186 protein-coding genes, 9 tRNA genes, 6 pseudogenes and 1 riboswitch (2 of these 202 cut by a window edge) are annotated in these 230,686 nt (G+C 59.0%); of the genes and pseudogenes, 142 read left to right on the top strand and 59 right to left on the bottom strand.

The genetic code is table 11. From position 1 onward, the window contains the following. The 3 genes from BINDI_RS04050 to ychF form a co-directional block, all read left to right on the top strand. Positions 1-129, top strand: partial view of an alpha/beta fold hydrolase gene (locus BINDI_RS04050; RefSeq protein WP_033490904.1) — the end only. It extends 1,227 nt beyond the left edge of the window; the window shows 129 of its 1,356 coding nt (coding positions 1,228-1,356); its start codon lies off the left edge, out of view; its stop codon occupies positions 127-129. 28 nt (positions 130-157) lie between these two features. Further along, positions 158-958 carry a pyrroline-5-carboxylate reductase gene (gene proC / locus BINDI_RS04045; RefSeq protein WP_033490247.1) on the top strand — a complete coding sequence of 267 codons (801 nt, stop codon included), beginning with the start codon at positions 158-160 and terminating at the stop codon, positions 956-958. A 184-nt stretch (positions 959-1,142) separates the two neighbouring features. Continuing rightward, positions 1,143-2,249 (top strand): redox-regulated ATPase YchF, encoded by a 1,107-nt coding sequence (gene ychF / locus BINDI_RS04040; protein ID WP_033490245.1) that lies wholly within the window; start codon positions 1,143-1,145, stop codon positions 2,247-2,249. 213 nt (positions 2,250-2,462) lie between these two features. Here ychF and BINDI_RS04035 read toward each other — a convergent pair whose 3' ends face one another. The 4 genes from BINDI_RS04035 to BINDI_RS04020 are packed head-to-tail and all read right to left on the bottom strand — an operon-like array spanning position 2,463 to position 6,531. Next, positions 2,463-2,831, bottom strand: coding sequence for a fluoride efflux transporter FluC (locus tag BINDI_RS04035; protein ID WP_033490243.1), 369 nt, complete (start codon positions 2,829-2,831; stop codon positions 2,463-2,465). After that, positions 2,828-3,331: a FluC/FEX family fluoride channel gene (locus BINDI_RS07145; RefSeq protein ID WP_052357152.1), complete on the bottom strand. Its 504-nt coding sequence runs from the start codon at positions 3,329-3,331 to the stop codon at positions 2,828-2,830. Before BINDI_RS07145 ends, BINDI_RS04035 begins: the two co-directional genes overlap by 4 nt. Before the next feature lie 4 nt (positions 3,332-3,335). After that, positions 3,336-4,730, bottom strand: a complete 1,395-nt coding sequence (locus BINDI_RS04025) for an ABC transporter ATP-binding protein (protein WP_033490242.1) — start codon at positions 4,728-4,730, stop codon at positions 3,336-3,338. Between the two features lie 37 nt (positions 4,731-4,767). Beyond that, positions 4,768-6,531 carry an ABC transporter permease gene (locus BINDI_RS04020; protein ID WP_033490240.1) on the bottom strand — a complete coding sequence of 588 codons (1,764 nt, stop codon included), beginning with the start codon at positions 6,529-6,531 and terminating at the stop codon, positions 4,768-4,770. A 76-nt stretch (positions 6,532-6,607) separates the two neighbouring features. After that, positions 6,608-6,767, bottom strand: a riboswitch (M-box (ykoK) riboswitch). 181 nt (positions 6,768-6,948) lie between these two features. Here BINDI_RS04020 and BINDI_RS04015 point away from each other — a divergent pair. The 13 genes from BINDI_RS04015 to BINDI_RS03955 all read left to right on the top strand — a co-directional run bounded on the left by BINDI_RS04015 (position 6,949) and on the right by BINDI_RS03955 (position 22,090). After that, entirely contained in the window at positions 6,949-7,593 is a 645-nt protein-coding gene (locus tag BINDI_RS04015) for an NAD(P)H-dependent oxidoreductase (RefSeq protein WP_033490238.1), read from the top strand. Between the two features lie 96 nt (positions 7,594-7,689). Then, complete coding sequence (locus BINDI_RS04010) at positions 7,690-8,832, top strand: glycosyltransferase family 4 protein (RefSeq protein ID WP_237742925.1); 1,143 nt, start codon at positions 7,690-7,692, stop codon at positions 8,830-8,832. A gap of 9 nt (positions 8,833-8,841) precedes the next feature. Further along, a complete protein-coding gene (locus BINDI_RS04005) occupies positions 8,842-12,072 on the top strand; it encodes a UPF0182 family membrane protein (protein ID WP_033490235.1) in 3,231 nt (1,076 codons plus the stop codon). Next, positions 12,069-12,596: a GNAT family N-acetyltransferase gene (locus BINDI_RS04000; protein WP_052108760.1), complete on the top strand. Its 528-nt coding sequence runs from the start codon at positions 12,069-12,071 to the stop codon at positions 12,594-12,596. The genes BINDI_RS04005 and BINDI_RS04000 overlap by 4 nt, the downstream gene beginning before the upstream one ends. Before the next feature lie 87 nt (positions 12,597-12,683). Continuing rightward, positions 12,684-13,283: an aminoacyl-tRNA hydrolase gene (gene pth, locus BINDI_RS03995; RefSeq protein ID WP_033490233.1), complete on the top strand. Its 600-nt coding sequence runs from the start codon at positions 12,684-12,686 to the stop codon at positions 13,281-13,283. After that, positions 13,273-16,857: a transcription-repair coupling factor gene (mfd, locus tag BINDI_RS03990; protein ID WP_081830785.1), complete on the top strand. Its 3,585-nt coding sequence runs from the start codon at positions 13,273-13,275 to the stop codon at positions 16,855-16,857. Before pth ends, mfd begins: the two co-directional genes overlap by 11 nt. Before the next feature lie 91 nt (positions 16,858-16,948). Next, positions 16,949-18,244 (top strand): phosphopyruvate hydratase, encoded by a 1,296-nt coding sequence (gene eno / locus BINDI_RS03985; RefSeq protein WP_033490232.1) that lies wholly within the window; start codon positions 16,949-16,951, stop codon positions 18,242-18,244. Between the two features lie 96 nt (positions 18,245-18,340). Next, entirely contained in the window at positions 18,341-18,946 is a 606-nt protein-coding gene (locus BINDI_RS03980; protein WP_033490230.1) for an FtsB family cell division protein, read from the top strand. A gap of 215 nt (positions 18,947-19,161) precedes the next feature. Beyond that, on the top strand, positions 19,162-19,773 hold the full coding sequence (locus BINDI_RS03975) for a DUF501 domain-containing protein (protein WP_237742924.1): 612 nt from the start codon (positions 19,162-19,164) through the stop codon (positions 19,771-19,773). 70 nt (positions 19,774-19,843) lie between these two features. Beyond that, a complete protein-coding gene (locus BINDI_RS03970; protein WP_033490228.1) occupies positions 19,844-20,851 on the top strand; it encodes a Ppx/GppA phosphatase family protein in 1,008 nt (335 codons plus the stop codon). 62 nt (positions 20,852-20,913) lie between these two features. Then, positions 20,914-20,996: transfer RNA gene (locus tag BINDI_RS03965), tRNA-Leu, on the top strand. A gap of 101 nt (positions 20,997-21,097) precedes the next feature. Next, positions 21,098-21,505, top strand: a complete 408-nt coding sequence (locus BINDI_RS03960; protein WP_033490226.1) for an FKBP-type peptidyl-prolyl cis-trans isomerase — start codon at positions 21,098-21,100, stop codon at positions 21,503-21,505. Positions 21,506-21,610: 105 nt separating this feature from the next. After that, entirely contained in the window at positions 21,611-22,090 is a 480-nt protein-coding gene (locus BINDI_RS03955) for a GreA/GreB family elongation factor (protein WP_033490225.1), read from the top strand. A gap of 112 nt (positions 22,091-22,202) precedes the next feature. Here BINDI_RS03955 and trhA read toward each other — a convergent pair whose 3' ends face one another. Continuing rightward, the gene (gene trhA, locus BINDI_RS03950; RefSeq protein ID WP_052357151.1) at positions 22,203-23,012 is read right to left on the bottom strand and encodes a PAQR family membrane homeostasis protein TrhA; all 810 of its coding nucleotides are present in this window, start codon (positions 23,010-23,012) and stop codon (positions 22,203-22,205) included. Positions 23,013-23,324: 312 nt separating this feature from the next. On the opposite strand from trhA, the gene BINDI_RS03945 reads away from it, so the two are divergent. Next, the gene (locus BINDI_RS03945; protein WP_033490898.1) at positions 23,325-24,812 is read left to right on the top strand and encodes a sensor histidine kinase; all 1,488 of its coding nucleotides are present in this window, start codon (positions 23,325-23,327) and stop codon (positions 24,810-24,812) included. Positions 24,813-24,908: 96 nt separating this feature from the next. On the opposite strand, the gene BINDI_RS03940 is transcribed toward BINDI_RS03945, so the two are convergent. The 3 genes from BINDI_RS03940 to BINDI_RS03930 form a co-directional block, all read right to left on the bottom strand. Then, positions 24,909-25,187, bottom strand: coding sequence for a WhiB family transcriptional regulator (locus tag BINDI_RS03940; protein WP_033490224.1), 279 nt, complete (start codon positions 25,185-25,187; stop codon positions 24,909-24,911). Between the two features lie 77 nt (positions 25,188-25,264). After that, entirely contained in the window at positions 25,265-27,319 is a 2,055-nt protein-coding gene (locus BINDI_RS03935; protein WP_052108758.1) for an FtsK/SpoIIIE domain-containing protein, read from the bottom strand. 104 nt (positions 27,320-27,423) lie between these two features. Further along, positions 27,424-28,377, bottom strand: a complete 954-nt coding sequence (locus tag BINDI_RS03930; protein WP_237742923.1) for an LCP family protein — start codon at positions 28,375-28,377, stop codon at positions 27,424-27,426. 64 nt (positions 28,378-28,441) lie between these two features. On the opposite strand from BINDI_RS03930, the gene BINDI_RS07670 reads away from it, so the two are divergent. Beyond that, positions 28,442-28,651, top strand: coding sequence for a hypothetical protein (locus BINDI_RS07670; RefSeq protein ID WP_041031342.1), 210 nt, complete (start codon positions 28,442-28,444; stop codon positions 28,649-28,651). A 141-nt stretch (positions 28,652-28,792) separates the two neighbouring features. Here the strand turns inward: BINDI_RS07670 and BINDI_RS03920 are convergent, their stop codons facing one another. Next, a complete protein-coding gene (locus tag BINDI_RS03920) occupies positions 28,793-30,202 on the bottom strand; it encodes an LCP family protein (RefSeq protein WP_033490220.1) in 1,410 nt (469 codons plus the stop codon). A gap of 523 nt (positions 30,203-30,725) precedes the next feature. Between BINDI_RS03920 and BINDI_RS03915 the strand changes: the two genes are divergently transcribed. The 3 genes from BINDI_RS03915 (at position 30,726) to BINDI_RS03905 (ending at position 35,735) form a co-directional block, all read left to right on the top strand. Further along, positions 30,726-30,947 carry a WhiB family transcriptional regulator gene (locus tag BINDI_RS03915; protein WP_081830873.1) on the top strand — a complete coding sequence of 74 codons (222 nt, stop codon included), beginning with the start codon at positions 30,726-30,728 and terminating at the stop codon, positions 30,945-30,947. 67 nt (positions 30,948-31,014) lie between these two features. Next, on the top strand, positions 31,015-34,209 hold the full coding sequence (locus BINDI_RS03910; protein ID WP_033490217.1) for a glycosyltransferase family 2 protein: 3,195 nt from the start codon (positions 31,015-31,017) through the stop codon (positions 34,207-34,209). Next, positions 34,209-35,735 (top strand): DUF5719 family protein, encoded by a 1,527-nt coding sequence (locus BINDI_RS03905; protein ID WP_033490216.1) that lies wholly within the window; start codon positions 34,209-34,211, stop codon positions 35,733-35,735. The genes BINDI_RS03910 and BINDI_RS03905 overlap by 1 nt, the downstream gene beginning before the upstream one ends. Before the next feature lie 2 nt (positions 35,736-35,737). On the opposite strand, the gene BINDI_RS03900 is transcribed toward BINDI_RS03905, so the two are convergent. After that, the gene (locus BINDI_RS03900) at positions 35,738-36,172 is read right to left on the bottom strand and encodes a metallopeptidase family protein (protein ID WP_237742922.1); all 435 of its coding nucleotides are present in this window, start codon (positions 36,170-36,172) and stop codon (positions 35,738-35,740) included. Between the two features lie 91 nt (positions 36,173-36,263). Between BINDI_RS03900 and BINDI_RS03895 the strand changes: the two genes are divergently transcribed. After that, positions 36,264-37,082: an HAD-IIB family hydrolase gene (locus tag BINDI_RS03895; protein WP_033490213.1), complete on the top strand. Its 819-nt coding sequence runs from the start codon at positions 36,264-36,266 to the stop codon at positions 37,080-37,082. Between the two features lie 55 nt (positions 37,083-37,137). After that, entirely contained in the window at positions 37,138-37,896 is a 759-nt protein-coding gene (locus BINDI_RS03890; protein WP_081830783.1) for a ComF family protein, read from the top strand. Here the strand turns inward: BINDI_RS03890 and BINDI_RS03885 are convergent. The 4 genes from BINDI_RS03885 to BINDI_RS03870 form a co-directional block, all read right to left on the bottom strand. Further along, positions 37,884-39,248, bottom strand: coding sequence for a Y-family DNA polymerase (locus BINDI_RS03885; RefSeq protein WP_081830782.1), 1,365 nt, complete (start codon positions 39,246-39,248; stop codon positions 37,884-37,886). The genes BINDI_RS03890 and BINDI_RS03885 overlap by 13 nt on opposite strands. Next, the gene (locus BINDI_RS03880) at positions 39,241-39,897 is read right to left on the bottom strand and encodes a LexA family protein (protein WP_148301977.1); all 657 of its coding nucleotides are present in this window, start codon (positions 39,895-39,897) and stop codon (positions 39,241-39,243) included. The genes BINDI_RS03885 and BINDI_RS03880 overlap by 8 nt, the downstream gene beginning before the upstream one ends. A gap of 142 nt (positions 39,898-40,039) precedes the next feature. Next, a complete protein-coding gene (locus BINDI_RS03875) occupies positions 40,040-41,119 on the bottom strand; it encodes a sensor histidine kinase (RefSeq protein WP_045921332.1) in 1,080 nt (359 codons plus the stop codon). Between the two features lie 91 nt (positions 41,120-41,210). After that, positions 41,211-41,942: a response regulator transcription factor gene (locus BINDI_RS03870; RefSeq protein ID WP_033490211.1), complete on the bottom strand. Its 732-nt coding sequence runs from the start codon at positions 41,940-41,942 to the stop codon at positions 41,211-41,213. A 265-nt stretch (positions 41,943-42,207) separates the two neighbouring features. Between BINDI_RS03870 and BINDI_RS03865 the strand changes: the two genes are divergently transcribed. Further along, positions 42,208-42,822: a CarD family transcriptional regulator gene (locus BINDI_RS03865; RefSeq protein ID WP_033490210.1), complete on the top strand. Its 615-nt coding sequence runs from the start codon at positions 42,208-42,210 to the stop codon at positions 42,820-42,822. Positions 42,823-42,857: 35 nt separating this feature from the next. Continuing rightward, complete coding sequence (gene ispF, locus BINDI_RS03860; protein ID WP_033490208.1) at positions 42,858-43,358, top strand: 2-C-methyl-D-erythritol 2,4-cyclodiphosphate synthase; 501 nt, start codon at positions 42,858-42,860, stop codon at positions 43,356-43,358. A 65-nt stretch (positions 43,359-43,423) separates the two neighbouring features. Here ispF and BINDI_RS03855 read toward each other — a convergent pair whose 3' ends face one another. Then, the gene (locus BINDI_RS03855) at positions 43,424-44,251 is read right to left on the bottom strand and encodes a metal ABC transporter permease (RefSeq protein WP_148301976.1); all 828 of its coding nucleotides are present in this window, start codon (positions 44,249-44,251) and stop codon (positions 43,424-43,426) included. Between the two features lie 16 nt (positions 44,252-44,267). Next, on the bottom strand, positions 44,268-45,167 hold the full coding sequence (locus BINDI_RS03850; protein ID WP_052108925.1) for a metal ABC transporter ATP-binding protein: 900 nt from the start codon (positions 45,165-45,167) through the stop codon (positions 44,268-44,270). A gap of 357 nt (positions 45,168-45,524) precedes the next feature. Between BINDI_RS03850 and BINDI_RS03845 the strand changes: the two genes are divergently transcribed. The 6 genes from BINDI_RS03845 to pyk all read left to right on the top strand — a co-directional run bounded on the left by BINDI_RS03845 (position 45,525) and on the right by pyk (position 53,715). After that, positions 45,525-46,454: a bifunctional methylenetetrahydrofolate dehydrogenase/methenyltetrahydrofolate cyclohydrolase gene (locus BINDI_RS03845; RefSeq protein ID WP_033490206.1), complete on the top strand. Its 930-nt coding sequence runs from the start codon at positions 45,525-45,527 to the stop codon at positions 46,452-46,454. A gap of 106 nt (positions 46,455-46,560) precedes the next feature. Beyond that, positions 46,561-48,072 (top strand): 30S ribosomal protein S1, encoded by a 1,512-nt coding sequence (gene rpsA / locus BINDI_RS03840; RefSeq protein WP_033490204.1) that lies wholly within the window; start codon positions 46,561-46,563, stop codon positions 48,070-48,072. Between the two features lie 176 nt (positions 48,073-48,248). After that, a complete protein-coding gene (gene coaE / locus BINDI_RS03835; RefSeq protein WP_033490202.1) occupies positions 48,249-48,872 on the top strand; it encodes a dephospho-CoA kinase in 624 nt (207 codons plus the stop codon). Between the two features lie 42 nt (positions 48,873-48,914). Continuing rightward, positions 48,915-51,026 (top strand): excinuclease ABC subunit UvrB, encoded by a 2,112-nt coding sequence (uvrB, locus tag BINDI_RS03830; protein ID WP_033490201.1) that lies wholly within the window; start codon positions 48,915-48,917, stop codon positions 51,024-51,026. Between the two features lie 99 nt (positions 51,027-51,125). Continuing rightward, a complete protein-coding gene (locus BINDI_RS03825; RefSeq protein WP_033490200.1) occupies positions 51,126-52,139 on the top strand; it encodes a TerC family protein in 1,014 nt (337 codons plus the stop codon). Positions 52,140-52,272: 133 nt separating this feature from the next. Beyond that, on the top strand, positions 52,273-53,715 hold the full coding sequence (pyk, locus tag BINDI_RS03820) for a pyruvate kinase (protein WP_033490199.1): 1,443 nt from the start codon (positions 52,273-52,275) through the stop codon (positions 53,713-53,715). On the opposite strand, the gene BINDI_RS03815 is transcribed toward pyk, so the two are convergent. Further along, positions 53,685-54,401, bottom strand: a complete 717-nt coding sequence (locus tag BINDI_RS03815; RefSeq protein ID WP_081830871.1) for an NUDIX domain-containing protein — start codon at positions 54,399-54,401, stop codon at positions 53,685-53,687. The genes pyk and BINDI_RS03815 overlap by 31 nt on opposite strands. A gap of 119 nt (positions 54,402-54,520) precedes the next feature. Here BINDI_RS03815 and BINDI_RS03810 point away from each other — a divergent pair. The 5 genes from BINDI_RS03810 to BINDI_RS07295 all read left to right on the top strand — a co-directional run bounded on the left by BINDI_RS03810 (position 54,521) and on the right by BINDI_RS07295 (position 60,004). Then, positions 54,521-54,594 (top strand) — tRNA-Leu (locus tag BINDI_RS03810). A 68-nt stretch (positions 54,595-54,662) separates the two neighbouring features. Then, complete coding sequence (locus BINDI_RS03805; protein ID WP_033490198.1) at positions 54,663-55,286, top strand: ANTAR domain-containing response regulator; 624 nt, start codon at positions 54,663-54,665, stop codon at positions 55,284-55,286. 10 nt (positions 55,287-55,296) lie between these two features. Continuing rightward, positions 55,297-58,185: a DNA polymerase I gene (polA, locus tag BINDI_RS03800; RefSeq protein ID WP_033490197.1), complete on the top strand. Its 2,889-nt coding sequence runs from the start codon at positions 55,297-55,299 to the stop codon at positions 58,183-58,185. Positions 58,186-58,207: 22 nt separating this feature from the next. After that, the gene (locus tag BINDI_RS03795; protein ID WP_052108754.1) at positions 58,208-59,146 is read left to right on the top strand and encodes a Nif3-like dinuclear metal center hexameric protein; all 939 of its coding nucleotides are present in this window, start codon (positions 58,208-58,210) and stop codon (positions 59,144-59,146) included. Between the two features lie 114 nt (positions 59,147-59,260). Beyond that, entirely contained in the window at positions 59,261-60,004 is a 744-nt protein-coding gene (locus BINDI_RS07295; RefSeq protein ID WP_158332592.1) for an NUDIX hydrolase, read from the top strand. Here BINDI_RS07295 and BINDI_RS03785 read toward each other — a convergent pair. After that, a tRNA-Pro gene (locus BINDI_RS03785) sits at positions 59,986-60,059 on the bottom strand. The genes BINDI_RS07295 and BINDI_RS03785 overlap by 19 nt on opposite strands. Before the next feature lie 93 nt (positions 60,060-60,152). On the opposite strand from BINDI_RS03785, the gene aroA reads away from it, so the two are divergent. Together aroA and hisN are read left to right on the top strand one after the other, a co-directional pair. Beyond that, positions 60,153-61,511, top strand: a complete 1,359-nt coding sequence (gene aroA / locus BINDI_RS03780) for a 3-phosphoshikimate 1-carboxyvinyltransferase (RefSeq protein WP_148301975.1) — start codon at positions 60,153-60,155, stop codon at positions 61,509-61,511. 34 nt (positions 61,512-61,545) lie between these two features. Continuing rightward, a complete protein-coding gene (gene hisN / locus BINDI_RS03775) occupies positions 61,546-62,346 on the top strand; it encodes a histidinol-phosphatase (RefSeq protein WP_033490194.1) in 801 nt (266 codons plus the stop codon). A 123-nt stretch (positions 62,347-62,469) separates the two neighbouring features. Here hisN and BINDI_RS03770 read toward each other — a convergent pair whose 3' ends face one another. The 3 genes from BINDI_RS03770 to BINDI_RS03760 form a co-directional block, all read right to left on the bottom strand. After that, the gene (locus BINDI_RS03770) at positions 62,470-63,696 is read right to left on the bottom strand and encodes an acetate/propionate family kinase (protein ID WP_033490193.1); all 1,227 of its coding nucleotides are present in this window, start codon (positions 63,694-63,696) and stop codon (positions 62,470-62,472) included. Between the two features lie 212 nt (positions 63,697-63,908). Beyond that, positions 63,909-65,600 carry a phosphate acetyltransferase gene (gene pta, locus BINDI_RS03765; RefSeq protein ID WP_193345713.1) on the bottom strand — a complete coding sequence of 564 codons (1,692 nt, stop codon included), beginning with the start codon at positions 65,598-65,600 and terminating at the stop codon, positions 63,909-63,911. A gap of 265 nt (positions 65,601-65,865) precedes the next feature. Beyond that, entirely contained in the window at positions 65,866-68,340 is a 2,475-nt protein-coding gene (locus BINDI_RS03760) for a phosphoketolase (protein WP_033490190.1), read from the bottom strand. Between the two features lie 418 nt (positions 68,341-68,758). Here BINDI_RS03760 and guaA point away from each other — a divergent pair, with 418 nt between their 5' ends. Beyond that, positions 68,759-70,321 (top strand): glutamine-hydrolyzing GMP synthase, encoded by a 1,563-nt coding sequence (gene guaA / locus BINDI_RS03755; protein WP_033490188.1) that lies wholly within the window; start codon positions 68,759-68,761, stop codon positions 70,319-70,321. A gap of 181 nt (positions 70,322-70,502) precedes the next feature. Here guaA and BINDI_RS03750 read toward each other — a convergent pair. Further along, positions 70,503-71,095, bottom strand: a pseudogene (locus BINDI_RS03750) (xanthine phosphoribosyltransferase). A gap of 243 nt (positions 71,096-71,338) precedes the next feature. Between BINDI_RS03750 and BINDI_RS03745 the strand changes: the two are divergent. After that, positions 71,339-71,632 (top strand): hypothetical protein, encoded by a 294-nt coding sequence (locus BINDI_RS03745; RefSeq protein WP_033490184.1) that lies wholly within the window; start codon positions 71,339-71,341, stop codon positions 71,630-71,632. 233 nt (positions 71,633-71,865) lie between these two features. Then, on the top strand, positions 71,866-74,517 hold the full coding sequence (locus BINDI_RS03740) for a UvrD-helicase domain-containing protein (protein ID WP_033490182.1): 2,652 nt from the start codon (positions 71,866-71,868) through the stop codon (positions 74,515-74,517). An 84-nt stretch (positions 74,518-74,601) separates the two neighbouring features. On the opposite strand, the gene BINDI_RS03735 is transcribed toward BINDI_RS03740, so the two are convergent. After that, a complete protein-coding gene (locus BINDI_RS03735; RefSeq protein ID WP_081830780.1) occupies positions 74,602-76,446 on the bottom strand; it encodes a CAP domain-containing protein in 1,845 nt (614 codons plus the stop codon). Between the two features lie 145 nt (positions 76,447-76,591). Further along, positions 76,592-77,881, bottom strand: a complete 1,290-nt coding sequence (locus tag BINDI_RS03730) for a nucleobase:cation symporter-2 family protein (protein ID WP_237742987.1) — start codon at positions 77,879-77,881, stop codon at positions 76,592-76,594. Positions 77,882-78,394: 513 nt separating this feature from the next. On the opposite strand from BINDI_RS03730, the gene rpsD reads away from it, so the two are divergent. The 7 genes from rpsD (at position 78,395) to BINDI_RS03695 (ending at position 85,159) form a co-directional block, all read left to right on the top strand. Beyond that, a complete protein-coding gene (gene rpsD / locus BINDI_RS03725; protein WP_033490178.1) occupies positions 78,395-79,021 on the top strand; it encodes a 30S ribosomal protein S4 in 627 nt (208 codons plus the stop codon). A gap of 120 nt (positions 79,022-79,141) precedes the next feature. Further along, positions 79,142-79,810: a histidine phosphatase family protein gene (locus BINDI_RS03720; RefSeq protein WP_033490176.1), complete on the top strand. Its 669-nt coding sequence runs from the start codon at positions 79,142-79,144 to the stop codon at positions 79,808-79,810. Between the two features lie 88 nt (positions 79,811-79,898). After that, positions 79,899-80,369, top strand: a complete 471-nt coding sequence (locus BINDI_RS03715) for a DUF948 domain-containing protein (RefSeq protein ID WP_051875656.1) — start codon at positions 79,899-79,901, stop codon at positions 80,367-80,369. Further along, entirely contained in the window at positions 80,369-80,608 is a 240-nt protein-coding gene (locus tag BINDI_RS03710; protein WP_033490174.1) for a hypothetical protein, read from the top strand. Before BINDI_RS03715 ends, BINDI_RS03710 begins: the two co-directional genes overlap by 1 nt. A 201-nt stretch (positions 80,609-80,809) precedes the next feature. Then, entirely contained in the window at positions 80,810-83,488 is a 2,679-nt protein-coding gene (gene alaS, locus BINDI_RS03705) for an alanine--tRNA ligase (RefSeq protein WP_033490172.1), read from the top strand. A 9-nt stretch (positions 83,489-83,497) separates the two neighbouring features. Then, entirely contained in the window at positions 83,498-83,971 is a 474-nt protein-coding gene (ruvX, locus tag BINDI_RS03700; RefSeq protein ID WP_033490170.1) for a Holliday junction resolvase RuvX, read from the top strand. After that, positions 83,972-85,159: an endolytic transglycosylase MltG gene (locus tag BINDI_RS03695; protein ID WP_033490168.1), complete on the top strand. Its 1,188-nt coding sequence runs from the start codon at positions 83,972-83,974 to the stop codon at positions 85,157-85,159. It begins immediately after the preceding gene. Positions 85,160-85,175: 16 nt separating this feature from the next. On the opposite strand, the gene BINDI_RS03690 is transcribed toward BINDI_RS03695, so the two are convergent. Beyond that, positions 85,176-85,646 carry a prepilin peptidase gene (locus BINDI_RS03690; protein ID WP_033490166.1) on the bottom strand — a complete coding sequence of 157 codons (471 nt, stop codon included), beginning with the start codon at positions 85,644-85,646 and terminating at the stop codon, positions 85,176-85,178. 47 nt (positions 85,647-85,693) lie between these two features. Between BINDI_RS03690 and aroC the strand changes: the two genes are divergently transcribed. The 12 genes from aroC (at position 85,694) to BINDI_RS03630 (ending at position 101,180) form a co-directional block, all read left to right on the top strand. Continuing rightward, entirely contained in the window at positions 85,694-86,887 is a 1,194-nt protein-coding gene (gene aroC, locus BINDI_RS03685; RefSeq protein WP_033490164.1) for a chorismate synthase, read from the top strand. Between the two features lie 12 nt (positions 86,888-86,899). Continuing rightward, positions 86,900-88,555 (top strand): bifunctional shikimate kinase/3-dehydroquinate synthase, encoded by a 1,656-nt coding sequence (locus tag BINDI_RS03680; protein WP_052108753.1) that lies wholly within the window; start codon positions 86,900-86,902, stop codon positions 88,553-88,555. 45 nt (positions 88,556-88,600) lie between these two features. Next, positions 88,601-89,053 carry a type II 3-dehydroquinate dehydratase gene (gene aroQ / locus BINDI_RS03675; RefSeq protein ID WP_033490884.1) on the top strand — a complete coding sequence of 151 codons (453 nt, stop codon included), beginning with the start codon at positions 88,601-88,603 and terminating at the stop codon, positions 89,051-89,053. A gap of 90 nt (positions 89,054-89,143) precedes the next feature. Continuing rightward, entirely contained in the window at positions 89,144-91,756 is a 2,613-nt protein-coding gene (locus BINDI_RS03670; protein ID WP_033490162.1) for an excinuclease ABC subunit UvrA, read from the top strand. A 58-nt stretch (positions 91,757-91,814) separates the two neighbouring features. Continuing rightward, positions 91,815-93,476 carry a CTP synthase gene (gene pyrG, locus BINDI_RS03665; protein ID WP_033490160.1) on the top strand — a complete coding sequence of 554 codons (1,662 nt, stop codon included), beginning with the start codon at positions 91,815-91,817 and terminating at the stop codon, positions 93,474-93,476. Between the two features lie 266 nt (positions 93,477-93,742). Next, complete coding sequence (sufB, locus tag BINDI_RS03660; protein ID WP_052108919.1) at positions 93,743-95,197, top strand: Fe-S cluster assembly protein SufB; 1,455 nt, start codon at positions 93,743-93,745, stop codon at positions 95,195-95,197. Beyond that, the gene (sufD, locus tag BINDI_RS03655; protein ID WP_033490156.1) at positions 95,197-96,423 is read left to right on the top strand and encodes a Fe-S cluster assembly protein SufD; all 1,227 of its coding nucleotides are present in this window, start codon (positions 95,197-95,199) and stop codon (positions 96,421-96,423) included. The genes sufB and sufD overlap by 1 nt, the downstream gene beginning before the upstream one ends. Position 96,424: 1 nt before the next feature. Next, the gene (gene sufC, locus BINDI_RS03650; RefSeq protein ID WP_033490154.1) at positions 96,425-97,204 is read left to right on the top strand and encodes a Fe-S cluster assembly ATPase SufC; all 780 of its coding nucleotides are present in this window, start codon (positions 96,425-96,427) and stop codon (positions 97,202-97,204) included. Positions 97,205-97,237: 33 nt separating this feature from the next. After that, entirely contained in the window at positions 97,238-98,512 is a 1,275-nt protein-coding gene (locus BINDI_RS03645) for a SufS family cysteine desulfurase (protein ID WP_033490152.1), read from the top strand. 58 nt (positions 98,513-98,570) lie between these two features. Further along, a complete protein-coding gene (gene sufU / locus BINDI_RS03640; RefSeq protein ID WP_033490150.1) occupies positions 98,571-99,125 on the top strand; it encodes a Fe-S cluster assembly sulfur transfer protein SufU in 555 nt (184 codons plus the stop codon). A 14-nt stretch (positions 99,126-99,139) separates the two neighbouring features. Beyond that, positions 99,140-99,787 carry a metal-sulfur cluster assembly factor gene (locus BINDI_RS03635; protein ID WP_033490148.1) on the top strand — a complete coding sequence of 216 codons (648 nt, stop codon included), beginning with the start codon at positions 99,140-99,142 and terminating at the stop codon, positions 99,785-99,787. A 79-nt stretch (positions 99,788-99,866) separates the two neighbouring features. Beyond that, positions 99,867-101,180: a uracil-xanthine permease family protein gene (locus BINDI_RS03630; RefSeq protein WP_033490146.1), complete on the top strand. Its 1,314-nt coding sequence runs from the start codon at positions 99,867-99,869 to the stop codon at positions 101,178-101,180. Positions 101,181-101,312: 132 nt separating this feature from the next. Here BINDI_RS03630 and BINDI_RS03625 read toward each other — a convergent pair whose 3' ends face one another. Beyond that, a complete protein-coding gene (locus BINDI_RS03625) occupies positions 101,313-102,182 on the bottom strand; it encodes a TrmH family RNA methyltransferase (protein WP_033490144.1) in 870 nt (289 codons plus the stop codon). Positions 102,183-102,309: 127 nt separating this feature from the next. After that, positions 102,310-102,396: transfer RNA gene (locus BINDI_RS03620), tRNA-Leu, on the bottom strand. A gap of 149 nt (positions 102,397-102,545) precedes the next feature. Between BINDI_RS03620 and BINDI_RS03615 the strand changes: the two genes are divergently transcribed. From BINDI_RS03615 to era, 6 genes are all read left to right on the top strand, one after another. After that, on the top strand, positions 102,546-103,325 hold the full coding sequence (locus BINDI_RS03615; RefSeq protein ID WP_033490142.1) for a 16S rRNA (uracil(1498)-N(3))-methyltransferase: 780 nt from the start codon (positions 102,546-102,548) through the stop codon (positions 103,323-103,325). Between the two features lie 100 nt (positions 103,326-103,425). Then, complete coding sequence (locus BINDI_RS03610; RefSeq protein WP_033490140.1) at positions 103,426-103,773, top strand: histidine triad nucleotide-binding protein; 348 nt, start codon at positions 103,426-103,428, stop codon at positions 103,771-103,773. A 106-nt stretch (positions 103,774-103,879) separates the two neighbouring features. Beyond that, a complete protein-coding gene (locus BINDI_RS07665; protein ID WP_237742920.1) occupies positions 103,880-105,178 on the top strand; it encodes a PhoH family protein in 1,299 nt (432 codons plus the stop codon). Then, positions 105,175-105,747, top strand: coding sequence for an rRNA maturation RNase YbeY (gene ybeY, locus BINDI_RS03600; protein WP_051875652.1), 573 nt, complete (start codon positions 105,175-105,177; stop codon positions 105,745-105,747). The genes BINDI_RS07665 and ybeY overlap by 4 nt, the downstream gene beginning before the upstream one ends. A 19-nt stretch (positions 105,748-105,766) precedes the next feature. Next, positions 105,767-107,158 carry a hemolysin family protein gene (locus BINDI_RS03595; protein ID WP_033490138.1) on the top strand — a complete coding sequence of 464 codons (1,392 nt, stop codon included), beginning with the start codon at positions 105,767-105,769 and terminating at the stop codon, positions 107,156-107,158. Further along, the gene (gene era / locus BINDI_RS03590) at positions 107,145-108,185 is read left to right on the top strand and encodes a GTPase Era (RefSeq protein ID WP_193345712.1); all 1,041 of its coding nucleotides are present in this window, start codon (positions 107,145-107,147) and stop codon (positions 108,183-108,185) included. The genes BINDI_RS03595 and era overlap by 14 nt, the downstream gene beginning before the upstream one ends. A 136-nt stretch (positions 108,186-108,321) precedes the next feature. Here era and BINDI_RS03585 read toward each other — a convergent pair whose 3' ends face one another. After that, on the bottom strand, positions 108,322-110,340 hold the full coding sequence (locus BINDI_RS03585) for an AMP-dependent synthetase/ligase (RefSeq protein WP_033490137.1): 2,019 nt from the start codon (positions 110,338-110,340) through the stop codon (positions 108,322-108,324). Between the two features lie 254 nt (positions 110,341-110,594). Here BINDI_RS03585 and BINDI_RS03580 point away from each other — a divergent pair, with 254 nt between their 5' ends. The 3 genes from BINDI_RS03580 to BINDI_RS03570 all read left to right on the top strand — a co-directional run bounded on the left by BINDI_RS03580 (position 110,595) and on the right by BINDI_RS03570 (position 113,528). After that, positions 110,595-111,221: a 50S ribosomal protein L25/general stress protein Ctc gene (locus BINDI_RS03580; RefSeq protein ID WP_033490135.1), complete on the top strand. Its 627-nt coding sequence runs from the start codon at positions 110,595-110,597 to the stop codon at positions 111,219-111,221. Between the two features lie 207 nt (positions 111,222-111,428). Beyond that, positions 111,429-112,556, top strand: a complete 1,128-nt coding sequence (locus tag BINDI_RS03575) for a branched-chain amino acid aminotransferase (RefSeq protein ID WP_033490134.1) — start codon at positions 111,429-111,431, stop codon at positions 112,554-112,556. Positions 112,557-112,799: 243 nt separating this feature from the next. Next, the gene (locus BINDI_RS03570; RefSeq protein ID WP_237742986.1) at positions 112,800-113,528 is read left to right on the top strand and encodes a trimeric intracellular cation channel family protein; all 729 of its coding nucleotides are present in this window, start codon (positions 112,800-112,802) and stop codon (positions 113,526-113,528) included. Positions 113,529-113,563: 35 nt separating this feature from the next. Here BINDI_RS03570 and rpsT read toward each other — a convergent pair whose 3' ends face one another. Continuing rightward, positions 113,564-113,824, bottom strand: coding sequence for a 30S ribosomal protein S20 (gene rpsT, locus BINDI_RS03565; RefSeq protein ID WP_033490132.1), 261 nt, complete (start codon positions 113,822-113,824; stop codon positions 113,564-113,566). A 143-nt stretch (positions 113,825-113,967) separates the two neighbouring features. Between rpsT and lepA the strand changes: the two genes are divergently transcribed. From lepA to metF, 13 genes and pseudogenes are all read left to right on the top strand, one after another. Next, a complete protein-coding gene (lepA, locus tag BINDI_RS03560) occupies positions 113,968-115,845 on the top strand; it encodes a translation elongation factor 4 (RefSeq protein WP_033490130.1) in 1,878 nt (625 codons plus the stop codon). Position 115,846: 1 nt separating this feature from the next. Further along, a complete protein-coding gene (hemW, locus tag BINDI_RS03555) occupies positions 115,847-117,262 on the top strand; it encodes a radical SAM family heme chaperone HemW (RefSeq protein WP_033490129.1) in 1,416 nt (471 codons plus the stop codon). Positions 117,263-117,496: 234 nt separating this feature from the next. Beyond that, positions 117,497-122,071: a glutamate synthase large subunit gene (gltB, locus tag BINDI_RS03550; protein ID WP_033490879.1), complete on the top strand. Its 4,575-nt coding sequence runs from the start codon at positions 117,497-117,499 to the stop codon at positions 122,069-122,071. Position 122,072: 1 nt separating this feature from the next. Next, a pseudogene (locus BINDI_RS03545) lies at positions 122,073-123,143 on the top strand (glutamate synthase subunit beta); the annotation flags it as partial. Between the two features lie 84 nt (positions 123,144-123,227). Next, positions 123,228-123,638, top strand: a pseudogene (locus BINDI_RS07770) (FAD-dependent oxidoreductase); the annotation flags it as partial. 87 nt (positions 123,639-123,725) lie between these two features. Next, entirely contained in the window at positions 123,726-124,181 is a 456-nt protein-coding gene (locus BINDI_RS03540; protein ID WP_033490127.1) for a hypothetical protein, read from the top strand. A 48-nt stretch (positions 124,182-124,229) separates the two neighbouring features. Continuing rightward, positions 124,230-125,123, top strand: coding sequence for an ABC transporter ATP-binding protein (locus BINDI_RS03535; protein ID WP_033490125.1), 894 nt, complete (start codon positions 124,230-124,232; stop codon positions 125,121-125,123). Positions 125,124-125,277: 154 nt separating this feature from the next. Continuing rightward, entirely contained in the window at positions 125,278-127,041 is a 1,764-nt protein-coding gene (locus tag BINDI_RS03530) for an ABC transporter ATP-binding protein (RefSeq protein WP_033490124.1), read from the top strand. After that, complete coding sequence (locus BINDI_RS03525) at positions 127,041-128,993, top strand: ABC transporter ATP-binding protein (protein WP_237742919.1); 1,953 nt, start codon at positions 127,041-127,043, stop codon at positions 128,991-128,993. Before BINDI_RS03530 ends, BINDI_RS03525 begins: the two co-directional genes overlap by 1 nt. Continuing rightward, complete coding sequence (locus tag BINDI_RS03520) at positions 128,993-130,117, top strand: tRNA (adenine-N1)-methyltransferase (protein WP_033490123.1); 1,125 nt, start codon at positions 128,993-128,995, stop codon at positions 130,115-130,117. Before BINDI_RS03525 ends, BINDI_RS03520 begins: the two co-directional genes overlap by 1 nt. 72 nt (positions 130,118-130,189) lie before the next feature. After that, positions 130,190-130,750, top strand: a complete 561-nt coding sequence (locus BINDI_RS03515) for a SixA phosphatase family protein (RefSeq protein ID WP_033490121.1) — start codon at positions 130,190-130,192, stop codon at positions 130,748-130,750. A gap of 148 nt (positions 130,751-130,898) precedes the next feature. Next, positions 130,899-133,223: a 5-methyltetrahydropteroyltriglutamate--homocysteine S-methyltransferase gene (metE, locus tag BINDI_RS03510; protein WP_033490120.1), complete on the top strand. Its 2,325-nt coding sequence runs from the start codon at positions 130,899-130,901 to the stop codon at positions 133,221-133,223. 49 nt (positions 133,224-133,272) lie between these two features. Then, a complete protein-coding gene (gene metF, locus BINDI_RS03505; RefSeq protein ID WP_033490119.1) occupies positions 133,273-134,148 on the top strand; it encodes a methylenetetrahydrofolate reductase [NAD(P)H] in 876 nt (291 codons plus the stop codon). Between the two features lie 61 nt (positions 134,149-134,209). Here the strand turns inward: metF and BINDI_RS03500 are convergent, their stop codons facing one another. The 3 genes from BINDI_RS03500 to BINDI_RS03490 are packed head-to-tail and all read right to left on the bottom strand — an operon-like array spanning position 134,210 to position 136,659. Continuing rightward, complete coding sequence (locus tag BINDI_RS03500; RefSeq protein WP_033490118.1) at positions 134,210-134,599, bottom strand: hypothetical protein; 390 nt, start codon at positions 134,597-134,599, stop codon at positions 134,210-134,212. A gap of 12 nt (positions 134,600-134,611) precedes the next feature. Then, positions 134,612-135,430 (bottom strand): ATP-binding cassette domain-containing protein, encoded by an 819-nt coding sequence (locus tag BINDI_RS03495; RefSeq protein WP_033490117.1) that lies wholly within the window; start codon positions 135,428-135,430, stop codon positions 134,612-134,614. A gap of 35 nt (positions 135,431-135,465) precedes the next feature. After that, positions 135,466-136,659: an ROK family transcriptional regulator gene (locus tag BINDI_RS03490; RefSeq protein WP_052108751.1), complete on the bottom strand. Its 1,194-nt coding sequence runs from the start codon at positions 136,657-136,659 to the stop codon at positions 135,466-135,468. Between the two features lie 258 nt (positions 136,660-136,917). On the opposite strand from BINDI_RS03490, the gene BINDI_RS03485 reads away from it, so the two are divergent. The 13 genes from BINDI_RS03485 (at position 136,918) to BINDI_RS03425 (ending at position 152,134) form a co-directional block, all read left to right on the top strand. Then, complete coding sequence (locus tag BINDI_RS03485; protein WP_033490116.1) at positions 136,918-138,072, top strand: substrate-binding domain-containing protein; 1,155 nt, start codon at positions 136,918-136,920, stop codon at positions 138,070-138,072. Positions 138,073-138,146: 74 nt separating this feature from the next. Next, positions 138,147-139,703 carry an ATP-binding cassette domain-containing protein gene (locus tag BINDI_RS03480; protein WP_033490115.1) on the top strand — a complete coding sequence of 519 codons (1,557 nt, stop codon included), beginning with the start codon at positions 138,147-138,149 and terminating at the stop codon, positions 139,701-139,703. A gap of 62 nt (positions 139,704-139,765) precedes the next feature. After that, positions 139,766-140,935, top strand: a complete 1,170-nt coding sequence (mmsB, locus tag BINDI_RS03475) for a multiple monosaccharide ABC transporter permease (protein ID WP_231570946.1) — start codon at positions 139,766-139,768, stop codon at positions 140,933-140,935. A gap of 106 nt (positions 140,936-141,041) precedes the next feature. After that, complete coding sequence (locus BINDI_RS03470; protein WP_052108750.1) at positions 141,042-141,293, top strand: hypothetical protein; 252 nt, start codon at positions 141,042-141,044, stop codon at positions 141,291-141,293. 66 nt (positions 141,294-141,359) lie between these two features. Further along, a complete protein-coding gene (locus BINDI_RS03465) occupies positions 141,360-144,470 on the top strand; it encodes a bifunctional [glutamine synthetase] adenylyltransferase/[glutamine synthetase]-adenylyl-L-tyrosine phosphorylase (RefSeq protein ID WP_237742918.1) in 3,111 nt (1,036 codons plus the stop codon). 154 nt (positions 144,471-144,624) lie between these two features. Continuing rightward, the gene (pyrB, locus tag BINDI_RS03460; RefSeq protein ID WP_033490874.1) at positions 144,625-145,581 is read left to right on the top strand and encodes an aspartate carbamoyltransferase; all 957 of its coding nucleotides are present in this window, start codon (positions 144,625-144,627) and stop codon (positions 145,579-145,581) included. Next, positions 145,578-145,991 carry an aspartate carbamoyltransferase regulatory subunit gene (locus BINDI_RS03455; RefSeq protein ID WP_033490111.1) on the top strand — a complete coding sequence of 138 codons (414 nt, stop codon included), beginning with the start codon at positions 145,578-145,580 and terminating at the stop codon, positions 145,989-145,991. The genes pyrB and BINDI_RS03455 overlap by 4 nt, the downstream gene beginning before the upstream one ends. A gap of 19 nt (positions 145,992-146,010) precedes the next feature. After that, positions 146,011-147,447: a dihydroorotase gene (locus tag BINDI_RS03450; protein WP_052108749.1), complete on the top strand. Its 1,437-nt coding sequence runs from the start codon at positions 146,011-146,013 to the stop codon at positions 147,445-147,447. Further along, entirely contained in the window at positions 147,435-148,511 is a 1,077-nt protein-coding gene (pyrF, locus tag BINDI_RS03445) for an orotidine-5'-phosphate decarboxylase (protein WP_033490109.1), read from the top strand. Before BINDI_RS03450 ends, pyrF begins: the two co-directional genes overlap by 13 nt. Continuing rightward, on the top strand, positions 148,508-149,338 hold the full coding sequence (locus tag BINDI_RS03440) for a dihydroorotate dehydrogenase electron transfer subunit (protein WP_033490108.1): 831 nt from the start codon (positions 148,508-148,510) through the stop codon (positions 149,336-149,338). Before pyrF ends, BINDI_RS03440 begins: the two co-directional genes overlap by 4 nt. Before the next feature lie 50 nt (positions 149,339-149,388). Next, positions 149,389-150,348, top strand: coding sequence for a dihydroorotate dehydrogenase (locus BINDI_RS03435; RefSeq protein WP_045921793.1), 960 nt, complete (start codon positions 149,389-149,391; stop codon positions 150,346-150,348). Next, positions 150,345-151,076 (top strand): orotate phosphoribosyltransferase, encoded by a 732-nt coding sequence (gene pyrE / locus BINDI_RS03430; protein ID WP_052108917.1) that lies wholly within the window; start codon positions 150,345-150,347, stop codon positions 151,074-151,076. Before BINDI_RS03435 ends, pyrE begins: the two co-directional genes overlap by 4 nt. Before the next feature lie 104 nt (positions 151,077-151,180). After that, positions 151,181-152,134, top strand: coding sequence for a DsbA family protein (locus BINDI_RS03425; RefSeq protein ID WP_158332591.1), 954 nt, complete (start codon positions 151,181-151,183; stop codon positions 152,132-152,134). A 125-nt stretch (positions 152,135-152,259) separates the two neighbouring features. Here BINDI_RS03425 and BINDI_RS03420 read toward each other — a convergent pair whose 3' ends face one another. The 3 genes from BINDI_RS03420 to BINDI_RS03410 all read right to left on the bottom strand — a co-directional run bounded on the left by BINDI_RS03420 (position 152,260) and on the right by BINDI_RS03410 (position 156,113). Next, positions 152,260-153,183 carry a LysR family transcriptional regulator gene (locus BINDI_RS03420; RefSeq protein ID WP_033490106.1) on the bottom strand — a complete coding sequence of 308 codons (924 nt, stop codon included), beginning with the start codon at positions 153,181-153,183 and terminating at the stop codon, positions 152,260-152,262. Positions 153,184-153,347: 164 nt separating this feature from the next. Beyond that, on the bottom strand, positions 153,348-154,136 hold the full coding sequence (locus tag BINDI_RS03415) for a 2,3-bisphosphoglycerate-dependent phosphoglycerate mutase (RefSeq protein WP_033490105.1): 789 nt from the start codon (positions 154,134-154,136) through the stop codon (positions 153,348-153,350). A 60-nt stretch (positions 154,137-154,196) separates the two neighbouring features. Beyond that, on the bottom strand, positions 154,197-156,113 hold the full coding sequence (locus tag BINDI_RS03410) for a bifunctional ADP-dependent NAD(P)H-hydrate dehydratase/NAD(P)H-hydrate epimerase (protein ID WP_033490104.1): 1,917 nt from the start codon (positions 156,111-156,113) through the stop codon (positions 154,197-154,199). A gap of 201 nt (positions 156,114-156,314) precedes the next feature. Between BINDI_RS03410 and BINDI_RS03405 the strand changes: the two genes are divergently transcribed. Further along, entirely contained in the window at positions 156,315-157,004 is a 690-nt protein-coding gene (locus BINDI_RS03405) for an MgtC/SapB family protein (protein WP_033490103.1), read from the top strand. 65 nt (positions 157,005-157,069) lie between these two features. On the opposite strand, the gene BINDI_RS03400 is transcribed toward BINDI_RS03405, so the two are convergent. Together BINDI_RS03400 and BINDI_RS03395 are read right to left on the bottom strand one after the other, a co-directional pair. After that, the gene (locus BINDI_RS03400) at positions 157,070-158,671 is read right to left on the bottom strand and encodes an ABC-F family ATP-binding cassette domain-containing protein (protein WP_033490870.1); all 1,602 of its coding nucleotides are present in this window, start codon (positions 158,669-158,671) and stop codon (positions 157,070-157,072) included. A 121-nt stretch (positions 158,672-158,792) separates the two neighbouring features. Next, positions 158,793-159,932 (bottom strand): TspO/MBR family protein, encoded by a 1,140-nt coding sequence (locus BINDI_RS03395; RefSeq protein ID WP_033490102.1) that lies wholly within the window; start codon positions 159,930-159,932, stop codon positions 158,793-158,795. Positions 159,933-160,091: 159 nt separating this feature from the next. On the opposite strand from BINDI_RS03395, the gene BINDI_RS03390 reads away from it, so the two are divergent. The 9 genes from BINDI_RS03390 to secG all read left to right on the top strand — a co-directional run bounded on the left by BINDI_RS03390 (position 160,092) and on the right by secG (position 171,876). Continuing rightward, complete coding sequence (locus BINDI_RS03390; protein WP_052108748.1) at positions 160,092-160,694, top strand: DNA-3-methyladenine glycosylase I; 603 nt, start codon at positions 160,092-160,094, stop codon at positions 160,692-160,694. Positions 160,695-160,895: 201 nt separating this feature from the next. Next, positions 160,896-163,856, top strand: coding sequence for an excinuclease ABC subunit UvrA (gene uvrA / locus BINDI_RS03385; RefSeq protein ID WP_081830868.1), 2,961 nt, complete (start codon positions 160,896-160,898; stop codon positions 163,854-163,856). A 30-nt stretch (positions 163,857-163,886) separates the two neighbouring features. Then, complete coding sequence (uvrC, locus tag BINDI_RS03380; protein ID WP_033490101.1) at positions 163,887-166,298, top strand: excinuclease ABC subunit UvrC; 2,412 nt, start codon at positions 163,887-163,889, stop codon at positions 166,296-166,298. A gap of 56 nt (positions 166,299-166,354) precedes the next feature. After that, on the top strand, positions 166,355-167,341 hold the full coding sequence (locus tag BINDI_RS03375) for a shikimate dehydrogenase family protein (RefSeq protein WP_033490100.1): 987 nt from the start codon (positions 166,355-166,357) through the stop codon (positions 167,339-167,341). Further along, entirely contained in the window at positions 167,338-168,258 is a 921-nt protein-coding gene (gene rapZ, locus BINDI_RS03370) for an RNase adapter RapZ (RefSeq protein WP_033490098.1), read from the top strand. Before BINDI_RS03375 ends, rapZ begins: the two co-directional genes overlap by 4 nt. A 137-nt stretch (positions 168,259-168,395) precedes the next feature. Next, a complete protein-coding gene (gene whiA, locus BINDI_RS03365; protein ID WP_033490096.1) occupies positions 168,396-169,367 on the top strand; it encodes a DNA-binding protein WhiA in 972 nt (323 codons plus the stop codon). 114 nt (positions 169,368-169,481) lie between these two features. Then, the gene (locus BINDI_RS03360; RefSeq protein WP_033490094.1) at positions 169,482-170,678 is read left to right on the top strand and encodes a phosphoglycerate kinase; all 1,197 of its coding nucleotides are present in this window, start codon (positions 169,482-169,484) and stop codon (positions 170,676-170,678) included. A 106-nt stretch (positions 170,679-170,784) separates the two neighbouring features. Next, positions 170,785-171,567 (top strand): triose-phosphate isomerase, encoded by a 783-nt coding sequence (gene tpiA / locus BINDI_RS03355; protein ID WP_033490092.1) that lies wholly within the window; start codon positions 170,785-170,787, stop codon positions 171,565-171,567. Positions 171,568-171,627: 60 nt separating this feature from the next. Then, the gene (gene secG, locus BINDI_RS03350) at positions 171,628-171,876 is read left to right on the top strand and encodes a preprotein translocase subunit SecG (protein ID WP_033490867.1); all 249 of its coding nucleotides are present in this window, start codon (positions 171,628-171,630) and stop codon (positions 171,874-171,876) included. 310 nt (positions 171,877-172,186) lie between these two features. On the opposite strand, the gene tal is transcribed toward secG, so the two are convergent. Further along, positions 172,187-173,296: a transaldolase gene (gene tal, locus BINDI_RS03345; protein WP_033490090.1), complete on the bottom strand. Its 1,110-nt coding sequence runs from the start codon at positions 173,294-173,296 to the stop codon at positions 172,187-172,189. Between the two features lie 152 nt (positions 173,297-173,448). Beyond that, the gene (tkt, locus tag BINDI_RS03340) at positions 173,449-175,551 is read right to left on the bottom strand and encodes a transketolase (protein WP_033490088.1); all 2,103 of its coding nucleotides are present in this window, start codon (positions 175,549-175,551) and stop codon (positions 173,449-173,451) included. Between the two features lie 186 nt (positions 175,552-175,737). On the opposite strand from tkt, the gene hrcA reads away from it, so the two are divergent. Together hrcA and dnaJ are read left to right on the top strand one after the other, a co-directional pair. Beyond that, complete coding sequence (gene hrcA, locus BINDI_RS03335; protein ID WP_148301972.1) at positions 175,738-176,820, top strand: heat-inducible transcriptional repressor HrcA; 1,083 nt, start codon at positions 175,738-175,740, stop codon at positions 176,818-176,820. An 84-nt stretch (positions 176,821-176,904) separates the two neighbouring features. After that, on the top strand, positions 176,905-178,038 hold the full coding sequence (gene dnaJ, locus BINDI_RS03330; protein WP_033490084.1) for a molecular chaperone DnaJ: 1,134 nt from the start codon (positions 176,905-176,907) through the stop codon (positions 178,036-178,038). Positions 178,039-178,121: 83 nt separating this feature from the next. Here the strand turns inward: dnaJ and BINDI_RS03325 are convergent, their stop codons facing one another. After that, entirely contained in the window at positions 178,122-178,916 is a 795-nt protein-coding gene (locus BINDI_RS03325) for a fructosamine kinase family protein (protein ID WP_033490866.1), read from the bottom strand. 109 nt (positions 178,917-179,025) lie between these two features. Here BINDI_RS03325 and BINDI_RS03320 point away from each other — a divergent pair, with 109 nt between their 5' ends. Further along, complete coding sequence (locus BINDI_RS03320) at positions 179,026-179,901, top strand: undecaprenyl-diphosphate phosphatase (RefSeq protein WP_033490082.1); 876 nt, start codon at positions 179,026-179,028, stop codon at positions 179,899-179,901. Positions 179,902-180,402: 501 nt separating this feature from the next. On the opposite strand, the gene BINDI_RS03315 is transcribed toward BINDI_RS03320, so the two are convergent. Next, entirely contained in the window at positions 180,403-181,905 is a 1,503-nt protein-coding gene (locus tag BINDI_RS03315) for an MDR family MFS transporter (protein ID WP_033490080.1), read from the bottom strand. Positions 181,906-182,213: 308 nt separating this feature from the next. Between BINDI_RS03315 and BINDI_RS07140 the strand changes: the two genes are divergently transcribed. Then, entirely contained in the window at positions 182,214-182,867 is a 654-nt protein-coding gene (locus tag BINDI_RS07140; protein ID WP_052108746.1) for a helix-turn-helix transcriptional regulator, read from the top strand. A 632-nt stretch (positions 182,868-183,499) separates the two neighbouring features. Here the strand turns inward: BINDI_RS07140 and BINDI_RS03305 are convergent. From BINDI_RS03305 to BINDI_RS03290, 4 genes are all read right to left on the bottom strand, one after another. Then, positions 183,500-183,572: transfer RNA gene (locus BINDI_RS03305), tRNA-Val, on the bottom strand. A 34-nt stretch (positions 183,573-183,606) separates the two neighbouring features. Beyond that, a tRNA-Val gene (locus tag BINDI_RS03300) sits at positions 183,607-183,678 on the bottom strand. A gap of 20 nt (positions 183,679-183,698) precedes the next feature. Continuing rightward, positions 183,699-183,769: transfer RNA gene (locus BINDI_RS03295), tRNA-Cys, on the bottom strand. Between the two features lie 28 nt (positions 183,770-183,797). Next, positions 183,798-183,870: transfer RNA gene (locus tag BINDI_RS03290), tRNA-Gly, on the bottom strand. Between the two features lie 147 nt (positions 183,871-184,017). Here BINDI_RS03290 and BINDI_RS03285 point away from each other — a divergent pair. From BINDI_RS03285 to BINDI_RS07660, 17 genes and pseudogenes are all read left to right on the top strand, one after another. Further along, entirely contained in the window at positions 184,018-184,875 is an 858-nt protein-coding gene (locus BINDI_RS03285; protein ID WP_033490864.1) for a PAC2 family protein, read from the top strand. A 112-nt stretch (positions 184,876-184,987) separates the two neighbouring features. After that, a complete protein-coding gene (gene thrS, locus BINDI_RS03280; RefSeq protein WP_033490078.1) occupies positions 184,988-187,042 on the top strand; it encodes a threonine--tRNA ligase in 2,055 nt (684 codons plus the stop codon). Between the two features lie 14 nt (positions 187,043-187,056). Then, a complete protein-coding gene (gene pgsA, locus BINDI_RS03275; RefSeq protein WP_033490076.1) occupies positions 187,057-187,731 on the top strand; it encodes a phosphatidylinositol phosphate synthase in 675 nt (224 codons plus the stop codon). Positions 187,732-187,737: 6 nt separating this feature from the next. Beyond that, complete coding sequence (locus BINDI_RS03270) at positions 187,738-188,736, top strand: phosphatidylinositol mannoside acyltransferase (protein ID WP_033490074.1); 999 nt, start codon at positions 187,738-187,740, stop codon at positions 188,734-188,736. Positions 188,737-188,774: 38 nt separating this feature from the next. Further along, positions 188,775-189,980 (top strand): glycosyltransferase family 4 protein, encoded by a 1,206-nt coding sequence (locus BINDI_RS03265; RefSeq protein WP_052108745.1) that lies wholly within the window; start codon positions 188,775-188,777, stop codon positions 189,978-189,980. Positions 189,981-190,110: 130 nt separating this feature from the next. Continuing rightward, positions 190,111-190,866 carry a YebC/PmpR family DNA-binding transcriptional regulator gene (locus BINDI_RS03260; protein WP_033490072.1) on the top strand — a complete coding sequence of 252 codons (756 nt, stop codon included), beginning with the start codon at positions 190,111-190,113 and terminating at the stop codon, positions 190,864-190,866. A 4-nt stretch (positions 190,867-190,870) separates the two neighbouring features. Next, positions 190,871-191,453 (top strand): annotated as a pseudogene (ruvC, locus tag BINDI_RS03255) (crossover junction endodeoxyribonuclease RuvC). 54 nt (positions 191,454-191,507) lie between these two features. Continuing rightward, the gene (ruvA, locus tag BINDI_RS03250) at positions 191,508-192,119 is read left to right on the top strand and encodes a Holliday junction branch migration protein RuvA (RefSeq protein WP_033490068.1); all 612 of its coding nucleotides are present in this window, start codon (positions 191,508-191,510) and stop codon (positions 192,117-192,119) included. Between the two features lie 58 nt (positions 192,120-192,177). Next, positions 192,178-193,182 carry a Holliday junction branch migration DNA helicase RuvB gene (gene ruvB, locus BINDI_RS03245; RefSeq protein WP_148301971.1) on the top strand — a complete coding sequence of 335 codons (1,005 nt, stop codon included), beginning with the start codon at positions 192,178-192,180 and terminating at the stop codon, positions 193,180-193,182. A gap of 71 nt (positions 193,183-193,253) precedes the next feature. Continuing rightward, positions 193,254-193,703, top strand: a complete 450-nt coding sequence (locus BINDI_RS03240; RefSeq protein ID WP_052357150.1) for a preprotein translocase subunit YajC — start codon at positions 193,254-193,256, stop codon at positions 193,701-193,703. 123 nt (positions 193,704-193,826) lie between these two features. Next, on the top strand, positions 193,827-194,411 hold the full coding sequence (locus tag BINDI_RS03235) for an adenine phosphoribosyltransferase (protein WP_033490067.1): 585 nt from the start codon (positions 193,827-193,829) through the stop codon (positions 194,409-194,411). Positions 194,412-194,432: 21 nt separating this feature from the next. Then, positions 194,433-195,641, top strand: a complete 1,209-nt coding sequence (sucC, locus tag BINDI_RS03230; protein WP_033490064.1) for an ADP-forming succinate--CoA ligase subunit beta — start codon at positions 194,433-194,435, stop codon at positions 195,639-195,641. Beyond that, positions 195,641-196,567 (top strand): succinate--CoA ligase subunit alpha, encoded by a 927-nt coding sequence (gene sucD, locus BINDI_RS03225; protein ID WP_033490062.1) that lies wholly within the window; start codon positions 195,641-195,643, stop codon positions 196,565-196,567. The genes sucC and sucD overlap by 1 nt, the downstream gene beginning before the upstream one ends. After that, positions 196,564-198,069, top strand: coding sequence for a cell division protein PerM (locus tag BINDI_RS03220; RefSeq protein ID WP_033490060.1), 1,506 nt, complete (start codon positions 196,564-196,566; stop codon positions 198,067-198,069). Before sucD ends, BINDI_RS03220 begins: the two co-directional genes overlap by 4 nt. 21 nt (positions 198,070-198,090) lie before the next feature. Further along, entirely contained in the window at positions 198,091-199,692 is a 1,602-nt protein-coding gene (gene purH / locus BINDI_RS03215) for a bifunctional phosphoribosylaminoimidazolecarboxamide formyltransferase/IMP cyclohydrolase (RefSeq protein ID WP_033490058.1), read from the top strand. A gap of 146 nt (positions 199,693-199,838) precedes the next feature. Further along, positions 199,839-201,212, top strand: a complete 1,374-nt coding sequence (locus BINDI_RS03210) for an NAD-dependent succinate-semialdehyde dehydrogenase (protein ID WP_033490056.1) — start codon at positions 199,839-199,841, stop codon at positions 201,210-201,212. A 272-nt stretch (positions 201,213-201,484) separates the two neighbouring features. Continuing rightward, a complete protein-coding gene (locus tag BINDI_RS07660) occupies positions 201,485-201,871 on the top strand; it encodes a DUF3017 domain-containing protein (protein ID WP_237742974.1) in 387 nt (128 codons plus the stop codon). On the opposite strand, the gene BINDI_RS03200 is transcribed toward BINDI_RS07660, so the two are convergent. Continuing rightward, on the bottom strand, positions 201,868-203,001 hold the full coding sequence (locus BINDI_RS03200; RefSeq protein WP_052108743.1) for an MIP/aquaporin family protein: 1,134 nt from the start codon (positions 202,999-203,001) through the stop codon (positions 201,868-201,870). The genes BINDI_RS07660 and BINDI_RS03200 overlap by 4 nt on opposite strands. A gap of 185 nt (positions 203,002-203,186) precedes the next feature. Between BINDI_RS03200 and BINDI_RS03195 the strand changes: the two genes are divergently transcribed. From BINDI_RS03195 to BINDI_RS03175, 5 genes are all read left to right on the top strand, one after another. Then, positions 203,187-203,960: a pseudouridine synthase gene (locus tag BINDI_RS03195; protein ID WP_033490054.1), complete on the top strand. Its 774-nt coding sequence runs from the start codon at positions 203,187-203,189 to the stop codon at positions 203,958-203,960. Further along, positions 203,957-206,074 (top strand): bifunctional cytidylate kinase/GTPase Der, encoded by a 2,118-nt coding sequence (der, locus tag BINDI_RS03190; RefSeq protein WP_033490052.1) that lies wholly within the window; start codon positions 203,957-203,959, stop codon positions 206,072-206,074. Before BINDI_RS03195 ends, der begins: the two co-directional genes overlap by 4 nt. Positions 206,075-206,302: 228 nt before the next feature. After that, a complete protein-coding gene (locus BINDI_RS03185; RefSeq protein ID WP_081830775.1) occupies positions 206,303-206,812 on the top strand; it encodes a helix-turn-helix domain-containing protein in 510 nt (169 codons plus the stop codon). A 57-nt stretch (positions 206,813-206,869) separates the two neighbouring features. Further along, positions 206,870-207,403 carry a ClbS/DfsB family four-helix bundle protein gene (locus BINDI_RS03180; protein WP_033490050.1) on the top strand — a complete coding sequence of 178 codons (534 nt, stop codon included), beginning with the start codon at positions 206,870-206,872 and terminating at the stop codon, positions 207,401-207,403. A 368-nt stretch (positions 207,404-207,771) separates the two neighbouring features. Beyond that, positions 207,772-207,993 (top strand): hypothetical protein, encoded by a 222-nt coding sequence (locus tag BINDI_RS03175; RefSeq protein WP_052108740.1) that lies wholly within the window; start codon positions 207,772-207,774, stop codon positions 207,991-207,993. A gap of 262 nt (positions 207,994-208,255) precedes the next feature. Here the strand turns inward: BINDI_RS03175 and BINDI_RS03170 are convergent, their stop codons facing one another. After that, positions 208,256-209,092: an SPL family radical SAM protein gene (locus tag BINDI_RS03170; protein WP_148301970.1), complete on the bottom strand. Its 837-nt coding sequence runs from the start codon at positions 209,090-209,092 to the stop codon at positions 208,256-208,258. A gap of 769 nt (positions 209,093-209,861) precedes the next feature. On the opposite strand from BINDI_RS03170, the gene BINDI_RS07435 reads away from it, so the two are divergent. From BINDI_RS07435 to BINDI_RS03145, 6 genes are all read left to right on the top strand, one after another. Then, entirely contained in the window at positions 209,862-211,187 is a 1,326-nt protein-coding gene (locus BINDI_RS07435; protein WP_148301969.1) for an ApeA N-terminal domain 1-containing protein, read from the top strand. A gap of 822 nt (positions 211,188-212,009) precedes the next feature. Beyond that, a complete protein-coding gene (locus tag BINDI_RS03165) occupies positions 212,010-212,981 on the top strand; it encodes an ABC transporter ATP-binding protein (RefSeq protein WP_052108915.1) in 972 nt (323 codons plus the stop codon). Then, positions 212,978-213,826, top strand: coding sequence for an ABC transporter permease (locus tag BINDI_RS03160; RefSeq protein WP_033490044.1), 849 nt, complete (start codon positions 212,978-212,980; stop codon positions 213,824-213,826). The genes BINDI_RS03165 and BINDI_RS03160 overlap by 4 nt, the downstream gene beginning before the upstream one ends. Next, positions 213,823-214,626 carry an ABC-2 transporter permease family protein gene (locus BINDI_RS03155; RefSeq protein WP_052108738.1) on the top strand — a complete coding sequence of 268 codons (804 nt, stop codon included), beginning with the start codon at positions 213,823-213,825 and terminating at the stop codon, positions 214,624-214,626. The genes BINDI_RS03160 and BINDI_RS03155 overlap by 4 nt, the downstream gene beginning before the upstream one ends. 478 nt (positions 214,627-215,104) lie before the next feature. Continuing rightward, a complete protein-coding gene (locus BINDI_RS07135; protein WP_052108735.1) occupies positions 215,105-216,361 on the top strand; it encodes a sensor histidine kinase in 1,257 nt (418 codons plus the stop codon). Between the two features lie 2 nt (positions 216,362-216,363). Continuing rightward, complete coding sequence (locus BINDI_RS03145; RefSeq protein WP_033490042.1) at positions 216,364-217,065, top strand: response regulator transcription factor; 702 nt, start codon at positions 216,364-216,366, stop codon at positions 217,063-217,065. Between the two features lie 50 nt (positions 217,066-217,115). On the opposite strand, the gene BINDI_RS03140 is transcribed toward BINDI_RS03145, so the two are convergent. The 12 genes from BINDI_RS03140 to BINDI_RS03085 all read right to left on the bottom strand — a co-directional run bounded on the left by BINDI_RS03140 (position 217,116) and on the right by BINDI_RS03085 (position 226,397). Then, a complete protein-coding gene (locus BINDI_RS03140; protein ID WP_158332590.1) occupies positions 217,116-217,937 on the bottom strand; it encodes a DUF1648 domain-containing protein in 822 nt (273 codons plus the stop codon). 514 nt (positions 217,938-218,451) lie between these two features. Continuing rightward, positions 218,452-218,649, bottom strand: a complete 198-nt coding sequence (locus tag BINDI_RS07495) for a hypothetical protein (protein ID WP_033490038.1) — start codon at positions 218,647-218,649, stop codon at positions 218,452-218,454. 113 nt (positions 218,650-218,762) lie between these two features. Then, positions 218,763-219,272 carry a GrpB family protein gene (locus BINDI_RS03130; protein ID WP_269147300.1) on the bottom strand — a complete coding sequence of 170 codons (510 nt, stop codon included), beginning with the start codon at positions 219,270-219,272 and terminating at the stop codon, positions 218,763-218,765. A gap of 224 nt (positions 219,273-219,496) precedes the next feature. Then, complete coding sequence (locus tag BINDI_RS03125) at positions 219,497-219,922, bottom strand: YebY family protein (RefSeq protein ID WP_237742972.1); 426 nt, start codon at positions 219,920-219,922, stop codon at positions 219,497-219,499. A 35-nt stretch (positions 219,923-219,957) separates the two neighbouring features. Then, the gene (locus BINDI_RS03120) at positions 219,958-220,818 is read right to left on the bottom strand and encodes an ATP-binding cassette domain-containing protein (RefSeq protein ID WP_033490033.1); all 861 of its coding nucleotides are present in this window, start codon (positions 220,816-220,818) and stop codon (positions 219,958-219,960) included. A 31-nt stretch (positions 220,819-220,849) separates the two neighbouring features. After that, positions 220,850-221,608 (bottom strand): hypothetical protein, encoded by a 759-nt coding sequence (locus tag BINDI_RS03115; RefSeq protein WP_033490031.1) that lies wholly within the window; start codon positions 221,606-221,608, stop codon positions 220,850-220,852. Next, positions 221,605-222,255, bottom strand: a complete 651-nt coding sequence (locus BINDI_RS03110) for a hypothetical protein (RefSeq protein ID WP_148301968.1) — start codon at positions 222,253-222,255, stop codon at positions 221,605-221,607. Before BINDI_RS03110 ends, BINDI_RS03115 begins: the two co-directional genes overlap by 4 nt. A 70-nt stretch (positions 222,256-222,325) precedes the next feature. Continuing rightward, complete coding sequence (locus BINDI_RS03105) at positions 222,326-223,159, bottom strand: hypothetical protein (RefSeq protein WP_033490029.1); 834 nt, start codon at positions 223,157-223,159, stop codon at positions 222,326-222,328. Positions 223,160-223,173: 14 nt separating this feature from the next. Further along, complete coding sequence (locus tag BINDI_RS03100) at positions 223,174-223,734, bottom strand: RNA polymerase sigma factor (RefSeq protein WP_052108714.1); 561 nt, start codon at positions 223,732-223,734, stop codon at positions 223,174-223,176. 1,024 nt (positions 223,735-224,758) lie between these two features. Further along, complete coding sequence (locus BINDI_RS03095; RefSeq protein ID WP_033490027.1) at positions 224,759-225,181, bottom strand: tyrosine-type recombinase/integrase; 423 nt, start codon at positions 225,179-225,181, stop codon at positions 224,759-224,761. Positions 225,182-225,213: 32 nt separating this feature from the next. Continuing rightward, entirely contained in the window at positions 225,214-225,765 is a 552-nt protein-coding gene (locus BINDI_RS03090) for a hypothetical protein (RefSeq protein WP_148301967.1), read from the bottom strand. Between the two features lie 558 nt (positions 225,766-226,323). After that, a tRNA-Pro gene (locus BINDI_RS03085) sits at positions 226,324-226,397 on the bottom strand. 186 nt (positions 226,398-226,583) lie between these two features. Between BINDI_RS03085 and BINDI_RS03080 the strand changes: the two genes are divergently transcribed. The 5 genes and pseudogenes from BINDI_RS03080 to BINDI_RS03065 form a co-directional block, all read left to right on the top strand. Next, positions 226,584-228,014, top strand: coding sequence for a UTP--glucose-1-phosphate uridylyltransferase (locus BINDI_RS03080; protein ID WP_033490025.1), 1,431 nt, complete (start codon positions 226,584-226,586; stop codon positions 228,012-228,014). A 149-nt stretch (positions 228,015-228,163) separates the two neighbouring features. Then, positions 228,164-228,947: pseudogene (locus BINDI_RS07765) on the top strand (helix-turn-helix transcriptional regulator); the annotation flags it as partial. Positions 228,948-229,024: 77 nt separating this feature from the next. Next, positions 229,025-230,140 (top strand): annotated as a pseudogene (locus tag BINDI_RS07760) (helix-turn-helix transcriptional regulator); the annotation flags it as partial. Between the two features lie 35 nt (positions 230,141-230,175). Beyond that, a complete protein-coding gene (locus BINDI_RS03070; RefSeq protein WP_033490022.1) occupies positions 230,176-230,493 on the top strand; it encodes a hypothetical protein in 318 nt (105 codons plus the stop codon). Positions 230,494-230,557: 64 nt separating this feature from the next. Then, positions 230,558-230,686, top strand: the 5' end (the start) of a protein-coding gene (locus BINDI_RS03065; protein ID WP_033490021.1) for a DEAD/DEAH box helicase. The gene runs 2,442 nt beyond the window's last position; only the first 129 of its 2,571 coding nucleotides appear in the window; the start codon lies at positions 230,558-230,560; its stop codon lies beyond the right edge, outside the window.

Here is a 230,686-nt window from a genome sequence, read left to right as displayed (position 1 = left end):
TCGCGCGTGGGGAACTCCCATGCCTGGGTGACCAACCAGTTCGAGCATGACGGGCTTCACGGGAATCAGGTCTTCGCGCACCTTTACGGGGAGGCTTTGAATCGCGGAGACCTGGAGCGACTGTTCTGAGCCTCCCCGTTGTAGGTAGACTGGAACCATGACTGCAGAGACACTCACCATCGGATTCATCGGATACGGGAATATGGCTCAGGCCATGGCCCAGGGTCTGGTAAGAGCCGGGGTTCTTCCGGGTGAGCGAATTGTGGCCTGTGCCAACCACTATGAGAAGCTGGCCGAGAATGCCGGGAAGCTCGGCGTGCGCCCCCTTCACTCAGCTCAGGAAGTGGCATCGGTTGCCGATATGGTCGTCATCGCCGTCAAACCCGGTCAGGTGGCCAGCGTCTGCGAGCCCATCCGCGATGAGTTGGGCGATGGGGGGCGAATGGTCGTTTCCATCGTTGGAGGGTTCCGGATGGAAGACTACGACGGTCTGCTCAATCCGGGCACCCATCTGATCTGTTCCATTCCCAACACCCCCATAGCGGTCGGGAAGGGAATCATGGTCACCCAGGGTGAGGACACCCTGACCAGTGACCAGCGTCAACTTTTCGATCAGACCTTCGAACCGGTGGCTCTGATTGAGCGACTCGGATCCGATCTGACCTCCGTGGCTACGACCATCGCGGGTTGTGCCCCGGCTTACACGGCAATGTACATGGAGGCCCTGGCCGATGCCGGTGTCAAGCATGGTCTGCCGCGTCAGACGGCCTACAGGCTTGCTGCCCGCATGACCGAGGGGACCGGAGCGCTCTACACGGATACGGGAACGATTCCGGCCGCTATGAAAGATGCTGTATGCTCGCCCGGAGGAAGCACCATCCGTGGTGTTGCCGCCCTGGAGAAGAGCGGGTTCAGGGGGAGCATCATCGACGCCATCGATACGGTCGAAGGGGTCTGACGGGATTCGGTTCCGCTTCTTTCCCGTTTCCGGTCTCGTAGGGCCTGTGTGGTGAATTCAAACCGCGTACCTGCCTGGAAAATACGTAGATTTCAAGTTCCACATGCCGGTCAGTGGGCACTGCCTACCTTGTCGGGATACTCCGCCGCCACGCCAGGGCAGTGCGGGCAATAGACTGGTGGTTATGTCGCTTACCATCGGAATCGTCGGACTGCCCAATGTGGGTAAGTCAACACTGTTCAATGCACTGACCCGGAACAACGTGCTGGCGGAGAACTACCCTTTCGCCACCATCGAGCCCAATACGGGCATCGTCCCCCTGCCTGATGACCGGCTGCCGGTCCTGGCCGATCTGGTTCACACCGACAAGATTGTCCCGGCCACCGTCACCTTCGTTGACATCGCTGGCATCGTCAAGGGCGCTTCGGAGGGGGAGGGCCTGGGCAACCAGTTCCTGGCCAACATCAGAGAGGCCGATGCCATCTGCGAGGTAGTACGTGCCTTTGAGGATGACGACATTGTTCATGTCAACGGCAGGGTGGACCCGGGCGATGACATCGAGACCATCAACACCGAACTGATCCTGGCGGACATGCAGACCATCGACAAGGCGCTCCCCAAGCTGGAGAAGGACCTCAGGGGCGGCAAGATCAAGCCGGCCTACCTCGATGCCGTGAAGAAGGCCAGGGAGATTCTGGGGCAGGGTCAGACCATAGACCAGGCGGCGCAGGCCGGCACCATCGACAAGGAGGACCTCTATGACCTCCATCTGATGACGGCCAAGCCCTTCATCTATGTCTTCAACCTGGATGACGACGAGCTTCAGAAGGATGACCTGAAGCAGCGGCTGTCGGAGTCCGTGGCCCCCGCCAAGGCCATCTTCCTCAACGCCCAGTTCGAAGCCGAGCTGACCGAGTTGGACCCGGCTGATGCCCGAGAGATGCTGGCTGATGCCGGTCTGGAGGAGTCCGGTCTCGACCAGCTGGCCCGAGTGGGCTTCGACATACTCGGACTTCAGACCTTCCTGACGGCAGGCGTCAAGGAGGTGCGGGCCTGGCAGATTCACAAGGGTTGGACCGCCCCCCAGGCGGCAGGTGCCATCCATACGGACTTCGAAAAGGGGTTCGTCAAGGCCGAGGTGGTCTCCTACGAGGATTTTGTCGCCGCAGATGGGTCCTACACCAAGGTCCGCGAAGAGGGCAAGATGCGTCTGGAAGGCAAGGACTACATCATGCAGGACGGGGACATTGTGGAGTTCAAGACCGGCATACCCTCAGGGGGCAAGAAATAGCGATACGACTCACTGGGGTAGGGGATTTCTTCCTTGCCCCAGTCGCTGTGCGACAGCAAACGTCGCATCGTATTGCTCCGCCGGGTTACGGTGCCGCTTCCCACAGTACCCAGAGAGACACTCGTCCCAGGCGCGGTTGCGGATGTCATGAGAGATAGCAGGCCCTAGCGCTGAGTATGGTTTCAAGCACTGAAACCGAAATGTAAAGTGTCTCTACAAAAGGCCGCCCAGGAGGTATCCCAGAACGCCGGTCGCAATGGGGAGAATCAGGCAGGCCAGGAAGTAGCAGATTGCCATTGGTCGGGCCTGTACCCGAAGCATGACCACCACCTCGTTGATGGCTGTCGAGAAGGTTGAAAAGCCTCCCAAGAGTCCTGTTGCCAGAAGTAGATGGATTTGAGGACCCATAAGGGATTGAGAAAAGAGATCGGCAACCAGGCCTGCGAAGAATCCCGCGGATAGGTTGATGACCAGGGTGGAGAGGGGGAAAGGGCCTCCCCAACGGGCTTTGATGGCGGTGTCAATCAGATACCGCAGGCTGGCACCGAGACCTCCGCACACGCAAATCAGCAGGGTGGTCATCGGCTCTCACCTGCTGATGTTCCGTGCGGACGACGCCCCGCCGCCGTCTGGCCGAGTTCAGCCATGACGGCGGCAAGAGCGAGTGCCAGTATGAAACTGCTCAGAAGATAGACGAACGAGCCCAGGATATGACCTTCCATCACATCCTGGATAACCTCGACCACCATCGTCGATATGGTGGAAAGCCCCCCGCACAGGCCCATGCCCAGGGCCCGACCGGTGTAGTCCCTCCGTTGCCTGGCGATATCGGTCCGTGCGGCCAGGTAAGAGGTCAGGAAGGCGTAGCCGGTGCAGGCCAGCATGTTTGCCAGGAAGGTGCCTGGGTGGAAGCCGCCAATAGGGGCGGCAATACCACCCAGAACCCAGCGCAGCCAGGTCCCCAGTGCTCCTCCGATGAAGACCACCAGGCCCATGCCCAACCGGGGCCCCTCGGGCGAGGACCCACCGGTCGTTCCGACGGCTTCGCCCGTGTTCCTATCCCTGCTTTGCCCGTGAGCCATGGGCTTATTCGGCCCCCTGGGTATCCTCGGCCGTCAGGGTCAGCCGGTCGTCGTCGGCATCGTAGTCGAAGAGCTCACCGTATCGGCCCCAGGTTATGGCCGTCTCGAACTGCTGGATGGCCTCCTTGTCGGAGTGGTGCGAACGGAGCAGGTCCAGGATAAGGCTGCCGTGCAGATTGCCGTGCTCGCTGTTTCTCAGAGCCCGGTCAATCACCCGGATCAGGGGCACCCTGTCCAGGAGCATCTGCGAGAACATCTCCTTGCTTTCCAGAATGTCGGCATCGTGCCAGGTCTGCCCGAGGCTGGTCAGAGAGATGTGACCGTTATCGGCCTGGAAGATTCCCAACATCAGCCCGGCGTCTATCAGGGGGAAGAGGTCATCCACCTCGAAGGAGAGCTGGGCGGCGAGATCGGCCAGATCGATCCCCTTGGGATGGTCCACCAGTACGTCGGCAAGTCCGGCCAACCCACCCGGAGTGGCATCGGGCAGGTTCTTCTCGGTCATGTTCTCGTCGCGCAGGGAGTTCTGCACGGCCTCCTTGTTGCGGACCTTGGTCTGTAGCTGCTTGCGGATGTCCTCGGTGTTGTTCTGCCCGGTAAGGATCGAGTAGAGGTAGTCCACACTGGACTGGAAGATGTCGGACTGCTTGTCGCGCGGCCGCTCCATCTTGATCGGCACATCGGCGATGACCCTGCCGGGGTGGGATCCCAGGACGACGACCCGGTCGGCCATCTCGACGGCCTCCTCGATGTTGTGGGTCACCAGAAGCACGGACCGGATGCTCCCGGCCTCCTCGGACCAGACCTTGAGCACCTCCTGGCGGAGATTCTCGGCGGTCAGTACGTCCAGGGCGGAGAAAGGTTCATCCATGAAGAGTGCATCGGGCTTGAGCACCAGGGCACGGGCGATGCCCACACGCTGGCGCATGCCTCCGGAGAGTTCCTTGGGGTAGGCGGATTCGAACCCGTCCAATCCGATGGCGTCGATGGCGGCCAGGGCCAGGCGTTCCCGTTCGGCCCTGGGCACCCCGCGGGCCTGGAGTCCAAGCTCCACGTTGTCCTTGACGGTCAGCCAGGGCATCAGGGCGAAGCTCTGGAAGACCAGGGCGACACCTGGATTGGGACCGGCCAGTTCCTTGCCTCGGTAGGATACCTTGCCCGAGCTTGCGGGAACCAAACCGGCCAGAATCCTCAGCAGGGTGGACTTGCCGGCGCCGGACCTGCCGAGGATGGCCACCACTTCTCCCTCGTGCAGGGTGAAATCGATGGAGTCGAGCACGTTCAGGTCACTGCCGGCGTCGGACTTGTAGGTCTTGTTCACCTGTTCGGCCTGGATGATGGGGGCGCGGTCCGTGCCTGCGGTCATGGTTGCGGTGTTCTTGACTTCGATCTTGGTCATGTTCTTGTCCTTTTGCTTTCAATATGTCTGTTCTGTTTCAGTTCAGGGCGTAGCGCCGGCGGGCCAGGCTCTGCATGGGCGTCCAGAAGAGGCGGTCCACCGCCACAACGAAAACGCTCATCACGACCACGCCCACCATCACCCGGGTCATGTCGCCGGTGGCGGTGAACTGTGCGATGTAGGCACCCAGTCCCTTGGCGGTCAGTTCGGTCTTTCCGTAGGTGACCACCTCGGAGACGATGGACGCGTTCCAGGCACCACCGGCTGCCGTAATGCCACCTGTGCACCAAGAGCTGAAGACGGCGGGGAGGATAAGGGTCTTCCATCGCTGCCAGGTGGTTTGCTTGAGGCTGCGCGACATCTCCAGGAGGTCATCGGGAATGGCCGAAGCCCCTGCAATGACATTGAAGAGGATGTACCACTGGGTACCCAGGGCCATGAGGAAGATGCTTCCCCAGTTGATGTCGATTTTCCAGGCCACGAAGATGAGGGTGATGAAGGGGAAGATGAAGTTGGCCGGGAAGCTGGCCAGGATCTGCACCACAGGCTGGAGGATCCGCGATATCTTCGGATTCATACCGATGATGGCACCGATCGGAACCCAGATAAGGGAGCAGATCACCATCAGGACAACCACCCTGATGAAGGTCAGGCAACCCAGGAGGAGGGCATGACCGACCTCTCCGTATCCCACAGTCGTTTTGATCAGGTCGAAGAGCTCCCAGATGCCCCAGAGGCAGGCCAGACCGACAAGGATATACCAAATCAGGTCGCCGGCACGGCTCTTCCTGCTCTGGACCTTCCACCGGGCTCCGGTCCTGCCCAAGGGTCGGGTGATCCTGTCAAGAGCGTACGAAATCGGCCGCCCCAGGCGGGCCAGCTGATCGTTGATTCCCGAGAGCCGAAGGACCGTCAGCACCAGGCTCCTGCGTGGTTCCGAAGACTGGTTCTGGGTCAACCGGAACTTCTCGGCCCAGGCGGTCAGTGGCTTCCAGAGTACGAAATCAATCAGGACCACCACGATGATCATGGTCAGGATGGCCAGGCCCACCCGGCCCAGGTTCTGCTCACCGGCAGCCTCTTCCACATACGAACCTATGCCGGGAAGGGTCAGGGTCCGGTTGTTCACCGAAATCATCTCCGAGGCCGTCAGGAAGAACCAGCCCCCACCCACGCTCATCATGCAGTTCCAGAGGAGGGGGATCATGGAGTTGGGAACATCCAGCTTCCAGAAGCGCTGCCACCGGGTCAGTCGCAGAATTCTGACCGCCTCATCCAGGTCAGACGGCTCCGTGGTCAGGGAGTTGTAGAAGGAGAAGGCCATGTTCCATGCCTGGCTGGTGAAGATGGCAAAGATGGATGCCGCCTCAACACCCAGGATCGACCCGGGGAAGATGACCAGCCAGATGGAGATGGTCGCCGAGAGGAAACCCAGAATCGGCACCGATTGGAGGATATCCAGCAGGGGGATCAGAACGGTTCCCAGGCGCTTGGACCTGGCCGCCGCCAACCCATAGACGAAGGCGAAGATCAGGGAGAACACCAGTGCGATGAACATCCTGAACACCGAGCGGAGGGCGTAATAGGGCAGGTTGGAGGGATCCGTCGATACGTGCGAGGGTATGCCTGACGGACCGATCGGGGCCGAGAAACCCGGAAGGATGTAGGCGATGGCTCCGAAGAGGGCCATGGCTCCCAATGCAACCGCGAAACTGGTCAGGATCCTGGTGCCAGGGGAGGCCTGTTTTCGGTCATCGTTCAGGGTGATGGTGTGTCGAATGATTGGTGCCTGTAGACGCATTATGGCCTCCCTTCAAGGTGCGGATGTCTTTGTCGGCAACCTTGAGGATGGCATGCAGAAGTCGGCGCAAGGCCGACTGGGTCGTCATCGTTCAAGCTTCGGCTTCGCATGGCATTTGGCTCTGCATTAGTCCCAGCCTTGATCCGACGGGGACTGTTGACCTGCGCAGGGTGTCTCCACCATTTTGCGGCAGCAGGCCGTGTCCATGCGGTAGCTTCACCTACCGACTGACCATAAGGATAGGTAGAGGCCGGAGAGATGTCAAGCACCTCGACATGCCGGGGTTTTTCCACGTTTTGGTCTTTGCCTGGCCGCAGAATAGAAGAAAGCTTCGCGCTCGCGGACACCAGTCTCATGGATGTTGGCTGGATGGAATGGCCCGCGAACGCATGCATCACGTACAAGGAGATGGGCTACATGAAAATCGTCGCTGTCACTGCAAATCCCGATCCCCTGAGCATGACCAATGCGGCCGGCAATGCCCTGTTGGACGGTGCGGCCGAAGGAGGAGCGCAAACAGAGCTGATTGACCTCTGTGCAGAAGGTTTCAATCCGGTTTACGGCATGGGGGATCGCGAGCACTATCTCGGACGTGGGCCCATGCCTGATGATGTGCTGTCCATGCAGTCGCGGATTCGCGATGCTGACGCGCTGGCCTTGGTCTTCCCCATTTACTGGTACACGATGCCCGCCATCATGAAGGGCTTTTTTGACAGAGTGCTCTGCCGCGGGTTCTCCTATGACGCCGATGGAACACCGGGCGCCTTGGCCAGCAAGACCATCAGGATTGTCATGCTCAGCGGGGGCGGAGAGGACTGGTACCGCTCCAGTGGCATTGGTCAGGCCCTGGACAATCAGATACGCCAGCAGACCTTTATCAAGTACTGCCAGGCGGGCGATGTCTCCTTCACCTACATCGACAACCTCAGATCGGGCGATGACGAACCTGAGGCAAGACAGGCGGCGGACAGGCACCTGGTTTCTCTGGCCCTGATGGGGCGCGAACTGGCCTTGGGCGACAAGACTTCGGCGGAATCTGGTGATGCTGGGGCCCGGTCCTGATCGGAGCGGTTACGGCAAGTCGGGTCCGGTAGTTCGGTGAAGGGGCGATGAGCGCCCGGATATGGATGATGGGGCAGTCTAGTGAGAATAGGGTTCGTGTTCGATGACACCCTGGACGTCTTCGATGGTGTCCAGCAACATATCCTCACCCTGGGCAAGGCACTCAGGGAACGGGGTCATCACGTGGAGTACCTGGTCGGACAGACCGCCCATCCTCCGGTGAGTGGTGTCCATTCCATGTCGCGCAACATGATGGTCTCCTTCAACGGGAACAGGATGCGCATCCCCCTACTGGCCCCGGTCCGCGGTATCAGAAAGGTACTGGATGAAGGGCGCTTTGATGTTCTTCACGTCCAGGCGCCGTACAGCCCGCTGATGGCCGGGCGGGTCATCAAACGAGCCGACCCTGGTACGGGCCTGGTTGCCACCTACCACATCGCACCCACCGGGACCATGCAACTTAAGGGAGGCCAGGTTCTGGGGAGGATCAATGCAGGCAGTCACCGTCGCATCGATCAGGTGATTTCAGTCTCCAAGGTGGCTGCGGATTATGCCAGAACCACGGCTGGGGTGGAAAGCCGAATCATCCCCAATCCCATTGATGTCGCGGCTATCAGGGCCAACAGGGACCGAGCCGGGACCGAATCCATCGATCGGCTGCATGGTCAGGGTCCGCACCTGGTCTTCCTGGGCAGGTTCGTTGCGCGTAAGGGAGCCGACCTGCTCATTGAGGCCATCGCTCAGGGTGAACGCCGGGGGATACTGCCGGAGGGCCTTCACCTGACCATGGCCGGAAAAGGGCCCCTTCTGGAACGCTGCCGACAGCGTGCCCAAGACCTCGCCACTCCGATTGACTTTCCCGGCTTCGTCACCGAGTCGGACAAACCGGCTCTGTTGGCCAGTGCGGACCTGGCCGTCTTCCCATCCACCGGTGGGGAGTCCTTCGGTATCGTCCTCCTGGAGGCCATGGCATCCGGGGCCGGGGTGATTCTGGCAGGTGACAATCCGGGGTACCGTTCCACCCTCCAGGATGATGAAGAGGCCCTGGTCAGGGTCAACGACCCACAGACCCCGATCATCCTGGCCGAGCGAATCGCCCGTGTATTCGGGAATCCGGACTGGGCCAGGGGTATCCATAGGCGACAGACGGCGCTTTTGAGTCGCTATGACGTGCATTCGGTGGCGGACCAGGTTGAGGAGGTATACGAACAGGCCATACAGGACCGCTTCATCAGGTAGGGTTGGTTTATGTCTTTCTATGATTTGTTCGGAGCCATGTTCGATCCCGACCAGGATCCCCATAAGCGGGGTCGTCGCCGGGATGAGGATGATCCGGTCATCCTCGATGTGCAGACCGATGGTGACCAGGAGGGTTCCACCTCTCGTGGCCCCGACAGGGGGTTCCGGTTCTCAGGGCCCTCAGCTCCTCGGATTACCAGGTCAGGCAGGCCTGAAGGTGGTCCCTCCAAGGGGACCAGAGTTCTGGCTGTGGTTGTTGCCATCGCTCTCGTGGTGTTTGCCCTCCTCTTCGGCTTGAGCAGGTTTATCACGGATGTCATGTGGTACTCCCAACTGGGTGCCGGACGGGTTATCTGGACCCAATTCGGCGTCAAGGTGGGACTGTGGGTCGCCTATGCCCTTGTACTGGCGGCCGTCACCCTCTTCTCGTCCATCCTGGCCATTCGAGCCCGTCCGGACTCTCCTGACGGATCCACGATCCGCGTCAAGGGTGACCTGATAGAGGTCGGCAAGGGCATATCTTCGAAGAGCGCCTTGAAGGTTGCCGTGGTGGTCTCCCTGGTGGTCGGCATCTTCTTCGGTTCGCAGTTCAATGTGGACTGGAAACAGGTTCTTCTCCTCTTCAATTCCCAGTCCTTCGGGGTCAAGGATCCCCAATTCGGTCTTGATACGGGCTTCTACGTTTTCGTTCTGCCGGGTCTGGAACTGGTCGCCTCCTCTGTCATGATGATTCTTCTCGCCGCCCTGGTCTTCAGCCTGGTTACCAACTTCCTCATGGGGGGCATCAGGCTCACCATGCCGGTCGATGGGAAGGGCATCCTGTCGATGACGGGTCGTGCGCGTAGGCAGGTTGCCATCTGGTTCATGCTGTTCATGCTGGTCTGGGGTGGAAGGACGGCCCTGGGCGTTTTCAATAGGCTCACCGAGGAAGGCGACAGGATTACCGGTGCCTCCTACACCGCGGTCAAGGCCAATATCCCCGTCACCCTGGTCATGGCGGTGCTGATTGCCGCACTGGGGATCATTCTCGGGGTCTGGATACTCCGGTCAAAGACCCTGGCGGAGGTCAGACCTGCTGCGGATTCGGTGGCGATGGCGGTGAAGCAGTGGCGTCTGCCCGTCATTTCCATTGCGGCCACCATTGTCGTTGCCATTCTTCTGACCGGTGTCTGGCCGGCAGTGGTCCAGCGATTCCGTGTCAGCCCGAATGCCCAGGAGATGGAGTCGGAGTACATACAGCGCAATATTGCGGCCACCACTCAGGCCTATGGTCTTACCAATCTGAAAAACGAGTCCTACGACGCAACCACTGAGGTTCAGTCCGGAGCCCTGTCGCAGGATGCAGAGACCACGGCGCAGATCAGACTTCTCGACCCCCAGGTGGTTTCCCCGACCTTCCGCCAGTTGCAGCAGTCCAAGCAGTACTACACCTTCGAAGACACCCTTGCTGTTGACAAGTATGAGATCGACGGGGTCAGCCAGGATACGGTCATCGGTGCCAGGGAGTTGGATCTGGAGGGCAACGACAATCGCAACTGGGTCAACGACCATACGGTCTTCACCCACGGTTATGGCATTGTGGCGGCCTACGGAAACAAGGTGACCCCTGATGGGCAGCCCGAGTTCTTCGAGCAGGACATTCCCACCAAGGGCAAGCTGACCGAGTCCCAGCACTATGAACCCAGGATTTACTTCTCTCCCAATGCCCCCGAGTATTCAATCGTGGGTGCGCCGGAGGGGGCGAGTGGTTGGGAGTTCGATTACCCGACCGGTTCGAAGGGGGCCACCAATACCTTCAAGGGTGATGGCGGACCCTCGGTCGGCAACTTCATGTCCAGGGTGCTGTATGCCATCCGATTCGGCTCCGACCAGATACTCTTCTCGGACCGTGTGACCCCCGACTCCCAGATTCTCTACAATCGCTCACCCAAGGAGAGGGTGGCCAAGGTCGCCCCCTATCTGACCCTGGATGGCAGGGTGTACCCTGCAGTGGTCGACGGCCGTGTCAAGTGGATTGTGGACGGATACACCACATCCGATGCCTATCCGTACTCGCAGAAGGTCGATTTGGGGCCGATCACCCAGGACACCACCACCCTGAGTTCCGAGGCAGTCAAAGGATTGGGATCACAGGATGCCAACTACATCAGGAACTCGGTCAAGGCAACTGTCGACGCCTATGACGGTTCCGTCGACCTCTACGCCTGGGACCAGGACGACCCGGTGCTCAAGGCCTGGCAGCAGGTGTTCCCCGGTCAATACAAGCCGCTCTCGGAAATCTCGGGTGACCTGATGAGTCACATGCGTTATCCGGAGAGTCTCTTCAAGGTTCAACGACAGCTTCTCTCGCGGTATCACGTCAACTCGGCCAGCCAGTTCTTCTCAGGGGAGGATTTCTGGCAGACCCCCGTCGATCCCACGGGAAGCAGCAGGGAGCAGAACGATGGGGTCAAGCAGCCGCCCTACTACCTGACCCTGCAGACCCCGGGAACCGATAAGCCGGCCTTCTCCCTGACCTCGACCTTCATTCCCGCAGGCACCTCCACCCGTGAGATATTGACGGGATTCCTCTCCGTCGATTCGGACGCGGGCTCCAGGAAAGGCGTGATAGGGCCGGATTACGGGACAATCAGGCTGATGGAACTCCCCAAGAACTCCAATGTTCCTGGGCCGGGACAGGCGCAGAACAACTTCAACTCCGATGCGGCCGTCTCCACCGAGCTGAACCTGCTCCAGTCGGGATCGACCAAGGTCAAACGCGGCAACCTCCTGACCCTGCCGATAGGAGGGGGCCTCATCTACATCCAACCGGTTTATGTCCAGTCCAGTGGGTCCACCAGCTTCCCTCTCCTGAAGCGGGTCCTTGTGGCCTTCGGCGACAAGGTCAGCTCGGCCCCCACCCTTGATGATGCACTGAACAAGACCTTCAAGGGGAACTCGGGCGCAGCTGCTGGGGATGCGGAGAACGCCACCGCACAGACATCGGTTGCTGCACAGTCGGTTGCGGGACAAGGCCAGGATAACGGAGACGGGGAGGGGCATAACGCCTCCCAGCCTGCCTCAGCCGGGACTTCAGGAAACACCGAGGCCCTGCGCCAGGCCCTGAATCAGGCCAATCAAGCCATGTCCGATTCTGATGCGGCTTTGAAGAAGGGAGATTTCAGCGCCTATGGGGAGGCGCAGGACCGTCTGAAGGAGGCCCTGAAGCAGGCCACCGAACAGGAGGGCGGGAGGCAGTGACTGCCGCCGGGTCCGATTCGCGGGTCCAGGACCCGATGATCCGGCTCTGCCGTGAGCAGGACCTGGGGCGTCTTACCGAGATATACAACCAGGCGGTACTCGACGGAGGTTCCACCGCCGACCTGGAGCCGGTCAGTCGGGAGGCCCGGCGTGACTGGCTCCGCGTTCACCGGCCTGACCAAGGGCATCCCGTCATGGTGGTCGAGGTCGAAGGTGAGGTGCAGGCTTTTGGTTCCCTGTCTTCGTATTATGACCGGCCGGGCTATGCGAATACCTGCGAACTGGGGTATTACGTTGACCGGTCCGCCCGGGGGAGGGGCCTGGCCACTGTTCTGGTAAGGGCCCTTATCGATGCGGCGAAGAAGTCGGGTATGCGAATGGTCGTCGCAGTCATCTTTGATGACAACCCCGGCACCAAGGGTGTTCTTGGGCATTTTGGGTTCCGGAGGTTCGGCCTTCTGCCGAAGGGGGCATCGGACCGATATGAAGTCCACGATGTCTCCTACTGGGTCCTCACCCTCTGAGTGAACAAGGCTGCCGGGCAAGGAAACCGGTCGCGAATCCTGTGTAGAATCTCAACGATCCGACGAGAGCAGGAGGCAGGTACAGGCATGGCATCAGATTTCTGGCTTATAGCCGGACTGGGCAATCCCGGGAGCAGGTACGAAGGAACGCGCCACAACATGGGATTCATGTGCGCCGATGTCCTGGCCGAACGGTGGTCCGTCTCCTTCGCCGATCATAAGGGTCTGGCCATGCTGGGACGGGGGGTCATGAACCTGGATTCCCGTCAGGTCAAGTTCTTTCTTGCCAAGCCGCTGACTTTCATGAACGATTCCGGTAATGCCCTGGCTTCCATCAGTGCGTATTACCATATCGACACCAACCATATCGTGGTCATTCACGACGACATGGACCTGGAATTCGGCAGAATCAAGGTCAAGGCCGGTGGATCTGCCGGCGGACACAACGGCATCCGTTCCATAGACCGGTCCCTGGGCAGTAACGCGTACTCCCGTGTGCGGCTGGGGGTGGGCCATGCCCAGCGCGGGCAGGATGCCCACCGCAAGACGGTCGACTGGGTCCTGGGAGGGTTCTCCGGTGCCCAGCGCAGTGAATTGCCGGACTTCCTGGCTGACGGAGCCGATGCGGCAGAGACCATCGTCTTCAAGGGGGTTCCCCAGGCCCAGGAGCAGTTCAATGGCCGTTGATCACACCACGGATTCAGAGGATTCCCGGCAGGGGGAGACTGAGCACCCCGTTGCCATGGACGGTGCCCTGCATGACCTCCTTGAGCCTCTTTTTGATGACGAGACCTTCGCCCGACTTGCCGACGGGAAGATCGAGCCTCCCGCTTCGGACATAGATCCCTCCCTTCTGGTCCAGGCCCCATTGGGTGCCCGCCCTGCCCTGGCCGTGGCAGCCGCGGGGCAGGGGCCGGTCGTCATGGTGGTGCCCTCCGAGCATGATGCCCAGGAGATGGGCCGATCCATCAGGTCCTGGTACGGGGGCGATCCCCACGATGTGGCCACGCTGGAAGCCTGGGAGACCCTACCCCACGAGCGCCTGTCGCCCAGGGCTGACACGGTGGCCTCGCGAATGGCGGTTTTCCGCCGCCTGGCGCATCCCATAGAGGGTGATCCGATCTTCGGACCGATCAGGATTCTGGTCATGCCCATCCGCTCCCTTCTCCAACCCGTGGTGAAGGGGCTTCAGGACGTGGAGCCCCTGGTATTCACGGTCGGTGCCGAGATGGATATGGGCCGTGCCGCCGAAGCCTTGGTCCGTAACGCTTACACCCGGGTCGACCTGGTGATGGAGAGGGGCCAGTTCGCCGTCAGGGGAGGCATCCTGGATGTCTTCGTGCCCACCATGCCCCACCCCGTTCGCATTGAGTTCTTCGGTGATGAGGTTGACACCATCCGTTCATTCCATGCCTCGGATCAACGCACCTTCGGCGATGGGCTGGATCGGATCTGGGCTCCCCCCTGTCGTGAACTACAGCTGACCGACCAGGTGCGGCAGCGGGCCAAGGCCCTGATTGGGAGCATCCCCAACGCTGACGACATGTTGGAGTCCATCGCCCAGGCCATACCGGTCGAAGGCATGGAGTCCCTCCTGCCGGCCCTGGTGCCCGACCTTGTGCCGGTGCAGAGTATGCTTCCCGACAGTGCCCTGGTTCTCCTCTCCGAACCCGAACTCCTGCGCCGGTCGGCCCAGGACCTGACCAAGACCGCGAACGAGTTTCTTGCGGCCAGCTGGCATGTGGCGGCCTCGGGACATGGAGCCGGTGCCCCCATCAGCTTCGACCAGGCCAGTTTCCTGGAGTACGACCAGATCATTTCCGCGCTGGAATTCAGCAAGCACCAGGTCTGGAAACTGACGGAGCTGTCTGTAGACACAGACCGCGAGGGGGCGGAACGCCTCGACGCTCAGACGCCTGACGAATACCGCGGCGACGAGGATAAGGCCCGCTCTGGCCTGATGGGTCTGACCAAGGCGGGCGACCGGGTTGTGGTCACAGCAGCCGCCCAAGGGACCCTGAGTCGACTACGCCGGGCTCTGGAATCCGCTGGTATTACCGGGGTGGAGTATCTGCGCTCCATGGCCGTTGACGGATTCGTCGATTCGTCTGCTCGCCTGGCTCTCCTGACCGAGCGGGACCTGACTGGTCGGACCAGTGTGGCCGCAGGTCAGAAGACCTCGGGCAGGCGACGCAAGGCCATCGACCTGACCGAACTCAAACCAGGCGATTTCGTGGTGCATGATCAGCATGGCATCGGAAAGTACCTGGGCATGAGGCAAAGGACCATCGGCAATGGCCCCACGAAGGGCAGTCGAGAGTATCTGGTCCTGGAATACGCTCCGAGCAAGCGCAATGCTCCACCCGACAAGCTCTTCGTTCCGGCCGACCAGCTGGATCAGGTCAGCAAGTACATCGGTGCAGAGATACCGAAGCTCAACAAGCTCGGCGGTTCGGACTGGTCGGCCACCAAGGCCAAGGCGCGGAAGCACGTCCACCAGATAGCCCAGGGCCTGGTCAAGCTCTATTCCGCGCGCCAGCGAACCAAGGGATTTGCCTTCAGCCCGGATACACCCTGGCAGAAGGAACTTGAGGATGCCTTCCCCTTCCAGGAGACCCCCGATCAGCTGACCACCATCGATGAAGTCAAGGCCGACATGGAACGCCCGGTGCCGATGGACCGCTTGATCTGTGGTGACGTGGGCTTCGGGAAGACCGAGATTGCCATCAGGGCTGCCTTCAAGGCGGTCCAGGACTCCAAACAGGTCGTGGTTCTTGTGCCGACCACTCTTCTGGTTCAGCAGCACCATCAGACCTTCGTCGACCGCTTCGAGGGATTCCCGGTCAATGTAGCAGCCATGAGCCGCTTCCAGACCGCCAAGGAGAACCAGGCCACCATGGCGGGACTGGCCGACGGGAGTGTCGACGTGGTTATCGGCACCCACAAGCTCCTCAACCCCAAGATCCGGTTCAAGGACCTTGGGCTGATGATCATCGACGAGGAGCAACGCTTCGGGGTTGAAGACAAGGAGACCCTGAAGGCCATCAGGACCAACGTCGATGTCCTCTCCCTCTCCGCCACCCCCATACCCCGTACCTTGGAGATGGCAGTGACCGGAATCAGGGAGATGTCCACCCTCGCCACGCCTCCTGAGGACCGGCTGCCGGTCCTGACCTACGTCGGGGCCTATGAGGATGCCCAGGTCACGGCTGCCGTCCGTCGTGAGCTCCTGCGCGGTGGGCAGGTCTTCTACATCCACAACCGGGTTGAAGATATCGGCAAGGTGTCGGCCAAGGTCCAGGAACTGGTCCCTGAAGCCAGGGTCGGTGTGGCCCACGGCAAGATGGGGGAGAAGCAGTTGGATGGAATCATCCAGGACTTCTGGCGCCGCGACATCGATGTCCTGGTCTGCACCACCATCGTTGAGACCGGTCTGGATATACCCAACGCCAACACCCTGATTGTAGACAGGGCCGATAGGTTCGGTCTCTCTCAGCTGCACCAGCTGCGTGGCAGGGTGGGCCGGGGCCGTGAGCGCGCCTACGCCTACTTCCTCTATGATCCCAGCAAGCCCATGACCCAGACAGCTCATGACCGTCTGGCCACCATCGCCCAGAGCACGGCCCTGGGTTCCGGATACGATGTGGCCATGAAGGACCTGGAGTTGCGCGGAACGGGTAACCTCCTGGGTGATGAGCAGTCGGGGCACATCGAAGGGGTCGGGTTCGACCTATACGTCCGGATGGTCTCCCAGGCCGTTGAGGAGTATAAGGAACCACAGGCTGCCCCATCGGTCAACGTCAGCATCGACCTGCCCATCGAGGCCTCGGTTCCGGTGGACTACATAGACTCCGATAAGCTCCGTCTTGAGGCTTATAGGAAGTTGGCGTCGGCCCGTAACGACCAGGACCTTCAGGATCTCCATGAGGAACTGACCGACCGATACGGTCAACCGCCCGCTGAGTTCGACACCCTCTTCGCCATTGCCCGGCTTCGGGCCAAGGCCCGGAAGTTGGGCATCGCGGAGATTGCCACCCAGGGTGGGCGTGTCCGGGTCAGACCCCTGAATCTGCCTGAGTCGTTGCAGTCGAGGATGGAGCGCATCTACAAGGGATGCCAATACCGACCTGTCACCAGCACGCTGCTGGTTCCCGCCCCGTTCGCAGGGTCCCTGGGATCGGGTCCGATGGATTCCGGCCAAATGGTGGAATGGGTTGACCAGCTTCTGGATGACCTGGCATGGCACCACGAAGAGTTGTGAGCGTGAGCGCTAACGGGTTGGTATTGTATCTGGTCCAACAAAACTAGTATTCTGTAGGAGACATCACAACAACAGTCTTAAAGGAGCAGTTGTGGCAGCAATTGAAAGCGTATATGCGCGCGAAATACTTGATTCCCGTGGAAACCCGACCGTAGAGGTCATCCTGCAGACCGAAGACGGTGCAGAAGGCCGCGGCCTGGTGCCCTCGGGTGCTTCGACCGGTGAGGCCGAGGCCTGGGAGCGTCGCGACGGCGACAAGAAGCGTTACATGGGCAAGGGTGTACTGGACGCCGTCAAGGCGGTCAACGAGACCATCGCCCCCAACGTCATCGGCATGGATGCCAGCGACCAGCGTGCCCTGGACGAGACCATGATCGACCTCGATGGAACCCCCAACAAGGGCAAGCTGGGCGCCAACGCCATCCTGGGCGTCTCCCTCGCTGCTCTCTATGCTGCGGCCGAGTCCGCCGAGCTGCCCCTCTACCGTTACCTGGGCGGCACCAACGGACACATCCTGCCCGTTCCCAACATGAACATCATGAACGGTGGCGCTCACGCCGACTTCGCCACCGACATCCAGGAGTACATGATCTCCCCCTACGGTTTCGATTCCTACAGTGAAGCCCTGCGCGCCGGTGTCGAGGTCTACCACACCCTCAAGGGCATCCTGAAGAAGGACGGACACGATACCGGTCTGGGTGACGAGGGTGGCTTCGCCCCCAAGATGAAGTCCAACGAGGACTCCCTGAAGTACATCGTCGACGCCATTCAGGCCGCCGGCTATGAGCCCGGCAAGCAGATTGGCCTCTGCCTTGATGTGGCCTCCTCGGAGTTCTACAACAAGGACACCGACAAGTATCACTTCGATGGTGCCGATCGTGATGCCGATTACATGCTGGACTACTACCAGGGCCTGGTCGAGCGTTACCCGCTGGTCTCCATTGAGGATCCCTTCGCCGAGGAGGATTGGAACGCCTGGCAGAAGATCACCGCCGCCATGGGCGACCGTCTGCAGTTCGTCGGCGATGACCTCCTGGTCACCAACCCCAAGAGGCTCCAGAGGGGTATCGACCTGAAGGCCGCCAACTCCCTCCTGGTCAAGCTGAACCAGATCGGCACCGTCACCGAGACGCTGGACGCCATCGAGCTGGCCACCGCAAACGGCTTCACCTCCATGGTCTCCCACCGTTCCGGTGAGACTCCTGATACCACCATCTCCGACCTGGCTGTTGCCAAGAACACCCGCCAGATCAAGACCGGTGCTCCGGCCCGTGGTGAGCGTATCGCCAAGTACAACCGCCTGCTGGAGATCGAGGAGGAGCTGGGCTCCACCGCCGAGTATGCAGGTTACAGCGCCTTCAAGGCCTGCAAGCAGTACACCAAGTAGTAGAGCAAGGTCCCAGGTTTCGGCTGTTCTGGCCGGAACGTGACACCTTGAAACCCGTGGCGGCCCGAGTCGGCTGTCACGGGTATTTTTATAGGTATGGCCAAGAACTCAACCAAGTCCTCCCGAAAAGGCGCAGGCACTCAGAATGACAGGAAGCGGACCAGTCGCAGCTCGGCCGGTCCCATATCCTTCTTTCTGGCTCTCATCATCATGGCCCTGGGGCTGATTCATCTTGCCGCCACATTCCACTCCTATGCCATCAACCTGTCCGAACTGAACGGTCTGAAAAACCAGGAAGCTCAGTTGGTGGCCAGGAAACAGAACCTGGAGAACCAGATTCAGCGATGGAATGACCAGGCCTACGTCACAGCCCAGGCCAGGGAGCGCCTCGGATTCATCTTTCCAGGAGAACAGGCCATCAGGGTTCTTCATCCCGAAGCCGTGACCGGCCAGGATGACCAGAGCGCCAAGACCAACAAGGGTATTCAGGCCCCACGCAAGAACACCCTGCCCTGGTATCAGGAAATGGCATACTCGTTCAAGAAGGCCGACCAGAGACCTGATGCTCTTGCGTCTGCCCAGGGGGTGACCGCTCCGGGGCAGTCCATGTCCCAGGGCCAGGCCGGGCAGAATTCCAATCAGGACGGGCAGGATTCATCCATTCCTCCGAACAGCGAAGAGTGGGATGAGGACAGTGAATAGGCAGCGGTAGGCGTACCGTCGGCCAGCGGTCCGGAATTCCTGCTGATAGAAGGAACTTGAAGAGCGGTGGCGATAAACGGCCCGCAACCAGGTTCCTATGCTCAGGAGTCTGGCCTGATTGCATAACGGTCCCATGCTGGACCCTACAGAACAGGGTGAGGTCTCGGCCTTCCCGACTTTACGGATATTCGGACATATAAGGAGCATGAGTACTGATGCAGGATGAGAGAGTGGGAGCAGTCCAGGCCGGATCGAACGAGGCCATGGAGATCCTGGTGGACAGCATCCTGGCACAACCTGCAACCGAAGAGGAGATTGCCGGGGTTCAAAGCCAGTTGGGTCGCTACCCTCGTGGAATGGTGGCCGTTGGCGCGCGGTGTGTCTGTGGCAACCCCCTGGCCGTCGTGACCAGGCCACTTCTGCCAGACGGGACCCCCTTCCCCACAACGGCGTATCTGACCTCTCCAGAGGCCGTCAAAGAGGTCTCCCACTTGGAGGCCAACGGTATCATGAACGATTTCAACCAGGACCTGGCCGATGATGAGGACCTGGCACGGCTATACCGCCAAGCGCATCAGACCTATCTGGACTTCCGCCATGCCCTGGCGCTCAGGCTTGGCGACAGCGAGGAGCATATCCGCAAAATCTCGGCCGGCGGGATGCCGACCAGGGTAAAGTGCCTTCATGCACTGACCGGGCAGTCGCTCGTCATGGGGGCCGGTGTCAATCCTCTGGGTGATCGGGTCCTGTCCATGATCAGGCCGGCCTTCGACCCCATGGTCTGCAGGTGCGCCCGACCCTGGGGAACGGACTTGGAGCAGGAATGAGCAGGAGAGCGTCCATCGGAGCGGTCAGGATGCTGTGTGCAGGGCGGCATACGGAAACAGGGGAGGACAAATGACGGATCAGGTGACTGTCGCCGGTGTCGATTGTGGTACCAATTCCATCCGGCTGCTGATTGCGCGGGTGGATGAACAGGGTTTGCATCCCCTGGCACCCAGGAGCATGGAGGTCATACGGCTGGGGGAGGGCGTTGACAGGAACCACCGCTTCGCGGACCAGGCACTTGAGCGGGCCTACCGGGCCTGTCGGCTCTTCGCGGACCAGCTAGATTCGTACAAGGTGGACGGTATCCGTTTCGTGGCCACGTCGGCCACCAGAGACGCGGCCAACCGCAACGATTTCGAAGAGGGAGTACAGTCCATACTCGGTGTCAGACCCGAGGTGATTTCCGGCACCGAAGAGGCCGAACTGAGTTTCCTGGGGGCTATCAGTGTGCTGGAGTCGGCCCCTCGCGCCACAACTACCCCCAAAGCCCCCTATATGGTGGTCGATTTGGGTGGAGGATCCACAGAACTGGTCGTCGGAGGCGATGGGAATCAATCACCGGTGGACAGGGCCGGATCCTCATACTCCATGAACATCGGTTCGGTCCGGATCACCGAGCGCCATCTTCTCGCTGATCCGCCCACCCAGGATCAGATTGACCAGGCGGTCGAGGACGTGGACCGCCACATCGATCGGGCATTCGAAACTGTGCCCGTTGCAGAGGTAGGCACGCTTGTGGGGGTCTCCGGAACGGTCACCACCATGAGTGCCCTTGCTCTGGGTTGCACCGAGTACGATTCCCGACGCGTTGATGGGGTGGCCGTACCGGTAAGCCAAGCCAGGCAAACCAACCAGGAAGTGCTCCATATGAGCCGACGGGAACGTCGTGGTCTCAGTCCCATACACCCTGGCCGCATCGATGTGATTGGTGGCGGGGCACTGATCTGGGACCGTCTTCTTGAGAGGATATCCCAGGCCTGCCCCGCGGTCCAGGCAGGTGGTGCCTACATTGCCAGCGAACACGGCCTCCTGGACGGGCTGGTTCTGGATTACGGGCGTAGTCTCCTGCATTCTTGACCGGTCTGGTTGCGCGGAGGCTGTTCCGCCTGTGCGCTATGATATGACGGTACGGGTCCTTGGCCCCGGTGGCGAAATGGTAGACGCATCGGACTTAAAATCCGCCGCCTGTACTGGCATGTGGGTTCGATTCCCACCCGGGGCACAAGCGGATAGGTCTCGTTGACCAGGTGGACGAACGTATCGACTTGTGACCAGGCCAGTGAACCGATACTCTGGAACGCGACGAAAACCAAAGGAGTTGTCATGAGTGACCAGTCCATGCCCAAGGTGAATGCCGTCTTTGGTGCCACACCCGAGGTTGAGTTTCAGGGGGCGGCCCCCCAAGGTCTGCGAACCGTGGAATTGGTTGAGGGTGACGGCCCCGTTGTGAGGAAGGGCGACACGGTTACCGTCAACTACCACGGGCTTATCTGGGGAACCGACAAGGTTTTCGATTCCAGCTTTGAGCGTCACCAGCCTGCAAGCTTCGGCATCGGTGTCGGTCAGGTTATTCGCGGTTGGGACCAGAGTGTCCCCGGCCACAACGTGGGTTCCAGACTGGTGGTTTCCATACCGCCCGAATACGGTTACGGCAGCAGGGGTGTTCCCCAGGCCGGTATCGGGGGCGATGACACCCTGGTCTTCGTGATCGACATCATATCGACTCGATGACCATCAATCTGTAAGGTGCCGGTGAGGGCCGGCGCCTTTTCCATATCCCGGTCGTATAGGTGAACGAGTTGGACCGGAAGAGCGAATCGACACAAGGAGGAGACCATGGCTGAGGAAAAAACGATTCTGCTGACACAAGCCGCCTATGACAAGCTGAAGGAGGAGCTGGACCGCCGCCAGGGTGAATACCGAGATGAGATCACCGAGCGAATCGCCGCAGCCCGTGCCGAAGGTGATTTGAGCGAAAATGGCGGCTATCAGGCCGCCCGTGAGGAGCAGGGGAAAAACGAGGGCAGAATCAACGAGCTGATCGTCAAGCTCCGTAACTCACAGATTCTCAAGGCTCCCAAGTCCGGCAAGGTGGGCAACGGCTCCCTGGTGACCCTGACCATAGCCGGAAACGACATGGTCTACGTTCTGGGATCCCGTGACCTGGCCGTGGCCACGGAGTATGACGTAATCAGCCCCGAGTCTCCGATTGGAGCAGCCATTCTTGGTGCCAAGGAGGGCGATACGGTCAGCTACAAGGCTCCCAACGGCAAGGACATTTCGGTTACCGTCAAGGAGGCCAAGCCTCTCAAGTAGTGAGGAATCCGGGAGGAGCGCTCCTGTAAGGAAAAATCCAGGCGCCTCGGCCGATTAAGCCGGGCGCCTTTCTTATGACTCGGACCATCCTATACCGGACTGGTCATACGGCTTAGCGCAGGTTACAGACCACCAGGAAGATGGCTACGGTGTGGCAGACGTACCCGATGACGGTTCCGCAGTGGAATATCTCATGGAACCCGAAAACGCGGGGCCAGGGGTCAGGTCGACGCAGACCGTAGGCAATGGCTCCCAGGATGTAGGCCGCGCCTCCAGCTACAATTAACCAGACTACGGGAGGTCCGGCGACAGGGGACTGCCAGAAGAGTCCCAGGAAGAAGACCCCCGAAACTCCGAAAACCACGTAGACAAGGGTGTACAGCCAGCGAGGGGCATTGATCCAGAAAACGTGGACCACCATGGCGACCAGGGTTGCCGACCACATGCCAATGATGATGGTCCGCCTCCAGAAGGTGTCCAAGGCAAAGGCGACGGGAGTATAGGTGCCTGCAATCAGGAGGAAGATATTGACGTGGTCGAACCGTCGCAGGACATCGGTGACTGCTGGTGACCAATCGCCCAGATGGTAGAGGGCGGAATTGCCGAAAAGGGCCAGTGAAGAGGCCATGAAGACGGTGCAGGCCAGTTTCATGGACAGACCCCGGCCCAGGCAGATCAGGACGATGCCGGCCGCCAGCGCCAGGGGGGCGGCAACGGCATGGATCCAGCCTCGCAGGAGGGGCTTGGGGCGGCCGTGAACGTCCAGCCTGACCTTCCGCTCAATCTCCTCGCTTGGGAATCCCTCGATTTTGGCAGCCTTGGCTTCGGCCTTGGCCATGATTCTGGCCGCCTTTTCCCTGCCTTTTGCTCGTATGGCATCCGCCTTGGCCTGCATTGTGTGCCTCGTGGGCCAGATCAGCATCCTTGCGCAGGTATATCAGCTCCTGGCGGCGTTTGCTTCTTCTGAGGTCCAGATCGGGGTTCTGTTCGGGGTTCGAGGATTCGGAGACCGGAGTGAACCCGCATTGCTGGTCCCTTGTTGCCTTGCCTGCCATGGGTCTCCTTCAAGAGTATTGCGAGCCCGGGTCGCCTGGCTGGTCCAGGTTCGTCTCCGGCTGTGACGGCTGCAATCCAGCCTACCCCCATACCTGCTTTCCAGGGTGTCATAAGCTGGGCCTTCCTGCTTGGAGAAGACCTGCGTGGGCCGCTGAGGTCAGAGGCTATGATGTTGGATATGGCTGATTTTTCGGAGATTCTGGCTTCATGTGATGATTGCGACGAGGAGGATCGGGAGTGGCTCCACCATCTGGTGGCGGACTGGCAGGTCATTGCCGATTTGAGCTTTGCCGACCTCCTGCTTGTACTGCGGACCAAGGGCGGTACATTCAAGGTGGCCGAACAGTGCAGACCGTCCACGGTCATGTCCTTGCGAACAGAGGACGTTGTCGGCACTGTGCCTCCTGAGGATCGACAGGAGGAGCTGGAGCAGGCCATGAAATCCAAGGGGGTGCTGCGTTCAAATAAACTGAGCACTTTCGGCAAGGCCACGGTCTGCGATGTCTATGCCCCCATCCGTCACAAGGGGAAAACCCTGGGACTGGTGGTCCGGGAGACCAACATGGCCACCAGGGAGTCCAACGGGCGGTACGAGAGTGAGAGCATCAACGCCGGCAAGGAACTCTTCGAGATGATAACCCGGGGGGAGTTCCCCTATTCGGACTCGGTCCTCAACCAACGCCATAACGCCAGGGTTGCGGACGGGTTCTTTGTGCTGACGGCCGGGGGTATAGTCCGATACGCCTCACCGAATGCCATCAGCTGTTTCCGTAGGCTTGGATCCGTCGACACCATGACAGGGCAGTATCTGAGTGAAATCGGTACCTCCCTCCTGCATAAGAACGATCCCGTCCCCGATTCGCTGCCCCTGGTGCTGAGCGGTAAGGCCGCAGTGGACTCGGAGCTGGACGCCAACGGTTCGGCTGTTTCCATGCGTTCCCTCCCTCTTTACGGGCGGCACGGCAGGATCGGGTCCATCGTCCTGTGCAGGGATGTGACCGAGTTGCGCAGGCGTGAGAAGGAACTTCAGACCAAGGACGCGACCATCTCGGAAATCCACCACAGGGTCAAGAACAACCTACAGGCTGTTTCGGCCTTGTTGAGGCTTCAGGCCCGGCGAACCAAGTCCGATGAGGTCCGAAAGGAGCTGGAGGAGGCCCAGCGCCGTGTGCAGACCATCGCCGTGGTTCATGAGGGGCTCAGCCAGACCGCTGATGAGATTGTGGACTTCGACAAGGTCATATCCAACCTCCTCAAGATGAGTGTCGATCTGGCCACTACGAGCGACCAGCACATCTCCATCTCATACGTAGGCAAGTTCGGCATGATGCCTGCCCAGGATGCCACTCCGCTCTCCCTGGTCCTGACCGAGCTGGTCAACAATGCCGTCGAGCATGGGTTCGAGGGGCGCACGGAAGGCCATATCACGATTTCCGTGGGAAGGGGCGGCAACAACCTGAATGTGGTTGTCGAGGACGATGGCAACGGTTACAGCACCGAGTCCGACGAGGGCAGGGCCAAGTCCAGCGGGTCCGGTCTGGGCACGCAGATCATCAACACCTTCGTTACCAACGACTTTGGAGGTACGGTCCGTTGGGAGCCCCGACGCGATGGGGGAACCCGGGCCGTCATCAACATCAAGCTCCGCGTGGCGCAGGATGTCTGACAGGTCGTAGGGAAGCGAAGAGGCCACGGGGTTCAACCCGTGGCCTCTTCTTATTGATAAGATCCGCCCGCCTATGGGGCAGGCACAGAGCCTGAATCAGGACTGCATCTGCATGGCCTGAGAACGCCGTGCCCGCATGGCCCTGCGCTTCAATGCCCTGCGCTCGTCCTCACTCAGGCCTCCCCAGACACCATAATCCTGGTTGGTATCCAGTGCACACTTGAGGCAGGCATCAATCACCTTGCAGGAGCGGCAAACGGCCTTCGCCTCTTCAATCTGCTGATAGGCGGCACCGGTATTACCAACCGGGAAAAAGAGCTCCGGATCCTTATCTCGGCAAGCGGCTTTTGCACGCCAATCAAACGCATTACTCATTTACCTGTTCCTCCAAGTCGTTCCACTGGACTCACTTGTTTTTCTGTATGCAAGATAAGCACGAAACGGGATATTTTTCAAGGGTTATTTCCCAAGGAATCACTGGGAAAACACTGAATGGGAAGAGCCTGGCCGGGTGACATGAAGAGCCCCCGACCCGGAATGGTGCAGACTGGGCGGCCCGGGCCGTCGAGGGAGGCGGAAGGTATGCCGCAGGCCATATCCACGCTTCGTTCGCCAAAGGGGAACACCAGGCGTTGCCTGAAACGCTCCGGTCGTCGTATGGCTGCAGCGGAATCCACGGCCAGGATCACCGCCACCCCGTCCATGGACAGGGCCTTGTTCACCTGTCCTGCCAGGGGTTGTCTGCTCATAGGATCGAGAAGGTCCTGGGCATCGTCAATCAGCCATATCAGACCCTCATAAGGTTCCTTGCTTTTCTCGGGGGACGAAGATGCTCCGGCGGATGAAGTCGCTTGACCGGATAAGACATTTCTGAGGGACGGCTCCGCCCCAGAGGGTGGTGGCAATTGGGATGGGTCGGGAGATGAAGCAGATTGCCTGCGCCTGGTGTACAGGTCGAAGCTGGAATATGCATCGCCTTTCCAGAAGGACAGTCGCAAATCAAAGGGACCTGGAATACCGGCGGTCTTCGCCAGGTCTCCCGGTTTTGATTCAATCTCTTTCAGCAGGCGAAGAAGGCGCTGGGTCAGTGCTCCTATGAGGGTTGTCTTTCCTCGCCCCAGTGGGCCGATTAGTGCTGTGTTGCCGATAATCGGCATCCTGCAGGTATGAAGTAGAACCCCGTCATCCAGCCACCCGATGGGAACCAGTGGGTGTCCGTTCTGAAATGTTGCGCGGGTTTCGTATCTGGCGCTCCGCACTCCATTCCGTTCGGTGTCAGGCAGGGGAGCGGAGAAGAGAGGAGGTGCGGGTCTGAATCCACAGAATGTGGCTGCTTTGGCTATTTGCGTCACCAATCCACCTGGATTGTCCGCCTGACTGGTCCGGAAGGCCCTGACGCCATCTCCACTTTCGAAAAAACCCTGTCCAGGGTTGGTGGGGTTGATATGTGCCGCACAAGGGGAGCCTAGAAGTTCCTTGGATTGCATCGGATCGCGGACTCGCAGACAGATGCCGAGATTCATATTGGCCCTCATCTGCGCACTGACCTGGCCCATTGTCTGCTGGGTGCATGCAATCAGGTTCATACCGAGGGACCGTCCCTGGGAAGCCAACCTGACCAGGTCTTCCTGGTAGTCGGGCAATTGCTGACGGAGGGCCTGGAACTCGTCGACCACAACCAGAAGTCGGGGAGGAGGTGAGACCAGCTCCATAACATCCGCAACGCCCTCCCGGGCCACCAGGGTCTCCCTGCGTTTCAGCTCTTTCCGGATTCCAGCCAGGGATCGGACGGCCTGTTCAAGGTCAAGGTCGTTGACACAGCCAACCGTGTGTGGGAGTCCTGCAAGGAGGTTGAAACCAGAGCCGCCCTTGAAATCCAGCAGCACCATGTTCAGTCTGCTGGGTGGAATGCTGCATGCCAGGGACAGGCACCAGGTCTGGAGAAAGACGGACTTTCCGGAGCCGGTGGTTCCGGCCACCAGGGCATGGGGGCCATCCGCCGCCAGGTCAATCAGAAAGTCCTCGCGCATCCCGCACCCGATCATGGCCCGGTAGGAAGCCGTTCCCTCCAAGGAGGACAGCCAAGTGTGGACGATGGACTGCCAATACAGCCCCTTGTCGGGTGGGCGGCGATTGTTGTCGAAGAGCTTGGACTCAAGGCTCGGCAGATCCAGAGACGCCAGAAGAGTCATATCCGCACGGGTCGATTCAAGCTCAAAGGCATCATGAGCCCGTGATCCAGGAGAGTTTCTCTGACCTTGCCTGCGCTTGGCAGTCGATTGTGATCTCAGCAGGGTAAGGATGCACAGGGCAAGATTGCCTGCCAAACCCGGTAAGAGGAGGGCAAGGAACATCCATCGCCCTTGAGCAGTCATGTACCAGAGCAGGGCTGTCTGGGCCAGAAGAGGGGCGCATTGGGCCAGCACAGTCAGGAAGGTGTCAGCGGATGGACGGAGCTTCCCCGGCCTTTCCGACTGTTCCCCATTTGAATCCTCGAGGTTCTTCATACTGTGAAGAATGACTGACCGCCTGATGGATGTCAGTCAGGGGCGCTTCATGTGGTCGAGTGTGTCCCCATGCCCTGGATAAAGAGGGGAGGCAGGGCGGGGATTTACATCCCTCCGACCTGGCCAGGGGCGTGTGACCCTTGCTCCAGCTCCTGGAAGAGGCTGGTATTGCGTGCGTCGTCCAGGAGGACCGTGGAGCCGATTCCACCGGGGTAATAATCAGGATCGGTCCAGTAGAGGCTGCCGCTGATACCGCCTTCGCCTGTAGCGTCGCGGAAGGCCATGACCATTCTGAAGAGGGTCCAGGCATTGGACTTTTCGTCCACGACAATGGCATCGAGGCCGGCATCAATGACCTTGTTGGCTGAGGATGGGTTGAGTGCAACAGAAGGTTTCATTACCTTTTTGGATATGGCTCCTATCACCTGCCGCTGGCGTTCGGCCCTGCCGAAGTCGCCTTTGGGGTCCGAGTACCGCATTCTGGAAAAAGCCAGGGCGGCGCCCCCATCAGCGAGATGGCAACCGGGAGTCCACACCATTCCTGAGTTCGGGTCGTCGACGTTGTCGTCGTAGCAGAGCTCAACTCCGCCCATGGCATCGACGAGTCCCCGAAGGCCGCCGAACTTGATGATGGCCACATGGTCGATTTTGTTCCCGGTGATCTCTTCGATGTGAGCCGTCAGTGACTTGTATCCGGATGTATAGGCGAGCGCATTGATTTTCATCGCCTCTCCGTCCTGTTTGACCAGAGAATCTCTGGGGACTGAGATGAGGGAGGCTGCTCCGTGCCTGGGCTTGGTCAGAATCAGGATGGTGTCCGTCCTGAACCCGGTGATTTCCCCGTCTTCTCCTGCCCCAGGTGTTCCATCTCGCTGGTCGGACCCTAGGATAAGCCAGGTGGAGGCTTGCGAACCTGGCATATTGGTCAGCATTTCGCTATGGTTCAGCTTGCCGTTGATCCAGAACCAGCAACTGCCTGCCAGTGCCATGAGCAGCAGCATGAGGATGACCAGAGTGGCCGCTGTGATACGCAGGCCTCGATGACGCTTCCTGGCCACGGTTGCGGATGATATCGGTGCCTGCTTATGCAGAGAGACGGCGGGAGATGCTTGTCGGGCGGGTTTGGGTGTGGAAGTGGGCCTGGCAGGTGTTTTCCGAGAGGAGCCCGCTGTTCTGCGTGCCGGGGATGCAGACCCACCTGTCTGGGTGGCCCTTGTTCCGATAGTGGAAGTCGACTTGGGCGAGGAGGTCCGTGAAGAAGGTGAGAAGCTGGGGGGCATCTGGGATTCCGCCGCCGATGGGGCTGCCTGCCTGCGGTGCGACCGACCATGACCGTACGGCATGAAACTCGGTGGCTCCTGCGGGTGTCGGCTTTCATCTGGTCCTGGTTGCATACCTTAATCCCTTGTCCTACTCATCTATCCCAACTAGGTCATGAATACCACTGACTGATATGAGCGTCGGTCACGGACACTATTTCTGCGCGGGAACGGCACAGACCGTTGCGAAGAGGTAACGGTCTGCCATGCCGATGTACTGCCCGGTCACCTTGTCCTTGATGGTTCCGTCCTTTGGATTGACGATGCCTCCGGTGTCGGGATCGATCAGAGTCTTATCGGGCATGGTAATCAGACCTGTAAGGGGATCGGGGGCCGGGGTTGTCGGGGCGTCCTGAGAAGCGTCCGCTGCAGTGTCGGGGGTGGCGGACTGGGTTGACTGAGTCTGCTGGTCCTGGCTTGCTGTCTGCTGGCTCTGCTGGTCGCTGTCGGTGCTGCCGTTGAGTGGCTTGCCCTCCCTGAGGGTTTTCCATACGGTGTCGGCCTCATCCGTCCAGACGACCCGGTTAATATCCTGGGACCAGGGTTCCACTGGCAGGGTACGGGCGTAGATGTTTGAGGGCTGCAGGTCCTTCAAAGAGTCACCCAGTCCAAGAAGGGTCTGGAAGTCGCCCAGGCCACTGCTGATCTGCAGGGCGGAAAGAGAGGTGGTGACCAACCGGTAGGCCTTGGGCAGGTCGGAGAATATATCGACCTTGCGTGCCTCGTTTGCGAGGGTCTTGATCAGGTACTGCTGGCGGGTGGTCCTCATGATGTCCGAGCCGTCGCTGCTGGTATCGTGGCGCATCCTGGCATACTCTGTGGCCTGGGTGCCATCCAAATGGTGCAGTCCCCGTTGCAGGTCGATACCGGTGGTCTCGTCGTAGGTCCTGACTGGAATGCAGACATCAACTCCTCCCAAGGCATCGATAATGGACTTGAACCCATTGAAATCAGCGACGACGAACTGGTCGATGTCCAGTCCGGTCAGGGACCGGACCGCCGTCAGTGTGCAGTTGGCTGCCGATTCCACATCGCCGCCTTGGGAGTACCCGTCGGCGAAGATGGAGTTGAACATGACCTTGTAACGAGCTGGTATGGTCTCGCCCTTGCTGGTGGTGCAGCTGGGTGCGTTCACGATGGAGTCCCTGGGGATGGAGACCACATTGGCATAGGTCCTATCCGCGGAAATCTGCACGACCAGGGCGGTATCCGACTGGTGGTTGCCCTCCAGGTCATCTGTGGCTCCACCTATTGCCGCATTGCCTTCACCATCTCGGCTATCCTGCCCCAGGAGCAGGATGTTCAGGGTTTTGCCCTTGTAGATGTCTTCGGGCGCCTTGTGCTGGTTCTTCGATGCAACCTGGGGAACAACGGTGAGCCTGCCGTTGAGGTCGATCCAGAAGGAGGCAACGGTCGAAGCCATGAAGCAGAGAATGAAGGCCAGCACCATGCAGACGGCCGAACGCACTCGGTGATTGGTGCGGTACCCAAGGCTGTGCCGGGGCTTGTTGCCTTTGCCTGCCTTGATGTTGGGCGATTGCGCCTGATTGCTTTTGGTCGTCAATGATGTGCCTTCCTCATTGGCCGCTATTCAGCAAGCCCGCAGGGGAGTCCCGCCTGCTTGGTCATGCCTATCCGAACTGTTCAAATTGTAGACCTTGGCATGGCGAGAATGGATGTCTTCCTCGCATACCCCCGAATCCCTCACCTATACCGGGACGTATGGGAATCCAAGACGTTTTCCTCTGCCCAGAGCGAACCTTCCCGAAACCATAAGAGAATTTTGATTCTCCTAAAAAGCTGGAATCCCGGAACCATTTGAGATAAAACGATTGACAAAAACAATACATATGCTTGCATTAGCCTCTGCGTGGAGGGTTGTTGCCGATAAACGGTTATCAGTTCCACAAAGTCCGAAAAGCCTTGTGGCGCTTGACAAAGGTCCACCCAAAGTTTCTAATTAAGGTGTGCAATGACACATTAGGGACTGGGGGGTCGCTATGAGTGGTTTTATAGACACTCGATATAACGGAGTAGTTGGGCAGCGTTTGCAGCCGTTGATTGAGTGGTTGGAGTCCAGTAACTCCATGTCCTGGCGCAGTGATGCACTCTGTGCCCAGACGGATCCTGAAGCCTTCTTCCCCGGCAAGGGGGGATCCACCCAGGAGGCGAAAAAGGTGTGTGCAGATTGCACCGTCCGCAAACAGTGCCTTGAGTGGGCTATAGACCACGATGAACGTTTCGGCATCTGGGGAGGTATGAGCAAGCGCGAGCGCCGTCGCTACAAGAAGCGGACGCGTAATCAGTGAGCTGGCAAAATCGCCGGTTCCATGCGGCTGAGTCGGTGTGTGCCGGGGCTTGCGTACACTGGAGCCTATGAGTTCTGTCGCGCCCCAGGCATTGGATATCAAGCAGGTCCTCGCTTCTGTCATAGATGGCCGACCGGCCGACACCACCCAGGAGGTGGATTCCTCGGTTGCGGCCCTGGTGACGGTTGAGCAGGACCTCACCTACCTTTCCGATACGCTTGCCGCACTGGTTGCACAGACCGTGCTGCCAGGGGTCATCATTATCGCCGATTGCTCCGGTTCCATCGCTGAGCCCCTGTATTCCGAGTTCCAGGTCCTCAGACCGCGGCTGACCGATCGCCAGATTGTCGGATCCCGCGATCCCTGCACCGTTGAGGTCCAGGTGGTCAGGGCAAAGGGAGCCTCGTCTTTCGGTGATGCCATTGGCAAGGCCCTCGGATATGCCCGTCTTCCGCAGATGACGCGTGGACTTTGGCTTCTGCATGACGATTCCAGGCCTATGGACCCCAACTGTCTGGAGACCCTGATTGAGTCCTGGCACAGGTCTCCCACGGTTTCGATTCTCGGAGCCAAGCAGTTCAACTGGGAGGGCGAAGGCCTCCAGGATGTCGGTCGATATGCTTACGGGCACTCGACTGTCGGGCTGGTCGTCGATCAGGAGCCCGACCAGGAGCAGTACGATTCCCGGCAGGATGTCTTCTCGGTGAGTCTGGCCGGTTCCCTGGTGCCCCTGGAGACCCTGAAGAATCTGAGGGGGTTGGAACGTTGGTCGGGCACCTTCGGACAGTCCGACGACCTATGCCGGAGAATCTGCCTGTCCGGGGGGAGGGTCGTGGTGGTCCCGGAGGCCAGGGTCGCCCATGCGCAGGCTCGGTACCGTGGTCTGCGAGATAGGGCAGGACGACCGATTGATCCGGAGAACCCAGCAGATGCCTCCATGGCTACGATTGATGCCAGCGAGCGCTATCTCCTTACGGACTTCCCCTCGATCTGGTGGCTTCCTGTCTGGATATGGAGACTGCTTGCGGCTGTCTGGTTCGCGATTGCAAGCCTTATCGACAAGCGCCCGTACATGGCTCTCTGCCATCTGTGCGCCCCCTGGAGACTTCTGGGGCATCTGCGCTCCAGCGTCATGATGCGCCGTAGACTCAGCTCGGTCAGTGTCACGGGTCTGAATCACCTTGATGTCCTCCAGGCCAATCGCCAGCAGGTGCGGCAGTGGCATCAGCGGCAGCAGGCTTTCCGCGACCAACTGGATCACCCCCTGATCGGACACCTGGCCCTGGCTCACCTGAAGAAGCAACGGGCCAGACGAACGGTATGGGCCCTGGGCATGACGGTTCTGGTCCTGCTCGTCCTCCTGGCCACCAACTGGTCCACCTGCCAGGCCGTGTTTTCCGGTGGGTCCATATATTCGAAGACCATGCTCTCCTCCGGAGCCGATTGGAATCAGCTGGTCTCGTCTGCCACCACCTCATGGACATGGGGTGGTGGAACCGGTATGCCTGCGGCTCCCACTCCGTTCCTGCTTGTGCTGATGGCCTTCACCGCCCTGACCGGCGGCCATGTCGCCTGGGCCATGGGGCTGATGCTCTTGGTGGAGGTGCCCCTATCGGCCCTGTCGTTCTGGGCCCTTGCGGGTATATTCACCAGGTCCAATCCAGTGCGTGTGGCCGTTGGCCTGCTCTGGTCCTGCCTGTCGCTAGCCCTGGGGGTTGTGGAGTCGGTCAACCTTCCCATATTGACGGTTCTGGCCTTTATGCCTGTCGCTTTCGCCTTCGTTTTCAAGGCCGTGGGCCTCTATAGAACGGAATCACCCTCCACACCTCACGCCTCCATACAGGATGCGGCCCTGGCTGCTATCTGCTTCGTGCCGGTCATCCTTGCTGAGCCCCAGCTCCTCCTGGCTCTGATTCCGATTTTCATCATCGTGTTTTGCGTGGTTCCCCGGCACAAGGCCATGCTGATGCTCATTCCGATTCCTTCGGCCCTGGCCCTGGCCCCGACCCTGGTCAACCTGGTCCGTCACTTCCACGATGGACTCTGGCGTCAGCTCTTCGGTGACGTGACCGTCCCCTCCTCGCTGACCCAAGGCCAGCCCCGATCCGACAACCTGGGTGATATGGTGGCCAGAATTCTGGACCTGGACGTATCGCAGGGATGGTTGGGTTGGCTCCACAGCGGAGACTGGCAGGGGTTGATTCTTATGGGAGCCTTGCTGGTGCTGGTCCTCCTGGCCTTTATCTCCCTTTTCCTGCCTGCGGTCGTTCGCGCGTCCAGGATGATGTGGGCCATGGCTCTGATCGGGGTGGTGTTGGCCATGGTGTCTTCGTCCATCACTGTCGGTCTGGATCAGACTGGTCCTGTAGCGGGGTCCCCCCTGCCAGGTCTCCTTCTCGTTCTTCTGTCCTTGATGGCTTGTATCTGCCTGGTTGCGGGCGGGGCTGTCAAACCCTTCCACTCCCTGGCCACCCGCGGGGACAAACATCCCGTGGTTTCCACCTGGCGCACAGGTGAATCAGGCGTCAGGGCCATTGAGGATGGCTCCGTTGTGAATCCCGGATCCGCCGTGACCCTTGTCCTTGTTCGGATGGGTCGTGGACTGCTCACCCTTGCCCTGGTGGCTGTTATGGCTGCCTTGGCACTGGGAAGTCGCGCGGAAGGATATGAGCCCGCTATTCGCGCGGACAGTGACGGTCTGCCCATGGTGGCCGTGGACTATCTCTCCAAGGCGGACAACCACCGCGTTCTGGTTCTTTCCGCCCCTGCACAAAACCAGGTCATGTATGGGTCCATGAGGACATTCCGGGGCGACCTGATTGACGTGTCTCCGGCGGCCAGGGCCCAGGCGGTCGCCGGCAATCTGGACCCAGCGACAGAGGGGCTGTCCTCAGCCAGCGCTTCCCTGATTGTCAGTGCCGACTCGTCGGCCATTGAGACCATCGACGGACTGGGCTACGGGGGCATATACGTACCCAGCGATTCCGGTGGATCAACAGGCGGGGCCACCACCCCCAACGAGAACCTGGTCTCCAATATCACGGCCAGTGATGGGACCCAGCAGGTGGTGAGTAATGCCCAGGGAACCTACTTCAGGTTGACCCTCAATACCTCGAGCAAGCATGGTGTCGACATGTCGGCATACCAAGCTGTGGCGGATTCGCCCTGGCGAACGGCATGGCTTTGGACGCTGGGGCTGGCCCTGGTCGCATACTGCCTGGTGGCCCTGCCGCATCGTCGTAGTTCAGGACAGGAGCAGTGATGAGCAAGGAAACCAAGAAGCCAGCTGGTCGAGGAAGTCTCTGGAGACTGTCTCTGGGCGGGTTTTCCATCCTGATTGTTGTGGCCCTGGTGGCCTGCCTCGTCTTCTTCCGTCTGCCCTCCTTCATGGTGGACAAGACCGATGCCACGTCCACCAAGACCCACGAGGTGAGTCAAAGGACCATTACCTCCTACTGTCCGGCCAGGATGAGTCTGGATGACGCCGAAAAGGTCGGTGATGAACAGTTCCGCGCATCCGAAGGAGACTTGGCCGCTTCTGCCATGATGGGCTCCTTCGGTTCTGTGCTGACCTCAAGAATTTCACCCATGGGCGAAGGGCAGTCCAAGACCCTGTCCGATCCCGACCCTCTGGACGGGGAGAAGGCCATGGTGGGCTCCCACGATGTGGGGTCGGAAGCCCTGACTTTCACATCCAACCTGTACAAGGTGGAGTCGGGTGCGGGGAGTACGGCTTCCATGGTCTCCTGGGCGACCGAGGGTGACTTCAAGGGGGTGCAGGGACTGCGCTGCCCGGATGCCGCCATGGAGTCATCCTTCCTGCTGCCCACTACCAGGCAGGGGTGGACCCAGCATCTGGTGGCATACAACCCCTCCTCCAAGGCAACCAAGGTCACCATCTCCATCCACGGCTCAGCTTCGGGGTCCAGGATGAATCTGGCGAACGGCAGCATGATGACGGTGGCTCCTGGTGGTCACGCCTCCTTCAACCTGTCCGCGGCGGCACCTGACCAGGATGGAATCTATGTCACCGCCACCAGCTCCCAGGCTCCGGTGGCGCTGATGGTTACCATCAGCGCCATGAGTGGTCTTGAATCGCGTGGCTCCGATTATGCGACCGCCTTGGAGGCAGCCAGCAGGGACTTGATTATTCCCGGGGTCCGTGGAGCCGACAAGGTTCTTCTCCTGGCCCGGTCCGAGAAGAACGCGTCGCTGAAGTTGACCTGGCTGGATGGCCAGGGAGGTCAGGGATCCGATGATCGGAAACTTGAGGCGGGACGGACCGCGGCCATCGACCTGGGCGAGGTGCCCGAAGGCAAGACGGCCCTGCGTATCACCGCGGATGAACCGATCAATGCCGTGGTAAAGATCCAAGGCGACTCGGAGAAGGATCAATCGGACTTCGCCATCCTCAATCCGGGTGAAGCGGCCGTATCAGGTGCCGTGACTGTACCCGAAAACACCAAGGGACGGCTTACCCTGGTCAACGGTTCGCAGAAGCAGACCTCTGTTTCCCTTACGGGATTCGACAAGACAGGCAAAAAGACGGGTCATAGGGAGGTCGTTCTGGACCCATCCAAGGCCGAGGAATTCGCCCCTGAAGACCTGGGTGCCGACACCACGGCCGTTCGAATGGATGAGGCCGAGCAGGTTATATGGAATGCCCGTATCGAGGTGGACAAGGTCAGGGAAGCGGGGCTGGTCGGTTTGGCATCCGTGATGCCGACAGCCCTTCTGCCGCGAACAGCCGTCATCCATGCCGGTCCCGATTCGGCAATCCTTCCCTGAGCTCACTTACCCCACATGGGGTCGATTTGCTCGGGTGAACGGCCATAGAGCTCGGCAAGTTGCTGAACCAGCTCGTCCCTGATAACGAGCTCCAGCTCCATACGATTTTTGGTCTGATGCTGGATGGGCATCCGGTAGAGGATGATCCTAGGTGGCACGCCCCTGCCTGCAGGGAAGGACCGGGAATATACCCCGGAGGTCCCATCCCACGGTGTCGGGTCGGAAGGCGGCACATCCTCGACGCCGAACTGGACGGATCTGACCAGTTCGGGCCAGCCTGCGCTGAGTCTGCGGATTTGCGCGGCTACCAAATCGTCGAATACCCCGCACCTGGTGCGATATCTGGGCAATCGGGTGCCAAAGGTCGGCCTGCGGACACCTCGTCCGTGGGTGTTGCGGTAGACGGCTCGATGCCAGGGCGGCAGCTCATGGGTCATGATTCCTACCATAGCTGTCGGTGGGTCGGGAGGCATGGTCTCAGGGTGTTCTGTACCATTGGCTGAATCGAATGCGACGCAAGGAGGATCCATGGCAGCAGGCGACGGTGATATCAAGGTGCCGGGGTGGCGCGATATGGACCTGGATGTGGTTTCCGGCAAGGCCGACGTACTGGCCTTCGATCTGGACAACACCCTGGCCCTGTCGAAGACCAGGATGGATGAGGTCATGGCTCGCCACTTTGCCGCTCTGACTCATCTGCGCCCCGTGGCCATCATCTCCGGCGGGCGTTTCCTCCAGTTCAGGAACCAAGTCCTGGCCGCTCTGCCCGAGGACACCGACAAGACACAGCTTCACCTGATGCCGACCAGCGGTACCAGATACTACCGGTGGAAAGGCGACGACTGGGGCCAGGTGTATGCCCATGACCTGAGTGATGAGGACCGTAAGGCCGCCGCCATGTCCCTGGAGAAGCATGCCCGGGAGTTGGGCGATTGGGAAGAGGAGACCTGGGGTCCACGGATCGAGGACCGGGGGAGTCAGATTACCTTTTCTGCCCTGGGCCAGGAGGCTCCGGTCGGAGCCAAGGAGGCCTGGGACCCGGACAACAAACGTAAGGACCGCCTGGCAGCGGCTGTTGCGGCGGACCTGCCCCATCTGCAGGTTCGCTCGGGTGGGTCCACCAGTGTCGATATCTCGGCCAAGGGGATCGACAAGGCCTACGCGGTTTCGACCCTGGCCGAGATTCTGGGGGTCCAGGTCGACCGGATTCTTTTTGTGGGTGATCGCATGGATCCTGATGGGAACGACTACCCGGCGGCGCTTGCGGGCACCCAGGCTGTGAAAGTGGACAATCCTGCCGACACCTTGGAACTGATACGGACCCTGGAGCCTCGTCTGGCACGCTGACGCACATCTTCTCCTTATGGCCTCCATCCTGGACGGGTGATGCTTGCCTGAGTGCATGCGTTTATCTCGTGCTGCAACAAGGGGTTCTTCCCTGACCAAGAGGGTCATCGGGGAATTGACAGGGCTTCTTCTGCCCAGGGGCTGTGCCGGTTGCGATCGGCCCGATGCCCTGCTCTGTCCCGATTGTGCCCGACTGTTGACCAGGCCGGTCTTTTCCGAGGTCCCCTCCTATGCCCTGGGGCGAGCCCTTGCGTGCGGTGCCTATAGGGGGCCGGTGAGGCGAGCCATCCTGGCTTGGAAGGACCATGATGACCGGGCCTTGGACCGCCCGCTGGGTCATGCCATTTCCCTGTTGACGGGGCGACTGCTGGCAGGTGGACGTTTTCGTGCCGCTCTGCCGTCCGGTGCGAGCGGTACCCCGATTCTGGTCATCCCTGCCCCCTCGACCCCACGGTCATTGAGAAGGCGTGGGCGAGCACATCTGAATCCTGTGGCTGCGGCAGTTGCCAGGACTCTGATGGATGCAGGTTTCCCGTCGGTATCGACACCGGTCCTGACCATGCATGACATCCGTGGGAAGTCCGTAGGGGCAGGAGGTCGTTCGGAGCGTGCCAGTAGGGTTTCGGGGCGTATCGTGGTCAGAGACGCCTCATCAGTGGTGGGACATCCGATCCTGGTCATTGATGACATCGTTACGACGGGTTCGACAATCCGGCAGTGCGCCCGCGCCTTGACCCTGGCTGGTGGCATCCCTCTTACGTGTCTGACCCTTGCCGCCGCGACCGGGGTTGATCCGGGGATTCAGCGGGCGTAGGCCACGGCCATTTCATCCCACCTGGTGGTGGATCTGGGGGAGAGGATGCGACGGTTCATGGACCAGGTGGCTCCGGCATCATCATCGTGGCGGCCACGACCCCGGATGCCTCCGTAGCCGACCCCTACCCGGAAGGGTCCGAAGCGCTGCGAGGCTGCTTCCAGGATATCTCCCAATTCATGGGTGTCACGGGCTGCGTCCAACCCTTCCAGTGTTTGGAAACTTCTGGCATCACTCAGCTCCAGAAGAACCACGCCGGCCCTGATGTAATGGGCATGGGGGTCCACGTGCCCCTTGATGGCCTGGCTGGCGGCCCTGGAGATGACCAGGGGGTCGTCACTGGGATCCTCCAGGTCGACGGTCCTGCTGATTGCTGAGAACTGCTGGGGGGCGTAGGGGCTGGTCGAGCAGAACACCTTCACCTTGGAGCAGAGGCTGTGTTGCCGGTGCAGCCTGTGGCAGGCTTTCTGGGCGTATATGCTCAGGGCCTGGGCCAGCGACGTGTATCCCTCCACCGGGTGCGAGAACATCCGCGAGCACAGGATCTGATCGGTCCGTATACCCTTGTTGGCATCAGCACCGTCCTCGATGCAGGCCGTCCCGCGCAGTTCCAGTGCCGTGCGCTGGACCATGACGGAGAATCGTCGTCTGATCAAGACCGGGTCGGCATCGCGCAGATCCAAGGCGGTGACGATTCCCATGCTCATCAGCTTCCTGGTCAGTTTGTGCCCCACTCCCCAGACCTGATCGATGGGGACGGAGGCCAGGGCACGGTCCCCATACTCGGCCTCGATCTGGTCCCAGAGGGTCACACCATCAATGCTGGGATGGGTCTTGGCCCAGTGGTTGGCAACCTTGGCCAGGGTCTTGGTGGGAGCCACCCCCACGCTGACGGGTATGCCGGTCGACCGCAGGACCGCGTCATGCAGGTCCCGGCAGATTTGACCGGTCCGCTGATCGTTCCAGATGCTGGTCATGAAGCACTCGTCGATGGAGTATATCTCCTGGTTGGGCAGAAACCGGGCCATGACCCCCATCATGCGCTGGGAGAGGCTGGCGTAGAGCTCATAGTTGGAACTCCGCGCGACCACTCCGTCGTGTGTGGCCTGGTCGCGGATTTTGAACCAGGGGGTCCCGTTGGCGATGCCCAGCTGCTTGGCCTCCCGGTTCCGGGCCACCACGCAACCGTCATTATTGGAAAGCACCACCACAGGCCGGCCCTCCAGGGAGGGGTCGAAGACCTTCTCGCAGGAGGCATAGAAGGAATTGGCGTCCGCCAGAACCACTCGTGGTGTCAGGGCGGCCTCTTCTCCCTGGATTGCCGAGGGGCGGTCGTTCTGTTGCTCAGGCATGGTGCCCCCACTCGGCGGTGGGATAGGCGGGCTGGAAGTGGCTGGTCTTCCTCTTGGTCGTGCCCTGCTGTTCGGAGGTGGTCCGGCCCTCCTGCCCCATAGGCGATTCCTGCCTGCCTGGATAGGTGACCTGGGGGAGGGGATGGGTATCGAACCCTCCGGTTGAATCTATCCGCTGCCAGTGGTAATTGCCGGTAACCACCCCCCAGATGACCAGGCACTCACCGTCCTGGGGGATGAAATCGGGATAGGAGGGGTTCTCGGCGTGGAGGATGGTGTGTCCGTCCTGCCGGACCAGGCGTTTGACCAGCATTTCGTCATCGAGGATGGCGATGACGATATCGTCCTGGCGAGGCTCCAGGGATCTGTCCACCACCAGGAGATCCCCGTCGAAGATGCCGGCCCCGGTCATGGATTCGCCTGCTACGTGGATGATGTAGGTGGAACTGGGGTGGATGATGACGTTCTGGTCGAAGCTGAAGTCCCCGTTGAAATAGTCCTGCGCCACCGAGGGAAAGCCGGCATGGACGGCTTCAAGGGCCACGGGTACCGGGATGGGGCGGCCGCCGAAGGAGGACAGGGCGTCGACCTTACAGGCCCCTGCAAGTAGCGTGCTCGACAGGCGGGACGGGCTGGATGACCTGGACATGAACGCACCTCGACTCATATGCAATCGAACAAATGTTCGACTCCATTATGTGTCGAGATGGGGGGCCGCGTCAATGTGGCGAGTCGGATGGGGAGGTGTCCTTCCTGCCGTCGGACCGGGCGGAGGAGGGGGACTGCTCGTTCTAGTCCTGCTCGATGTGGTACTTGGGCAGGGTGATTTCGAAATCGACCCCTCTCGGGTCATCCACCACCTGCACCTGACCGCCGTGGAGCTGGGCCGCCCACCGCGCGATGGAAAGACCCAGGCCGGTTCCTCCTGATTCGGTTCCCGGGCCTGCCTTCCCCTTGACGAACCGTCGGAAGATGTCCGTGCGGGCCTCGGGTGGTATCTGTGATCCGAAGTTGATCACGTTGGCTACCACGTTCCCGTTCTCGCGATCTTCATGGGCCTGCACCAGGACAGTGGTCCCGTCGGCCGAGTGCTTCAGGGCGTTCGATATGATGTTGGTGAAGAGCTGGCGGAGTCGGTCCTGGTCGCCTTCCATGGTGATTCCCTCCTCTAAATCCACCTGGATGTCGTGGGCATGCCCGGCATCGGCGATAATCAGAGGTTCAACGGTCTCATCGATGAAGTCGGCAAAGTCGAAGTTCTCGATCTGCAGGCTGGCCGCCCCGGCCTCCATCCGTGAAAGGTCAAGAAGGAAGGCGATCAGGTCGGAAAGACGGTGGGCCTGGTCGAGGATTCCCTCCAGGTTGGCCGGTGTCGGTTCGGTCACCCCGTCTGCCATGTTCTCCACCATGGCCTGGAGTGCCGAGACCGGGGTCCGGAGCTCATGGCTGACGTTTGCCACCATGTCCCGCCGCATCTGGTCGGCATGCTGGAGTTCCTCGGCCATCTCGTTGAAGGATACGGCCAGAAGCCCGACCTCGTCACGGCTGGAGGCGCTGGCATGGACCCGGACCGTGTAGTCGCCGGCGGCCATGGCCTCGGCCGCGTCCCGCATCTGCCGCAGGGGGGCCGTCAGCCCGCGGGAGAAGAAGTAGGTGATGCCCAGCGCCACAATCAGGGTCAGGGGCATGGCAATCCATCCGCTCCACTTCATCTTGAGCAGGAACCAGGCCATGACGAAGGCGATGGCGGTCGAAATGATGATCAGGACGCTCAGTTCCACCTTCAATGAGGCGAAACTGCCGATGGGGCGCTCGCGGTCAACCCTGTCCCGCAGCGATGAACCGGTACGCCGGGTCTTCCTGTCTGTCATACCTGCTCCCTTACATGCGTGGACCCGGGCCATCCCGCTCGGGGACCCGGGTCCACAGCTTCCAGTTACCGTCTCACAGCATATACCGCGGCTAGTCCTTCTGGCCATCCTCCGGCGGCTCGAAGGCGTAGCCCACTCCGTGTACGGTGCGGATCATCTGGGATCCCAGCTTGTGGCGGAGGGCCTTGACGTGGGAATCCACGGTCCTGGTGCCGGAGGCATCGACCCAGTCCCAGACCTCTTCCAGGAGCTTCTCCCTGGTCAGGACGGACTTGGGCTTACGGGCCAAGGTGGCCAGGAGGTCGAATTCGGTCGGGGTCAGGTGGACCTGCTCCCCGTCGAGGTTGACGATGCGTTGTGCCGGATCGATGACCAGGCTGCCGAAGTCCAGGACCTTCTCGTTCTCGGAGTTCTTGGCGATGACCTTGGCCCGCTCGACCCGACGCAGGAGGGCCTTGCAGCGGGCGATCAGCTCGCGCATGGAGAAAGGCTTGGTCATGTAATCATCGGCCCCGGCGCCCAGACCGATGACCTTGTCCGCTTCGTCATCACGGGCGGTCAGAATCAGGACCGGGACCGGACGCTCGGCCACGATTCGTTTGGTGGCCTCCAGGCCATCCATGATCGGCAGCATGATGTCCATGATGACCAGGTCGGGTTTGATCTGCGAAGCCGCCTGGACGGCACTGGCCCCATCAGAGGCAACACGGGCGGTCCATCCTTCGGCGGTGATGCGCTGGGCGATGGCCGTAGCCAGGGTCGGCTCATCCTCGACCACCAGGATGGTGCTGGGTGTTGTGTAGCGGCTTGTGTTTCTGATCATGCCTACCTCTGTTTTCGGTCTCTTGTATTTCACAAGGCGGATACCCGCTCCTATCGAGGCGGTCCCGGTTCTTCCTTCACACGCGTACTTACAAGGATAGTCGCACCAAGGCATTGGGGAAGCCTCTGCCTGGGCGAATACTGTGCAGGCCCCGCACCTTCCGCAGATTCCTGCCAACCACAGGAAGAGCCGATATGCCATGCCCGCAAGTCCACGCCAAATGACAATATTACATGGTACTTTATAGACTCGTCCTGGAGGATACATGGGTTACAGCGTCGGTGATATGGTCGTCTATCCGCGTCATGGAGCCGCCAGGGTCGATGCCATCACCGAACGGACGGTCAAGGGCATCACCCGGGAGTACCTCCAGCTCACCGTCCTCTCCTCAGACGGCCTGGTCATCAACGTTCCCATCGATAACGCCAAGAAGGTCGGTGTCAGGGACATTGTCGACGCCAAGGAAGTGGCCAAGGTCTTCGAGATCCTTCGCACGCCAGTCGTTGAGGAAAAGGAGATGAACTGGTCGCGCCGTTACAAGCTGAACGTCGAGAAGATCGCCACCGGTGAGGTCAACAAGATCGCCGAAGTGGTACGTGACCTCTCCCAGCGTGATGTGGACGAGCACGGGCTTTCCGCAGGAGAGAAGCGGATGCTGATCAAGGCCAGGAAGATTCTTACCTCCGAGATAGCCCTTTCCGAGAAGCTTGATGAGGATGAGGCCCAGCGTCTTCTCGACGTCAACCTGGGCTATGCCCAACCCCAGCCTGGCGACGAGAAGCACCATAGCAAGTCCCCCAAGGAGCCTGCATCCCAGACCCTGGCACGGGTGGCCGAGGAGGCCAGCAAGGCCAAGACTAAGGCCAAGACGAAGCGGTAACCGCCATGCCGTCCGCAGGGGAGGACCCGGATCGGATGATTCCGGATGTATCGACCGGCATAGGTTTCGATGCCCACAGGTTCGCCGATTCCGGCGAAAGACGCCCCCTATGGCTGGCCTGCCTGCAGTGGGATGATGGCACGCCGGGCATTGCGGGTGACTCCGATGGTGACGTTGCCGTCCATGCGCTGATCGATGCCATGCTGTCGGCATCACACCTGGGCGATATCGGTTCTCATTTCGGTCAGGGTCCGCAATCCAAAGGCGCAGGCATGCATGGTGCCGAAATGCTGCGCTGGACGGCAGATTTTCTCCGCGAACATGGTTGGTCCCTGATAAATGCCTCGGTGGTCGTGGTTGCTCGCGCCCCGCGCCTGTCCGCGCGCCGTGACCAGGCCCAGGAGGCCATGAGCCGGGCTCTGGGGGCGCCGGTTTCCCTGACGGCCACCACGACGGACGGACTGGGATTCACCGGTAGCGGTGAAGGGGTCGCTGCCATGGCGACCGCCTTGGTGCGCCGCCGAGAGGCGGTCTGATTCCCTGTTCCGAACGCTCGGGAAGATTCCTGCGCTGGTGTTGATCGGATTCGTGTGCCTTGCCCTTAGCGGCTGATGGCTTCCCACCCCTTGCCCAGGGCCCAGAAGAGGGTGGAAATGGTCACGATGATGAAGCTGGGTGGAGCCGGGAACATGGCCGAGAGAACCAGGCCGCCCCAGATCGATACCAGGCAGATAAGCCCCGAGAGCAGCATGGACCTGAGAGGCGATGCGGCGAAGATGTTGGCGGTGGCGGCGGGGGTGATGACCAGCGCAAAAATCAGCAGGGTCCCGACCGCAGGGACCGCAATGGTGATGACTCCGGCCATGATGGCCATGAAGACCAGGTTCATGAGCCCAATCGGTACCCCTCTGGCCTGGGCCACCTGCTCGTCCAGGGAGCTGAAGAGGAGGGGTCTGTAGATCACGGCCAGGACGGTGAGAAGGACCAGGTCGAATATCAGGAAACCGATGACCTGGCCCTTGGTGATGGTCAGGATGGATCCGAAGAGGATGGACTGCATCTGTTGTGAGGCCGAGCTGGACATTCTGGCGAAGAAGAGTCCCAGGCCTGTGGCGAAGGCCAGGACGGTACCGGTGGCAATCTCGCGTTGGGAGGCTTTTTTGCCCAGGGCCCCGATGACCAGGGCACCGCCGAGGGCGAAGAGTCCAAGCCCGGCGGAGACGGGAATTCCAAGGAGCACGGCTCCGGTGGCGCCTGGAAGGCCGATATGGGCCAGGGCGTGGGCCGCGAAGGTGGAATGACGTGCGATGGTGAAGTATCCCATGGCCCCTGCGGCGATGGAGATGAAGAGCCCGGCCATAAAAGCGTGGACCATGAAGGGCGCCGTCAGGGTGTCCATCCAATGCGGGTCGATGATGCTCATGTTCATGAAACTCCTCCCTGTCTCAGTCCTGCTGGTTTGCGGTCGGATTTTCGTATGCTTCCCCGGCCTCGGGGTGCCGGGGGTGGAGATCGACCATTTCGGTTGTCTTGAACCGGTCATGTGCCACCCCGTCTGATACATCCGTATCCGGGGCCACGAACATGTCACCCTGGGGTGTGGTGACCACCTCTACCTTGGTCCCGTAGAGGTGGGTCAGGAGGTCCGAGTCCAGAACATCGTCCATCCGGGCGTAGTGGGGATGCCCATCGAGTAGGTAGACGGCTCCGGTCAGGATGGGCAGAAGCATGTTCAGATCATGGGCCACCACCTGGATGGTCATGCCGAGTTGTCGGTTGAGTTGAGCCAGGAGGTGCACGGTGGCCCTTTGGCTTGCCAGATCGAGGTTGGCCAAGGGCTCGTCCAACATGAGGAGTTTGGGGTTGCAGACCAGCGCCTGGGCGATGGCCACGCGCTGTCGCAATCCGCCCGACAATTGGGAGAGACGGGCGTGGGCCCTGTCCTCCACTCCGACGAAGCGCATGGCCCCGGCTGCACGTTCCTTGTCCTGCCTGTTTACCGGGTGGATGCCGAAACGGGTCCCCGTCAGTCCCAGGAGTACGGATTGCTCGGCGGTGAGGTTGGAATCGATGTCAGAGGTGTAGCTCTGGGGGACGTACCCGATTCGGTCATTGGCCTGCCCTGCCGGTTGCCCGAGAACCTCGACCCTGCCGTTCGAAAGGGGAAGGAGGCCCAGCTCGGTCTTCATCATCGTGGTCTTGCCGGTTCCATTGGTGCCCACGATGGCGGTCACCGAGCCGCCGGGTATGGAAAAGGTGCCATCCGACCAGATCAGTCTGCCCGAGCGCTCGACGGAGGCGTGGTCAAAACGGATGCAGACATCATCGCTCGCGGGTTTGCGCATATCTTCCTCCCTGGCATACTGTCTCCGACCGGTTGTTCGAATCGTGATGGGCGATCGAAGCTTAATGAGCATTGTTCTCATTATGGATGCCGTCCGGGACTTTACCTCATCCGAATTCAGAAGGCATGACCGAGGCGCCGATAAATCGTCCGGCGACGAAGGTTAGGTGGGCCGGACGGGTGCGATTCGAATTCCGATAGTGCACTGTGGTGCCCGCTTTATGGAAGTGCCGAAAGGCAGGTGGGGGCAGGGTACTAGGCTGGTCCTCCATACACCAGGCGGTCCAAGGCCGCCCTGTGGAATCGGAACCCCTGACCCATGTGGAGGAAGGGGCTGGACACGAGAGGGAGTCGGGCTTTGACGGCGTTGAGACTGGATGGTAAGGCGGCGGCCGCACAGGTCAAGGAGGACCTGCGTCAGCGGGTGGAACGTCTGGCGGCCCAAGGGTCGCGTCCAGGCCTGGGAACCATCCTGGTGGGGAACGACCCTGGCTCGGTGAAGTACGTCGAAGGTAAACACAAGGACTGCCAGGAAGTGGGCATAAGGTCCATCCGGGTGGACCTGCCGGGAGATGCCGGCTTCGATCGGATTGTTGAGGCGGTGCGCTCGCTGAATGCGAATCCCGACTGCACCGGTTACATCGTGCAGCTTCCCCTGCCTAAGGGGGTGGACCCAACCGCCATCATCGAAGAGATCGATCCGGGCAAGGATGCCGATGGGATGCACCCGTACAACCTCGGACAGCTCGTACTGCACACTGATGGGAAGGTGAATACCCCCCTCCCGTGCACCCCGCGCGGGATACTCTGGCTCCTCGACCATCATGGGATCGATCTGAACGGCAAGGAGGTCTGTGTTCTGGGTAGGGGGCTGACCGTGGGCCGCACAGTGGGCCTGATGCTGACCAACAGGTCCATCAACGCCACCGTCACCCTTTGCCATACAGGTACTGCTGATCCCGGCTCGGCCATGCGTCGGGCCGACCTTATCATCGCGGCCGTGGGTCAGGCCGGCTTCGTCAAACCGGCAGACGTGAAGCCGGGGGCGGTCCTGGTCGATGTGGGCGTCTCGCGGGTTTGGGACGAGGACCAGGGGAGATGGAGGATCAAGGGGGACGTCGATCCGGCCGCCCGTGAGGTCTGCTCCGCATACACCCCCAACCCCGGTGGTATAGGGCCCATGACGCGTGCCATGCTCCTGGCGAATGTGGTCGATGCGGCCGAGCGGGAAGTGCGTATGAGGCCGACCGGAAAGCCCCAGCGCGACACGCCCGGCAGTTTGCGGTGAAAATGACCTTGGTCCCGCCTAGTATGGATTTTGTTCGTGTGTGATTATGCGAACGCTATAACTTAAAACGGAAAAACAACCCACTATACAAGAAACAACTCAATTAATGGCAGAGAACAAGAAGGAAGTTCCCCAGGTCGCTATCAACGATATCGGCACTGAGGAAGACTTCATCAAGGCAGTCGATTCCACCATCAAGAACTTCGAGGACGGGGATCTGGTCGAGGGCACGGTCGTCAAGATCGATCACGACGAGGTTCTGCTGGACATCGGCTACAAGACCGAGGGCGTCATCCCCTCACGTGAGCTTTCCATCAAGAAGGACGTCGATCCCGACGATGTGGTCCAGGTTGGTGACACGATCGAGGCACTGGTCGTCACCAAGGAGGACAAGGAAGGCCGTCTGATCCTCTCCAAGAAGCGTGCACAGTATGAGCGCGCCTGGGGCGACATCGAGAAGATCAAGGATGCCGACGGAATCGTCGAAGGTACCGTCATCGAGGCCGTCAAGGGTGGTCTCATCGTCGATATCGGTCTTCGTGGCTTCCTGCCCGCCTCCTTGGTTGAAATGCGCCGTGTGCGCGACCTCTCTCCCTACATCGGGCAGAAGATCAAGGCCAAGATCCTGGAGCTGGACAAGAACCGCAACAATGTGGTCCTTTCCCGCCGCCAGTATCTGGAGGAGACCCAGTCCGAGGTCCGCGAGACCTTCATGGCCCAGCTCAAGAAGGGGCAGATTCGCGAGGGCACGGTCAGCTCCATCGTCAACTTCGGCGCCTTCGTCGATCTGGGTGGTGTGGACGGACTGATTCACGTCTCCGAACTCTCCTGGAAGCACATCGACCACCCCAGCGAGGTCGTCAAGGTGGGCGACAAGGTCACCGTCGAGGTCCTGGATGTCGATATGGACCGCGAGCGCATCTCCCTCTCCCTCAAGGCCACCCAGGAAGATCCCTGGCAGCGCTTCGCCCGGACCCATGTGCCCGGACAGATCGTCAAGGGCAAGGTCACCAAGATTGTGCAGTTCGGTGTCTTCGTTTCCGTCGAGGACGGCATCGAGGGTCTCGTGCACATTTCCGAGCTGGCCAACCGCCACGTGGAGAACCCGGAGACCGTCGTCAAGCAGGGCGAGGAGATCTTCGTCAAGGTCATCGACGTCGACCTGGATCGCCGCCGCATCTCCCTGTCGCTCAAGCAGGCCGACGATTCCGTCGATCCCTCCTCCGAGGACTTCGATCCGGCAATCTACGGTATGCCCGCCGAGTACGACGAAGAGGGCAACTACAAGTATCCCGAGGGCTTCGATCCGGAGACCAACGAGTGGATCGCCGGTTACGAGAAGCAGCGCGAGGAGTGGGAAGCCCAGTATGCCGCTGCCCACGACCTTTGGGAGCAGCACAAGGCCTTCGTCGCCAAGGAGCTGGAGAACGCCGAGGCTTCTGCGGCCGAGGACAGCAAGTCCACTCCCGCCCCCGCTGCCGCCAACGGCCACGGTGGCAACCACCAGGGTGCCGAAGAGGCCACCAACTACACCTCGGAGACCAATTCCGAGGGCACCCTGGCCTCTGACGACCAGCTTGCCGCCCTGCGCGAGCAGCTCCTCAAGGAGAAGAAGTGACGCCATCCGTTCCTTGGGCCGCAAGGTCTGAATGAACGATAGTGGTTGAGAAAGGTCCGGCCCACGGCCGGACCTTTCTGTATGCGTGTAAACCTATGCGGCGGCAGTGCGATGCGACTGCCTTCGATTCCGGGCGGTATCCTTGAACCGGTTCGACCATATGAGGAGGAGTCCGGATGATACGGGTGGGGCTGACCGGCGGTATCGCCGCAGGTAAGAGCACGGTTGCGGCCCGCCTTGCCTACGACGGGGCCAAGGTCGTCGACTATGACCGTCTGACGCATCAGGTACTCGGTCCCGGTGGGGCAGGGGTGGACCCGGTCCTGGATCGGTTCGGAAGGGACTGCGCCGATGCCGAAGGAGGGGTTGACCGGTCGGTCCTGGCCGCCAAGGTCTTCGGAGGTTCCGGGAAGGATCAGGCCAGGCACGACTTGGATGCCATCGTGCATCCCCTGGTCTATGACCTGGCGGGTCAGGTCGAGGAACCATGGTTGCACCGCCCACTCGTGGTGGTGCATGATGTGCCCCTTCTCGCCGAGGTCGGCGACTCCATTCCCTTTGCCTTTGACCATGTCATCGCCGTGGAGGCGACTGATGAACTGCGGATTGCGCGCATGGTGAATGGACGGCATATGACCCGTGCGGAAGCTGTTGCCCGTATTGGTTCGCAGACTTCACAGGAGACCAGACGCCACATGGCCGACCTGATTGTGGATGGGTCGGAGCCCATCGAACAGATGTTCGAGTTTATTGATAGGGTGTATGTACGGCTTAGGTCCGAGGAGGACCGTTCCCGTTGACCTTCCGCCCGGCGGGTCGGTCAGGAATTCCGAAGGAGATTCATGGGTTTCAACATTGAGCGCATCAACAAGCCTTTCGTGGTCAAATCCCCCTACAAGCCTTCGGGGGACCAGCCTGAGGCCATCAATCAGCTGGCCGCCAGGATCGAGAACGGCGAGAACGATGTGGTGTTGATGGGCGCCACAGGTACAGGAAAGACAGCCACCACAGCCTGGCTGATCGAGCGTCTTCAGCGTCCCACCCTGATTCTTGAACCTAACAAGACCCTGGCCGCCCAGCTTTGTGCGGAGTTCCGTGAACTCATGCCCGACAACGCGGTCTCGTACTTCGTTTCCTACTACGACTATTTCCAGCCCGAGGCCTACATACCCCAGACCGATACCTTCATCGAGAAGGACTCAAACATCAACGAAGATGTTGAACGGTTGCGCCATGAGGCGACGGCCAACCTCCTGACCAGGCGGGATTGCGTGGTCGTGGCCACGGTCTCCTGCATATACGGTCTGGGTACTCCCGAGGAGTATGCGGGCATGATGCTCTTCCTCCACGAGGGGGACCAAATCAACCGCGACGACCTCCTACGCGAGTTCGTTGGCATGCAGTACAAGCGCAACGACATCGCCTTCACCCGCGGCACCTTCCGAGTCAGGGGAGACACCGTCGAAATCATCCCCGTCTATGAGGAACTGGCCATACGTATCGAGTTCTTCGGCGACGAGATTGACCGTATCTCCACTCTCCACCCACTGACCGGCGACGAGATCGCGCATGAAACCTCGGTTCATATCTTCCCGGCCACCCACTATGTGGCGGGACCGGAGCGGATGGCCCGCGCCCTGAAGGGAATCAAGGAGGAAATGGATTGGCGAGTGGGGGAGTTCCGCAAGCAGGGCAAGGAGCTTGAGGCCCAGCGACTGACCATGCGTACAACCTATGATCTGGAGATGCTGTCCCAGGTCGGTGTATGCGCCGGGGTGGAGAATTACTCCCGCCACTTCGAAGGGCGTGAACCAGGGTCGGCCCCTCATACGCTGTTGGACTTCTTCCCTGACGACTTCCTCTTGGTCATCGACGAATCACACGTCACTGTTCCTCAGATCGGAGGCATGTACGAGGGGGATGCCAGCAGGAAGCGTACCCTGGTCGAGCATGGATTCCGGCTTCCCTCGGCCATGGATAACCGTCCGCTCAAGTGGCCTGAATTCCAAGGGAAAATCGGCCAGACCGTCTACCTCTCGGCAACGCCCGGTGATTACGAGGTCGGATTATCCGATGGGGTGGTGGAGCAGGTCATCCGTCCGACGGGACTCCTGGATCCGGAGATCGAAGTCAGACCGGTCAAGGGACAGGTGGACGACCTTCTGGATGAGATCAAGGCACGAGTATCCAAAAACGAACGCGTCCTGGTCACCACCCTGACCAAGAAGATGGCGGAGGACCTGACCGATTATCTTCTTGAGCGTGACATCAAGGTGGAGTATCTCCATTCGGATGTTGATACACTCCGCCGTGTCGAGCTCCTGCGTGAGCTGCGCGAGGGGAAGATCGACGTGCTTGTCGGCATCAACCTCCTGCGCGAGGGACTGGATCTGCCCGAGGTCTCCCTTGTCGCCATCCTGGATGCCGACAAGGAGGGCTTCCTTCGTTCTTACCGGTCTCTGATTCAGACAATCGGTCGAGCGGCCAGGAACGTCTCGGGCAAGGTCATCATGTACGCAGACGAAACGACCGAATCCATGGAGCAGGCCATCAGTGAGACCAATCGCCGAAGGGCCAAGCAGATCGCCTACAACAAGGAGCACGGGGTCGATCCCAAGCCGTTGCTCAAGAAGATCAGTGATGTCAATGACATGTTGGCCAAGGAGGACGTGGATACCCAAACCCTCCTGGAGGGCGGGTATCGGAACGCCAATAAGGCCGGGAACTCCCACCTGGGTGTGCCCATGTATGACAAGGAGGAGTCCGACAAGCGCCACCAGGAGATTCTCTCGGCCGGTCTGCCCGCCCAGGACCTGGCCGACCTGATACGCCAACTCAGTGACCAGATGCATACGGCTGCCCAGCAGCTCCAGTTTGAGCTGGCAGCGCGACTCCGAGATGAGATCAAGGATCTGAAGAAGGAACTGCGTCAGATGACCGAGGCCAGCAAGTAGTCCTCTCGGCTCAGCTTCGGAAGGGGCTGGAGCCGGGTATGCGGGTCTCGGTCCGGAGGCCGGGTCTCCTGTCTTCTTTGCCCACTAGACTCGGTCATTATGACCGAGACCCCTATGCCCTTCATGGTGGCGACCCTGGCTGTTCTGGCCGTCTTCTTCGCTGTCGACATTTTGGTCATCGGCCGCAGGCCTCACGTTCCATCAACCTCCGAGTGCCTCCGTCATATAGCGTTCTTCGTAGCCATGGCCCTGATTTTCGGAGGTCTGGTCTGGTGGGTGTCAGGGTCGGGGCCGGCCATTGAGTTCTATTCAGGATGGTTGACCGAGTACTCGCTGAGTATCGATAATCTTTTCGTTTTCGTTATCATCATGGGTAATTTCGCCGTTCCCAAGGACCTGCAGAAGTATGTGCTGAGCATCGGCATCACCATTGCCCTGGTCCTGCGCGGCATCTTCATCCTGGCGGGAACGGCATTGATCACCCGCTTCACCTGGGTCTTCTTCATCTTCGGCGGCTTTCTTCTGTACACGGCCTGGTCCATGGTCTCGGGCAAGGACAAGGAAGAAGAGGAGTATCGCGAAAATGGCCTGATCAGGGCCCTGCGCAAGGTCATCCCCATCACCGACGAGTATGAAGGAGAGCGCCTGCGCGTAACCAGGAACGGGACTCGGTTCTTCACTCCGCTTCTGGTCGTCTTCCTGGCCATTGGCACCACGGATGTCATGTTCGCCTTCGACTCCATCCCCGCCATCTTCGGACTGACCAAGGACCCCTTCATCGTCTTCACGTCCAATGTCTTTGCGCTTCTGGGGTTGCAGCAGCTTTACTTCCTTCTCGGCTCCCTCCTGGACAAGCTGGTCTACCTGCCCTACGGTCTGGCCGTGGTCCTGGCCTTTATCGGGGTGAAGCTGATTATGGAGGCACTCCACGGCAACACCCTGCCCTTCATCAACGGTGGCGGTCCGCTCGAGGCCGTTCCCGAGGTCCCCACCTGGCTTTCCCTCCTGGTCATCGTCCTGGCCATAGGCATAGCCGCTGTAGCCAGTCTGCTCAAGGCGCGAGGGCAAAAGGGGCAAGGGTTAGATGACGTTTCAAAATCAAACTCCAGGTAACTGGGAGACAGGCTGTTAGCGCTAACGGAAACGACTGGTCCTTATCCTGCGGACACTGTAGAATAGGCATGTAATTCAATGAAAGGGGTCCCTTGCGGACTCCATACAAGACCTATGAATAGGCAGGCATTAGATGCGCAAAGCCAAGATTGTGGACACTATCGGACCGGCTTCGGAGTCCCTGGAGAACCTCACCAAGCTCGTTGAGGCGGGTATGGATGTCGCCAGGCTGAACCGTTCGCACGGCACCCCCGAGGACCATCTCAAGGTCTACAACAACGTGCGCCAGGCCAGCAAGGAGACAGGGCGCAACGTAGCAGTCCTGGTTGATCTCCAGGGCCCCAAGATACGTTGTGGCTGGTTCAAGAAGAACGAGCAGGGCGAGGACAAGGTCCAGCTCAAGAACGGTCAGGAATTCATCATCACCACCGACGATGTCGAGGGTGACGAGCACATGACCTCCACCACCTTCAAGGGACTGCCCGGTGACTGCCACCCCGGCGACCCCATCCTGATCGATGACGGCAAGGTCCGCCTGGAGGTCACCAAGGTCGAGGGCAACAAGGTATACACCAAGGTCATCGTGGCCGGCCCCGTCTCCTCCCACAAGGGCATCAACCTGCCCGGCGTGGCCGTCAGCCTGCCTGCGCTGACTGAGAAGGATGAGGACGATCTGCGGTGGGGCATCCGCACCGGTGCCGACATCATCGCCATGTCCTTCGTCCGCTTTGCAAGCGATATCGATCGTGCGCATGAGATCATGGACGAAGAGGGACGTCGTATCCCGATCGTGGCCAAGATCGAGAAGCCCCAGGCTGTCGATAATCTGGAAGACATCGTCAAGGTCTTCGATGGCATCATGGTCGCCCGCGGCGATATGGCCGTCGAGATGCCTTTCGAGGAGGTCCCCCTGGTCACCAAGCGCTGCATCGAGCTGGCACGTCAGTACGCCAAGCCGGTCATCGTGGCCACCGAGGTCCTGGGATCCATGGTTCACTCCCCGGTTCCGAGCCGTGCAGAGGCCTCTGACTGCGCCAACGCCGTCCTGGATGGCGCTGATGCGACCATGACCTCCAACGAGACTGCTGTCGGAGACTATCCCGACACCACGGTCACCACCATGTCCAGGATTTCCGGCTACGCCACCACCCATGGCTTCGACAGGATCCCCAGCCTGCAGAACTTCGACATGTCCAATTCCGGTGCAGTCTCCTCGGCTGCCGTGGACCTGGCCGATAAGCTCAACGCCAAGGCCATCGTCGCCTTCACCCAGACCGGCAACACGGTTCACAGGATCTCCCGTGAGCGTCCTGCGGCCCCGATCTACGGCCTGACCACCAACGAGCACACCTTCCACTGGCTGGCCCTGAGCTGGGGCACCGAGGCCTTCCTCTGTGAGGACGACTACCACGACTTCACCAGGGTCAACCTGATGAAGTACGTCGACAAGGCGCTCAAGGATGCCGGTAAGGTCGAGGACGGCGATCAGCTGGTTGTGCTCAGCTGCGCCCAGGGTGAGCACGAGCCCGGCAACACCGACTCCATTTATGTCCACACGGTGGGTGAGACCGAGTGATTCGGTTCTGAGTACACAAAGTGCCCGGTTTCCCGAGAGGGGACCGGGCACTTTCGTATGATTATCGTCTGCTTGATTCTTGCCTGACCGTCAGTGCAGATCAGAGAGACCGATTTTGTGGCTCTGAGCACGGCAATGGTGGTTTTGGCATCCAGGATGGTTCCGGCAATGACCATGTCGTAGGCTTCATCGATGGTAAACAGTCTCACGTCCTGATGAGGTGTTTCCGGTGCCAGGCTGGCCGGGGTGACTGGAGTGAGACCCTCCGCGTAGAAGAGTGTGGTGTGCTGGGTGGAGAAGCTGGGCGTATTGATGAAGCGTGCGAACTGGTTATAGGAGGTGGCTACGTAACCGGCTTCCTCCCTGAGGCGTCTGGTCGCGACATCGATTGGAGCCTCCTTGTCGTTCAGAGGGTGTCCTGCCGGCAGTTCAAGTGTCCACCGGTGTGTGGGGAGCCTGTACTGCTCAACCAGGGGAATCCGACCATCATCGGTGATGGCGAGAACGGCTATGGTGTCACCGTTCTTCTCGCTGACGATGCTCCTGTCGAACTGCTCATTGTCGCTGGAGGCATAGGTGACCTTGTCGACGCTGAAATAGTGGCTGTCCATTATCTGCTTGCGTGACTTCTCTTCGACAGGGGATGGACGCCACGGATCGAACCGCCTATAGATCTGGCTGGTCATCATGCTCTCCTTTGATAGATGAAAGGGATACGTTCCCTCCTTTTGTATTGTAAGGCTGAATCAACACGAAAGCACTTGCTTCGTCTCTAAAGTATGCTAAATTCACTGTGGTATGGAAAGCCCCCGTATCCCAATTGGTAGAGGAAACGGCCTCAAAATCCGTGCAGTGTGAGTTCGAGTCTCACCGGGGGCACGATAAAATGAGCCCCGTGCTCTTGACATCCACTTGGATGGGGAGCGCGGAACATGATGAAATGAGGTTTGAAAGTGGCTTCGGATATTGCGGACCGCGACGATTCCCCCAAGGGGCGCACAGTAGTCGTGGCTGAGGATGAGGCTTTGATCAGGCTCGATACCGTTGAAGCACTTGAAGATGCAGGATACGACGTGGTTGGGCAGGCTGCCAGCGGGCAGGAAGCCATCGACCTTACCCGTGAGCTGCGCCCGGATGTGGTGGTCATGGACGTCAAGATGCCCGGCACCGATGGCATTACCGCAGCCACCGAAATCGCCGAGGAGAACCTTGCGCCGGTGGTCATGCTGACGGCTTTCTCCCAGCAGAACCTGGTGGAAAAGGCTGCTGATGCAGGGGCCATGGCCTACGTGGTCAAACCGTTCGCCCCCGAGAAGCTCCTTCCTGCCCTTGAGGTGGCCATTTCACGCTTTGACCAGATCAACACGCTCAAGGATGAGGTCACGGACATGAAGGCCCGGTTCGAAGCCCGCAAGCGGGTGGACAGGGCCAAGGGCCTCCTGATGGAGAATATGGGGCTGACCGAGTCCGAGGCATTCCGCTGGATTCAGAAGACCTCGATGGATCGCCGTCTGACCATGCAGGAGGTTGCAGACGCGGTGATTTCCCAGGTCCAGGGCTCAGACAACTAAGCGGCGCGTGATGGAAGAGGCCAAGACCCAAAACGGTGCAAGCGGCAAGCTTCTGGTCGTGGACGGTCATTCTTTGGCCTTCAGGGCTTTTTACGCCCTTCCTGTCGAGAGCTTCACCACCACGACCGGCCAGCCGACCAATGCGGTCTGGGGCTTTGCCACCATGCTTGCCGATATCATCGCCAAGGAGAAGCCCACCCATATGGGAGTCGCCTTCGATGTCAAGGGCGGCACCTTCCGCAACAAACTCATGCCCGACTACAAGGGCACCCGTGAGGCCGCGCCTGAGGATCTCCTTTCCCAGCTGCCCCTGGTGGAGGACCTTCTTGAGGGTCTCGGCATCACCTACATCGTCAAACCCGGGTACGAAGGTGATGATGTCATCGGCACCCTGGCCACCATGGGAGAGGCCGCGGGCTTCGACACGTTGGTCCTCTCCGGCGATAGGGATGCCTTCCAGCTGGTGAGCGACAAGGTGACGGTCCTGTACCCCGGGCACCATTTCAAGAACCTCAAGCACATGACCCCGCAGGCCATCGTCGACAAGTACAAGGTGACCCCCAGCCAGTATCCGGATCTGGCGGCCATGCGCGGTGAGGGAGCGGACAATATCCCGGGTGTGCCGGGAGTCGGTGACGGGTTCGCGGCCAAGTGGATCAACACTTACGGCAGCCTGGAGAACATCCTCGATCACGCGGAGGAGATAGGCGGCAAGAAGGGGCAGGCCCTGGCAGAATGCAGGGACCAGGTCATGCTGAACAGGAAGGTCAACGCCCTGGTGCGTGACCTGGACCTGGGGGTCACGGTCAAGGACCTCGCCTTCGGAACCATCCATACCGATAAGGTGGTGCCGATTTTCGACAAGCTGCAGTTCAGCCCCACCACACGCAAGAAGATTCTTCGTGGATTCAATACGGTGGAGGATTACGACTACTCGTCGGCCTCGGCCGTGGCAGGCGGAGAGGACCAAGTGGTCTTCAAGGAGCCCGTTGCGGACATGGTCGATGATCCGAAGGCCCTGGAAGAATGGGCCGACAAGCATCTGCCTGACAAGGAAGGGTCGATTCGCTCGGCCCAACAGGTCAACGACATGGCAGATACCCTTAGCCGGGATGTGGACACCAGGCAGTCGGCCGACAGGGATACGGAATGCGCCGAGGCCATGAAGGATCACTGGGTCCTGTATGCCAGAGGCACCTCCAATCATGGTGACTACAACCTTCAGGAACTCTCCATCCTGTCCATCGACGGCCATGGAATCGCCTTCGCAGCCGATGACCTGGATGCCGGTATGGTGGAGGCCATCCAGGGATTGCTGGATGCTCGCGTAGGTTCATGCGTCGTGCACGGATACAAGGAGCACCTGCATTTCCTGGGAAGTCGGAACCTGCATGTTCCCATGCCCCTCTTTGATACCAAACTGGCCGGGTATCTGGCCGAGCCGGATTTCCATGCCGATGATGTGGAGGGGGCTGCGGCCCACTTCCTGGGCATCCCCATCGAAAAGGAACCTGAGGCGACCCAGGGCAGTCTCTCCCTTGATGGGTCCCCCGAAGAGGACAAGGAGAGCCGAGGGTCCAGGATTCTTCGTCAGGCGCAGTATGTGATGATGCTGGCCGACCGGCTCCAATCACTCATTGATGAGCGTCATCAGTATGGCCTGCTCCGTACCATTGAGCTGCCTACCTCCAGGGTCCTTGCGGATATGGAGACCGAGGGGGCCAAAGTGGATGATGCCCGCCTCAAGGCCATGCATGACCAGTTCTCAGCGGAGGCCAGACAGGCCCAGGACATTGCCTGGCAGCGTGCCGGTACACAAGTCAACCTTCAGAGCCCCAAGCAGCTGCAGAAGGTCCTCTTCGAGGACATGGGCCTGGCTCCCTCCCATAGGACGAAGACTGGCTCCTATTCCACCAACGTTGCGGTCCTTCAGGACCTCTACATCAAGTCCGTAAACAATGAACGGGCAAACGACTTCCTTGGTGCCCTGCTCAAGCACAGGGAGACCAATAAGCTCAAGCAGATCGTCCAGACGCTTCGCGAGGCCATAAACCCGCACGATGGTCGCCTCCACACCACCTATGAGCAGACCGTGGCTGCCACGGGCAGACTGAGCTCGGTTGACCCGAACCTGCAGAACATCCCCAACAGGGATGCCCGAGGCCGGGAGATTCGTTCCGCCTTCGTTCCCGGTGAGGGGTACGAGGCCCTACTGAGTTCGGATTACTCCCAAGTGGAGTTGCGCATCATGGCCGACCTGTCCGGCGACCAGGCTTTGATTGAGGCATTCAAGTCGGGTACGGACTTCCACCGTTACGTGGCAAGTCTGGTCTATGACATACCCATGGATGAGGTCAGCAGCGACCAGCGTTCGCACGTCAAGGCCATGAGCTACGGCCTGGCTTACGGGCTCAGCACCTATGGGCTGGCCCAGCAGCTTAAGATAAGCCCGGCTGCGGCCGATGTGCTGAAGGCCAAGTACTTCGCCACCTTCGGCAAGGTCCACGAGTATCTTGAGTCCCTGGTGGCGGATGCCCGTGAGAAAGGCTATACGGAGACCATGTTCGGCAGGAGGCGCTACTTCCCCGGATTACGCTCCAACCGACGTCCGACACGTGAGGCGGCTGAACGCGGCGCCCTGAACGCACCCATCCAGGGGTCCGCTGCCGACATCATGAAGATCGCCATGATCAAAGCCAGCCGTGCCCTTGATCGGGAGGGTTTGAAGAGCCGTATCTCCCTGCAGATCCATGACGAACTTCTGGTGGAGATTGCGCCGGGAGAGGCCGGAAAAGCCACCAAACTGGTCAAGGACTCCATGGAGCACGCGGTCAGCCTTGCCGTCCCGCTGGATGTGTCTACAGGCATCGGGCAGGACTGGCAGCTGGCGGCTCACTGATTCAGGTAGGAGGGGGCAGTCCATGTCGACCGATGAGAGCCGCAAGGGAGCCGTTGCGCCTGTTCTGGGTCAGGTGGTCAAGGTCCTTGAAGCACTCTACCCACTGGACTATGCCGAAGACTGGGACCACCCAGGGCTTGTTGTTGGCGACCCTTCCTGGCCGGTTCGCCGGATCGTATGTGCCGTTGATCCCAGACCTGATGTGGTCGAGGAGGCCATCGCTCTGGAAGCGGATCTTCTGATCACCCATCATCCGCTCTTCTTCCGGTCGGTCCATGAGGTGTCCGGCATGGGCTTCCGCGGGGCCATCGTCAATAGGTTGATAAGTGGCCGTTGCGGGCTCTGGGTCGGACATACCAATGCCGATGCGGCCTATAGGGGAGTAGCCCAGGCTGCAGCGGATCTCTTTGGTCTTCAGGAGACCAGGCCCCTGGTTCCCGCCGGAACGTCGGACCATGACCTTCACGCCGGAGAGGACATCCAGGTCGGGCTGGGACGTCTGGGAAGGCTCTCTGAGCCCCTGTCGTTGGTGGATTTGGCACGCCGGGTGGCTGATATTCTGCCCAAGACCCAGATGGGTATCCAAGTGGCCGGCCCCGAGTCCGCCATGGTTTCCACAGTGGCGGTCCTTCCAGGTTCTGGTGATTCGGAATTCGAAGCGGTCCGGACCGCGGGGGCGGATGTCTACATCACCAGCGACCTCCGTCACCATCCCGCAACCGATGCCTTCCAGGAGGCCTTGTACGCGGCCGGGCTGTCGGATTCCATTGGGGCGGACGGACCGAAGGAGCACCATCCCAGGCCCATGCTGATCAACACCCCCCATTCGGCCATCGAGGGATTATGGTTCCGCTACGCCTTGGAAGACATACCTGCGGCCGTCCACGAGGCGACCGGATTCACTCCCGACATACGGGAGTCATCGATGCAGACCGATCCATGGACTCTGGTGCTGCGCTGATTCTTCGGCAGTGCTTCTGAACCTGATTCATGAGTCCACCCTGAACGTCGGCCATAAGCCGGTCGGCAGCGCCCGTTGCCCGGGGCAGGGATGTGTGGAAGGACAGTGGGAGAAATGACCGATACCAAATACCAGGGGAGTTTTGGAAACACCCACGGCACCGATGGTGCCGCCGGGCCCACCATTGATCAGCGTCTGGCTGAGCTGGGTGGGGAGGGGACCGACATGTTCATTGAACCCCGGGAGATCCATAGCCAGGAGGTCTTTTCGGGTCCCATTTTCACTGTTCTGGACAAGCTCATAGAGCTGCCCCAGACCGACGGTTCCACGGACCGTATTCGGCGACAGCTCATCCATCATGACCCCTGTGTGGTCATACTGGTTCATGACTTGGCCGTCGACACCTACCTACTGACCAGGGAGTACAAAGTCGGTGCGGGTGGGTACGTCCACGGTCTGCCCGCCGGCTTCATCAACCGGGGAGAGACACCGGTCCAGGCCGCCCTGCGCGAGCTGCATGAGGAGACCGGTCTGGTGCCGGGCAGTGAGAAGTCTCACGGCTCTGCGGAGGGTGGTCGGTTGGACCTCGACCAGGACTCAGGCTTCTTCGACAAGGGTCCGGGGGTCTACTCTTCCCTGGGAATGAGTGATGAGTTCGGTCATACCCTGGTCTTGCACTTGCGTAAATGGCACAAAGAGGGGCGACGTTTCGACCCGGGAGAGCACATCCAGTCGACCTGGGTGACATGGGAGGAATTGGTGGCAGCTCGTATCCAGGATTCCAAGGCTGTTGTGGCCATCCAGCACGAGGCCATCAGACGCCTCCAGGAGGGGAAGAGTCGGGCTAGCCGGATTTGAACCGGCGACATCCTGCTCCCAAAGCAGGCGCGCTACCAAGCTGCGCTATAGCCCGTTGCCCGGAGGTGGTCCCGCCAGGCACAATTCATCAATATAGCACGATGGCCCAACCGTCTGGTTTCGGTCAAGCTCCGCGCTTGCGGCTACCATGGGGACCATGACAGTGGAAGAGACATGGGCGGCACCGCAGGCCACCGAATCCTTGAATGCCGAGGTAACCGTACCGGGGAGCAAATCCCTCTCCAACAGGTATCTGGTTTTGGCGGCACTGGGAAGTCGACCTGTCAGACTGACCGGTCTGCTCAGGTCACGGGATACGGACCTGATGATCCGGTCCCTGGAGGCTCTCGGGGTGGATTGCCGGATCGATCCGGACAACCCGACGAGTTTGGAGGTCCTTCCACCAGCTGATGGTCGCTTCACCGGTGGGGCCCGGGTGGACTGCGGGCTTGCCGGAACCGTCATGCGGTTCGTGCCTGGTCTGGCCATGCTGGCGGATGGCCCCACTCGCTTCGACGGGGATCGTCAGGCCTATCATCGTCCCATGGGCCCCCTTCTTGACGGGTTGGCCCAGCTGGGGGCCAAGATTGAGTATCTGGGGGAGGAAGGGTTTCTTCCCTTTGTGCTGACGCCACCGGATCATCTGACCGGCAGAGTGGTCACCATCGATTCTTCGGCCTCATCACAGTTCATTTCCGGACTTCTGCTTCTGGCTGCCAGGGCGGATGGCACCATGACCATCGTCCACTCAGGTGAGCATCTTCCCAGTCTTCCGCACATCGCCATGACCGTTGAGGATCTTCGCCAGGCCGGGCTCGAAGTCATGGCGGATGAAGCACGCTGTCGGTGGAGTGTTGAAGGCAGGGGAGCGGCGGGGACGCAGTTGCCCAATCGGGTCCAGGTGGAACCCGACCTGTCGAATGCAGCTCCCTTCCTTGGGGCTGCCCTGATAGGAGGCGGACAGGTTTGTGTGCCCAACTGGCCTGACCGGACGACCCAACCTGGCGGCCTGCTGCCGGGATATCTGGAGACACTGGGGGCGACGGTTGAGATGGTTCCCGACGGGCAGGGGGGCACCTCATGCAGGGTGACGGGCGGAGATGTCATCCACGGCCTTGGTGACTTCGACTTGTCACCGGCAGGTGAGATTGTTCCCTCCATTGCGGCGATGCTGGTCTTTGCGGACGGTCCGAGCCATCTTCACGGCATTGCCCATCTGCGAGGACACGAAACCAACAGGCTCAAGGCGTTGGTGACGGAAATCACCAAGGTGGGAGGCTGCGCCCGTGAACTGGATGATGGACTGGCCATTGAACCCGTACCCATCCAGGACATGCATGGGGCTGTCATGGAGACCTATGCGGATCATCGCATGGCCACCTTTGCCGCAATGATCGGACTGAGGATACCTGGTATCCGGGTGCGCAACATCGGCACCACGGCCAAGACCATGCCCGACTTCCCCGGCATGTGGGCTGGGATGCTGTCGGAAGGCAGGCGAGGCTGAGCCGCCTCGGGGATTCAGCGAAAGGAACCGTATCATGAGCATTGAGGCTGAGGAGTGGTCCTTGCAGGACGATCTGGACCTGGCCATTGCCATGGCCGGACAGGCGGACCTGGTCACTACGGACTATTTCAAGTCGCCGCATCTCCACGTCGAACGGAAAGCGGACAATACACCTGTCACCCAGGCCGATAGGGAAGCGGAAGCGGTGATCCGTCGCATACTGGCCGAGGTCAGGCCTGATGACACCGTCTATGCAGAAGAGCTGGGAAGGCAGGAGTCCAACGGACGACGATGGATCATCGACCCGATTGACGGAACCAAGAACTATGTGCGAGGTGTCCCCGTATGGGCAACCCTGATAGGGCTGGAAGTGGATCACCAAATGGTGGTCGGTGTGGTTTCCGCCCCTATGCTGGGTACCATCTGGTACGCCGCCCGAGGGATGGGTGCCTATATGGTGCGGCAGGGTGAAGCCCCCCAGGCAATCCACGTATCCAAGGTGGATCATATGGAAGATGCCTCCATGTCCATATCGTCCCTGACCGGGTGGAAGGCCATCGGCCGGCGGGAGCAGCTTATCGACCTGACGGATAGGATATGGCGTTTGCGCGGATTCGGTGATTTCTGGCAGTACATGCTCCTGGCCCAGGGAGCCATCGATCTGGCTGCCGAGCCGGAGCTGGACCTCTACGATATGGGGGCGCTGGTCCCCATTGTGACCGAAGCAGGAGGCACCTTCACAGACCTGTCAGGCAATCCAGGTCCCTGGGGAGGCAATGGCCTGGCCAGTAACGGACTTCTGCACAAGGAGGCCTTGTCGGCTTTGAACCGATGACGATATGAAATGAGGTCGTCAACCACAGTTCAAATGTGGTTGACGACCTCATTTCACACCTGACCGCCTACCCTACGGTCTCACTCCCCGGAGGGGATAAGGCGAGGGTTGGACAGCCCGGTCTCAGGCCTCGAACTTGTTGCCGTAGGAATCACCCTCGTTGGCGACGACCTCTGCCTGACGGGCGATGGAGAGCTCTTCGTTGGTGGGGACGATGCAGACCTTGACCGAACTGTCGGGGGTCGAGATGATTCTGCGTTCCTTGGACCGCACATCGTTCTTGGCCTCATCCAGCTTGATGCCGAAGGGAGCGAGCTGCTGGATGACACGCCTGCGGACGATTTCATCGTTCTCACCGACACCAGCGGTAAAGGTGATGGCATCCAGGCCGCCCATCTGAGCGGTGTAGTTTCCGATGTAGCCGACGATGCGGTGAACATAGATGTCGAGTGCCAGCTTGGCATCCTTGTCGCCCTCGGCGATCAGACGGTGAATCTCACGCATGTCACCGAAGCCGGTCATGCCGGTCATGCCGGAACGCTTGTTGAAGAGGGTGTCCAGTTCGTCGACGCTCATGTGGGCGTTGCGAATCAGGTGGAAGACCACGGCAGGGTCTATGTCGCCGGTACGGCCGCCCATGACCAGACCTTCGAGGGGGGTCAGGCCCATGGAGGTCTCAATCGGCTTGCCGGAGACCTGTGCAGAGGCTGAAGCCCCGTTACCGATGTGCAGCACAATCTGGCGCAGACCTTCGGCAGGCTTGCCGATCAGGTCGGGAACCAGCTGACCCACATACTGGTGGCTGGTGCCGTGGGCACCGTAGCGACGGATCTGATACTGCTCGGCAATCTCCTTGTTCAGTGCGTACGTGGAGGCTTGTTTGGGCAGATCGAAGAAGAAGGAGGAATCGAAGACGAAGACCTGCGGAGTATCGGGCATGAGCTTGCTCATGACTTCGGCCCCCTCGGCCTCGGGACCGTTGTGGAGGGGAGCGAGAACCGCCAGATCCTTGACCTGGTTCAGGGTCTTTTCTGTCAGCAGTGCAGGCTTGGGGAAGAGGGAGCCGCCCTGGACCACCCTGTGGCCGACAGCGATGATTCCGGCTTCGTCCAGATTCGGGCCATACTCCTTGAAGAAGTCCAGAACACGCTTCAGGCCGGTCTCGTGGTTGTGGATGGGCTCTTCCAGCTCATGCTTCTGACCCTGATACTCATGCTTGTAATGTCCGTCAACGGGTTCGCCGATCTTCTCGACCAGGCCGGAGGCCAGGGCCTGGCTGGTCTCCAGATCCACCAGCTGATACTTGATCGAGCTGGAACCCGAATTGATGACTAGGACGGTTTTCGCCATTGGGGCATCCTCCTGATGTACTGGATGGAGCATACAGCTCCTCAATCAGTCAACAGATTACTCGCCACCCCTTACAAATGGCTTTGAAATGCTGTTTTTGATACCTGATCCTCCGGTGGATCCAAGTGCACGCGAGAGGCCCCGGCCTGTATAAAGTGCCGGGGCCTCAGAATGATGCCATACAACCCTGTAAGTGTGTGTCGCTATCGGGCTCAGTCCTGCTGGGCTTCGACGGCGGTCAGGGCCACGGTATCGATGATGTCGGCCACCAAAGCACCACGGGAGAGGTCGTTCACCGGTCGGTTCAGACCCTGAAGAACAGGGCCTATGGCCAGGGCGCCCGAGGTGCGCTGGACGGCCTTGTAACCGATGTTTCCTGCACAGAGATTGGGAAAGACGAAGACGTTGACCTGGCCGGCGACGGGGTCGCCCTGGGCCTTGGTGGCGGCTACGGTGGGGGACCAGGCCGCATCGAACTGGATTGACCCGACGATGGGCAGGTCAGGGGCCTTCTCCTTGGCCAAACGGGTGGCCTCCTCGACCAGATCCACATCGGGACCCTTACCGGAGCCCAGTGTGGAATATGAGAGCATACCGACCTTGGGCTCGATGCCAAACGACTTCGCGGTCTGGGCCGATTGGATGGCGATATCGGCCAGCTGCTCGGCGTTGGGGTTCAGGTTGATTGCACAGTCGGCGAAGACGGCCACATGGTCTCGGAAGCACATGAGGAAGGCCCCGGAGACGAGGGAGGCATCAGGCTTGGTCTTGATGACCTGGAGGGCGGGACGGACTGTATTGGCTGTGGAGTTGATGGAACCGGAGACCAGACCATCGGCCCTGCCCATGATGACCAGCATGGTACCGAAGTAGGAGGCATCGGCCAGCTGCTGACGTGCCTGGTCGTGGGTCATTCCCTTCTTGGCTCTGAGTTCACAGAGTTTATCGGTCATGAGTTCCAGGACACTCTCGTCGTCCATGGCCTGGAAGGTGGCCTTGTCAAGACTGGTCAGCCCCAACTCCTTGCCGCGTGCCAGGATGGCATCCTCTTCGCCGACGATGATCAGATCGACGATGTCGCGGGCCAGCAGGTAGTCGGCGGCCTTGACGATGCGGTCCTCGCCTCCCTCAGGCAGCACAATGGTCTTCTTGTCTGCCTTGGCTCTGGCCAGGAGGTCGTTCTGGAAGGCTACAGGGGTGGTAACTTGAGGATTAGACTCCTCAACGGCCTTGAGCACCTGGTCGATGTTGACATCGCTGCTGAATGCGCTGTAGGCCTCTTCGCGTACCTGCTCAGCTTCCGGGGCAGTGTCGAATTCCCTCTTGGAGACGGTCCAGATCGGGCGATCATAATCCCTGAAGGCTTCTTGCAGGGGTTCTTTCTGCTCTTCCTCGCACCCTGAGATGAATACCCCGGCCAGGGTGGTGCCACTGGCTTCGACGGTCTTGCGGCAGGCCTGAACGGTCTTCAGAACCTGCCCGGGTTCGCGTCCGATGGTGCAGACCACCAGAAGGACGGGGGAGCGGAGGTCTGCGGCGATGTCGGAATTCAGCTCCATGATCTCAGGGTCAAATACTTTGGAATGGTCGCTGCCTACTACCAGAAGCATATCGGGGTCGGTCTGCGCAATGACCCGGTCGCGGGCCACCAGGGCATCTGCGCGGGTCTGGACCGTGTCCTGTGTGGCCTTGCAGGGGCATGTTCCTCGACTGTCCGCTGCGGTCAGGTCCTGAGCACTGCTGGCTGCGATGAGGGTGTTGGTCAGCATCTCCTTGTGGCAGGCCACCGGACGCAGGATGGCCGTCTTCATCCGGGCTGAAAGGGCCTTTGTCAGACCGTAGGCCACGACGTTACGGCCGTTTGCCGCCTCCGGGCTGATGATGGTGATGCTTGTAGGTCTCACTGTGCCTCTCCCGTTCATACGTTGTATGTGACTGCCTTGTTCACAACCATTCATCAGTATAGTGCCGATGGCAGCCGAAGTGCCTGCCTGTTGTGCACGCCGATGTCATGCCTTTCGGCAAAGTAAATCGACCTGATGGTTTTCAGAAGCCGCCCCAGGGGATCTTCATGGATAGGGAAAATCCCCACCGCCCGAAGACGGTGGGGATTTCGGAGTTTACCGGTGCCGGGACTGATGAATCAGCCCAGGGTACCAACCGGTGATATTACTCGTTGTCTCCGGCGGTTGCGGCGGTTGCGGAGATGGTCTCCTGTCCGGCGCGGTTGGCATCGGGCCAGACCCAATCGGTGTAATCGGGGTGGTCGTAACCCTTGTCCACGGCGAACTGGAAGGCTTCGTCGCGGAACTTGGTCCACTTGTCGATCTGGTCGGCGTACTTCTGTGCGTCCACCATCTGCAGGGCGGAGGCCGCCAGGCACCAACGATCCATGTTGTTGACGCGCACCATATCGAAGGGTGTGGTGGTGGAACCCTGCTCCTCGTAACCGTGAACCTTGAAGCTGTCATGGTTGGGACGGCCGTGGATCAGGCGGTAGATAGAGCCCGGATAGGCGTGGAAGGCGAAGAGGACGGGCTTGTCCTTGCTGAAGAGCTCAGTGAACTCCTCATCGGACAGGGCCTGGTCGTTCTCCTCGACATCCTGGATCTTCAGCAGGTCGACAACATTCACGAACTGGACCTTCAGGCCCAGCTTCTGAAGCATGTCATCGGCTGCCAGAGCCTCCTGGGTGGGGACGTCACCAGCGGTGGCGATGATGACGTCGGCGTCCTCGGCATCCTTGGCGTTGGAAGCCCAATCCCAACGTGCAGCGCCCTTCTCCAGTTCGGCTGCCGCTTCGTCCACAGTCTGATAGGTGGCTGCGGGCTGCTTGCCGGCGAAGATGGCGTTGATGCAGTTGGTGGACTTGTAGCAACGCTCACCGACGTTCAGCAGCATGTTGGCATCCGCAGGGAAGTAGATGTTGCTGACATGGTCGTTGTTGAAGTTCTTGTTCAGCAGGATGTCGACGAAGCCGGGATCCTGATGCGAGAACCCGTTGTGGTCCTGGCGCCAGACGTGCGAGGTGACCAGGAGGTTCATGCCGGCGATGGGCTTGCGCCACGGAATCTCGCGGACCGTTGCCTCCAGCCACTTGGCGTGCTGGTTGATCATCGAATCGACAACGTGCACGAAGGACTCATAGGAGCTCCAGATGCCGTGACGACCGGTCAGGAGGTAACCCTCCAGGAAGCCTTCCATCTGGTGCTCGGAGAGCTGCTCGATGATCTGGCCGGTGTGGGCCATGTGCTCGTCGGTCAGCTCGGAGAGGTAGTCAGCGTCCCACTGCTTGTTGGTCACATCGAAGGCGGCGGCCAGACGGTTCGAAGCCGTCTCGTCGGGGCCGAAGATGCGGAAGTCGGTGGGGTTCTTGGCCATGACGTCGCGGGTGTAGTAACCCAGGACGCGGGTGGCCTCGGTGGCGCCCCAGCCATGACCGTGCTTCTTGACGTCGATCTCGTAGTCGTGAACGTCAGGCAGCTCCAGCGGCTTCAGGAGACGTCCGCCGTTGGCATTCGGGTTCTCGCCGATACGCAGGTCGCCCTTGGGCATGAAGCTGGTCACCTCGGGCCGCAGAGCGCCCTTCTCGTCGAAGAGCTCGCTGGGGTTGTAGGAGGACAGCCAGTCCTTGAGGACCTGGAAGTGAGCCTCGGTGTCGCGTGCGGAAGCCAGCGGCACCTGGTGCGAACGCCAGGAGCCCTCGGTCTTCTTGCCATCGATGAACTTGGGGCAGGTCCAACCCTTGGGCGTGCGGAAGATGATCATCGGGTAGAAGGGACGAGTCATATCGTCGGTCTGTGCACGAGCCTTGATGTCGCAGATCTTGTCGAAGACGGTCTCCATGAGTTCGGCGAACCGAGCGTGGATGGAGATGTGGTCCTCATCGTCGAAGCCGGCGACGAACTCGAAGGGCTCGTAACCCATACCGTGGAAGAACTCATGGAGTTCCTCGTCGGAAATGCGCGACAGGATGGTCGGGTTGGCGATCTTGTAGCCGTTCAGGTGCAGGATCGGCAGGACGATGCCGTCGGTGCGGGGGTTGACCAGCTTGTTGGACTGCCAGCCGGTGGCCAGGGGGCCGGTCTCAGCTTCGCCGTCGCCGACGATGCAGGGCACGAAGAGGCTGGGGTTGTTCATGATGGCGCCATAGGCGTGGGAGAGGGCATAGCCCAGCTCGCCGCCCTCGTGGATGGACCCGGGGGTCTCCGGGGCGAAGTGAGAGGGGATGCCGCCCGGGTAGGAGAACTGGCGGAAGAACTTCTGCATCCCGGACTCATCATTGGTGATCTGGGGGTAGTACTCGTTGTAGGTACCGTCCAGGTAGGACTGGGAGGTACCGGCGGGGCCGCCGTGGCCCGGTCCCATGATGATCACGGTGTTCTGCTGATGGTCCGCAATCAGTCGGTTGATATGGCCCAGCAGGAAGTTCAGGCCGGGGGTGGTGCCCCAGTGGCCTACCAGACGGTGCTTGACATCCTCCCGGGTGAAGGGTTCCTTCATCAGGGGGTTGCTGCGAAGATAGATCTGTCCGATGGAAAGGTAATTGGCGGCGCGCCAATACTTATCGACGGCCTCGAGGGTCTCCTCGGCGATGGGGGTTTCCAGCTTCGCCCAGGGGGTGCCAATAACAGGATTCGTCATGTGTACTCCTGCACTTTAGTGCGATTGTTTATTATCCTCGGTTACAGGTCATAATGTCGTTTCTTCAACGCCAGTCAGGACCCATATCCAATGCCTCTTATGGTACGTGAGAGAGCCGACTTTCTGAGCGTTTTCTTACTGTGGGTGTTCACTATTGTGAGGAAAAGCGCATATTTTGTCTGGTTTCACTCATCTTGGCAGTCTGGAACAAGGCCATTTGAGGCTGAATGATATAGGACCGAAAGGCCTACGGGGGGTTTACGTGGCATCCGTGTGCCTCCACCAGTCAACAGGGGCGAAGGCGGGTACTATCATTGTCTGAAACACCGGCAATACTATAGGTATCCTTATGTCCGGAATCCAGGTTCCGGCGCAGGTAAGGTCACCAAACTAGATACACGTATATATAAGGAGTCATATGGCACAGGGTCCCGTCCTGGTGGTCGATTTCGGCGCACAGTATGCACAGCTTATTGCCAGGCGCGTCAGGGAGGCGGGCGTCTATTCGGAGCTGGTTCCGCATTCCATGTCAGTGGATCAGATGCTGAACAAGGACCCCCAGGCCATCATCCTCTCGGGCGGACCTGCCTCTGTGTATGTGGACGGCGCCCCCACCATCGATAAGCGCATCTTCGAAGCGGGCGTACCTGTGTTGGGTATCTGCTACGGCTTCCAGGTCATGGCTCATGAACTTGGCGGGCGGGTCGACAAGGCGGCCCTGGGTGAGTATGGCAAGACGGAAGCTGTGATTGATGCCTCCAAGGGGATTCTCCAGGATTCCCCGGCAAGTCAGGATGTCTGGATGAGCCATGGTGTGGCTGTCATCCAGGCCCCTGAGGGCTTCGAGGTTCTGGCCCATACCGAGGGGGCCCCGGTCGCGGCCATGCAGGATCCGGCCAGGGGACTCTATGGGGTTCAGTGGCACCCCGAGGTCACCAACACTCCTTTGGGGCAGGACCTCATCGAACACTTCCTTCATGACTGTGCCGGTCTGCCCTCCAACTGGAACGCCTCAAATATCATCGAGGATCAGGTTCAGGCGATCCGCCGCGAGGTAGGCCCTCACCAGGTCATCTGCGGACTCTCGGGCGGTGTGGACTCGGCCGTTGCGGCCGCCCTGGTCCATAAGGCGGTAGGGGATCAGCTCACCTGCGTCTTTGTTGACCATGGCCTCCTGCGTAAGGGTGAGGTGGAGCAGGTCAAGCATGATTTCGTCAAGGCCACGGGCATCAAGCTGATTGCCGTGGACGCTTCAGATGACTTCCTTGCCGCCCTGAAAGGCGTTTCAGAGCCTGAGCGCAAGCGGAAGATCATCGGCGAGAAGTTCATCCGTACCTTCGAGAAGGCTGCAAGACAGGTTGTCGAGCAGGCCGGGCAGAAAGGGGAGGAGGTCCGCTTCCTGGTCCAGGGAACCCTCTACCCGGATGTGGTGGAGTCCGGTGGCGGGGATGGCGCCTCCAACATCAAGTCGCACCATAATGTGGGTGGTCTTCCTGATGATCTGAACTTCACCCTTGTGGAGCCTCTGCGTGCCCTATTCAAGGATGAGGTACGGGCCATCGGCACCGAGCTGGGGTTGCCTGACGAAATCGTCTGGCGTCAGCCCTTCCCCGGTCCCGGCCTGGGCATCCGCATCATCGGTGACATCACCAGGGAGCGACTGGACCTCCTGAGGGATGCTGATGCCATCGCCCGTGAGGAAATGACCAAGGCCGGCCTGGACAGGGACATATGGCAGTGCCCGGTGGTCCTTCTGTCCGATGTCCACTCCGTCGGTGTCCAGGGAGATGAACGCACGTACGGTTCACCCATCGTTCTGCGCCCCGTCAGTTCAGAAGATGCCATGACGGCCGATTGGTCCAGGCTTCCCTACGATGTGCTGGCCACCATCTCCACGCGAATCACCAACGAGTGCACTGGCATCAACCGTGTGGTTTTGGATGTCACCTCCAAGCCGCCGGCAACCATCGAGTGGGAGTGATTCCGCTCAGCGCCGTCACTTGGTGTGAAATGGAAGACAGGGTGAACGACTCCAGTCCATCCTGGAGAGTGCCGCATAGAGAATAGCGGATCGATATGGTGAGTCTCTAAAAAGCGTCAGGTGGAGTGATTCCACCTGACGCTTACGTTTACCGTCGATACGGCTCTATCGGAAGAGGAATTCAGTCCTCGTTGGGAGCAAAGGTGACGGTCCCGGTATCCGCATCCATGCTTTCGACAATGGCCAGCGACTTGAGATTGTATCCCTCCCGTCGAAGGCCCTTGCCGCCCTCCTGGAAGCCTTTTTCAACGGCGATGCCGATGCCTTCGATGATTACCTCGGCATCATGGCAGATGTCAATCAGGCCGTGCAGGGCGTTCCCCTTGGCCAGGAAATCATCGATCAGCAGCACGTGCTCGCCCTTGGTCAGGAAACGCTTGGCAACGATGACGGGGTAGACCTTCTGCTTGGTGAAGGAGTAAATCTCGGCCATGTACTGGTCTCCATCCAGGTTGATGGATTGGGTCTTCTTGGCAAAGACGACCGGTACGTTGCCGAAGTGCCTGGCGGCCAGGCAGGCGATGCCGATGCCTGAGGCCTCGATGGTCACAATCTTGTCCACTTGGCGGTCTTTGAAAAGCCGGGCCCATTCGGCTCCCATCTGATCGAAGAGGGATACGTCGCATTGGTGATTGAGGAAGGCATCCACCTTAAGTACATTGCCGGGCTTGACCGTTCCCTCTGGCGTCGGATTCTCTCCTCAAGTTCCTTCATAGTGCATTCCTTACATATTCATGCGACCGGGCTCGCGCCCCCAACGATAGCCTCCAAGATAACCCTGCAGGAAGACCATGCCCGAGACGAGGATGGGCAAAAGAAGCGAGTCGGGAGTTTCCTGGCCCCATTTTGGCGTGTCACCCCGTAAATCCGCGGATTCAGACCAGGCGTTGCTACTGTGAAAAATGAAACGAATGGTCACGTATCTTTCAGATACGTTCACATACAAAGGAGGACCATATGGGGATTCTGAATGATGCAAAGGATGCCATGAAGTCTGCCGGCGAGAAGATTGCTGATGTCGCCGGGGACGTCAAGGACAACGTCATGGACAAGGCTTCCGACGCCAAGGACGCCGTTGCCGACAAGCTTGGCGATGCCAAGGACGCTGCCTCCGATAAGATGGGCGATGCCAAGGATGCCGCCTCTGACAAGATGGACGAGGCCAAGGCCAATGCGAATGTGGCCCAGGCCAAGGCCAAGCAGGGCGCCACAGAGGCAGCCAACAATGCCAAGGAACAGTTCCGCGACTGAACCTTCCCATACTCATCTTCCTGGAAACCCCGCTGGTCCATGTGATCGGCGGGGTTTCCCTTTGCTCTGCAATTGGCGTTTGGAGCCCGGCACCCGTTGCAGGACGATGACCGGATTCCCGACAGGATTTCGGCAGGCATGTTTGACACTGCTCTGTGGTACAAATGACTACTCGGTGGGTGAATCCCATTCATCGTACCCAAGCAGCTGTGACAGATGGCAAGAGGTGGCATGTGAGCGAAGAACCGGACATGATCCAGCGCAGTGCAGGGGACCTGCTCAACGGCCTTAACGACAGGCAGGCGGAGGCTGTCCAGTACCGGGGACCCGCCCTGCTGATCGGAGCAGGTGCAGGCTCGGGCAAGACCCGCGTGCTGACCCGCCGAATCGCTTGGATACTCAGTCAGTTCGGTGCCTGGCCCAGCCAGGTCCTGGCCATCACCTTCACCAACAAGGCCGCCGCGGAGATGCGGGAGCGTCTGGGTGGGCTCATTGGCCCTGTTGCTGAGCGCATGTGGGTCTCCACCTTCCATTCGGCATGTGTCAGAATCCTCAGACGCGACGGGAAGGCCATCGGTCTGCGTTCCGGGTTCTCCATCTATGACACTGCTGATTGCGAGCGGCTCATCAAGCTGATCGGGCAGGATCTGAATATTGACCTGAAACGGTATACCCCCAGGAACATCCTTTCCCACATCTCCGATTACAAGAACAACCTCCAGGGCTGGCAGACCCAGCTGGCAGAGTACGCTCCCGATTACAAACCCGGCGAAAAGGGACAGCAGATCGTTGCTCGGTTCGGCAATGAGGAGGAGCTCTATTCGGTCGTCTATGCCGAGTACCAACACCGGTTGGCCATGGCCAATGCCGTGGACTTTGATGACCTGATAGTCCGAACCGTGGAACTCCTGCAGAAGGCACCCATGGTGGCCCAGTACTACCATCGTCGCTTCCGATATATCCTGGTCGATGAGTACCAGGACACCAACCACGCCCAATATGTGCTCATGCGAGAACTGGCTGGGGTAGGTCAGGGGCGGGAAACCCATGAAGATGTACAGCACATGAATGGGTTCGGTGCTCCTGGGGCCCCTGGAGCGAATACGGCCGCCATCCCGCTAGGTGCGGGGAGGGAGGGTCCCGCCTGGATTACCGTGGTCGGTGATTCCGATCAGTCCATCTATGCCTTCCGAGGTGCGGATATCAGCAATATCCGCGATTTCGAGAAGGACTTCCCCGGAGCCAGGACCATCCTTCTGGAGCAGAACTATCGGTCCACGCAGACCATTCTGGACGCAGCCAATGCCATCATCGTCAAAAACGAGGGCAGGAAGCCAAAGAAACTCTGGACAGCACTGGGTAAAGGGGAACCGATTGTCGGCTACGCGGCCGACAATGCCCAACAGGAGGCCGCCTGGATTGCGACCGAAATCGCCCGTCTCCGCAATGAGGAGGGCATACACTACTCCGACATGGCCATCATGTACCGGGCCAACGCCCAGTCGCGGGCACTTGAGGAGGCCCTGATCAACGCAGGATTGCCCTACCAGCTGGTTGGTGGGACGAAGTTCTATGAACGCCGGGAGATCAAGGATGCGCTTGCCTACCTGCATGCCATAGCCAATCCCGAAGATGATGTGAATATGAGGCGCATACTGAATGTGCCCAAACGCGGCCTGGGTGCAAGGGCTGAGGCGGCGGCTGCTACCTATGCCGACCTTCATGGCACGAGTTTCTGGACCGGGGTGGAGCACCTGGACGAGGTGGAGGGTATCTCCACGCTTACCTCCAAGCGGATGGCCACCTTCCGAGATCTCATCCGGTCCCTGACAGCGTTTGCCGCCGAGCATGACTCCAAACCCTCGGAGATTGTGGCGGAGGTACTTGATGAGTCGGGGTTGCTGGACGAGCTGAACAAGTCGACCGATCCACAGGATGCCTCCCGGGTCGAGAACCTGTCGCAGTTACAGTCCGTGGCGGCGGAATTCGAGCAGAAGACCCCGGATGCCTCCCTGGCCGGGTTCCTGGAGACCACCGCCCTGGTTGCCGATTCCGATCAGCTGCCTGGCATCGGTGACGATTCAGGGAAGGTGACCCTGATGACGCTCCATACAGCCAAGGGACTTGAATATCCGGTCGTCTTCCTCACCGGCATGGAGCAGGGCACATTCCCCCATTCCCGAAGCCTGGAGGATGCCACCGAGCTGCAGGAGGAGCGACGCCTGGCTTATGTCGGTGTCACCCGAGCCAAACAACGGCTCTATCTGACCAGATCCGCTGTCCGCGCCCAGTGGGGGCAGTCCAACGAGATGCTGCCCAGCCAGTTCCTCGATGATATCCCCGAAAGCCTCCTTGATTGGAAGCGTAAGGAGGCGGGCTTCGAACGCATGCACTCAGGCTGGGGCTTTGGCGATGATGACGATGAGTTCGGCGGGTTCGAAGACGAAGGTGACGGAGCCTCCTTCGGCGGCAGGGCCTTCGGCGGAAGCGGTACCGAATCGCGATCGGGATCCTCCTGGTCACGTGGGTCCAGTCGCTCGGGCGGTTCCTCACGCAGTTCATACGGGTCCAGAGGGTACGGTTCACAGCGGGGTGGTGGATCGTGGTCTTCCGGTTCAAGGCGGAATGGAAGGATTACCACCAGGCGCAGCGGTCAGGGTTCGGGATTGAAATCCAAGCCAGCCGCAGCGCCCGCCGAGCCCAGATCGAACGGGCTGTCCATTCAGGACTTCTCTATCGGTGACAGGGTGGCCCATGATCAGTATGGGCTGGGCAAGGTGGTTGATGTCCAGGATAAGGGACACAACTCGGTACTAACCGTGGACTTCGGCTCCGAGGGAACCAAACGACTGATGCTACGCCTGGCCCCCATCGAGAAGCTCTGAACCCTGCGATTGTTCATGGGAACGGAAACAGCCTCCGATTCGTCCTGAAATCACGAATCGGAGGCTGCTGAAGTCGGAAGAGTCTCAGAACAGGACTTTCCTGCGGATGGCAAAGGCTCCCATTGCTGTGGCGCACAGTGATGCGGCAGCTGCAGCGGCGATCAGGGAATCCGAACCGGTAAGAGCGAGGCGCCCCGGACCTCCGGCAGGTGCTTGGGGCACGATACGCTGGTCTGAGGGTTTTGCCGGCTTTCCGGTCTGGGATATGACGGTGCCGGGGGTTCCGGTCACGACACCGTCAACGGGGCGATTATCGACTCCGAGACCTCCGGAAACGAGTGCTGCGGTGAGCTCCTGGTAGGCTGCCGCACGCTCAGCAAGGGCATCTGCAAGATTCCTCCGGGCCGTTGCAAGGTTGCTGTCGGCCAGAGCGATTGCATGATTGGCCTTGCTCAGGTTGTCATTGGCCTCATTGAGTGCCCGCAGGGCAGCGACAACATCAGGGTCCGAGTCCACTGCCGCCTGGGCTGCGGTCAGGGCGGCCTGGGCGTTGGTCAGGTTCGAGTCGGCTACGTCCAGGTTGGTGCGGGCCAGGTCACGGACACTCCTGGCAGCGATCAGTCCAGTGCTTGGGGAGGGGCCGGATTGGGCCGCATCAAGCGCCCTCTGCCTCGCATCCAGGTCAGCCCGAGCCGCTGTCTCCGCCGCCTGGGCACTGGTCAACTCGGCTTGGGCGTTGTCAAGGAAGTTCAAATAGTCGTTGATGTCCTGGAAGTAGTCTGCCGTGCTGCTGTTGTGGTTCCCCGCCCAGTAGAGGTTAGGGTCGAGGGACCGCGTCACTGATGGCGCAGTGAACTGGAAGGTCTGGGCCATCGTCATCATGCCATTGGAAGCGTTTGAGATCGCGAATCCGGTGAATGCGTAGTTGTCATTGATGACGTTCTCGTAGTGGCCGGTTTCACCCTCGCCTTTTACCTTGTTCCCCTTCTCTTCGGTATACCAATAATCGAACGGGTTGTATCCCGAGGTAGGGGAGGTCCAAATCAGATTCTCGCCGATAGGGAATACCCTTGCATGGTCATTATTGTTGTCTCTGCTCCAATCCGCATCGGCCTGCGCCATGGCCATCAGAGTATCGGAGACCTGTAGTTCGCGCTTCCCCTCAGCCGTCCTGATTCGATTGGCTTCATCCAACCACTGCAAGGTCTCGAGCATCTGATCGATGCTGGTCGCATCCCCGCTCTGTCCGAGTTGGATGGAGCCGTGGGTCTTGTCGCCGTATCCCGAATCGGTCAGGATGTTGTAGGCGCCGGTTGCACCTTTATGCTTGAAGTAACCCGCGGTTCCCTGAGGTCTGAGCTGGTCGGCTTCGGCTGCGGCAGCCCGCCTGCTGGCTGTGGTGAGTTCGGCATGGTCCAGAGCGGCTTTTGCCTGGTCCCGGGCCTCAGTGAGTTCGGTGATGGTGGCACCGGATCCGGATTCCAGATGCTCCAGACGCGTGACCTCCTGCTGCGCCCTGTCGAATGCGGCCTTGGCCTGGTCATGCTCGGCGGTGGCGGTTTCGACCCTGTGCTGCGCCTGTGTAAGGGCCGGGGTGTTCCTTGCCTGGTTGTAAGCGGTCCGCTTCTCGCCATGGATTCTGGTCGACCGGTCCTTGTCTGAGTCGGCCTTTGCCTTTTCCTCCTGGGCGGTGTCAAGGTCCTGATGTGCCTTGGTGAGGGCCGCTTCAGCCTTGTTGAGTCGGTGCCTGGCGGCCGCCAGTTTCGGGTTTTCCGTGCTGGACGTTCCTTCGGATTGCTTCGGATTCAAATCCGCGGCACCCTGATTCGCCACTGCCGGAGTAGCGCATCCCAGTAGTGCAACACCGGCCACTGCCGATGTCAGAGCCAACCGTCGAACCGGTTGAGATTCCCGTTTGCCTGACTGCATTACTGTCTCCCCTAAAATTATGAAGGTTGCTTCCCCAAAAGGACCATTCTACGTAATAAGGGCAAACACGCCAGATATGGCTGGTGCCGGTAGGGGAGGACCTCTCGGCAATCACCGACAGGGGAAGCGCTTGCCGCTTGGGCTCTCAGGGCTTGCTGACCTGGAATCGCTCCTCACCCGGGAGAACCAGATTGAGTATGACAGCCACCACGAAGGCTACTGCAATGCAATTGTTGGAGAAGATGGACTGGAAGAGGGCGGGGAAGGCCACAAAGATATCCTTCACCTGGGTAAACCCTATACCGATGGTCAGGGAGAGGGCCGCGATCGTGATGTTGCGCTGGGTGAATCCTGCCTCGGCAATCATCTGGAAGCCGGAGAGGATGATGTTGCCGAACATCATGATTGTGCACCCGCCGAGAACGGCCTGGGGGAGTGAGTCGAAAACAGCCGCAACACCCGGAATGAAAGAGGCCAGAATCAGAATCAGCCCCCCGGAAAGTATGACCTTGCGGTTGACGACCTTGGTCATGGCCACCAGACCGATGTTCTGGGCGAAGGATGTCAGTGGGAGGCAGCCGAAGAGGCCTGAGACCATGGAGATGAATCCGTCACCTGCGATGGCGCCGCTCATTTCGCGGTCTGTCGGCTTGCGGTCCATGCCGACCTTGCAGAGGGCTGTGGTGTCGCCGATTACCTCGACCGAAGACACCACGTAGAGCAGGGAGAAGGAGATGATGGCTCCCGCGTCGAACTCAGGCTTGAACGGCATGAGCCGTGGCAGTGAGACGATTTGGAGGTTTTGGAATCCGGAGAGGTCCACCTTGCCCATGAACAGGGCCACTACATAGCCGACCACCAGGCCGAAGAGCACGGAGAGCTGCTTGGCGGTTCCCTTCATGAGGAGCTGGAATGCCAGGCATGCCACCAGGGAGATGACCGCCAGCGTCAGGTTCTGCCAGGACCCGAAATCCTTGGCTCCGGCGCCGCCGCCGAAGGATTGCGCGCCGACCGATAGCAGGGAAAAGCCGATGGAGGTGACGACTATGGCTGAAACGATGGGCGGAACGAATCGACGCCAGTAATCAGCTGTCAGGCCGAGGATGAGCTCTACCAACCCACCGGCAAGAACCGCACCGACCACGACCCCGTATCCCTGATGGGCCACGATGGCCACGGCTGCCGCCACGTAGGTAAAGGAGATGCCGGTGACCATGGGCAGGCGGCCACCTACACGCCAGAGCGGATACAGTTGAAGGCAGGTACCCAGGCCGGCCACCAGGAGCCCATTCTGGATGACCATGGCCGATTCCGCCGGAGACATCCCGGCTGCTGCGGCCACCAGGAAAATAGGAGCCAGATTGGCGACGAACATGGCCATGACATGCTGGAGGCCAAAGGGGAGGCCCTTCCAGAAGGAGATACTTGCGTTCATGTCGGTAAGGGCGCTCGCCGTTTTTCCGGAGTCCTTCGCGGTGGACCTTGCGCCTTGTTCCGTGGGATTCGTTGCGTCGCCCATCTCGTCTGATGCCCGTTCTGGGGTCTGTCGCATTTCGGACTGGTTACGGCTCTGCTGGACCATGGCTCTCCTTTTTTGCCAGGCGGCCCTCCATGCTTGCCGTCTGCGCTTCCTGATCTGGAAGAATGCCTGAACTACGCAATCAGTGGGGATGGTTCTGATCGGTGTTCCGGGCTGTTGTGATTTGCCAGTCAGGAGCATACAGGGAGGCATGGAATCATCCTTCGTTCCCCTGGTCAGGGATCTGTGGTTAAATAGGCTCTTGGTGTGCGCGTTTGTGTGCTCATCTATCTGGAGTCTCAGCCCATCAATGGGTCGGCGGCCGTAAGGTCGTTCGTGCTTGGCACGGTGAAGCATTGGAGAGGCCTGACTCGACGGTTTCGACCGTCTTCGTTCAGATAACGACAGAACCAAGTAAGGAATGAAGTAATGACCAAGATTCAGCGTGCGCGCAGGCAGGTCCGTCTGTCCCGCGCCCTGGGCATCGCCCTGACCCCAAAGGCTCAGCGCCTCTTCGAAAAGCGCCCCTATGCTCCCGGCGAGCATGGTCGCACCCGCCGCAGGACCGAATCCGATTACGCAGTCCGTCTGCGCGAAAAGCAGCGTCTGCGCGCACAGTACGGCGTCTCAGAGAAGCAGCTGAGGGCCATCTACGAGCGCGGCACCCATGAGTCCGGACAGACCGGTGAGGCCATGCTGCGCGAGCTCGAGTGCCGTCTGGACAACCTGGTCCTTCGTGCAGGCATTGCACGGACCACCGCCCAGGCTCGTCAGTATGTGGTTCACCGCCACATCCTGGTCGATGGCAACATTGTCGATCGCCCCTCCTACAGGGTCAAGCCCGGCCAGACCATCCAGGTCAAGCCCAAGAGCCAGACAACCGTGCCCTTCCAGATTGCAGCCGAGGGTGTCCACCGCGACGTCCTGCCGGCGGTTCCCGGATATCTGGATGTGGACCTGGCCTCTCTGAAGGCAACCCTGGTCCGTAAGCCTGAGCCGGAGGAGATTCCGGTCCAGGTCAACATCCAGTACGTGGTCGAGTTCTACGCCCGCTGACCCTGGAACAGGATTTACCGAAGACCCCGGATTCGTCCGGGGTCTTTTTGAATCTGCAGTCTGAGCAGAGGTCCACCGGCATGGGAGCCATTAGTGGTCGGGGAGTGGGATAATGAAGTCATGTTGCTCCATTTGCATGCGGTCCGTCATGGTCAGACCTACTTCAACAGATACAACCGCCTTCAGGGGTGGGCCAATGCGCCTTTGACGGAGGAGGGGCTGGCGGATGCCGATAGGGCAGGACGCAAGCTTGCCGACCTGGAGTTCAAAGCCGCCTATTGTTCCGACACCACCAGGGCTCAGATAACAGCCGAGCGGATTCTTGAAGTGAATCAATCGAAGGACAAGCCGGGAATAGTCAGTGACATGCACTTCCGTGAGCAGTTCTACGGGTACTTCGAGGGTCAGGATATGGGCATGGCATGGTGGGCGGCCGGTGCACCTCACGGGGCCACGACCTACAACCAGATTGTCGACATGTTCGGCCTCGCGGCCAGCAGGGATTTCCTCAAGGAAGCCGACCCGTTCGGTGATGCCGAGTCCGACAAGGAATACTGGGAACGCATTCGGGGCGGGTTCGACTTGATGTCTGGTAACCCTGCCCTGCATGATGGAGATGATGTCCTGCTCATCTCGCATGGTAATACCCTCCTCAGCCTTATGTACAGGTTCGCGCCTGAGGGGTATGACCTGAGCAGTCGTCCGACGAACGGGAGTGTTACGGTCTTCGATTTCAATACTGAGCTCCCCTTCGAACAAGCGCTGGAGGTACGGTCCTACAACAGGTGAGCCTGTCCGTGAGGCAGGAATCGCTCCTGTATATACGGCACGTGGTACCGTTGACCGATATACATCCTTGACAGAAGAGAGGTAGGAGATGGACATAGGACAGATTGCCGGTCTCATAGCAGCCATCGCCTTCGCAGTGGTGGCGGGATTCCTGATCTATCCGTTGATTCGTCTGGGCAAGCTCTTCGATCAGTTGGCCGACACGGTGAAGCAGGCGGGCGACCATGCCATTCCAACTCTCGATGAGTCAGCCAACACCGTCACCCAGCTCAACCAGACCCTGGCGGACGTGAACAGGATTTCCTCCGCTGCTTCGACTACAGCCAACAATGTCGGAGCGCTGACGGATCTGTACGGTTCCATGCTGGGCAAGCCCGTTATTAAGACGGCCGCCTTCTTCTATGCCATCAGGAAAACGGCTTCCTCCTTCTTCTCGGGCGGTCGCAAGTCCGATCAGCCTGCTGGCTCGCGAGCCCCTGAAGCCTCTACAGAAGCAAAAGAAGTCTCACGTCATGGTGGGGCACCTTTCCCGACCGGTACAAGCCAGGGAGGCAAGTAATGTTCAAACGGATCTTTTGGGCCGGACTGGGTGTCGCGGCCGGTGTTGTCTTGGTCTCCAAGGCTGAGGCCTATGTCCGTGCCAACACTCCCAAGCAGGCGCGTGAATTCGTTTTCGGTGCTGATCAGGAGCAGGTGCCCCAGCGGACCCTGGCTGGTCTCCTCTCGGAATTCCGCTCGGCCCTCAGTCAGCGCCAGAGCGAATTGAACAAGACGTACATGGATCGGTTCCAAGGCTGATCTGTCGTTTTTCACCTGTCCATGGAGGATTGGACGTTGTAGAATCGGCATTATTCAGCTATCAAGGGTGACGCACGACAAGTCAGGTCGTGCGTCCCGAAACAAGTGTTCCGCCTACGGATGGCCGGGTGCGGAACTAATATCTGCCTTGCAAAGGTAGAGGCCATGCCGGGCGGCATGGCCTGAAGGAGTACAAGCAGCATGCGCACTTCGGAAATCGCCAAGCGCTTCCTCGATTACTTTCAGCAGCAGGGACATATGGTTGTCCCATCCGCCTCGCTGATTTCGCCCAACCCGACCACCCTCTTCACCATTGCAGGCATGGTTCCCTTCATTCCCTACCTCCTGGGTGAACAGACCCCTCCGAAGAGCCGGATGGCAAGCAACCAGAAGTGTGTGCGCACCTTGGACATCGAAGAGGTGGGCAAGACCACCAGGCACGGCACCTTCTTCCAGATGGTCGGGAACTTCTCGTTCGGCGATTACTTCAAGGAGGAGGCCATCCACTATGCCTGGGATCTCCTGACCCGTCCCCAGGACCAGGGCGGGTACGGTTTCGATCCGGAGACCCTTTGGGTGACCACATACACGGATGATGACGAGGCCCGCTCCATATGGAGGAACGAAGGTTTCGATCCGGAGCACATGGAAATCCTCGGCATGGAGGACAACTTCTGGACCACCGGTGGCCCTGGGCCCGGTGGACCCTGCTCGGAGATCTATGTCGATAGGGGGCCGAAGTACGGAGTCGAAGGTGGCCCGTCCGCCGACGAGAACCGGTATATCGAGATATGGGACCTGGTCTTCGAGAACTATGAGGTCGACAACGTCAAGTCCAAGACCGACCTGCACATCGTGGGCGAACTCGAACACAAGAACATCGACACCGGTGCGGGTCTGGAACGCTTGGCATACCTCCTCCAAGGCAAGGAGAACATCTACGAGACCGATGAGGTATACCCGGTCATTGAGGCTGCGGAGAGGATCTCAGGTCGCAAGTACGGCGAGAACGAGGAGGACGACGTCCGTTTCCGCGTCGTTGCCGACCATGTCCGCTCGGCTCTGATGATCATGAGCGACGGGGTGCGTCCCAGCAACGTGGGCCGGGGATATGTGCTCCGCCGGCTCCTGCGCCGTTCGATTCGGTCAATGCGCATGCTGGGCGTCAGGGATGAGGTTCTGCCTCAGCTCTTCCCGGTTTCCAAGGATGCCATGGCCCCCAGTTACCCAGAGCTCAACGATACCTTTGCGGAGGTCTCAGAATCGGCCTATGGCGAGGAGAGCGCCTTCCGTCGGACCCTTGACAAGGGAACCACGATTCTTGATGCCGCTGTGGAAAAGGCCAGAAAGTCATCCTCAGAAGAGGTCTCTGGCGATGACGCTTTCACCCTTCATGACACCTATGGGTTCCCGATTGAGCTCACTCTGGAAATGGCCGAGGAGCAGGGGGTCAAGGTCGATGAGGCCAAGTTCCGCGAGCTCATGAACGAGCAGAAGTCCAGGGCAAGGGCGGATGCTCTCAAGAAGCGCCATAATGTGGATCTGAGCGTATACGACGATCTGCGTAAGAACCTGGCCGAGCCGCAAAAGTTCCTTGGGTATACGGACTTTTCGAGCCGTTCAAGGGTAATCGGCATCATCCAGGAAGGGAAGGGTGCCGTTCCGGCGGTCACGGCCCCGGCCACTGTCGAGGTCCTTCTGGACAGGTCGCCGTTCTATGCCGAGGCAGGCGGTCAGCTTGCCGACCAGGGCGAGATACTCTCTGACGACGGAGCCGTTCTGGAGGTTGACGACGTCCAGAACCCCATCAAGGGTCTGACCGTGCATCAGTGCCGCCTGACCGAGGGAACCCTGACCCTTGAGGCCCAGGTTACGGCCACCATCGACCGGGTCAGGCGCGGGGCCATCGCACGTTCGCATACTGCGACCCACATGGTGCACAAGGCGTTGCGCGAGGAGCTCGGCCCTCAGGCCACCCAGCGCGGTTCCGAGGATGCGCCCAACAGGCTGCGTTTCGATTTCCAGTGGTCCCAGGCCCCCAGCAGGAGTGCCATGGACGCGGTTGAGGCCAGGGTCAACGATCGCCTGCGCGACAATCTGGCCGTGACCACCGAGGAGATGAAATTCGACGACGCCATCGCTTTGGGTGCCATGCATCTCTTCGGCGAAAAATACGGCGACATCGTCCGTGTGGTTTCCATCGGCGAGGACGGTTGGAGCCGCGAACTTTGCGGCGGTACCCACGTCGATCATGTCGGCAAGATTGGTGCCGTCTCGATTATGTCCGAGGCCTCGGTCGGTACCGGTGTACGACGAGTCGATGCCGTGGTGGGCCAGGGCGCATACCAATACAACGCCAGGGAGCATGCCCTGGTTTCGCAGCTCTCCGATACGCTCAATGCCCGCCCCGACGAGCTGGAGGCCCGCGTGGCCACCCTCCTTGCCAAGCTCAAGGAATCCGACAGACGTCTGGCCGTGGCCTATGAGAGTCAGCTGGCCCAGTCCGTGCCCGACCTGGTGGCACAGGCTCAGCAGTCGCGCGCTCCGATCAAGGTTGCCGCAAAGAACGTGGGCCACTTCGGATCCGCGGATGCCCTGCGCAAGACAGTGACCGATATCCGCGCACGTCTCGGTGAGGATGATCCGACTGTTGTGGCTCTTGCAGGTGTCACCGAGGATCAGAAGCCTGTGATCTATGTGGCCACCAATGAGAAGGCCCGTAAAGATGGCATCAAGGCAGGAGACCTGGTGCGTGGCGCGTCCAAGATCCTTGGAGGCGGTGGCGGTGGCAAGCCCGACTTCGCCCAGGGCGGCGGACAGGATGCCGACAAGATCGACCAGGCCCTGTCGGCCCTTACCGACCAGGTCCTGAAAGGCTGACCGTCCTGTATGAGCACACCCATATGGATGGGAATAGACCTGGGAGAGGCCAGGATCGGTTTGGCTTTATGCGACCCGGAGCTGACCTTGGCATATCCGGCGGGCAATATCGAGGTTCAGGGCGACTACTTCCGAGGCCTCTGGCCTGTGGTCGATCTGATCCGAGAGCATCATGTCGATCAGGTCATCGTTGGTTACCCCCTTCTCCTCAACGGTACCGAGGGGAGGAGCGCCAAAAATGCGAAACGATGGGTCAGGAACCTCACCCGTATACTGACAGACGAGGAGAATGACGGTCTGGAAGGGGAGTCGGCGGTCGGAGTGGTGTTGCGAGATGAACGATTGACCACGGTCAGCGCCCATCAGCAGCTTTACGATGCACAGGTCGGTGGGCGTGGGCACCGACCTCGGGTGGATCAGCAATCCGCTGTTGTGTTGCTGCAGTCGGCCCTGGATGAGTACAAGGTCAGCAAGGAGCTGTAATTGGCTGAAGATATACAGGACTTTTTTGAAGACAAGGTTCAGTGGGTGGAGCCGGGGCAGGACCCGATTCCGGTCCAACCCCCGCGTCCGCCCAGGTCCAGGCGCGAGATGCGTAGGCGTCGACAGAGGAGGCTACGACGCCGTCGTGTGACTGCTGTCGTCATCGTCTTGGCCCTGGTCGTCGTAACCATCTGTGCCCTTTTTGTCACCAGGTCACTGAAAGGTGCATCCTCCCGGATGACAGCGACCAAGGAAATCGCTCTGGATTACCCCGGTCCAGGGGAAAAACCCATCCAATTCACCGTGGAGAGCGGTCAGGGCGCCGAGCAGATTGGTATGAACCTTCTCCATGCTGATATCGTCCGTTCCTCGGAAGCCTTCGTTCAGGCAGTCACCAATGAACAGGCGGAAGGCAAGCTCTTCCCGGGCACCTTCGATCTCAAGACCAAGATGAAGGCATCCGATGTGATGGCTGTTCTGACCGATCGAAGCAAGGCGCGTGGCATGTTGCAGGTCCGCTCCGGCGACCGTGCCGAGGATGTCATGGCGCGTGCGCAGCAGCTGTCTGGGTTGCCGGAGGAGGACTTCGATGCAATCGTGGGCAACAAGGGGCAGGGTATCCTCCCCGTCGAGGCCCAGGGGAACTTCGAAGGGTGGCTGGAACCGGGCGAATATGACGTCAAATCGCTGGGGTCGGCCCAGAAGATCCTGTCGACATTGGTGGGGAAGCGCATCCAGAAGCTCGATAACCTCGGGGTTCCGAAAGGCTCCGAGCGTCAGGACATACTCGTCAAGGCTTCAATAACCGAGGCGGAGGTCAACAAGCCCCAGTATTACGGGAAGGTGGCACGGGTCATAGACAACCGTCTTTCCAGGAACATGCCCTTGGGGATGGATAGTACAGTCGCTTACTCCAACAAGGTATCGGCCCTGGAATTGACCAATCAGATGCTGCAGGACCCTGATGATACGTATAACACCAGGGTGCATAGAGGTCTGCCACCCGGGCCAATCGGGTCGGCAGGTGACAACGCTATCAGTGCGGCCTTGACCCCAGACAATGGGGACTGGCTCTACTTCGTTACCGTCAACCTCGATACCGGTGAGACCAGGTTCAGCAACAACGAGGACCAGTTCAACGCCGATGTCAAGCTATACAAGCAGTGGGAGTCGGAGCACAATCAGTAAGTGTGCTGACTGGTGATCAACTACCCAACAGTGCCGTTGCGGCAGTGGCAATCGCTGCCGCAACAAGTATGACGGGAACAAAGGCAAGGGTGTCAGCACGTTTGCCCCGGTCTTTGCCTATTCGTCCGACTGCCAGGGAACCCAGGCCAAACACCCCCATGAGCAACCACCAGACCAGGGTGGTGGTCCAGCCCAAGGGGCCGATGGTGAAGGCCATCAGGGATGTGGCGGTGACGTCCCCCAACCCCAGGGCACCCGGCCGTACCAGGGCCAAAAAGAACTGGATTCCCGTTGATCCCAGACACAGGACAACAGCGGTGACCAACGGTGCGATACCGTGTCCGGACAGACTGTAGACCACGAGGGTGAGTCCCTGTACCAGGAACCCGAGCAGGACGATTGAACGCGGCACAAGGCGGGTCCTGATGTCGGTCCAGGCAAGGTAGAGGGTAAAAATGAAACCGGGAAGGGTCATGAGGTAGGCCATCTCCTAAGATAAGCATATACATGAGAAAACCGGCAAAAGGAGTTCATATGTTGCGCTGGCAGACGGCGGGGGAATCCCATGGAGAAGCCCTGGTGGCCATGATGGAGGGCTTACCGTCCGGGGTCAGCGTCGATACCGATGACATTGTCGGGGCTCTGGCGCGTAGGCGCTTGGGCTACGGGCGCGGCGCCCGTATGGGATTCGAACAGGACAGGGTTCGTCTCCTGACCGGTGTACGCCATGGGTCCACACTCGGATCCCCCATTGCTCTTGAGATCGGCAACACGGAGTGGCCCAAGTGGGAGCAGGTCATGAGCGTTGATCGACTTCCTGAAGGGGTGGAACTGCCTGCTGAGGGGCGAAACGCTCCTCTGAGTCGGCCCAGGCCTGGCCATGCTGACCTGACTGGTATGAGAAAGTACGGTTTCACCGACGCGCGCCCGATCCTTGAGCGCTCCTCGGCCAGGGAGACGGCCTCACGTGTGGCTCTTGGTGCCATTGCTGCTCGCTTCCTTGAACAGGCCTTGGGAATCAGAACGGTCTCACATGTCCTGTCCATCGGTGGGGTGGGTACGGAAGACCGTTCCGTCCTGCCTGGTCCCGACGATGGTGCTGCACTGGACGAATCACCGGTGCGCACCCTGGATAAGGATGCCGAGCGTCGGATGATGGACAGGATCGACCAAATCAAGAAGGATGGCGATACGGCAGGTGGTGTCTTCGAGGTCATTGCCTACGGTGTGCCGGCCGGCCTGGGGACCTACGTAGAGTCTGATAGGCGTCTCGATGCGGCACTGGCATCGGCCTTCATGGGTATCCAGGCCATCAAGGGAGTTGAAATCGGTGACGGGTTCGATGAAGCCGACCGCCCTGGATCCCAGGCCCACGATGAGATGGTTCCCGGTGAGGACGGAACCATCCAACGACTTTCCAACCGGGCGGGAGGCCTGGAGGGCGGCATGTCGAATGGGCAACCCATCCGTGTCCGTGCGGCCATGAAACCCATCTCCTCGGTGCCCAAGGCCCTGAGGACCGTAGACGTTCTGACCGGTGAACCGGCCACCGCCATTCACCAGCGTTCCGATGTCACGGCGGTACCTGCCGCTGCGGTCGTCGGCGAGGCCATGATGAACCTCACACTGGCTGCTTTCGTGCTGGAGAAGTTCGGCGGGGACAGCCTGGAGGAGGTCTCTCGGAATGCCGAGGCGTATCAGAACTCATGGGATGAGGGTCTCAGGTAAGGCGGAACAGGCATGATCAGGCACTCTCTCGTCGGGCATGGGCAGGAACCCCATATTCCCAAGGCGGTCATCATCGGGATGCCGGGAGCCGGGAAGACCCGCATCGGTAAGGAGGCGGCCTCCCTGATGGGGGTACCCTTCAAGGACTCGGACCGCATTGTCGAGAAGGATGCGGGCCGGTCGATCAACGAGATCTTCGAAGCCGAGGGGGAGGCCTCCTTCCGTCAAAGAGAGAGTCGGATTGTTGGCGACCTCTTAAGGGACTTCGACGGGGGTGTCCTCTCCCTCGGGGGTGGAGCCCCGATGACGGCTTCCGTTTACGAAGCCCTGCGGGAGTACCGTAATCATGGTGGCAAGGTGGTCTATCTTGATGTGGACCCGGAAGAAGCGAAGTCGCGGTCCCTGCGTGTCAAGAACCGGCCCCTGCTGCGGGGGCAGACCCATGAGAAGTGGATGGAGCTGTACAGGGAGCGTCGTCCGGTTTACCAGAGCGCTTCGAACATTTCTCTGAAACCCAGGGGAACCACACCGGATGTCATAGCCCAGCGGCTTGCCGATGCCCTCTCAGAGCGGGTGGTTCATGTCAGCAACCTCGATCCGTATGATGTACGCATCGGCGCGGGGGTGACCAGCCGCCTCCAGGTTCTTCTGGGTGAAGAGGTCATGCGGGTGGCTCTCATCCATACCACACCGGTCCAGAGGCACTCCGACAGGGCACGGGCCCTCTTGAGGCAGGCCGGTTACCAGGTCGTTGACATGGTCATTCCAGATGCCGAAGCAGGGAAGACCGTTGCCGTGGCCCAGGGAATCTGGGAGCGTCTTGCTGACGAGGGATTCACCCGCTCGGATGCCATAGTGGGGCTCGGAGGTGGTGCAGCCACCGATTTGGCGGGCTTCATCGCAGCCTCCTGGATGCGCGGTATCCGTTATGTCAACTGCCCGACCTCATTGCTTGCCATGGTGGATGCCTCGACAGGCGGCAAGACCGGAATCAACCTGAATCAGGGCAAGAACCTGGTCGGGAGCTTCTATACCCCGGTGGGGGTCCTTGCTGATTTGAGGACCCTGAGAACCCTGCCCAACGACATTTTCGTGGAGGGGCTGGGAGAGGTGGCCAAGTCCGGATTCATCATGGATTCCGAGATTCTTGGAATCCTTGAAGAGAAGGCCGAGTCCCTGCGTTCCTTCGACGGAAACGAACCCGAGCAGTGGCTGGAGGGCGTGGTCGAGGATCTGATTGAGCGCACCGTTCAGGTCAAGGCGCACCATGTTTCCGTCGATTTACGTGATGTCGGAGTGCGTGAGTTTCTGAACTACGGACACACCCTTGGGCATGCCATCGAGAAAATAGAGCACTTCTCCTGGCGGCATGGGCAGGCGGTATCGGTGGGAATGGTGTTTGCTGCCGAGTTGGCGTCACTGACAGGACATCTCGACAGGGATATGGTTGACTACCACCGCAGTCTTCTCTCCTCCCTGGGGCTGCGCACCACCTGGGACGGGGGTGATTTCGACCAGGTTCTTGCCCTGATGCACAAGGACAAGAAGGCCAGAGGGAACAAGCTCAGATTCATCATCCTCGACGGAATCGGGAAACCGACCCACCTGGACGATCCTCCCCTGGATGCAGTCCGGGAAGCCTTCGGACGAATCCGAAGCAAGGCCTGAGTGCAGGGCCGGTAAAAGGAAACAAGGCAAGAAATGGAGTCGGATATGGGTACCAGGGTCGTTGTGGTCAATGGTCCGAACCTGGGCAGGTTGGGTGTCAGGGAACCTGATGTCTATGGACATCTGGACCTGGAAGCGCTCCGCAGAGACTGCACGACCTGGGGGAGTGAGCTGGGCCTGGACGTGGAAGTGCGTCAGTCCGACGACGAGGGCCAGGTCATCTCCTGGATGCACCAAGCGGTCGATGAGCGAACCCCGGTGGTCATGAACCCGGCGGCCTTCACCCATTACAGCTATGGCCTGGCCGATGCGGCCGCCCAGGTGACCGAAGCCGGGCTGCCTCTGATGGAGGTGCACATTTCCAATCCCGCTTCCCGCGAAGCCTTCCGTCGGCATAGTGTCATATCACCGGTGGCCACCGGCACCATTACAGGCTTGGGATTCTATGGGTACCGTTTGGCCCTTGAATCGGTGGCCCACCTCATCGAGAGGTCGTGAAGTCCAGTGCCGGGGTTGCCAAGGTCCGGCGGGAGGGCCGGAGGATCGGCGGACGGGCTGCCCGCGCCAACAGGTGAGCAACCGGCAAGGGTGCCGAAGACCATTCAGGTCAGGGGTGCCCGGGTCCACAACCTTCGTGGTCTGAATCTTGATATACCCCTGAACCGCCTGGTCGGTATCGCCGGGGTATCGGGTTCAGGCAAGTCATCACTGGCACTTGGAGTCCTCTATGCAGAAGGCTCAAGGCGATATTTGGAATCCCTGTCAACCTATACCCGAAGAAGGATGACCCAGGCCCAGCGGCCCGAGGTCGACTCCGTTCGTTTCCTCCCTCCGGCATTGGCGCTCAGACAGCGCCCGGGGGCTGGTGGGATGCGCTCGACCTTCGGGACTTCCACCGAACTCCTCAATGTTCTCCGGCTCATGTTTTCCCGACTGGCCTCGCACGTCTGCCCCAACGGACATTATCAGGAACCCACCATGCGAGTGGCGGCTGAAATGCCCATCATCTGCCCGGTCTGCGGGGAGCGCGTCCAAGCCCCCAGCGCCGAGGAACTGGCGTTTAACTCACTGGGCGCCTGCCCGACCTGCCAGGGAACGGGGACGGTTCGGGAAGTGGATGACGCCACGTTGGTTCCTGACCAGGATCTGACCATCGATCAGGGTGCGGTGGTTCCCTGGAGGACATTCGGTTTCAACGTCCAGCCTGATATCGTCCGAGAATTCGGGGTGCGTACTGATGTGCCCTGGAAGGACCTGACGGCTGACGAGAAGGAGATCGTCTTCAACGGTCCTTCCGAAAAGAAGCACATCACCATCACCTCCGTCAAAGGGGTCCATGAGCTGGACTTCACCTTCCGTAACGCAAGATTGACGGTGACCGAGGAACTCAAACGTGCCACCGATGACAAACGCCTGTCCAAGGTGGCGAAGTTCCTGACCGAAAGGACCTGCCCGGACTGTGGTGGAAGTCGCCTCAACGAGGTTGCTCGACGGCCGCGGATAGGGCAGGACAACCTGGCCGCGGTCACCTCCTGGCCGTTGAGGAGGGTGCTCCACTGGTCCGAGAACCTTCCCGCCACCTTACCTGAGTCAATGCAAGCGATGGCGCGGTCCTTGGCGGATACACTGCAAAATATGGGTCGCCGCCTGCTGCAACTGGGCCTCGGGTACCTGACCCTGGACAGGTCCACCGTCTCCCTGTCGACGGGGGAACGGCAACGTACCCAGCTCTCCCGCGCTGTCCGCAACGAGACAACCGGTGTCCTCTATGTTCTTGATGAACCCTCGACAGGTCTTCATCCGGCCAATATCGAAGGTCTCATTGGGGTCATGCGTGATCTCCTGGCCAGTGGAAACTCGGTGGTTTTCGTGGATCATGACGTATCGGTCCTCGCAGCGGCCGACTACTTCATCGAGATGGGACCCGGTGCCGGTAGCAAGGGTGGCAGGGTGATAGCGCAAGGCACTCCCGAGCAGGTGGAGGACGCCCCCGAGTCCCGCATAGGTGGCTTCTTAAACGGGCGAGAAGAGGTTCTGGTCAGAGAGCACCGGGACATTCCGGCTTCACCGACACCCCTGTCAACCGATGAAAACGGGGAACAAGGGTCGGTGAGTACCGGGGGAAAACGAACCCACAGTGATTCGTCCCGTGCCGCCTCCTGCGACTGGATCCGGATGAGTACCGGCCCCATCCATACGGTCCGGCCGCTGGATGTGGCCATACCCCGGGGCCGCATGACGGCTGTGACAGGGGTGTCCGGCTCAGGGAAAACGACCATGGTCTTGGAATGCCTGGTACCTGCTCTCCAAGCCATACAGGAAGGACGGTCCCTGCCGGAGTCGGTCAAGTCCATATCGTCATCCGGCATAGATCGGGTCAGGCTGGTCGATTCCTCACCCATCGGAATCAACGTCAGGTCCACCGTGGCAACCTATTCGGGCATCATGGATCATCTGCGACGTCTCTTCTCGAAAACCGCCGCCGCCCATGAGGCGGGGTACAGGCTCTCGGACTTCTCCTACAACACAGGATCGCTCAGGTGCCCGCAATGCGAAGGGACGGGGCAGATCAGCCTTGATGTGCAGTTCCTTCCGGATATTCCCATCACCTGCCCAACCTGCCGGGGAAGCCGGTTCAAGCCTGAAATCGAACGGATAAGGATGTCCACCAAGGCCCATCCCGACCCCATGAGTCTGACAGACCTCCTCTCCATGGAGGTCGGGGAGGCCATGGAGGTCTTCGCTGCCGCCGGTTCCAGGGGAGCTGATGCGGGTGAGTACCCAAGCATCCACCGATCCCTGCGCATCCTGAACGATCTTGGTCTGGGCTATCTGACCCTGGGAGAGGATACGCCTTCATTATCCGGTGGCGAGGCCCAGCGGCTCAAGCTCTCCAATGAACTCGGGCGGAGGCAGAACACCTCCCTCTTTGTTCTGGATGAGCCAACGACCGGCCTCCATCCCCTGGACGTCCGTACGCTGATCGGGGTCCTGGAGCGCCTGGTCGACAGGGGAGCCACGGTGGTGTTCATCGAGCATGACCTGGATATGATCGCCAATGCCGATTATGTGATTGACATGGGTCCCGGTGGAGGAGAAGAAGGTGGCATGATTGTCGCCACAGGGAGACCTGAAACAGTCTGCGCAAGTCGGGTTTCCCTTACCGGGCAGTACCTTGCCAGGCATATCCAGGGGAGATGACCGGGGGAGGGGCTCATCGCCGCGTCGTCGTCTGCCATACCTGATAGGCTGAAGTTCCATGGTCAGAGAACATGGAAATTCGCAAGGGCATATCACAAAGCACATTTTCGTCACCGGTGGCGTCGTTTCTTCGCTGGGCAAGGGACTGACTGCGTCCTCCCTCGGCAGGCTGTTGAGAAGCCGCGGAATCCGGGTCCTTCAGCAGAAGCTGGATCCCTATATCAACGTTGATCCCGGTACCATGAACCCCTTCCAGCATGGTGAGGTCTACGTGACCGAGGATGGGGCCGAGACCGATTTGGACATCGGCCACTACGAGCGATTCCTGGATGTCTTCCTCTCCCAGAAGGCCAATGTGACCACCGGGCAGATATACCAGTCCGTCCTCCGCAAGGAGCGTGCCGGCGAGTACCTGGGGCAGTGCGTCCAGGTCATCCCTCACGTCACCAACGAGATCAAGAGCCGCATGCGAGCCCAGGCCGGTGATGACGTGGATGTGATCATCACCGAGATCGGCGGCACGGTAGGTGACATCGAATCACAGCCGTTCATGGAGGCGGCCCGTGAGGTCAGGCGCGACATCGGGGCGGACAACTGCATGTTCGTCCATGTTTCGCTGGTTCCTTACATCGCTGCTGCCCATGAGCTGAAGACCAAGCCCACCCAGCATTCGGTCATGGCCCTGCGCCAGTTGGGCATCGCCCCCGATGCCCTGGTCCTCCGGTCGGACCGTCCTCTGAGCCAGTCCATCAAGGACAAGATTTCGCTTATGTGCGATGTCGATGCCGAAGGTGTGGTCAACTGCGTGGACGCCCCCAGCATCTATGACGTACCGAAGATCCTGTACTCGGAGGGTCTGGATGCCTATGTTGTCCGCAAGCTTGAGCTTCCCTTCCATGACGTGGATTGGAACGAGTGGGAGGACCTCCTGGAACGTGTCCATAATCCCCGCAACCGGGTCACCGTGGCGATTGTCGGCAAGTACATCGACCTGCCCGATGCCTATCTTTCGGTGATCGAGGCCATAAAGGCCGGTGGGTTCGCCAACTGGGCCAAGGTCGACGTCAAACTGGTTACCGCCGACTCCTGCGAGACCATGGATGGCGCTCGCGAGGCTTTGCAGGGAGTGGATGGAATCGTCATTCCCGGTGGATTCGGCGTACGAGGCATCGAAGGCAAACTCGGCGCTCTCCGCTATGCCCGTGAAACCAAGCTGCCCGCTCTGGGAATCTGCCTGGGCCTGCAGTCCATGGTCATTGAGTATGCCCGCCACGTCCTGGGTCTGGAGGATGCCAACTCCTCCGAATTCGAACCGAACTGCGAGCATCCGGTCATCGCCACGATGGAGGAGCAGAAGGACATCGTTGCCGGACACGGTGACATGGGCCATACCATGCGTCTGGGTGCTTACCCTGCCATTCTTCGCCAGGACTCACTGGTTGCTGAGCTCTACGGGAAGACCGAGGTATCGGAGCGCCACCGCCACCGCTATGAGGTCAGCGTGGCCTACAAGCAGGATCTGGACAAGGCCGGCCTGCACATCTCAGGCACCAGCCCTGACGGTCAGCTGACGGAGTTCGTGGAGCTTCCCAAGGACCGGCACCCCTTCTATGTGGGCACCCAGGCCCACCCGGAGTTCAAGTCCCGTCCGACCAAGCCCCACCCGCTCTTTGCTGGTCTGGTAAAGGCCAGCATCGAGCACCAGCAGGCAGCTGACTGATTCCTGTACGGCACAGACCATACGACGATTCCGCCCGTTCTCCGATTCGAGGACGGGCGAAATCGCTATTCGGGCCTTTTGGGTATCTTCGGGTCATAAATGTGACTTAATTCCCTATAGAGCGTAACCTCAATCTGGCGGGTCAAGTTCAGGTTGTTTATCCTTGAAAACGTAGGCGGTCGTCGGCAAGCGACAATACATGTGTGAGGAGGTCTGAGCTCGTGGATAATACCTCGCAGCAGACGGACACATCACGGGATGTGGAGATGAGCCAGTACGTGGCGGATCGCACCCGTGTCAATGAAGATAAAATCAAAGAGGACGACGAAATCATCTCGCAGTTCGGCGAGTACAACTATGGCTGGCACGATTCGGACAAGGCCGGAGAAGCCGCCCACAAGGGAATCGACGAGAACGTCGTCCGTGCCATCTCGGCCGACAAGGGCGAGCCTGCATGGATGCTCGAGATGAGGCTGAAGGGCTACAGGTCCTTCATGGAGAAGCCCATGCCGGACTGGGGCGTGGACCTGTCGGGATTCAATGCAGATGACTTCAAGTACTACGTCAAGCCCCTCAAGGAACAGGCCAAGTCCTGGGAGGAGCTTCCTGACGATATTCGCAACACGTATGATCGACTTGGCATCCCTGAAGCCGAGAAGAACCGCCTGGTCTCGGGGGTCGCGGCCCAGTACGAGTCCGAGGTGATCTACAACTCCATCCGTGACGACCTGGAAAAGCAGGGTGTCATTTTCCTGGATACGGACACCGCCCTTCAGAAGCATCCCGATCTCTTCAAGAAGTACTTCGGCACGGTCATTCCCCCGGATGACAACAAGTTCGCCGCCCTGAACACGGCGGCCTGGTCCGGCGGTTCCTTCGTGTATGTGCCGAAGGGGGTCCACGTGGACATCCCCCTCCAGGCCTACTTCCGTATCAACACCCCGAACATGGGTCAGTTCGAGCGGACTCTGATCATTGCCGACGAAGGGTCATATGTCCATTACGTCGAAGGTTGCACGGCTCCCATATACTCGACCGATTCCCTTCATGCGGCCATCGTCGAGATCATCGTCGAGCCTCATGCCCGGGTGCGGTACACCACGGTCCAGAACTGGTCCAACAACGTCTACAACCTGGTGACACAACGTGCCTATGTCCGTGAGGGCGGCACCATGGAATGGGTGGACGGAAACATCGGCTCCAAGGCCACCATGAAGTACCCAGCCTGCATCCTGGCCGAGCCTTACGCCAAGGCCGAGACCCTATCCCTGGGCTTCGCGGGCAAGGGGCAATACCAGGACACCGGTGCCAAGATGATTCATCTGGCGCCCCATACCTCGTCGACCATCGTCTCGAAGTCCATTTCGCGTAACGGCGGAAGGGCGGCCTATCGCGGCCTGGTCAAAATCGTCAAGGGCGCAGAGAAGTCATCCTCGTCGGTGGTCTGCGATGCCTTGCTGGTCGACGACTACTCGCGCTCCGATACCTACCCTCACGTTGATGTCCGTGAAGATGACGTCTCCATGGCTCATGAGGCAACCGTATCCAAGGTCTCAGAGGACCAGCTCTTCTACCTGATGAGTCGCGGTCTGGAGGAAAAGGAGGCAATGGGCATGATTGTTCGAGGTTTCGTTGAACCGATTTCCCGCGAGCTGCCCATGGAATATGCACTTGAGCTCAACCGCTTGGTCGAATTGCAGATGGAGGGTTCGGTAGGCTGATGTCACAGACAAGCGAAATTACGATTCCCAGGGCGGATCCAAAGGACCCCTATGCCATTCCGGCGACCATGCCATCCAGCGCCGACAAGGAGCCGCGCTCCTTCGACCCGGATGATTTCGTGGTCCCCACCGCCAAGCAGGATGACTGGCGATTCACACCGATCGACCGCATAGGGGAGTTCTTCCAGGTATTCAAGCCCAGTGGCCTGACGGCGGTGACGGTCACCATGATGGACGGAACCCCTGTTGACCCAGACCAGGTGAGCGTATCCAACGTTCCCATGGGCCAGGACCCCTGTGGTTCCGTACTCAAGCCCAGCGACCGTGCGGCGGCCGTGGAATGGGCCAGCGGAAGCGAGGCCACGGTGGTCAGCCTCCGTGGACGTCTGGACCAACCTGTTCTGGTGCAGATCCAGGGCGGAGGAATGGACCTTGACGCCTTCCATCTGGTCATCCGGGCCGACGACGAAGCCAGTGCCGACCTGGTGGTGGAACACACAGGCCAGGCCAGGCTGGCCGAAGGCACGGAGATTGTCACAGGAAAAGACTCCCATGTCTCCACCACCTTCATTCAGGAGTGGGCGGCCGGATCGAAGCACGTGGGCAACCACCGCATCCATGTCGGATCCGGGGCCACACTGCGGCACTCCGTGGTCACCCTGGGTGGTGACTTCGTCCGTCTGCGTATGGACCAGGACTTCGGCGGGGAACAGAGCGACCTGAACATGCTGGGCATCTACTTCGTCGATCCCGGCCAGCACATCGAGCACCGGACCATGGTGGTCCACAACCACCCCGAGTGCAAGTCCCGAGTGGTATACAAGGGAGCTCTCGACGGGGCTAGGGCCCACTCCACCTGGGTGGGCAATGCCCTCATCAAGCCCACGGCCCCCGGTACCGACTCGTATGAGCTCAACCGGAACCTGGTACTGACCCCCGGGGCCATTGCGGACTCCGAACCCAACCTGGAAATCGAGAACGGGAACATCATCGGCGCCGGCCATGCCAGCTCGGTTGGCCGCTTCGATGACGAGGAGCTGTTCTATCTCCAGTCGAGAGGCGTACCCGAAAAGGAGGCCCGCAAACTGGTTGTGCGCGGGTTCTTCGGTGAACTGGTGGAGGAGATTGGCGTTCCCAGTGTCTCCGACCACCTGATGGGTGTGATTGACCGCAGACTGGCCAAGGGCGAAGACGAAGAGATGCAGCACGTTTTGGAGGAGAACTGACATGTCAACACTGGAAATCAAGGATCTGTACGCCTCGGTCGAGACCAAGGAGGGTCGCAAACAGATCCTCAAGGGGGCCACACTGACGGTTCGCTCGGGTGAGACCCACGCCATCATGGGGCCCAATGGTTCGGGCAAGTCCACCCTCGCCTACACCCTGGCCGGGCATCCCAAGTATGAGGTGGATTCCGGTCAGGCCCTCCTGGACGGGGAGGACATCCTGAAGATGACCCCGGATGAACGGGCCAAGGCAGGGCTGTTCCTGGCCATGCAGTACCCGGTTGAGGTGCCCGGAGTCTCCATGACCAACTTCCTCCGGACCGCCAAGACGGAGGTTGACGGAAAGGCGCCGGCCGTACGGACATGGGCCAAGGACCTGAACGCCGCCATGAAGAAGTTGAAGATGGATCCTAAATTCGCCCAGCGCTCGGTAAACGAGGGCTTCTCCGGAGGTGAGAAGAAGAGGGCCGAGGTACTCCAGCTGGAGCTTCTCAAGCCCAAGTTCGCCGTTCTGGATGAGACCGACTCTGGTCTTGACGTGGACGCCCTGCGCATTGTTTCGGAGGGGGTCAACAGGGCCAAGGAGAACACAGGTTTGGGCATCCTGATGGTGACCCATTACACCCGTATCCTCAAGTACATCAAGCCCGATATCGTCCACGTCTTCGCCCAGGGGCACTTCGTCAAGACCGGCGGCCCCGAACTTGCCGACACCCTGGAGGAGACCGGGTACGACCAGTACCTTCCTGAAGGCTCCGATTCGGAATCGGCACTGGCCTGACATTGAGCGGCGGTCAAGGGATGGAGGTGCGGAATGGTTGATGAGGCACAGATTCGGAGTCAGTTCCCGATCCTGGATCAGGAAGTACACGGGCACCCTCTGGTCTATCTGGATTCGGCAGCGACCGCCCAAAAACCGCTGTGTGTTGTAGATGCGGAGCGGGATTTCTACCTGCATGACAATGCGGGTGTGCACCGAGGGGCTCATGAGTTGGCCGCCCGCAGCACCTTGGCCTTCGAGGAATCCCGGGCCAAGGTGGCGAAACTGGTAGGGGCGGAATCGCAGGATGGCGGTGAGGAGATTGTCATCACCGCCGGGGCCACGGCTGCTCTCAATCTCCTTGCCACGGCCTTTGGCAATGCAACTCAGGGGAGGGGTGGGAAGGCCGCTCAGAGATTTGCCTTGCACCCGGGCGATGAGATTGTGACCAGCAAGGCCGAGCACCACTCCGTTCTCCTTCCTTTTCAGGAGCTTGCATACCGCACGTCAGCCGTCCTGAAGACCTTTGATTTGGACGATCAGGGCAGAATCATGGCGGACACGGCCGATGAGGTCATCACCGAGCGTACCAAGGTGGTGGCTGTGACCCATGTCAGCAATGTGACCGGCGCAGTTACCGATATCGCCCCAATTGTCAGGAGAGCCCATCAGGTTGGTGCCCTGGTGATTCTGGACATCTGCCAGTCGGTGCCCCACCTGCCGGTCGACCTGCATGGCCTGGGTGTTGATTTCGCGGTATGGAGCTCCCACAAGATGTACGGTCCAACCGGGGTCGGCTTCCTGTATGGCCGTCGCGAGCTGCTTGAGGCTCTGCCCCCTGCATCGTTCGGCGGGTCCATGGTTGAGCTGGCGTATACGGACAGGCCTGCCCGGTATATGAATCCTCCCGCCCGGTTCGAGGCAGGTACCCAGCCGGTTGCACAAGTGATTGGTGCGGGTGTGGCCGCCGACTGGCTGCGTGCCATCGGCATGGATCGGATTGCCTCCCACGAGGCCGCCATCACCAAGGGGCTGCTCAGATTGGGGCAGTTGGAAGGAGTCAGGATTCTTGGCCCCACTTCCGCCGAGAACCGCATCGGTACGGTTTCCTTCGACGTGAAGGGTGTCCATCCTCACGATGTGGGGCAGTTCATCGACTCCAGAGGCATCGCCATCCGGGTTGGACACCACTGTGCCCAACCGGTTCATAGGCACTTCGGGGTGTACGCTTCGAACAGGGCTTCGACCGGGGTCTACAATACGATGGCCGATACGGATGCCCTGCTTGAAGCCGTCTCCGGGGTCAGGAGCTTCTTCAAGGCGGATTGAACGTTCACCAGGGGCACAGTGACAGGTGAAAAACCAGCAATGCAGGTAGGTTGAAGGCATGGCAGATTTTGGCATGAGCGATCGGGAACTGGAGCAGATGTATCAGGAGGTCATCCTGGAGGCGGCCAGGGATCCCCATGGACGTGTGCCGGAAGACCAGTCAGTCTCATCCGACCCTGATGCTGATGTGACCATGAAGGTTGAGCATGAGTACTGCGTGCCTGCCGAGTCCCATCAGTTCAACCCCACCTGTGGCGACCACGCCACCATCCATGTCGAGGTATCCGATGGCACGGACGGTCAGCCAAAGTCCATCAGGCGAATCGTCTGGCAAGGAGACGGGTGCTCCATCTCCCAGGCCAGCCTTTCGGTCATGGTGGATCTGGTGGAGGGGAAAACCGTGGACGAAGCCATGCGGCTCGCCCAGGAGTTCCACACCCTTATGAAATCTCGCGGGGAGGGTGTCCAGGAAGAGGATGCCGAGGAGGAGCTTGGCGACGCGGTGGTTTTCCAGGGTGTATCCAAATATCCCATGCGCATCAAGTGCGCTCTTCTGGGTTGGGAAGGCATGAAGGCCTCCGTGGCCAGGGCTCTGACGGATATGGACAAGTAAAAGGAGCAGGCGTGATGAGTTCTTCCGACAATCTGGTACCAGAGCCACAGGATTCCATCCTGGCTTCGGTCAACCGTGCCATCGACGATGAAGGAAAGGCCAGGGCCCTGGCACAGAATCCCACCCAGGCGGAGTCCATCATGGGAATGGGAACCAGGTCCGATCCTGCACCTGTTCGTTCCACGGTGGGATCCCAGAAGGAGGCGGACCAGCCCAAGGACAAGGCTGAGAGTTCACATGGCGAGGAGAGTGCCGACCCTGACGACCAGGTTGCGGAGGAACCGGGGGGAGAGACCTCGGCCATTCCACTGAAAGCCGTTGACGATATCGGTCGGGCGACAGCCCAGGATGTGCGTGAGGCCCTCCACCAGGTCATCGACCCTGAATTGGGTATCGATGTGGTGGACCTTGGGCTGGTCTACGGAATCGAAATCGACGAGCTGGGCCGCGCCATCTTCACGATGACCTTGACTACCCCGGCCTGCCCTCTGACCGACCTGATAGAGGACCAGTGCGCCAGCGTCCTGGCGGGGCTGGTCGAGGAATTCCGGATCGATTGGACCTGGACACCGCGGTGGAGTCTGGACATGATCACCCCTGACGGGCGTGAGCAACTGGCCGCCATCGGCTTCAACTTCGAGAACATGCCCACTTACGACTGAGCCCAGGTCCGACCCAGCGAATACAATGATGATTCCGGTCCGCCGTGACCGGCACGGCGTATGAGAGAAAGCACGCGATATGTCATTTTCCATGGGCTGGAAACTACACGGCGACGGAAAGACACTGGCACCCGGCGAAGTCGTGGAACCGGATGAACGACTGACCTGGCCGCGCACAGCGGGTATAGGCGCACAGCATGTCGTAGCCATGTTTGGATCGACCTTCCTGGTGCCGATTCTGACCGGATTCGATCCGTCGACCACACTCTTCTTCACGGCCTTTTCCACGGCCCTCTTCCTGCTGATCAACAAGAATAAGCTCCCCTCATATCTGGGAAGTTCCTTCGGCTTCATTGCACCGATTGCGGCGGTTACCACCGCCCACAAGGATCTGGCTGTTGCCTCCTTCGGCATCATGGTCACGGGCGCTCTTCTGCTCCTGATTGGTGTCATCGTGCACTATGCAGGATCCAGGTGGATCGATATGATCATGCCGCCCATGGTCACCGGAGCCATCGTGTCAATCATAGGGTTCAATCTGGCCCCTTCAGCCTGGAAGAACTTCAACTCGGCACCCTTGACGGCGCTTGTTACTCTGGTAGCAGTTATGCTGATTTCTGTCCTCTTCAAGGGGCTGATCGGTCGGCTCAATATTCTTCTTGGTGTCCTGGTGGGGTATGTCTTCGCCATAACCCAAGGCGAGGTGGACTTTACAGCTGTAAAGGAGGCCGCTTGGCTCGGGTTGCCTCACTTCCAGTTGCCGCAAGCCGACATGAGTGTCCTGGCCATGTTCATTCCGGTCGTTCTGGTTCTGGTCGCTGAGAACATCGGCCACGTCAAGTCGGTCTCCCTGATGACCGGGCGCGACTATGACGATCAAATAGGCACGGCCCTGATTTCAGACGGTCTGGGTACCTTCTTCGCCGGACTTGGCGGCGGGTCGGGCACCACCACCTATGCCGAGAATATCGGTGTTATGGCCGCCACCAAGGTCTACTCCACGGCCGCCTACTGGTGTGCAGCCTTCTTCGCCTTCCTCCTCAGCCTCTGCCCCAAGTTCGGTGCTGTCATCAACACCATTCCGGCCGGTGTTCTGGGCGGGGTCACAACCATGCTGTACGGCATGATCGGCATGCTTGGCATCCGCATCTGGGTGGAGAACAAGGTTGATTTCGGCAAGTCGGTCAACATGACCGTTGGTGCCATCGTCATGATTGTGGGCATCGCGGACTTCACCTTTGCGGTTGCGGGAATCAGCTTCAACGGCATTGCAATCGGCTCGGTGGCCACCCTGGTCATGTACCACGGCCTCAAGGCCATCGGTCGCTGGCGTGGCACCGTTGACGGCGACGACTACATCCACGAAGACCAGACGAGTCCATCCGAGGCCTGATCCGGGACTCCTATGCAGAAGGCACCCATGCTGCGTAACAGCATGGGTGCCTTTCCTTATAGTCGGTGTGCCGCCGGTAGTCTCGCTGATGTGGTTCGGTTCCTGAGTGTGTCGGGTGCTGGCTGGATCAGATCAGGGGCGCGTCGCGTAGAAGGCCACTGCGCTCGAGGCGGCGACGTTCAGACTGTCCACATGGTGGCTCATGGGTATCCGCACCGTCAGGTCGGCATGGGCTATGGTCTGTCTGGACAGCCCGTCACCCTCTGTGCCGAAGACCAGGGCGAGTTTGTCGATGTGTCCGGGATCCGAAGGGGATGAACGGGGGGAGAGGCGTGCGGTCAGGTCGTCGAGGTTGATCGAGTCGTCACTCAGGGCCATGGCGGCAGTCGTGAAGCCCAGACGGTGCAGGTCCTCCAGTCCCTGGACCGGCCAGTAGCTCTTGTCATCCCCGCCGATTCGGGTCCAGGGCACCTGAAAGACCGTGCCCATGGAAACCCGGGCTGCCCGCCTGTACAACGGATCCGAGCAAGACGGGGACACCAGGACGGCGTCCACATCCAAGGCTGCCGCAGACCGCATCAGCGCGCCGACGTTGGTATGGTCGACGATGTTCTCCATGACGGCCACCCTGGTTGCGGTCCTGCACAGCTGGTCCACAGAGGGGAGGGGCCACCGACGCATGGCAGCCAGGGCACCCCTGTGGAGGCGATATCCTGTGATGGACTTCAACTGCTCGGGACTCGCCACATAGACGGGGACATCCGGTCCGAAAGCGGTATCGACCTGGTTGAACATGCTGGACATCCCATCCAACCAGGGTTCCTCCACCAGGAAGGAGATGGGTTCCACTCCTGCATCCAGGGCGCGGGCAATCACCTTCGGTGACTCGGCGATGAACAGTCCCTTGCTTGGTTCAAGCCTGTTCCTCAGCTGCATTTCCGTGAGGTGTGTATATGCCTCAAGGCAGTCGTCGTCGACCGACCTGATTCGAACGCTGCGCATGGTTCTTCCTCCTTCGTGACGAAGCCCGGATCAGAGACGATGTCTGATCTTGGCACGTTCCGTCGGGAAAGGACGGATTATAAGGAAAAAGCACCATCGGGAATCTCAATCCGATGATGCTGACTCGTGTCCGGAACGGGAGTTGAACCCGTACGCCTGTATAAATAGGCACTAGCACCTCAAGCTAGCGCGTCTACCATTCCGCCACCCGGACAGGTGCGTTTTCGCAACAGAGGATACTATAGCATCTTCCGGCCGGTTTCGCATAGGGGCAGGGTTTGCGTGTCGCATCAGCAGGTGCCGGGCACCTGGCAAACACCGTTCGTCGGAGCGGTTTTCGACCGCCAACGGTAGCCTGAAAGCATGACTGCACCACTCTTCCTGTTGGACCCGCAACAAGATGACACCCCCCTTGCAAGCGACGAGCTGCACACGGGATGGAAACTCGAGCTCCCCCCGCGCATCAGGCGGCATGCCATCCAATCGATGAGGCTGACCGAAGGCAATGAGCTGCAACTTTCCGACGGTCATGGGCTCAGGCTCCAGGCCATCATCAGGGACGCTTCGACCGGTCTGGTCGAAGTGACGGCCGTGGGACGGGAGAGCGGGCCCAGGGTGTCCCTGGTCTTGGTCCAGGCCCTGGCAAAAGGGGGTCACGACGAGAGCGCCATAGACATGGCGACCCAGATCGGGGTCGATGCGGTCCGTCCCTGGCAGGCAGACAGGTCCATCGCCAAATGGAAGGAAGGCCGTACCGATCGCAAGTGGCGTCAGGTTCTGGATGCTGCGACCGAGCAGTCCAGACGTGCCATAACGCCGGAACTCCTACAGGCCATGACCAGTCGGTCTCTGATCCAGGACTGCCGCGAGGCGGCTGCCAGAGGTGATCTGACGGTGGTGCTCCACCAGGATGCCACCATGGCCTGGAGGGATGTCGAGGCCCAGGTCGCCGACATGGCTGAAGGTGGAAGCGTCCGTGTCGTAATCGGTCCGGAAGGGGGGATCAGCATGATGGAGGTTCAGGCCATGATTGAGGCCGGTGCCGTAGCCACCGCCTTGGGTACCAATATCATGCGAGCCTCGACTGCGGGGCCGGTCGCCCTGTCCCTCCTGGCAGGAGCCCTTGGTCGCTGGGAGGGCTGACCGGGGTGACCACGCTTCAATCCGGGCGAAATATCTGGCAAGAACCATATGATGGGAACAGTGCATTTCACACTCGGCAGGGTTCGGACAAGGAGCGACTATGAGTGATTCCCCGCGTGGCGATGACTGCATCTTCTGCAGGATTGTTGCAGGTGATATTCCCAGCCGGAAGGTCTACGAGGACGAGAGCGTCTATGCCTTCCAGGACGCCCATCCCAAGGCCAAGGTCCATGTTCTGGTCGTTCCCAGGAACCACTATGCCAATGTGGCCGAGCTGGCCAAGGCCGAGCCTCAGACCTTGGCCCACATCGTCGAGGTGGCACAGTCCATCGCCGACGAGGAGTTCAATGGGGCTTATCGTTTGATCTTCAACTCGGGGGAGGATGCAGGACAGTCGGTCTTCCATGTCCATGCGCACGTCCTGACAGGTGAGGTCCTGCCCGAGTGAGGGGTGTCGAGTCAACGGAGAGAATGACGTGGCGGTAACGACGCGAACGCTTGACATACCGGCGGAAATCGACCCTGTTCTTGTCCTGGGGCCTGGTGACGCGGTTATGGGTCGAATCGAAAGCGCCTTCCCTCATGTGAATACGCTGATTCGCGGGAACAGGATCGTTCTGACCGCGACCGAGCCAAGGGGGGACAGGGAGGCCAGCCAGGTATACGACCTGCTTGCCGAACTGGTTCAGGCCGCCTATCAGGCACCATTGGATGCCGACCAGGTCGGCAGGCTCCTGGATCACCGTCGTATGGGCGATTCCACCCTGACCGGTGCCGTCGCGGTTTCCGTATCAGGTCGGGGTCCCCGGGACCGTCGTGAGGAGAACAATGGCCGCATGGCTGCCGAGCGAGTCCGGCCGGCAGATGAAGACCGGGAAGTGGGCGGTGCCGGGCATGCGACTGAAGGTATTGCTAACGGGGGTTCCGGTGTTCATGTCGAAAGCCAGTCCGCAGTGAAGTCCGACTCGTGGAACTTCGACAGTGCCACGGATAAGGGAATAGCCGGAGGGAACGGAACGAAGCCGGGACAGAATGGAGACGATGGAATTCCAGGAGGGCACGTGGCTGATGGTATGACGCCGGATACTGATCACCGGGACTCGCTCCGACAGGCAGGATATGACGAAGGAACGCCTTCCGAGACGACCTTCTCCGTGGCGTCGGTCATGAGAAACCCCCTGGCGTACTCGTCAAAAGGCCCCATCCGCCCCAAAACCACAGGCCAGATGGCCTATGTCTCATCCATCCAGACACATACCATCACCTTCGGTATCGGACCGGCGGGAACCGGTAAGACCTATCTGGCAGTAGCCAAGGCGGTGCAGGCCTTCAGGGCCAAGCAGGTCAGTCGTATCATCCTCACCCGCCCGGCGGTCGAGGCCGGTGAGAGTCTCGGATTCCTGCCCGGGACCCTGAATGAGAAGGTGGATCCGTATCTCAGGCCTCTCTATGATGCCCTCTCCGACATGCTGGGCGCCGAGAGGATGCACCATTATCTGAGCAACGAGACCATTGAGGTGGCGCCCCTGGCATACATGCGCGGCCGCACCCTCAACGATGCCTTCGTCATCCTGGATGAGGCACAGAACACCACCCGCCAACAGATGAAGATGTTCCTGACCAGGCTTGGATTCAATACCAAGATGGTCATCACCGGCGACATCACCCAGGTCGATCTGGGCTTGCCGACATCAGGACTCGCCACCATCGAGGAGATTCTTGGCGGGATCGACGACATCGCCTTTGTGCATCTGGAGGCAGGGGATGTGGTTCGTAACCGGCTGGTGGGCAAGATCGTACAGGCCTACGACAAGGCGGGGGCAAAGGCAGATAGGAGGCCTGACAAGGCATGAGCGTCGAAGTCACCAACGAAACCCAGTGGGAGATCGATGCAAAGACCTTCTCGGACCTGGGGGTCTGGGTACTTGATCAGATGCAGGTCAGCACCCAATCCGACATGACAATCATCTTCAACGATCCGGACCCCATGGCCTCCCTGCATGAGCGATGGATGAACCTTGAGGGGCCGACCGACGTCATGAGCTTCCCCATGGATGAACTTCGCCCCGGTGACGGGAGCCGGAAGGTGGAGGGCATTCTGGGCGATATCGTCATCTGCCCGTGGGTTGCGGCGCAGCAGGCGCAGGCGGCCGGGCACTCGGTGATGGAGGAGATGCTCCTTCTGACCATTCACGGCACCCTCCACCTGCTTGGCTATGATCACACCACCAGGGCCCAGGAAGGTCAGATGTTCGGCTTGCAACGTCAGCTCCTGCTGACCTTCCTGTCACTGAGGCAGGGTCCCATGGGCGAGGTCTCGTTGCCATCCGGAGCCTTCAATGCCCTGGCGGCATATGAAGACAGCAGAGACCCTGGTCATGGTCCCGGGACGGGCGTGGTCGGTCATAGGAGTCGTTCATGAATCAGGAAGAGGAGTCGCGATGACCAACCGTTCGATTCTGATACTGGTTGCCCTGGCACTGGTGGTACTGATCCTCGTCGGTCTCTCCCTGATCCTGGCTGCGGCCGAAGGATCGGTGACCAGAGTAACCAGATCCAGTCTGAACAATCTGATTCTGGGCCTACAGACGGACCAGGACCTGAGCCAGTTCTCCCGGATGAAGAGGATCGACAGGATACACAAGGCCCAAAAGCTGATTTCGCAGCGCCAAGCGACCTCAAGCGGGTGCGCCTACTTCAGGATCATCTGCGACATCCTCATCGGCCTTCTGGTGGGTGGAATGACCCAGGTTGCCGGTTTCCCGGTCTGGGAGCAGGTTGTCTGCGGCCTCGTGGCAGCTGTTCTGGTGGCCATGATTTCGGTCACTATTGGTCCTCGGAGGAATGGAGCCAAGCAGCCGCTGGAAATCCTGCTCAGGTACGTTCGCATCATTTCCATCGCTGTTCGACTGGCGCCTTTTAAGAAGAGGCGCATGAACGGTTCCGTATCCATGGGTTCCAGACGGAGTGACCTCTCGGATGACGAGGAGTTGGAGAAGATTCAGATCGAGCAGGGCCGGGCCATGGTCGACCAGCTGGTTGAGGCCGGGGCCTTCGATCCTGAAATATCGGAGATGCTCAAGAACGTCCTCACCCTTTCCACCACCCTGACACGTGAGATCATGGTTCCCAGAACGGATATGATCTGCATGGGGAAGGACACTAGTCCTGAAGCGGCTTTGAAGCTCTTCTCCCGTTCGGGATTCTCCAGGATACCGGTCATCGGGGAGGACATGGATGACCTGATTGGCGTGGTCTACCTGAAGGATGTGGTCAGAGCCATATCACTGGGACGACGGAAGGATGAGGGATCCATCGAGTCCTTCGTGCGTGAGCCGGTACTGGTTCCAGAGTCCAAGCCCGTGGATGACCTCTTCCACTACATGCAGAAATCCAGACACCACCTGGCCGTGGTGGTTGACGAGTACGGTGGCATCGCGGGGCTTGTCACCATCGAGGATGCCATCGAGCAGATCGTCGGTGAGCTGGAGGATGAGCACGACAGGGTCCAGCACGATCAGCCCAAGCAGGTGGGGCCGCATACCTGGAGTCTGCCTGCGCGTACATCCATTGCTGACCTTGAAGAACTCTTCGAGATAGATATTGACGAGGACGATGTGGACACGGTCTACGGACTCCTGACCAAACTGCTCGGCTCGGTACCCGTTGAAGGGTCCTCTGCGGTGACCAGGGGGATCAGACTGACGGCAGCGGACGCAACCGGACGGCGGAAGAAGATAGCGGCCATCATCGTGGAACCAGCTGATGATTCGGACATCACCCTGGAAGAGGAACCGATGGGCCAGGAAGTTGCCGGCAATGAGCAGAACTGACGACAAGGAACAGGAACTGATGAAGGAAAAGAACATCGAGGTGACCGTCCCCGGGAACAATCCGGGAACCTCCAATATCGGGGAGGCCGACGAGGCCGTTGCGGACCAGCCTTATCGCTCGGGCTTCGTGGCCGTAGTGGGCAGACCCAATGTGGGTAAGTCGACTTTGATGAATGCCCTGGTGGGCAGACCCATCGCCATCGCATCGTCACGCCCGGAAACCACCCGTAAGGCCATCCGAGGCATTGTGACCGATCCTCATGCCCAGCTGGTTCTCGTTGATACCCCCGGCATCCACCGGCCCCGAACCCTTCTTGGGCAGAGGCTGAACGATGTGGTGGACGCATCCCTTTCGGATGTCGATGCCATCGCCTTCCTTCTGCCTGGTGACCAGGTCATCGGTCCGGGTGACAAGAGGATTCTGAGCAGGCTCAGGTCGGACTTTGCCCGCAAGGACAAGGACGGGAAGTGGCAGTGGCGTAAGCCCCTGATCGCAGTGGTGACCAAAATAGACCGATTGGACAGGGACTCGTTGGTGTCCAAGCTCATCGAGATATCGGCCTTTGCTGATTTCGACCAGATCGTCCCGGTCAGCGCCCTGACCGAGGACAACGTCCAGGAGGTCAAGCAGGTCCTTATCGATGCCATGCCTGTAGGGCCTCAGATGTATCCGGAGGATCAGCTGACCGAGGAGCGGCCCGAGGATCTTATCGCAGAGCTGGTTCGTGGGGCCTTCCTGGAGGAGCTGGATGATGAGCTGCCCCATTCGCTGGCGGTGACCGTCGATTCGATTGAGCCGCCCGAGGATGGGCAGAAGGCACAGGTGCACGTTTCCATCTATGTTGAGCGTGATTCCCAGAAGCCCATCATCATCGGTCATCGAGCCGAGCATCTGGTGAGGGTCAAGAAGAAGCTGCGGACTGCAGTGAACCGAACCCTTGGTCAGAAGGCAACGCTCGATCTGCATGTCAAGGTGGCCAAGAACTGGCAGGGGGATCCGAAGCTGCTGCAAAAGCTCGGCTTCTGATTCGAACCCGGTTTCTTTCTGCGGTCGGAGGGGTTGTCCGATGCGGATTGAACGAGGTGCGGTGATACTAAAGCAGGCGGCCGTCAGTCGGTATGAACCCGATTGACGGCCGCCTGTCTGTCCGGTGGAACTCTGTTTACCGGCGGGTGGCTTTCGTCTTCTTGGAAACGTACATCCTCGTATTGAGCAGGTCGGCGTACCGCTTGATGACCTTGGGTCGAATCACCTTCATGGAGGGGGTCATCAACCCATTCTCCTGGGTGAATTCCTCGGGGAGAATGATGAACTTGCGAACCGACTCCGCCCGGGAAACACCCTCATTGGCCTTGTCGACGTACTTTTGGACCTCCGCCTTGACCACGGCATTCTCCGCGGCTTCCTGCGTGGACATGTTCTGGTCGAGCCCCTTGGAGGCCAGCCAGGGACGCAGTGCTTCCTCGTTCAGGGTCACCAGGGCGGAGATGAAGGGCCGCTTGTCGCCGAGTATCAGAGCCTGGGAGACAATTTCAGATCGTTCGATGGCCTCTTCGATGGGCCTGGGGGAAACATTCTTCCCGCCGGCAGTGATGATAAGGTCCTTCTTCCTTCCGGTAAGGGAGAGGAAACCGTCGCGTGAAATCCTCCCAAGGTCGCCGGTTGCATACCATCCGTCGGGAGTGAAGGCATCCTCAGTGGCGGAATCGTTCTTGTGATAGCGATGGAAGACGCAGGTTCCCTTGATCTGCACCTCGCCGTCCTGGGCGATGCGAATGGTGAATCCGGGGAAAGGAATGCCGACGGAACCCTTATGGTAAGGGGTGCCCAAGGGGCTGAATGCACAGGGGGCCGTGGTCTCGGTAAGGCCATACCCCTCATAGACCGGCACATTGGCACCGCGGAAGAAGCCGAGGAGCTGGGGGTCCAGGGGGGCGCCGCCGGAAACAATCCATTTTGTCTTGCCGCCAAGGACCTGCCTGAGTGAGTTGTAGACAATTGGGTCGTACATGGCCCTGCGCATGGCATCACGTTTGGTGGGCCATCCCTGGACGGAGATGTCGGTCATGTACTTGCGTGCCGCCTCGGCCGCTCCGGAGAAGATCTTGCCCTTGATGCCGTGGCCCGCCTTTTGGGAAGCGGCATTGTAGACCTTTTCGAAAACGCGGGGTACGCCGATGATGACCGTTGGTTTTGATTCCTGGAGGTCGGGGAGGAGGGTCGCCAGGCCAGAGGAAATGTAGACCTGCATTTCGCCATAGATCACCCCGTAGCTGATGGCTCGGGCGAAGGTATGGGCCTGGGGGAGGAAGAGGAGGATGGACCCCTCCGGATCGTACGTCAGATTGGGGATGAAAGCGTTCAGGTTCCTGGCGAGCTGGCAGTAGTGCTCATGGGTCATCTCCACACCCTTGGGCGCAGCCGTCGACCCGGATGTGTAGACGATGGAGCAGAGGTCGCTCTTTCTGATTGAGTTGATCCGCTGGTCCAACTCGGCATCGCTGATTGATTCCCCATAGGCCTGGAGCTCCTGAAGGAGGCCGGATTCAAGGCAGGAGATGCGCTCGAGGGTGGGGCAGTCCTTTTCCGCTCCATCGGCCTTGGCTTTCATATCGGCCGTCTGGACGACCAGAAGTCGTGCATCGGAGTTGTTGACGATGAACCGGATCTGCTCTGCGGAATCCGTGTCGTAGATGGTGGCGATGACCCCGCCTATGGAAAGGACCGCTGCATCGATGATGTCCCACTCGTAGCTGGTGCGGCACATGAAAGCCACGGCATCGCCCTTCTTGATGCCGTAATGCAGGAAGCCCTTGGCGGTCTTGCGGATATCGTTCAGGACCTCCCGTCCGGTCCTATAGGTCCAGGCGCCGTTTTCGACGAAGTGAAGCACGGGCTTGTCCGGGGTGCGGCGTGCACGATCCGCGTAGATGTCGTACACGGTCATGGTGTCGGGTACCGGGTCCATGCCATCGGTCCGGGCCGTCATCAGACCCTGGTCCATGAAGGTGGTGGTGGCATAGTCCGCAGACCAGAAGTGCTTGGTGGGTAGTCCTGTATTGTCCTGGTCGGTCATGCGGCCAGTCCCTGCAGTGTTAGCCGTGTTCGGGTTCCCCTTCGGGTCATCCTCATGGCCCACATAGTGCGTCACGTAAGACTTGACCGATGTTAATATCGACACATTGACTCCTTATGACAATCAGTTATGTCAAGGATACCCGTGGTCTTGGAAATTCCCGGTCTATTGTCCACCTTGGCAACTGGCAGAGGAAGTGGTATATTTGTCGGGTTGCTTTGGCGAGGGAGGCCTTCCGTCTCCGTGATCGACTCGGCGTGATTGTCATCGACCTCCTTACGGGATGGCCCTGGAATCCGACGCGGCGATGCGCCAGGATCGACACAGGCCGATCCTTTACCAACCAAGGAGGAAACAACATGGCGAATACCATCCAGCTCACGGGAGAAGTCCGCGACCAGTTCGGCAAGGGCGCAGCCCGCCGTATGCGCGTGGCCCAGGAGATTCCGGCCACCATCTACGCCGGTGGTGCCCAGCCTGATTACATCAAGCTTCCTATGCGTGAGACCACCCTGGCTCTGCGTCGTGCCAACGCACTGTTCAGCATCGAGTTCGATGGCAAGACCAAGATGGCCGTCGTCAAGGACGTGCAGCGCAACCCGGTCAAGCGCCAGGTGGAGCATGTCGACTTCTACGAGGTCCGTGCGGGCGAGAAGGTCACCGTTGAGGTTCCCGTCTTCATCAATGGTGAGACCAAGGGTGCCGCCGTTGCCTTCATCGACACCCAGAACCTTCAGGTCCGCGCCGATGTCTCCAACCTGCCCGAGCGCATCGATATCAGCGTCGAAGGCCTGTCCGACGGCGACAAGGTCCTGGCCAAGGACATCAAGCTGCCCGAAGGTTCCGAACTGATCATCGACGATCTCGAGGATTCCATCGTCTCTGTCGAGATCCCGAAGGAAGAGGCCGCTGCTCCTGAAGCCGGTGCCGCCTCTGCCGAGGGTGGGGCCGAAGGTGCGGCCTCTTCGGAGGAGTCCGCCGAGTGATTCACCGGTAGCCTTACTTCCGGGGCCGGATTGGCGTGTGTAGCCTTTCCGGCCCCTTTGCTTATCCGGACACCATGCGGATGGCCTCGGTCAGAATGTGAAACATGAAACTCCGCATCCTGGTGTCTATGTCATAGTTCCCTTAACGGCCGCCGTCATAAGCGCAGCGCCCAACAACCCAACCAGCAGTGAGAAGAAGTGGCAAGAATGGCAGATCAATCACATCATGAATCGGCAGCACTGGAGAGCATGGCGAGTTCCTTCCGGGTTGTGCCCAACGACCATCCGGCCAGCGACGAAGAGCGAGCCGGGCTGATCGACAAGCCGGCTTTCGGGCAGCTCTTTTCCGACAATATGGCCCACATGAGGTGGACCCAGGATGAAGGATGGGGCGATCGCAGAATCGAACCTTATGGTCCGCTGGCCCTGAATCCGGGAGCCTCTGTGCTGCACTATGCCCAGGAAGTGTTCGAGGGGCTGAAGGCCTATCATCACGAGGACGGCTCCATCTGGCTCTTCCGTCCTGATGCCAATGCGGAGCGATTCCATAATTCCGCCAAGCGTCTGGCCCTCCCGCCCCTGAGCAAAGAGGACTTCCTTGGCTCGGTGGCGGCCCTGGTCCGACAGGATGCCGGTTGGGTCCCAACGCGTCGCGAGTACACCCTGTATATGCGTCCCTTCATGTTCGCCTCGGAGCCCTTCCTGGGTGTGAGGGCCCCGCATGAGGTTGATTACTGTGTCATCGCCTCGCCATCCGGCCCTTATTTCGCAGGTGGAGTCAAACCGGTCAGCATCTGGGTTGAGGACAAGTGGTTCCGCACAGGCCCCGGAGGCACCGGTTTCGCCAAGTGCGGCGGTAACTACGCCGCCTCCCTCCTGGGAGAGCAGCGAGGCAAGGCCGAGGGGTGCGAACAGGTCTGCTTCGTCGATGCGGCGAGCAAGACCTTCCTGGAGGAACTGGGGGGCATGAACATGTTCGCAGTTCACAAGGATGGACATCTGGAGACCCCCAGCCTGACGGGAACCATCCTCCCGGGAGTGACCAGGAACTCCCTGATCCAGCTGGCCAATGACCAGGGACGCGACGTAGTGGAGACCATGATCCGTCTCCAGGACCTTCTCGAGGACATCAGGTCGGGTGAGGTCACGGAGGTCTTCGCCTGCGGAACCGCAGCCATCATCACACCCATCGGTCGCTTCAAGTCGGAGGAGTTCGACGTCCAGGTCTCCGACGGTGGCTCAGGCCAGGTCACCATGGATCTGCGCAACGAGCTCCTGGGCATTCAGCTGGGTGAAAAAGAGGACCCGCACAACTGGATGTGGAAAGTCTGCTGAGACTGATTTGAGAGCGGACGGCGGACCGGTATTCTTCGAGAATACGGTCCGCCGTTTTTATATGGTTTCAGTTTCTGCAACCGGCATGTGGCGGACAGACCTCCGTTAGGCTTGGACCGAATACAGACCGGGGCCGGTTCAACCTGGCCCGTTTGAAAGGCAGGGGCATGAAGACCGTCTTGGAGGGCAATCTGATCTTCCTGGCCATCGAGTATCTGGGTATCTTCAGCTGCGGGCTTGCCGGTGGTTCTGGCCGCTGTACGCAAGCAGTTCGATATCATATCCATCCTTCTGGTTTCCTGGATCACGGCCCTCGGGGGAGGAATCGTCCGTGATGTAATGCTGGGGCAGGTGCCGCCGGTTGGCATCACGGACAAGGGAGCCGTGCTGGCAACCATCCTCTCCGGCCTGGTCGTGGCCGTGGCCCATCCCGAGATAGACCGGATGAAGTGGCTCCTCCTTGTCACCGACGCCATGGCCTTGGGGGCCTTCGCGGTCAACGGCACGGCCAAGGCCCTTGGTCTGGGAAGCGGCGGGATGACGGCCATGTTCCTGGGGATGGCCACAGCTCTGGCCGGTGGTCTTCTGCGGGATGTCCTCCTCAACCAGATACCGGCGGTCATTCAGGACAAGCACTGGTACGCCATGCCATCATTGATAGGCTGCTTCCTGACGCTGGTGGTTGTGCGGTGCCGGGAACGAGGGTTCTACACCACTGAGGTTGAGATGCTGCTGGAACTCTTCGTCGTTGCTCTGATTGTGGCCCTCAGGTTGCTCTCGGTCAGATTCGACATCGTCATCCCCGGGGCGGTCAAGCGCAGCAAGGCCCATCTGCCGATGAGCGATGAACAGATAGGTGCGGCCATCAGGCACATGCTTCGTGGAAGGTCGGATCTGAAAGTGACCATATCGTCCAAGCGCTCGGTTCACCGTCGTCGGGGCATCAAAAAAGACCACCATCCCAGCGCTTAGGATGGTGGTCCAGTTCGGTTCGAAAACCGGTGAGGTCAGAGCGCGTTGATGGCGGTGGCCAGACCGGACTTGCGGTTGGCGGCCTGGTTGCGGTGAATCACACCCTTGCCGGCGGCCTTGTCCAGGCGGCGGGCGGCAACCTGGTAGGCGGCCTGTGCGGCCTCCTTGTCACCTGCATCCACGGCCTTGCGGACGGAACGAACGGAAGTCTTGATGGCGCTCTTGACTTCCTTGTTGCGCAGGTGTGCCTTCTCGTTGGTGATAACCCGCTTCTTCTGCGACTTGATGTTTGCCAATGTTGCTCCAAACGATGTATGTAATCTGTACAGACAAGCGTAAATACTAGCACGGGTTGCGGATAAGAAGCCGCTCCCGGAGGATCATGGCCCAGGGCATCGGCTAGAATCGATAATCCAAGCTTAGATAGGAGAACAGCCCGGTGGAGCATGCCAAGAATCAACCAGGATTCACCGACCAGTCGCTGATCCGTAATTTCTGCATCATCGCCCACATCGACCATGGCAAGTCCACGGTGGCCGACAGGATCCTGCAACTGAGCGGAATCGTACCCCAGCGAGAGATGCATGACCGCTTCCTGGACAGGATGGACATCGAGCAGGAGCGGGGAATCACCATCAAATCCCAGGCGGTCCGCCTTCCCTGGATGAAAGACGGCACGGAGTACACCCTGGGCATGATTGACACCCCGGGCCACGTTGACTTCACCTACGAGGTATCGCGTGCCCTGGAAGCCTGCGAGGGGGCCGTCCTTCTGGTGGACGCCACCCAGGGTATAGAGGCACAGACCCTGTCCAACCTGTATATGGCCCTGGATGATGATCTGACCATCATTCCCGTCCTGAATAAGATCGACCTTCCCTCTGCCGAGCCCGACAAGCACGCCGAGGAAATCGCCAACCTGATCGGATGCGATGTGGACCAGGTCCTCCGCGTCTCGGGAAAGACCGGTGAAGGGGTAAGGGAGCTGGTCGACAGGATAGTTGATGAGGTCCCCCCTCCCGAAGGCGACCCCAAGGCCCCGGCGCGGGCATTGATTTTCGACTCCGTCTACGACTCCTATCGGGGGATTGTGACCTACATCCGCATGGTGGACGGGGAGCTCAAAGCCCGGCAGCGAATCCGGATGATGAGTCTGGGCACCGTTCACGATCCCATCGAGCTCGGCGTGATCAGCCCCGATATGGCACCGACCAAGGCTCTGGGGGCCGGCGAGGTGGGCTACGTGATCACCGGCGTCAAGGATGTCAGCCAGTCCAAGGTCGGCGACACGGTAACCTCCGAGGCCAACCCGGCGGCAGAGCCGCTACCTGGATATCAGGACCCCCAACCCATGGTCTATTCGGGTCTCTTCCCGATTGACAACGCACAGTTCCCCGAGCTCAGGGACGCCCTGGACAAGCTCAAACTCAACGATGCCGCCCTGGTCTACGAACCTGAGACCTCCGTGGCCTTGGGCTTCGGCTTCCGGTGCGGATTCCTCGGGTTGCTCCACATGGAGATTGTGACCGAGCGCCTGAGCCGCGAGTTCGACATGGATCTGATCGCCACAGCCCCCAACGTCACCTACCAGGTGACCATGGAGGACGGGAGTGGACACCTGGTCAAGAACCCCAGCGAGTTCCCGGAGGGGAAGGTCAGGAAGATCACCGAGCCGGTGGTCAATGCCGACATCATCACCCCCAAGGAGTTCATCGGGTCGGTGATGGAACTCTGCCAGGATCATCGTGGACAGATGGGGACCATGGAGTATCTGAGTCCTGAACGCGTGGAGATGCACTACAAGATGCCCCTCGCCGAGATTGTCTTCGACTTCTTCGACCAGCTCAAGAGCCGGACCAAGGGGTACGCCAGCCTGGACTACCAGAGCGCCGGCACCCAGTCGGCCGAACTGGTCAAGGTCGATATTCTCATCCAAGGGGAAAAGATCGATGCCTTCTCGGCCATCGTCCACAAGGACAAGGCATACTCCTATGGAGTCATGATGACCAAGAAGCTTCGCAAGCTCATACCGCGGCAGCAATTCGAGATTCCCATCCAAGCGGCAATCGGATCAAGGATCATCGCCCGCGAGACCATCAGCGCCTTGCGTAAGGACGTGCTTGCCAAGTGCTATGGCGGCGACATCACCCGAAAGCGCAAGCTCCTTGAAAAGCAGAAGGCAGGCAAGAAGAGGATGAAGATGCTGGGGCATGTGGAGGTCCCCCAGGAGGCCTTCATCGCGGCCCTGAGCACCGAGCAGGCCAATGACCGGGATACCAAGGACAAGATTCGCGCAGCGGCCAAGAAGGAGGGGTGAGGTGGAGGAACGGCCTCCCTTCGAGGTTTACATCCATGTTCCCTTCTGCCTGAGGCGTTGCGGGTACTGCGACTTCAATACCTATACGGCCACCGACCTGGGCGGGGGAGCCAGCAGGGGAAACTATGCCGATCTTGCCATTCGCGAGATGCGGATGGCAAAGGCCTGGCAGGAGTCGCGAGGTATAACCGAGCCGGCGATATCCTCTATCTTCTTCGGCGGCGGTACCCCCACCATCCTCCCGCCTGGCGATCTTGTTCGGATGGTTCGTGCGGCAGGTGACCTCTGGGGCCTCGAAGAAGGGGCTGAAATCACCACAGAGGCCAATCCCGATACGGTCGATGCAGCCTATTTGGAAACCCTGCTTCGTGGTGGGTTCACCAGGGTATCCTTCGGGATGCAGTCGGCTGTCAGTGACGTACTCAAGACCCTGGACCGTACTCATACGCCGGCCAATGTAGACGCCAATGTACAGGCTGCGCGGTCCCTGGGACTCGAAGCCAGTGTGGATCTGATCTACGGGACGCCGGGGGAGAGTCTTGAGGATTGGCGGACCAGTCTTGAGGCGGCCTTGGACCTCGGTGTTGATCATGTCTCGGCCTATGCCCTGACCCTGGAGCCCACCACCAAGATGGGCAGGGCGGTGGCCGCAGGCCGTCTTCCCGGCCCCAACGATGATGATGAGGCCGCCAAGTACGAGTTGGCCGATGACCTCCTGTCGGCGGCCGGCCTCGGATGGTACGAGGTGTCGAACTGGTCCCGACCCGGATACGAGTGCAGGCACAACCTTGGGTACTGGCACAACGTGGACTGGGCAGGCATAGGGCCTGGGGCCCATTCCCACTACCTTCCGGCTGAGGCGGGCAGTGAGCGCCGTGGCAATGACCTCCAGAACGTATTGGCCGCGAGTGCTCCCGCGTCGGGATTCCGCCGTACCAACTCCCCGGAAGTCGCCTCAACGGGGAGTGGAGAACTCCAGGACCCATGCAATATCGACGACACGGCATCACCGGGAGCTGTGCGGGATGATGAAGTGACCCTGCCCTGGTGGCAGCGTCCCCATCCCGACTCCCATGAACTGACGGGCGCCTCGCTACGCTCTTGGGACATCTCCCATCCCAGGGCCTGGGCCGAGAGCATGAGTCATGGCCTGATCCCCTGGCAGGGGGCGGAAGTGCTTACCGGATCCCAAAACCTGGAGGAAACGGTCATGCTTGGGCTTCGTCTGAGCGAGGGGCTGGACCTGAATAGGCTTGAAACCATGTCGGGTCGCCGTCCCTCCCGGGAATTCCTGCAGGGGTTGATTCATCAGGGTCTTGTCGAAGTGGCTGGCCCCAGGGTCAGAGCCACCCGGCAAGGCAGGCTGCTGAACGACCTGGTCGTCGAGCGGGTGCTGGAGTCCATCGGAACCTGGTAATCGGCGGGTGGGCGCTCCGCCCGACCTTTTCATCTTGCGTCGCCCGAAACGCGCCCCTCGGTTCTCCGACTGTATGGAAAGAGGCAGTGGAGATTCCAGGGGCCGCACTTCCGATAAGTAACACGGATGTGATACGCGGATGGGTTATTCTATGAAGTCACTACTACTCTGTCGCCGAATGGGGCATCCGAAGCGTCCCCGTCGTGCTACCGGTCCAAGAATGGGGTGATTGCGGTGTCCTTCCAGGCTCCTCTTGATCTGCACGTCCATCAGCCCCGGGGTCTTTATGACCCCTCTGCGGAGCATGATGCCTGCGGTATCGGCATGGTGGCCACCCTCAACAAGCAGGACGAGCGGAGAATCATCGACGAGGCCATCCAGGTTCTGGTGAACCTGGACCATCGAGGTGCCGTGGGTGCCGAGCCCAACACGGGCGACGGGGCGGGAATCATGATTTCCATGCCCGACCTGTTCATGAGGAACAGCCTGGATGTCGACCTGCCTCAAGCAGGTCACTACGTGGCGGGCCTGGCCTTCCTTGACAGGGATCCGGTCAAGGCCTCGGAGGAAGAACAGGCCATTGCCGCCATTGCCGTCGAAGAGGGGCTGGAGGTCCTGGCCTGGAGAGTGGTTCCCACAAACCCGGATGGTCTGGGTCTTCAGGCCCTTTCCACCATGCCCCTCTTCAGAACCCTGGTCCTGCAGGATGCCGACCTGGCCCGACGGAGCGGTATCGATCTGGACAGGCTTGCCTATCGGGTCCGCAAAAGGGCCGAGCATGAAGTCGGCGTCTATTTCGCCTCCCTTTCCTCCAGGACCATCACCTACAAGGGAATGCTGACCACCATGCAGCTGACAGGGTTCTTCCCTGACCTGTCGGACCCGACGATGAAGGCCCGGGTGGCCATCGTCCACTCCCGCTTCTCCACCAACACCTTCCCATCCTGGCCCCTGGCCCAGCCCTTCCGACTCATTGCCCATAACGGGGAGATCAACACGATTCAGGGGAATCGGAACTGGATGTCCGCCAGAGAGGGTCGTCTCAGGTCCGAACTTCTGGGCGATATGGAGCCACTCCTGCCCATCACCACCCCGGGGGGATCCGATTCCGGCACCTTTGACGAGACCTTGGAACTCCTCCACCTGGCCGGTCGCTCCCTGCCGCACGCCATATCCATGATGCTCCCGCCGGCATGGGAGAAGGACCCGGACATGGACCCCGACCTAAGGGCCTTCTACGAATACAACAACACCCTGATCGAGCCTTGGGACGGCCCCGCTTCAATCGTCTTCACGGATGGGCGTCTGGTCGGTGCCCAGTTGGACAGGAACGGACTGCGTCCCGGGCGCTGGCAGGTCACCGACGATGGACACCTGGTTCTGGCTTCCGAGGCCGGGGTGCTGGATAAGACCCCGCAGGATCACATACTGAGGAAAGGCCGCCTCGAACCAGGGAAAATGTTCCTGGTGGACACGGATGAGGGCAGGCTCATCTCCGATGATGAGATCAAACACGAACTGGCCAGTAGCCATCCGTATCGCAAGTGGGTGTCCGAGAACACCTTCTGCCTTGACGACCTCCCAGAGCGTGCCCATGTCAACCACTCAAGGGTTTCGGTGCAGCGTCGTCAGCGTGCCTTCGGCTACACCCAGGAGGATCTGAAGCTCATCCTTGGACCCATGGCCCAGAACGGTGCGGAGCCGATAGGCTCCATGGGCAACGATGCGCCCATCGCCGTCCTGTCCGACCGGTCGCGGATGCTGTTCGACTACTTCACCCAGAAGTTCGCGCAGGTCACCAACCCGCCCCTGGACTGGGAGCGTGAGGAGGTTGTGACCAGCATCGCTTCCGCTATCGGTCCGGAACCGAACCTTCTGGAGGATCTGCCACAGCACGCCAAGAAGATTCGCATAGATCTGCCTGTGGTTGATTCCGACCAGATGGCACAACTGAAGCGTCTGGAGCATGCCAGCATTCTGGGCGGGCATTACAAGCCCTATCTGGTGCGCGGCCTCTATCAGGTTGCCGGAAAGGGACCTGCCTTGAAGGAGCGTCTTGATCAGATATTCCAGGAGGTCGATCAGGCCATAGCGGTAGGCAGCAACGTGCTGATTCTCTCAGACAGGGATTCCAACCACACCTGGGGGCCCATCCCTTCCCTTCTCCTGACCAGCGCCGTCCAGCATCACCTCCTGCGTAGCCACACCCGAACCCAGGTCTCCCTGGCGATCGAAGCCGGCGACGTGCGTGAGATACATCATGTGGCCCTGCTCATTGCTTACGGAGCCGCCTGTGTAAACCCCTATCTGGCTTTGGAATCGGTGGAGAACCTCGCCAATTCAGGCTATCTGAGTGTCACTCCGGACCAGGCCTCCGCCAACCTGGTCAAGGCGCTGAGTACCGGGGTCCTCAAAATCATGAGCAAGATGGGCGTCAGCACCATCATGTCGTACCGGGGAGCCCAGCTCTTCGAGGCCATAGGACTCAGCCAGGAGGTGATCTACCGGTACTTCACCGGGACCACGTCGCGGGTTGGAGGCATAGGTCTCGACGAGATAGCCGAAGAGGTGGCCATCAGGCACCGGGTGGCCTATCCCAATCAATGGACCGCCAGGCCCCACAGAAACCTCAAGACCGGAGGTGATTACAAGTGGCGCCGCACCGGTGAAAACCATCTGAACGACCCCCAGGCCATCTTCCTCCTTCAACAATCGACACAGCGTGGCGACTACGGGCTGTTCAAGGAGTACAGCCGTTATGTCAATGACACCTCCAACAGGATCATGACCCTGCGCGGACTGATGAAGCTGGTCCCCAAACGTCAACCGATTCCCCTGGACCAGGTGGAGCCCGCCACTGAAATCGTCAAGCGGTTCTCCACCGGAGCCATGAGCTACGGGTCCATCTCGCAGGAGGCCCACGAGACACTCGCCCTGGCCATGAACCGTATAGGGGCAAGGTCCAATTCCGGTGAGGGTGGTGAATCCCAGGACAGGATCGACGATCCGGAGCGGACCAGCAGGATCAAGCAGATAGCCTCTGCACGGTTCGGGGTCACCAGCGACTACCTGGTTTCGGCCACCGACCTGCAGATCAAGTTGGCCCAGGGAGCCAAGCCCGGCGAGGGTGGACACCTGCCCGGGGCAAAGGTGCCGCCCTGGATAGCGGAGGTGCGCCGTGCAACCCCCGGTGTCGAGCTGATTTCCCCTCCTCCCCACCACGACATCTACTCCATCGAGGATTTGAAGCAGCTGATTCACGACCTCAAGATGGCCAATCCCAAAGCCCGGATCCACGTCAAGCTGGTTTCCGAGTTCGGTGTGGGGACCGTCGCCGCCGGTGTAGCCAAGTGCCATGCCGATGTGGTCCTGATCTCCGGTCAGGATGGTGGAACCGGGGCGGCCCCCCTGAACGCCATCAAACATGCAGGCACCCCCTGGGAGATTGGTCTTGCGGAGACCCAGCAGACCCTGATCATGAACGGGTTGCGGAGCAGGGTGGTCGTCCAGTGCGACGGCGAGCTCAAAACCGGTCGAGATGTGGTCGTAGCGGCACTTCTCGGAGCTGAGGAATTCGGGTTCGCCACCACCGCCCTGATGGTGGAGGGGTGTGTCATGATGCGCGCCTGCCAGAAGAACACCTGTCCCCAGGGCATAGCCACGCAGGATCCAGAGCTTCGAGCCAGGTTCCAAGGCAAGCCCGAGCACGTGATCAACTTCTTCATGTACATCGCCGAGGAGGTACGCGAAATCCTGGCTCAGCTCGGGTTCGCCACCCTTGAGGAGGCGGTGGGTCATGTGGAGTGTCTGAACCAGGACAAGGCGGTAGAGACCTGGAAGAGCCAGGGCATCGATCTCGCCCCGGTACTTGTGCAGCCCGGTCCCACACCTGGAACCATCCTTCATCACACCGAGGATCAGGATCACGAGCTGTCCGGCTCCATGGACAGGGGGCTGATAGAGATGGCTCGCCCGGCCCTGGAACGCAAGGAGCCGGTCCGGATCGAAGAGCCTGTGAGAAACGTCGACAGGACCGTCGGTACCATGCTGGGGTACGAGATCACCCGCAGATACCGTGCCGAGGGGCTTCCGGAAGACACCATCGACATCACTCTCCATGGGTCTGCCGGACAGTCGGTGGGTGCCTTCATTCCCAAGGGTGAGACCATCAGGGTCTATGGCGAAGTCAACGACTATGCCGGCAAGGGGCTCTCCGGCGGATGCCTGGTCGTCAGGCCCGAGGAGGGTATCCGGTTCGATCCGCACACCAATGTCATCTGCGGGAACGTGGCCGGTTTCGGCGCAACGTCAGGTTCCATGTATGTGGCAGGCCAGGCCGGAGAACGATTCGCCGTCAGAAACGGTGGCGGCCGCTTCGTGGTTGAAGGTGTTGGAGACCATGGTTGCGAGTACATGACCGGAGGGACCGTGGTCGTCCTGGGGCCGACCGGACGCAACTTCGGTGCCGGTTTCTCCGGTGGGGACGTTTACGTCCTGGACCTGGACATGACCAAGGTCAACCCCGAGGCCAAGGAGAGCGGATCTCTGAAGTTCCTGGTCCCCGACGAGAGCGATGCCGAGGAGCTATTCGGCCTGGTCAAGTCCCATGCCGAGCAGACCGGTTCCGTCACGGCCGAGACACTGGTGCGCAACTGGACCGCATCCCTGCGCCGCTTCACCCACGTGGTCCCGAGGCAGTATCTGGCCATGAAGGAGGCCATGGAACTGGCCCGACGGAACCAGGTGGACTTCAACGCCCCGGGTGTTTGGGAGCAGACATACGAGCAGGTCATGGAAGGAGCTCACTGACATGGCAGATCCCAAAGGATTCCTCAAGGTCCGTACCCGGCATGAGCTGGCGGAGCGACCCGTCGCCGAGCGGCTCCGGGACTGGAACGACGTACATGCCGAGTCGGGTCTTCAGCCCTGGACGACCGAGCAGGCGGCCCGCTGCATGGACTGCGGCACCCCCTTCTGTATGACCGCATGCCCCCTGGGCAACATCATTCCCGAGTTCAACGACCTCGTGCGCCAGGGCAAGTGGGACGATGCCTATGACCGCCTCTCGGTGACCAACAACTTCCCTGAGGTGACCGGAAGGATATGCCCGGCCCTGTGTGAATCCTCCTGTGTCCTCTCCATCCACCAACCGGCAACGATGATAAAACTGGACGAACAGACCATCATCGACCAGGCTTGGAAACTCGGACTGGTGCGTCCCAAGCCCCCGCAACGGCTGACTGATATGACCGTTGCCGTGGTGGGTTCTGGTCCCGCTGGACTGGCCTGTGCCCAGCAGCTGACTCGCGCCGGTCACACTGTGGTCGTCTATGAACGGGCCGATGCCATAGGCGGACTGATGCGGTACGGGATTCCCAATTTCAAGTTGGAGAAGTCTCTCCTGGACCAGCGCATCCAGCAGATGGAATCAGAGGGGACCCGCTTCCACACAGGTGTTGAAATCGGTCGCGACATCGGCTGGGACGAACTGCGCTCGCGGTATGACGCCGTGGTAGTGGCGATCGGATCCACGGTCCCCAGGAAGGTCGACCTGCCGGGCGGTGGCCTGGAGGGTATCCACTACGCCATGGACTATCTGCCTGACCCCACCCGTGAACTGATGGGTAAGGCACCGCTGCACAACATCGATGCCAGAGGCAAGGACGTGGTCATCATCGGGGGAGGGGACACGGGTTCCGACTGCCTGGGTACGGCCCTGCGTCAGGGAGCCAGGTCTGTCACGGTCCTTCAGATACGCCCCTGCGAACCCACGGAACGCCCGGACGACCAGCCCTGGCCCACCTACGCGAGGCTCTACCAGAAGACCACTTCCATGGCTGAAGGCGGTACCTATGAGTACAGCGTCGACAGCCTGGAGTTCCTGGACAGGGACCAGGCACTGCGCTCCTCCGGGTTGGACGAGGGCGATCCCCGGGCCCGGGTCGACAGGGTCATGGCACCTGCAGGGTTTGAAGAGGACGGGCAGGGCCATATCAGCGGTGTCCGAATCGTCAAGGTGGAGGAGGACGACCTGCATCACCTGGTTCCCGTCGAGGGGACCGAGCGGGTACTGCCGGCCGACCTGGTCTTGATTTCCGTGGGATTCGCCCACCCTGAGACCGGTACCCTGACGGATCAGACGCAGGTGAACCTGGACCAGCGTGGAAACGTGGCCCGTAACGACGGGTATGCCACCAACGTTGATGGTCTCTTCTCCTGTGGTGACGCCGGCCGGGGTCAGTCCCTGGTTGTTTGGGCCATCGCCGAGGGACGTTCCTGTGCGGCCTCGGTGGACCGCTACCTGACCGGGGCAACAGAGCTGCCGGCCCCTATCGTATCTTCGCAACGCCCGATGGCTCTTCCCATCGCACGCTAAGATAGGTTGGTACGGTATCCGGATGGTACGCCACATGCTGGCGGCCATCCGGTTCATTGACGAGCAACGGATTATTGGAGGCGTGCGATGACCAACCGCGCGGAACGCAGGGCACAGGCCAAGCGCAGTCGTAGGGGAGGACAGGACTCATACCGGGGAGCCGATCGTGGCCGGGCCGGAGTGATCGATGAAAGGACCTTCCAGGAGCGCTCCCGCAGGCTTGCAGCGGGTGAAAGCGGGGAATGGAAGCCCAGGGGCCACTCCGAACTGCCTGATGAAAATCCGGTCGGCAACCCCAACTATCGCAATCCCAAGCTGGTCAAGGCCCCTCACTCTCTGCGACAGTGGTTGCGCATTTTCGCCTGGATGCTGATCATCGGCTCGGGCATCGCCTTCCTGGTCTGCATGTGGTTCCCCTCCATTCCGCTATGGGGCACCATCACCATGGCCGGTGTCTTCTGTTTCGGAATCGTCCTGCTCTTTTTCGTTGGAGGCTCATACAAGGACAACCCCAACCTGGACTCCTACGGTACGGCGGTGTGACGAACCCAGGTCCAAAGGTCCGAGATTACTGAGAGGTCGTGGAGGAACATGGCGGGTAGCAAGGGGACTGCAAAGCGCGGGTCGGATACCGTGGAGCGCCGGGAACCTGCCATCAGGCTCAAGGACGTCCAGTACAGGCGTCAGGGACGCATCATCCTCGACCATGTCGACTTTGAGATAGGCCGGGGTGAGAAGTGGGTGCTCTTCGGCCCCAACGGCGTGGGGAAATCAACGCTCATCTCCATGATGAGCACCCGAGGTTTTCCGTCAAGCGGCACCGTTGAAATCCTGGGAAATCGTCTGGGCAAGGTGAACGTGTTTTCCTACCGGTGGAGGATAGGCCTCGCTTCGGCCGAGCTGGCCAAGACCATCAACCCCCAGGAAGACCCTTACGATGTGGTTCTGACCGCCTTCAGCGATACGACGGGCCGGTGGCGTGAAGAGTTCACACAGGGTCAGGAGGATGCCGCCATGCAGCTCATGGACCGGTTCGGTATCGCCTACCTGCGTGGAAAGCGGATGTACAGACTCTCTGAGGGGGAGCGGGGAAGGGTGCTGATATGCCGGGCCCTCATGGCCAATCCTGATCTGCTCATCCTTGATGAGCCAACGACGGGTCTGGACCTAGGTGGACGTGAGCTGGTTCTCAAGGCCCTGAGCCGTATCGGGCAGGAGGACAAGGACAGGACAGTCGTTCTGGTCACGCATCGTCTTGAGGAGATTCCAGAGGGCTTCGACAAGGTGGCCATGATGGGGCGCCGCCCCATGTCGGATTCCGTCCGCGCCCAGACCCCAGGCGATCCGGACCCCGGCACCATAACATTCCAGGGGCCGGTCGAGGAGGGGCTGACAGGAGGCCGACTGAGCGACCTATTCGGCCTGAACCTGAAGGTGATACATGACGAAGGCCGTTGGGGCGCCTTCGCCACTGCAACGGTCTGAAACCAGAGGGACACAGCCCTGCCTCCTGGCTTGATTCCCGCCCCTAAACTCAGCTCAAGGAAAAGCAAAACTCCCTTACATCCTGCTGTTGTACACTAAAACGGTTTCTAGTCCTGATAGCGCCGGGGACGCGCATGCTCGGAAGGGTGTTGAAGTGCTTAAGATATGGACCCGCTACTTGAAACCCTACTGGATACAGGTTCTTGTGCTGGTTATCTTCCAAGTTGCACAGACCGCGCTTAACCTCTACCTGCCCAACCTCCAGGCGGACATCATCGACAAGGGCGTGGCCATTGGCGACCAGGGCGCCATTTACCGCATCGGCTGGCAGATGATGGGTGTCACGGCCCTCCAGATCATCGCCAACATCGTGGCCGTCTACTACGCCACCCGGCTGGCCATGAGGATGGGATATGAGCTTCGGCGTGACCTGTTCTCCGCGGTCGAAGGATTCAGCCTTAACGAGATAGAGCGTTTCTCTGCGGGATCCCTGATAACCCGTACAACCAATGATGTTCAACAACTGCAGATGACCACCATGCAGACCCTCATGATCATCCTCCAGGCACCCGTCATGCTGGTTGGCGGACTGGTTCTGGCGCTGCGTCAGGACGGCCCGCTCACCTGGTCCCTTGCCGTCATCATCCCGGTGATTCTGGTTATCGCCTTCTTCCTGCTGCGGCAGATGGGGCCGCTCTTCACCCGGATGCAGAATATGCTGGACTCGGTCAACCGACTTGTTCGCGAGCAGATTTCCGGCGTCAGGGTCATCCGGGCATTCGTCAGGGAAAAGACCGAGGCGCAACGATTCGACAAGGCCAACAAGGATGTCTATGACGTTCTGATTTCGACCGGCCGCCTGATGAGCATGCTGGTACCCCTGCTCTGGTTCTTCCTCAACCTCTCCAACATCGCCATCATGTGGTTCGGTGGCAAGCGGATTGAATCGGGCGGGATGCAGATAGGTGCCCTTCAGGCCTTCATCCAGTATCTGATGATCATCCTCTCGGGCCTGGTGATGGCCGCAATGATGTCGGTCATGCTGCCTCGTGCCACCGTGTCGGCAAAACGAATCAATGAGGTTCTTGAAGCGACCAGTGAAATCCGGGCTCCTGAGAATCCGTACAGGCCCGAAAACCCGAAGGGGGTGCTTGAGTTCAAGCATGTCGGCTTCTCCTACCCTGGAGCAGAAGACCCCGTCCTCAGCGACATATCCTTCTCGGCCAGGCCCGGCACCACTACGGCCATCATAGGGGCGACGGGTTCGGGCAAATCAACCATAATTCGTCTCGCCAGCAGGATGTTTGACGTGACTGAAGGTGAAATTCTGGTTGACGGGCACAACCTGCAGGAGTACGACCCCGACCAGTTGGCCACCCTGTTCGGACCGGTGCCCCAGAAGGCCAATCTCTTCACCGGAACCGTCCGCAGCAATATGCTGTTCGGAGACCCCGACGCCAGTGATGAACAGATATGGCAGGCCCTGAACATTGCCCAGGCTGCGGACTTCATCAAGGAGAACCCGGCAGGATTGGACGCCCGCGTATCCGAGGGTGGCACCAACTACTCAGGAGGTCAGAAGCAACGACTCTGCATGGCCCGAGCCATTCTTCGCAACCCTCTGATCTACACCTTCGACGATTCCTTCTCCGCTCTTGACATGACCACGGACCGGGCCCTCCACCAGGCCCTGGTTCCGGTGACCCGGCACGCCACGCAGATTGTCGTGGCGCAGAGGGCTGCCTCAATCCGTACGGCCGACCAGATCCTGGTCCTTGACCAGGGCCGGATAGTCGGTACGGGTACCCATGACCAGCTCATGAAAACCTGTGCCACCTATCAGGAAATCGTTGAATCCCAAGGAGGACAAGGACCGGACGTGGAGGATCTCAGCATCGACGAAGGGAGGGCCGAGTGATGACGTCGGAGATCGAGATGTCACAGGCCCCCGTACTGCCGAAAGGCGAGCGGAGACATACTGTTTCGCGTCTGGTGCGTTATCTCCTGGCCAGCCCCTGGAGAGCCGTCCTCATGATTCTTGCCGGTATGGCCGCCGTGGCTTTGATCGCCATCGGTCCCAAGATCATGGGCCAGGCCACCAACGTCCTTTTTGAAGGTGTTTTGGGAACGATGCTGGTCAAGATGGGTGTCAAGCCCGGAACGCCCAAGGAGGTTGTCGTCTCCCACCTGGAAAGCAGGGGAGAGGACAAGTTCGCGCAGATGATCGCATCCATGGATGTTCAGGTCGGTGTGGGGATTGACTGGAATCGCCTCGCCGCCATCCTGATTTTCGTCACCTGCGTCTATGTGGTCTCCATCCTGGTGCGTCTGGTCCAGAACTTCCTGATGACCAGGCTGGTCTCCGATGCGGTCTACACCATGCGTCGGCAGATCGAGGAAAAGATGGACCGTCTGCCTCTGGAGTACTTCGACCGGACACCGCGTGGCGAGGTCATGAGCCGAACGACGAACGATATCGACAACATCTCGGGCAATCTTCAGGAGATTCTTGGCGAACTGCTCTTCTCGGTCTTTTCGCTCATCGGTGCCTTCATCATGATGCTGACCATATCGCCCCTTCTGACGCTCATTGCCTTCGTCATCATCCCGGTCATGGCCCTGTGCGCTGGCATCATCCTCAAGAAGACCCAGCCCCAGTTCACCCGGCAGTGGATACAGACCGGCCATGTCAACAGCCATGTGGAGGAGATGTTCTCAGGCCACATGGTGGTCAGGGCCTTCGGCCACCAGGAAGCGGCTGAGGCGGAGTTCGAGGAGAAGAACCGAGAACTCTATCAGGCCTCATTCAAGGCGTCCTTCTTCTCGGCCCTGGTCACGCCCATGTCGACCTTCTTCGGAAACCTGAGCTTCGTGGTGGTGGTGATCGTCGGAGGGGTTCACGTGCTGAGCGGAACCATGACGCTCGGTGGCCTCCAGGCATTCACCCAGTACACGCGTCAGGCTTCACAGCCCATCGGCCAGCTGGCCTCCATGGGTACCATGCTCCAATCCGCCCTCGCCTCCTGCAAGAGGGTGTTCGAATTCCTTGATGAGCCTGAGGAGCGTCCCGACCCGGATCGCCCCGATTACCTGGGCAAGGATGGCAGTGGACACATTGATGGGCTGGTCCGTTTTGATCACGTCCGCTTCTCGTACAAACCGGAAGAACCACTGATTACGGACCTGACCATCGAGGCCAAGCCCGGCCAGACCATCGCCATCGTGGGGCCGACTGGTGCCGGCAAGACCACCCTGGTCAACCTCCTGATGCGTTTCTACGATATTCAAAGCGGGAGCATCACGATCGATGGGGTGGATATCTCCAAGGTCAGCCGCAAAGAGCTGCGAAGCCACTTCGGCATGGTCCTCCAAGACACCTGGCTGTTCGATGGAACGGTTCGCGACAACCTTCTTTACGGTCTGAATGAGGGAACGACCATCCCTGATGTGCAGATGATCGAGGGAGCCAAGGCCACCCATGTCGACGAGTTCATCAGGAAGCTGCCGGATGGCTACAACACAGTCCTGACTGAGGACAGCAGTGAACTCAGCCAGGGGGAGCGCCAGTTGATGACCATCTGCCGTGCCTTCCTGTCCGACCCCGATATCCTGATCCTGGATGAAGCCACCTCTTCGGTCGATACCAGAACGGAACTTCTGGTGCAGCAGGCCATGAACACCCTCCGCGCTGGCAGGACCAGCTTTGTCATTGCCCACCGGCTTTCGACAATCCGTGATGCCGACCTGATCCTGGTGGTCAACCACGGGTCGGTCGTCGAACAGGGCACACATGCCCAACTCCTGGAGAGGGGCGGAGCCTATGCCTCTCTCTACAACTCGCAGTTCACAGAGGGGAACGAGGAATCCTGATGGGTGTACGACGCGGTCCGCTGACCTATGGCGAGCGAGTGCAACTGACAGACAAAAAGGGCCGGTTGCTTACCGTCATGCTTTCGCCGAACGGGGTTACACAGACCGATAGAGGGTTTCTGCCCCATGACGACATGGTTGGTCTTCCCGAAGGATCGGTCGTCACCTCCATTTCCGCCAGCGCCTGGCATGACCGTCATGTCGGAGACGATGCAGACACGAGCGGGAGTGCACCGGCCGAGCGTGACCGTGCCAAGCCGTGGAAGTCGGCGCGGGCCATCGGCGGGTGGCAGTATACGGTCATGCGCCCCAGGTTGGAGGACTTCATCCTCTCCATGCCACGCGGGGCCCAGATCATGTACCCCAAGGACATCGCCCAGGTCATTTCCCTGGGTGATGTCAGGCATGGTATGCGCGTCCTGGAATCGGGAGCCGGATCCGGTGCCATGAGCCTCGGCCTGCTTGATGCCGTAGGGCCGGATGGGTCCCTCACCACCATCGAGATGCGGCCCGAGTTCGCTCGGGTGGCGATGGGCAACGCCACGGTCTACTACGGGAACCGCCCCGCCTGGTGGAATCTCCTGGTCGGTGATTTCGACACCAGGGCGGCTGGCCTGGACGAAGGCTACTTCGACAGAATCGTCCTGGACATGCTGGACCCATGGAACAGGCTGGATGCCGCTTATCGGGTACTGGCACCCGGAGGTGTGCTGACGGCCTACATCACGACGACCACCCAGATGAGTCGAATGGTCGAGTCGTTACGCAGGAGCGGGCATTGGACTGAGCCCGAGATTCAGGAAACGATGGAGCGATCCTGGAAGGCCGATGGGTTGGCGGTCCGACCGGAACATCAGATGATCGGGCACACCGGCTTCCTGGTGGTAGCCCGGGCCATGGCCCCTGGTCAGACGGCTCTTCAGAAGAAAATCCGGGCCACCAAGGACTACACGACCGACATCGACCAGGTGCAGGAAACACGAAAGGACGACCAGGATCTGGATTCCCTGGAGCTGCGGGATATCTCCGACAGGAAACTGCGCAAGGTCCTTCGTGATCTGGACAAGGAAATCGGCACCATGGACCAGTATCCGGGCCCAACAGAGGAAAGGTCCGACTCGTAGGGGTCGAATCTGTCATAATGGACAGGTCGGCTTTCTTGCGGAGTTGTCGACCCTTCGAAGAGAGGACTCGGAATGGGTGTCAATATCAAGAAGATCGCCAAACATGCTGGCAAGTGCACCTATACGTTGATGTTGATGCGCCATGCCAAGACCGAAGCCGAAGCTCCTGAGGGGGACAGGAACCGGCAGCTGACCGAGAAGGGACTCAAGCAGGCCAGAAAGGTGGGTAAGGGACTGGTCAAATTCGACCTGGTCCCCGACAGAATCGTCTGTTCAGGTGCCCGTCGCGCCCGCCAGACCCTGGACAGGATGCTCAAACCATTTGGTGATGGCCCCGAGGTGGACTACCGCGAGGACCTCTACGAGTCGGGAATGCAGGCTGTTTTCGACCAGCTGGCCGAGACCAAGCCCAAGCAACACAGACTCATGGTCATAGGCCATGAACCCATCATGTCGATTTGCAGCCAGTGGCTGGCCAAGCCCGAGTCCGACCCGGATCTGCTCGACCTTCTGAATCTCGGCCTCTCTCCGGCCAACCTGGTCATCTTCGGCTCCGAGAAGCCCTTCAAGGAGTGGCAGACCCACACTGCCCGTCTTCTGGGGATTCTGGAACCGCACGACTTCTCGAATTAGCCCGCCGAGACCTGCTGAATCGCTCTCCCGTAAGTGATTCGAATGGGTATCAATTGAATTTATAACGACACCTTACCCCCACCGATTACCTGGTCCTGACCGGCGCTGTTAACCTGACCTGAGATATCACCACCAATGGGGAGGTTTCATGTCAACCAGCACATCCGTGATCGGTTTCCCGCGCATCGGAGCACAGCGGGAGCTCAAGAAGGCCATCGAGGGCTACTGGAAGGGAAAGCTGGACCTGGACAGTGTCAGGGAAACGGCCCGTTCACTGCGTTCCGAGCACTGGAATCTTCAGAAGGAAGCAGGCATAGACCTGATTCCCAGCAATGACTTCAGTTACTACGACCAGATGCTGGACACAGCCATCCTGCTCAATGTGGTGCCCCGCCGTTACGCCGCTCTGGGTCTTGGCCCTGAGGATACGCTCTTTGCCATGGGCCGTGGCTATCAGGGTGATCAAGGCGATGTGACCGCCCTGCCCATGAAAAAGTGGTTTACGACCAACTACCATTACCTGGTTCCTGAAATCGATGCCGATACGCATGTGGAGCTTGCGGGTTCGAAGCCGTTCGACGAATATCAAGAGGCGAAGGACCAGGGGATCGCCACGAAGCCTGTGGTGATCGGTCCCTACACCTTCCTCAAGCTGGCACGTGGTCCCGAGGGGGAGAGAATCGAACCTGGACAGGATCTAGTATCGGCCTTGTCCAAGGCCTATGCCGACATCATCCGTCGTTTTGCCGACCTTGGCGCCGACTGGGTTCAGCTTGATGAGCCCTACCTGGTTCTTGACAAGGAGGACGGCGACCTGGACCTCTTCCGAAACCTGTACCGGGCCATTCTTCCTGCCAGGCAAGGCGGCGAAGGGTATGTCAGGATACTTCTGCAGACATACTTCGGCCATGTGGGGGACTGTCTGGCCTGTATCAATGAGCTGGGATTCGACGGTATCGGTCTGGACCTGGTCGAGGGACGTGACGAAAATCTGGCGGCTCTTAAGGAGCACGGGGTCAAGCAGGGGACCACTGTCTTCGCCGGTCTGGTCAACGGGCGCAACATCTGGCGAAACAACTATGCGGTCAGTCTGGGTATCCTCGATGCGGTCCGTCAGGTCACTTCGGATGTGGTCGTCTCCACCGCCTCATCCCTCCTGCATGTTCCCTTTACGGTAAGGAATGAGGAGGGGCTAGACGCCAAGACGGTCCGTCCCCATTTCGCCTTTGCCGTGGAGAAGCTGGATGAGCTGCATGACCTGGCCATCCTTGCGGCAGTCGATGACGAAGAAAAGAAGGATTCCCGCGTTCTGGCCGATAACCAGCGCCTCTTCGACGGTACCAGGGTGGAGAGGGACCAGGCGGTCTCCAACCGCCTTGATGCCCTGGACGAGCAGGACTTTGTCCGTCAACCTGCCCGGGCGGAGCGTCAGCGGATTCAGGCCGAAGAACTCGGTCTCCCTGATCTGCCGACCACGACAATCGGATCCTTCCCCCAGACCGCCGAGGTGAGGTCTTACCGCGCCAGACTGCGCAAAAAGGAAATCAGCCAGGAGGAGTACGACGGGTTCATCGCCTCGCAGATCGACCAGGTCATCGACCACCAGGAGCGGATCGGCCTGGATGTCCTGGTGCATGGCGAGTTCGAGCGCAATGACATGGTCGAGTACTTCGGGCAGAACCTGAATGGATACCTCTTCACCAAGAACGCCTGGGTGCAGTCGTATGGTACGCGTTGCGTCAAGCCCCCCATAGTATGGGGTGACGTCTCCCGCGCCAGGCCCATCACCGTACGGTGGAGTTCCTATGCCCAGTCACGTACCAAGCACGTGGTCAAGGGCATGCTGACGGGGCCCGTCACGATATTGAACTGGTCCTGGCCCCGTGAGGACATCACCCATGAGGAGCAGACGCGGCAACTGGCCCTGGCCATCCGCGACGAGGTGCTTGACCTGGAGGCTGCGGGTATCAAGGTCATCCAGATAGACGAGGCCGCGCTTCGCGAAAAACTGCCCCTGAGGCGCTCCGACTGGCACACGGGGTATCTGGACTGGGCGGTTCCCGCCTTCCGACTGGTTCATTCGGCCGTAAAGCCGACAACCCAGATTCACACCCATATGTGCTACTCCGAATTCAACGACATCATCAAGGATATTGACGCCATGGATGCTGACGTCATCTCCTTCGAGGCTTCCAGGTCTGATCTGACTGTTCTTGATGCCATCCAGGAGGCTCACTTCGAGACAGAAGCAGGACCGGGTGTCTATGATATTCACTCGCCCCGCATCCCCTCCGAGGAGGAGATCGTCGAGCGGATACATGCCATCCTTGACAAGCTGGATGCCCGAAAGGTCTGGATCAATCCCGACTGCGGGCTCAAGACCCGAGGCAATGAAGAGACCTGGCCCAGTCTGGAACATATGGTCGCTGCGGCCAAGCTGGTCAGGGAAGAACTGTCGTCGTCACAACGGTAACAATGGCGGCCGGTGGCCTGTCCGCCGACGGAAGCAGGGATGATTCATCATGCATGAGCCCATATTCTCGCTGGAAGTGTTTCCTCCGAAGCGCGATGCGCCGGTGGGGACCATCTACGATACCTTGGATGGTCTTGAGGGGCTCATGCCTGATTTCATATCCGTAACCTACGGCACGGGCAAGCAATCCGACCGTACAGCCACAGCAAGGATCGCCCGCACCATTCATACCGAGTACGGCATTCCCTCCGTGGCTCACCTTACGGCCCAGTACGCCGACAAGGAGATTGTTGACCAGGCCCTGGATATGTTCGACAGGGCCGGTGTGGCAGCGGTTCTTCCTCTGCGCGGGGACAGTGTGGAGGGGAGGACCCCTGCGGGGGTCTTCGATCATGCCAGCGACCTGGTGGCCTATATCCATGCCAAGCGCCCTGATATGACCATCTTCGGTGCCTGCTATCCGGAAACCCATCCAGAGGCGGCATCACCCCAGGCGGATTTGGACAATCTGAAGATCAAGGTCGATGCGGGTGCCTCCCATTTGATATCGCAGCTCTTCTACGACAACGATTACTTCACCGACTTCCTGGGCAGGGCCAGGGGGACGGGGATCGACGTGCCCATCGAGGCAGGCATCATGCCCATCACCAATGCCAGTCAGGTTCGCCATATGAGCGAGGTCTGTGCAGCGAGCATCCCTCCGGCGGTGAATACCATCCTGGACAGATGGGGCGATGACCGGACGAGTCTGCGGGAGGCGGGAATCATCTATGCATCTCAACAGATTGCCGACCTGGTCTCCCAAGGGGTGGACGGCATCCACCTGTATTCCATGAACCAGGCCGGTGTCACTCGTCGCATCTGGCACAATGTCCGTCACCTGTTCAAGGTCCGCCAGGCATCGTCATCGATGCTGAGTCTCTGACGGTGGCGAAGGACCTTATCGCCGGGTTGAACGATGATGCCCTCCCATGTCGGGACGGTGCTCAGCTTTTCTTTTTTGATTTCCCGGCAGGGGAGGACTTGTCTCCGGTTTGCTTCCCATGGGATTGCTTCTTGCCGGCTGCCGCCCGGTCGGATTCCACCTCAGGTTGCAACCAGGTGAACCTGGTCTGCATAACCGTCTTGACTGGTGGAACGATGCCAATGATGATTCCGGCTATCATGGCTGCGATGGCCGCCCAGGAGGCAGTATCCTGCCCGATGAGGATGAGCACCACTACCAGGCCGATGCCAATCAACGATGCCACCTGGGACCAGGTGCGCTGACTGGGGGTCAAGCGTTCGCTGTTCATGGGCATAAGACCGAGGAAAAATCCATCCAGAAGAGCCAGGATTCCGGCCCCGATGATGATGACATAGTCTGTTGACGGCAATTTTGCCACCTTTCAGATCTGGTCCAGGCATATCGCCCGTGTACCCCTGAGGGCGTGGGCACGGGCCTGTGCGTCGGTCAAGGCATCGATTCTCTCGGTTTCATTCATGACGGTTTCCGGGTCGATGCCGGATATCAGTGCGACAACCGTCTCATATGACGTTTTTGCGGTTTCGAGTACGCCGACGAGACGCCCCTGGCGCATGACGGCGATTCTGTCGGCCACGGCGAAGACATCTGGCAGGTCGTGGCAGACCATGACGATGCTCTGCCCCTCGGCCCTCATTCGTTTGATGTAGTTGAGGACCTCGGCGGTCTGCATGACCGAGAGCGCGGAGGTGGGCTCGTCAAGCAGTATCAACTGCGGGTTGTCCAGCAGGGTCCTGGCGATGGAAACGGTCTGCTTCTGCCCCATGGAAAGCGAAGCCATGGGCTGACCCACCCGAATGGCGGACGAGAGGGATTGGAGGACCTGGCGCGTCCTCTCCTGCATGGTCTCGTCGTCCCTGCGAAGGTGATTGTCGCGCAGCTCCTTGCCCAGGAAGAGATTGGCTGACACATCAAGGTTGTCGCAGAAACTCTGTCCCTGGAAGACCGCAGCCACGCCCAGCTGTGCGGCCGCCCGGATGGAGGGCAAGGTAACCGCTTCGCCCTGCCATTTCATGGTGCCTGAATCTGGGTGGAGCAATCCCGACATGATCTTGATCAGGGTCGACTTGCCTGCACCATTATCGCCTACGACGGCCAGCACCTCGCGATGCCGCACACTGAGACTCACCTGTTTAAGAGCATGAACGAATCCGAATTTGACTGAGATGTCACTCATCTCCATCAATGGCGTGACGTCACTCAAATCGGTCACCTCCTCTATGACGTTTGACCTGCGGATTGCGAGGACACAGCGATGTGTTCGTTGACCTTGTCGACTGCCATCATAGCCGCACCCAGCGCAGGGCCGGTAATCGGGTATCGGGCAGGCAGGACTTCCATAGGCACCATGGCATCGGGGAAGAGCATGCGTTGCAAGGTCTCCTGCAGTGGGTCCAGGAAGACCGAGCCGGTGGTTCCGAGTATGCCGCCAAGCACGACAACTTGGGGATCCACTGCGTTGCACAGGTCGGCGACCACGTTGCCTATGCGGATGGCGGCATCGGCAACGATACGCCGACAGCCCGGGTCCCCCTGGTTGACGCTGGACACCAGGTCTTCCAGGGTCATGGTGCCGTGGGTCACGCTCAGGAGGGAAACCAACCTGCTCTCGTCAACCACGGTGTTCAGGCATCCCCTGTTGCCGCAGATGCAGATGTCGCCGAGCGGATCGACCTGAACATGGCCGATTTCACCAGCCAGCCCCGTGGTGCCGCGCCAAGGTTCACCGTTGATGATGATTCCTGCACCGACTCCATCATTGGCGTGGACATAGACGAAATGGCGTTTTCCCGCTGCAATTCCCATTCGTAGTTCTGCCAAGGCCGCGTAGTTGGCATCGTTGTCAACGCTGACGGGCACGTTGAACGCCTCACGGAAGGTGCCTATGAGATCCTGGTTGTCCCATCCCTTGAGGATGCCCGGAATGGCAAGCTGATGTGTGCGGCAGTCCACTGGTGCTCCCAAGGCTATATCCAGCCCCACCAGCTCATCCATGCCGGCACCGATGGAAGTCAGCGTTTCCTTGATCAGGATCATGGCCCGCTCCAGCGTCGTGTCGGGCTTGTGATTGTGGGGAAGGGCGAGATTGTGCTCGGCCAGGATGGTGTGCGACGCATCGACCAGTTCCAGGCGCATCTCGTGACGCCCGATATAGAGCCCGACACCGAGTCCCTTCTGCCGCGCCAGCATGACCAGGGTTGCCCTACGGCCGTTTCGGGTCGTTGAAGAGGTCTCTAGAAGGTGCTGCTCACCCATTTGCCGAACCAGGTTCGAAATGGTGGCCGTCGAGAGTCCTGTGTTCTCGGCGAGTTCAATCTGGGTCATGGCACCGAATCTCCGAATGGTGTCCAGAAGCAGGGCGCGATTGGCCTCACGCAAGGAGGTCTGGGAGCCGAACAATCGATGTGCCATAAAGCTCAAGTGTAGCCAAGACCCCCAGTCCTCGGCACATGCTTGGCAATCCACACCGTCCGGCGCAAACGGAGCACTCCTATGAGCGATGTAAGAGCCGAGACGATACTTTAAGTTCATATAGATAATGCAAAACAGATTTATAGCAATTCTTGAATTGATGTTTTGAACACAAGGATGTATGCTGACTCCTGAACCTCATCATCGAGGCTGGTGGGCACAGCGGCCCACAGCGCATTCAAAGAAGAAGGAGTCTCCATGAAAATGATGAAACGTACTCTGGCGGCAGCGGTCGGTCTGGCCATGCTGGCTGGCCTGGGTGCCTGTGGCGGTTCCCGCTCGGGGGATAATGGCAGCGGTTCCGAAGCCGTGGGGAAGGGAGCGACGATCGGCGTTTCGATGCCCACCAAGTCCGAGGAGCGATGGAACAAGGATGGCAACAACCTGAAATCAAAGCTGGAGAAGGCCGGGTACAAGGTCGTGCTCTCCTTTGCGGACGACAAGCCGGCCCAGCAGAATGCCGATATCGAGAACATGGTCAACAAGGGTGCCAAGATAGTGGTGGTGGCCTCAAAGGACGGAACCGCAGTGGGGCCGGCTGTCGAGAAGGCCAAGGATGCGGGTGCCAAGGTCATCGCCTATGACCGGCTGATCATGAACACCAAGGCGGTGGACTACTATGCCACCTTCCAGCTGGAGCGCACAGGCGTACTGGAAGCGCAATGGCTGATCGACCAACTGGGTCTGGAGTCCGGAGCCAAGGGTCCCTTCAACGTTGAGCTCTTTACCGGATCGCCTGATGACAACAATGCCAAGTACTTCTTCAAGGGTGCCTGGGATCTCCTCCAGCCTTACTTCAAGTCGGGCGTTCTGGTCAGTCCCTCCCAGCATGGTGGCGGCGTGAACAAGGACTTCAAGCTGTCCGATTGGCAGAAGATCTCGGTCCAGTCCTGGAAGACGGAACAGGCGCAGAAGGATATGGAATCCATCCTGGACTCCACATATGCCCATGGCGAGAAGCTGGATGCGGTGCTCAGCCCCTACGACGGCATCAGCCAGGGCGTAATCAACGCCATCCAGTCCAAGCGTCCAGACATGCAGCCCAATTCTCCGAACTGGCCCAAGATCACCGGACAGGATGCGATGGAGATTTCGGTCGCGAACATCTCCAAGGGTCTCCAGGGTCAGACGGTCTTCAAGGACGTCAACAAACTGGCCGATGCCGTGTACGACATGATCATCGAGCTTGCCGAGGGCAAGAAGGTCTCGGGGCTGAACGGCAAGTTCAACAACAACACCATCGAGGTGCCTTCCAAGCTGCTTGATCCCAAGGGAATCACCAAGGAGAACCTGACGGATCTGGTCAAGGCCAATTACCTGACCCAGGACAGATTCGATCAGCTGACCAAGTAGTTTCACCGGTAGGTCCGTCATCGTGGGTCCTTCCCTGCTGGGAAGGACCCCGGTACGGACAGGAGGTAGCAGTCATGTCCCAACAGGACATCATCTTACGAATGAAGAACATCACCAAGACGTTCGGTCCGGTCACGGCCTTGTCGGATGTCACCATGGAGGTGCGCAAGGGCGAGATTCATGCCATATGTGGTGAAAACGGAGCCGGCAAGTCCACACTGATGAATGTGCTTTCGGGTGTGTATCCCTATGGAAGCTACAAGGGGGGGATCGAGTTCGACGGAAAGGGGTGCAGGTACCGCACCATCAATGACTCCGAGGCCGACGGTATCGTCATCATCCACCAGGAGTTGGCACTGAGTCCCTTCCTTTCGATTGCCGAGAACATCTTCATGGGCAACGAGCAGGCGAAAAGCGGAGTGATGGACTGGAACCAGACCCGGGCTAAGGCGGCCAGGCTCCTTGCCAAGGTGGGGCTGGACGAGAATCCTGACACCAGAATCATGGATCTTGGTGTCGGCAAGCAGCAGCTGGTCGAGATAGCCAAGGCCCTGTCGAAGAACGTCCGGCTGTTGATTCTGGACGAGCCAACAGCCGCGCTCAACGACGAGGATTCGGACCACCTGCTCAACCTGGTCAGGCAACTGAGGGATGACCAGGGGGTCACCAGCATCCTCATAACCCACAAACTGGGGGAGGTTGCGCAGATAGCTGACGGGGTCACCATCATCCGCGACGGGTCAACAGTCGGTTCCATGGAGATTACTCCTGAGAACCCGTTGGATCAGGACCTGCTGATTCAGAAGATGGTGGGAAGGGAACTGACCAATCTGTATCCGGACCATGAGCCCAGGATCGGGGATGAGGTCTTCAGAATCAAGGATTGGACAGTCCACCACCCCTTGGATCCCTCCAGGGTCATCGTGGACCACGCCAATCTGGTGGTCCATAAGGGCGAGATCGTCGGCTTGGCCGGACTCATGGGAGCCGGCAGGACAGAGATGGCGCGAAGCATCTTCGGTCGCTCCTACGGCAGTCACATCAGCGGAACCATCGAAATGCACGGTCAGGAGGTCCATCTGCACAGCGTCCAGGCCGCCATCGATTCAGGCCTGGCCTATGCCACCGAAGACCGGAAGGTCTATGGACTCAACCTTCTGCAGAACATCAGGGAGAACGCCTCCATGGCATCCCTGAAGAAGCTGAGCCGGTACGGCGTTATGAACGAGAACGTCGAACGCGGCGAGGTGGAGGAGTACCGCAGGGACTTCAACATCAAATGCAGCAACATCGATGTTCCGGTATCAACCCTGTCCGGCGGCAATCAGCAGAAGGTCATGCTGGCCAAGTGGGTCATATCCGACCCCGATGTGCTCATCCTGGACGAACCCACACGAGGCATCGATGTCGGTGCCAAGTACGAAATCTACGAAATCATCGACAAACTGGTCGACCAGGGAAAGGCCGTCATCGTCATCTCCTCCGAGCTCCCCGAGCTCATCGGCATCTGCGACCGGATATACACGGTCAGCCAGGGAGTGATAACCGACAACGTAGACCGTTGTGACTTCTCTCAGGAGTATCTGATGAAGGGCATGACACAGGATAAGAAGGGAGCAGTGACGCGATGAGCTCGCCAACCACTCAGAACAGGACCTCAAACCAGATCGAAGAGAATGCACCGGGCGAGGGGATGCTGGCCTCCCTGGCCAGCAACGCCCGCCAGTATGGAATAGTCGGCGCCCTTGTCGTCATCGTGGTCGTATTCGAAATCCTGACCAAGGGGGTCCTTCTCAAACCCAACAGCTTCGTTTCGCTGATTCAGCAGAACGCCTATGTGATCATCCTGGCCATCGGCATGGTGATGGTCATCATCGCCACCCACATCGACCTCTCTGTGGGTTCATTGGTGGCCTTCATAGGCGGTGTATGCGCCATTCTCATGGAGCACATGGGAGTCAACTGGATGCTGGCCATCCTCCTCTCCCTGGTGGTCGGTCTGCTTATCGGGGTTTGGCAGGGCTTCTGGGTTGCCGTGGTCGGCATCCCCGGATTCATCACCACCCTGGCCGGCATGTTGATCTTCCGCGGTCTGGCCACGGTCATCGTCGGTGAGTCCGTTCCCATCACCTCCCTAGAGTTCAGGGGAATCGCCCGCGACTACCTCCCCAATATCCTGGGATGGTGGGGGCCTTTCGACGGTCTTACCATCGTTCTCGGTCTGCTCTGCATCCTCGCCTATTCCTGGTCGCAGATATCCAAGCGCCGCAAGACCCTGGCTGTGGGCCTGGTTCCCGAGTCGAAGGGGCTGATGATCGGCAAGATCCTGGTTGCCTCCGTCGTCATCGTTTTCGTGACCTACCTCCTGGCCTCTTCCGGAAACGAGACCCAGGGAGGGACACCCATCATGCTGGTCATCGTTGCTGTCCTGGTCCTGATCTACAACTTCATCCTGACCAGGACGGTCTTCGGTCGTCATGTCTATGCAGTGGGTGGCAACCGAAAGGCCGCTGTGCTTTCGGGCATCAACGCCAAGCGGGTTGACTTCACCCTCTTTGTCCACATGGGCTTCCTGTCTGCTGTAGCCGCTATCTGCATGCTCTCCCGTCTGGCATCTGCAACTGCCCAGGCAGGTATGGAGTTCGAGATGGACGCCATTGCCTCCTGCTTCATCGGTGGAACGGCCGTTACCGGTGGTATCGGCACCATCCCCGGCGCCGTGGTGGGTGCTTTCGTGATGGGTGTCATCAACCAGGGCCTGTCGATCATGGGTGTTGATACGGCAATCGTCAAGACCATCAAGGGTCTGGTGCTGCTTCTGGCCGTCGCCATCGACGTCATGTCCAAGCGTCGCAAGAGCTGACCGGCGCCAAGGGCCTCCATGTACTGGCCCCGGGTCCCGTTTGCAAAGACGGGTGCCCGGGGCCGGCCCATAGGTTCCCATCTTGGTATCCACAGAGGAGTTTCATATGAAGATCAATGACAAGGCCCGCTCAAGGATGTACGGGCTTACTGCCGTGGCCTGCGCCCTTTGGCTGATCCAGTCGCTGGCGGAGGCATCGCGGGACGGAAGTCTGCTGAGCTGGTCCACCATTGTGTTCTCGCTCTGCCTGACGGTGGTGACGGCATACTGTGGAACCTGTGCCTGGAAGGAGGGCCGGAAGGCGGCCAGCGGGACCGTCGATGAGAACGGGCAGGACCAAGCAAACCCGGAGGAATGAGTACCCTGCTTCAACCTATGTCCGGGCACGCTCCATCTATATAATGCCGATAGGATACGGGTACGGATGAAGGACGGGGGTGGCGGTATGGCGGACGGAGGAGCAACACAGTTCAAGGCCTCGGATCTGATACGGCTTGGATTGCAGGACCTGGACCGTGCCAGGACGGATTTGGACCGCCTGGACCGGATTGGTCTTGACCCATACATCAAGCAAACCGCAATTGGTTCACTGGAGTCGGCCTGCGATCCGGATGCGGCCCTCTCCTCCCTGGTCATGGTCCTCGACCAGTACACCTCCAGCGGTCTGCCCGACTTCCTCCAGGAAGGGAACGATCGGGACGGCTCGGCAATCAAGTCACTTATCCGGGTTCTCGGAGCCTCCGAGGCCATGGGAAGACTGATGCGCTCCCGTCCATCTCTGGTTGAAGCCGTGGCCTGTGGCCCCTGTCGGTCAGGTGATTGTCCCCTCCAGACGAGGAAGGCCCTCATTTCCGATGCCCTTAGTCAGGCAAGCATGGGATTGTCGGGCCAGGAAGTCCTGGCTCGCCAGGTCGATACCCTACGTGCGCAGTACCGGTTGCAGCTTGCTGCGATTATGGCAAGAGACCTGGCTGCAGAGGAGCCTGAGAAGGTGCAGCCGGATATCAGCCGAGCTCTGTCCGATCTGGCCGAGGCGACTCTGGAGGGGGCCCTGGCCATTGCCGAAGGTCAGGTACCATCTTCCGACAAGTGCCGCTTCACTGTCATCGGCATGGGAAAGCTGGGCGCCGGGGAGCTGAACTATGTTTCCGACGTCGACCTTATTTATGTGGTGGAACCCGCGGGAGAGGTATCCGACCATGACCTGACCTCCATAGGTACCAAAATCGCCATCCTTCTCCAGAAGATATGCCAGTCCATCATCCCGGGCACCCTGGAGCCTCCGCTTTGGAAGGTCGACACCGCCTTGAGACCCGAGGGGAAGGACGGCCCTCTCGTCCGCCGGCTGGAGGCCCATGCCGATTACTACCGATCCTGGGCCGAGAGCTGGGAGTTCCAAGCACTGCTCAAGGCCCGCCCCGTGGCAGGGGATGCCGAGTTGGGGTCGGCCTACGCCGAGATGGCCCGGGAATTCGTCTGGAAGGCCTCGCAGCGCAGGAACTTCGTCTATGACTGTCAGGCCATGAGAGCGAGGGTTGAGCAGAACATACCCGAAAAGCTCAGGGAGAGGGAGATCAAACTCGGTCAGGGTGGCCTGCGGGATGTCGAATTCACCGTCCAGATGCTCCAATTGGTGCACGGGCCCAGTGATGAGACCCTGCGCGTCTCCTCAACCATCCAAGCCTTGTCCGCCTTGTCCAAAGGGGGGTACATCTCCCAAAAGCACGGGGAGGCCCTGGACGGCGATTACCGGTTCGAACGCGTCATGGAGCATCGCCTGCAGATGTGGCAACTCCGTCGAACGCACCTCTTCCCCGACATTCACCAGGGATCATCCAAGCACCGTCAGCGCCCCAGTCTCAGCGACCTTGAGGGGAACCCGGATTTGCGGCGACTTGCCAGGGCCTTCGGCCTCCATGCCGACCAGATGCTCGACAGGTACGAGGCCACCAGAATCCAGGTCCGCCAGCTCCACCAGGCCATCTACTTCCGTCCAATGCTCCCCATCAACGCCCAGGTGGATGAGGATGAGGTCAGTCTGCGACCGGATGCCGCCAGGGAGAGGTTTGCATCCATAGGGTTCACCGATCCAGACGCGGCCATTCGTCACATCGAGGCCTTGACCAGTGGTGTATCCCGGTCGGCCCGGATCAACCGGATTCTCATGCCTGCCGTCCTGAACTGGCTGGGGGAGGGGCAGGATCCCGATATGGGACTACTGGGATGGAGAACCTTGGAGGAGCACTTCGGCGGTAAGAGCACCTATCTGGGTTTTCTCAGGGACTCGACCTCGGCGGCCCGCAGGCTTTGCCATGTCCTCTCGAATTCAAGGTACCTCTCCGGCGCCCTGTCCAAGTCGGTCCAGTCCGTCACCTGGCTGGGCAGGGATGAAGACCTGCAGCCCAGAAGCCGGGAGAATCTTGACGACCGGGGTCATTCCTACCGGGTCCGTCACGCAGATCAGGCAGAGGCCTTCGCTTCGGCGATTCGAGCCATGCGTCGTCACGAAATCGAACGTATCGGCCTGGGGTGGATGAGCGGGGTCAACAATCAGGGGAGATGCCTGACAGGTATGGCGGACGTTTACGATGCCGCCATCGGAGCAGCTCTGGATTGGTCGGTGGATAATCGTCTCCATGAGGCCAGGCAGGATTCTGCACCCGCCGTCCTGTCCGTAATCGCCATGGGACGATACGGCGGCCGTGATGTGAACTTCAACTCGGATGCCGATGCCATGCTGATCTACCGTCCGGTACAGGGTGCCGACGACCAGAAGGCCGGCAACTTTGCGCGGGATGTGGTGACCGACCTCCGTTCGGTCCTGGGCGGATCCCTCACCCTGGAGCCGAAGATTGACCTGGATCTGGATCTACGGCCTGAGGGGCGAAACGGCCCTCTGGTCAGATCATTGGACTCCTACCGCGAGTATTACCGGTCCTGGTCATCGACCTGGGAGCATCAGGCCCTGATCAGAGCCAGGTTCGCCGCCGGAGACCAGGACCTCGCGCGGGAATTCCTGGACACGGTTGCAGACCCCCTACGATATCCGAATCAACTTCTGAGCGAGGAACAGGTGGGGGAGATACGCAGGCTCAAGGCGCGGATGGAGGCCGAGAGACTGCCGAGGGGGGTAAGGCGCGACCGGCACCTGAAACTCGGCAGGGGAGGACTCTCCGATGTCGAGTGGACGGTCCAGCTCCTCCAGCTCCGTCACGCCCACGACTGTCCGAAGCTCAGGGTCACAGCCACCATGCCCGCCCTGGATTGTCTGGAGGCTCAGAGTCTGATCGACCACGATGATGCCGAGGTCCTGAGAACCAGCTGGAACTTGTGCACAGCTGCCAGAAACGGGAACTTCCTATGGACGGGACGGGTCAACCAGGCCGACATTCTTCCGGATGACGGTTTCATACTTGGCGGTATCGCCGTGTACCTAGGCTATCCGGCCCACCGAGGGCAGCAGTTCGCCAACGAACTCCTGGCCGCCATGCGCCGTTGCCGGGAGGTCATGGAACGACTCTTTTACGGAAACTGACGTCGCGGAGGTCCCCGGGGCGGATTATGATTGTTCAGGTCACGCGAGGTGGCCACCTGAGAAAGGTGAGCCTTTGTCTGAACAGTTTGATGATCATTCGGGGGAATCCCCCTTCACAGATTCCGTTTTTCCCGATTCAGGTTCGGCTCCGACCCTGAAAGGTCGCAGCGTCGTCACCCTTGATGACATCCCCCTGCCTCGCATCGAGGATCTTCTGGATCGGGCTGCGTATATCGACTCACACCGGCGCGAGGTGGCCCATACCTGCGACGGACGGGTCTTGGCCACCCTGTTCTACGAACCCAGCACCAGAACGCGGTTGAGTTTCGAGACCGCCATGCTTCGCCTGGGCGGGCAGGTCATCGGGTTCGCCGGAGCTCAGCTGGCCAGTGTATCCAAGGGCGAATCCATCAGCGATACCCTGAAAACAGTCTCCAACTACGCCGATATCGTGGCCATGAGGCACCCCAAGGAGGGCGCGGCCCTGGTGGCTTCCCGCGCGGCTTCCGTCCCGATCATCAATGCCGGCGACGGAGGGCACATGCACCCCACCCAGACCCTGACCGACTTGGCGACCATTCGTGCCCGAAAGGGGCGGCTGACCCATCTGACCATCGGCATGTGCGGTGATCTCACCTTCGGTCGCACCGTCCATTCCCTGATATCCACCCTCTGCAGGTGGGGCCACGTGGACTTCGTTCTGATCAGCCCAGATGAGCTCAGAACCCCGGAATACGTCCTGGAACGCATAGACGCCTCCCCGACCTGCACGTATCGTGAAACCAGTGATTTGGGTGGGGCCATCGGCGACCTGGATATTCTGTACATGACCAGGGTCCAGAAGGAGCGCTTCTTCAATGAGGACGACTACCTGCGTCTGCGCGACACCTACATCCTCGACGAGGCGAAGCTGAGGTCCGCCAAGTCGGACATGGCCATCCTCCACCCCCTGCCCAGGGTCAACGAGATCACTACCGACGTGGATAAAGACCCACGCGCGGCCTACTTTGAACAGGTGCGCAACGGGATGCTGGTCAGAATGGCCTTGGAAAGCGCCCTTCTGGGCGATGAACTGCCCGGTTACGAAACGAAGATGGAGGTGGAAGCATGAAGGTCACCAGCATCGTTGACGGAGCCATCATCGACCATGTACAGGCTGGCACGGCCCTGAAGGTCCTGCACTATCTGCACGTGGACCCCGCCAGTACGCGGCTTGCCCTGATCATGAACACGGACAGCCGCAAGTATGGGCGCAAGGACATCATCAAGATCGAGCAGACCGATGACCTGGATCTGACGGCCTTGGGCTTCATAGCCCCCCAGGCCACGGTCGATCTGGTTCGTGAGGGGCGCATAGTCAGCAAGCACAAGCCGGATAGACCCAAGCATCTGGTCAATGTCATCACCTGTGTCAATCCACGATGCGTCACATCCGTGGAGCGCGGGGTTGATCAGCGTTTCCACCTGGATGATTCAGGAATCTACCGCTGTGACTACTGCGACGAGAAGGCAGAACTCTGAAGACCGAAGGAGTCAGGGCATGAGGATACGTTTCCAGGGGCTTCGATTATGGCGGACAGGTCGCCGTGTCGACCTGGTTGTAGACACGGCCGCCGCCACGGAGCTGATCGACGAGACCGGAGCCCTGGCCGGGTCGGAGTCTGCGGCAACCAGCACTGTCGACATGTCGGGTATGGTGCTGGCTCCCGCCTTCCAGGATCCCCACGTGCACTTCCGCGATCCCGGGCAGGTCGATAAGGAGGACATGGTCACCGGCTGTACGGCGGCGGCTGCGGGAGGGTATGGCCAGGTTCTGATCCTGCCGAACACGGAACCCGCCATGGACGGCCAGGCCCGGATGGATGACGGGCGTACGGTCATCGAGTACCTCCAGGACTACGAAGAGAAGCTTGGTAGGTCCCTGCCGGTCCATTATGCGCTCTGCGTGGCAGCCTCCAAGGACCGGGCCGGGCAAGAACCGTCCAATCCTGATGACTGGCGGGTTCACCTGCCGTCAAGGGAGCCTCATGGGAGCCGTCCTGGAGCTGTTGCCCACCCTGTGCTGGCCATCAGTGACGACGGCTCGGCAGTGACCGACCGGACCCTGGACGATGTGGCCAGAATTGCGCGCGATACCGGTCTGCCCATCCTGGACCACTGCGAGCACCACGAATCGGGTTTCATCAATGAAGGCGAAGTCAGCCGCCGTCTCGGCGTCGCTGGCGTACCTGCCTCGACTGAGTTGGATATAGTCCAACGAGACATCGAGCTTGCCCGAAGGACAGGCACCAGGGTCCACCTCCAGCATGTCAGTACAGCCGCGGCTTTCCAAGCCATTCGCCGCGCCAAGGAGGAGGGGTTGCCGGTCACCTGCGAGACGGCCCCCCATTACCTGGCCCTCTGCGACGAGGACGTGCTGGAGCTTGGCGCCATGGCCAAGATGAACCCTCCGCTCAGATCCCGGAGCGACAGGGAATCCACACTTGAAGCCGTTGCCGACGGTACCGTCGACATGATTGCCACCGACCACGCCCCCCATACCGTCAGCGAAAAGGCAGGCGGGCTGGTCAAGGCACCAAACGGAATCATAGGCCTGGAAACGGCCTATGCCATCTGCAACCAGGCACTGGTCGAATCAGGTGTCATCTCCCACCAACGACTGGTTGAACTGATGAGTCTGGCTCCGGCCGAGCTGCTCGGTACCGCAATCACCGATATTGAGGATATGGCCCAGGACAGGAACCTTCTGGACCTGACCAAATCCGAGGGTGCAGGATTGGTCGTTCTGGATCCGGCCGGGGAGTGGACCGTGGATGCGGGCGACTTCCATTCCAAGGCGAGCAACACCCCCTTCCAGGGCTGGGAGGTCAGGGGAAGGGTTCTTGCCACCATAAAGGACTCCCGCCTGGTCTTCTCCCGCCTTACATCCGGGCAGGTCAAGGGGTCCAAGGAAGGGAGACAAGCATGGATAGGCTGATAGGACTCATCCAGGAGAAGGGGAATCCGACCGTGGTGGGTCTGGATCCCCGCCCGGAGCTTCTGCCCCCGCAACTCATAGACCAGGCCCGAAAGGAAACCAGGGAAAGCCTGACTTCAGCCGGCTTCCTTGATGACACCTGGTCGAATGACCAGGTCCAGGCGATCTGGGCCCATCATCTTGCCCAGGCCTATCTGAAGTTCAACCTGGCCATCCTTGACGGAGTAGCCGACCTGGTCCCTGCCGTCAAACCCCAGATCGCCATGTATGAGGCCCTTGGTCCATCCGGCATCAAGGCCTACACCAGCACCTGCAAGGCTGCCGCCGACCGGGGGCTGTACGTTATCGGCGACGTCAAGCGAGGCGATATCGGTTCCACTGCCTCGGCCTACGCCGCCCACCTTTCGGGAATGCCCCTGGCCTTGCGGGAAACCGAACAAGGGGGCGAAACCAAGCCTGGCTATGGAACCGGCACCACCCAAGGCCTTGGCTTCCCCTGGTACGAGGACGCCATCACGATCAATCCATACCTCGGCAACGACGGGGTGGACCCCTTCAGTAAAGCGGCAGACGAGACCGATGGCGATATCTTTGTCCTCGTACGGACCTCAAATCCCTCGTCCAGCCAGATACAGGAGCTTCGGGTCAGACACGACCGAGGTGAGGACAGGATGCTCTTCGAGCAGGTGGGGGACCTGGTTGAGGAGTGGGGGGCATCACTGCGAGGTGACCACGGATACTCCCGACTGGGGGCAGTGGTCGGGGCGACCCATCCCGAGGCAGGGGCCACCCTACGCAAGGCCATGCCGCACACCTTCTTCCTGGTCCCCGGGTACGGCGCCCAGGGAGGTGCGGCGGACGACGTGGTGCCCATGTTTGATGCTCGCGGGAGTGGTGCCATCGTCAACTCATCACGGGGCATCATCGCCGCCTGGAAGAAAGACCCGTCCTTCACGCCGGCCATGAGTCTTCCGGCCGCCCTGCACCTGGTGAGCCAGGCAGCAAAGACCGCGGCACAGACCATGAGGGACGACCTGAATCGAGCACTGAAGGAGAGTAGATGAGCCAGCCTGTCTTTACGACCACAGAACCGGTCATCGACCGTGCACGCCGGGCCGGACGCCGGCCTGGACGACGTACCGACGTAATCACCGGGATGGAGGCTCTGGACCAGGATGTCTGGAGGATGACCATCGAGGATCCCTTCGCTGCCCAGGAAGCCCTTCCGGGTTCCTTCGTCAATCTCTACCCGACCGACTCGATGACCCTCCTTCCCCGTCCGTTGGGAATCAGCAGGGTCCTGGGCGGCAACCAGATTGAGGTCATCTTTGGTGTGGTCGGCAGGGGAACACACGAGTTCTCAGAGCTCCGACCCGGCGATTGCATCGACCTGCTCGGTCCTCTCGGCAAAGGGTTTGACCTTTCCGGAAGCGCCCATTACATCCTCGTTGGCGGAGGGCTGGGGGTTCCTCCGCTGATACGGGCCGCCCAGGTCCTCCGGGAGCAGGGTGGTGCACGATCAACCGCCCTGCTCGGGTACCGGTCCGCGCACTTCGCCGACAGGTTCATGAATCCCCTGGTGGACGATCTGCGTTCCATCGACAACGGGCAGGGCGATGTCATCACCCTGCTTGATGGTCTTGAACCGACCCTGGACCCTGAAGACACGATCATTCTGACCTGTGGCCCGACCCCGATGATGGGGGCTGTGGCCGCCTGGGCCGGTAAGAGGTCCATCCCCACCCAGTGCTGCATGGAAGCCAGGATGGGCTGCGGGTACGGCACCTGTGTGGCCTGTGTCGTGGACACCGTAAATGGACGTCTCAAGGTCTGCAAGGATGGGCCGGTCTTCAAGGCGGATGACCTGCTCTGGAAAGGCGGCAAGCACTGATGGGCGAAATTGCAGTGAATGACGGAAGTATCATGCAGGAAGATAAGGCGATGTCTGCTGGCCGGGATATCACCCCCGGTATGGACCCCCTGGAACCTCACCGTTGGAAGCATGGCACGGTCGTGGCAGGTGTGCCATGGAAGAATCCGGTGGGCACCGCCTCCGGCACCTTCAATCTTGATGCCTGCCAGGACTACTATGATGTGGCGGACATGGGAGCCATCGGCACCAAGGGTGTCTCGCCCGTCCCCTGGGAGGGCAACCCCTCTCCAAGGACGGCGGAGACCCCTGCTGGAATGGTGAACTCCGTAGGACTGCAGAATCCTGGCGTGGACCGCTACCTGGTCGACGAGCTTCCCAGACTCAAGGCCTTGGGGGCCACGGTGGTCACCAACGTGGCAGGTCACAGTGATGATGATTATGCCCAGGTGGTGGAGCGCCTTGCCGATTCCCCTGCTGACATGTTGGAAATCAACGTCTCTTGCCCCAATGTCTCCCATGGGGGCATGTCTGTGGGAACCGATCCCGAAGCTCTGAACCGGCTCATTCATCGCCTACGCACCATGACCGACAAGCCCATGGTGGTCAAACTGTCCCCGAATGTCACCGACATCGTGGCTGTGGCCCAGGCCAGCGTGGAGGGTGGGGCAGATGCCCTGAGCCTGATCAACACCCTGGTCGGCATGCGTATCGACATTGATACAGGTGAACCCATCCTGGCCCAGGAGACCGGGGGAGTGTCAGGCCCCTGCGTCTTCCCCATAGCCCTCGGTTTCGTTTGGAGGGTTCGCAAGGCCCTGCCCGATATTCCGATTATCGGCATAGGAGGTATTGATTCAGGGGAGAAGGCCCTTGAGTTTCTGTACGCGGGTGCCAATGCCGTTGAGGTAGGCGCCGCCGCCCTCCTGGATCCGGTCGCCCCCGTCAGGGTGGCCAGGGAACTGGACGACCTCCTGGACTCACGACCCGAACTTGCTGATCTGCTCTCGAAAGGAAAGACATGGAAATGAACAGGATCGACTCAACCGAGATACCTGCGGAACAGACGGAGGGTCTTCGGCAAGGCTTCACCCGCTTCCTCCTGGAAAGTGGCGCACTGAAGTTCGGGGACTTCACGCTGAAGTCAGGCAGGCGCTCTCCCTACTTCATCAATGCCGGTGCTTTCAATGACGGTCCAAAGATAGCCCTGCTGGGGGAGTTTTACGCAAGGACCATAGTCAATGCCGTCAAGGCGGGAACGCTCCCGGCCGATATCGACACGGTCTTCGGGCCTGCCTACAAGGGGATTCCCCTGGCCGTCTCGACGGCCATCGCACTTGGAGGTGCCCATGATATGCACCTGGGCTACACGTTCGACCGGAAAGAGGTCAAGGACCATGGCGATGGCGGCCTCATGGTGGGAACCCAACTCGAAGATGGTATGAGGGTTCTTCTGGTCGACGATGTCATGACTGCGGGGACCGCAGTCCGTCAGGCGGTGCCGAAGATACTCGATCAGGCGAAAGTGGAGATCGTCGGTCTGGTCCTCTCAGTGGACCGGATGGAGAAAACGGGTCAGGGCAAGGGCTCAGCGGTAGAGGCCATCATGGAGGAGTTCCACTTCCCCGTGCTCAGCATTGTCAATGTGCAGCAGATTTTCCAGGCTGCGAGCGCCATGAAGGACAACCAGGGCAGGCCTTTCCTGACCGACCAGGTGGCTTCGGACGCGAATGACTATCTGAACCGCTACGGAGCCTGATTTGGTGTAGATTGGAGCAAGTCGATGCAGGCCGCCGACCAGCGGTCTGTGCAGGTTGACCGCGCAGGGCGTGGTCCCGGCCCATCAAGAAGGACCTCATGGACATGAACCCTACAGAGCAGAGCACACCAGATCAGAACGGACACCCAGGGCAGCAGGAGACCGTACCCCCCGGGCGACGCCGTGGCATCATCATCTCAGCAGTGGCCCTTGTTCTGGTCCTGGTCATCCTTGCAGCCGGACTCTATGTCTGGCATGGCAAGGACCAGGCTGGCAGGGATGCGCAGGCAACGGTATCCGGGGAGACCGTCGCCAAGGGGCCGACCGGAAGCAAGACGGCCTATAAGGAGCTCCAAGAGGTCAAGGCCAAACCATCTGTTGCAGATAAAGAGGGTGGACTGACCATATCGGCCGGAGGAATCAACACCAAGGCCCCCAATGCTCCATCAGTCCATGTCTTCGTCGACCCGATGTGCCCCTGGTGCGGCAAGGTGGGACGCGTCATCGACCCCGAGCTCGAGAAGATGGTCAAGGCAGGTCAGGTCACTGTCACCTACACCTTCCTCAACTTCCTGGATAAGGTCTCCAGTGACCAGTACTCAACGCGGGTTGGGAATGCCTTGGCCACGGTGGCCGAGCAGGATCCCAATCACTTCCTCGATTTTGAGGCCGCCGTCTTCGAAGAGGGCTTCCAGCCTGACGAGGAGGACTACCAGCCGGTCTCGGACCAGGATCTTGCCAATCAGGCTGTCAAGGTGGGGGTTCCCGAATCCGTGGCCGCACAGTTTGCCGAAGGCCGTTACAAGGACTGGGTCCAGAAGGTGAACGATTACACCATCACACGCACGGACGTTGAGGATGCCAAGGGTGAATTCACCACACCCACCATCATGATCAACGGCCGTCTCTGGGACATCAGTGGTGCAGGCAAGGCTTCCGGCGGCCTACAGCACCTCGACAAGGCCCTGCTGAAATCCCTGGGGATTGATGACGACAAGGTGGGTATGCAGGGTGTCATGCCCTCCATAGGTTCCACGGGAATAGCACTGCCGTTCTGATCGGTGTCGTCCATCGCTACTGAATCGTTGACAAATCGAAGGGGCGTCCTCAAATGGGACGCCCCTTCGATTTGCATACCCGTCAGCTCAGGATATGGTCTCTGCCACTGGGAGGGGTGGTGCCCCTACTCGATGAGGGAGTAGCCATGATTGGAGAGCACTTCCTTCAGCTTGTCGAGGTAGAGCTCTGCGGCATGGGATATCTTGGTCCTGCTGTTGACTATCCAACCCAGAAGCATGGATTCGTCAGACTGCAGGGGGACACTGACGATCTTCTCGTTGTTCAGGTCCTCATTGTCGATACCGGTGCAGACCGTATAGGCGTTGAGTCCCACGATGAAGTTCAGCATCGTGGCACGGTCGGTTACGGTGATCTGCTTGGAGGAGTAGCTGGGCCAAACCGCCTCTTCTGCAAAATAGAAGGATCCCTCGTCGCCTTGCTCATATTGCAGGAAGGGGTAGGGTTCCAGGTCTTTCATGGTTAGGATCTTGCGGCTGGCGAGTGGATTCGTTCTGGCGAGGAAGACATGCAGGTCGGCTCTGAAAAGAGGGTGGAAGTCCAGGTGTTTCTCGCGCAGCATCTTGGAAAGTACCTGTTGGTTGAAGCCTGATTGGTAGATGATGCCGATTTCGGATTGCAGGGTCGAAACCTGGTCTATGATATCCCTGGTTCTCGTCTCCCTGATGGTGAACTCATACTCTTCGGAGTCGATTGAGTTGATCATCTCCACAAAGGCCTCGACTGCAAACATGTAGTGCTGGGTGGAGACCCTGCACAGCTGCTTGCGGGGTGTTACCTGCTTGTAGCGGGACTCCAGAAGATCGGTCTGGTCCAGGATCTGTCGGGCATAGGTCAGAAATTCGGCACCATCGACGGTCAGGGCGATTCCCTGGGAGTGGCGGGTGAATATCTCGATCCCCAATTCGTTCTCCAGCTCCTTGACCGAGGAACTCAGGGCCGGCTGGGAGATATACAGCTCATGCGAAGCCTCATTCATGGATCCGCACTCGACGATCTTCACGATATATCGCAGCTGGAGCAGTGTCATGGTTTCAATCTATACCAGCCCCGTTACGGCTCACGCCCACCCTTCTTTCATCGTGGTACGCCAAGCTAGACAGGCGATAGTCGGTTCAGCCGGACTGGTTCCCGGGGAAGTGGAGTGGGGTTGCGCCCCTGGCGGGAGGGGGCTAAAACCGTAACCGGTCTCGCCTAGAGGTGCCGTCCGAGTGCGGCTATCTCCTCCATACCCCTGGTTGCCGCCTGCTGGTCCAGGTACCGTCCCCTTCCTTCCACGCAGAGATTGCCGTGGACATCGGTTGTGAACCCGTAGACCATGGGTACTCCTGTAGGCACATTGATGGAAGCTATGTCCTTGTCCCCGATACCTTCCAGGACCTTGATCAGGGCCCGGACAACCGACCCATGGGTGACCATCAGAATCGTGAGTCCCTCTTTCAGTACCGGGGCGATTCGTGCCTGCCAGTATGGTTGCAACCGCGCCAGGAGGTCCTTCAAAGACTCGGCTCTGATTTCGGCCGGGACGAGCGAGTCCAGATGGTCCTGCATGGCAGGAGCATACCGCGGGTCGTCTTCCTGAAAGTAAGGGGAAGCCGGGTCGATGTCAGGAGGCCGCACATCAAACGAGCGCCGGTAGGCATTGAAACGGTCCTGGCCGTAGCGTTTCAGCATCGCCGGTCGCGTCTCACCCTGGAAAGCCCCATAATGGCGCTCATTCAGTCGCCAGGTCCTCTCTACGGGTATCCAGCTGCGGTCGGTCAGATCCAGGACTATATCAGAGGTCAGAATGGCCCTGGACAGGAGCGACGTGAAGACCATATCGGGAGCGAGACCGGCCTGACTGAGGAGTCTGCCCGCCTGCACGGCCTGATCTCTACCTCGGGTCGTCAGTGGAACGTTGACCCAACCGGCGAACCGGTTGACGGATTTCTGGGTCCAGGTGCTTTCTCCGTGACGCATCACTATCAACTCAGCGTGCATGGACCCGTTCCTTTCCTTGGGGGCTTGACACCCAAGCCCCGTACTCCCGTGCGTCGGTTCTCAGAACCAGAGCGAGCTGTGCTCGAAAAAGAGGGAGGACTCCCTGTCCTGGTCGTTGTCACCCCTGTTCGATCCTGAATCCAGGGCGGTATGCCCGCTCAGGAGCGTGCCGACAGCCTGGGGAAGATGTTCGGCGATTTCCGAGGCACGGATTGGGTGACCCAAAGGACCGTGGGCGTGGCTGCTTCCCTCGTTGGATTCTTCCTGGATTTGTTCGATGAAAGCCTGGGGATGCCTTGGCTGGAAGACCAGAGGTGCCTCCCAACCGGCTTGCCCGGATTCCGAAGCCAAGGCCCCGGCCAGCCCATGCAGGTAGGTTCCGGCTGCAACGAGATCGACTACGGCTTCCGGCTCGTCCTCAATAAGGTCTGCATTCTGAGCCAGAAGGGCACCGATGGTTCCTGCCAGGACATCGCCAGAGCCCGCGGTCGAGAGCCAGGCCGGACCGAACCCGGTGGTCATGACCCGTGGCTGGCCGGTCCCGTCATCGCCGACAACCACTGTCACCGCCCCTTTGAGCAGGACTGTGGCACCGGTCAGTTCCCAGGCGCGGATGGCCCATTGGACCGGTGCAGCAAGGACATCCTCAGATTCGACGCCTTCGCCACGGGCGCCGAGGAGGGATGCCATCTCTCCTGCGTGGGGGGTCAGTATGCCCAAGGGGCCGATTCTGTCGGGCAGGAGATCCAGTGCACCTGCGTCGATGACCATGGCCGGATCAGTACCCGTATGGCCCTCCTCCTCATCCTGCGCCTGCCTGTTCAGCAGGGAGGAGATCAAATCCCGTTGCCCGTCTCCGTTCGAATCCGGGGCATCGTCCATCTGGTTCAGAGCCGCCTGAGACGGTACACCTGAGCCCAGAACCCAGGATTCCACCCGTCCGGTACCCAGCACGGCCTCTGGTATGGAGGAGAGGATGAGCTGACCAACGCTGTCGGGCCCATGGTAACGAATCATCCCCACATTTGCATTGGCGGCTGCGGTGGAGGAGAGCAGGGCTGCACCGTGGTACTGGTCCGAACCCGTGACGAGGCCCACCACCCCACGACTGTACTTGGTGTCATCGATCCGGGGAACCCTGAGAAGGCTTGCACAGGTACCGCTGGTCATACACTCGACGGTCGGCGCCAGGGCCGAGGTATTGAACCCGAAATCCACCAGAACGAGGCGCCCACAGATGTATGCGGCAGGGGGGAGCATCAGGCATGGCTTAAGGGCGCCCATGGTGACGGTCACATCGGCGGGGATGTAAGCCCCTGGCAGGGTGCCCCCGTCAATATCGACACCGGAAGGGGCATCGACCGCCAAAACAAGTGGGGTCCGTCTGTCCGATGTGGCGGAAGGAACGAGACGATGGGGAAGTCTTCCGTCTTCTCCGATTTCGATGGCCAGGGCGGCTGGAATCCCATGTAGTGCGCCCCTGAGCCCGATGCCGGCCATGGCATCAATCACTAGGTCGGCATCCTGGCATAGCTCAACGGCTTCTGCAAGTGCGTCCGCGGCCTGACTGGCCCCCTCAGGTATGTCGCAGTCCGGAATGGTTGCCAGGGGGTCCAAGGCCATGACAACCCCACCTGCCCTGAGTAGTGCGCTCGCTCCTTCACGATCGAGACTGCGACCGGTGGCGATCACGGTCACATCGGCTCCACGCCTGGCCAAATCGGCCGATGCCAGCAGTCCGTCACCCCCGTTGTTTCCGGCTCCCGCAAGAAGGACTATCCGGGCGGTATCAGGATCGATCTTCGCCTCACTCATCATGAGCCGGGCCACTGTGGTCAGGGAGTCGGCGGCCATCCTCATCAAGGGCACCCCTTCTTCCAGGAAGGGTTCCTCCAGGGATCTGATCGTATCAGCGCTGTAGGCTTTGGTGGTCAGGTCCCCATATGTCCGGTTTTTGTCTTCAAGCGACGGCTTCATGCCTGCTCTCCTCACTGCTCCGGTGTCTCTCAGGTGGACGCCCTTGGTTACCCACTCTATCCGATTGCCTCATCCGTCATCAATTTTCCTGGTCCGGTATGGCCGGTGTTTCGCTGAGGGTATCCCTATATGGGTCCGGTCTTGTCAGGCAAGGGAACTATGGTCGGGCACATCGTTGGTCCGTTCCGAAGGAGTGATGCGATGCAAGGATTCACCATGCCCGATACCGGACAAGTCATGGCTCTGGTCATGACCCTTCTCCTTTGTGGCCTGATCGGCTTTGAGCGTGAATTCCTCAAGCATGATGCCGGCATCCGCACCCACATCCTTGTAGGCATGGGCAGCTGCCTCTTCACCATGGTCTCCATCTACGGCATCCAGGCCGCAAGCGGGAGCTATTCCTGGGACGCCTCCAGGATTGCCGCCTCGGTGGCATCCGGTATCGGCTTCATAGGTGCGGGGGTCATCTTCTTCAACCACGACTCGGTGCGGGGTCTGACCACAGCCAGCGCCATTTGGGTGGCCTCCGCAGTGGGTATGGCCTGCGGGGTGCAACTGTTCTCCCTGGCCATCCTCACCGTGGCCTTCTATTTCTTCGCGGTCCTGGTCGTGGCTCCGGTCCTGAAGTGGTTGTTGCGTAACAGGCAGAACACGGTCCTGCGAATCACCTATGAAAACGGACGGGGTTCCCTACGTGAGTCCTTGCTCCTATCCACCCGGATGGGGTTCGAATCACGAGTACTGACCACCCACGAGGTCTCTCATGATGATTGGTTCGGGGCTGAGGTGACCGTCAACCTCCTTGGCAAGGGGGATGTCTCGGAGCTGGTCGAGTCCATAGGCCAAACCGTCGGCGTCAAGGCCGTGCAGGTTCTGGGAGAGGACGACTGACGGGTTTCCCCCCAACCTTATTGAGAGGGCTGCATCATGTGAGCCAAGGATGATGGGGGAGTCGACTACTCTTCGGCAACCAGGTCCAGGTACCCGTCATTCCATAGGTCCTCATCACCATCCGGCATCAGCAGAACCCGCTCCGGGTTCAGGGCCTTGACGGCTCCCTCATCGTGGGTGACCAGGACGATGGCGCCCTCATACTTGGCGATGGCCTTGAGGATCTCATCCCTGGAGGCGGGGTCCAGGTTGTTGGTGGGCTCATCGAGAAGGAGCACATTGGCCCTGCTGGTCACCAGTGTGGCCAGAGCCAAACGTGTCTTTTCTCCGCCGGACAGAACCTTGGTGGGCTTCATGGCATCCTCCCCGGAAAAGAGGAAGGACCCCAGGATCGTTCTTGCCTGGGTGTCGTCCAGATCCGGAGCCACATGCTGGAGGTTCTCCAGGACAGACACGGACTCATCCAAGGTGTCATGCTCCTGGGCGAAGTATCCTATCTTGGCACCGTGCCCCAGAACAACCCGGCCTGTATCAGGCTGTTCGACACCGGCCATGAGTCGAAGCGTCGTGGTCTTGCCCGCTCCGTTGTAGCCAAGGATGACCACGCGGGACCCCTTGTCGATGGCCAGGTTGATGCCGGCGAAGACGATGTTGGACCCATATGCCTTGGAGAGCTCCTCGGCCATGATGGGGGTTTTGCCGCAGGGGGCCGGCTCCGGGAAACGCAGATCGGCCACCTTCTCCGCACGCTCCGCCTCCTGGGTGGAATCCAGCAGTCGCTGGGCACGCTTCATCATGTTCTGAGCGGCCACCGCCTTGGTTGCCTTGGCGTGCAGACGGATGCCCTGCTTCATGAGCCGCTCGGCCTTCTTCTCGGCCACCTCCCGCTCACGGCGACGGCGTTCCTCATCCACAACGCGCTGCTTCAGATAGGCTTTCCACCCCATGGAGTACATGTCGATGCTGGCCTGCTGGGCATCCAAATGCCAGACGCGGTTCACCGTCTCGTCCAGAAGTTCGGTGGAGTGGGATATGACTAGGAAGCCACCCTCGAACTTGCGCAGATATTCCTTGAGCCATTCGATGGAATCGGCATCCAGGTGGTTGGTCGGCTCGTCCAGAATCAAGGTGTCTGCATCCGAATAGAGGATTCTCGCTAATTCGATACGGCGACGCTGGCCTCCGGAGAGGGTTCCCAGCGGTTGTCTGAGGGTATCCTGACTGAGACCCAGACTCTCGCCCATGACGATGGCCTGGGATTGGGCTGCATACCCGCCGGCATTCTCAAAGTCCTGCTGGGCCCTGTCATACCGTTTCATGGCCTTTTCCATGATTTTCGGGTCAGGGTTGGTCATATCTATTTCGGCTTTTCGCATCCTGCTGATGGTGGAAGCGATGTCGCGGGCGCTCATGACCCTGTCCAGGGCGCTCTGGTCCGGGTCCCCCGTGTGGGTGGACTGGGGCAGGTACCCCAAGTGTCCGCTGATCCTGACCTTGCCGGCCGACGGGAGCATATCGCCCGTGATGACCCGGGTCAGAGTGGTCTTGCCCGCACCGTTGCGCCCGACCAGACCAATCCTGTCGCCCTTGCTGATATGGAAGTCGGTGGCTTGCAAGAGGAGTCGGGCCCCAATGCGGATTTCAAGTCCCTGTGCCTCTATAGCCATGCCGTGCCCGACCCCGCTTTCGTGATGGTTGCAATCGAATGAAGGCCGGTTGACAAGGTCCGACCCAAGGGACCATGGTAGCAAGTACCTGTCCCTTGGGTCGGGCGAATCGGCTCAGGGGTCAACGCCTGGTCAGTTTGAACCGGTTCCAGGGGAAGTAGATGATCAGCGCACCGACGGCGGTCATGGCCAAGACCAGAACTCCGAGCACGGTCACGGTCGAGAATATCCTGATTCCAATGCCGAGGCAGGCCCAGACGATGACCAGTCCGAACACCCAATCGCTCAGTTTCTGCATCATGAGGAAGGCAAGAGCCAGCAGCAGACCGACGACTATCACCGTGGTGAATCCTTGAATGAGGTCGGAGACCCTGGATCCTGAATCAAGGATGGCGTAGGCAGCGTTGACCAGGGTGGCCACGCTCAGCCAGGATGCGTACAGGGATAGGGGAGCCCAGTCCAGAACCTTGGCCACCTTTGGAGTGCCCTCTTTGGTTGCGTCACGTCTCACCAGGGCATAGAGCATCCACACGAGGAGGGTCAGCACTGCGATGATTATCAGGGAAACCAGTGTTTGCTGCCGGTGCCAGAAGATCAACCAGGCGACATTCAGGCAGCATGTGACCACGAAGACCAAGCCACTCAGCGTAAAGGGAAGGAACCCGAACTTCTTCCTGCTCGGCCCTGCGAGACTGAACCTGACCAGCCATACGGCCAGTGCGATGTAGATGACTCCCCAGATGGCGAAGACGTATCCAGCTGGCATGATCCACACGTTCACCCTCTTGGCGATCAGCCCGGTCGTGGTTCCGTTGAATTTGAAGACCTCGGCGTAGCCGTTGAAAGCGACCATGATGAGCCATGCCGCCCAAAGGAGGACATCCTCGAAGAGCTTCCAGGAGCCGCTCTCTTTTTGCTCATCACCTGCCTGGGTCTTGTTGCCGGCATCGTCTTTGGATGACGCGCCTGGTTGGCTTTCGCCCTTCCTGTCCTGAGACAGGCTGCGGTTCCTCCCCTCGGAGGATTCCTCCGACTGCTGTTGAGGCCTGAATTGCCCAGCCTTAGTGCCGTCGGACTTCGATTCGTTCTTTGTCTCTGTTTGTTCTCCCGCTCGAGTCCGCTCTTCCCCGCTGTCACGCTCATGCATGGCCGCAGAAGTCCGCCTGGCTTTTTCTCTGGGGTCCTCATCGTCTTCCGACCACAGTCGGCGGGGATTATCGGAGATTCGTTCCCCGTTTCCGGTCCTGCCCTTGTCACTCATTCTGCCTGATCCTCTCCGGTCCGGCCCGCTCGCAATCCGCCCGGGTCCTCCCCGGCTGCGGACCATTCCGCCTATATACCCCTACTGTATGCTGGTAAATGGCTCCGAGGCTGTATTGAACCTGCCGGAGTCCTTTCCGCCACGATCAGGGAGAACATCATGATTGAGACGCTTGGAGTAGACCAAACAGCACAGGCAACACCCCAGAAGCGATGTGACTGGGCACAGAGTGACCCCCTGGAGCGCACCTACCACGATGAGGAGTGGGGGGTGCCCAAGCACGGCTCCCAGGCCCTCTTTGAGATGCTCAGCCTCGAGATATTCCAGTCCGGGTTGAGTTGGCAGCTTGTTCTACGCCGGAGGGAGGCCCTTCGCAAGGCGTTTGCGAATTTCGATATACAGACCGTTGCCGGATATGACCAGGCTGACGTGGACCGGTTGGTTCAGAATGCCGACATCATCAGAAACCTCGCCAAGATCAAGGCAACCATAAACAATGCCCGCGTGATTGCGGACATGTTCCCAGGAGAGGAGTTTGACCGATACTGCTGGTCATTCACCGGCGGCAAGACCATCTATCATGATTACCTGACCATTCTCACAACACCCCGGTATGACCACCTGGCCGAGATTGTCAGTACGGACATGAAAGGGATCGGACTCAAATTCGTTGGACCTGTTACGGCGCAGTCCTTCATTCAGTCCGTAGGAATCGTCAACGATCACATGCATGGGTGCTACTTGAACGCGTTCCAAGAGTGACATAGCTCAGTCCTAAGTAGAAGTCAAGGCCGTTCGAGCGAAAGAGTCTTCACCATAATCGAACACTTGTTCGAACAATCCTCTCCCGGCGGTATCATGAGCACACTTACGGTATCAGCCAGCTAGGGAAGCGGACGGGATCAAGTGAATCAGAAACAGCAGGCAAGAACAGCGGTCGAACCGGCAATCGAACAGCCGAAGATGATCGAATCCAACGGATCATTGGTGGCGGATCTCTCCCAGGTTCCCAATGACCGCAAGATCGTCATTCAAGGCGCTCGCGCGCACAACCTCAAAAACGTCAACCTGACCGTACCGCGGAACAGAATGGTGGTTTTCACCGGCCTGTCAGGATCGGGCAAGTCCTCTCTGGCCTTCGACACCCTCTTCGCCGAGGGGCAGCGAAGGTACGTGGAGTCCCTGTCCTCATACGCCCGCCAGTTTCTGGGGCAGATGGACAAGCCCGACGTTGACTTCATCGAGGGACTGAGCCCAGCGGTTTCCATCGACCAGAAGACCACCAATCGCAATCCCCGCTCGACGGTTGGAACCATTACCGAGATCTATGACTACCTGCGGCTCCTCTTCGCCCGTACCGGCATCCCGCACTGCCCGGTCTGCGGTGAGGAGGTACGGGCGCAATCCCCGCAACAGATTGTTGACACCCTCCTGGGCAAGCCGGAAGGAACGCGCTTCCAGATTCTGGCTCCCATTGCCAAGGGCCGCAAGGGCGAATTCGTCGAGAACCTGGAGCTTCTGCGCTCGGATGGGTACTCCCGGGCAATCATCGACGGGGAGATGCGCCAACTTTCCGAGAAGATCAAACTGCCCAAACAGAAGAAGCACACCATAGAGGTGGTGGTTGACCGCCTGGTCATCAAGCCTGCAGCCCGGCAGCGTCTGACCGACTCCGTGGAAACGGCCCTCCGCCTTGCCAAGGGAACCATCGTTGTCGACTTCGTTGATCTTGACGAGAAGGACCCTGGTCGACGCCAACCTTTCTCCGAGAAGCGTTCCTGCCCCAACGGACATGAACTGGAGCTGGATGAGATCGAACCCCGCACCTTCTCCTTCAACGCCCCCTATGGTGCCTGCCCGACCTGTACAGGTCTGGGGTTCAGCCTGGAGATCGACCCGGAGCTGGTCGTACCGGATCCTGACAAGAGCCTCAAGGATGGGGCGATCGAGCCCTGGAACGCGACCAAGACCCAGCAGCAGTTCTATGGACACCTCCTGGAAGCCCTTGCCAAAGAGATGGGCTTCTCCATGAAGACGCCGTGGAAGGACCTCTCCGAAGAGGTGCGCCATGCGGTCATGTACGGACATGATTTCAAGGTCAACGTCTCCTACAGGAACCGCTGGGGCCGCCTGCGCGAATACTCCACCGGTTTCGAGGGTGTGGTGCGTACCCTCATGCGTCGTCATGACGAAACGGAATCGGAACCGATGAAACAGTTCTACGAGTCCTACATGCGTGAGGTGCCCTGCCAGGTTTGCCACGGCAAGCGTCTCAAGCCGGAAGTCCTCGCTGTGACCGTCGACGGGCTCTCAATCGCTGGAGTCTGTGACATGCCCATAGCAAAGAGCCTGGCCTGGGTCAATGGCCTGCATCTGGAGGGTGCCATGGCCAAGATCGCCGGGGAAGTCCTCAAGGAAATCAAGGCGCGGTTGCGTTTCCTGAGCGACGTGGGTCTGAACTACCTGACCATGTCGCGAGCTGCCGCAACCCTGTCCGGAGGAGAGGCACAGCGTATCCGCCTGGCCACCCAGATCGGTTCCGGCCTGGTCGGGGTCATGTACGTCCTGGACGAGCCGTCGATCGGCCTTCACCAGCGCGACAACGACCGACTCATCAGCACACTTCAGCGTTTGCGCGACCTGGGCAACACCCTGATTGTGGTCGAACACGATGAGGACACGATCCGCCAGGCCGACTGGCTGGTCGATATCGGTCCAGGCGCCGGCGAGCATGGGGGCGAGGTCATCTTCTCGGGCCGATCCGGGGACCTGACCAAGGCCACCCGGTCGGTCACCGGCGACTACATCGCCGGGCGCAGACGTATCGAGGTGCCCAAGGCGCGTCGCAAGATTCGCAAGACAAAGCAACTGACTGTGGTCGGTGCCCGTGAGAACAACCTGAAGGATCTGAAGGTGTCCTTCCCTCTGAGCGTCATGACCGTGGTCACCGGTGTATCAGGTTCGGGCAAGTCCACCCTGGTCAATTCGATCCTCTACCCGGTCCTGGCAGATAAGCTCAACAACGCCCGGATCGTCCCGGGCAAGCACACCAGGGTAGAGGGTGTGGATCAGCTGCGTAAGGTCATCCACGTGGACCAGAACCCAATAGGACGAACCCCGCGGTCCAACCCGGCCACGTATACCGGAGTCTGGGACAAGATACGTCAGCTCTTCGCCCAAACACCGGAAGCCAAGGTGCGTGGCTACGGACCCGGCCGGTTCTCCTTCAATGTCAAGGGTGGTCGTTGCGAGACATGCCACGGAGATGGGACCATCAAGATAGAGATGAACTTCCTTCCGGATGTCTATGTCCAGTGCGAGACATGTCACGGAAAACGGTACAACCGTGAGACGCTGGAGGTGACCTACAACGGAAAGAACGTCTCGGATGTGCTTGATATGCCCATCGAGGAGGCGGCCCGGTTCTTCCAGCCCTACACCTCCATCGCGCGTTACCTGAACACCCTGGTCGAGGTCGGGCTTGGGTACATCCGTCTTGGACAGCCCGCACCCACCCTTTCCGGTGGTGAATCCCAGAGGGTCAAACTTGCCACCGAGCTCCAGAAGCGGTCCGACGGGAAAACGGTCTACATCCTGGATGAGCCCACCACGGGTCTTCACTTCGAAGACGTACGCAAGCTGCTCCGGGTTCTGCAAGGACTGGTGGATAAGGGCAACTCGGTCATCGTCATCGAGCACAACCTTGATGTGATCAAAACCGCTGACTGGATCATCGATCTCGGGCCTGAAGGCGGCGACGGGGGAGGTACGGTCGTTGCGCAGGGGACTCCCGAAGAGGTGGCGGCAAACCCGGACAGCTGGACCGGGCGGTATCTTAAGCCCATGCTGGATGCCGGCAAGGTCGCACAAACCTCCAAGACATCCAAGGGAGCCGGGAAGACCAAACCAAAATCAGCCAAATAGAACCCAAGCCGTGCCGAAAAGGAGGTAACCATGACGCGTAGCTGCTTCGAGCGCCACACCCAACAGGTCTGGCGGCAGACTGCCCGTGCGCTCGAAGCCGAATCCCGTACCGGTTCCTCCGCAGGGGAGGAGGGGCCCTCGGGATTGAACAAGAACGGCGCCCCCCTCCTCGGCGATACGCGTGACGGTTTCCGCCCGAAGACCTCAGACATACCCACCCAGCCCGGCGTCTACAAGTGGAGGGATGAGGAAGGCAGAGTCATCTACGTTGGCAAGGCCAAGAACCTGCGCAACCGGCTGACCAACTACTTCCAGCCACTCGCCAATCTCCATCCACGCACACAGTCCATGGTTCTGACGGCCAGAAGTCTGGAATGGACCGTGGTGGCCACCGAGTTGGAATCCCTGACGCTCGAATACACCTGGATCAAGGAATTCGACCCCAGATTCAACGTCGTTTTCCGTGACGACAAGACATACCCCTATTTGGCCGTATCGGTCGGCGAGGAGATCCCCCGAGTCTGGATGACTCGCGTCAGAAAACGGCGTGACACCAGATATTTCGGCCCGTACGCCAAGGTCTGGGACATCCGTCATACACTTGATGGCCTCCTCAAGACCTACCCGGTCCGCACCTGCACGTCCGGTGTCTTTCGCAAGGCTCAACTCAGTGGTCGTCCCTGCCTTCTGGCATCGATCGGCAAGTGCTCGGCCCCATGTGTGGGCAGGATCAGCCCAAAGGAGCATCGCAAACTCTGCGCCGAACTGACCGGGGTGATTACAGGTCGCCTGGGTAAGCCCTATCGCGCAAACCTAACGCGGCAGATGAAGGCGGCCAGCGATGACCTTGACTTCGAGAAGGCCGCCCGCCTGCGGGACCAGATAGCCATGCTGGATACGGTCATTGAGCAGAACGCAGTGGCCTTCGGCTCCAATGTGGATGTTGACGTCTTCGGCGTCGAATCGGATGAACTCGAAGCTTCGGTCCATGCCTTCTTCGTTCGGGCGGGTGCCATTCGAGGTGAGCGTAACTGGAGCGTGGAACGGGTTGAGGATGTCTCCGATGAGGACCTGATTGGCGACCTTATCGTCCAGGTCTATTCGGACCTGATGAACGAGACCAACAGCGAGCTATCCAGGACCGCGCCCCACAATGAGATGGCTTTGGAGACACCCGCCGATGAAGATTCAGGCGTTTCCATCAGTCAGGCCAGGGATGCCATGGGATCGACCCAGCGGGTTACCGCCTTGGATGCCGAGGATAGGGCCCGCGCCACAAAGAAAAGGAACACCTATCAGGAACAGACCGGGAGGGCCGACCTCCTTGCTCCCATCTCACCTATTCCTCCGGAGGTTGTGGTCCCCATCCAGCCTTCCCGCACGGAATCCCTTGAAGAGTGGTTGCGGGGACTTCGTGGGTCCTCGGTCAGGATACGAGTGGCCAGCAGGGGCGAGAAGAAGTCTCTGATGGACCGGGCCAATGCCAATGCCCACCAGGCCCTCCAACGTAGCAAGATGAGCCGTATGAGCGACATCGGCACCCGAACGGAAGCCATGAACGACGTTGCCAGGGCCCTGGGCCTGGATAAGGCGCCCCTGCGGATCGAGTGCTACGACATCTCCAACACGGTTGGTGGCCAATTCCAGGTGGCCTCGATGGTTGTTTTCGAGGATGGTATCCCCAAGAAATCCGAGTATCGCCGCTTCGCCATTCGGGGAAAGGACGGGAAGGGGGCCGTGGATGATGTGAGCGCCGTCTACGAGACACTCACCCGCCGCTTCCGCCATGGGAACATCGCCGGCGACAGTGGGGAAAGCATGGAAGCCGAGCGGAAAGTCAACCAGGCGAATCTGAAAGGGGAGGGAGCCGACCGGAAGGATGATCTGGGCAGCGACACCGGAACCGAGGAGGCCATCGTCCAGCAGAACGCCTCGGCGCATCACTTTGCCTACAAGCCCAACCTGATTGTCGTTGATGGAGGCAAACCTCAGGTTTTGGCGGCGGCAAAGGCCCTGCATGATTGCGGTGTCAACGATGTGGCTCTCTGCGGTCTGGCCAAGCGTCTTGAAGAGGTTTGGGTGCCGGATGACGACTACCCGGTCATCCTCAAACGTCAGTCTGAGGGAATGTACCTTCTTCAACGGGTGCGTGACGAATCCCATCGATTCGCCATAACCTATCACCGTCAGGCCAGGCGAAAGGGTGCTTTGCGCTCCGCGCTGGATGATATCCCAGGCATCGGAAAGGCGTACCAGAAGCGACTGCTCAACCATTTCGGCTCCGTCAAGAAGATGAAGGAGGCAAGTCTTCAGGAGCTGGAAGGCGTCAAAGGCATAGGCCAGGCCAAGGCCGAATCGATCTATGAGGCCCTTCACCAGGGGGAGGGGCGACCTACTCCGGAAGCGGACTCCAAGCAAGGCCAGGAAACCATCACCGGGTAGACTGGCTCAAGGTGGAAGCGATGGCACCGATCAAGCGAACCAGATAAGGAGCGGGGATGGATCAGACCGTGAGACGCTGCGCAGTGTTGGGCGATCCCATCGACCACTCCCTCTCACCCGTCCTTCATCGGGCGGCCTATAGGGCACTGGGCCTGGAAGGTTGGCGATACGATCGTATCCGTGTCGGCCATGGAAGCCTCCCCACCTTTTGGGAGTCACTCGACCCCACCTGGGCAGGTCTGAGCCTGACCATGCCACTGAAGAAGGCCATCAATCAGATGGGAACTGCCGCGGACCATTGGTCCGGTGTTCTCGGGGTCTCCAATACAGCTGTTCTTTCTTGGAGTCAGGCAAATCGGAAAGGCGGCGGACCGGCCGTCAGCCTGACCAATACCGATGTCGAGGGGATTGTGTGCGCCTTCAAGGAGGCCGAGGGTTCCCTGAAGGATCCGGACCAGTCCATCGGTATCATCAAGTCGGTAAGCACAGGAACGATGCCCCCTCAGCCAGGCAAACAGCTGCGAGCGCTGATCTTGGGCAACGGAAACACGGCCGAATCAGCACTCTGTGCCCTGGGCTTCCTGGGCGTTGTCCACATCGATCTTGTGGCCCGTCGTCCTGATGCCACCGGGAGACTGATTGACTTGGCCAAGGAATTGAACATCTCGGTTGGTGCGCCGCATGGCATGGATGACAGTGACTGTGTTTCGGACCTGCTCTGCCAGGCCGATCTGGTGGTCTCGGCCCTTCCCGCCCATGCGGCGGATCCCATGGCTGACCTATTGGACAGCCGTTCAAACCGTCATTCCCAGCAATCAGCAGGTCTTTCAAAGGCACCCCACCTTCTTCTGGACGTAGCCTATGATCCTCGTCCCTCCAGGCTCACCCAGGCTTGGAAGAATCGGACAGGGGGCAGGGCGATCAGTGGCGACAGGATGCTGCTGTACCAGGCGGTCAGGCAGGTGGCACAGATGACTGGACAACCCCTTGAATCCATCCCCGTCAAGGCTATGGACAGAGCGCTGAAGGAGGAGATGCAATGAGCACCGACGCGACCTCGCCCACACCCAAGGCCGAGACCATCCCGCCTTTCCAAGGCTTCGAGGTGATGCTCATCACGGGTATGTCAGGAGCTGGGCGTTCCCGGGCCGCTGACTGCATGGAAGACATGGACTGGTACGTCGTCGACAATATGCCGCCCCGTCTTCTGGTTCCCCTGGTCGACATGATGACCTCCTCGGGCAGCACCCTGCATCGTCTGGCAGCGGTGGTCGATGTAAGGTCCCGGTCATACTTCGACGACCTCTCGGCCGTTCTGGGGCATCTTGACGACCTCGGCGTCAAGTGCCGGATACTCTTCCTGGATGCATCCGACCAGGTCTTGGTCAAGCGCTTCGAATCCGTCCGGCGTCCCCATCCTCTCCAAGGTTCCGGCCGCCTGATCGACGGCATCCATGAGGAGCGCAAACTCCTGGACAACCTCAAGGAGCGGGCCGATATGGTGATCGATACCTCGGCTTTGAGCGTCCACGATCTCTCGACCCGTCTCTACGAACTCATGCTCGGCTCCGGACCCACAACAGTCGGAATCCACATCATGAGTTTCGGGTTTAAATACGGGATTCCCATTGATGCTGATTTCGTCGCCGACCTCCGCTTCCTCCCCAACCCCTTCTGGGTTCCGGATTTGCGCGAGCTCAACGGGCACGATGAGCCGGTGCGCGAATACGTCCTCGCCAGCAAGGGTGCCGAAGAGTTCATCGAAGCCTACACGCAGGCAATTCTGACGGCCGTCGACGGGTATGCCCGGGAGGACAAGCATTATGTCACCATCGCCTTCGGCTGCACGGGTGGTCAGCACCGTTCAGTGGCCATGGCCGATGAATTGGCAAGGCGTCTGAGAATCAAGGGGATGGACGTCACCGTATCCGCTCGGGAACTCCCGCATAAACCCCACTGAGGCCCCGATTTGGGACTGATAGCCAAGGGCGGAATTTGTCCAACTTATTCGATATCACAGTAATCCGGTAGTTCGTTCGACCGGCGAGTCGCACGGACCACAGCATTCAACATCGGTTTTTCCTAGGAGGACGGCTCTTGGCCCTACTTGATGATGTCAAAAGCGAGCTGGCCGCTATTGACAACGAACTCCCCGCAGCCAAAAAAGCCCAATCCGCCGCGATGATTCGCTTTGGCGGAGGTCTTCACATCATCCAGCGTCATATTGTGGTCGAAGCCCAGTTCGATTCCCTTCCTGCAGCGCAGTGGTTGCAGAACACCATCAAGGACGTCTACGGGCATGATTCGGACCTGATCCAGGTCAATCGTCAGACGCCTGCCGGCAATGTAATCAGGTATTCGGTCCGGGTACTCCGTGCCGGTGGGGCCTTGGCCCTCCAGACAGGGCTACTGGACCGGCGCAAGCATCCGGTCCGTGGTCTCCCTGCCGACATCGTTTCAGGCAACATCGCCCAGGTAAAGGCCGCCTGGCGTGGTGCCTTCCTGGCTCATGGCGAGCTCTCCGACCCCGGCAAGGCGTCGTACCTGGAAATCGTCTGCCCGGGGTCGGAGGCCGCCTTGGCTCTGGTCGGTGCAGCCCGCCGTCTCGGAATCAACGCCAAAGCCCGTCAGGTCCGCAGCTCGGAACGCGTGACCCTGCGTGATCCGGACGTGATCGAGCGGATGCTCAACCTCATGGGTGCCCCCAAGTCCTCCAGGGAGTGGACAGGCAAGCGCAGCGATGGTGAATCCCGCGGCAAGGCCAACCGCCTGGCCAATTTCGATGATGCCAACATGCGCCGTTCAGCCAAGGCCGCCGTCGAGGCCAGCGCCAAGGTGACCAAGGCCTTCCAGATTCTGGGTGAGGACATCCCCGAAAACCTCAGAGCAGCCGGTCAGCTGCGCCTTGACCACCGTGATGCATCCCTGGAGGAGCTGGGCCGTCTGGCCGATCCGCCAGTTACCAAGGACGCCATCGCAGGCCGCATTCGTCGTCTTCTTCAGTTGGCCGCCAAGGTGGAGAAGCAACAGGCCGAGGGTCTCAACACCACCCAGGACCAGAAAGACTGATTACTGTTCCAACCGTCGGCTTGCCTTAGTACCATGGACTACAACGCGGGTTTCATAGCCCGAGGTTGCGCAGACCGGCGGTTTCGTCATGTCTGCAGCTAGGAAAGGAATGGCATGAAAACACTGAAGAGCCTCGGTGATCTCAAGGGCAAGCGCGTCTTGGTGCGTGCAGACTTCAATGTGCCGCTTGACGGCACAACCATCAAGGACGACGGCCGCATCAAGGCCGCTCTGCCCACCATCAAGGAACTCCGCGGCCAGGGCGCCAAGGTCATCCTGATGGCCCACCTGGGCCGCCCGAAGGGTAAGGTCGTTCCCGAACTCAGCCTGGCGCCGGTCGCCGACCGCCTGGGTGAGCTCCTGGGTGTCTCCGTCCCCTTGGCCGATGACACCTATGGTCCCGATGCCGAAGCCAAGGTTGACGCGATGCAGGATGGTGACGTGGTCCTTCTGCAGAACGTCCGCTTCAACCCCGAAGAGACCAGCAAGGACGAGGCGGAGCGCGATGCCTACGCCGAGAAGATCGCCAAGCTGGGTGACGCTTTCGTTTCCGATGGGTTCGGCGTTGTCCACCGTGCCCAGGGTTCCAACTACTCCGTGGCCAAGTTCCTGCCTTCTGCTGCAGGACTCCTGGTCGAGAAGGAAGTCAAGGCGCTCTCCAAGGCGACGGAGAACCCCGAACGCCCCTTCACCGTGGTCCTGGGCGGATCCAAGGTCTCCGACAAGCTTGGGGTCATCGAGAACCTGCTCAGCAAGGCCGACCGCCTGGTCATCGGCGGCGGCATGGTCTTCACCTTCCTTAAGGCCAAGGGCTACGAGGTCGGTTCCTCCCTGCTTGAGGATGATCAGGTCGATACCGTCAAGGGGTATATCCAGACTGCCCAGGAGAAGGGTGTCGAACTGGTTCTGCCCACCGATATCGTGGTGGCTGACGAGTTCAAGGCCGATTCGCCCCACGAAGTGGTCGCCGCAGACGCCATGCCCGCCGGCAGGATGGGCCTGGATATCGGCCCCGATTCCCAGAAGCTCTTCCATGACAAGATCGTCGACTCGAAGACCGTTGTCTGGAACGGACCCATGGGAGTCTTTGAGTTCCCGGCCTTCGCCGAAGGCACCCGTGCCGTGGCCCAGGGCCTGGTGGATGCCACCAAGGCGGGAGCATTCACGATCGTTGGTGGAGGCGACTCCGCTTCGGCGGTCCGTAACCTGGGCTTCCCCGACGATGGCTTCTCGCATATCTCCACCGGCGGTGGTGCCTCCCTCGAGTTCCTCGAGGGCAAGGAACTGCCTGGCCTGAAGGTGCTGGAGTAAAGTCCGTTCATCCAATGCCGGACCACCGGGTCTTGCATCCGGTGGTCCGGCATTGGCGTTTTGTTCCCGAGTCCCGTTTCTCATCATTAGGTTGGAAAGATCTGGTATGGCACGCACTCCTTTGGTGGCCGGCAATTGGAAGATGAACTTCGACCACCTCGAAGCCACCTACTTCGTTCAGAAGTTGGCCTGGCTCCTGAGAGATGCCCATTTTGACCACAAGCGCTGCCAAGTGGCCCTTCTGCCTGCTTTTACAGCCCTGCGCTCAGTCCAGGTCCTTGTGGAGGCCGACAATCTTCCCATCAGTTACGGAGCCCAGTCCGTGTCCGTCACTTCTCAGGGAGCCTTCACCGGCGATGTCTCCGCTGACATGCTGGCCCAACTTGGGTGCAGGTACGTCATCGTCGGTCATTCGGAACGCCGCAAGTACCATCCCGAAGATGATGCCAACATTGTCGATCAGGTACGAGCGGTCCTGGCAGCCGGCATGAAACCCATCCTTTGCGTCGGCGAGAGCTATGAGGAGCGACGCCAGGGCATTGAACTCGAGTTCGCCGTGAGCCAGGTCAATGACGTGACCCGCGACCTCTCTCAGGAGGACATGGAGAACCTGATTGTTGCCTACGAACCCGTCTGGGCCATCGGAACCGGCATGGTGGCCACTCCTGAGACGGCTCAGGAAGCCGCCCAGGCCATTCGTGCCCATATCGGCAGGCAGTTCGGCAAGAAGTCCGGTGAGGCCGTGAAAATACTCTATGGTGGATCAGTCACTTCAAAGAACGCCTCGCAGATGATTCAAGAGCACGATGTCGATGGCTTCCTGGTGGGAGGTGCCTCCTTGGACGTCCAGGAGTTTGCACGTATCGTCCGCCTGGCGGCAAAGGGCTGAATGGGAATCTTCCCCGGGTATCTGTACAATAACCAGTATTCACGTTCATTGGAGGTTGTCGTGGCCATTGTCAAGATTGTCCTGGAAGTCATCGTTGTTATCGCCAGTATCCTGTTGACCCTGCTGATTCTGATGCATAAGGGCAAGGGCGGCGGCCTGTCCGACATGTTCGGCGGTGGCATCAGCGCCAACGCCGGCACCTCAGGTGTTGCCGAGAAGAACCTGAACAGGTTGACCATCATCGTCGCCCTGATTTGGGTCGCCATTATTGTCGCCCTGAGTCTGATGGCCAAGTACAAGATCGCCTGAGAAACCCATCATCGAAAAGCCCCGGCGCATCCCGTCGGGGCTTTTCCGTATCAGATGAAGACCCTTGCAGGAGCGTCGAGGCAGGCATTCCCAAGAGAATCATCGAGTCGATGCCGACCACTACAGGGACTCTTGTTTTTGTTATCGGTCTATTCCGATCCCTTTTCCTGCTTGAGTGAACATGGTCTTCTGCTCTTAATAGAGTCATACAAAACAGGGTGCCCCGTCCGGTCTGATACCGGACGGGGCACCCTGCTCATCAACAGCTGTCAGTCAGTGACCGACAACTGCGATTCTCAAGATCAGGCTCTCAGCCGTTGACGCGGTCAATGCCCTTCTGGACGTCGGAGAGGACTGAATCCCAGGAAGCGATGAAGGAAGCCACACCGTCGGCCTCCAGCTTGTCGGTCACGTCCTTGATGCTGATGCCCAGGTCGGCCAGCTTCTGCATGATCTGGTGGCTCTCCTCATAGGTTCCCTCGATGGAGGGTGAACCATCACCATGGGCGGCAAGGGCCTCAAGGGTCTTTTCGGGCATGGTGTTGACAATCTGAGGAGCAACCAGCTCATCCACATACTTGCAGTCGGAGTAGGCGGGGTTCTTGGTGCCGGTCGAAGCGAAGAGCGGACGCTGACGGCGTGCGCCCTTGGCCTCCAGGTCGGCCCAACGAGGATCCTTGTCGAAGGCCTGCTCGAAGAGCTCGTAGGCCAGGCGGGCATTGGCCACAGCGGCCTTACCTTCCAGGGACTTGGCCTCATCGGAGCCGTTGGCTTCCAGGAGCTTATCCACGGCGCTATCGACACGGGAGACGAAGAAGGAGGCAACGGAGCCCATGTGCTTCAGGTCATGTCCGTTCTTGTCGGCCTGGACCATGCCCTCGATGAAGGCATCGATGACCTGCTGATACCGCTCAAGGGAGAATATCAGGGTGACGTTGACGGAAATTCCCTTGGCCAGGGTAGCGGTGATTGCCGGCAGTCCTTCGAGGGTTGCAGGAATCTTGATCATGGCGTTGGGACGATCGACCTTGGCCCACAGCTGCTCGGCCTGTTTCTCGGTCTCTTCAGTGTTGTGGGCCAGACGGGGATCCACCTCGATGGAGACACGTCCATCCACGTAATCGGTCTTCTCGGCGACTTCGCGGAAGATGTCCGTGGCGTTACGCACATCGGTCGTGGTCAGCTCGCGGACAGCGTCCTCGACATCGATGCGACCCAGCTGCTTGAGCTGCTCGTCATAGGGACCAACCTGGCTCAGGGCCTTCTGGAAAATCGAGGGGTTGGTGGTCACACCCACAACGTTGCGCTCTGCAATAAGCTGCTGCAGGTTGCCCGACTCGATGCGGGTACGGCTCAGGTCGTCCAGCCAGATCGAGACACCTGAATCGCTGGTGCGCTGCGTGTTTGCATTTTCTGCCATCTTGTAACTCCTTCTTGGGTTCCTGTTGGGAACACAAACTGCATTTTCTGCCACGATTGTGGCCGGTGTTCCGGCCGGGCGACGAACTGTCGCACCGGCCGGGGGAGGGGGACGAGAACCTCTGTTCAGTGAGGGATCCGTCCCCCGGAGAATCAGAAGGCCTTGCGGACTTCCTCGATGGAGGCCTTGGCGGCTTCAACCACATGATCCGCGGTGATACCGAGATCACGCATGTTTTCGTCGCCGCCACCCTGCAGCCCGAACTGCTCGATGGAAACGGGCTTGCCGTAGGAGCCGAGGTACTTGTACCAGGGCATGGCCAGACCGGCCTCGACCGAAACGCGAGCCTTGACGGACGCGGGGAGGATCTCCTCCTTGTAGTCGTCGTCCTGCTCCTCGAACCACTCCATGGAGGGAACCGAGATGACACGGGCCTTGACGCCCTGATCACCCAGGGTCTTGGCCGCGGCGACGGCATGCTGAACCTCGGAACCGGTGGCCATCAGCAGCACATCGGGCTGGCCGTCGGTATCAACCAGGACATAGGCTCCCTTGCGGACACCCTCACGGGCCTTGGCCTTGGTCTCCTCCAGGGTGGGAACACCCTGACGGGTCAGAATCAAGGCCGCAGGATGGCTGTTGTCCTTCTCGAAGAAGGCACGATAAGCCTCGGCGGTCTCGCACTGATCGGCCGGTCGCACAACCTCCATCTGGGGGATACCACGCATGGCGGCCAGGTGCTCAATGGGCTGATGGGTGGGACCATCCTCGCCAAGGGCCACGGAATCATGGGTCCAGATGTAGAGGTTGGGGATGTCCATCAGAGCGGCCAGGCGCACCGAGGGACGTTCATAGTCGCTGAACTGGAAGAAGGTTCCGTTGAAGGGCCTGGTGTCAGAACCCAGCAGGATACCGTTGGTGATGGCTCCCATGGCGAACTCGCGCACACCGAAGTGGAGCTGGCGGCCATACTTGCTGGTCTCAGGCCACTGAGTGGTCTTGTAGGCTTCGGGAGCGAAGGAGACAGCACCCTTGATGTCGGTGTTGTTGGAACCACCCAGATCTGCGGAACCACCCCAGAGTTCGGGCATGATGGGTGCCAGAGCATTGATCACGGCACCGGATGCCTTGCGGGTGGCGACCTTGGAACCGGGCTCGAAGCCTGCCTCCAGGTCGTCGATTGCCTTGTCGAAGCCCTCGGGCAGCTTGCCGGCGTGAATCCTGTCGTAGAGTGCAGCCTTGTCGGGGTTGGCCTTGCGCCAGGCCTGGTAACGCTCATCCCACTCGCTGTGCGCTGCAAGACCGCGCTGAGCGACCTCGCGTGCATGGGCCAAGGCCTCTTCATCAATCTGGAAGGACTGCTCGGGGTCGTAACCCAGGGTCTGCTTCAGGCCGGCGACAGCCTCGGCACCCAGGGCGGAACCATGGGCGGAAGGATCGTTGGTCTTACCAGGGGTCGGCCAGGCCATCAGGGTATCGACCTTGATGAACTTCGGCCTGTCGGTAACCTGCTGTGCCTTTTCAAGCACGGCGGCCAGGCCCTCGGTGTCCTCCTTGTAGGACCCGTCAGGCTGGATGAAGCTGAACTCATCGGTGTACCAACCGTAGGCCTCGTACCGCTTGAGGATGTCCTCACTCAGCGCGATCTTGGTGTCGCCCTCGATCTGTATGTGGTTGGCATCGAAGATGACGGTCAGGTTGCCCAACTGCTGGTCGCCCGCGAGAGAGCTGGCCTCGGACGAGATGCCCTCTTCCACATCGCCTTCGCCGCAAATGACCCAGATGTTGTGGTCGAAGGGGGACTGCCCTGCGGGGGCATCCGGATCCAGCATGCCACGCTCGTAACGCTGCCCATAGGCGAAGCCCACAGCCGATGCCAGACCCTGGCCCAGAGGACCGGTGGTCATTTCGATGCCGGGGGTCAGACCATACTCGGGGTGACCGGGCGTGCGGGTACCAGCAGTACGGAAACGCTTCAGGTCATCCAGGGTGAGGCCGTAACCGGAGAAGTACAGCTGCACATACTGGGTCAGTGAGGCATGACCGCCCGACAGGATGAACCGGTCGCGACCGGCCCAGTCGGGATCGTTCGGATCATGCTTCAGGAAGTGCTGATAGAGGGTGTAGGCGATGGGCGCCAAGGAGATGGGGGAGCCGGGGTGGCCGCTGCCGGCCTTCTCAACGGCATCGGCCGAGAGGACCTTGGCCATCTTGACCGCCCGCTCGTCGAGTTCAGACCATTTGAAATTGGACATATGGTGTCTACTTTCCTTCCAATTGAGAGGTCTTCATGTTCGACTTATGTCGAAAATGTTCGATTACCTTCACATTGCACTCCAATGATATATGTGCGAGCCGACACAATTCGGCTCTTCGTACCATCTTTTTGGCACTCTCGGTATCAGAGTGCTAATACTGGAGACATGACGGAAGGAGCACCTTTGGCCACTACCAGACGCATGCTGGTCCTGCGCGCTGTCGTAGAGGACTATATCCGCTCCCAGGAGCCTGTCGGTTCGGGGTCACTGACCAGAAACCACCATCTAGGAGTCAGTTCAGCAACGGTCAGAAATGACATGGCGGCCTTGGAGGATGAAGGCTATCTCATCCAGCCCCACACCTCTGCGGGCCGTATTCCCACGCAAAAAGGCTACCGCTACTTTGTCGACCGTCTGGCCACGGTCGTTCCCCTGTCGGCCGCCCAGCGTCGGGGCATCGACATCTTCCTGTCAGGGTCGGTCAGCCTGGAGGACACCCTCCAGCATGCCGCCCGTCTCCTGGCGCAAATCACAGGGCAGATAGCCGTGGTCGCCTCACCCTCCTTGGCCCATTCGAACCTGAGGAGGGCCGAGCTGATCAAACTGGACAGGGGATCCGTACTGGTGGTTGTCATCACCGATACGGGGAGGGTGGTGCAGCGCACCCTTCATGGCTCCCACCAGCCTGGGTCCGATACCCTGTCAGGATTGTCCGACATGATCAACCAGCAATGCCACGATCTGTCACTGACCCAAGCAGCGGAAAGGTGCCAGATCTTGGCCGATTCAAGCCCCGAAGCCGACACCAAGTCCATGCTGCGGATACTGGCTGCCGTCTTCGAGGAGATGGCGACCAAGGAGCAGACGAGCGGACTCTATATGGCTGGCACTTCACAGCTGACACACAGTCAGGTCGTTTCCATAGGCGACCTGGCCCCCCTCCTTGACGCCCTTGAGGAGCAGGTGGTCCTGATGCGCCTTATGAAGGCGCAAAGCGAGCTCTCCCGTGAGAACAACGGGGTCAGTGTGGCCATCGGTACTGAAACCCAGACCCCGGAACTGGTCCATGCATCCGTGGTCACCTCGGGTTACGGCCATGCCCAACAGCCACTGTCGGGCAAGAAAGGCGATGGTATGACCGATGAGCCGATAGCCTTTGTGGGATCGATAGGCCCCACCCATATGGACTATGCGGTTACCATGAGTGCAGTGCGAGCCGTGGCGTCCTACCTGACCAGTTTCCTGGCCGGGACAGATGACCAGTAAACAGGGACCAGCACACTCAGTCGGACCAACCTGACCCAGGTCTATGGAAAAATAAGCCAGAACAGCAGCACAGAAGGAATACCGGTGGCAGATTACTACGAGGTTTTGGGCGTTGATCGCACGGCGAGCGAAGATGAGATCAAAAAGGCCTATCGAAAGATGAGCCGCAAATACCATCCGGACATCGCCGGAACTGAATACGAGGACAAGTTCAAGGAGGTCAACAGCGCTTACGAGGTACTCTCGGACCCTCAGAAGCGTCGCATGTACGACCAGGGTGTTGACCCCAATGACCCCCAGGCATCCGCGGCGGGTGGCTTCGATATGGGCGATGTGTTCAGTCAGTTCTTCGGAGGTGGATTCGGAGCTGACGCACAAGGCCCCATTCCTCGTACACAACCCGGACGCGATGTGCTTGCCGGGGTCGATATAGACCTGAAAACCGCCATCTTCGGAGGTACCGTCCACACCCAGCTCCACACCTTCGGCCTATGCCAGGAGTGTGGCGGTTCCGGCGCCCAGAAGGGCACTTCTCCCGTTACCTGCCCGGTCTGCCAGGGGAGGGGATACGCCCAGAAAGTGGTACGGACCCTCCTCGGTCAGATGATGAGCCAGGCACCTTGCGAACGATGCGAGGGGCACGGCACAATCATCGAAAACCCTTGCCCACAGTGCCTGGGGCATGGCAGGTCGAGAATCAAGAGGGATGTGGGCATCAATATCCCTGCCGGTGTGGCCGACGGATCTCGACTCCGCCTGAACTCACAGGGCGAGGTAGGAGAGGGTGGCGGTGCCGCCGGTGACCTCTACATCGACATCAGCATCAAGCCCGACAAGCGGTATACACGCAGCGGCCAGGACCTGCACTGCTGGATTTCCATACCCATGACCTGGGCCGTGCTGGGTCATGCCGTCGATCTGGATACCTTCGACGGGCCGCGTCAGATTCAAGTGCCGGCCGGGAGCCAACCCGATGACGAGGTAACGCTGAAAGGCCTTGGTGTCTCCAAGCTGGGCAACAAGGAGGAACGAGGCGATATCGTCGTTCACGTCCTGGTGCAGATTCCGACCAAGCTTGATGACAGGGAGCGGGATCTGATAGAGGACTTCGCCAAGAGCCACGACTCCGACGCCAGGGAGATCCCCCAGAAATCCAAGCCGACCGCGGCAGGAGCAAAGAAGGGGATCTTCGATAAGCTCAAGGACATCTTCAACTAGCAAAACCCGAGCGAAGCAATCGGCCCGGAGTCAGCACGATAACCTGCTGACTCCGGGCCGATCTGCGAGTGGACCGGACTCGCTCAACCCAGAAGAGACCGGCACATAGACCGATACTCACTGACATAGCCGCCACCGAAGAAGGCGCAGTGTCCTGCAATGGCATAGAGCTGCCAAAGGGTAACCCGGTTCTCGTACCCCTTGGCAAGCGGATGAACCGATTGGTATCCATCAAGTATCTGGCTCAGATAGGGAATGCCGAAGAGGTGGAGCATCGCCAGGTCCTCTTCACGGTGCCCCCCATGTGCTGCTGGGTCTATCAGGACGGCCTCGGTCTGCCCTTCCTCCTTGGTCCACATCACGTTGCCGCTCCACAGGTCCCCATGAACCCTGGCAGGCTTGTCGTCCGCAGCGGCTCCCAGAAGATCCGGAAGGGCCTGGATAATCTCCTGGGTTACATCCATATCATTGCGGTTCAGAGCCCGCCTGTCGATGGCCATCCTGACCATAGGCTCCAATCGCCCCTGACCCCAGTAGGTCATTGGGTCGTCCCAGTCGCCGGTATCCATGGGTAGGGGGTCCTGGAGTGGTCCGAAATAGCAGGTGCCGGTATATCCTTCCGGCGCCGATCCAAAGTGATCAGCACCGGCATCATGCATCCGCGCCAGCTCTGCCCCGAAACGGTAGGCCGCGCCCCCGTTTGGCGAGGTCGATTCCACCTCTTCGATGTCCAGGAAGTCCCCGCCCCAGTCATATACGTCGACCACGCGTGGTCCACCAACCGACTGTGCTTGGCCCAGCCAGCGGAGTCCCAGCCCTTCGCATTCGAAGAATCCGGCAGGAGCCCCGCCTCGTGTTTTCCTATATGTTCTGACCATCGCCATACCCTCCTTGAGGAACAGTCCGATGATTCCATTGTGGGCATTCTGCGCGACATGCAGCGCTCCCACGCCGTACATCCTAGGAGGAGGGCTAAGCTGTCGAATCATGAACTTCTTCGAATCCATCCTTTTTGGTCTGGTGCAGGCGCTTACGGAGTACTTCCCCGTCTCATCGAGTGCTCATATCCGTATCCTCGGAGGATTGCTGGGGCAGGATCCAGGTGCTGCCTTCACTGCAATCATCCAGTTCGGCACCGAGCTGGCGGTCCTCCTCTACTTCCGTCATGACATAGCGAGAATCCTGACTCACTGGTTCCGCTGCCTCCTGGGCAAGGATGGGACATCCTGGCGCGAACGTCTGGGCTCCAAGGACCACGATGCCGCCATGGGCTGGTACATCATCATCGGCACCATCCCCATCGTCCTTGCAGGCCTCATTTTCCAGAAGCTGATAGAGACCAAGCTGCGTAACCTGTGGATTACCGTAGTGGTGCTCATCATCTTCGGTCTTCTTCTCGACTACTACGATCGCCATGGCCGTGAGGTCAAGGAAATCAAGCAGATGAACGCCAAGGATGCCATCCTCTTCGGTGTGGGGCAGATGCTGGCACTGATTCCCGGCGTATCACGCTCCGGAGGCACCATCACCTTCGGCAGAGCGCTCGGCTACACCCGGGAGGCCGCCACCCGAGTCAGCTTCCTGATGGCCATCCCAGCGGTATTCGGAGCTGGCATCCTGGAGACCTACAAATCGGTTAAGGACATCAATGCCGACGCCGCCTTCCCCGGTTGGGGTGCTACCATCTGCGCTACGGTGGTCAGCTTCGTGGTTGGCTATCTGGTCATCATCGCCTTCCTGAAAATCGTCTCAAGGTTCTCTTATCGAGGCTTTGTCATCTACCGGGTATGCCTCGCCATAGTGGTTGCACTGCTCCTGATCTTCAACGTCCTTCCTGCTGTCGGCGGCGTAGCCGCAGCCTGATCAGGATAGTTCCCGATTTTGTGAGCCCGCCCGTTAGAGGGGGGCTCACAAAACCATACTTACCGCCATACGTGGGAACCGGATGGCAATCTTCCCTCAAGCGACTGCTTTGGCATCTTTGCAAGAAGACGGCGATTCTCTCTAAACGTCTTCATCTGGTCTGAGGTACCGGTATTGCCTGTCATCTTCACACCGATGCAACTCTTCATCCATCCAAATCCAAGCAATCGTTCCGGGCAGTGGTATAAGAGAAGTAAGACAGCGATGGTAGCAGAGATTCACCAGCAATCACCATCGCTGCGCCGAACCACATTTGACTCTTCACACGAGTAAGGATCGGGACTTCTGCAACGTCTCCGATCGCGAGGGGCGGCCACCCAACATCCCCAATACCGGTCGCCCCTCCTTTTCACCCTGAGCTGAGACGCAGGGCTGTTCAAATATTACCGCAATTCTGAGAGTCGCACGAAAAGACAATGTTACGTCTCAAACGTACGGGCGTCACCGATTCTGGTTGTATTCGGACAGAAGCATACCGCTGCGCCGATCACAGAGATTGATGATGAAGGCGGTAACCAGCAGTACCAGACCTACCAGGAAGATGCAGTGGAGTCCCTGATAGACGATTTCGCGGGCTGGTTCCAGGTATTCCGTTGGGACCTGACCGGCGGTCTGCGGATTGATCATCCGATTCATCATGTCGTTGGTCAGACCCGGTTGTGCTGCCACACCGTGGGCCGTGACCACGTTGAGAACGATGCCGAAGATTGAAATCATCAGAGTCTGCCCAAGCGATCGCGCCAGAGTGTTGAAGCTGGTTGCAGCTCCGACCTGGTCGAAAGGCACCACACTCTGAGACGTCACCGTGGAAACAGTGACTGCAGTGCCGAACCCAAACCCATATAGGCAGGAGATGGCAAGAAACACGGCGAACGGTGTGTGCTGGGGGAGGAAGACATAGATGGTGCAGGCCACCAGGAGGAAGATAAGGGCCAGCCCGGTCACTTTATGGGGCGGATGCTTGATAATCAGCCGTCCAGCCACAAAGGAGCCGACAAGCCAGACAATGGAGGAGGGGGTCACGGCGAATCCACCCATCGACGGATTGAGGCCGAGGACGGACTGCATCCAGATGGGCAGGTATGTTTCGAACCCCATCAGGAAGCCAGAGATCAGAAGTATCACCACGTTCTGGATCACGAATGATCGATTCGAGAAGAGGTTCAGGGGCAATATCGGATCGGTCTGTCGGGTTTCCACCCTGACCAGGGCCACCACGGTAAGAGCGCAGATCAGGAACAGCACGAGACTTACCCACAGGTAGCGGACTTCAGCCAGGTTCTGCAATCCAAGCATCAGCGTGACCAAGGCCAGCACCAGGAGGGAGATACCCTTATAGTCCACGGCCGAGGTATGCCTGTCGCCTTCCTCATGGAGGAATACCTGAACCAGCAGAACGACAATCAGCCCGATGGGGACGTTGATGGCGAAGACCCAATGCCAGCTGAGCTGCTCTACGATGAACCCTCCCAGGAGTGGGGCGATGATGGAGGCAATACCCCAGGATGAGGAGTTCAGCCCTATGACCTTGGCTCGCTTCGCCAGGGGATAGATATCGGCCAGGACGGTGAATGTCAGGGGTTGTATGGCTCCGGCTCCCAGGCCTTGAACGAACCTGCAGGCAATCAGCTGCGGCATGGACTGCGCGAGGGCGCAGAGGGCGGAACCGACAACAAAGACCAGGAGGCCTATGGTCAGAAGGGGTTTACGTCCGTACTGGTCGGAGAGCTTCCCATATATGGGCGTGGTCACGGCGGTCATCAGGAGATAGATGGAATAGACCCAGTTCATGACGGACAGGCCATGAAGATCAGAGACAATCGTCGGCATTGCCGTCGACACTATGGTTCCCTCGATGGCCGTCATGAACGTGGCTACAAAGGCCGCCAGGGTAACCAAGGCCACATTCGTTCTTCTGCCTGTGGCTCGCGCTGTATTCGACACTGCTACTGCTTCCTTTAAAATCCGTATCACTCTGAACCCACATATCCTACAACCCACCCGAGCAACACTCGACAGGCCGCGCGGACCGGTCAAAGAACAAAATGCAATTCGGATGGGATAATATTAGATTCGCTTCAACACCTTTATGGTGCGCTATGCCGGCTTACGGGCCGGGCCGGGTCCGGGGGCGGGAAGACGAAGGATTCGGAAACATAACAGAACAGGAAGCTGATACGGATGGATACGTCCGCTTCCTACGACATCAACCGGTAGAGGAATCTGCCCTGTTAGGATGTTGAGGACCAGCAATGCACTTCACAGTCACCAGTCTCGAAGAGGTTTTCCCACTGGCTGAGTTCCTGTCCGATGCCTTCGGACCGATGGCCGAGATTGCTGTACACGATCTGGACAGGCCACATGCCTCCATCGTGTTCATACGCAACGGTCATCTGTCGGGCCGCAAGAAGGGCGACTCCATGACCAAGGAAACACTGGAGTTGACTCGAAAGGCCAGGGACAGTGGCATTGATTTCATTTCCGACTACCGGGGTCACGATTTGAACGACCACCAGTTCAGGGTTTCGTCATTCTTCATCCGAAACAAGGAAGACGAAGTCATTGGTGCACTTTGCATCAATATCAACATCACCGAGCTTCAACGTGCCGCCCACCTCCTTCAGACCATCAGCGAAACAGATTCGGTCAACGGTATGGTCACCTCCGGTATACCCAGTCAGGAGCTGGAAGAAAACCCCGAAGAGAACATCCGAAGGGTTACCCGTGAGGTGATCAAGCAGGTTCATATACCTATCGATAAGCTGAGCAGGATCGAACGCCTGGCCATCATCAAAGACCTCAAGGACCGGGGTATATTCCTGATCAAGGGGGCAGTAGGTGTTGTGGCGCCCGAACTCAAAGTTTCTGTACCGACGCTCTACAGGTACCTGCAGTCACTCAAATAGGTGCAATCCGTCGCCGCCCTTTCCCCAAAAAAGTAAAAGAAACCTCCGACAGGGGAGAGGGGGGTATATTTCTTCACGCTGTCGGAGGGGAATTAAAAGTCGGTCTTTCAGAATCTCCGTAAAGACCGGTGCGTGACCCACCGGAGCGAATCACAAAAGTCCAAAATCAGCACAAGAGCATCCTCAGGTTGAGGATTCCGGTTAGCTGCTGTCTCAATCTGGCAAGTACCATTGTCTGGGTTGTATGAGTCCGCCTATCAGGACTCAACACCTCATACATGGTTCCACCTCTCAAACCAGATGTTCAATGAACAACCTGATGGTCAGTTCTCAGTTAATAGTAATTTATCACACAATCGGGTTGACCACAAGCTCAACATTCCGCTTAACGCCTTTGTTTTGTCAGAATTACCAACTGCTCGCTCACGAAATGCCCGACCTGGAGTAGGCACTCCCGATTCAGATAAATCATTATTCTGCTCATGCTCTCACCGCATCCGGCTTACTGACATGTCTATGTTCAGTCATTGCCACGCACCAAACAGGGTATCGACAACATGCATGCGGACCAGCGGCAGTAAACAAGGAGCGACTGAAAAGGGGAGTGCAGATGATGAGTAGTGGATTGAGGGTGGGCGATGCAGGAATCGAACCTGCGACCCCTTCGGTGTGAACGAAGTGCGCTAGCCGCTGCGCCAATCGCCCGGAATCCTGAACGACCGCATAACCGCGATCCTCGTGGGCGATACTGGATTCGAACCAGTGACCCCTTCCGTGTCAGGGAAGTGCGCTACCTCTGCGCCAACCGCCCGGGTCATTCTCTTTCGAGAGAGGTGGGTACGAGAGTCGAACTCGTCTATACGGCTTTGCAGGCCGCTGCCTAACCGCTTGGCTAACCCACCGTATTGGTTAAACTGCTCGGAAACCTCGAGCGGGCAACGGGACTCGGACCCGCGGTCTCGACCTTGGCAAGGTCGCGCTTTACCAACTAAGCTATGCCCGCACTTCAAACAATCACTCACATGACTGCCTGAGCACGAGAAACCACTATATCCGCGATTACGGATTGTGGCAACAAGAGCGTGTCGCCGCCCCTCCGCTGATGGCATACCCCGCCCTTGGATGCCTGTACACCGGTAATCTGAGAGATATGAGTGAAGAAGCCAAGCAGCACTGCGTCATGGTATCGGCTTTTGACGGATGGAATGATGCCTGCTCAGCCTCGACCAATGTGATTCGTCACCTCCTTGAGGCCTACGACTCGCATGAGGTCGGCAACATCCATGGCGAGGGATTTTACGACTATCAGATGTCACGCCCCATGCTCTGCCATGTACAGGGTCGGAGGCGTATTGTCTGGCCCGCAACCAAGTTCTATCGGGTGCGGATCAATGCCAGTCTCACCCTGCTTCTGGAGATGGGGCCCGAGCCGAACTACCGCTGGACTGACTTCTGCCGTCAGAGTATCCACATGGCCGAAGACTACGAAGTGGACTCCATCATCACCCTGGGTTCCATGTTTGCCGATTGTCCCCACACCAGACCACTGCCCATAGACGACCTGGCAGGAGACCAGGCCAGCATGGACACGGATGGTCATTCCGGCCCCATCGGCATTCCGACCGTCCTCGACTCCCTGGCAGCCCAGGACGGATACACGACCGAATCCGTATGGGTCTCAGTACCGCAGTACCTGGGAAGCGATGAATGCGCCCAGGCCACTCTGCAACTGTTGGAGCGTCTCTCTTCGATGTTGGGTGTCGGCCTGGAGCGGGGGCATCTGCCCCGTAAGGCCGAGGAGTGGAAAGCCCAGGCCGCAGTCCTCCTGCACTGCAACGACGACCTGGCTGGTTATGTACATCGCCTGGAGATGGAAGCCGACAAGCAATCGGCCGACCGGATGAACATGCAGGTTGACGAACCGACAGCCCATGAACTGGTCAAGGAAGCGGAGGACTTCCTGAGATCGATGGGGGACAAGGGCCAGGGTGGAAATTCCAATGGCTAGGACAGGAACCGGCTCATCTTTCGGCTTGTCTGACTGACGGCATAATCTGTGCTCGATAACCATGTCCAGCCTGCACCCTGTAACGCGGGCTCCGATAGCAAGGACGGCATTCATGACGCAGTCGAACATCTCCATACAGTTGAGCGGTGAAAACAAGGAGGTGGCAGCGGATCTGACTGGTGTCCAGCTATTTGCTGATGACAAGGACATCGTTGCGGTCAGAATCAATGGGCAACCGCGCGACCTTTATACCCCCCTTCACGATGGTGATTCAGTTGAGCCCATCGAGCTGGCCAGCGAGGACGGACTGGCCATCATGCGGCACTCCGCGACCCATGTCATGGCCCAGGCTGTCCAGGAAATCAGGCCGGATGCCAAACTGGGAATCGGCCCGGTGATCAAGGACGGGTTCTACTACGACTTCGATGTTGAGCAGCCCTTCACTCCCGACGATCTCAAGGAGATCGAGAAGCGGATGAAGCGGATCATCAAATCCTCCCAGCGCTTCCAGCGGCGGGTGGTGAGTGAGGAAGAGGCCCGTGCCGAAGAACAGGGTCAGCCCTACAAACTGGAGCTGATAGGGGCCAAGGAGGCCGAAATCAGCGGTGAGGAAGCCACAGAGGTAGCCACTGGTGGCGAGCTGACCATGTACGACAACCTCGATCGTGACGGGAACACGGTGTGGAAGGACCTTTGCCGCGGGCCCCACCTGCCCAATACTCGCTACATTCAAAGCTTCAAACTGATGCGTACGGCCGCGGCCTACTGGCGAGGCGACGAGAAGAATCCCATGCTTCAACGCATCTACGGCACCGCCTGGGCCTCCAAGGAGGACCTGAAGGCATACTTGGCCCGGTTGGAGGAGGCCGCCAAGCGCGACCACCGCAAGTTGGGCGCCGAAATGGACCTGTTCTCCTTCCCGGACGAAATCGGTTCCGGCCTGCCGGTCTTCCATCCCAAGGGTGCCGCAATCATCAACGCCATGGAGGACTACTCCCGGCAGATGCACCGCCGCAACGGGTACTCCTTCGTTCAGACCCCGCATATCACCAAGGGGCATCTCTACGAGATTTCCGGGCACCTGCAGTGGTACAAGGACGGCATGTACCCTCCCATGCATCTGGACGAGGAGCAGAATGAGGAAGGGCAGGTTACCAAGCAGGGGTTCGACTACTACCTGAAGCCGATGAACTGCCCCATGCACAACCTGATCTTCAAGTCCCGCCAGCGCTCATACAAGGAACTGCCGCTCAGGCTCTTCGAGTTCGGCACGGTCTACAGGTATGAGAAGTCCGGCGAAGTCCACGGTCTGACCCGTGTAAGGGGATTGACCCAGGACGACTCCCACATCTACTGCACCAGGGAGCAGATGAAGGGGGAGCTGACCAGCCTGCTCCAGTTCGTACTGAAGGTACTCAAGGACTTCGGCCTGAACGACTTCTACCTGGAACTCTCCACCAAGGACCCGCACAAGTTCGTCGGATCGGATGAGGTATGGGAGGAAGCCACCAACACCCTCGCCCAGGTGGCGAAAGACTCAGGTCTGGAACTGGTGGATGACCCCGAGGGCGCCGCCTTCTACGGCCCCAAGATCTCCGTCCAGGCCCGCGACGCCATAGGGCGTACCTGGCAGGTCTCGACCATCCAGCTGGACTTCAACCTCCCCGAACGTTTCCAGCTTGAGTATGTTGCGGCCGATGGTTCCCATCAACGTCCGGTCATGATCCACCGGGCCCTCTTCGGATCCATCGAGCGGTTCTTCGCCATCCTCCTGGAGCACTATGCCGGCGCCTTCCCGGCATGGCTGGCCCCTGTCCAGGTGCAGGCCATTCCCGTGGCCGACGAGTTCGCCCCGCATCTTGAATCCTTCCTAGAGGAACTCAGGGACGATATGGTCCGTTGCGAAATCGACCGCTCCGACGACAGATTCGGCAAGAAGATCCGTAACGCCTCCAAGTCCAAGGCTCCATTCATCCTGATTGCCGGCGAGGAGGATGTCTCCAGGAACGCGGTGTCCTTCCGCTTCCGTGACGGCAGCCAACTCAACGGAGTCCCGGTTGACTCCGCCCGCAAGTGGATTGCCGAGGCCATCAGGGCACGGGCACTGATCAATTCAGTCGACGACTTCACTTCGCAGACATCCGCCACGGATTCGCAGCAGGACTGAGGCAGGACCGAACCATGTTCGAACATTTACGCGGCCCCTGGAAGCGCATCATCGCACCGATAGCCAGGGGGCTGGTACGGATTGGAATCAGTGCCAACGGGGTAACCATCATCGGCGCTGTCGGTACCGTTGTGGTGGCAATCGCCACAGGTTTGACCGGGTGGCTCCTGCCCGGTGCAGTGGTCCTGGCCGTTCTGGTTGCGTTCGACTCCCTGGACGGGTCCGTGGCCGCACTGACCGGTGGCGGCACACAGTTCGGGGCCTTCCTGGATTCCACCCTGGACAGGATTGCCGACTGGGCGGTCCTGGCCGGTGTCATCATCTACTTGCGCCGTCATGAGGTGCTCTGGGCTTCGGATCCGACCCATCATGGACCTGATGTATGGGCGCAGATCGGTATGGCTGCGGCACTGTTCGCCATCATGACCTCTTTCGTCACTTCCTATGCCCGCGCCAGAGCCGAGGCTGAGGGTTTCGAAGCCAAGAACGGCATCGCCACCCGGTCCGACCGTCTGGTCATCATTCTGGTGGGGATGGCCCTGACAGGTGCTGGCCTCCCCTTGGCGGTCCTCAGCTGCTTCCTGGTGGTTCTCGCTCTTCTCGGCATCGTCACGGTCTGGCAGCGGATCAGTCTTGTCAACCGTGCCATGAGCAAGAATCCACAACCTGCCGATCCCAGCCACGAGTGAGGCCATATGCTGGACCGCTTGTTGATCCTGACTGCGAGGTATGCCCGCTGGGTACCTGAAACCCTTCTGCGGGGGTTTTTCCTCCTGGCGGCCGATGTCTCCTGGCTTCTGCATGTCGGTGGGGTCAGGCAGCTTGAGGCCAACCTGGCCCATGTAGTGGGACCAGTAGGCAGGAAACAGCTTCGACATATCAGCAGACGGGGCATGCGGTCCTATTTCACGTACTTCTCCGAGGCGCTGACCGTGGGCGCCAGGACGACAGAGCAGCTCAAGGCACGAATCAGACCAGCGGGGACCGGGTATCCCGAGCCAGCCAAGACCATGATCGAATCCCGCTCAGTGCCTATCGGCATGGGGCACCAGGGTAATTGGGACTATGCCGGGTTCTGGGCAGGCAGGGCTGTCGGCCCCGTCACTACCGTTGCCGAACGTCTGTCCAACGAGGAGCTGTTGGAGACCTTCGCCCAGATTCGCCGTGATCTGGGGATCAACATCATACTTACCGGAGAGCATGGCATCACGGAGCGGTTGGCGGACACACTTGCGAGTCCTGAACAGGTGGTTCCCCTCCTCGCCGACCGTGATCTGAGCCGAAACGGGGTCTTCGTGAGGGCATTTGACTCCTGGATTCGAGTGGCTGCTGGCCCTGCCGTCATCGCATTGGATTCCCACCTTCCCCTGTACACGGTCAACATGTATCGCGAACGATTGACCGGTGACCGCAGGCATCAGGCCGGAACGCCCCTGGGCTACATCTGTTCGATCGACGGCCCGATAGACACCGATGCCTTCCAAGGCCTTCCACGAGACCAGGCCGTCCAAGAGCTCAGCCAGGCCTGGGTGGACCAGTGGTCGCGCGGTATCAGGGAACATCCTGAGGACTGGCATATGCTCCAGCCGATCTTCATCGATGACCTTGATCTGTCGCGGATGCACGCTGTACCTGAACACATATCCGCCGAAGTAGAGCTGAGGCGGGGAAAGGCACGGGGGAACCGGTCTTGAGTGCAACCAAGGAAAACACGAATCCGGATACCACCAGGATGGATCCCCTTGAAGGCCGGCATCTCCGGGTCGGTATCATCTCTCCCTACTCCTTCGAAACCCCAGGCGGGGTCCAACTCCACATACGAGACTTCGCCCAGCAGCTCTTGAAGCGCGGACACCAGGTCCAGGTCCTGGCTCCGGGGCGAAGAACCAGCGACATGCCCCTCTGGGTGCAGACCACAGGGTCTTCATTCTCCGTGCCTTACAACGGATCGGTGGCCAATCTCAGCTACTTCGGGTCCGCTGGCCGCGTCACCCGCCAGTGGGTGCGTCAGGGGCGTTTCGACATTCTCCACCTCCACGAGCCCGAGGTGCCCAGCCTTAGTCACAAACCGCTAATCAAGGGTTTCCTTCAGAGTCCCTGCGTGGCCACCTTCCATGCCTCCTTCGATACCTACCCGCTGGCCATGAGGCTCACCCAGCCCTATCTGCGCTCACGGCTGTCCGGAATCAGCCAAGCCATCTGCGTCAGCAGGTCAGCCATGCAGACCGCCCAGCACATCCTGACGGACCGTACCAATACGCAGATCATCCCCAACGGCATCGATGCCGGCTTCTTCCGCGATGCCGCCCCCAAACCTGCCTGGCAGGGAAGGCCAGGAGCCCCCACCATAGGTTTCCTGGGCAGGATGAAAGAAGACCGCAAGGGATTCCGCATCCTTGCCCAGGCGGCCCCGACCATTCTCGATGCCGTACCCGATGCCCGGTTCCTCTGCGCCGGAGACGGGGAGGCTGAGGGAAGGCGGATGCTCGAGGAGATCGATCCCGGTCTGCTCAGCCACGTCACCTTCCTGGGAAGAATCAGCGACGATGACAAGGCCGCCTTTTACCACAGTCTGACCGCCTACGTGGCACCACAGACCGGCGGCGAGAGCTTCGGAATAGTCCTGACTGAGGCGATGGCCGCTGGGTGCCCCATTGTGGCTTCGGACCTCCAGGCCTTCCGGGACGTCTCCGAGGAGGGAACAAGGGCCAGGCTCTTCACCAATGGCGACCCAATGGACTGCGCACGGGCGGTCCTCGAACTCATCGGTCAGGACGACACCCGGCGTGATCTGTCAAGACTGGGCCAGGAGCGTGCCTTGGACTATGACTGGGACCATGTGGCCGAGCAGGTGCTCGAGGTATACGCCCAGGCACTGGCAGAAGAGGCTCCCGGCGGCAGGGGATGGAACCCTTTGAAGAAGCATTTCGGGAAGTGAACTCGACACCGTCGAACCGGGCATTTCCCAGAGCGAAGACAGTTGGCACCCGGCCCTCTCGACCTTTATGATTGTCAAAGAGCCAAATTAGAATTCCATTCGTTTACGCATTCGTACCGTCAGGAGTCATATGTCAGGGCATTCGAAGTGGGCCACCACCAAGCACAAGAAGGCAGCCATCGACGCCAAGCGTGGAAAGCTCTTCGCCAAGCTGATCAAGAACATCGAGATCGCCGCCCGTACCGGTGGCGGTGACCCCGACGGCAACCCGACCCTTTACGATGCCATCGTCAAGGCCAAGAAGTCATCCGTTCCCGCCGACAACATCTCCCGGGCCGTAAAGCGCGGTTCCGGTGAGGAGGCCGGGGCTGCCAACTACGAGACCATCGTCTATGAGGGCTATGCTCCTGCCGGCGTAGGCATCATCATCGAGTGCCTGACGGACAACAGGAACCGCGCTGCGGCAGAGGTTCGCTCCACACTGACCAAGGGTGGCGGCTCCCTGGCCCAGAACGGGTCCGTCAGCTTCAACTTCGAGCGCAAGGGTCAGATTGTGGTCCCCGCTGAGAGCACTGACTACGATACGGTCTTCGAGAAGGCCGCCGAGGCAGGTGCCGAGGATGTCGAAGACAACGGTGAGAGCTTCACCGTCTTGACCGACCCCAGCGATATGGTCGCGGTCCGCAAGGCCCTTCAGGACGCAGGAATCGACTACGATTCCGCCGACCTGGTCCTTAACCCCAAGAACGAGGTCTCCCTGGATCTCGATTCTGCCCGCAAGGTCTCCAAGTTGATTGACAACCTGGACGATCTTGACGACGTTCAGGAAATCTACAGCAACTGGACCGCCCCTGACGACGTCCTGTCCCAACTGGACGAAGAGTGAATCAGTGATTGTTCTCGGCGTCGATCCGGGCCTTACCCGTTGCGGCGTCGGCGTTATAGAAGCCGGTGCATCGCGCCGGCTTTCCTTTATTCACGTCGATGTGGTCCGCTCCGACCCGGACCTGTCCCAGGACCTGCGTCTGGCTTGCCATATACAATGGCCTGAGCGATAAGATCGACCGGTTCAGCCCCGATGTCATTTCCATCGAGCGGGTCTTCGCCCAGTCCAACCGGAATACGGTTCTTGGAACAGCCCAGGCCGCAGGACTGGCCATGTTGGCAGCCGCTCAACGTGGCATCCCTGTAGCCCTCCATACGCCGACCGAGGCCAAGATGGCAGTGACGGGCAATGGGCAGGCCGAGAAGATACAGGTTGAGCGCATGGTTGCACGGATATTGAAGCTGGACAGGCTGCCGCAACCGGCTGATGCGGCCGACGCCCTGGCTCAGGCCATCTGTCACGCGCTCCGGCCAGCAGGAGCCCTACAGGGCGGGGAGCGGGAGGAACACTTGACACCCGCACAGCGTCAGTGGGCACGGGCAGCCGCGCGACAGGGCAATCATGGGGGAGTCCACAGAGGAATGTAAGCTGATTCGAACAGACGTTCGAATATCCGGGACAACAACCGTAGAGGTGATTAATTGCTGGCTATGCTGACAGGACGTGTGTCCGCCATCGAGGCGGGATGCGCCGTCATCGACGTATCCGGGGTGGGGTATGAGGTCCGTATGCCCCAATCCGACCTTGGGTCAATGAGATCGGAATCGACCGTTACGGTTTTCACCTCCTTGAACATCTCCCAGGATTCCGTGACTCTTTATGGGTTCCTCTCCCGTTCCTCCAAGAGCCTCTTCATCCAGCTGCAGAAGGTGAGCGGCATCGGCCCACGTGTGGCTCTCTCCATCCTTTCGACCCTTACCCCGGACCAGCTGGCGCAGGCCGTGGCGGACGGCGATTCCACAGCCCTGTCCCGGTCACCGGGCCTGGGAAAGAAAGGTGCCCAGAAGATAATCCTGGAGCTCTCAGGAAAACTGGACATCAGCAGTATCGGAAGCACTCAACCCCGTAAGGACATCGATTCAGGCAGTCGACAGGTAGTCGAGGGTCTTGTCTCCCTTGGGTGGCAGCAGCACGATGCCGAGCAGGCCGTCAACAAGGTCTGCAAGGAGAACGATTTCCCGATGCCACTGAGCAAGCAGGATGTCCCCAAGGTCCTCAAGCAGGCCTTGACCCTTCTGGATAGGGGGCGCTGACGTGCCGATCTTGTCGAATGAGCCCTCAAACGAGGACGCCAACGAGGAATCCCTCCGCATGGTTTCAGCCAGACCCATTGAGGGGGAACCAGTCAGTGATGAGGAGCTGCGGCCGGATTCCCTATCGGGTTTCATTGGCCAACCCAGGCTTAAAGCCCAGCTCAAGCTCTTCCTTGAAGCCGCCATCAAGCGGGACGTTGCCCCCGACCACATACTCCTTGCAGGTCCTCCCGGATTGGGCAAGACAACCCTGGCCATGATTGTGGCGCATGAGCTCGAGGTCCCGATTCGGGTGACCTCGGGACCTGCTGTCCAACATGCGGGTGATCTCGCCTCCATTCTGAGTTCACTGGAGGCGGGCGAGGTCCTCTTCATCGACGAGATTCACCGTCTGCCCAGGGCTGCGGAGGAGCTCCTATACATAGCCATGGAGGACTTCCGAGTCGATGTCGTGGTGGGCAAGGGTCCCGGCGCCTCGTCGATTCCCCTGACCCTGCCCAGGTTCACGGTCATCGGCGCCACCACCCGTGAAGGCATGTTGCCCTCCCCGCTTAGGGCCAGGTTCGGCTTCACGGCCCATCTGGACTTCTACCCCCATGGGGAATTGGAAAAACTGATCGAGCGTTCGGCCTCGGTCCTGGGCCTCTCCCTGGAGGACGATGCCGCCCGCCAGCTCTCCCTAAGGTCCCGGGGCACACCCCGAATCGCAAACAGATTGCTGAGAAGGGTCCGAGACTGGGCCATCGTCCACGATCTCCCCTCCGTTGGTCCGAATGACGTCAAGGAGGCCCTCGCGCTCTACCAGATTGATTCCGAGGGACTGGACAGGCTGGATATGGCAGTTCTCAAGGCCATTGTCAATAGCTTTGACGGGGGACCTGTCGGCCTGAACAATCTCGCTGCCATGGTGGGGGAGGAGTCCGAGACCGTGGAAACCGTCTGCGAACCCTATCTGGTCCGTGAGGGCTTCCTGGTACGAACCCCCAAGGGCCGCGTTGCCACTCCTAAAGCATGGGAACACCTGGGTAAAAAACCCGCCAAGGATGTCACGAAGCTGTTTTAGACTAAGTATTTCAGACAGTATGCATGGCCGACTGTTTATTCCGGCCACAATATGAGGAGTCGACAGGAATTATGGAATCCATGCTATTTATGATTGTCATCATCGCGCTGATGATTCTGATGATGTGGGTTAGTGGCCGCAAGAGCAAGCAGCAGCAAACCGCCATCCAGGACTTTCGCCAGTCTCTGAAGCCCGGCGACGAGGTGGCCACCAGCACCGGACTATTGGGGAAGATCGCTTCAGTGGACCAAGAGAAGGAGCAGGTGGTCATAGACTCCGAAGGCTCCCTGTCCCGTTGGCGCATCCAGGCCATCGCCAAGCCGCCGATTGTCCCTGCATATGTGCATGACGACGAGGTCGATGAGGAGGGCAATCCCCTGCCAGAAGTTGAAAACGAGCAGGATGACTCCCCGTCTGATTCGTCAGAGCAGAGTTCCAAGGCAGACAAGGTTCGACGACGAATCCAAGGATTCCACCGACAAGACCACATCTGCAGATTCCCGAGAGTAGGCTCCTGCTGAACCTATCCGAGCAGTGACAACTGCCATTACAGGGTTTGTCGATTAAAAAACGCCTCGTGTGACATCGAACAGGTATGATTGCAGAGTCTTATCAGTTCCAAGGAGCGAGACAGAAAGAAGAACATGGCTCATTCTGGCGATATTGAAATCGGACAGCTCGAGGTTGTAGGCGAGAGCGACGCCAATTATCTCATCTCCTTGATTCGCACCATACCCGATTTCCCCAAGCAGGGGATTCTTTTCAGGGACTTCATCCCCGCGCTCTCTGACTCACGCGGCCTGGGCATTCTGCTCGATGCCATGGAGAAGACCCTTCCGGTTCCTGTCGATCAGTTCGATCTGGTTGCCGGACTGGAGGCCCGAGGATTCCTGATTGGGCCTCAGCTTGCCGCCAAGACGGGCAAGGGGTTCCTGGCCATCCGCAAGGAGGGGAAGCTCCCTCCTGAAACCCTGTCCCAGGAGTACTCACTTGAGTATGGCAATGCCAGAATCGAGATAGAGAAGTCCTGCATTCAGCCCGGTCAGCGTGTCCTCGTAGTCGACGACCTCATTGCCACGGGTGGCTCCGCCCAGGCCGCCGCCCGTCTCATTGAACAGGCTGGGGGTCAGGTGGCAGGGTTCAGCTTTGTCATGGAACTCAATGGCCTTAAAGGCCGCGAAGCTCTGGGGTCTTACCCGGCATCCAGCCTGCTCAATATGCCGGCCTGATCGCAAAGGAGGAGCAGACCCATGGATCTCTATGAGTACCAGGCCAGGCAGCTGCTTGAGGAGCACGGGATTCCCCAACCGCGTGCCGTCTATGCCTCCACAGTCGAAGAGGCCGGAGAGGCCGCGGATACCATCGGCTACCCCTGTATGGTCAAGGGACAGGCCACCATTGGCCATCGCGGTCAGGCCGGTGCCGTCAAGCGTGCGCACAATAGGGAAGAAGCCATGCAACTGGCCGAGCAGATTCTTCCCATGACCATTTCCGGTCATCCGGTCAGGGGAGTCCTGATCACCAAGGCTGAGAACATCCTGCATGAGTACTACGTGTCCATCTCTGTGGATCGCGCTTCAAGGGATTACGATGTCCTCGCCACTGCCAACGGTGGAACCGAGGTTGAGGCGGTCGCCCTACAACACCCGGAGTCGGTCAAGCGCCTGCACATCAGCCCCCTGGAGGTCTTCGACCGGCAGGCCGCAAAAGCCATGGCTGGTCGCATCGGTTTCTATCATGCCGATTTGGACCAGGCCGCCGACATCCTTCTTCATATGTGGGAGACCTTCCAGGAGTGTGATGCCACACTGGTGGAAATCAATCCTCTGGCCAAGGTCGGTGACCCGGACGATGAATCGACCAAGCACCTTGACGCCTTGGACGCCAAAATCTCTTTGGACGGAAATGCGGCCTTCCGCCATGATGGCTGGGCCCGTTTCTCCGACAGTGACCAGGATGATCCCTATGAGCGCAAGGCCAAGGAAAATGGCCTGCACTACGTACATCTCAACGGTCAGGTCGGAGTAATCGGAAACGGAGCCGGTCTTGTCATGAGCTCTCTGGACGCGGTCTCCGGAGCAGGTAAAGAGCAGGGAACCGCAATCAAGCCCGCCAACTTCCTCGACATCGGAGGTGGTGCCTCGGCCCAGGTCATGGAAACCAGCCTGGATGTGGTTCTGTCCGACCCCCAAGTGCGGTCCGTCATGGTCAATGTCTACGGTGGCATCACCTCGTGCGCCCAGGTCGCACAGGGGATCGTGCAGGCGGTTTCCCACCGGGACGACCCCAGGCCCATTGTGGTCCGCTTTGACGGCAACGCAGCCCAGGAAGGGCTTAGCATCATCGCAGAGAGCCACGATTCCCGCCTTACAGTAGCGGATACCATGGAGGAGGCCGCAGCCCAGGCTGTCCGCCTGGCCAAAGTCAGCACAGCTTCCGATTCCAAGGAGGGTGAGTGATGGCCCTGTTCATTGAGGACGGAGCGCCGGTGATCGTCCAGGGAATGACCGGGCACCAAGGCATGGTCCACACCGCCAGGATGATTCAGGCAGGGACCAGGATTGTTGGAGGGGTCAACCCCCGCAAGGCCGGAACCAACGTCGACTTCGCCGCGACTGACGGTACCACCGTCATACAGGTCCCGGTCTTCGCCAACTGTGCCCAAGCCGTCGCTGCCACACATGCCGCTGCCTCGGTCATCTTCGTGCCGCCCAGGTTCGCCAAGGATGCCATGGTTGAGGCCATCCTCGCGGGTATCCCCCTGATTGTCGTCATTACAGAAGGTATCCCCGTAGCGGATACGGCATACTGTGTGGCTCTGGCCCACGACAAAGGCTGCCGCATCGTAGGCCCCAACTGCCCTGGGTTGATGACCCTGCCGTCGCAGCCAGATGCAAAAGGCACCAATCTGGGCATCATCCCCGACGGGATTGTGGGACGCGGGCCAATCGGTCTGGTCTCCAAGTCCGGCACTCTGACTTATCAGCTGATGGGGGAGCTGGCCTCCATCGGATTCACCGCCTGCCTGGGCATAGGCGGCGACCCCATCGTGGGCACGACGATCCTTGAAGCACTCCAGGCCTTCAACAGGGACGAGGAGACCAAGGCCTGCGTTCTTATTGGCGAAATCGGGGGCACGGCCGAGCAGGATGCCGCCCGTTGGGCCTCCACCCATATGACCAAACCGATTGTTGCCTATATCGCCGGATTCACTGCCCCGGAAGGTAAGCAAATGGGTCATGCCGGAGCAATCATATCCGGCGGCAAGGGAACTGCCGCAGACAAGCAAGAGGCACTGGAGTCCGTCGGCATAAAGGTCGGCACTACACCCGGCCAGACCGCCGAATTGACCAGAACCGTACTCTCAGAGCATGGCATCATATGATCGCACGTCTCAGGACCTGGGGTAAGGGAGCCTTGGAGGCCCTCCTCGCCATGTCCATCTACGCTGTGACCCTAGGGGCGTGCATGGCCCTGATGCTGCTCATCATCTCGATAGAGGAGGGCGGTCCTTCCCTGTCGATTGCCACGGTCCCTCTTACCGAGACGCTGATTCTACTCACCCAGGGAGCGGGCTTCACCGCAGGATCCTTGACGTTGACCATCATGCCCCTTCTGCTGACCATCGGTCTGCTGTGGCTGATCAAAGCCCTGGTCTCCTGGCGCGGCTTATCTGTGGGCGGCTGCTGTCTGGGTACTCTGACATGGATGATCCTGAACCTGGTCATCCTCCAGGGCACGCAGACGATTCAGGTGGACACCACGCCAGTCATCATATTCAAGGCCGCACTGGTCTTCCTATCCGGCTACACCCTGGCCGTGGTGACATCCAAGGAGTTTCATACCTGGTGGGAGAGCGCTGTTCAGGAGAGAATCCCCACTTGGTTGCGTCGTTCAGTTCGCTTGGGTCTATCGTGGGGTGCCGCACTGGTAGGTATATTCCTCGCGGCTGGACTGATCGCCTTAATCTGTTGGGTTGTCTTATACCATGGCGCCGTTGCCAAGCTCTTCAACCTGGCTCGGATGGGACCAGCATCTTCCGTCGTCACCTCCATCGCCTCACTGGCCTGGTTGCCGACCCTGGTGATCTGGGCTTATTCCTGGCTTATGGGTGACGGGTTCTCCATAGGAGAACTGGCCTCCTTCACTCTTTGGTCAGGGCATGCCAAGAGCCTTCCTTCCGTACCGCTCTTTGGTCTCTTCCCCGACCCCGTTGCCGACCAGGGTGTAAGGACACTCCTCCTCAACATCCCACTATTGGCCGGGCTTGTTCTGGGTCTCCTGTTGATCCTGGGCTCACGGAACCATCGACTCTTCACGGCAGTTCGCAAACACGGCGTCCTGTCCTGGACCGTTATCAGGCATTTCCTCCAGTCCACACTGTCTATGATCCTGGCCTGGATGACCTGTCTGATCATCTCCTGCCTGGTCTTTCTGTTCTCCAATGGATCACTCGGCACGGAGCGCCTCGCTTCAGTTGGCGTCTCGATACCCGCTTCCGGGAAAATGATCGCAACCTCCCTGGGCATGGGTCTTATGACCAGCTGGGTTCTTGCCATCCTGACCGGATCACTGCTGGTGCTTTGGAAGCAGGTCCAATCGCACATCCAGATGAATGGCGCCTTGGTCAACGGTATGGCGACTTGGGATGGCGATACCGAAGAACAGGACGAGGACAATGAACCGGCAACTGATGCCTCGTCAGAGGACCTCCCGGAAAATCGCAGTCAAAACAGCAAAAGGAAAACGAACGAAGGGCAATCCGATCACCGGGAAGGATCCGGCAACGCTTCCCGTCGCGTCACTTCCACCGGGAAAAAGCCCAATCACCCTCGAACCGCGAGCAGTACCCGAAGCGCAAGGTCCAGTAGTCAGAAAAGCCAATAACCAACCCATTGAAGGAGAGCCATGGCTGACACCACCAGAAGAATCGCCAGGGCATTGGTATCGGTCTATGAAAAAGAAGGATTGGAGGAGCTGGCAAGGGCTTTTGTCCAAGCCGGCACCCAGGTCGTTTCCACAGGCAGCACGGCAACAACACTGGAATCGATGGGAGTTCAGGTCACTCCCGTCGAAAAGGTGACAGGATTCCCGGAGAGCCTCGGTGGACGTGTGAAAACCCTTGACCCACACATCCACGCAGGCATCCTGGCTGATATGACCAACCCGGATCACGCCCGCCAACTCAAAGATTTGGAGATTCAGCCTTTTGACCTGGTGGTGGTCAACCTTTATCCATTCGCTCAAACCGTTCTTTCCGGTGCAGACCCAGCCGCCTGCCTGGAGAAGATCGACATCGGCGGCCCTGCCATGGTCCGCGCGGCGGCCAAGAACAATGCCAGTGTTGCCATCGTCACCGACTCAGCGGATTACTCCTTGGCCGCGGAGCGTGTGAGTTCCGGTACGGGTTTTGACCTTGCAGAACGCCAGGCACTCGCTGCAAAGGCCTTCGCCATGACGGCAGCCTACGACGCCGCAATCGCTGAGTGGACCGCGGAACACTGGTCCTGTACTACAGAAGACGGTTCAAACCAGACCGTTGCATCCGGTAATCTGACCAGGACCTGGAATCTCTCACATGAGCTCCGGTACGGAGAGAATCCCCATCAACATGCCGCCTTATACCTTGATCCGCTGGATCGAACAGGATTTGCCTCCGCAAACCAACTGGGTGGAGCCAAGGCCATGAGTTATAACAACTACGTGGATGCGGATTCGGCTTGGCGTACGGTCTGGGATTTCGCCGACCGCCCAGCCGTGGCCGTGGTAAAGCACTCCAATCCCTGCGGTCTGGCCATCGGCGAGACTATCGCTCAAGCCCACCTCAAAGCCCATGCCTGCGACCCCATGAGCGCCTATGGCGGAGTCATCGCCGCCAATCGCCCAGTCACCCTTGCCATGGCCAAGCAAGTCAAACCAATCTTCACCGAGGTCATCGTGGCCCCGGATTACGAGGATGAGGCTCTTGACCTTCTCAAAACCAAGAAGAACCTGCGTATCCTCAAGGTAGAGCGTCCGCCCCGGCATCTGCCATTCCTGCGTCCAATCGACGGAGGGGTCCTGGTTCAGTCCGAAGATCTGATTGACGCACCAGGTGACAACCCGGACAGTTGGAGGTTGGTTTCCGGCCCGGAACCCGACGACCGGACCATGAGCGATCTGATGTTCGCCTGGCGTGCCATTCGCTCAGTCAAGTCCAATGCCATCCTTCTGGCCCATGATGGTGCAACCGTGGGCATCGGTATGGGCCAGGTCAACCGAGTCGATTCCAGTCATCTGGCTGTAGAGAGGGCCAACACCCTGGCCGAGGGCCTTAACCGTGCCAAGGGCTCCGTTGCGGCTTCCGACGCATTCTTCCCCTTCGCCGACGGTCTGGAATACCTGGCCGAGGCCGGAGTGGTGGCTGCCGTCCACCCGGGTGGATCCATCAGGGACGAAGAGGTCATCGAGGCTGCCAAAAAAGCCGGCATGACCATGTACCTTACCGGAACCAGACACTTCTTCCACTGAAGCGCATCAAAGCGGGGGAGGGCAGGCGTCCCTTCCTCCCGTTTGTTATACCCCGACATACACCCTCCCGATGAGGCTACGGTGATAGGATAAGTGGACTGTCAGCGAGGAAGCTGCTGGATGCCTATGACTCAAAGGAGACCAAGGTGACATATCAGACCGTAAACCCGTATACGAATGAGCTCATCAAGACCTACCCCGATGCCACTGATGAGGACCTCGAGGATGCCCTGGCGACCGGACACGCCCTCTACAAGCGCTGGAGGAAAGAGGACGGTGCCTCGGAACGTGCCGGTCAGCTCCGTCGGGTAGCGGATATCTTCCGTCAGGAAAAGGACGCCCTTGCCGCAAATCTGACCAAGGACATGGGGAAGCTGATTACCGAAGCACGGGCAGAAGTCGAACTCTGCGCAAACATCGCCCAGTACTTCGCCGACAAGGCCGAGGACCTGCTCAAACCGACTCCTCTGGACAATCCCGCAGGCAAGGCCTATTACGTCAAACAGGCCACCGGCGTACTGGTCATGGTCGAACCTTGGAACTTCCCCTACTATCAGATCATGCGGGTCTTCGCCCCCAACTTCATCCTGGGCAACCCGATGATTCTCAAGCACGCCTCCAATGTGCCCGCCTCGGCAATTGCCTTTGAGGATGCGGTTCTGCGCGCCGGCGCACCCGAAGGCAGCCTGACCAACCTCTTCATCAACTACGATCAAGTCGACAAGGCCATCGCGGACAAGCGGGTGGCTGGTGTGGCACTGACTGGTTCGGAGCGTGGCGGGGCCTCCGTGGCCAAGTCGGCCGGGATGCACCTGAAGAAGTCCTCCATGGAGCTGGGCGGCAATGACGCTTTCATTATTTTGGACGATGCCGATTGGAACCTCCTCAGGAAGGTGGCACCGGGTGCCAGATTGATGAATGCAGGCCAGGTATGCTGCGCATCAAAACGCTTCATCGTCATGGCCGACAAGTACGACGATTTTGTCTCCATGATGGTGGAGTCCTTCTCCAAACTGGTGATGGGTGATCCAAGCAACCCTGAGACCACCATGGCCCCCATGTGCACGACCCATGCTCGCGATGGCCTCCAGAAGCAGCTGAATCAGGCCGTCGCAGCCGGCGCCAAGGTCGCGTACGGAAACAAACCTGTCGATTCCCCCGGGGCTTTCCTGATGCCTACCATCCTTACGGACATCACCAAGGACAATCCGGCATACGACCAGGAGATGTTCGGACCTGTGGCGACCATCTACAAGGTCAATTCCGAAGACGAGGCCATCGAACTGGCCAACGACTCCAGCTACGGCCTGGGCGGAACGGTCTTCTCACAGGACATCGAGCACGCCGATGAGCTGGCCCGTCGGATCGAGACCGGGATGACCTTCATCAACGGCGGCTGGGTGACCATGCCGGAACTGCCCTTTGGCGGGATCAAGAACTCCGGCTATGGAAGAGAGCTCTACAGTCTGGGCTTTGACACCTTCGCCAACGAGCATCTCATTTTTGACCACGACCACTGATTGAACTGCTGATCCAGCGATATCTGAAAGGTGCCAACGTCCCTCGCGGGGCGCTGGCACCTTTTGTTGATTCGTTCGGTCCGAATCACCTAGGTATGAAGAACCCTGGATCCACCAAGGGCCATTCTTCAATATGCTCTGGCGACCAGGTTAATCTGAGCTGGACCTCCCCTTGTTCCGCTCTTCCTAAACATGCCGGATAGGGGAGGGGTACCCTGTTGGCACAGGTTGATAGACTGCGGAGAAGAAAGAGCGACATTACAGGAAGGCCAATGATGAAATCGGCGGCACAGCATGCAGACCCGGGGGCGTTGACCTCTTCCCAACAAGGTCACGAGCAGACGAATAAAGCTGAGAGAACGCCGAACCGGGGGCCTCATGGGCATCCCTTCGTCTCTGAGTCGCAAGAGGGACATCCCATCTTCGAGGGGGTCATCTTCCTTGTTGTCATCGCATCGGCACTGGTAGCCATATCCGGAAATACGATGGCCGCGACGGTCATTGTGTCCGTCGCGGCCATCGTATCAGGAGTACTCCGCCTGATACTCAGGAAGAAAAGCCCCTGGAAGGTCAGGTCGGTCGCTTTCGACTCCTTCATCGGCATCTGCCTGGGAGTCGGGCTCCTTCTGACCTATCTGAGTATCCAGCTCCTGCTTTAGTCTTCCGAGTCTGAGGAAGTCTTGGCCTGCTGGTCCTCTTTCAGACGATTCAGGTAGGAATCCACCTCGGAGGAGTGCAGATGTACCGTCGCCCCAGCGGCTGTCACTTCTGATGCGTCCTTTTCTTCCTCTGCAACGGACTTCGGGTCAGACGCCACACTGGTGTCATCGTTGCCCTTATCCTGCGACTCGTCAGAAGGATCCATTTCCTCGCTCTCGGCTACAGAAACCTTGGCGATCCGAGCGCGGTTGCGCAGACCGTCGGTGACGATGCCCGACAGGATGACAATCAATGCCACCAGGGAGGCCGCCAGAAGCGGGCAGATCCAGAAGAGCCAGAGCTGGGACAGCGGAGAAACAGCCATATCCTTGGACTGGGCAAAGACGGCGATGCCAGTGGAGCGAGCGGGGTTCAGACCGGCATTGGTGATCGGGTAGGTGATGAGGGTGCCGGCACCGTAGGCAAGGCCGGTATAGAGGGCATGGTTCTTATGCGGCCGCCCGTCCTTGCGGAGCGTGGCTACCGCTGTACCGACGACAAGCAAACCGCCGACCAGCTCGACGATGATGGCGAGGCCCGTGCCGAAGGAGATGTGGTGCTGGGCAAGCGTGGCTGCGGTGGGGGAGCCTGATCCAAAGCCGTTCACAGTAAACATGAGCCAGGTCTTGGCGGGGAAGGTCTCGTTGGACGGAACGAAACCGATCAGGACCGCTGCCGCACAGACGGCACCCACCAGCTGGGAAACGATGTAAAGAATGCCGTCAATCACCGAAATCTGCGAGGTGAACATGGCAGCCACGGTTACGGCGGGGTTGAAGTGCCCACCTGAGATTGACCCCAGCATGGCGGTGACCACGATGTAGATCACAGTGGTGCCGATGACGGGAAGGGTCACCGTGGGAACGTCCAGGAGAATCTGGCTGAACGTGAAGGTCAGGTAGAGCGCCAGGCAAATCAGGAGAGTGCCGGCAAACTCCGCTCCAACCCTGATCCATCTGATGTCCCTGGCATGGAAACCGACCTTGCCGGACGTCTTGTCGGCGGTTCCCTTGTCTTCGTTGGTCTCCTCTGCCGTGTTGTTCTGCCCGAGCTGCTGGGCAAGCGGTTCTACGGTTGGATCCACGTTCATTTCCCCTACCTTTTATCAGACTGGTCACTTATGGCGTGAGCAATACTACTCGAAAGACATCACAACCATCCGTTATACTATATCGAGGTCTTACCGGTCCTCTTGCCTGGTCTGGCCACCAGCCCCGTTCGGGGCTTTCCTATGCAAGTCACATGTCTTTTCAGACAGGCCACGTTGGGAGAACGATGCCACATCCATATTCACAAGCCATCCGCGCACGTCAGAACGACGAGGAGGGGATTCGCCTCCAGAAGATTCTGGCCCAGGCCGGATTCGGATCCCGCCGCAAGTGCGAGGAGATCATCACCCAAGGCAGGGTCGAAGTCGACGGTGAACTGGTCACCGAACTGGGCAGCCGGGTCGATCCTCAACACCAGCAAGTCCGCGTTGATGGATCCCGTATCCATCTGAACGACAAACACGTCACCCTGGCCTTGAACAAGCCTCGTAGGGTCCTTTCCACCATGGACGACCCCAAGGGCCGCTTCACCCTCCGCGACATCATCGGCGACAGGTACGAGCGGGTCTTCCACATGGGCCGGTTGGACTACGATTCCGAAGGGCTGATCCTCATGACAGACGACGGGGAGCTGGCTCAGCATGTCATGCACCCCAAGTATGAGGTCCAAAAGACCTATATGGTCACCCTGAAAGGCCACATCGGCGGGAACGTCTGCCGTCGCCTGGTCAGCCAAGGGGTTGAACTGGACGACGGTCTGATTCGACTCGACCACTGTGCCATCGTCGACCACAACAGGGAGCACACCATGGTCAAGGTCGTGCTTCACTCAGGCAAGAACCGAATTGTCAGGCGCATCTTCGGGGCCATCGGTTTCCCCGTCATCCGCCTGGTGCGCACCCAGATTGGCCCAATCAAACTCGGAGAGGTCAGACCCGGGTCCTATCGCGTCCTGTCGCCGGCCGAAATCAAGTCCCTCGACAAGGAGGTGGGTCTGTGATCACCGTAGCCATCGACGGGCCTGCCGGTGTCGGCAAGTCATCCACTTCCCGTGCCCTGGCCAAGCACTTCGGTCTGGCCTATCTGGACACAGGAGCCATGTACCGGGCCAGTGCCCTCTGGTGCATCAGGCAGGGACTGGACCTTGATACCGACAAGCCGGACCAGGCGGCAATAACCGAAGCCGTGGCAGCCTCCATCACCGATGGGCACCTGGAAATGGGGCTGGACCCCGACGACCCCAAGGTCAGTCTGGACGGTGAGGATGTCGGTCGCGATATCCGCTCCAGCCAGGTATCGTCGCACGTCTCGACGGTTTCCTCCATTCCATCCGTCCGACGAGTACTGATTGCCGCCCAGCAGGCCATCATCGCCGAACAGGGACAGGAAGAGTCCATATCCCAAGGTCGGGGCATTGTGGCCGAGGGACGTGACATCACGACGGTGGTGGCGCCCGATGCCCAGGTCCGCGTACTCCTTACGGCCCGCGAGGAGGTCCGTGAGGCCCGCAGGTCGGGGCAGACCGCATCCGGCTCCGACAATGTTGCTGCAAGGGATGCCAAGGATTCCAAGGTCACCTCATTCACCGACGCTGCTCCAGGGGTTACCACGGTCGACAACTCCGACATGACCTTTGAGCAGACATTGGATACTCTGATTGATCTCGTTTCGGGTGTCATGGAGGAGGATTCCTTCGACCAGTACGCCCAGGCCCTTGACGAGTATGAGCTGAGCGAGGAAGACCGTGCCCTCCTGGCTGGCTCAGGCGACGCGAAGTCCGATGAGGCCGCTCCCAGGCCGGTCGGTGTTCTGGCCGTCGTAGGACGGCCCAACGTCGGCAAGTCCACCCTGGTCAACAGGATTCTCGGTCGTCGTGCCGCCGTTGTGGAGGACACCCCGGGTGTCACCCGCGACAGGGTCAGCTACGAGGCGGAGTGGGCCGGGACCGACTTCAAACTGGTCGATACCGGTGGGTGGGAATCCGATGTGGAGGGTATCGAATCCGCCATAGCCTCACAGGCTCAGGTCGCAGTGGGACTTGCCGATACCGTCATATTGGTAGTGGATGGTCAGGTGGGATTGACGGCCAGTGACGAACGCATCGTTAAGATGCTTCGAGCATCCGGTAAGCCTGTGGTTCTGGCCGTCAACAAGCTGGACGACAGGATGGCGGACTATACAGCCTCCGAATTCTGGAAACTGGGATTGGGCGAACCCTATGCCATCTCAGCCATGCACGGCAGAGGGGTCGGCGACCTCCTTGATGCCGCCCTTGACCAGCTGAAGAAGGCCGACAAGACTTCAGGCTTCCTTACGCCTGAGGGACTGCGTCGGGTCGCCCTGGTGGGCAGGCCCAACGTTGGCAAGTCATCCCTCCTCAACCAGCTGGCTCACGAAGAACGGGCAGTGGTTCACGACCTTGCCGGCACCACCAGGGACCCCGTTGACGAGGTGGTCAGTGTGGACGGTGAGGATTGGCTCTTCATCGACACCGCCGGCATCAAGCGTCGCCTCCACAAGATCTCAGGTGCCGAGTACTACTCCAGCCTGCGCACCCAGGCGGCCGTCGAGCGGTCCGAACTGGCCCTCATCCTTTTCGATACCTCGCAGCCCATCGCCGACCAGGATCTGAAGGTCATGAGCCAGGCCGTGGATGCAGGCAGGGCCATTGTGCTTGTCTTCAACAAGTGGGATCTCCTGGACGATTTCGGGCGTCAGCGATTGGAGCGACTCTGGGAGACCGAGTTCGATCGTGTCACCTGGGCCGAGCGGGTCAACCTGTCGGCAAAGACAGGTTGGCACACCAACCGTCTGGCCCGGGCCATGCGCACCGCCTTGGAATCATGGGACCAACGGATTCCCACAGGCAAACTCAACTCCTTCCTGGGCAAGGTTCAGGCCGCCCATCCCCACCCCTTGAGGGGTGGGAAGCAGCCAAGGATTCTCTTCGCCACCCAGGCCTCAACCAGACCGCCGCGGTTCGTTATCTTCGCTACAGGATTCCTGGAGCACGGATACCGCCGCTACCTGGAGCGTTGTCTACGTGAGGAGTTCGGTTTCGAAGGGTCGCCAATCCAGATATCGGTTCATATCCGCGAGAAGAAGCGGAAGTAAGCCCCTATCTAGAACGAACGTAAAGACGGGGTCCCCGGTCCGGCCTGTGGGTCGGCAGGGGACCCTTTCCGTGTTGTCGCGGTAGACCCCATTTGTGTCACCTTCCCCTCTCGCAGGCGCGATACCGGGCTTGCAACGAACTGTTGCAGATGAAGACAACCATGATAAGTACTGATAAAATCGTCTGAATCGACCTAGTGCCGATCAGAGCAATTCGAAGGACCAATAATGCCGATACAGGACCTACTTCCCGAACTGCGCAAAGCAGCAAACATGACCCAGGCCGATTTGGCCGCCCGACTCTATGTCACCCGACAGGCGGTCTCACGATGGGAAACAGGGGAGACCACACCCAGTATCGATATGGTCAAGTTGATTTCTTCGGTACTTGATGTACCGGTGTTGAAACTCCTGGAAATTCCGGATGAGCCCGTCTGCCAGTCCTGCGGTACGGCCTTCTCCGCACCAGGCACAGAGCACGGCAAGGACAGTGATGGGAAACCGGACTCTGATTACTGCCAGTGGTGCTATAACTGCGGGTCCTTCACACAGGAGTGCATGTACGAACTTATCGAGTCGACCGCTCCTTTCTTCGCCGAAGCAACCGGCGTGAGCGTTGAAGTGGCCATTTCCTATCTTGGCGCCTTCATTCGCAGTCTGAAGCGCTGGCATCAGCAGCAACAGCACCATGAGAATCATCAAGAATCAAACTCTCAAAAAGACTGCAAGGACTGCTGAGGTCCAAACAGAAGACACCATCGGATTTCAATCCACTGTTAAGGAGATATACGAACCATGCCAAGGCCCCGGACCAAGGACGAGCTGGTTACAGCAAGCACCACGAACTTCGACAAGCTCATGTCTCTTTTGGACTCGATGAACGGCGAAGAGCTCAATGGTGAATTCCACTTTGATGTGACCAAGGAGAAGGAAGCCCATTGGAAGCGTGACCGTACCATCAAGGACGTGCTGATTCATCTGTACGAGTGGCAGGTCCTGCTCCTGGACTGGGTCGAGAGCAACCAGAAGGGCATCAGCAAGGAGTTCCTGCCCGATGGCTACAACTGGCGCAATTACGGCGAGATGAATCAGGAGTTCTGGAAGAAACACCAGGACACCACCTACTCCCAGGCACTTGATCTGCTTAAGGGTACCCATCGTCGGGTCATGGATCTGATGAACTCCTTCAGCAACGAGGAGCTCTTCACCTCTGGATACTTCCCCTGGACCGGCAACTACCCCCTCGGCACCGCCTTCGTCTCCAACGTCTCAAGCCACTATGAGTGGGCTCTGAAGAAGATCAGGAAGTATGCTCGGTCTCTGAAATAGGATCGAATCGTTGAAGAGGAAAGAGTCGGGGCCGCAAGGTCTCGGCTCTTTTTGTATGCTGGATACTGAATTTCAAACCGAGGGGCCTGGAACGTCGGTTTCTTCGAACCAGGCCATGCTCAATGCACGCAGGTGCACTAACCTTGGAAATCAGTGACAGCGTTCACATCGCAGTGGTAGAGTGAACCTGACAATCAACACTGTCGTCAAACAACTGTTGGAGTAGTGAATCGTAGATGATTCTGGCGGGGTGATGTACCCGAATATGTCTTTTTCGGATAGTTCTCCCCGTTTAATTTGCTAACAGTGGTGGATTGTCTTATTTGCATTTTCTTGAATGTCGGACCGGAGGGGAAACTATGAGATGGATGAATAACAACAATCCAAGGGAAGAAATCGCTAAGATATTTGCCAACTGCGAAGACCCGATGGACACAGCGGTGAAATGGGCCCAGAACATCGCCGCGTCTAAGGAGATGAATCCAAACAAGGACAAGATTGTGTTTATCCGTGAACTCAGGCGAGAGGAGCCGCGGCTGGAACTGAAAACAGCTACGTACCTTGCCCAGATGACAGCGAGAGTTTCCTGAACCTAGTAACTCATTCTCTCGTCCGTGTGTCCGTCGGCTTGTAATCGCTCAGAGTGCATCAATTCGGCGAACCTCCGAGAACCATCATGATCTCTCACTGCGATTTCGATGACGTTCTTTATCCGATTCGGCGCTAAAGAGCTAAGTCGCCGGCATGCCTTGAAAGCGATAGGCAAATCTGAGAGGACTTTGCGTCTCCAATTGAAGCCATATCAGCATGCCAATATAAGGGTTACAGGAAGGTTGCCTCAAGCAGCTCACTTTAGTGCTCGAGCACACTGCCGAGCCTCAGTGAGAGTCCATACTCTTCAACCATTTGCATTACTTGACTGTCGGTCATCTTATCGGCGGTCTGTGTTTTGGCCAGGTTGTCCTTTTCGAAGGTAGCTATATCCGCTTGGTGAATCCTCACCATACCTGCTTTCCTGTTGATCTTCTCCAAGAAGACCTCCTGAACCCCAACCTCTCTCAGCTCATGCAGAAGGTGGGACATGCGGTCTTCTTCGTAGAACATATACGGGAAAAGAGGGCCTATAAAGGCGTATGTTCGAATACCTGAATCAGCCAGCTGTGCAAGGGCCTTTAACCGCTTCCTCATGGGGTACCCTCTGGGCTCAATCATGCTGATCGGTTCATCTTCTTCGATGTAGTGCACGGTCATTCCGACCTCGCAGTTAGGGAGTTGACTCAGAATATCCCTGTCACGGGCAACAATAGGCGAGCGCGTCAGGACTTCGATGTTGCTGTCGATTTCCGCGGAGGTGAACTCCTGTAAAATTGATTTGGTCAGCTGATAGCGGTTTTCACATGGCTGGTAAGGATCCGTTACAGAAGACAAGAGGATTCTTTTCCCGAAGTATTTGTCTTTTCTTCTACCACTCAGCTCTTTCTTAATCAGTTCCGGAGCGTTTACCTTCGCATACACAAAATTGCCCCACGATGGTTCTGCGATGCCGGCAAAACGTGCCATAAAACTTGCATAACAGTATTTGCATCCGAAAGAGCACCCGAGGTAGGGATTAATGACATAATCCGCATCAGGAAGATTGCTGGGCGTAATGATGGATTTGACAGCCACTTCGTTGACTTCCACTTTCATTTTTAGCCCCGTCTGCTTATATCGACATAGATATTGCTTCTCAAAAGAACTCCAGAGAATAATGCTAACTCTAGAACGTAACGAGAATCAAAGTGCACTGGACTCACCGCAGAATGAGACAGGCAATTTCCGGCTTCTCAGAGTGGCATTAGCTGAGTAGGTATTACAAATAACCAAGACTTCAGCTAGCACATACATTGCAGAACACTAGATTACTGCCTTCAGACTGTAACGGATTTCTTACCTGTCTGAGACTCCAAAAGATCCGACTGACGGACACAATTTGACGTATAGCCCAAGATAAAAAACCGTGATGAATGTGCGCAACGAACTGAGACCATAGTCCGACTTACATGTAGGATTGCAAATAGCTATCGGCGATATCCAATGCATGCTTGGTGCTGAATCCGTAATACCCATGCGTACCGTCATCAAGTTTAATAAAATACAGATTTTTACCTATATTGGTCATTCGCCTAAGCAGTTTACAGCTTTGAGTGAGCGATATCTTGGTCATGACCTCCAAGCGACCGCTCGGGGGTCATGAGACATTCAGCGGGGAAGATCGACGCTTTGTCGTCTGAGTCGTCACAACACTCATATTGCAGAGCATGTGTCCAACCATGTCATCGTTGCCGGAATGGTTCCATGTCCGATGGATACCGATATATCGAAAGTCACGCACAAGCAATCAACCCGGTCTCCTGCTCCTGTATCTATCTGTAATATGATGATGTTCTCTACTGGATAACGTCTATTAAAATCGAGGATGATTAAAATGCTGGAAAGCGGCAATGTTCTTTTACCCGGGAAATATAGAACAGGAACCCTTATCAGTGACAACCCTTTATTGAATAAGAAACAAGTACCTATACGTGTCACTGAAGCCGGAGTAGAAGTAACAGTTGCTTGGCAAAGAGAAAATCAGATTTCATCTTTATGGTATGGGGATGAGATTTCTCTCAACGAATCAGATAGGAACAAGATACCTCGAAACCTGTGGTTTCACGATGCTGACGGTAGTATTGCTTTATTGGGTTGTCGTGGAGCTAGCTTGTCTCAACAAATGCTGGGATATGGCGGTGGTCAGGGGACGATAATAGCAAATCGTGCCATCATTGGTGCAGCGCTGCACTCCGATTATCAGCAAGTTTATGGGTTACGAACATCAATTGATGGATTGAGAGAGTGGATTGGGAAGAGCTGTGTTATGCAAGACCCACACACCAATGAAGCTGGCCTCCTCAAATCCGAGACTCTCACCATTAGAAGCCCCGAAGACATACCTCTTAATGACAACCCGTCCGTATCCATTCGCTTTGCTTGGACTGTTTCTCGCAATGATGATATTTGGAAAGTAAATGATAAGGCGTATATAGAAACCAAATCGAGTGAACCACTCACTTGGCAGCGAGCTGAGCACTTACATAAAGCGCTCCAAGACTTGCTTCGTATCTCATATGGCGAAGACCGCGATTTAACCGAATCTCTAGTACTGCGATCTTCGAATCCAAAAGTCAGCACTGAGAATAAGGTTGCTTATGAAAAGTGGTTGCCCGTAATTCGAGAGCTTCGAGAACACCATAAACCAAAGCGTCACAACTGCTTGATTCCTTATAACTTGCTGAAAAAAGACAACATACAAGAGTGGTTTTCCCTTTACGATAGAATTCCCCGAGCAATTGATCCACTCGTAACTTCTTTTACACTCGACAAAGTCACAGCTGAAGCCCGATTATTCGAAGCAAGCATTGGTATGGAAGCCCTTGGATATTATTTATTGATACGTGACGGTAAGTCCAAAGATGCTGCTGGTCGCACAAGTTTCAAGGACAGACTCGGATTAATATCAAAGAATCTCAGGGACATCCTGCCTTTTGATGTCAGTGACTGGATACAGCAGACAACGTCTGCTTACAACGGAGTAAAACATGCCAATAGAGATAGGCCTGACTTGTTAATGCGCCTCAATTCCTGGCGAAAAACTGTTCTAGTTTTCAGATGTTGGATAGCGCTTGAACTTGGGATTGAAAAAGGAGATTTAAAAGATCTGGTTTCGGTAGATAGCATGCGGAACGAATACAAATTACTCTGAAACGAACGGAAAAGCAGGAGTAGCGCACTCGAACTACCTTTACATTCTATGAAAAAGCTGAGTTCTACGGAATCGCCGGTTACATAATCCGATTAGTGCCCTGACACGTGGTGGTGATGTAGTATCTCCAGGGCCTACGTATACAGCATTTAAGGCGTTATCTGGCACTCAAAGCACTGTTCAGGGACAAAAGAAAATGCCTGCCGGCTCGCCCTTTCGTATACTAACCGTCTCCAATAATGTTAGTCTTTCCTGTTTCCTCGCCAGTGTCTTATCATCATGAAGACAATCATTATCACCCAAGCTGCCGGGTATGTGCACAAGCCCCAGAACCGAGAATCTGTAACGAACGACATAACATGAGCCAGGATTAGTGCCAGTCCAAAAAAACTGACTGCAATGACTAGTGGTTTATCCGACATCATGATGTGCAGCCAATAACCACATCGGATGGTTTCCGCGTCGAAGAGGTAAGTCTCATGGCGGTTCCTTTGCCGTCGTACATAATGCACAGGGTATGCATAAGAACAAAATACGCGACAATCAGCATTTACCTAAAACAAGTCCGTATGCTGGATATGCGTATACGCATTAGGGGAGCGGGCTTTTTCACAGCCAATCCCCACGTCCTGTAAACGATCCATGACGTCGACCGGGTTCTGGTCATTGCGTTTAACCGTTCCAATTCGGGAAATACACACCGTCTCGGAAGAAATGCCGGCGTATATGTCCACCTGGGGGGACATATACGCTTTTCGCGTTGCCCGCACTGCCGAAAGTAGCTTCCATAGAGTTAGAAACCACTTAATTACGGAGGCAGCAATGAACGAATATCAAGACATTCAATCTCATGCGGCTGTTGTGACGAAAGACCTGGTCAAATCCTATGGCACCTTCAAGGCTGTGAACGGACTGAACCTGCAGGTACCCATGGGTGGTGTCTATGGACTGCTGGGGCCTAACGGTGCAGGAAAGTCTACAACTATGAAACTCCTGCTCGGTTTAACGGATGCAACTTCAGGTAGGATGTGGATGCTCGGACAGGATGTGGAACGTCACAGCCGCATCCAACCAGGTCGCGTGGGATCCATGATTGAAGGCCCCAGTTTTTACCCGAGCTTGTCTGGTCTGGACAACTGCCGAATGGTGGCTGATTATTTGGGTCTGCCTTCCAACTCGTCTACAGCTGTGTTGGCTAAGGTCGGGCTAAGAGGACATGAGGACAAGAAGGCCAAAGACTACTCCCTGGGGATGAAGCAACGTTTGGGCATCGCCATGGCGCTCATATCCCATCCTGAGCTACTGCTTCTGGACGAGCCAACCAACGGTTTGGATGCCGAGGCTGTAGTCGAGGTGCGCCAGATGATCATGGATCTTGCAGCTAGCGAAGGTGTTACGGTCATCATCAGCAGCCATATTCTCTCCGAAATCGAGAGGATGGCACCGGTGGTCGGCATCATCGCGGCCGGACGACTGCTCTACCAGGGCTCCCTGGAAGATCTGCGCGACGAGGGGCACATAGACCTGCGCGTTTCCGACCCTCAACTGGCGGCAGGTACGCTTGAGCACGACGGCATCGATTATGGGTACATTCAGGAAAGCGGGACCTTGCGAATCCCGGAGTCCGATGATCGGCTAGTCGGTAGTCTAGTCGCCCAGCTGGTCTCCCAAGGACTGCAGGTCTATCGTGTGGCCTCCGAACGCAAGAGCCTTGAGGACGCTTTCTTGGAATTGGTGGAAAATACCCAGGCCCATGTACCACAGATCGGACTCCAGCAGGGGGCTTCACGATGAGTGTCATCATCACAAACACCCTGAAATCCGTGGAGCCCAAAAAACATGGGGGTGCCGGAACCATGCGTTTCAGCAGCCCGTTGATGCTCATTTCCATGGAGGTACGCAAGCTGAAGGGTTCATCCTTCTGGTGGATGCTCATAGGGATGATTATCCTGGTTTCCTTGTGGTCAGGATTCGCCGTCATGAAACGCACAGGCGGCAATCCAGCGACTCGCACCCTGACCTTGACACAAGGCGACATCTACCAGACCATCAGCCTGCTGGCCCCAATCCTTGCCGCCCTCCTTACCAGCCGGCTGGCCATCATGGAAACCAGCGAGCGCATGGACCTCAAATGGCAATCCTTAGGACTGGGAGAAACAGGGAGGTTCTTCGCCAAGCTAGCGGTGGCGGGAACGGCCTTATCCCTAGTATTTATGATTCCCTTGACCTGGACACCTCTGGCGGCCTTGGTTATGGGCTTCAAATCTGATGGTGACCTGTCTTCTCTGATACTCGCACCAGCCCTCATTGCTTTTATATCATCCTTGTCCGTAGCCGCCATCCAGCTGATGCTTTCCATGACCATAAACAAGCAGGCTGTCGGCCTGGGTGTAGGCGTGATCGCCAGTTTAGTGGGTTCGGGCCTGGGACCGATGAACGCAGCCCGACTGGGCTGGTTCTTCCCGGCCGGCATCAGCTCTGCCGCCAGTCCTTTCCTGACCACGGTTACGTCGGACGGCTACGCCAGAATGACGCTCGTTACCAATCCCTGGGTCTTGGTACTGACCAGTCTGATTGCTTGCATCCTCTGGACCAGCATTTCAGCATTCGTCATCACAGTAGGGGAGTCACACCGATGAGCAAGCAGGCACTCAACACCGTGAGCATTAGCGGCCAAATGGGCAAAATCCGCAAACGACCTTCCGTTACGGCGGCCTTCCATTGGGAGATGCATAAGGCTGGCAACCTGTGGTACTGGCTTGCCACCGTATTATTCGATGCAATCGGCATGTTCAACGGTTGGGACCAATACATCAGCTACCGTCGCGATTTCCAATCACAAGGAGTGACTTGGGCTGCTGTCTGGGGGCAGGCCATCCTCCTGCCCAGCATGGTCTTTATGCCAATCTTGGTCGCTGCTTTTGCTGCCCAAATTGAAGCCAACGAACACAGGGGGCGCAACTGGCAGCGATTAAACGCATCAGGAACAGCCAGCACAGCCATAGCAGGCAAGATGCTCCACGGATTATTCGCATCATTCCTGACCATCGTCATCTTCGAGCTGGAGTTCATCGTTGTGGGTATGAGCGAGGGCTTCAGCTTGTTCCAGATTGGCCCCTACCTCCTGCGGGCCATCCCCATGATCATGTCCGCCTGGGCCATCATGACCCTGACGCAGGCCATCGCTGCCAGGGCCGAGTCATTCGCCTCTACCATGTCCATCATGCTCCTACTCACCTTGGCTGGTTGTGCCCTCTCGGTCATCGCCCCCTCCTTGGCCATACCCTACCCGCTGGCATTAATAACAACCGCATCAGCAGCCAGAGACCTGGGCAACATCGCCTCAGCCTCCTCCATCATCGCATCAACCGTGGTATCTGCCCTCTGGGTTCTTATCGGGGCACTTATCTTCCGTCGGCTGATCAGGAAAGCCATTTGACCGGTAGGACCGACCCATCGTAAGAAAAGACATACGCCATGACCATCAGCACCGACAAGGCAGGTACCCCAGTACTCCATTTAACCCGCCGCCTAATCATATTCATTACGGCATTACTGGCGCTATCCACTCTCTCCGGATGCTCAACCGGTCTAGGAGTTAGCAGACAGAACGATTTAGTAGGAACACGATCAGAAGCACTGATTCGTACTCAGGCAAGTACACAGCCTCCTATCAAGGACTCACCGGCACGGAGACCCTCTTCTGGGGAACCGGCAAACACGCGACCATTCACGTCACCGGCAGCCTCACTCTTATCTCACAAGAGGAGTAATTAGTTCATGAACAAGAAGATCCGTTCAGTACGAACATGCACCACACCTCACACTCATTGCAACAACGATTCCACCTGGCGACTTCTTCCTTTTCGCCAGGTGACAGCATAGTGAATAATGATATTGAGGAGGGGACCGGAACGATGAAGTCGAACAGGAAGCTGACTGATTGGTTCGAGTATTGGAACCGGCCAATCACAACTTACGTGATGGTCTTCTTGTGCGCCCTTTACGAAACAATGATGCTTACGCGACTGGTCCTCGCTCCCGACAGTGCCAATCGAACCTTGCGGCAGTCTCTGGACAATACCGAATGGGGACTGCCTCTATTTGTTGCCATCATCATCCTGTCGCTGGTCCTGCTCAACTTACGCCGTCGACGACCTACAGCAACTCTGCTAGCCACTACCATCCTCATGCTCTTAACCGCAGTAATCTACGGTTCTGCATATACTTACCTGCTCTTAGTATGGTTAATCGACCTTTACGCCTGCACAGTTGAGACCAGGAACCCTAAAAGCCTTATCGCCTGCTTGATCCCAACCGCTCTTTTGGGATTAGTGACCACAATCCTGGCGACCTTGTGGCATCAGGATGCCGACTTCACCGGTCTGCTCTACCCTACAGCCATGTACTTTGCCTTATGCCTAGTTTTAGGACTGGTATCTAGGACACGGCGAGAACGATACGTGTCCGAGCAGGCACTCGCGAACGAACGTAAGCGGAGCCAACACCTGGCACAAGAACGTGACCAGGCAGTCAACCAATCCCGAATTGCAGCTGAGCTCCATGACAGTGTGGGCCACGATCTGACTGCCATCATCGCCCTGTCTGAGGGTCTGGGCCAAATCACCGGAAAACCAGATGTCGACGACGCTATCACCATGATTAACCAATTGGCACGTCAGGGACTGACCGATACCAGGACAGCGGTGAAAGCACTACAGCCGCCAACCAATACAGACGGGCATCAGCCTGCGCCGGTAGGGCAAAAACAGGCATACCACTGGGATGATATCAACCCGATTATCAATCACGCACGGCAAATAGGAATGACCGTCGCACTGACCGAAACCGGACGCAGACCCCAAGACCCCGTACAAGCAAATCTGAGCTTCGTCATAACCAGAGAGGCCATCACCAACGTACTCCGACACGGGTGTCACGTCGACCGTATCGTAATCTCCTGGGACCATGACAGCCAGGGTGGCATAACCATCTCAGTCAGAGACAATGGCAAACCCGCTCCGGAAGCATCCAGCAAGGGAACTGGACTGAACAGACTCCAAGAAACTCTCGGAGGATATGGCGGCTTCCTGAAATCAGGACCGACATCCAACGGATGGCTCCTGCAAGCCTGTATCCCCTCACTCAAAGAACCCACAGACAGCGAGGAATAACCATGATCCGTGTCATGATCGTAGATGACCAACGTCCCGCCAGAATGGGATTTGCGCTCATGGTAGCCAAAGATCGTGAATTGCAGGTAATAGGTCAGGCAGCGAACGGCAAAGAAGCCCTTGACTTTCTGGAATCCGCCGAGAAGCAACAACAACTTCTTCCCGACGTAATTCTGATGGACGTACGAATGCCGATTATGGACGGTCTTGACGCTACCAGCCTCATCAAGGAACGATACCCCTCCATCAGGGTTATCGTCCTGACCACCTACGACCAGGACGACTACGCCTTCGGCGGCCTTAGTGCAGGTGCTTCTGGATTCCTGCTCAAAGATGCCAAAACAGCAGACCTGTGCAAGGCAATCCGATCGGTATATGCGGGTGATGCCATCCTCACTCCCCGTATAACAGGTGAAGTTATACGTAGGGGGATAACCACAGCGAAAACAAACAGCGAAGAAATGGAGTTGCAACAGCAATTCGCCACCCTAGGCAAACGCGAATTTGAAGTCGCCTCCCTCATCAGCGAGGGCATGACCAACGCTGAAATAGCGCAAAGATTAGGCATACAGGCCGACTCAGTCAAAAAGACTGTAAGCCGGATACTCAATAAACTCGGCGTCAGAGAGAGGCTGAACATAGCCGTTCTCTGGTACAAAGCTGCGATGGACACAAACAGTAAGACATCATCCTCAAAGCACTGAAGAAAACCTCCCTAAGTCATGGGGGAGGCCTTCTTAAGCCGAAAGGAGCCTTAAGGCATGGGTCTGTGCCCGATTCGGGACATATTAAAATTCCAAGGCCCGGAAGCATTGGGATTGTTGCTATCTCGTCGGGCCTTAAACGATAGCAGCGTAAGAACCGCAGCTTCCATTAACGCCGCAACAATGAAAGCCCAAATAATCCATATTCCGTGCAACAACACACTCAGCAGAAGCATCAGCACCCCAGTCAAGAGAAGAACTGCTGAACCTTGATATTGCAGCACTTTCCGGAACTTAGAATCTTTAGGCAGTCCACTAATGTGCATTCCCTTTACCAAAGGCATTGCCATTCCTGCGATACAAGAACAGACTCCTATGGCTACTCCAGAAAGTCGAATAATTATGTCATCATCTGAAAAAGATGATATTTGTTTAAAACCCCCGTACAATAAATCAGCCGTAATTAGAGCTAGAATAAACTGCACCCAAATGCCTCCTATCAATAAAATCTTTAATGATGTGTACAGAGACATGTCAGAGTCATTCCCGATTCCATGGAATCGTCTTACGAATAGCTCCATAAGGAACCATATCCCAGCGAGTGCAGTATTCGTTATGAGAGGTATCAGGAAAACACTAAAACCGCTGCCCCATCGATCTGCACGACTGTGAATATCGAAGTGAATTGGAATAGTCTCCGGCATCATTGGGACAATGATCGCAGCAACCGCAATCATTAAAATTGAGATGCTCCACATAATAATGCGGAGAATCCATAGCGTTCGTCTGTTTCTGTCGGTTAAAGCGTCCTGATCGATACTCTTTGGCATCTCGCGGTTGAGAATTTTATTACCTTGAACTCCTAAATTCAATGAGCCTAACCACCTTGTTATTGAGCTTATAAACGTATGCACTACTGTATATTGACACTTGAATCTGGTTAGATATCGTCCCCGGGATGTAACGGCCGCAATCCGCCGCAACACTGTGCGGCCGGAACGAGCCTGAATGTGCCCGATTGGATCTGCAACCCTCATACGTTAAGTCTGATGGGGATTGCTTTCCACGGCACAATTATCATTGGTCAGCGCTTAGCATCCGACAGATGCTGTCAGCTTGTTCTGCTGACCTGAGCGATCGATGTTTCTTCCTGCTTTGTCTTCGAGGCCTTGCCTTCGGTCTTGATGGCCAGGAACCATGGGAAGGCCAACAGCACCAGGCCTATGGAGCACATGGACAGGAGCGGTGTGGGCTGGTGTCCGTCCAGAACGAATGAGGAGAATAGGGGGCCCAGAATATAGTGTTGAACAGACCGAACATCCTGCCGCTGAATCGGGGGCCTGCCAGTTGGGCGGCCACTACTGGCTGGGAGATACCCAGCATGACCTAGCCAAAGCAGAAGACGATGCCGCCCAGGCAGGCCGTGGCCAAAGCCAGGACGGTGGATTCGAAACGAAGGCCAAGCACGATAACGATCCGGCCCAGGGCCCAGAACAGTGGCACGGTCATGAACATCAGGACATGGTTGCCTAGAGTCATTTCGTCACTGCGCATGCTGGCGTGCATGAAATCTTCGCCAACCACATGGAGCGCATGGCATCTGCCAGTTTTAGAACACCCCGGCAGGTTCATCCCGCCAGGATGTTCTCCGTATATGCACTACAGCGCAGTTCACTGGGGTAGGGCGTTGGGCGGCCTTACTCGCCCACCCGTATGAACCCCCACAATCTCTCGATGCAGGGCGACTTGGCCTCGATGTAGGCGTCAATGTCGTCGGGGGAACGCGATGCCGCCTCCCGCTTGACTTCGGAATATTCGCGCACCGCCGCGGGGTGGGTCCGCAGGTAATCGCGGAAGGCGCGGTGCCGGGCCAGCTCCGATGAACCAACCGGGCAGGCGTACAAGTGATGCGTCATGAGCTCCGGTTTGCCGCTGTAAGAGAACGCCTCGCGGCCCGCTATTCCGAGCTCGCCCTCATCCTCATACCCCAATGCTTCCAAAGCCGAGACCACCTCGGCCAAGCGCCCGCTGTCGGCATACACCAGGTCCAAGTCGATGATCGGCTTCGCCCACAAACCACACACCGCAGTAGACCCCACATGTTCAATCCCCACCACTGCATCCCCAACACCTGCCCCATCTAACCAGTCCGTAATACCAGCGCTAATACGATCGAACTCCATATGCCAATCCTCGTCGTGGGACACCACACGCACGTGTTCAGTTCGCACAGTTGGTTCCTCTCCTTCGCAGGTAGCTCAGAGTCTGTACCGAGTCTTCATCTTTCTTGGCTGTCCACATATACCAGATTGGTAACGGTTTCGTCCTCAGTTTGGGAAGACCTGTTTTCAATAAACGTTAAACCGTTAGGTTACTTGGGATCCGGCAGGCTACCTGGGGAGGGTTACCTGCTGGATCTTGATGGCGCATTTTATTTTGGTACGTCGCAGGCTGAGAATGCGAAACTCATCAGAGTTCCTACGGACTTATCGTTATCTGATTTTAGTGTTTCGATACTTTTGAGATTCTCGTTGTCTGGTACTTGGTTGAGTGCGTACTGTTTGCCGTCTGAGGTGGTAAAGCGGAGGATGGGGTCTCCCTGCTTGTTGTGCTCGCATGACACGGTGCCTTTATCTACTTTCAGAGGCCAGGTGTGTCCCAGATCTTCTTTCGAGATGATTTGTGGGTTACTGGTAGCTGCAACCTTATTGCTTCCATCGGTGGGATAGTTTTCAGGGTGATCCATGCCATCAGTGCAGCCGGCAACCCCTACTGTCAGGGTGATTGTGGCACATATGAGGAGGAGGGCCTTGATGCTCTGCTTGATTCGCTTCATGATTATTTGACGCTCTTTCATACTTGAATATTGGATTGTCGTGTAATGGACGGTATCTAGTACTCGTTGGCTAAAGCCATGTATCCGTCCTCCAGATTGGGCGCCGTTTCGACGGAACCTGTGGGTGGGGTGTCGGTGACTATGCGGTACCTTGTCCCGTTCGGTGTGGGCTCGGCGTTGATGATCGTGGCATTATTCGGTGGGGCTGTCATGGGGGGTGTGACCCAGGTGTGTCCGGCGGCTTCATGGATCAGCCCCTGTGTGGGCCCGTCATACTGTTTGCGTCCGGAACGTAGTACGCATACCCAGGGGCAGGTTTGTGCGACGTCATCGAGTATGTGGGTGGAGAGGATGACGGTTCGGTTCTGCCCCAGCTGGGCGAGGAGTGTGCGGAACCGCATGCGCTCTTCAGGATCCAGTCCCGCTGTGGGTTCGTCGACTACCAATAGTTGGGGGTCACCCATAAGGGCCTGCGCGATGCCGACCCTCCTGGTCATCCCCCCGGATAACCCTCCGATAGGTTGGTTCATCACGTCTTCCAAGCCGACTTGCTCCAGGAGGGTGTGCGCCTGCTGCTGCCGCACGTGTTTGTTGTCGATCATTTTCAGGATGCCGATGTAGTCAAGGAATTCAAGTGGGGACAGGTTGTCATACGGGGTGATGTTCTGCGGCAGGTAACCCAGGTTTCGTTTTACCAGTCGCTTATTGCCTGGGGAGGATAGGTCCTGTCCATCAACGAAGATTTTCCCCTTGGTCGGTTGTATTATTCCGGTGAGGATGCGCATGAGGGTTGTTTTGCCGGCACCATTTGGTCCTACAAGTCCAATCATGCCTTGTGGAAGGTCAACAGTCAGATCGTTCAAAGCGGCTGGTCTGCCGCGAAAATCCTTGGTCAGATGATCAATAGTTATAAACATGTGAGTAATTCCCTTTCAAAGCAGTGGACAGTCAGACCCGCGCTTTTATGCGGCTGGAGGCTATGTTTGCACCAGCGAAGAGGAGGAAGATGATACACACTTGCCAAAGCAAAGATATGACCCCTGATTGGACGGTAAAGGGGCCATTCGCCGGTACGTACATAGGATTGGCATGGAACCATCCCTGCGCAATGGGATCGCCGTTGACCGACAGGGGGCCGCCATTGAGCGTCGGAAGTGGTAAGAGGGGGGTATAGAAAGCCAGCCACGCCCATACCAGGACGGCAAGAATTCGGGCTAGGACTGTGGGAATCAAGGCTCCCAAAAGGGCGGATACTCCCATGGCAATCAGTATTGATGGTGAGAGTATGACAAGCGCCACTGCCAGGGCCACGAGTATCGCCTTAGCGCTGCCGTGGAAGGTTTGGTAGACCGCGATCAATACCAGGAAAAGCAGGGAGGATGATATGCAGATAACCCAGGCCCCCAGCACATGAGCTGAGCTGATGACAGCCATAGGTAGGGGGGAGGTGGATTCAAGCTCGTCCATTCCTGTCCGCCTACCGGCAGTCATCAAATTGCTGAACGATGCTGCGTATGCCAGCGAGGTGAATATGGCAAGAACCTGTCCGGTAAAGACAAGACCCTCTATGCTGTTAAGCCCAGGTGACATAGGAGAGGCATAGGCCAAGAAGAGGGCGAAGAGCGCCAGCGGTATGCTGGCTATCCACAAGGCCTTACGACGATAAAACATCAGTAGTGTGATGCGCACAAGACTGAGTATGCTCATAGGTCTGCCACCTTTACTACATTGCGTTCCGTATCACTGCACATCTTCCACCCGAAGATTGCACAGGCTGCTGCAATAATCATTGGAACGAGTCGTTGCTGGACCGGATCGGTTATGTACGGATCCCATATGAAACACAGAAACAGCCAAATGGCCATGGAAGCCAACGATGACGTTGGCATGGACATGGTCAGTACGGCTACAAGAAAAACCAAGCAATTGACAATGAAGATACCGCCAACCGTGGTAATCATGCTCACCCAACCCAGGTCACGTGGCCACAGTCGCATCATATGCAAACCGAGAAAAAGAAGGCCTGCGGCAGTAAGAAATGCCACGGTAACGATAAGCAGCCTGGTCGCTTGAACCTTCCGCCATCCAGTTGGAGTTGACTCAGAAAGTTCAACGAGTGGGTCGCCGTTGAGCACAAAAGCCGCACATATGCCGGAAGCAATTATCGGCACCTGAGTGAGAACCATCATAACAACTCGTATGCGGCCTGATGACCAATTTCCCTCTAGTACGATGCCCGCAAGAAGAACACCTGCGGTCAGTATGAAAGGCAGCAGCACCGGTATATAAAGTCTTTTGAGCTGTAAACCTACGAAAGCCAACCTCATCCACCCCCTCATGTCTGGTTTGGCCATCGGGGGCCGCCAGACATTACTCGCTACATATGCTGTCTACATAGTTAGTAGCGAGAGTGGATGGAAAGGTTCAAAGATTTTTATTTCCACCGGCGAGTCGGGCATGCCAGGCAAGAGGGGCAGAAAAGATGGCAACACATAGGAGTCCCACTGTTAGAAGGATGATCCCTGACCAGGCAGCGCTTGTAGTGGGTACAAAATTGATCCATGTCGGTAGGAGAAATGATGGCCTGAGATCCTGCAAAGTTCTCAATAATGGTGCAAGTACCCCTAGGAGCAGCGCCACACCAGAGTATTGCCATATGCATAACAGAGCCACAATATTCGCCAGGAAGGTCATGGGGGCTATCACTTGGGCCATAACTGGTAGGGGTTTTATTGCTGGGTTGATCGCAGTTGCAATCAATAAGGCCACGCCCCCGACGACAATATTGGAAATAAAGGCCAGAACGAGCCTGGTAGCCACTACAACTTGAGGTCCCAGAGGCATACTGAGCATTAATTCACGATCATCTTTAACAGGAAAAACCAGGATTATGGTCAGCGCCATATCGAGCATGAGCATATTTGAAAAAACATGCAGACTGAGATTACCGTTCCGTGCACTATGCAAAGTGTTACTCAGTACAACGGCACCAGCAGCTATCACAATCTCTACCAGGATGATATATCGCGGTAGAAGGCGGAATTGGGCCCGAATAAGTGGTCCACAGGAACGCACTCGACGCACGAACGGTATTGGTTGATCCGTTGCCAGCGACGGCTCCTGGTGGATTGCCTTCATTACATTGGAAAATGTTGGAACTGGTGGCACGACATTCCGCTCTTTTTCCCTCAGCACCTCTTGAACTTCACCCTGGAATTCTTCGGTAACCGGGCTCGTGCTGTCATATCGATCTATCATAATCACCCCTTACTTCACCTCTGACTCTGCAGTGTTTGGGTTTTAACTGGAGCGCGGTCGGCCAACTGTGGTCGCAGGATCCGCCTTGCGCGAGCAAGGCGAGACTTCACCGTCCCAACCGGAACGTCCAGCAGGGAGGCTATCTCCGGGTAGGATAACTCATGGAGCCATGCCAGGGTCACCGTGTATGCCATTTCTGCGGGGAGTGCATCAATCTTTTCCCGTATTATGTCCATCGCCAGATCCCTATCAACGAGTTCCACCGGCCCCAGATGATCATCTGTTATCGAGTCAAGTTCCACCTGATCCACTTCGTCGCGTAGTTTTGGTTTGCGCCGTTTCATATATATTTGCCGTCTGGCAATGCTGAGTATCCAGGTAAGAACCTGGCTATCCGCGCGGAAGGTCTTCGCGGAGCGCCAGCAACCCAGCCATGTGTCAGCAAAAACATCACTGGCATCCTCATCGCCGGACAGGCGCAGGGAAATGAAAGCCTGGACGGTATGGGCATACTTATTGTACAGTGCCTCAAAGGCGGATTCATCCTCGGCAGCCATCATCTCGAGCAGCGTCATATCATCAGTTTCTGGATCAATTCGAGATCGCTTCACCGATGATGCCCCTTCGCCACTGTGGAGATAAACGTCCTTCCCCGTATTGCTTATGCTCTAGACACATAGTACCGCCACAAGCACCATCGCCTACGGGAGCGCCACCAACGCCAAGGAAAGGACTTCCCACCAGAAAAGGACGGTCCTGGCGATACACCTAGCCCCGACACACCTTAATGAGCTGCATTTTCCTTTCGACTTAGATGCGTTGCCCCAATCGTATCGGTGTCATGCAAGTTCCCCCTTAATCCAGCTTCCAAGGGGAGGGCGCCTGGTCGTGTTCCGAGGCGTTCGCACATCTAGCGCAAATGGTGAGATCTGCTGCTGCGATGATCCTTCTACCCAAGAAGCCCGTGTCAGTGAAGTAGAGTGGTCCAGGTTCTGGTCGAGTTTTCCGGATGCTCACTCCTTTTGAAAGATGCGCGGGCTTGGCGGGAACTGGACCCGGTCATCTCGAAACAGAGCAACGAATCAATCTGATATATAGATTGTTTGGTCTTTGGAGATTTAGCCCACCGTGACTGGATCCATTTTGTTTGGATGCTCCGTAGCCTCCAATGATGAAGTGCATTCCTTCTCCATCATTACTTCGCGGCCCGTGTTGATGTTACCGGGTTTGGGCTGTGACCTTGATAGTTTCCGGCCAGTCGTTTAGGTGTAGCTGGCGACTGCTGGTGAGCTTGCGTGGTCTCTTAGGCTTCGCGGTCAGCGCGGGATTGACGTGCTTACTCGCCGCAAAAAGTCGAGACGGCGAATTCAAAAGACGGTGCTTCTGCACAAGATCGAGCAGAAGCACCGTCTAGTATTAGGAGTGCTTGAGATTCTGACTGCAGCTCAGCTCTGTAACATTTGTTGGGAACCTTTGATATCTGATTTGGATATCCTGGCCAATGACTTCGGCAATCTCCCCTGTACGGTTGGGCCATAGGTCCGCGTAGGTGTCCAAGGTCTCGGTGCAGAGGCATGGCCCAAGACGGCCTGAAGGTCTTCACGTCGGCCCCGACTTGATTGCTAGGGAAGCGTATGTGTGACGGAGAGAGTGGATTACCAGGCCCTCGATATCCTGCATGCCCGCATCCCGAAGGGCCGGCGCCCATACCCTGTTCCGCCAGTTGGCGGTGGTCTGCCTGCCTCCTCGCAACCCGCGCAGCAGATAATCCTCGGGATTATGGCCGTCCAACAAGTCCTTGATTTTGGGCAGCAGCCGGCTTAGCACGGAAACGAACCTTGTCCTATTGTCTTTAGGCAATGTCTCGGCCAGGCGAGAGTCGGCATCGACCGACTGGGTGCGCAGGACGTTGATCCGGTTGCAGTTCAAATCCGCATCACCGCACCGCAGAGTCAAAGCCTCGCCGATGCCCAGTCCTGTATACACGAGCATGCAGACGACCATGGCGTTGTCCGCGTCCATCTAATCCGCGAGGGTCTTGATCTCCTGCGAGGTCAGGTAGATTCGCCGTTGGACACAGCCCTGTTGTGCGGCACCCTGGTCTTGGTTACAGGATTGACGTCGATCCAACGGTTTTCCACCGCCACATCCAGGATCGAGCCCAGCACGATCTTGCCGCCCGAACGGATTGAGGACGCAGACAGTGAGGAAGCCGAGCCTCGTTCACCCCCGTATGGCGCCGTTCCTTCGGCCAGGCTGACGTACCAGCGCTGGATTCGTGACGTGGATATCTCCTTCAATACGACATCTCCCCATTGGGGCATGACCCACACTCGCAGCTCGCGCCTGTAGCGTCCTTCGGTCGAGCCCTTGATCGTACCTGCCAGCCCATGCTGCCAGAGTTCCGTTGCCTCCCGCAACGCTCTGCATGAATCCTTGGGGTCCATGTACCGGTTCGACCGTATGCGGTCCTCAATCTCGGCCATGAACGCCTCGTCGTCGGCCAGGTAGTGGAAGAGTTTGCGGCGGCCCGTGCCGTCAACCCTCCAGCGCACCTCCCAGCGCGCGCCTTTGCCGTAGTCTTTCGATTTGAATTCATCGGGCACTTTTGCTTTCCCTGGCTCGTCGGCGAACATCGCCAGCGAGTGCTTCGCCGATGGCGGGGGTTCCATCTTCGTGCGATGCCCGTCAGCCGTCGTGACCTGGGTGGACTTCAACCACTTGTCATGTATCCATGCTTTTGCCGTACCAACCTCTATGCGTCAGATATCAATTCGTTCCGATTAGCGATAACCAGCACGAACTCACGGCGGCGCACACTGACGCATAGGAACAGGTATGAGCCAAACACAGGAGACAACGAATACAAACCCGGACTTGACGCCAGCCAGACTGCTCACGCCTGCGCAGGCGGCGGAGATTCTGGTAATACTGGTGAGCACCCTGAACGCCTGGAGGGCGCAGAAAACCGGGCTTCCATACGTGCATATCGGGCGTCTGTCAGATACCGGCCCGAGATGTGGCGGCGCTTATCAGCCGCAACACGGTGCGGCCGGAGTGAGCCCGGAGGGGGACCCTGCACATACGCTGTGCCCGAAATGTACCCGATTCCGAAAACAAGAATGATTCCAAGGCTGTGAAAGCTTGGAACCATTGCTATCTCGTCGGGCCGGCGGGATTTGAACCCGCGACCCCTTGACCCCCAGTCAAGTGCGCTACCAAACTGCGCTACGGCCCGATGTGCATGAGCACCGAGGAGAAATATTAGCACAGCACCTCGGTCGGTCCAAGTCTTGGCGAGTCTCGCGAGCGCAGCATCCTTCCATCACGAGGTAGAAGCCCAAACTCGGTTGCTATCATGGGATGTTTAGGAGCACTCCATACGGATGTTCCCGCGGTACTGCTGTAACCCGAAAGGGGATTCATGAGCGAACAAGGGTTTGACCTCTCATCCGCAAAGATGCATGCAGAAGGCATGAGCGATCTCTCGGTCCAACAATTCAGGCACTTGTATGAGACGTGGAGCAGCGGCGACTTCGGCGGGAAGGTCCGAGAATCCCAGGTACAGCCCCTCAAGGATGTCCCTCGCATCAGCGAGATTCACGACACCATGGACATGGACATGGCCCTGGATGCCTTCTCCCGGACGGCTTTCCTCAAGCTCAACGGAGGTCTGGGGACTTCCATGGGGCTGGAAAAGGCCAAATCCCTCCTGACCATCCGGCGGCACAAGGCCCGGCGGATGAGGTTCCTGGACATCATTCTGGGGCAGGTGCTGACTGCTCGAAAACGCTTGGAAGTACCCCTCCCTCTGATTTTCATGAACTCCTTCAGGACCTCCAAGGACACCATGAGGGTGATTCACCAGGACAAGCGCTTTACGCCTGAAACCATGCCCACGGAGATTATCCAGCACATCGAACCCAAGCTCATCGCAGATACCGGCGAGCCCGTCTCCTATCCGGACCAGCCTGAGCTGGAGTGGTGCCCCCCAGGTCACGGCGACATCTTCTCGACCATATGGGAATCGGGTCTCCTCGACACTCTTGAAGCCCAAGGAATCGAGTACCTCTTCATCTCGAACTCCGACAACCTGGGTGCCAGGCCATCCAGGACCCTCGCCGGTCATTTCGCCCAATCGGGCTCACCGTTCATGATTGAAGTGGCCAGGAGGACGGAGTCCGACAGGAAAGGCGGCCATATCGTCATCGATCGTGAGACGGGCCACCTCCTCCTGCGTGAAATGACCCAGGTCGACCCCCACGACAGGGCCTCGGCCATGTCCATCCACAAGCACCCTTACTTCAACACCAACAGCATCTGGGTCCGGGTGGATGCCCTCAAGGAGAAGTTGGAAGAATACCGGGGCGTACTGCCCCTGCCCATCATCGAAAACAGAAAGTTCGTCGATCCCACCGACCCATCAACCACCCCCGTCGTACAGCTGGAGACGGCAATGGGGTCGGCCGCATCGCTTTTCGAGGGCGCCACCTGCGTTCAGGTCGACAGGATGCGATTCCTGCCCGTCAAGACCACCAATGACCTTTTCATCATGCGGTCCGACCGTTTCCACCTGACGGACTCCTACGAAATGGAGGACGGAAACTACGAATTCCCCAACGTAAATCTGGACGAGCGCTACTACAAGTACATCTCGGACTTCGATGATCGTTTCCCTTACGGGGTCCCTAGTCTGGCAGCCGCCAAGTCGGTCACCATCAAGGGGGATTGGACCTTTGGCCGGGATGTCACCCTCTACTCGGATGCTCATCTGGCAGACCGAGGAGCGTCCTCCTACATACCTAATGGACAGTATGTGGGACCCCAGGGTGTCGAGCCTGACGAATGGGTCTGATGTCAAGGCTTCGGACCATGTTCAGCCTGTCAAGAAATGGTACTGTATTTGGGTGTTTGGTACCCACGCGCCATAAAAAGAACCTATTATATTGAGAAGTGCGTTTCGGGCGCACTGGTGTTTTACACATTAACGATACGCGAGGACTGATGGCAGAAGGCACGAACGGAAGACGGCGATTCTCGGATAAGTGGGGCAAGCACGAACTTGATGTCCTAGCCGTTTTATCCTCAGCCTTCCCGCAATGGTTGACCTCCAGGCAGATTGCGCAACGGGTCAAGGCCTATGCGGATTCATACGGCGAATTGGCCGATCAGGCAGCCAAGGCCGCCTTTGCCAAGCAGTTCCAGAGGGATAGGGCCAAGCTGGCCGCCATGGGTATAGCCATCGAGTCCCGACAGCCCGAGTATTCTTCCAAGTCCGAGGGGCAGGACTTCGCCTCCTACCGCCTACAGTTGGGGGACGAACCGCGTATACGCATGCACTTTGCCCAGGAGGACATGCCGGTCCTGGCAGCGGCAAACTACCTGGCCCGGTCCATCGCCATGTCGCAAGAGGCCTGGGAGGAGCCGGTCAGGCCCGTATCGCGCACAACCCCACGAGTACCCCAGGTACCCATCCCCGGGCTGGGGCTTGACTCCATCGCGCCCGGTCTGGGAACACAGCACCTGCCCGACGATCTGGTAAGGGTCATCGATTCCCGACGTTTTGCCGCAACAGTGGATGTGGACGGCGAGAATCTGAATGTGGCATATGCGGATTCCGACGATCTGGCCATGTTCGTCCTGGAACATCCCGGTGCGTCGATCGTAAGCCCCCAGGAGGCCGTCGACGCCTTCCACCGCAGGCTGGAAGCCGCCACCCGGTTCCAGCTTGCCGACGAATCCATCAGCCCCGGGGCGGCGACCGTGGTTTCCCCGGAGATTGTACGTTCCAACCCGGCGGAGCACATCGCAACCGACATGGACGATGACGACATGGACCTGCCTCACGCAAGGCGGGCCAGCGCCTCATCCTTCCAGACGGGCTCCGAAGTTGACCGCCGCCTGAGGCTCATGCTCTTCCTCTCCGCACATCTGGGGGAGGAGTTCTCCCTGAGCGAGCTGGCGGACCGCTTCATCGGCACACCCCGCAGCAAGGAAGAGCTGCGCAAGTTCGTCAACACCATCCACAAGGACATCAACACCCTGACCACGGTCTCGGACGACGGAGAAATGGCCGGCAGCCAGTTCTTCGACATCGACTGGTCACTCCTGGATGAAAACGGCATCGTCTCTGCAACCAACTCCTTGGGTCTGGAACGCCTGGCCGGCATTTCACCCCAGTACTTGAGCATGCTCACGGCATCGCTCAACTATCTGGCCCACTCGCCCCTCCTGCCGGAGGAGTCCCGAGCCCAGGCCGAGTCCCTTTATGAGCGCCTACGTACCCATGTCGGCCCAGGGGAGACCCCCTGGCTGAGCCTGACCGGGTACGAGACCGAACCCAAGAGCTTCTCGGTGGTCCGTCGGGCCATCAAGACCGGTTCACTGCTGGACATGGAGTACACCGATGCCGCCGGCCGGACCAGAAGGAAGGTGGTGGCACCCGCTAAGATCTTCGTCGATGAGGGTGTCTACTACGCCGCCGTCTGGACCGATATCGGCGATGCCGCCAAGGGCACCTCGGCCGAGGACACTCCCTCGGATTCCGGCTCGGAATCCAAAGGTACCCACCATCTCAAGCAGGGGACTGGCAGGAACCGCCAATGGCAGGTATTGCGGATTGCCAGAATCGAACATGCTGACATCGTCCAACCCAGCCACAAGGTCGAATTCCCGGATGTGCCGGTCAGTGAATTGCGTAAGTGGAGCTTCGATAACGGTACGGCCGCGGTCTTCATCACGGATCGGCCCGACCTGATGTACATCAAGTCCCTGCCCGGCGCCTCGGTGGAGCCCTGCGGCACTGGACAGAAGGTACATCTGACGGTCTCTTCGGACTCCTGGTTCGTAGCCTTCTGCATTGCCCACGCCAAGCACATCACCGCAGTCGCCCCGGAGACCCTGCGTACAATGATATTAGCCAGGGCCCAGAGGGAGATCACCATCAGCGACTCAGCCGAAGAAAACCAGAGCGACGAGTGAAACTCGGGCTTACGAGCCCCAAAAAGGAGCCGATTATGCCGGGATGGGTTTGGATACTGCTGGTCCTGTTCATGATTGCCATGCTGGTCATCGGGGCCGTCTATGCCATAATCCATGCAATTCGGGCCGGAAAGACCGTGGGCCAGGTCGGTGAGTCCGTCGGCAGACACATGCCACAGCCGGTTGACAAGGATGCTCGCCCCCGAGAATCGACAGGCCCCTTCTTTGCCCAACCGCTGAACAAGGCTTCCGAGCGGTATTCCCAGGCACATGCCGATCTGCTCAGACGCAAGAACTACAAGCGAGACAGGCACGCATCAGCCTGGGCCCGATGGAAGCACTTCAATCGGTAGTGAAGGCACTCGAGGCCAACCATTCCGGAGCAAGGCATAGGACCGGCTCCATCATCGGAGGAAAATGTCAGATCGCCATCAGGACAGTCAGGAATCTGACCAGACGCTCAGCCCATCGCAGCGGTATGCCAGGTTCAGCAAGCGCCGTAAGCGTATAACCGGAGCCTCGGGACGCTTCCAGAACATGCAGCCT

Origin of the sequence: Bifidobacterium [indicum] DSM 20214 = LMG 11587 (assembly GCF_000706765.1) — a bacterium.
In the GTDB taxonomy this organism is placed as follows: Bacteria; Actinomycetota; Actinomycetes; order Actinomycetales; family Bifidobacteriaceae; genus Bombiscardovia; species Bombiscardovia coryneformis.
The sequence above is the reverse complement of the archived record's forward strand: the minus strand, read 5'-3'. Positions and strand labels throughout refer to the sequence as shown.

Bases quoted from the DNA above. Each gene is read 5' to 3' on its own strand.
- BINDI_RS03325 (WP_033490866.1), bottom strand. From the start codon at position 178,916: ATGGTCAGAACATATAGGAAAACACGAGGCGGGGCTCCTGCCGGATTC.
- rpsA (WP_033490204.1), top strand. From the start codon at position 46,561: ATGGCAGAGAACAAGAAGGAAGTTCCCCAGGTCGCTATCAACGATATC.
- metF (WP_033490119.1), top strand. From the start codon at position 133,273: ATGCATGAGCCCATATTCTCGCTGGAAGTGTTTCCTCCGAAGCGCGAT.
- BINDI_RS03745 (WP_033490184.1), top strand. From the start codon at position 71,339: ATGGGGATTCTGAATGATGCAAAGGATGCCATGAAGTCTGCCGGCGAG.
- sufC (WP_033490154.1), top strand. From the start codon at position 96,425: ATGTCAACACTGGAAATCAAGGATCTGTACGCCTCGGTCGAGACCAAG.
- BINDI_RS03720 (WP_033490176.1), top strand. From the start codon at position 79,142: ATGTTGCTCCATTTGCATGCGGTCCGTCATGGTCAGACCTACTTCAAC.
- BINDI_RS03865 (WP_033490210.1), top strand. From the start codon at position 42,208: ATGGGTTACAGCGTCGGTGATATGGTCGTCTATCCGCGTCATGGAGCC.
- BINDI_RS03235 (WP_033490067.1), top strand. From the start codon at position 193,827: ATGGCTCATTCTGGCGATATTGAAATCGGACAGCTCGAGGTTGTAGGC.
- uvrA (WP_081830868.1), top strand. From the start codon at position 160,896: ATGATCGAATCCAACGGATCATTGGTGGCGGATCTCTCCCAGGTTCCC.
- BINDI_RS03615 (WP_033490142.1), top strand. From the start codon at position 102,546: ATGACTGCACCACTCTTCCTGTTGGACCCGCAACAAGATGACACCCCC.
- BINDI_RS03100 (WP_052108714.1), bottom strand. From the start codon at position 223,734: ATGACGCTGCTCGAGATGATGGCTGCCGAGGATGAATCCGCCTTTGAG.
- era (WP_193345712.1), top strand. From the start codon at position 107,145: ATGAGCAGAACTGACGACAAGGAACAGGAACTGATGAAGGAAAAGAAC.
- sufB (WP_052108919.1), top strand. From the start codon at position 93,743: ATGAGCCAGTACGTGGCGGATCGCACCCGTGTCAATGAAGATAAAATC.
- BINDI_RS03160 (WP_033490044.1), top strand. From the start codon at position 212,978: ATGAGTGTCATCATCACAAACACCCTGAAATCCGTGGAGCCCAAAAAA.
- BINDI_RS03870 (WP_033490211.1), bottom strand. From the start codon at position 41,942: ATGATCAGAAACACAAGCCGCTACACAACACCCAGCACCATCCTGGTG.
- BINDI_RS03980 (WP_033490230.1), top strand. From the start codon at position 18,341: ATGGCCAAGAACTCAACCAAGTCCTCCCGAAAAGGCGCAGGCACTCAG.
- BINDI_RS03735 (WP_081830780.1), bottom strand. From the start codon at position 76,446: ATGCAGTCAGGCAAACGGGAATCTCAACCGGTTCGACGGTTGGCTCTG.
- BINDI_RS03525 (WP_237742919.1), top strand. From the start codon at position 127,041: ATGACGTCGGAGATCGAGATGTCACAGGCCCCCGTACTGCCGAAAGGC.
- BINDI_RS03470 (WP_052108750.1), top strand. From the start codon at position 141,042: ATGAAGATCAATGACAAGGCCCGCTCAAGGATGTACGGGCTTACTGCC.
- BINDI_RS07435 (WP_148301969.1), top strand. From the start codon at position 209,862: ATGATTAAAATGCTGGAAAGCGGCAATGTTCTTTTACCCGGGAAATAT.
- BINDI_RS03595 (WP_033490138.1), top strand. From the start codon at position 105,767: ATGACCAACCGTTCGATTCTGATACTGGTTGCCCTGGCACTGGTGGTA.
- pyrE (WP_052108917.1), top strand. From the start codon at position 150,345: ATGAACAGGATCGACTCAACCGAGATACCTGCGGAACAGACGGAGGGT.
- BINDI_RS04005 (WP_033490235.1), top strand. From the start codon at position 8,842: ATGTCTTTCTATGATTTGTTCGGAGCCATGTTCGATCCCGACCAGGAT.
- ispF (WP_033490208.1), top strand. From the start codon at position 42,858: ATGATTCCGGATGTATCGACCGGCATAGGTTTCGATGCCCACAGGTTC.
- BINDI_RS03945 (WP_033490898.1), top strand. From the start codon at position 23,325: ATGGCTGATTTTTCGGAGATTCTGGCTTCATGTGATGATTGCGACGAG.
- hisN (WP_033490194.1), top strand. From the start codon at position 61,546: ATGAGCATTGAGGCTGAGGAGTGGTCCTTGCAGGACGATCTGGACCTG.
- BINDI_RS03320 (WP_033490082.1), top strand. From the start codon at position 179,026: ATGAACTTCTTCGAATCCATCCTTTTTGGTCTGGTGCAGGCGCTTACG.
- coaE (WP_033490202.1), top strand. From the start codon at position 48,249: ATGATACGGGTGGGGCTGACCGGCGGTATCGCCGCAGGTAAGAGCACG.
- BINDI_RS03710 (WP_033490174.1), top strand. From the start codon at position 80,369: ATGTTCAAACGGATCTTTTGGGCCGGACTGGGTGTCGCGGCCGGTGTT.
- BINDI_RS03970 (WP_033490228.1), top strand. From the start codon at position 19,844: ATGACGGATCAGGTGACTGTCGCCGGTGTCGATTGTGGTACCAATTCC.
- trhA (WP_052357151.1), bottom strand. From the start codon at position 23,012: ATGCTGATCTGGCCCACGAGGCACACAATGCAGGCCAAGGCGGATGCC.
- metE (WP_033490120.1), top strand. From the start codon at position 130,899: ATGTCAACCAGCACATCCGTGATCGGTTTCCCGCGCATCGGAGCACAG.
- BINDI_RS03875 (WP_045921332.1), bottom strand. From the start codon at position 41,119: ATGACAGACAGGAAGACCCGGCGTACCGGTTCATCGCTGCGGGACAGG.
- BINDI_RS03285 (WP_033490864.1), top strand. From the start codon at position 184,018: ATGAGTGAAGAAGCCAAGCAGCACTGCGTCATGGTATCGGCTTTTGAC.
- BINDI_RS03420 (WP_033490106.1), bottom strand. From the start codon at position 153,183: ATGACACTGCTCCAGCTGCGATATATCGTGAAGATCGTCGAGTGCGGA.
- BINDI_RS03855 (WP_148301976.1), bottom strand. From the start codon at position 44,251: ATGAACATGAGCATCATCGACCCGCATTGGATGGACACCCTGACGGCG.
- BINDI_RS03185 (WP_081830775.1), top strand. From the start codon at position 206,303: ATGCCGATACAGGACCTACTTCCCGAACTGCGCAAAGCAGCAAACATG.
- BINDI_RS03195 (WP_033490054.1), top strand. From the start codon at position 203,187: ATGCCACATCCATATTCACAAGCCATCCGCGCACGTCAGAACGACGAG.
- BINDI_RS03580 (WP_033490135.1), top strand. From the start codon at position 110,595: ATGGCGAATACCATCCAGCTCACGGGAGAAGTCCGCGACCAGTTCGGC.
- BINDI_RS07295 (WP_158332592.1), top strand. From the start codon at position 59,261: ATGACCGATACCAAATACCAGGGGAGTTTTGGAAACACCCACGGCACC.
- BINDI_RS07135 (WP_052108735.1), top strand. From the start codon at position 215,105: ATGAAGTCGAACAGGAAGCTGACTGATTGGTTCGAGTATTGGAACCGG.
- BINDI_RS03645 (WP_033490152.1), top strand. From the start codon at position 97,238: ATGGTTGATGAGGCACAGATTCGGAGTCAGTTCCCGATCCTGGATCAG.
- BINDI_RS03120 (WP_033490033.1), bottom strand. From the start codon at position 220,818: ATGTTTATAACTATTGATCATCTGACCAAGGATTTTCGCGGCAGACCA.
- BINDI_RS03080 (WP_033490025.1), top strand. From the start codon at position 226,584: ATGAGCGAACAAGGGTTTGACCTCTCATCCGCAAAGATGCATGCAGAA.
- polA (WP_033490197.1), top strand. From the start codon at position 55,297: ATGGAAGAGGCCAAGACCCAAAACGGTGCAAGCGGCAAGCTTCTGGTC.
- sufU (WP_033490150.1), top strand. From the start codon at position 98,571: ATGGCAGATTTTGGCATGAGCGATCGGGAACTGGAGCAGATGTATCAG.
- pyrF (WP_033490109.1), top strand. From the start codon at position 147,435: ATGGATAGGCTGATAGGACTCATCCAGGAGAAGGGGAATCCGACCGTG.
- BINDI_RS03170 (WP_148301970.1), bottom strand. From the start codon at position 209,092: ATGAAAGTGGAAGTCAACGAAGTGGCTGTCAAATCCATCATTACGCCC.
- ruvX (WP_033490170.1), top strand. From the start codon at position 83,498: ATGAGCACACCCATATGGATGGGAATAGACCTGGGAGAGGCCAGGATC.
- BINDI_RS03540 (WP_033490127.1), top strand. From the start codon at position 123,726: ATGACCAACCGCGCGGAACGCAGGGCACAGGCCAAGCGCAGTCGTAGG.
- BINDI_RS03900 (WP_237742922.1), bottom strand. From the start codon at position 36,172: ATGACCCATGAGCTGCCGCCCTGGCATCGAGCCGTCTACCGCAACACC.
- ruvB (WP_148301971.1), top strand. From the start codon at position 192,178: ATGGTTTCAGCCAGACCCATTGAGGGGGAACCAGTCAGTGATGAGGAG.
- BINDI_RS03465 (WP_237742918.1), top strand. From the start codon at position 141,360: ATGAAGGACGGGGGTGGCGGTATGGCGGACGGAGGAGCAACACAGTTC.
- BINDI_RS03485 (WP_033490116.1), top strand. From the start codon at position 136,918: ATGAAAATGATGAAACGTACTCTGGCGGCAGCGGTCGGTCTGGCCATG.
- BINDI_RS03395 (WP_033490102.1), bottom strand. From the start codon at position 159,932: ATGAGTGACAAGGGCAGGACCGGAAACGGGGAACGAATCTCCGATAAT.
- alaS (WP_033490172.1), top strand. From the start codon at position 80,810: ATGCGCACTTCGGAAATCGCCAAGCGCTTCCTCGATTACTTTCAGCAG.
- BINDI_RS03880 (WP_148301977.1), bottom strand. From the start codon at position 39,897: ATGTCCAGGTCATCCAGCCCGTCCCGCCTGTCGAGCACGCTACTTGCA.
- mfd (WP_081830785.1), top strand. From the start codon at position 13,273: ATGGCCGTTGATCACACCACGGATTCAGAGGATTCCCGGCAGGGGGAG.
- aroA (WP_148301975.1), top strand. From the start codon at position 60,153: ATGGGGACCATGACAGTGGAAGAGACATGGGCGGCACCGCAGGCCACC.
- BINDI_RS03165 (WP_052108915.1), top strand. From the start codon at position 212,010: ATGAACGAATATCAAGACATTCAATCTCATGCGGCTGTTGTGACGAAA.
- pth (WP_033490233.1), top strand. From the start codon at position 12,684: ATGGCATCAGATTTCTGGCTTATAGCCGGACTGGGCAATCCCGGGAGC.
- rapZ (WP_033490098.1), top strand. From the start codon at position 167,338: ATGAGCACCGACGCGACCTCGCCCACACCCAAGGCCGAGACCATCCCG.
- BINDI_RS03825 (WP_033490200.1), top strand. From the start codon at position 51,126: ATGACCGAGACCCCTATGCCCTTCATGGTGGCGACCCTGGCTGTTCTG.
- BINDI_RS03145 (WP_033490042.1), top strand. From the start codon at position 216,364: ATGATCCGTGTCATGATCGTAGATGACCAACGTCCCGCCAGAATGGGA.
- BINDI_RS03915 (WP_081830873.1), top strand. From the start codon at position 30,726: ATGTCCTGGCGCAGTGATGCACTCTGTGCCCAGACGGATCCTGAAGCC.
- BINDI_RS03770 (WP_033490193.1), bottom strand. From the start codon at position 63,696: ATGGCGAAAACCGTCCTAGTCATCAATTCGGGTTCCAGCTCGATCAAG.
- BINDI_RS03200 (WP_052108743.1), bottom strand. From the start codon at position 203,001: ATGAACGTGGATCCAACCGTAGAACCGCTTGCCCAGCAGCTCGGGCAG.
- BINDI_RS03890 (WP_081830783.1), top strand. From the start codon at position 37,138: ATGCGTTTATCTCGTGCTGCAACAAGGGGTTCTTCCCTGACCAAGAGG.
- tkt (WP_033490088.1), bottom strand. From the start codon at position 175,551: ATGTCCAATTTCAAATGGTCTGAACTCGACGAGCGGGCGGTCAAGATG.
- BINDI_RS03850 (WP_052108925.1), bottom strand. From the start codon at position 45,167: ATGCGCAAACCCGCGAGCGATGATGTCTGCATCCGTTTTGACCACGCC.
- BINDI_RS03905 (WP_033490216.1), top strand. From the start codon at position 34,209: ATGAGCAAGGAAACCAAGAAGCCAGCTGGTCGAGGAAGTCTCTGGAGA.
- BINDI_RS04035 (WP_033490243.1), bottom strand. From the start codon at position 2,831: ATGACCACCCTGCTGATTTGCGTGTGCGGAGGTCTCGGTGCCAGCCTG.
- tpiA (WP_033490092.1), top strand. From the start codon at position 170,785: ATGGCACGCACTCCTTTGGTGGCCGGCAATTGGAAGATGAACTTCGAC.
- BINDI_RS03520 (WP_033490123.1), top strand. From the start codon at position 128,993: ATGGGTGTACGACGCGGTCCGCTGACCTATGGCGAGCGAGTGCAACTG.
- BINDI_RS04015 (WP_033490238.1), top strand. From the start codon at position 6,949: ATGAAAATCGTCGCTGTCACTGCAAATCCCGATCCCCTGAGCATGACC.
- BINDI_RS03885 (WP_081830782.1), bottom strand. From the start codon at position 39,248: ATGCCTGAGCAACAGAACGACCGCCCCTCGGCAATCCAGGGAGAAGAG.
- sufD (WP_033490156.1), top strand. From the start codon at position 95,197: ATGTCACAGACAAGCGAAATTACGATTCCCAGGGCGGATCCAAAGGAC.
- uvrC (WP_033490101.1), top strand. From the start codon at position 163,887: ATGACGCGTAGCTGCTTCGAGCGCCACACCCAACAGGTCTGGCGGCAG.
- BINDI_RS03935 (WP_052108758.1), bottom strand. From the start codon at position 27,319: ATGAAGAACCTCGAGGATTCAAATGGGGAACAGTCGGAAAGGCCGGGG.
- BINDI_RS03410 (WP_033490104.1), bottom strand. From the start codon at position 156,113: ATGAAGCCGTCGCTTGAAGACAAAAACCGGACATATGGGGACCTGACC.
- BINDI_RS03515 (WP_033490121.1), top strand. From the start codon at position 130,190: ATGGGTGTCAATATCAAGAAGATCGCCAAACATGCTGGCAAGTGCACC.
- proC (WP_033490247.1), top strand. From the start codon at position 158: ATGACTGCAGAGACACTCACCATCGGATTCATCGGATACGGGAATATG.
- BINDI_RS07145 (WP_052357152.1), bottom strand. From the start codon at position 3,331: ATGGCTCACGGGCAAAGCAGGGATAGGAACACGGGCGAAGCCGTCGGA.
- BINDI_RS03360 (WP_033490094.1), top strand. From the start codon at position 169,482: ATGAAAACACTGAAGAGCCTCGGTGATCTCAAGGGCAAGCGCGTCTTG.
- tal (WP_033490090.1), bottom strand. From the start codon at position 173,296: ATGGCAGAAAATGCAAACACGCAGCGCACCAGCGATTCAGGTGTCTCG.
- BINDI_RS03795 (WP_052108754.1), top strand. From the start codon at position 58,208: ATGTCGACCGATGAGAGCCGCAAGGGAGCCGTTGCGCCTGTTCTGGGT.
- aroC (WP_033490164.1), top strand. From the start codon at position 85,694: ATGTTGCGCTGGCAGACGGCGGGGGAATCCCATGGAGAAGCCCTGGTG.
- BINDI_RS03940 (WP_033490224.1), bottom strand. From the start codon at position 25,187: ATGAGTAATGCGTTTGATTGGCGTGCAAAAGCCGCTTGCCGAGATAAG.
- BINDI_RS03680 (WP_052108753.1), top strand. From the start codon at position 86,900: ATGATCAGGCACTCTCTCGTCGGGCATGGGCAGGAACCCCATATTCCC.
- rpsD (WP_033490178.1), top strand. From the start codon at position 78,395: ATGACCAAGATTCAGCGTGCGCGCAGGCAGGTCCGTCTGTCCCGCGCC.
- BINDI_RS03815 (WP_081830871.1), bottom strand. From the start codon at position 54,401: ATGACCAGCCAGATCTATAGGCGGTTCGATCCGTGGCGTCCATCCCCT.
- BINDI_RS03400 (WP_033490870.1), bottom strand. From the start codon at position 158,671: ATGGCTATAGAGGCACAGGGACTTGAAATCCGCATTGGGGCCCGACTC.
- sucD (WP_033490062.1), top strand. From the start codon at position 195,641: ATGGCCCTGTTCATTGAGGACGGAGCGCCGGTGATCGTCCAGGGAATG.
- BINDI_RS03575 (WP_033490134.1), top strand. From the start codon at position 111,429: ATGGCAGATCAATCACATCATGAATCGGCAGCACTGGAGAGCATGGCG.
- BINDI_RS03405 (WP_033490103.1), top strand. From the start codon at position 156,315: ATGCAAGGATTCACCATGCCCGATACCGGACAAGTCATGGCTCTGGTC.
- BINDI_RS03115 (WP_033490031.1), bottom strand. From the start codon at position 221,608: ATGAGCATACTCAGTCTTGTGCGCATCACACTACTGATGTTTTATCGT.
- BINDI_RS03220 (WP_033490060.1), top strand. From the start codon at position 196,564: ATGATCGCACGTCTCAGGACCTGGGGTAAGGGAGCCTTGGAGGCCCTC.
- aroQ (WP_033490884.1), top strand. From the start codon at position 88,601: ATGGGTACCAGGGTCGTTGTGGTCAATGGTCCGAACCTGGGCAGGTTG.
- BINDI_RS03975 (WP_237742924.1), top strand. From the start codon at position 19,162: ATGCAGGATGAGAGAGTGGGAGCAGTCCAGGCCGGATCGAACGAGGCC.
- ychF (WP_033490245.1), top strand. From the start codon at position 1,143: ATGTCGCTTACCATCGGAATCGTCGGACTGCCCAATGTGGGTAAGTCA.
- purH (WP_033490058.1), top strand. From the start codon at position 198,091: ATGGCTGACACCACCAGAAGAATCGCCAGGGCATTGGTATCGGTCTAT.
- BINDI_RS03490 (WP_052108751.1), bottom strand. From the start codon at position 136,659: ATGGCACATCGATTGTTCGGCTCCCAGACCTCCTTGCGTGAGGCCAAT.
- BINDI_RS03630 (WP_033490146.1), top strand. From the start codon at position 99,867: ATGTCATTTTCCATGGGCTGGAAACTACACGGCGACGGAAAGACACTG.
- BINDI_RS03265 (WP_052108745.1), top strand. From the start codon at position 188,775: ATGGATCCCCTTGAAGGCCGGCATCTCCGGGTCGGTATCATCTCTCCC.
- BINDI_RS03175 (WP_052108740.1), top strand. From the start codon at position 207,772: ATGAATAACAACAATCCAAGGGAAGAAATCGCTAAGATATTTGCCAAC.
- BINDI_RS03125 (WP_237742972.1), bottom strand. From the start codon at position 219,922: ATGAAAGAGCGTCAAATAATCATGAAGCGAATCAAGCAGAGCATCAAG.
- ybeY (WP_051875652.1), top strand. From the start codon at position 105,175: ATGAGCGTCGAAGTCACCAACGAAACCCAGTGGGAGATCGATGCAAAG.
- BINDI_RS03095 (WP_033490027.1), bottom strand. From the start codon at position 225,181: ATGGACGCGGACAACGCCATGGTCGTCTGCATGCTCGTGTATACAGGA.
- BINDI_RS03440 (WP_033490108.1), top strand. From the start codon at position 148,508: ATGAGCCAGCCTGTCTTTACGACCACAGAACCGGTCATCGACCGTGCA.
- BINDI_RS07665 (WP_237742920.1), top strand. From the start codon at position 103,880: ATGGGTCGAATCGAAAGCGCCTTCCCTCATGTGAATACGCTGATTCGC.
- BINDI_RS03960 (WP_033490226.1), top strand. From the start codon at position 21,098: ATGAGTGACCAGTCCATGCCCAAGGTGAATGCCGTCTTTGGTGCCACA.
- BINDI_RS03730 (WP_237742987.1), bottom strand. From the start codon at position 77,881: ATGAACGCAAGTATCTCCTTCTGGAAGGGCCTCCCCTTTGGCCTCCAG.
- BINDI_RS03450 (WP_052108749.1), top strand. From the start codon at position 146,011: ATGAGGATACGTTTCCAGGGGCTTCGATTATGGCGGACAGGTCGCCGT.
- BINDI_RS03635 (WP_033490148.1), top strand. From the start codon at position 99,140: ATGAGTTCTTCCGACAATCTGGTACCAGAGCCACAGGATTCCATCCTG.
- BINDI_RS03455 (WP_033490111.1), top strand. From the start codon at position 145,578: ATGAAGGTCACCAGCATCGTTGACGGAGCCATCATCGACCATGTACAG.
- BINDI_RS03155 (WP_052108738.1), top strand. From the start codon at position 213,823: ATGAGCAAGCAGGCACTCAACACCGTGAGCATTAGCGGCCAAATGGGC.
- BINDI_RS03895 (WP_033490213.1), top strand. From the start codon at position 36,264: ATGGCAGCAGGCGACGGTGATATCAAGGTGCCGGGGTGGCGCGATATG.
- BINDI_RS03495 (WP_033490117.1), bottom strand. From the start codon at position 135,430: ATGGAGATGAGTGACATCTCAGTCAAATTCGGATTCGTTCATGCTCTT.
- BINDI_RS03425 (WP_158332591.1), top strand. From the start codon at position 151,181: ATGAACCCTACAGAGCAGAGCACACCAGATCAGAACGGACACCCAGGG.
- BINDI_RS03715 (WP_051875656.1), top strand. From the start codon at position 79,899: ATGGACATAGGACAGATTGCCGGTCTCATAGCAGCCATCGCCTTCGCA.
- BINDI_RS03390 (WP_052108748.1), top strand. From the start codon at position 160,092: ATGATTGAGACGCTTGGAGTAGACCAAACAGCACAGGCAACACCCCAG.
- guaA (WP_033490188.1), top strand. From the start codon at position 68,759: ATGGCACAGGGTCCCGTCCTGGTGGTCGATTTCGGCGCACAGTATGCA.
- BINDI_RS03910 (WP_033490217.1), top strand. From the start codon at position 31,015: ATGAGTTCTGTCGCGCCCCAGGCATTGGATATCAAGCAGGTCCTCGCT.
- BINDI_RS03535 (WP_033490125.1), top strand. From the start codon at position 124,230: ATGGCGGGTAGCAAGGGGACTGCAAAGCGCGGGTCGGATACCGTGGAG.
- BINDI_RS03610 (WP_033490140.1), top strand. From the start codon at position 103,426: ATGAGTGATTCCCCGCGTGGCGATGACTGCATCTTCTGCAGGATTGTT.
- BINDI_RS03955 (WP_033490225.1), top strand. From the start codon at position 21,611: ATGGCTGAGGAAAAAACGATTCTGCTGACACAAGCCGCCTATGACAAG.
- BINDI_RS03105 (WP_033490029.1), bottom strand. From the start codon at position 223,159: ATGATAGATCGATATGACAGCACGAGCCCGGTTACCGAAGAATTCCAG.
- BINDI_RS03480 (WP_033490115.1), top strand. From the start codon at position 138,147: ATGTCCCAACAGGACATCATCTTACGAATGAAGAACATCACCAAGACG.
- BINDI_RS03415 (WP_033490105.1), bottom strand. From the start codon at position 154,136: ATGCACGCTGAGTTGATAGTGATGCGTCACGGAGAAAGCACCTGGACC.
- BINDI_RS03625 (WP_033490144.1), bottom strand. From the start codon at position 102,182: ATGCGCAGCGTTCGAATCAGGTCGGTCGACGACGACTGCCTTGAGGCA.
- pyrG (WP_033490160.1), top strand. From the start codon at position 91,815: ATGGTCAGAGAACATGGAAATTCGCAAGGGCATATCACAAAGCACATT.
- BINDI_RS03375 (WP_033490100.1), top strand. From the start codon at position 166,355: ATGGATCAGACCGTGAGACGCTGCGCAGTGTTGGGCGATCCCATCGAC.
- pgsA (WP_033490076.1), top strand. From the start codon at position 187,057: ATGTTCGAACATTTACGCGGCCCCTGGAAGCGCATCATCGCACCGATA.
- sucC (WP_033490064.1), top strand. From the start codon at position 194,433: ATGGATCTCTATGAGTACCAGGCCAGGCAGCTGCTTGAGGAGCACGGG.
- BINDI_RS03760 (WP_033490190.1), bottom strand. From the start codon at position 68,340: ATGACGAATCCTGTTATTGGCACCCCCTGGGCGAAGCTGGAAACCCCC.
- BINDI_RS07660 (WP_237742974.1), top strand. From the start codon at position 201,485: ATGATGAAATCGGCGGCACAGCATGCAGACCCGGGGGCGTTGACCTCT.
- BINDI_RS04025 (WP_033490242.1), bottom strand. From the start codon at position 4,730: ATGACCAAGATCGAAGTCAAGAACACCGCAACCATGACCGCAGGCACG.
- BINDI_RS07140 (WP_052108746.1), top strand. From the start codon at position 182,214: ATGCACTTCACAGTCACCAGTCTCGAAGAGGTTTTCCCACTGGCTGAG.
- BINDI_RS03690 (WP_033490166.1), bottom strand. From the start codon at position 85,646: ATGGCCTACCTCATGACCCTTCCCGGTTTCATTTTTACCCTCTACCTT.
- BINDI_RS03260 (WP_033490072.1), top strand. From the start codon at position 190,111: ATGTCAGGGCATTCGAAGTGGGCCACCACCAAGCACAAGAAGGCAGCC.
- BINDI_RS04020 (WP_033490240.1), bottom strand. From the start codon at position 6,531: ATGCGTCTACAGGCACCAATCATTCGACACACCATCACCCTGAACGAT.
- thrS (WP_033490078.1), top strand. From the start codon at position 184,988: ATGACGCAGTCGAACATCTCCATACAGTTGAGCGGTGAAAACAAGGAG.
- BINDI_RS03070 (WP_033490022.1), top strand. From the start codon at position 230,176: ATGCCGGGATGGGTTTGGATACTGCTGGTCCTGTTCATGATTGCCATG.
- mmsB (WP_231570946.1), top strand. From the start codon at position 139,766: ATGCTGGCCTCCCTGGCCAGCAACGCCCGCCAGTATGGAATAGTCGGC.
- BINDI_RS03270 (WP_033490074.1), top strand. From the start codon at position 187,738: ATGCTGGACCGCTTGTTGATCCTGACTGCGAGGTATGCCCGCTGGGTA.
- uvrB (WP_033490201.1), top strand. From the start codon at position 48,915: ATGGGTTTCAACATTGAGCGCATCAACAAGCCTTTCGTGGTCAAATCC.
- BINDI_RS03110 (WP_148301968.1), bottom strand. From the start codon at position 222,255: ATGGCCAAACCAGACATGAGGGGGTGGATGAGGTTGGCTTTCGTAGGT.
- BINDI_RS03180 (WP_033490050.1), top strand. From the start codon at position 206,870: ATGCCAAGGCCCCGGACCAAGGACGAGCTGGTTACAGCAAGCACCACG.
- pyk (WP_033490199.1), top strand. From the start codon at position 52,273: ATGCGCAAAGCCAAGATTGTGGACACTATCGGACCGGCTTCGGAGTCC.
- BINDI_RS03435 (WP_045921793.1), top strand. From the start codon at position 149,389: ATGTCTGCTGGCCGGGATATCACCCCCGGTATGGACCCCCTGGAACCT.
- BINDI_RS03240 (WP_052357150.1), top strand. From the start codon at position 193,254: ATGGAATCCATGCTATTTATGATTGTCATCATCGCGCTGATGATTCTG.